The organism is Acinetobacter sp. 24-47-64, from assembly GCF_057737055.1.
On the sequence record NZ_CM173215.1, the window covers coordinates 2,478,908 to 2,709,593 of the forward strand.

Annotated in this window: 223 protein-coding genes, 7 tRNA genes, 3 rRNA genes, 1 pseudogene and 1 riboswitch (2 of these 235 cut by a window edge); of the genes and pseudogenes, 89 read left to right on the forward strand and 145 right to left on the reverse strand. The window is 39.6% G+C overall.

All coding sequences use genetic code 11. The features are described from left to right. Positions 1–965 carry the 5' portion of a signal recognition particle protein gene (ffh, locus tag AC1M85_RS11760; RefSeq protein WP_488213128.1) on the reverse strand. 442 nt of this gene lie to the left of the window's left edge, so only the first 965 of its 1,407 coding nucleotides appear in the window; it begins with the start codon at positions 963–965; its stop codon lies beyond the left edge, outside the window. A gap of 143 nt (positions 966–1,108) precedes the next feature. Between ffh and AC1M85_RS11765 the strand changes: the two genes are divergently transcribed. The 7 genes from AC1M85_RS11765 (at position 1,109) to AC1M85_RS11795 (ending at position 8,159) form a co-directional block, all read left to right on the forward strand. Further along, the gene (locus tag AC1M85_RS11765; RefSeq protein WP_092767475.1) at positions 1,109–1,918 is read left to right on the forward strand and encodes a cytochrome C assembly family protein; all 810 of its coding nucleotides are present in this window, start codon (positions 1,109–1,111) and stop codon (positions 1,916–1,918) included. A 361-nt stretch (positions 1,919–2,279) separates the two neighbouring features. After that, positions 2,280–2,693, forward strand: a complete 414-nt coding sequence (locus tag AC1M85_RS11770; protein WP_488213129.1) for a type IV pilin protein — start codon at positions 2,280–2,282, stop codon at positions 2,691–2,693. Position 2,694: 1 nt separating this feature from the next. After that, positions 2,695–3,222, forward strand: coding sequence for a pilus assembly FimT family protein (locus AC1M85_RS11775; RefSeq protein WP_092767479.1), 528 nt, complete (start codon positions 2,695–2,697; stop codon positions 3,220–3,222). Further along, positions 3,194–3,640 (forward strand): PulJ/GspJ family protein, encoded by a 447-nt coding sequence (locus AC1M85_RS11780; protein ID WP_092767481.1) that lies wholly within the window; start codon positions 3,194–3,196, stop codon positions 3,638–3,640. Before AC1M85_RS11775 ends, AC1M85_RS11780 begins: the two co-directional genes overlap by 29 nt. 3 nt (positions 3,641–3,643) lie before the next feature. Then, positions 3,644–4,306, forward strand: coding sequence for a PilW family protein (locus AC1M85_RS11785; RefSeq protein WP_092767483.1), 663 nt, complete (start codon positions 3,644–3,646; stop codon positions 4,304–4,306). A 14-nt stretch (positions 4,307–4,320) separates the two neighbouring features. Continuing rightward, a complete protein-coding gene (locus AC1M85_RS11790) occupies positions 4,321–7,095 on the forward strand; it encodes a bactofilin family protein (protein ID WP_488213130.1) in 2,775 nt (924 codons plus the stop codon). 113 nt (positions 7,096–7,208) lie between these two features. Further along, a complete protein-coding gene (locus AC1M85_RS11795) occupies positions 7,209–8,159 on the forward strand; it encodes a tRNA dihydrouridine synthase (RefSeq protein WP_213032613.1) in 951 nt (316 codons plus the stop codon). Between the two features lie 10 nt (positions 8,160–8,169). Here the strand turns inward: AC1M85_RS11795 and AC1M85_RS11800 are convergent, their stop codons facing one another. The 11 genes from AC1M85_RS11800 to acnD all read right to left on the reverse strand — a co-directional run bounded on the left by AC1M85_RS11800 (position 8,170) and on the right by acnD (position 17,962). Further along, the gene (locus AC1M85_RS11800) at positions 8,170–8,574 is read right to left on the reverse strand and encodes an NUDIX hydrolase (RefSeq protein WP_035269847.1); all 405 of its coding nucleotides are present in this window, start codon (positions 8,572–8,574) and stop codon (positions 8,170–8,172) included. Between the two features lie 72 nt (positions 8,575–8,646). Then, the gene (locus AC1M85_RS11805) at positions 8,647–9,111 is read right to left on the reverse strand and encodes a YybH family protein (RefSeq protein ID WP_179998993.1); all 465 of its coding nucleotides are present in this window, start codon (positions 9,109–9,111) and stop codon (positions 8,647–8,649) included. 233 nt (positions 9,112–9,344) lie between these two features. After that, positions 9,345–9,683: a zinc ribbon domain-containing protein YjdM gene (locus tag AC1M85_RS11810; protein WP_488213131.1), complete on the reverse strand. Its 339-nt coding sequence runs from the start codon at positions 9,681–9,683 to the stop codon at positions 9,345–9,347. A gap of 144 nt (positions 9,684–9,827) precedes the next feature. Further along, complete coding sequence (locus AC1M85_RS11815; RefSeq protein WP_035269856.1) at positions 9,828–10,208, reverse strand: ribonuclease E inhibitor RraB; 381 nt, start codon at positions 10,206–10,208, stop codon at positions 9,828–9,830. A gap of 166 nt (positions 10,209–10,374) precedes the next feature. After that, the gene (locus AC1M85_RS11820; RefSeq protein WP_035269858.1) at positions 10,375–11,040 is read right to left on the reverse strand and encodes an RluA family pseudouridine synthase; all 666 of its coding nucleotides are present in this window, start codon (positions 11,038–11,040) and stop codon (positions 10,375–10,377) included. Positions 11,041–11,551: 511 nt separating this feature from the next. Beyond that, positions 11,552–11,755 (reverse strand): hypothetical protein, encoded by a 204-nt coding sequence (locus AC1M85_RS11825; protein WP_051586633.1) that lies wholly within the window; start codon positions 11,753–11,755, stop codon positions 11,552–11,554. Positions 11,756–12,000: 245 nt separating this feature from the next. Then, the gene (locus AC1M85_RS11830; RefSeq protein ID WP_092767493.1) at positions 12,001–12,723 is read right to left on the reverse strand and encodes a hypothetical protein; all 723 of its coding nucleotides are present in this window, start codon (positions 12,721–12,723) and stop codon (positions 12,001–12,003) included. Between the two features lie 52 nt (positions 12,724–12,775). After that, positions 12,776–13,333, reverse strand: a complete 558-nt coding sequence (locus tag AC1M85_RS11835; protein ID WP_488213132.1) for a DUF4126 domain-containing protein — start codon at positions 13,331–13,333, stop codon at positions 12,776–12,778. 118 nt (positions 13,334–13,451) lie between these two features. Beyond that, the gene (locus AC1M85_RS11840; RefSeq protein WP_081403303.1) at positions 13,452–13,586 is read right to left on the reverse strand and encodes a zinc ribbon-containing protein; all 135 of its coding nucleotides are present in this window, start codon (positions 13,584–13,586) and stop codon (positions 13,452–13,454) included. A gap of 178 nt (positions 13,587–13,764) precedes the next feature. Further along, positions 13,765–15,270 carry a DUF6883 domain-containing protein gene (locus AC1M85_RS11845; RefSeq protein ID WP_488213133.1) on the reverse strand — a complete coding sequence of 502 codons (1,506 nt, stop codon included), beginning with the start codon at positions 15,268–15,270 and terminating at the stop codon, positions 13,765–13,767. A gap of 73 nt (positions 15,271–15,343) precedes the next feature. Continuing rightward, positions 15,344–17,962 (reverse strand): Fe/S-dependent 2-methylisocitrate dehydratase AcnD, encoded by a 2,619-nt coding sequence (gene acnD, locus AC1M85_RS11850; RefSeq protein WP_488213134.1) that lies wholly within the window; start codon positions 17,960–17,962, stop codon positions 15,344–15,346. Between the two features lie 272 nt (positions 17,963–18,234). Here acnD and ygfZ point away from each other — a divergent pair, with 272 nt between their 5' ends. Continuing rightward, on the forward strand, positions 18,235–18,957 hold the full coding sequence (gene ygfZ / locus AC1M85_RS11855) for a CAF17-like 4Fe-4S cluster assembly/insertion protein YgfZ (RefSeq protein WP_481589227.1): 723 nt from the start codon (positions 18,235–18,237) through the stop codon (positions 18,955–18,957). Between the two features lie 38 nt (positions 18,958–18,995). On the opposite strand, the gene AC1M85_RS11860 is transcribed toward ygfZ, so the two are convergent. The 3 genes from AC1M85_RS11860 to AC1M85_RS11870 form a co-directional block, all read right to left on the reverse strand. Next, positions 18,996–20,177 carry an MFS transporter gene (locus AC1M85_RS11860; RefSeq protein WP_481589228.1) on the reverse strand — a complete coding sequence of 394 codons (1,182 nt, stop codon included), beginning with the start codon at positions 20,175–20,177 and terminating at the stop codon, positions 18,996–18,998. A gap of 27 nt (positions 20,178–20,204) precedes the next feature. Beyond that, positions 20,205–20,768, reverse strand: a complete 564-nt coding sequence (locus tag AC1M85_RS11865; protein ID WP_092767505.1) for a TetR/AcrR family transcriptional regulator — start codon at positions 20,766–20,768, stop codon at positions 20,205–20,207. A 167-nt stretch (positions 20,769–20,935) separates the two neighbouring features. Next, positions 20,936–21,181: a hypothetical protein gene (locus AC1M85_RS11870; protein ID WP_092767507.1), complete on the reverse strand. Its 246-nt coding sequence runs from the start codon at positions 21,179–21,181 to the stop codon at positions 20,936–20,938. A 290-nt stretch (positions 21,182–21,471) separates the two neighbouring features. On the opposite strand from AC1M85_RS11870, the gene AC1M85_RS11875 reads away from it, so the two are divergent. Continuing rightward, positions 21,472–22,272: a tetratricopeptide repeat protein gene (locus AC1M85_RS11875; RefSeq protein WP_488213135.1), complete on the forward strand. Its 801-nt coding sequence runs from the start codon at positions 21,472–21,474 to the stop codon at positions 22,270–22,272. A 108-nt stretch (positions 22,273–22,380) separates the two neighbouring features. On the opposite strand, the gene AC1M85_RS11880 is transcribed toward AC1M85_RS11875, so the two are convergent. Both AC1M85_RS11880 and AC1M85_RS11885 read right to left on the reverse strand, forming a co-directional pair. Beyond that, the gene (locus tag AC1M85_RS11880) at positions 22,381–23,304 is read right to left on the reverse strand and encodes an AEC family transporter (protein ID WP_488213136.1); all 924 of its coding nucleotides are present in this window, start codon (positions 23,302–23,304) and stop codon (positions 22,381–22,383) included. 97 nt (positions 23,305–23,401) lie between these two features. Then, entirely contained in the window at positions 23,402–24,520 is a 1,119-nt protein-coding gene (locus AC1M85_RS11885) for an NADH:flavin oxidoreductase/NADH oxidase (protein ID WP_481589231.1), read from the reverse strand. A 247-nt stretch (positions 24,521–24,767) separates the two neighbouring features. Between AC1M85_RS11885 and mutM the strand changes: the two genes are divergently transcribed. Continuing rightward, complete coding sequence (gene mutM / locus AC1M85_RS11890) at positions 24,768–25,622, forward strand: bifunctional DNA-formamidopyrimidine glycosylase/DNA-(apurinic or apyrimidinic site) lyase (protein WP_488213137.1); 855 nt, start codon at positions 24,768–24,770, stop codon at positions 25,620–25,622. Then, positions 25,619–25,903 carry a peptidylprolyl isomerase gene (locus tag AC1M85_RS11895; protein ID WP_180028291.1) on the forward strand — a complete coding sequence of 95 codons (285 nt, stop codon included), beginning with the start codon at positions 25,619–25,621 and terminating at the stop codon, positions 25,901–25,903. Before mutM ends, AC1M85_RS11895 begins: the two co-directional genes overlap by 4 nt. Before the next feature lie 161 nt (positions 25,904–26,064). Here the strand turns inward: AC1M85_RS11895 and mscL are convergent, their stop codons facing one another. Further along, positions 26,065–26,499: a large conductance mechanosensitive channel protein MscL gene (gene mscL, locus AC1M85_RS11900; protein WP_035270698.1), complete on the reverse strand. Its 435-nt coding sequence runs from the start codon at positions 26,497–26,499 to the stop codon at positions 26,065–26,067. A gap of 232 nt (positions 26,500–26,731) precedes the next feature. Continuing rightward, positions 26,732–28,564: a translational GTPase TypA gene (gene typA / locus AC1M85_RS11905; RefSeq protein WP_035270590.1), complete on the reverse strand. Its 1,833-nt coding sequence runs from the start codon at positions 28,562–28,564 to the stop codon at positions 26,732–26,734. 178 nt (positions 28,565–28,742) lie between these two features. Between typA and AC1M85_RS11910 the strand changes: the two genes are divergently transcribed. From AC1M85_RS11910 to AC1M85_RS11920, 3 genes are all read left to right on the forward strand, one after another. Continuing rightward, complete coding sequence (locus AC1M85_RS11910; protein ID WP_035270592.1) at positions 28,743–30,107, forward strand: uracil-xanthine permease family protein; 1,365 nt, start codon at positions 28,743–28,745, stop codon at positions 30,105–30,107. A 61-nt stretch (positions 30,108–30,168) separates the two neighbouring features. Then, positions 30,169–31,194: a methyltransferase gene (locus AC1M85_RS11915; protein WP_092767520.1), complete on the forward strand. Its 1,026-nt coding sequence runs from the start codon at positions 30,169–30,171 to the stop codon at positions 31,192–31,194. A gap of 10 nt (positions 31,195–31,204) precedes the next feature. After that, positions 31,205–32,659, forward strand: coding sequence for an amino acid permease (locus tag AC1M85_RS11920; RefSeq protein WP_092767523.1), 1,455 nt, complete (start codon positions 31,205–31,207; stop codon positions 32,657–32,659). Between the two features lie 54 nt (positions 32,660–32,713). Here AC1M85_RS11920 and AC1M85_RS11925 read toward each other — a convergent pair whose 3' ends face one another. Continuing rightward, on the reverse strand, positions 32,714–33,172 hold the full coding sequence (locus tag AC1M85_RS11925; protein ID WP_171260707.1) for an OmpA family protein: 459 nt from the start codon (positions 33,170–33,172) through the stop codon (positions 32,714–32,716). Positions 33,173–33,280: 108 nt separating this feature from the next. Continuing rightward, positions 33,281–34,333: an outer membrane protein Omp38 gene (omp38, locus tag AC1M85_RS11930; protein ID WP_092767527.1), complete on the reverse strand. Its 1,053-nt coding sequence runs from the start codon at positions 34,331–34,333 to the stop codon at positions 33,281–33,283. 372 nt (positions 34,334–34,705) lie between these two features. Between omp38 and AC1M85_RS11935 the strand changes: the two genes are divergently transcribed. Next, entirely contained in the window at positions 34,706–35,236 is a 531-nt protein-coding gene (locus AC1M85_RS11935; RefSeq protein ID WP_092767530.1) for a GspH/FimT family pseudopilin, read from the forward strand. Positions 35,237–35,337: 101 nt separating this feature from the next. Beyond that, positions 35,338–36,513, forward strand: coding sequence for a thiolase family protein (locus tag AC1M85_RS11940; protein WP_488213138.1), 1,176 nt, complete (start codon positions 35,338–35,340; stop codon positions 36,511–36,513). 108 nt (positions 36,514–36,621) lie between these two features. Here AC1M85_RS11940 and AC1M85_RS11945 read toward each other — a convergent pair whose 3' ends face one another. From AC1M85_RS11945 to AC1M85_RS11970, 6 genes are all read right to left on the reverse strand, one after another. Beyond that, entirely contained in the window at positions 36,622–37,608 is a 987-nt protein-coding gene (locus tag AC1M85_RS11945) for a diaminopimelate dehydrogenase (RefSeq protein ID WP_092767536.1), read from the reverse strand. A gap of 401 nt (positions 37,609–38,009) precedes the next feature. After that, positions 38,010–38,495 carry a DUF934 domain-containing protein gene (locus AC1M85_RS11950; RefSeq protein ID WP_092767538.1) on the reverse strand — a complete coding sequence of 162 codons (486 nt, stop codon included), beginning with the start codon at positions 38,493–38,495 and terminating at the stop codon, positions 38,010–38,012. Then, a complete protein-coding gene (locus AC1M85_RS11955) occupies positions 38,488–40,131 on the reverse strand; it encodes a nitrite/sulfite reductase (protein WP_092767540.1) in 1,644 nt (547 codons plus the stop codon). The genes AC1M85_RS11950 and AC1M85_RS11955 overlap by 8 nt, the downstream gene beginning before the upstream one ends. A gap of 230 nt (positions 40,132–40,361) precedes the next feature. Then, positions 40,362–40,874 (reverse strand): DUF1543 domain-containing protein, encoded by a 513-nt coding sequence (locus AC1M85_RS11960; RefSeq protein WP_092767542.1) that lies wholly within the window; start codon positions 40,872–40,874, stop codon positions 40,362–40,364. A 552-nt stretch (positions 40,875–41,426) separates the two neighbouring features. Beyond that, on the reverse strand, positions 41,427–42,671 hold the full coding sequence (gene trpB, locus AC1M85_RS11965) for a tryptophan synthase subunit beta (RefSeq protein ID WP_092767544.1): 1,245 nt from the start codon (positions 42,669–42,671) through the stop codon (positions 41,427–41,429). Further along, positions 42,652–43,296: a phosphoribosylanthranilate isomerase gene (locus AC1M85_RS11970; RefSeq protein WP_092767547.1), complete on the reverse strand. Its 645-nt coding sequence runs from the start codon at positions 43,294–43,296 to the stop codon at positions 42,652–42,654. The genes trpB and AC1M85_RS11970 overlap by 20 nt, the downstream gene beginning before the upstream one ends. A gap of 142 nt (positions 43,297–43,438) precedes the next feature. Further along, positions 43,439–43,654, forward strand: a riboswitch (cobalamin riboswitch). A 37-nt stretch (positions 43,655–43,691) separates the two neighbouring features. On the opposite strand from AC1M85_RS11970, the gene AC1M85_RS11975 reads away from it, so the two are divergent. The 7 genes from AC1M85_RS11975 to AC1M85_RS12005 all read left to right on the forward strand — a co-directional run bounded on the left by AC1M85_RS11975 (position 43,692) and on the right by AC1M85_RS12005 (position 51,291). Then, positions 43,692–45,530 carry a TonB-dependent receptor plug domain-containing protein gene (locus AC1M85_RS11975; protein WP_488213139.1) on the forward strand — a complete coding sequence of 613 codons (1,839 nt, stop codon included), beginning with the start codon at positions 43,692–43,694 and terminating at the stop codon, positions 45,528–45,530. 96 nt (positions 45,531–45,626) lie between these two features. Continuing rightward, positions 45,627–46,211 carry a cob(I)yrinic acid a,c-diamide adenosyltransferase gene (locus tag AC1M85_RS11980; RefSeq protein ID WP_092767551.1) on the forward strand — a complete coding sequence of 195 codons (585 nt, stop codon included), beginning with the start codon at positions 45,627–45,629 and terminating at the stop codon, positions 46,209–46,211. Between the two features lie 139 nt (positions 46,212–46,350). Then, positions 46,351–47,064, forward strand: coding sequence for a glycerophosphodiester phosphodiesterase (locus AC1M85_RS11985; protein WP_488213140.1), 714 nt, complete (start codon positions 46,351–46,353; stop codon positions 47,062–47,064). Between the two features lie 231 nt (positions 47,065–47,295). Then, the gene (locus tag AC1M85_RS11990) at positions 47,296–48,462 is read left to right on the forward strand and encodes an acyl-CoA desaturase (protein WP_035265557.1); all 1,167 of its coding nucleotides are present in this window, start codon (positions 47,296–47,298) and stop codon (positions 48,460–48,462) included. A gap of 148 nt (positions 48,463–48,610) precedes the next feature. Continuing rightward, the gene (locus AC1M85_RS11995; protein WP_488213141.1) at positions 48,611–50,056 is read left to right on the forward strand and encodes a protein adenylyltransferase SelO; all 1,446 of its coding nucleotides are present in this window, start codon (positions 48,611–48,613) and stop codon (positions 50,054–50,056) included. 69 nt (positions 50,057–50,125) lie between these two features. Beyond that, the gene (locus AC1M85_RS12000; protein WP_481589239.1) at positions 50,126–50,494 is read left to right on the forward strand and encodes an MmcQ/YjbR family DNA-binding protein; all 369 of its coding nucleotides are present in this window, start codon (positions 50,126–50,128) and stop codon (positions 50,492–50,494) included. A 122-nt stretch (positions 50,495–50,616) separates the two neighbouring features. Beyond that, the gene (locus AC1M85_RS12005; RefSeq protein ID WP_488213142.1) at positions 50,617–51,291 is read left to right on the forward strand and encodes a DUF6988 family protein; all 675 of its coding nucleotides are present in this window, start codon (positions 50,617–50,619) and stop codon (positions 51,289–51,291) included. 148 nt (positions 51,292–51,439) lie between these two features. Here the strand turns inward: AC1M85_RS12005 and AC1M85_RS12010 are convergent, their stop codons facing one another. Next, entirely contained in the window at positions 51,440–52,126 is a 687-nt protein-coding gene (locus AC1M85_RS12010; RefSeq protein WP_092767563.1) for a response regulator, read from the reverse strand. An 18-nt stretch (positions 52,127–52,144) separates the two neighbouring features. Further along, a complete protein-coding gene (gene baeS / locus AC1M85_RS12015) occupies positions 52,145–53,806 on the reverse strand; it encodes a sensor histidine kinase efflux regulator BaeS (protein WP_488213143.1) in 1,662 nt (553 codons plus the stop codon). 133 nt (positions 53,807–53,939) lie between these two features. On the opposite strand from baeS, the gene AC1M85_RS12020 reads away from it, so the two are divergent. The 4 genes from AC1M85_RS12020 to AC1M85_RS12035 all read left to right on the forward strand — a co-directional run bounded on the left by AC1M85_RS12020 (position 53,940) and on the right by AC1M85_RS12035 (position 59,289). Further along, positions 53,940–54,566, forward strand: coding sequence for a hypothetical protein (locus tag AC1M85_RS12020; protein WP_488213144.1), 627 nt, complete (start codon positions 53,940–53,942; stop codon positions 54,564–54,566). Positions 54,567–54,876: 310 nt separating this feature from the next. Then, complete coding sequence (locus AC1M85_RS12025; protein ID WP_180028280.1) at positions 54,877–56,679, forward strand: acyl-CoA dehydrogenase C-terminal domain-containing protein; 1,803 nt, start codon at positions 54,877–54,879, stop codon at positions 56,677–56,679. 169 nt (positions 56,680–56,848) lie between these two features. Beyond that, positions 56,849–58,630 (forward strand): acyl-CoA dehydrogenase C-terminal domain-containing protein, encoded by a 1,782-nt coding sequence (locus tag AC1M85_RS12030; RefSeq protein WP_180028279.1) that lies wholly within the window; start codon positions 56,849–56,851, stop codon positions 58,628–58,630. 161 nt (positions 58,631–58,791) lie between these two features. Continuing rightward, entirely contained in the window at positions 58,792–59,289 is a 498-nt protein-coding gene (locus tag AC1M85_RS12035) for a phosphate-starvation-inducible protein PsiE (RefSeq protein ID WP_481597950.1), read from the forward strand. A 33-nt stretch (positions 59,290–59,322) separates the two neighbouring features. On the opposite strand, the gene AC1M85_RS12040 is transcribed toward AC1M85_RS12035, so the two are convergent. Further along, complete coding sequence (locus AC1M85_RS12040) at positions 59,323–59,790, reverse strand: RcnB family protein (protein ID WP_481589245.1); 468 nt, start codon at positions 59,788–59,790, stop codon at positions 59,323–59,325. 199 nt (positions 59,791–59,989) lie between these two features. On the opposite strand from AC1M85_RS12040, the gene AC1M85_RS12045 reads away from it, so the two are divergent. Further along, on the forward strand, positions 59,990–60,436 hold the full coding sequence (locus tag AC1M85_RS12045) for a hypothetical protein (protein WP_092767573.1): 447 nt from the start codon (positions 59,990–59,992) through the stop codon (positions 60,434–60,436). 30 nt (positions 60,437–60,466) lie between these two features. Here AC1M85_RS12045 and AC1M85_RS12050 read toward each other — a convergent pair whose 3' ends face one another. Together AC1M85_RS12050 and znuD are read right to left on the reverse strand one after the other, a co-directional pair. After that, positions 60,467–61,930 (reverse strand): phospholipase D family protein, encoded by a 1,464-nt coding sequence (locus tag AC1M85_RS12050; RefSeq protein WP_488213145.1) that lies wholly within the window; start codon positions 61,928–61,930, stop codon positions 60,467–60,469. An 87-nt stretch (positions 61,931–62,017) separates the two neighbouring features. After that, the gene (gene znuD / locus AC1M85_RS12055) at positions 62,018–64,165 is read right to left on the reverse strand and encodes a zinc piracy TonB-dependent receptor ZnuD (RefSeq protein ID WP_488213146.1); all 2,148 of its coding nucleotides are present in this window, start codon (positions 64,163–64,165) and stop codon (positions 62,018–62,020) included. A 180-nt stretch (positions 64,166–64,345) separates the two neighbouring features. On the opposite strand from znuD, the gene AC1M85_RS12060 reads away from it, so the two are divergent. The 3 genes from AC1M85_RS12060 to AC1M85_RS12070 all read left to right on the forward strand — a co-directional run bounded on the left by AC1M85_RS12060 (position 64,346) and on the right by AC1M85_RS12070 (position 67,371). Beyond that, entirely contained in the window at positions 64,346–65,116 is a 771-nt protein-coding gene (locus AC1M85_RS12060; RefSeq protein WP_488213147.1) for a DUF4184 family protein, read from the forward strand. Positions 65,117–65,263: 147 nt separating this feature from the next. Next, entirely contained in the window at positions 65,264–67,048 is a 1,785-nt protein-coding gene (gene aspS / locus AC1M85_RS12065) for an aspartate--tRNA ligase (RefSeq protein WP_035265578.1), read from the forward strand. Between the two features lie 107 nt (positions 67,049–67,155). Continuing rightward, a complete protein-coding gene (locus AC1M85_RS12070) occupies positions 67,156–67,371 on the forward strand; it encodes a hypothetical protein (protein WP_035265580.1) in 216 nt (71 codons plus the stop codon). 114 nt (positions 67,372–67,485) lie between these two features. Here AC1M85_RS12070 and AC1M85_RS12075 read toward each other — a convergent pair whose 3' ends face one another. From AC1M85_RS12075 to AC1M85_RS12100, 6 genes are all read right to left on the reverse strand, one after another. After that, entirely contained in the window at positions 67,486–68,397 is a 912-nt protein-coding gene (locus tag AC1M85_RS12075) for a hypothetical protein (protein WP_488213148.1), read from the reverse strand. 11 nt (positions 68,398–68,408) lie between these two features. Continuing rightward, positions 68,409–69,200 (reverse strand): glycosyltransferase family 25 protein, encoded by a 792-nt coding sequence (locus AC1M85_RS12080; RefSeq protein ID WP_092767583.1) that lies wholly within the window; start codon positions 69,198–69,200, stop codon positions 68,409–68,411. A gap of 7 nt (positions 69,201–69,207) precedes the next feature. Then, positions 69,208–69,972, reverse strand: coding sequence for a glycosyltransferase family 25 protein (locus AC1M85_RS12085; protein WP_481587166.1), 765 nt, complete (start codon positions 69,970–69,972; stop codon positions 69,208–69,210). A gap of 235 nt (positions 69,973–70,207) precedes the next feature. Further along, positions 70,208–71,182 (reverse strand): glycosyltransferase, encoded by a 975-nt coding sequence (locus AC1M85_RS12090; protein ID WP_488213149.1) that lies wholly within the window; start codon positions 71,180–71,182, stop codon positions 70,208–70,210. After that, positions 71,179–72,789, reverse strand: coding sequence for a glycosyltransferase family 2 protein (locus AC1M85_RS12095; protein WP_481613386.1), 1,611 nt, complete (start codon positions 72,787–72,789; stop codon positions 71,179–71,181). The genes AC1M85_RS12090 and AC1M85_RS12095 overlap by 4 nt, the downstream gene beginning before the upstream one ends. Before the next feature lie 11 nt (positions 72,790–72,800). Further along, a complete protein-coding gene (locus tag AC1M85_RS12100) occupies positions 72,801–73,571 on the reverse strand; it encodes a glycosyltransferase (protein ID WP_488213150.1) in 771 nt (256 codons plus the stop codon). 168 nt (positions 73,572–73,739) lie between these two features. Between AC1M85_RS12100 and AC1M85_RS12105 the strand changes: the two genes are divergently transcribed. Continuing rightward, positions 73,740–74,909, forward strand: a complete 1,170-nt coding sequence (locus AC1M85_RS12105) for a nucleotide sugar dehydrogenase (RefSeq protein WP_488213151.1) — start codon at positions 73,740–73,742, stop codon at positions 74,907–74,909. A 37-nt stretch (positions 74,910–74,946) separates the two neighbouring features. Here AC1M85_RS12105 and AC1M85_RS12110 read toward each other — a convergent pair whose 3' ends face one another. From AC1M85_RS12110 to AC1M85_RS12125, 4 genes are all read right to left on the reverse strand, one after another. Next, entirely contained in the window at positions 74,947–75,873 is a 927-nt protein-coding gene (locus AC1M85_RS12110; RefSeq protein ID WP_035265589.1) for a branched-chain amino acid transaminase, read from the reverse strand. A gap of 34 nt (positions 75,874–75,907) precedes the next feature. Further along, positions 75,908–78,649, reverse strand: coding sequence for a bifunctional [glutamate--ammonia ligase]-adenylyl-L-tyrosine phosphorylase/[glutamate--ammonia-ligase] adenylyltransferase (gene glnE / locus AC1M85_RS12115; RefSeq protein WP_488213152.1), 2,742 nt, complete (start codon positions 78,647–78,649; stop codon positions 75,908–75,910). Positions 78,650–78,714: 65 nt separating this feature from the next. Then, entirely contained in the window at positions 78,715–79,995 is a 1,281-nt protein-coding gene (locus tag AC1M85_RS12120; protein ID WP_488213153.1) for a sensor histidine kinase, read from the reverse strand. Between the two features lie 358 nt (positions 79,996–80,353). Further along, a tRNA-Leu gene (locus AC1M85_RS12125) sits at positions 80,354–80,440 on the reverse strand. Positions 80,441–80,622: 182 nt separating this feature from the next. Here AC1M85_RS12125 and queA point away from each other — a divergent pair. The 7 genes from queA (at position 80,623) to secF (ending at position 88,082) form a co-directional block, all read left to right on the forward strand. Next, entirely contained in the window at positions 80,623–81,660 is a 1,038-nt protein-coding gene (gene queA / locus AC1M85_RS12130) for a tRNA preQ1(34) S-adenosylmethionine ribosyltransferase-isomerase QueA (RefSeq protein WP_488213154.1), read from the forward strand. A gap of 10 nt (positions 81,661–81,670) precedes the next feature. Beyond that, positions 81,671–82,705 carry a hypothetical protein gene (locus tag AC1M85_RS12135; RefSeq protein WP_488213155.1) on the forward strand — a complete coding sequence of 345 codons (1,035 nt, stop codon included), beginning with the start codon at positions 81,671–81,673 and terminating at the stop codon, positions 82,703–82,705. Between the two features lie 24 nt (positions 82,706–82,729). Then, positions 82,730–83,299 (forward strand): LemA family protein, encoded by a 570-nt coding sequence (locus AC1M85_RS12140; protein ID WP_488213156.1) that lies wholly within the window; start codon positions 82,730–82,732, stop codon positions 83,297–83,299. A gap of 285 nt (positions 83,300–83,584) precedes the next feature. After that, positions 83,585–84,715, forward strand: a complete 1,131-nt coding sequence (gene tgt, locus AC1M85_RS12145) for a tRNA guanosine(34) transglycosylase Tgt (protein ID WP_035265598.1) — start codon at positions 83,585–83,587, stop codon at positions 84,713–84,715. Positions 84,716–84,812: 97 nt separating this feature from the next. Beyond that, the gene (gene yajC, locus AC1M85_RS12150; protein WP_035265599.1) at positions 84,813–85,142 is read left to right on the forward strand and encodes a preprotein translocase subunit YajC; all 330 of its coding nucleotides are present in this window, start codon (positions 84,813–84,815) and stop codon (positions 85,140–85,142) included. 53 nt (positions 85,143–85,195) lie between these two features. Next, complete coding sequence (gene secD / locus AC1M85_RS12155) at positions 85,196–87,097, forward strand: protein translocase subunit SecD (RefSeq protein ID WP_035265600.1); 1,902 nt, start codon at positions 85,196–85,198, stop codon at positions 87,095–87,097. 7 nt (positions 87,098–87,104) lie between these two features. Then, complete coding sequence (secF, locus tag AC1M85_RS12160; protein ID WP_179999020.1) at positions 87,105–88,082, forward strand: protein translocase subunit SecF; 978 nt, start codon at positions 87,105–87,107, stop codon at positions 88,080–88,082. 39 nt (positions 88,083–88,121) lie between these two features. On the opposite strand, the gene AC1M85_RS12165 is transcribed toward secF, so the two are convergent. From AC1M85_RS12165 to AC1M85_RS12255, 19 genes are all read right to left on the reverse strand, one after another. Continuing rightward, positions 88,122–88,766 (reverse strand): 4'-phosphopantetheinyl transferase family protein, encoded by a 645-nt coding sequence (locus AC1M85_RS12165; RefSeq protein ID WP_488213157.1) that lies wholly within the window; start codon positions 88,764–88,766, stop codon positions 88,122–88,124. Between the two features lie 98 nt (positions 88,767–88,864). Beyond that, on the reverse strand, positions 88,865–90,277 hold the full coding sequence (der, locus tag AC1M85_RS12170; RefSeq protein WP_035265604.1) for a ribosome biogenesis GTPase Der: 1,413 nt from the start codon (positions 90,275–90,277) through the stop codon (positions 88,865–88,867). Between the two features lie 170 nt (positions 90,278–90,447). Continuing rightward, positions 90,448–91,596: an outer membrane protein assembly factor BamB gene (gene bamB, locus AC1M85_RS12175; RefSeq protein WP_481589256.1), complete on the reverse strand. Its 1,149-nt coding sequence runs from the start codon at positions 91,594–91,596 to the stop codon at positions 90,448–90,450. Next, positions 91,596–92,297, reverse strand: a complete 702-nt coding sequence (locus AC1M85_RS12180; protein ID WP_481597936.1) for a YfgM family protein — start codon at positions 92,295–92,297, stop codon at positions 91,596–91,598. The genes bamB and AC1M85_RS12180 overlap by 1 nt, the downstream gene beginning before the upstream one ends. A gap of 29 nt (positions 92,298–92,326) precedes the next feature. After that, complete coding sequence (hisS, locus tag AC1M85_RS12185; RefSeq protein WP_035265610.1) at positions 92,327–93,622, reverse strand: histidine--tRNA ligase; 1,296 nt, start codon at positions 93,620–93,622, stop codon at positions 92,327–92,329. 3 nt (positions 93,623–93,625) lie between these two features. Then, positions 93,626–94,747 carry a flavodoxin-dependent (E)-4-hydroxy-3-methylbut-2-enyl-diphosphate synthase gene (gene ispG, locus AC1M85_RS12190; RefSeq protein ID WP_092767631.1) on the reverse strand — a complete coding sequence of 374 codons (1,122 nt, stop codon included), beginning with the start codon at positions 94,745–94,747 and terminating at the stop codon, positions 93,626–93,628. 18 nt (positions 94,748–94,765) lie between these two features. After that, the gene (locus tag AC1M85_RS12195) at positions 94,766–95,566 is read right to left on the reverse strand and encodes a helix-turn-helix domain-containing protein (protein WP_035265612.1); all 801 of its coding nucleotides are present in this window, start codon (positions 95,564–95,566) and stop codon (positions 94,766–94,768) included. Next, positions 95,557–96,357, reverse strand: a complete 801-nt coding sequence (gene pilW, locus AC1M85_RS12200; protein WP_179998933.1) for a type IV pilus biogenesis/stability protein PilW — start codon at positions 96,355–96,357, stop codon at positions 95,557–95,559. Before pilW ends, AC1M85_RS12195 begins: the two co-directional genes overlap by 10 nt. A gap of 56 nt (positions 96,358–96,413) precedes the next feature. Continuing rightward, complete coding sequence (gene rlmN, locus AC1M85_RS12205; protein ID WP_488213158.1) at positions 96,414–97,649, reverse strand: dual-specificity RNA methyltransferase RlmN; 1,236 nt, start codon at positions 97,647–97,649, stop codon at positions 96,414–96,416. A gap of 122 nt (positions 97,650–97,771) precedes the next feature. Beyond that, positions 97,772–98,203 (reverse strand): nucleoside-diphosphate kinase, encoded by a 432-nt coding sequence (ndk, locus tag AC1M85_RS12210; protein WP_035265623.1) that lies wholly within the window; start codon positions 98,201–98,203, stop codon positions 97,772–97,774. A gap of 109 nt (positions 98,204–98,312) precedes the next feature. After that, a complete protein-coding gene (iscX, locus tag AC1M85_RS12215) occupies positions 98,313–98,513 on the reverse strand; it encodes a Fe-S cluster assembly protein IscX (RefSeq protein WP_035265625.1) in 201 nt (66 codons plus the stop codon). A gap of 111 nt (positions 98,514–98,624) precedes the next feature. Next, positions 98,625–99,176, reverse strand: a complete 552-nt coding sequence (locus AC1M85_RS12220) for a phosphatase PAP2 family protein (protein WP_488213159.1) — start codon at positions 99,174–99,176, stop codon at positions 98,625–98,627. A 19-nt stretch (positions 99,177–99,195) separates the two neighbouring features. Further along, positions 99,196–100,467: a glycosyltransferase family 4 protein gene (locus AC1M85_RS12225; protein WP_488213160.1), complete on the reverse strand. Its 1,272-nt coding sequence runs from the start codon at positions 100,465–100,467 to the stop codon at positions 99,196–99,198. Positions 100,468–100,622: 155 nt separating this feature from the next. Continuing rightward, complete coding sequence (locus tag AC1M85_RS12230; RefSeq protein ID WP_488213161.1) at positions 100,623–101,900, reverse strand: glycosyltransferase family 4 protein; 1,278 nt, start codon at positions 101,898–101,900, stop codon at positions 100,623–100,625. Between the two features lie 109 nt (positions 101,901–102,009). Then, the gene (locus AC1M85_RS12235) at positions 102,010–102,825 is read right to left on the reverse strand and encodes an XAC2610-related protein (RefSeq protein ID WP_488213162.1); all 816 of its coding nucleotides are present in this window, start codon (positions 102,823–102,825) and stop codon (positions 102,010–102,012) included. Between the two features lie 585 nt (positions 102,826–103,410). After that, complete coding sequence (locus tag AC1M85_RS12240) at positions 103,411–104,250, reverse strand: DUF2971 domain-containing protein (protein WP_488213163.1); 840 nt, start codon at positions 104,248–104,250, stop codon at positions 103,411–103,413. A gap of 283 nt (positions 104,251–104,533) precedes the next feature. Then, on the reverse strand, positions 104,534–105,550 hold the full coding sequence (ilvC, locus tag AC1M85_RS12245) for a ketol-acid reductoisomerase (RefSeq protein WP_035265630.1): 1,017 nt from the start codon (positions 105,548–105,550) through the stop codon (positions 104,534–104,536). 104 nt (positions 105,551–105,654) lie between these two features. Next, positions 105,655–106,146, reverse strand: a complete 492-nt coding sequence (ilvN, locus tag AC1M85_RS12250) for an acetolactate synthase small subunit (protein WP_035265631.1) — start codon at positions 106,144–106,146, stop codon at positions 105,655–105,657. Next, positions 106,143–107,870, reverse strand: coding sequence for an acetolactate synthase 3 large subunit (locus AC1M85_RS12255; RefSeq protein ID WP_035265632.1), 1,728 nt, complete (start codon positions 107,868–107,870; stop codon positions 106,143–106,145). The genes ilvN and AC1M85_RS12255 overlap by 4 nt, the downstream gene beginning before the upstream one ends. Before the next feature lie 554 nt (positions 107,871–108,424). Here AC1M85_RS12255 and AC1M85_RS12260 point away from each other — a divergent pair. From AC1M85_RS12260 to AC1M85_RS12295, 8 genes are all read left to right on the forward strand, one after another. Then, the gene (locus AC1M85_RS12260; protein ID WP_481590572.1) at positions 108,425–108,784 is read left to right on the forward strand and encodes a DUF4124 domain-containing protein; all 360 of its coding nucleotides are present in this window, start codon (positions 108,425–108,427) and stop codon (positions 108,782–108,784) included. Between the two features lie 122 nt (positions 108,785–108,906). Continuing rightward, a complete protein-coding gene (leuS, locus tag AC1M85_RS12265) occupies positions 108,907–111,528 on the forward strand; it encodes a leucine--tRNA ligase (RefSeq protein WP_488213164.1) in 2,622 nt (873 codons plus the stop codon). Positions 111,529–111,771: 243 nt separating this feature from the next. Beyond that, entirely contained in the window at positions 111,772–112,335 is a 564-nt protein-coding gene (locus AC1M85_RS12270; protein ID WP_488213165.1) for an LPS-assembly lipoprotein LptE, read from the forward strand. A 6-nt stretch (positions 112,336–112,341) separates the two neighbouring features. Further along, a complete protein-coding gene (gene holA, locus AC1M85_RS12275; RefSeq protein ID WP_481590574.1) occupies positions 112,342–113,328 on the forward strand; it encodes a DNA polymerase III subunit delta in 987 nt (328 codons plus the stop codon). A gap of 123 nt (positions 113,329–113,451) precedes the next feature. Beyond that, entirely contained in the window at positions 113,452–114,804 is a 1,353-nt protein-coding gene (locus AC1M85_RS12280; RefSeq protein WP_481589269.1) for a MacA family efflux pump subunit, read from the forward strand. Between the two features lie 2 nt (positions 114,805–114,806). After that, complete coding sequence (locus tag AC1M85_RS12285) at positions 114,807–116,783, forward strand: MacB family efflux pump subunit (RefSeq protein ID WP_092767651.1); 1,977 nt, start codon at positions 114,807–114,809, stop codon at positions 116,781–116,783. Positions 116,784–116,795: 12 nt separating this feature from the next. Further along, the gene (locus AC1M85_RS12290; protein ID WP_481590575.1) at positions 116,796–118,211 is read left to right on the forward strand and encodes an efflux transporter outer membrane subunit; all 1,416 of its coding nucleotides are present in this window, start codon (positions 116,796–116,798) and stop codon (positions 118,209–118,211) included. A gap of 178 nt (positions 118,212–118,389) precedes the next feature. Further along, positions 118,390–119,370, forward strand: a complete 981-nt coding sequence (locus tag AC1M85_RS12295) for a formylglycine-generating enzyme family protein (RefSeq protein ID WP_488213877.1) — start codon at positions 118,390–118,392, stop codon at positions 119,368–119,370. 19 nt (positions 119,371–119,389) lie between these two features. On the opposite strand, the gene AC1M85_RS12300 is transcribed toward AC1M85_RS12295, so the two are convergent. From AC1M85_RS12300 to orn, 5 genes are all read right to left on the reverse strand, one after another. Further along, positions 119,390–122,449 (reverse strand): hypothetical protein, encoded by a 3,060-nt coding sequence (locus tag AC1M85_RS12300; protein WP_488213166.1) that lies wholly within the window; start codon positions 122,447–122,449, stop codon positions 119,390–119,392. A 2-nt stretch (positions 122,450–122,451) separates the two neighbouring features. Beyond that, entirely contained in the window at positions 122,452–125,259 is a 2,808-nt protein-coding gene (locus tag AC1M85_RS12305) for a type VI secretion system Vgr family protein (RefSeq protein WP_488213167.1), read from the reverse strand. 162 nt (positions 125,260–125,421) lie between these two features. Further along, a complete protein-coding gene (locus AC1M85_RS12310) occupies positions 125,422–126,225 on the reverse strand; it encodes an enoyl-ACP reductase FabI (protein ID WP_092768909.1) in 804 nt (267 codons plus the stop codon). 160 nt (positions 126,226–126,385) lie between these two features. Then, positions 126,386–127,120 carry a Bax inhibitor-1/YccA family protein gene (locus AC1M85_RS12315; protein WP_481590926.1) on the reverse strand — a complete coding sequence of 245 codons (735 nt, stop codon included), beginning with the start codon at positions 127,118–127,120 and terminating at the stop codon, positions 126,386–126,388. Positions 127,121–127,300: 180 nt separating this feature from the next. Beyond that, positions 127,301–127,855, reverse strand: coding sequence for an oligoribonuclease (gene orn, locus AC1M85_RS12320; RefSeq protein ID WP_035270788.1), 555 nt, complete (start codon positions 127,853–127,855; stop codon positions 127,301–127,303). A 124-nt stretch (positions 127,856–127,979) separates the two neighbouring features. Here orn and rsgA point away from each other — a divergent pair, with 124 nt between their 5' ends. The 4 genes from rsgA to secB all read left to right on the forward strand — a co-directional run bounded on the left by rsgA (position 127,980) and on the right by secB (position 130,296). Next, entirely contained in the window at positions 127,980–129,038 is a 1,059-nt protein-coding gene (gene rsgA / locus AC1M85_RS12325; RefSeq protein WP_488213168.1) for a ribosome small subunit-dependent GTPase A, read from the forward strand. Between the two features lie 92 nt (positions 129,039–129,130). Then, complete coding sequence (locus tag AC1M85_RS12330) at positions 129,131–129,544, forward strand: rhodanese-like domain-containing protein (RefSeq protein ID WP_035270792.1); 414 nt, start codon at positions 129,131–129,133, stop codon at positions 129,542–129,544. Between the two features lie 12 nt (positions 129,545–129,556). Further along, the gene (gene grxC / locus AC1M85_RS12335) at positions 129,557–129,814 is read left to right on the forward strand and encodes a glutaredoxin 3 (RefSeq protein WP_035270794.1); all 258 of its coding nucleotides are present in this window, start codon (positions 129,557–129,559) and stop codon (positions 129,812–129,814) included. A gap of 23 nt (positions 129,815–129,837) precedes the next feature. Then, positions 129,838–130,296, forward strand: coding sequence for a protein-export chaperone SecB (secB, locus tag AC1M85_RS12340; protein WP_035270796.1), 459 nt, complete (start codon positions 129,838–129,840; stop codon positions 130,294–130,296). Positions 130,297–130,359: 63 nt separating this feature from the next. Here secB and coaBC read toward each other — a convergent pair whose 3' ends face one another. Then, positions 130,360–131,625 carry a bifunctional phosphopantothenoylcysteine decarboxylase/phosphopantothenate--cysteine ligase CoaBC gene (gene coaBC / locus AC1M85_RS12345; protein WP_035269682.1) on the reverse strand — a complete coding sequence of 422 codons (1,266 nt, stop codon included), beginning with the start codon at positions 131,623–131,625 and terminating at the stop codon, positions 130,360–130,362. A 115-nt stretch (positions 131,626–131,740) separates the two neighbouring features. On the opposite strand from coaBC, the gene radC reads away from it, so the two are divergent. Then, on the forward strand, positions 131,741–132,427 hold the full coding sequence (gene radC / locus AC1M85_RS12350) for a RadC family protein (RefSeq protein ID WP_035269684.1): 687 nt from the start codon (positions 131,741–131,743) through the stop codon (positions 132,425–132,427). 103 nt (positions 132,428–132,530) lie between these two features. Further along, positions 132,531–133,442: a bestrophin family protein gene (locus AC1M85_RS12355; RefSeq protein WP_035269686.1), complete on the forward strand. Its 912-nt coding sequence runs from the start codon at positions 132,531–132,533 to the stop codon at positions 133,440–133,442. 64 nt (positions 133,443–133,506) lie between these two features. Here AC1M85_RS12355 and AC1M85_RS12360 read toward each other — a convergent pair whose 3' ends face one another. After that, on the reverse strand, positions 133,507–134,361 hold the full coding sequence (locus tag AC1M85_RS12360) for a PHP domain-containing protein (protein WP_488213169.1): 855 nt from the start codon (positions 134,359–134,361) through the stop codon (positions 133,507–133,509). A 44-nt stretch (positions 134,362–134,405) separates the two neighbouring features. Here AC1M85_RS12360 and AC1M85_RS12365 point away from each other — a divergent pair, with 44 nt between their 5' ends. Genes AC1M85_RS12365 through mnmC form a run of 4 tightly spaced genes read left to right on the forward strand, consistent with a single transcriptional unit; the run spans position 134,406 to position 137,727 of the window. Further along, positions 134,406–135,020 carry an inner membrane-spanning protein YciB gene (locus AC1M85_RS12365; RefSeq protein ID WP_488213170.1) on the forward strand — a complete coding sequence of 205 codons (615 nt, stop codon included), beginning with the start codon at positions 134,406–134,408 and terminating at the stop codon, positions 135,018–135,020. Positions 135,021–135,051: 31 nt separating this feature from the next. Beyond that, the gene (locus AC1M85_RS12370; protein WP_488213171.1) at positions 135,052–135,354 is read left to right on the forward strand and encodes a YciI family protein; all 303 of its coding nucleotides are present in this window, start codon (positions 135,052–135,054) and stop codon (positions 135,352–135,354) included. Position 135,355: 1 nt separating this feature from the next. Further along, on the forward strand, positions 135,356–135,790 hold the full coding sequence (locus AC1M85_RS12375) for an SH3 domain-containing protein (RefSeq protein ID WP_488213878.1): 435 nt from the start codon (positions 135,356–135,358) through the stop codon (positions 135,788–135,790). A gap of 32 nt (positions 135,791–135,822) precedes the next feature. Then, positions 135,823–137,727, forward strand: a complete 1,905-nt coding sequence (mnmC, locus tag AC1M85_RS12380) for a bifunctional tRNA (5-methylaminomethyl-2-thiouridine)(34)-methyltransferase MnmC2/FAD-dependent 5-carboxymethylaminomethyl-2-thiouridine(34) oxidoreductase MnmC1 (protein ID WP_488213172.1) — start codon at positions 135,823–135,825, stop codon at positions 137,725–137,727. A 48-nt stretch (positions 137,728–137,775) separates the two neighbouring features. Here the strand turns inward: mnmC and AC1M85_RS12385 are convergent, their stop codons facing one another. Further along, the gene (locus AC1M85_RS12385; protein WP_180000521.1) at positions 137,776–138,087 is read right to left on the reverse strand and encodes a rhodanese-like domain-containing protein; all 312 of its coding nucleotides are present in this window, start codon (positions 138,085–138,087) and stop codon (positions 137,776–137,778) included. 91 nt (positions 138,088–138,178) lie between these two features. Between AC1M85_RS12385 and AC1M85_RS12390 the strand changes: the two genes are divergently transcribed. Next, positions 138,179–138,667: a YajQ family cyclic di-GMP-binding protein gene (locus tag AC1M85_RS12390; RefSeq protein WP_035269703.1), complete on the forward strand. Its 489-nt coding sequence runs from the start codon at positions 138,179–138,181 to the stop codon at positions 138,665–138,667. A gap of 28 nt (positions 138,668–138,695) precedes the next feature. Continuing rightward, positions 138,696–139,196: a DUF4442 domain-containing protein gene (locus tag AC1M85_RS12395; protein ID WP_035269707.1), complete on the forward strand. Its 501-nt coding sequence runs from the start codon at positions 138,696–138,698 to the stop codon at positions 139,194–139,196. A 72-nt stretch (positions 139,197–139,268) separates the two neighbouring features. On the opposite strand, the gene AC1M85_RS12400 is transcribed toward AC1M85_RS12395, so the two are convergent. From AC1M85_RS12400 to AC1M85_RS12410, 3 genes are all read right to left on the reverse strand, one after another. Next, positions 139,269–139,637, reverse strand: coding sequence for an acyl-CoA thioesterase (locus AC1M85_RS12400; protein ID WP_218945426.1), 369 nt, complete (start codon positions 139,635–139,637; stop codon positions 139,269–139,271). An 80-nt stretch (positions 139,638–139,717) separates the two neighbouring features. Continuing rightward, entirely contained in the window at positions 139,718–140,143 is a 426-nt protein-coding gene (trxC, locus tag AC1M85_RS12405) for a thioredoxin TrxC (RefSeq protein WP_488213173.1), read from the reverse strand. Then, on the reverse strand, positions 140,140–141,039 hold the full coding sequence (locus AC1M85_RS12410; protein WP_488213174.1) for an alpha/beta hydrolase: 900 nt from the start codon (positions 141,037–141,039) through the stop codon (positions 140,140–140,142). The genes trxC and AC1M85_RS12410 overlap by 4 nt, the downstream gene beginning before the upstream one ends. 123 nt (positions 141,040–141,162) lie before the next feature. Here AC1M85_RS12410 and AC1M85_RS12415 point away from each other — a divergent pair, with 123 nt between their 5' ends. The 3 genes from AC1M85_RS12415 (at position 141,163) to AC1M85_RS12425 (ending at position 143,606) form a co-directional block, all read left to right on the forward strand. After that, positions 141,163–141,498 carry a protein tyrosine phosphatase family protein gene (locus tag AC1M85_RS12415; RefSeq protein ID WP_035269714.1) on the forward strand — a complete coding sequence of 112 codons (336 nt, stop codon included), beginning with the start codon at positions 141,163–141,165 and terminating at the stop codon, positions 141,496–141,498. Beyond that, positions 141,491–141,916, forward strand: coding sequence for a protein tyrosine phosphatase family protein (locus AC1M85_RS12420; RefSeq protein WP_488213175.1), 426 nt, complete (start codon positions 141,491–141,493; stop codon positions 141,914–141,916). Before AC1M85_RS12415 ends, AC1M85_RS12420 begins: the two co-directional genes overlap by 8 nt. Positions 141,917–142,232: 316 nt before the next feature. Continuing rightward, positions 142,233–143,606, forward strand: a complete 1,374-nt coding sequence (locus tag AC1M85_RS12425) for a dihydrolipoyl dehydrogenase (protein ID WP_488213176.1) — start codon at positions 142,233–142,235, stop codon at positions 143,604–143,606. 114 nt (positions 143,607–143,720) lie between these two features. On the opposite strand, the gene rrf is transcribed toward AC1M85_RS12425, so the two are convergent. From rrf to AC1M85_RS12465, 8 genes are all read right to left on the reverse strand, one after another. Further along, positions 143,721–143,835: ribosomal RNA gene (gene rrf, locus AC1M85_RS12430) — 5S ribosomal RNA — on the reverse strand. A 180-nt stretch (positions 143,836–144,015) separates the two neighbouring features. Beyond that, a 23S ribosomal RNA gene (locus AC1M85_RS12435) occupies positions 144,016–146,907 on the reverse strand. 379 nt (positions 146,908–147,286) lie between these two features. Next, a tRNA-Ala gene (locus AC1M85_RS12440) sits at positions 147,287–147,362 on the reverse strand. A gap of 39 nt (positions 147,363–147,401) precedes the next feature. Continuing rightward, positions 147,402–147,478, reverse strand: a tRNA-Ile gene (locus tag AC1M85_RS12445). 61 nt (positions 147,479–147,539) lie between these two features. Continuing rightward, a 16S ribosomal RNA gene (locus tag AC1M85_RS12450) occupies positions 147,540–149,077 on the reverse strand. Together the 16S, 23S and 5S rRNA genes with 2 tRNA genes alongside form the textbook arrangement of a ribosomal RNA operon. Positions 149,078–149,530: 453 nt before the next feature. After that, entirely contained in the window at positions 149,531–150,598 is a 1,068-nt protein-coding gene (locus tag AC1M85_RS12455) for a DUF6670 family protein (protein ID WP_092768032.1), read from the reverse strand. A gap of 18 nt (positions 150,599–150,616) precedes the next feature. Beyond that, positions 150,617–151,441: a CDP-diacylglycerol--serine O-phosphatidyltransferase gene (pssA, locus tag AC1M85_RS12460; protein WP_481586809.1), complete on the reverse strand. Its 825-nt coding sequence runs from the start codon at positions 151,439–151,441 to the stop codon at positions 150,617–150,619. A 39-nt stretch (positions 151,442–151,480) separates the two neighbouring features. Further along, a complete protein-coding gene (locus AC1M85_RS12465; protein WP_092768034.1) occupies positions 151,481–152,338 on the reverse strand; it encodes a 23S rRNA (adenine(2030)-N(6))-methyltransferase RlmJ in 858 nt (285 codons plus the stop codon). Between the two features lie 117 nt (positions 152,339–152,455). Here AC1M85_RS12465 and AC1M85_RS12470 point away from each other — a divergent pair, with 117 nt between their 5' ends. Both AC1M85_RS12470 and AC1M85_RS12475 read left to right on the forward strand, forming a co-directional pair. Continuing rightward, positions 152,456–153,058: a 2OG-Fe(II) oxygenase gene (locus AC1M85_RS12470; protein WP_092768036.1), complete on the forward strand. Its 603-nt coding sequence runs from the start codon at positions 152,456–152,458 to the stop codon at positions 153,056–153,058. Positions 153,059–153,116: 58 nt separating this feature from the next. Then, positions 153,117–153,644, forward strand: a complete 528-nt coding sequence (locus AC1M85_RS12475; RefSeq protein ID WP_035269895.1) for a hypothetical protein — start codon at positions 153,117–153,119, stop codon at positions 153,642–153,644. 25 nt (positions 153,645–153,669) lie between these two features. Here AC1M85_RS12475 and AC1M85_RS12480 read toward each other — a convergent pair whose 3' ends face one another. The 5 genes from AC1M85_RS12480 to AC1M85_RS12500 all read right to left on the reverse strand — a co-directional run bounded on the left by AC1M85_RS12480 (position 153,670) and on the right by AC1M85_RS12500 (position 158,191). Beyond that, the gene (locus AC1M85_RS12480; RefSeq protein ID WP_035269894.1) at positions 153,670–153,921 is read right to left on the reverse strand and encodes a DUF2789 family protein; all 252 of its coding nucleotides are present in this window, start codon (positions 153,919–153,921) and stop codon (positions 153,670–153,672) included. A 119-nt stretch (positions 153,922–154,040) separates the two neighbouring features. Then, positions 154,041–154,280 carry a DUF2789 family protein gene (locus tag AC1M85_RS12485; protein WP_179999322.1) on the reverse strand — a complete coding sequence of 80 codons (240 nt, stop codon included), beginning with the start codon at positions 154,278–154,280 and terminating at the stop codon, positions 154,041–154,043. A gap of 148 nt (positions 154,281–154,428) precedes the next feature. Further along, positions 154,429–155,415, reverse strand: coding sequence for a malate dehydrogenase (locus AC1M85_RS12490; protein WP_035269892.1), 987 nt, complete (start codon positions 155,413–155,415; stop codon positions 154,429–154,431). A 173-nt stretch (positions 155,416–155,588) separates the two neighbouring features. Further along, entirely contained in the window at positions 155,589–156,251 is a 663-nt protein-coding gene (locus AC1M85_RS12495) for a ribonuclease T2 family protein (RefSeq protein WP_481593784.1), read from the reverse strand. A 26-nt stretch (positions 156,252–156,277) separates the two neighbouring features. Beyond that, positions 156,278–158,191: a lytic transglycosylase domain-containing protein gene (locus AC1M85_RS12500; protein ID WP_488213879.1), complete on the reverse strand. Its 1,914-nt coding sequence runs from the start codon at positions 158,189–158,191 to the stop codon at positions 156,278–156,280. 360 nt (positions 158,192–158,551) lie between these two features. Here AC1M85_RS12500 and miaB point away from each other — a divergent pair, with 360 nt between their 5' ends. From miaB to AC1M85_RS12535, 7 genes are all read left to right on the forward strand, one after another. Continuing rightward, positions 158,552–160,009 carry a tRNA (N6-isopentenyl adenosine(37)-C2)-methylthiotransferase MiaB gene (gene miaB / locus AC1M85_RS12505; RefSeq protein WP_488213177.1) on the forward strand — a complete coding sequence of 486 codons (1,458 nt, stop codon included), beginning with the start codon at positions 158,552–158,554 and terminating at the stop codon, positions 160,007–160,009. A 38-nt stretch (positions 160,010–160,047) separates the two neighbouring features. Continuing rightward, on the forward strand, positions 160,048–161,133 hold the full coding sequence (locus tag AC1M85_RS12510) for a PhoH family protein (protein WP_092768044.1): 1,086 nt from the start codon (positions 160,048–160,050) through the stop codon (positions 161,131–161,133). 30 nt (positions 161,134–161,163) lie between these two features. Further along, positions 161,164–161,652: an rRNA maturation RNase YbeY gene (gene ybeY / locus AC1M85_RS12515; RefSeq protein WP_481592023.1), complete on the forward strand. Its 489-nt coding sequence runs from the start codon at positions 161,164–161,166 to the stop codon at positions 161,650–161,652. 74 nt (positions 161,653–161,726) lie between these two features. Next, positions 161,727–162,020 (forward strand): antibiotic biosynthesis monooxygenase family protein, encoded by a 294-nt coding sequence (locus AC1M85_RS12520; RefSeq protein WP_481590844.1) that lies wholly within the window; start codon positions 161,727–161,729, stop codon positions 162,018–162,020. Positions 162,021–162,278: 258 nt separating this feature from the next. Beyond that, positions 162,279–162,959, forward strand: coding sequence for a hypothetical protein (locus AC1M85_RS12525; RefSeq protein WP_179999309.1), 681 nt, complete (start codon positions 162,279–162,281; stop codon positions 162,957–162,959). 141 nt (positions 162,960–163,100) lie between these two features. Next, a complete protein-coding gene (locus AC1M85_RS12530) occupies positions 163,101–163,814 on the forward strand; it encodes a DUF3108 domain-containing protein (RefSeq protein ID WP_035265223.1) in 714 nt (237 codons plus the stop codon). A gap of 82 nt (positions 163,815–163,896) precedes the next feature. Continuing rightward, positions 163,897–164,472: a xanthine phosphoribosyltransferase gene (locus tag AC1M85_RS12535; protein WP_035265221.1), complete on the forward strand. Its 576-nt coding sequence runs from the start codon at positions 163,897–163,899 to the stop codon at positions 164,470–164,472. Between the two features lie 36 nt (positions 164,473–164,508). Here the strand turns inward: AC1M85_RS12535 and AC1M85_RS12540 are convergent, their stop codons facing one another. The 3 genes from AC1M85_RS12540 to AC1M85_RS12550 all read right to left on the reverse strand — a co-directional run bounded on the left by AC1M85_RS12540 (position 164,509) and on the right by AC1M85_RS12550 (position 167,385). Further along, complete coding sequence (locus AC1M85_RS12540; RefSeq protein ID WP_481954795.1) at positions 164,509–165,363, reverse strand: MetQ/NlpA family ABC transporter substrate-binding protein; 855 nt, start codon at positions 165,361–165,363, stop codon at positions 164,509–164,511. Then, positions 165,360–166,409 (reverse strand): isopenicillin N synthase family dioxygenase, encoded by a 1,050-nt coding sequence (locus AC1M85_RS12545; protein WP_481586802.1) that lies wholly within the window; start codon positions 166,407–166,409, stop codon positions 165,360–165,362. Before AC1M85_RS12545 ends, AC1M85_RS12540 begins: the two co-directional genes overlap by 4 nt. A 115-nt stretch (positions 166,410–166,524) precedes the next feature. Continuing rightward, entirely contained in the window at positions 166,525–167,385 is an 861-nt protein-coding gene (locus tag AC1M85_RS12550) for an aliphatic sulfonate ABC transporter substrate-binding protein (protein WP_488213178.1), read from the reverse strand. A gap of 391 nt (positions 167,386–167,776) precedes the next feature. On the opposite strand from AC1M85_RS12550, the gene AC1M85_RS12555 reads away from it, so the two are divergent. Then, positions 167,777–168,151, forward strand: a complete 375-nt coding sequence (locus tag AC1M85_RS12555; RefSeq protein WP_035265212.1) for a hypothetical protein — start codon at positions 167,777–167,779, stop codon at positions 168,149–168,151. Between the two features lie 51 nt (positions 168,152–168,202). Here the strand turns inward: AC1M85_RS12555 and wrbA are convergent, their stop codons facing one another. Further along, entirely contained in the window at positions 168,203–168,799 is a 597-nt protein-coding gene (gene wrbA / locus AC1M85_RS12560; RefSeq protein ID WP_035265209.1) for an NAD(P)H:quinone oxidoreductase, read from the reverse strand. A 114-nt stretch (positions 168,800–168,913) separates the two neighbouring features. Between wrbA and AC1M85_RS12565 the strand changes: the two genes are divergently transcribed. Continuing rightward, on the forward strand, positions 168,914–170,158 hold the full coding sequence (locus AC1M85_RS12565) for a YihY family inner membrane protein (RefSeq protein WP_481597835.1): 1,245 nt from the start codon (positions 168,914–168,916) through the stop codon (positions 170,156–170,158). Positions 170,159–170,195: 37 nt separating this feature from the next. On the opposite strand, the gene yddG is transcribed toward AC1M85_RS12565, so the two are convergent. Together yddG and AC1M85_RS12575 are read right to left on the reverse strand one after the other, a co-directional pair. Further along, on the reverse strand, positions 170,196–171,083 hold the full coding sequence (yddG, locus tag AC1M85_RS12570) for an aromatic amino acid DMT transporter YddG (RefSeq protein ID WP_488213179.1): 888 nt from the start codon (positions 171,081–171,083) through the stop codon (positions 170,196–170,198). Continuing rightward, positions 171,080–172,021 (reverse strand): DMT family transporter, encoded by a 942-nt coding sequence (locus AC1M85_RS12575; protein ID WP_488213180.1) that lies wholly within the window; start codon positions 172,019–172,021, stop codon positions 171,080–171,082. Before AC1M85_RS12575 ends, yddG begins: the two co-directional genes overlap by 4 nt. Positions 172,022–172,123: 102 nt before the next feature. Here AC1M85_RS12575 and AC1M85_RS12580 point away from each other — a divergent pair, with 102 nt between their 5' ends. Beyond that, the gene (locus AC1M85_RS12580; protein WP_488213181.1) at positions 172,124–172,927 is read left to right on the forward strand and encodes an AraC family transcriptional regulator; all 804 of its coding nucleotides are present in this window, start codon (positions 172,124–172,126) and stop codon (positions 172,925–172,927) included. A gap of 51 nt (positions 172,928–172,978) precedes the next feature. Here the strand turns inward: AC1M85_RS12580 and AC1M85_RS12585 are convergent, their stop codons facing one another. Both AC1M85_RS12585 and AC1M85_RS12590 read right to left on the reverse strand, forming a co-directional pair. Continuing rightward, positions 172,979–173,617 carry a fumarylacetoacetate hydrolase family protein gene (locus tag AC1M85_RS12585; protein ID WP_481592033.1) on the reverse strand — a complete coding sequence of 213 codons (639 nt, stop codon included), beginning with the start codon at positions 173,615–173,617 and terminating at the stop codon, positions 172,979–172,981. A gap of 45 nt (positions 173,618–173,662) precedes the next feature. After that, complete coding sequence (locus AC1M85_RS12590; RefSeq protein ID WP_035265193.1) at positions 173,663–174,166, reverse strand: YcxB family protein; 504 nt, start codon at positions 174,164–174,166, stop codon at positions 173,663–173,665. 171 nt (positions 174,167–174,337) lie between these two features. Here AC1M85_RS12590 and AC1M85_RS12595 point away from each other — a divergent pair, with 171 nt between their 5' ends. Continuing rightward, positions 174,338–175,645: an SRPBCC family protein gene (locus AC1M85_RS12595; RefSeq protein WP_488213182.1), complete on the forward strand. Its 1,308-nt coding sequence runs from the start codon at positions 174,338–174,340 to the stop codon at positions 175,643–175,645. Positions 175,646–175,717: 72 nt separating this feature from the next. Here AC1M85_RS12595 and AC1M85_RS12600 read toward each other — a convergent pair. From AC1M85_RS12600 to AC1M85_RS12615, 4 genes are all read right to left on the reverse strand, one after another. Continuing rightward, positions 175,718–175,794, reverse strand: a tRNA-Arg gene (locus tag AC1M85_RS12600). 360 nt (positions 175,795–176,154) lie between these two features. After that, positions 176,155–176,231, reverse strand: a tRNA-Arg gene (locus tag AC1M85_RS12605). Positions 176,232–176,274: 43 nt separating this feature from the next. Beyond that, positions 176,275–176,351 (reverse strand) — tRNA-Arg (locus tag AC1M85_RS12610). A gap of 16 nt (positions 176,352–176,367) precedes the next feature. Then, positions 176,368–176,458: transfer RNA gene (locus AC1M85_RS12615), tRNA-Ser, on the reverse strand. A 262-nt stretch (positions 176,459–176,720) separates the two neighbouring features. Here AC1M85_RS12615 and rnr point away from each other — a divergent pair. The 3 genes from rnr to AC1M85_RS12630 all read left to right on the forward strand — a co-directional run bounded on the left by rnr (position 176,721) and on the right by AC1M85_RS12630 (position 181,620). Further along, on the forward strand, positions 176,721–179,159 hold the full coding sequence (gene rnr, locus AC1M85_RS12620) for a ribonuclease R (RefSeq protein ID WP_488213880.1): 2,439 nt from the start codon (positions 176,721–176,723) through the stop codon (positions 179,157–179,159). Positions 179,160–179,330: 171 nt separating this feature from the next. Beyond that, a complete protein-coding gene (locus AC1M85_RS12625; protein WP_488213183.1) occupies positions 179,331–181,370 on the forward strand; it encodes a M3 family metallopeptidase in 2,040 nt (679 codons plus the stop codon). A 40-nt stretch (positions 181,371–181,410) separates the two neighbouring features. After that, entirely contained in the window at positions 181,411–181,620 is a 210-nt protein-coding gene (locus AC1M85_RS12630) for a YheV family putative zinc ribbon protein (RefSeq protein ID WP_171076743.1), read from the forward strand. A 92-nt stretch (positions 181,621–181,712) separates the two neighbouring features. Here AC1M85_RS12630 and AC1M85_RS12635 read toward each other — a convergent pair whose 3' ends face one another. The 5 genes from AC1M85_RS12635 to AC1M85_RS12655 all read right to left on the reverse strand — a co-directional run bounded on the left by AC1M85_RS12635 (position 181,713) and on the right by AC1M85_RS12655 (position 187,162). Continuing rightward, positions 181,713–183,932 (reverse strand): TRAP transporter large permease subunit, encoded by a 2,220-nt coding sequence (locus AC1M85_RS12635; RefSeq protein WP_488213184.1) that lies wholly within the window; start codon positions 183,930–183,932, stop codon positions 181,713–181,715. 339 nt (positions 183,933–184,271) lie between these two features. Next, a complete protein-coding gene (gene rrtA / locus AC1M85_RS12640) occupies positions 184,272–184,859 on the reverse strand; it encodes a rhombosortase (RefSeq protein WP_488213185.1) in 588 nt (195 codons plus the stop codon). Between the two features lie 85 nt (positions 184,860–184,944). After that, entirely contained in the window at positions 184,945–185,988 is a 1,044-nt protein-coding gene (locus AC1M85_RS12645; RefSeq protein WP_488213186.1) for a hypothetical protein, read from the reverse strand. Positions 185,989–186,525: 537 nt separating this feature from the next. Then, positions 186,526–186,840 (reverse strand): hypothetical protein, encoded by a 315-nt coding sequence (locus AC1M85_RS12650; RefSeq protein ID WP_488213187.1) that lies wholly within the window; start codon positions 186,838–186,840, stop codon positions 186,526–186,528. 61 nt (positions 186,841–186,901) lie between these two features. Then, complete coding sequence (locus AC1M85_RS12655; protein WP_035265169.1) at positions 186,902–187,162, reverse strand: FAD assembly factor SdhE; 261 nt, start codon at positions 187,160–187,162, stop codon at positions 186,902–186,904. Positions 187,163–187,341: 179 nt separating this feature from the next. On the opposite strand from AC1M85_RS12655, the gene AC1M85_RS12660 reads away from it, so the two are divergent. Beyond that, the gene (locus tag AC1M85_RS12660) at positions 187,342–188,514 is read left to right on the forward strand and encodes an acyl-CoA dehydrogenase family protein (protein ID WP_035265167.1); all 1,173 of its coding nucleotides are present in this window, start codon (positions 187,342–187,344) and stop codon (positions 188,512–188,514) included. Positions 188,515–188,562: 48 nt separating this feature from the next. On the opposite strand, the gene AC1M85_RS12665 is transcribed toward AC1M85_RS12660, so the two are convergent. The 30 genes and pseudogenes from AC1M85_RS12665 to AC1M85_RS12810 all read right to left on the reverse strand — a co-directional run bounded on the left by AC1M85_RS12665 (position 188,563) and on the right by AC1M85_RS12810 (position 204,793). Continuing rightward, a complete protein-coding gene (locus AC1M85_RS12665; RefSeq protein WP_488213188.1) occupies positions 188,563–190,053 on the reverse strand; it encodes a flavin-containing monooxygenase in 1,491 nt (496 codons plus the stop codon). A 188-nt stretch (positions 190,054–190,241) separates the two neighbouring features. After that, positions 190,242–190,607 (reverse strand): 50S ribosomal protein L17, encoded by a 366-nt coding sequence (rplQ, locus tag AC1M85_RS12670; RefSeq protein ID WP_034587447.1) that lies wholly within the window; start codon positions 190,605–190,607, stop codon positions 190,242–190,244. An 18-nt stretch (positions 190,608–190,625) separates the two neighbouring features. Next, entirely contained in the window at positions 190,626–191,633 is a 1,008-nt protein-coding gene (locus tag AC1M85_RS12675) for a DNA-directed RNA polymerase subunit alpha (protein WP_035265161.1), read from the reverse strand. Between the two features lie 17 nt (positions 191,634–191,650). Then, positions 191,651–192,277, reverse strand: a complete 627-nt coding sequence (gene rpsD, locus AC1M85_RS12680; RefSeq protein ID WP_035265160.1) for a 30S ribosomal protein S4 — start codon at positions 192,275–192,277, stop codon at positions 191,651–191,653. Between the two features lie 12 nt (positions 192,278–192,289). Next, positions 192,290–192,676, reverse strand: a complete 387-nt coding sequence (gene rpsK, locus AC1M85_RS12685; RefSeq protein WP_001040166.1) for a 30S ribosomal protein S11 — start codon at positions 192,674–192,676, stop codon at positions 192,290–192,292. 19 nt (positions 192,677–192,695) lie between these two features. Further along, entirely contained in the window at positions 192,696–193,052 is a 357-nt protein-coding gene (gene rpsM / locus AC1M85_RS12690) for a 30S ribosomal protein S13 (RefSeq protein ID WP_035265156.1), read from the reverse strand. Positions 193,053–193,158: 106 nt separating this feature from the next. Continuing rightward, complete coding sequence (gene rpmJ, locus AC1M85_RS12695; RefSeq protein ID WP_000867907.1) at positions 193,159–193,275, reverse strand: 50S ribosomal protein L36; 117 nt, start codon at positions 193,273–193,275, stop codon at positions 193,159–193,161. A 20-nt stretch (positions 193,276–193,295) separates the two neighbouring features. Then, on the reverse strand, positions 193,296–194,615 hold the full coding sequence (secY, locus tag AC1M85_RS12700; protein ID WP_171076742.1) for a preprotein translocase subunit SecY: 1,320 nt from the start codon (positions 194,613–194,615) through the stop codon (positions 193,296–193,298). A 45-nt stretch (positions 194,616–194,660) separates the two neighbouring features. After that, positions 194,661–195,101: a 50S ribosomal protein L15 gene (gene rplO, locus AC1M85_RS12705; protein ID WP_035265144.1), complete on the reverse strand. Its 441-nt coding sequence runs from the start codon at positions 195,099–195,101 to the stop codon at positions 194,661–194,663. Between the two features lie 3 nt (positions 195,102–195,104). Next, positions 195,105–195,281, reverse strand: a complete 177-nt coding sequence (rpmD, locus tag AC1M85_RS12710; RefSeq protein WP_004786899.1) for a 50S ribosomal protein L30 — start codon at positions 195,279–195,281, stop codon at positions 195,105–195,107. Positions 195,282–195,287: 6 nt separating this feature from the next. Then, positions 195,288–195,785, reverse strand: a complete 498-nt coding sequence (gene rpsE, locus AC1M85_RS12715; RefSeq protein WP_035265141.1) for a 30S ribosomal protein S5 — start codon at positions 195,783–195,785, stop codon at positions 195,288–195,290. A 2-nt stretch (positions 195,786–195,787) separates the two neighbouring features. Continuing rightward, the gene (gene rplR, locus AC1M85_RS12720) at positions 195,788–196,138 is read right to left on the reverse strand and encodes a 50S ribosomal protein L18 (protein WP_035265138.1); all 351 of its coding nucleotides are present in this window, start codon (positions 196,136–196,138) and stop codon (positions 195,788–195,790) included. A 14-nt stretch (positions 196,139–196,152) separates the two neighbouring features. Next, positions 196,153–196,686, reverse strand: a complete 534-nt coding sequence (gene rplF, locus AC1M85_RS12725; protein WP_035265135.1) for a 50S ribosomal protein L6 — start codon at positions 196,684–196,686, stop codon at positions 196,153–196,155. 13 nt (positions 196,687–196,699) lie between these two features. Next, the gene (rpsH, locus tag AC1M85_RS12730; RefSeq protein ID WP_035265132.1) at positions 196,700–197,095 is read right to left on the reverse strand and encodes a 30S ribosomal protein S8; all 396 of its coding nucleotides are present in this window, start codon (positions 197,093–197,095) and stop codon (positions 196,700–196,702) included. A gap of 12 nt (positions 197,096–197,107) precedes the next feature. Beyond that, positions 197,108–197,413 (reverse strand): 30S ribosomal protein S14, encoded by a 306-nt coding sequence (rpsN, locus tag AC1M85_RS12735; RefSeq protein ID WP_067731180.1) that lies wholly within the window; start codon positions 197,411–197,413, stop codon positions 197,108–197,110. A 9-nt stretch (positions 197,414–197,422) separates the two neighbouring features. Further along, the gene (gene rplE, locus AC1M85_RS12740; RefSeq protein ID WP_004809796.1) at positions 197,423–197,959 is read right to left on the reverse strand and encodes a 50S ribosomal protein L5; all 537 of its coding nucleotides are present in this window, start codon (positions 197,957–197,959) and stop codon (positions 197,423–197,425) included. Positions 197,960–197,975: 16 nt separating this feature from the next. Further along, positions 197,976–198,293 (reverse strand): 50S ribosomal protein L24, encoded by a 318-nt coding sequence (rplX, locus tag AC1M85_RS12745; RefSeq protein ID WP_035265122.1) that lies wholly within the window; start codon positions 198,291–198,293, stop codon positions 197,976–197,978. Between the two features lie 11 nt (positions 198,294–198,304). After that, positions 198,305–198,673, reverse strand: a complete 369-nt coding sequence (gene rplN / locus AC1M85_RS12750; RefSeq protein ID WP_035265119.1) for a 50S ribosomal protein L14 — start codon at positions 198,671–198,673, stop codon at positions 198,305–198,307. A 91-nt stretch (positions 198,674–198,764) separates the two neighbouring features. Further along, positions 198,765–199,022: a 30S ribosomal protein S17 gene (gene rpsQ, locus AC1M85_RS12755; protein ID WP_004691314.1), complete on the reverse strand. Its 258-nt coding sequence runs from the start codon at positions 199,020–199,022 to the stop codon at positions 198,765–198,767. After that, positions 199,019–199,216, reverse strand: a complete 198-nt coding sequence (gene rpmC / locus AC1M85_RS12760) for a 50S ribosomal protein L29 (RefSeq protein ID WP_035265113.1) — start codon at positions 199,214–199,216, stop codon at positions 199,019–199,021. The genes rpsQ and rpmC overlap by 4 nt, the downstream gene beginning before the upstream one ends. Next, a complete protein-coding gene (gene rplP, locus AC1M85_RS12765; protein ID WP_035265110.1) occupies positions 199,216–199,629 on the reverse strand; it encodes a 50S ribosomal protein L16 in 414 nt (137 codons plus the stop codon). The genes rpmC and rplP overlap by 1 nt, the downstream gene beginning before the upstream one ends. Continuing rightward, a pseudogene (rpsC, locus tag AC1M85_RS12770) lies at positions 199,569–200,385 on the reverse strand (30S ribosomal protein S3). The gene rplP and the pseudogene rpsC overlap by 61 nt, the downstream one beginning before the upstream one ends. A 1-nt stretch (position 200,386) precedes the next feature. Beyond that, positions 200,387–200,716, reverse strand: a complete 330-nt coding sequence (gene rplV, locus AC1M85_RS12775) for a 50S ribosomal protein L22 (protein ID WP_035265103.1) — start codon at positions 200,714–200,716, stop codon at positions 200,387–200,389. A gap of 11 nt (positions 200,717–200,727) precedes the next feature. Continuing rightward, positions 200,728–201,003, reverse strand: a complete 276-nt coding sequence (rpsS, locus tag AC1M85_RS12780) for a 30S ribosomal protein S19 (protein ID WP_004281508.1) — start codon at positions 201,001–201,003, stop codon at positions 200,728–200,730. Positions 201,004–201,022: 19 nt separating this feature from the next. Beyond that, positions 201,023–201,847, reverse strand: a complete 825-nt coding sequence (rplB, locus tag AC1M85_RS12785; RefSeq protein ID WP_035265099.1) for a 50S ribosomal protein L2 — start codon at positions 201,845–201,847, stop codon at positions 201,023–201,025. 11 nt (positions 201,848–201,858) lie between these two features. Further along, positions 201,859–202,179: a 50S ribosomal protein L23 gene (gene rplW / locus AC1M85_RS12790; protein ID WP_035265097.1), complete on the reverse strand. Its 321-nt coding sequence runs from the start codon at positions 202,177–202,179 to the stop codon at positions 201,859–201,861. Then, a complete protein-coding gene (gene rplD / locus AC1M85_RS12795) occupies positions 202,176–202,778 on the reverse strand; it encodes a 50S ribosomal protein L4 (RefSeq protein ID WP_035265093.1) in 603 nt (200 codons plus the stop codon). The genes rplW and rplD overlap by 4 nt, the downstream gene beginning before the upstream one ends. A gap of 11 nt (positions 202,779–202,789) precedes the next feature. Further along, entirely contained in the window at positions 202,790–203,428 is a 639-nt protein-coding gene (rplC, locus tag AC1M85_RS12800) for a 50S ribosomal protein L3 (protein ID WP_035265091.1), read from the reverse strand. 59 nt (positions 203,429–203,487) lie between these two features. After that, positions 203,488–203,799: a 30S ribosomal protein S10 gene (gene rpsJ / locus AC1M85_RS12805; protein WP_004725677.1), complete on the reverse strand. Its 312-nt coding sequence runs from the start codon at positions 203,797–203,799 to the stop codon at positions 203,488–203,490. A gap of 235 nt (positions 203,800–204,034) precedes the next feature. Beyond that, positions 204,035–204,793, reverse strand: a complete 759-nt coding sequence (locus tag AC1M85_RS12810; RefSeq protein ID WP_488213189.1) for a type 1 glutamine amidotransferase — start codon at positions 204,791–204,793, stop codon at positions 204,035–204,037. Positions 204,794–204,945: 152 nt separating this feature from the next. Between AC1M85_RS12810 and AC1M85_RS12815 the strand changes: the two genes are divergently transcribed. From AC1M85_RS12815 to AC1M85_RS12840, 6 genes are all read left to right on the forward strand, one after another. Beyond that, positions 204,946–206,148, forward strand: coding sequence for a PLP-dependent transferase (locus AC1M85_RS12815; RefSeq protein ID WP_488213190.1), 1,203 nt, complete (start codon positions 204,946–204,948; stop codon positions 206,146–206,148). Between the two features lie 12 nt (positions 206,149–206,160). Continuing rightward, a complete protein-coding gene (locus tag AC1M85_RS12820; protein ID WP_488213191.1) occupies positions 206,161–207,744 on the forward strand; it encodes a helicase HerA-like domain-containing protein in 1,584 nt (527 codons plus the stop codon). A gap of 149 nt (positions 207,745–207,893) precedes the next feature. Beyond that, the gene (locus AC1M85_RS12825) at positions 207,894–208,655 is read left to right on the forward strand and encodes a globin domain-containing protein (protein WP_488213192.1); all 762 of its coding nucleotides are present in this window, start codon (positions 207,894–207,896) and stop codon (positions 208,653–208,655) included. A gap of 106 nt (positions 208,656–208,761) precedes the next feature. Further along, positions 208,762–209,208 (forward strand): RrF2 family transcriptional regulator, encoded by a 447-nt coding sequence (locus AC1M85_RS12830; protein ID WP_488213193.1) that lies wholly within the window; start codon positions 208,762–208,764, stop codon positions 209,206–209,208. A gap of 86 nt (positions 209,209–209,294) precedes the next feature. Next, positions 209,295–210,149, forward strand: coding sequence for a ribosome biogenesis GTP-binding protein YihA/YsxC (yihA, locus tag AC1M85_RS12835; protein ID WP_488213194.1), 855 nt, complete (start codon positions 209,295–209,297; stop codon positions 210,147–210,149). Between the two features lie 133 nt (positions 210,150–210,282). Continuing rightward, positions 210,283–211,227 (forward strand): metal-dependent hydrolase, encoded by a 945-nt coding sequence (locus tag AC1M85_RS12840; RefSeq protein ID WP_035265065.1) that lies wholly within the window; start codon positions 210,283–210,285, stop codon positions 211,225–211,227. A gap of 56 nt (positions 211,228–211,283) precedes the next feature. On the opposite strand, the gene AC1M85_RS12845 is transcribed toward AC1M85_RS12840, so the two are convergent. Both AC1M85_RS12845 and AC1M85_RS12850 read right to left on the reverse strand, forming a co-directional pair. Then, entirely contained in the window at positions 211,284–212,537 is a 1,254-nt protein-coding gene (locus AC1M85_RS12845) for a dicarboxylate/amino acid:cation symporter (RefSeq protein WP_488213195.1), read from the reverse strand. 168 nt (positions 212,538–212,705) lie between these two features. Continuing rightward, a complete protein-coding gene (locus AC1M85_RS12850) occupies positions 212,706–213,578 on the reverse strand; it encodes an acyl-CoA thioesterase (protein ID WP_035265059.1) in 873 nt (290 codons plus the stop codon). A gap of 301 nt (positions 213,579–213,879) precedes the next feature. Between AC1M85_RS12850 and plsB the strand changes: the two genes are divergently transcribed. Further along, the gene (gene plsB, locus AC1M85_RS12855; protein WP_180028255.1) at positions 213,880–216,453 is read left to right on the forward strand and encodes a glycerol-3-phosphate 1-O-acyltransferase PlsB; all 2,574 of its coding nucleotides are present in this window, start codon (positions 213,880–213,882) and stop codon (positions 216,451–216,453) included. Positions 216,454–216,489: 36 nt separating this feature from the next. Here the strand turns inward: plsB and AC1M85_RS12860 are convergent, their stop codons facing one another. Then, complete coding sequence (locus AC1M85_RS12860) at positions 216,490–217,287, reverse strand: Rossmann-fold NAD(P)-binding domain-containing protein (protein WP_180028254.1); 798 nt, start codon at positions 217,285–217,287, stop codon at positions 216,490–216,492. Between the two features lie 53 nt (positions 217,288–217,340). Between AC1M85_RS12860 and recG the strand changes: the two genes are divergently transcribed. Beyond that, a complete protein-coding gene (recG, locus tag AC1M85_RS12865; protein WP_488213196.1) occupies positions 217,341–219,386 on the forward strand; it encodes an ATP-dependent DNA helicase RecG in 2,046 nt (681 codons plus the stop codon). Between the two features lie 67 nt (positions 219,387–219,453). Further along, positions 219,454–220,086 carry a ComF family protein gene (locus AC1M85_RS12870; RefSeq protein WP_180028252.1) on the forward strand — a complete coding sequence of 211 codons (633 nt, stop codon included), beginning with the start codon at positions 219,454–219,456 and terminating at the stop codon, positions 220,084–220,086. A 17-nt stretch (positions 220,087–220,103) separates the two neighbouring features. Here the strand turns inward: AC1M85_RS12870 and AC1M85_RS12875 are convergent, their stop codons facing one another. Both AC1M85_RS12875 and AC1M85_RS12880 read right to left on the reverse strand, forming a co-directional pair. Beyond that, positions 220,104–220,505, reverse strand: coding sequence for an NUDIX hydrolase (locus tag AC1M85_RS12875; RefSeq protein WP_092768106.1), 402 nt, complete (start codon positions 220,503–220,505; stop codon positions 220,104–220,106). Beyond that, positions 220,502–221,101, reverse strand: coding sequence for an LOG family protein (locus AC1M85_RS12880; RefSeq protein ID WP_180028251.1), 600 nt, complete (start codon positions 221,099–221,101; stop codon positions 220,502–220,504). Before AC1M85_RS12880 ends, AC1M85_RS12875 begins: the two co-directional genes overlap by 4 nt. Before the next feature lie 155 nt (positions 221,102–221,256). On the opposite strand from AC1M85_RS12880, the gene AC1M85_RS12885 reads away from it, so the two are divergent. Next, a complete protein-coding gene (locus AC1M85_RS12885) occupies positions 221,257–222,270 on the forward strand; it encodes a CorA family divalent cation transporter (protein WP_035265042.1) in 1,014 nt (337 codons plus the stop codon). A 109-nt stretch (positions 222,271–222,379) separates the two neighbouring features. Here AC1M85_RS12885 and AC1M85_RS12890 read toward each other — a convergent pair whose 3' ends face one another. The 8 genes from AC1M85_RS12890 to dxs form a co-directional block, all read right to left on the reverse strand. After that, positions 222,380–222,667, reverse strand: coding sequence for an STAS domain-containing protein (locus tag AC1M85_RS12890; protein ID WP_488213197.1), 288 nt, complete (start codon positions 222,665–222,667; stop codon positions 222,380–222,382). 12 nt (positions 222,668–222,679) lie between these two features. After that, entirely contained in the window at positions 222,680–223,312 is a 633-nt protein-coding gene (locus tag AC1M85_RS12895) for an MlaC/ttg2D family ABC transporter substrate-binding protein (RefSeq protein ID WP_035265038.1), read from the reverse strand. A gap of 19 nt (positions 223,313–223,331) precedes the next feature. Beyond that, complete coding sequence (mlaD, locus tag AC1M85_RS12900; protein ID WP_180028249.1) at positions 223,332–224,012, reverse strand: outer membrane lipid asymmetry maintenance protein MlaD; 681 nt, start codon at positions 224,010–224,012, stop codon at positions 223,332–223,334. Beyond that, on the reverse strand, positions 224,012–224,791 hold the full coding sequence (gene mlaE, locus AC1M85_RS12905; RefSeq protein WP_488213198.1) for a lipid asymmetry maintenance ABC transporter permease subunit MlaE: 780 nt from the start codon (positions 224,789–224,791) through the stop codon (positions 224,012–224,014). The genes mlaD and mlaE overlap by 1 nt, the downstream gene beginning before the upstream one ends. Further along, on the reverse strand, positions 224,788–225,606 hold the full coding sequence (locus AC1M85_RS12910; RefSeq protein WP_035265033.1) for an ABC transporter ATP-binding protein: 819 nt from the start codon (positions 225,604–225,606) through the stop codon (positions 224,788–224,790). The genes mlaE and AC1M85_RS12910 overlap by 4 nt, the downstream gene beginning before the upstream one ends. 422 nt (positions 225,607–226,028) lie before the next feature. Next, complete coding sequence (locus AC1M85_RS12915; protein WP_481592072.1) at positions 226,029–227,843, reverse strand: DEAD/DEAH box helicase; 1,815 nt, start codon at positions 227,841–227,843, stop codon at positions 226,029–226,031. A 408-nt stretch (positions 227,844–228,251) separates the two neighbouring features. Then, on the reverse strand, positions 228,252–229,082 hold the full coding sequence (locus tag AC1M85_RS12920) for an inositol monophosphatase family protein (protein ID WP_035265030.1): 831 nt from the start codon (positions 229,080–229,082) through the stop codon (positions 228,252–228,254). Between the two features lie 118 nt (positions 229,083–229,200). Then, a protein-coding gene (gene dxs, locus AC1M85_RS12925) for a 1-deoxy-D-xylulose-5-phosphate synthase (protein ID WP_488213199.1) crosses the window boundary here: on the reverse strand, positions 229,201–230,686 show its 3' portion. The gene runs 419 nt beyond the window's last position; only the last 1,486 of its 1,905 coding nucleotides appear in the window; its start codon lies beyond the right edge, outside the window — the gene reads right to left on this strand; the stop codon is at positions 229,201–229,203.

Genomic DNA, 230,686 nt, shown 5'->3' on the forward strand with positions numbered 1-230,686 from the left:
TTTTTCGCCATTTTTTCAGCTTTTTCTTTGTCGACTTTACGTTCAAGCTCTTCAACCAAAGAAAGAACATCACCCATACCTAAGATACGTTGTGCTACACGCTCAGGATGGAATGGTTCAAGGGCATCGAGTTTCTCCCCCATCCCCAAGAATTTAATAGGCTTACCAGTAATTGCACGAACAGAAAGTGCTGCACCACCACGCGCATCACCATCAGTTTTTGTAAGAATCACACCGGTTAAAGGCAATGCATCATTGAATGCTTTTGCTGTATTTGCAGCATCCTGACCGGTCATTGCATCTACAACGAACAGTGTTTCTGTAGGATTAATCGCTGCATGCAATTCTTTAATTTCGCCCATCATATCGTCATCGATATGTAAACGACCTGCAGTATCGACAATCAATACATCCGCAAATTGAATTTTGGCTTGTTCAATTGCTCGGTTTGCAATCGTAATTGGCTTTTCATCAGCACTTGATTCAAAGAAAATCGCGCCGACTTCATCTGCTACAGTTTGGAGTTGCTTAATCGCTGCAGGACGATAGACGTCGGCAGAAACCATTGCGACTTTTTTCTTTTGTCGCTCTTGTAAAAAACGAGCTAATTTTGCAGCAGTCGTCGTTTTACCTGCACCTTGTAAACCAGCCAATAAAACAACAACGGGAGGCTTTGCAGCAAGATCAAGACTTTCATTTGCCTCACCCATCATTTTGGTGAGTTCATCATGAACAATTTTGACGAATGCTTGGCCTGGAGATAACTGTGACATCACCTCTTGACCTAATGCCTCTTCCTTAACTTTCGCGATAAATTCACGAGTTACAGGAAGTGCAACATCGGCTTCAAGAAGTGCCATACGCACTTCACGTAACGTATCTTTAATATTGTCTTCGGTCAGTTGCCCAGAGCCAGTAACATTTCTTAAACTCTGCGTGAGTCGTTCTGTTAAGGTATCAAACATTGCAAAATCCGCTTAAAATGGTTGTTGCAAAAAAATCTTTCTTAAAATAGAAAATTTATGCATAAGATGCTATAGGATACTGTAGTTCGTTTGGAATTTATATCTTATTAGATGAATATTCAGCATCCATAAAAAGGTTTGACATGATTAGCCTCCCTTTGGTTTACACAATTTTAGCATTGATCGCCTATACCACTGCCTTTTGGTATTTATTTACCCATTTAATGACTAAACGTGTCCCTAATCATTGGTTTATCAGTCTCGTAGCTGGATTAGGCTTGATCTTGCATGCTGTCGTCTTATTGATAGATATGAAAACGCCTTTCGGCATTAACTATAACGTTTTTAATCTCCTTTCATTTACTTCAGCACTCATGCTGTTATTGAGCCTGCTTTATAGCACTTATCGACCTGTACTTGCGCTAAATCTGATTGGAATACCAGTAGCTGCATTGGGTTTAATTTTAGGCTATTCCCTGAGCCAGCCTATACTTACACTTAAACAGAACACGTTTGGACTTGATGTCCATATTATTTTGTCACTCTCAGCTTATGCAGTGCTATTAATGGCAACAATTCACGCAGTTTTGTTGTGGTTACAAGATCGTGAGTTAAAAAACAAACAGAAACATCGTGTTTGGGTAAATCTATTACCCTCCTATCAAGCAATGGAATCTTTGTTATTCGATATGCTTGTTACAGGTTTCATTTTATTAAGTACTGCACTTATCTTCGGCTTTTTTACGATTGATGATTTTTTTGCACAGCATTTGGCACATAAAACAGCGTTTAGTATTGTCTCTTGGTTTGTTTACGGTGCACTTTTATTTGGACATTATCGTTTTGGTTGGCGCGGTCAAAAAGCGAGACGCTTTACCATTATTGGTTTTATTTTACTTGCAATAGGCTTTATTGGATCAAAATTTGTATTAGAAATGATTCTAGGAAAATAATAATTGTGTGATTTAGATCACAATAAATAATAATAATTAAATAAATATCACATCATATTAAATTTTATATATTTTAAATACATTTAAAATATAGGTAAATAAATTTTAAGTATAAATAAAATATTAACATAAAAATATTAATAAAAATCAATTACTTAATATAAAAAAAACCACATTAAACCTTTATGATGCTTTAATAAATAATAGTTAATATTATTTGAATTATCTAATTAATTAATATTAATAATCTGTTCATCGCTTAATACCCCCCATTAATCTCCTATAAGTTGTTATTATTTAGGTTAGTAACTAATGTTACAGTTAGTAAATGGATATTTTTGATGATTATTTTGGGGTATGTATGAAATTGCAAAAAGGTTTTACCTTAATCGAATTAATGATCGTCATCATTATTGTTGCAATCTTGGCCGCAATTGCAGTACCTAGTTATCAAAACTACGTCACCAAAGCAAAAATCAAAGAAGCTCAATCAAATTTAATCGCACTTTCATTAGGTGCTGAAAATGCATATCAAAGAACACTAAACTACCCTAAAGAAACCTTATCAAATACCAATGCAGTAAAAACTAAATTTACAACTTGGAATCCAAGTTCTGATTCATTTAATTTTACGTACACTTCATCAGATGGTGTGAATTATGCGGTTCAGGCAATAGGAACTGAAGCAAGAGTTTTAGGTTGTACATTAACACTCAAAAATGATGGAACTCGTACCGTGGTCGGTTGTGGTTCATATACTGACTGGGTGAAATAATATGCAAAATACTGGTTATAGAAAACAACTTGGTTTCACGCTGATCGAACTAATGATTACGATCGTTGTACTGGCTATTTTGTTATTTGTAGGTACTTCTTTAACCAGAGCTTGGGTAGATCAAAGTCATGTTGATGGAGCGCTAGCAGGTATTAAAAATGCGACTTATCAAGCCCGTTCTGCAGCAATTCGAAACACGAATAATCAAGAGTCTTCACTTGCAGCAGCATCTGTTTGTATAGATAAAACCCATCAAGAAATTAGAGTGATTCGAGTTGCTAAGGACAATACTGATGCGTGTTCAACAAGTGACGGCAACTCGCCTGACCAAAACTATATCCTTCAAAAAATCCCCTATGCATCGAATGTATTTTTCAAAGTAAATAATACAGAGTTTTATTGTCTATCTTTTAACTCGAATGGGATGTTGGTTGCTGCAAGTTCAGCATCAGCAACGTGCAATTCAAATTTAAATTTAACCGTTACAGTTGAGAAGAATAATGAATCAGCAAACATTCAAATCAACTAATCAACGTGGTTTCACATTGTTGGAGTCTCTTGTTGGTTTACTTATATTCTCGATTATTGTTTTTGGTAGCGGTTTAGCAATCAGCAAAATGTTGAACACGCAACGATATATGAACATTGACAATATAGTGATAAACGAACTGCAAAATCGCTTACAAACCATCACTATATCTACTGATTCAACTGATGTTTGTGCTTCATTCAATAACCAATCTACCGAAAGTAAATCGTTCACATTAAATGGTAATACCTACTACATTTATTGCAATTTGAATTCTGAAAATATTAGTGAAACGAGCGGTGTCGCAGGTACAAAAATTACATGGCCTGTATTAGCTGCGAGTACAAATCAATCTAATGCCAAGACCTGCGCTGAAGACAGTATGGAAGGCTTAGATTGTTATCGAGTCGGGAGATAAATCATGAGTCAAAAAGGATTTACGCTCGTTGAGTTGATGGTTGGATTAGTCATTGCAATGTTATGCATGCTAATGATGCTCATGCTTTTTAAACAGACGACTCAAATTGGTATTAGTTCTTCTCGTGATTCGGAATACGATGCTCAAATACGAACAGCATTATCAGTTGCACAGAAGCTCGTTCAAAATGCAGGCTATGGTTCAGGAAAAACATCAGATATTGCTGTAGGAGTGGACACTCAAAATTTACCTGCTGTTTTCTGGCGAATGAATCCAGATCCTGTAACAAGCTTAATGTCTGCAAATACAACGATTAATTACAACTGTGAAGCATTAACTCAAGAAAAAGAAGGTGATACATATCGCTTAATCTTTCTTAAAAAGAATAACTGTGGGTCTGAAGCAGTATTAAATATAGAAACTTTTAGCCAACCTGATGAAAAACAGCATATTGTTTCCTTTAAGACCTTAGAAACAGGCACCGTTTTTAACTTTGTATTAACACCGGGAAATTGTACACCTTTTGGAATTGATAAAAACAACTCCAAAGGTACGCGCCAACTGACGATTACTGCTAATCGTCAATACGCAGATGAAATGCAAAATTCAAACATTGGTCAAACAGTGAGTAATACCGTTTGTCTTAATAACATTGTTAACCTTTAAGAGCGAGATTAAAGATGAATAGTTTAAGAAAGCAGCAAGGCATGGCCACTATTCTTTTGGTCTTGCTCATCGGGCTTACAGTGATGATCATAACATCGACTGTTGCAAAATCACTCATCTCCAACAAAGAAGCAAATGTTGCTGCGCATGCACAAACCAACGTACAACTCATGGGATGGTCAGGTGTTAGTGCCTTTCGTGAATATTTATTAAAAAAATATAAGGATACCGATATTAACGACTTTCGCCAAAGCTTATTAAATACAGGTGAAATTCAGCTTTTAAATGATGATACCAACCAACGTTATGTCACTGTTGAAGTAAAAGATGTAAAAGGTTGCAATGGTTTAACCAATAACCCAGATGGTTCTACTGGAACCAAATGTATTGTTATCGCAAATATTCTGTCGAAAAGTGGGTCAGCTCAATCAGCTACTACGATACAAGCAATCTATGACCTTGCAGCAGACCTGATTAAGTACAAGAGTGTTATTAATTTCACTGGTCAAACATTTATGTCTGGCACTACCATTTCCGGCGAAGATCCAACTAAACCAGATGAGTATGTCGAACTGAATGTCGATGGTGGCAGCCTGTCCTTACAAGCTGGTTTCAAAATCAAAAATATCAAAAACTTAACTATTAACGTTAAGAAAGACAAAGATGGTAAAGGTGGAAATGTCTATATTGATTGTTTAATTGATGCCTGTGGTACAAGAAATGGGGCTGTAATTAACATCAATGCTGAGGGCTATGTTCACATTATTAACGGCGGAAATTTTGGCAATATTTCATCTGGTGAGTGGGTTAAACTGTTAACTAATGTCAAAGCAGAAAATATTAAAGCAATTGGTGATGTCACACTTTCTCTTGGTTCTAAAGCTCAAAATATTTCCACTGACGGAAATATTAGCCTTACAGAAGGTGGCTATGCTGCAAACTTGCATACCAATAAAGATGTAACACTACGCACGAATGTTGAAGTGTCTTCTATCACCACACACCAAGGGAATGTCAATATTTCCGTTTCTAGTAAAGTCAACGGAAATGTCATGGCAGGTGGCAACGTAACAATGATCGGAACTAGTGTTGTTACGGGTGATATTACATCAGGCGGGAAAGTTAATATTTCTAGTAGTGACGTTAAGGGCAGTGTAAGAGCCAAAGAATTTATTGACCTTGATACCTTCTCCAAAATTGAACAATCGGCCTATGCTCACAATCAGTCGAAACAAGGGATTGGCGTGTACAAGGCTGGAGTCCGCTTAAGTACAAGTTGGATTGGTGGAAATGTGTATTCTAACGGTCCATTACGCTTATTAGATGGTCTTATTGCTGAAGACGTAAAAGGTGATGTCTATCTTGCCAACTTTAGTACTTCAAATCAGAATGGTGTAGTTGAAGGATTTAAGAATGCAATTAGTGGAAAAATTTATGAAAAACTCACAAGCATCCCTCAGCTCAGTACTTTTCCAGATATTCCTAAATACGATATTTCTGAAACCATAGCCAGTATTCAAGAAGCAATTCAAAATATGACGTTTGAAACCAGAGTCGATGTTCGTCAATATCGAAATGATGCAAACTATATTTTCGTACGTGAATATGGCGCTGCTCGCGTATATTTAAATCATCTTCGCAATGAGAGCTCTAAAATCACTTACATGTATGAGTATGACGCTACTAATAATATTCACAAACAGTTTGCTGTAGATACTTCAGGAAATAAAACTCAAATCATGAAAATTGACCCTGAGAACTCAAACTCAGGCTCACGAGGTTTCTATTTAGGGAAATACACCTTGAATAGCAAAGATTATGTCGGTGCTATTTGTGAAACTATTCATGAAGAACAGGTCATGACCAATAGTTTAGGGCTACGTACTGAGCATAAGAGCGGTTATTGCACGAGCCAAATTATTGGATATCTTCCACGGGTCAGCTTAGACTTCAATGGTCTTGATGGTAAAGATCGTTATATATTTGGCTGGCCTAAAGATTATGACTATACATTACCAGACACTTGGTATATTCGTTCAATGGATACATCTACATTCGATAACGCAAGTTTTGCTCCAGGTATTCTGTATTTCGAAGGTAAATTAATTATTTCTGGTAAAGCGAATCTTGCGGCGGATAGTACTGATTCTGTATTCACCAATACTTTCCTTGCTGAAGGTGATATTGATGCGATTGCGATGTCTCCTCGCATTTATTCGCCTCGTAATATTACGCGAAATCCAAATGCAACAGATGCCTTAATTTGTTCACGTAACTTAGGCACTACGTCTAATACTAAGTTTAGTGTTAGTCCACCTGCAACAACACCTGCAACTTTATCGAACAAATTCTTGACGCCAGTGAATTTGTGCCAAGATGCGAATACGATGTATAAAAATACCAATAGATTACCTAACGGTACGCTTGATACAGTGACTATTGATAATAAAGAAATAACAAAGTTAGAACTTGGTTTAGTTGCCTTGATGTCTAATCAAGTTGTGCGTATTGGTGCATGTGCACAAATTTATGGTGACGTATTAGCAAGAAGTAATGTTGAAGGTAGTGCAGCATGTGGTATCGGTGAAAAAAATGGAATCTTTGGTAATATCAGCTCTCAAGGTGTCCCACCGTATACTAGTGTTCAACAACACAATACAATGGGTGCTGGTACAAATATTTATATTCCCAAAAATGAATATAAAAATTTAAATAAAGTTGATGATGTGAATGCCAATGATTTCATCGCCATTAAAAATGCAGACCTACAATGGGCTAAATATCAATAATTGGAAGCGAAAAGCCCAAACATAAGTTTGGGCTTTTTTTGTGTGAAATTTCTGACTAGACAAGCTATACAAAACACCGTATAACACCGTTTTTCCCATATTCAGGTGACCAAGTGAAACTCGTTTTAGCACCCATGGAAGGTTTAACTGATCCCATCATGCGTGATGTTCTCACACATGTCGGCAGCTTCGACTGGTGTGTAACTGAGTTTATCCGTGTCACTGATTCTGTCCTCCCAGATCACATCTATCATTCTTACTGTCCCGAATTATTGAACGATGGCAAAACAGCAGCAGGAACACCCGTTCATGTTCAATTTTTAGGGAATAATCCAACCATGTTGGCTGCAAATGCCGTTCGAGCGGTGGAGTTAGGTGCACCTGCAATTGATATGAATTTTGGCTGTCCAGCTAAAACAGTAAACAGGCATCGAGGTGGTTCTGTATTATTGGATGAACCTGAAACAGTGTATCAACTGGTTAAAGCTGTACGTGATGCAGTGCCTGCTGAAATACCAGTTTCAGCAAAAATGCGTTTAGGTTATATGGATCGTAATTTCACCCTAGAAAATGCACATGCGATAGAAGATGCTGGTGCCGCTTGGGTTACCGTTCATGCACGAACAAAAGCAGATGGCTACACCCCACCCGCCTTTTGGGATCAACTTCAACCCATTCGTCATGCGCTTAGCATTAATGTGATAGCCAATGGTGAAATCTGGAATAACCAAGATGCGCGCCAGTGTTTACTAGAGTCAGGTTGTGAAGATCTAATGATTGGTCGTGCAGCAGTGACAACACCCGATGTCACACAATGCATCCGACAAAATAAAGACGAAGCGATATTACAATGGAGCGATTTAATTACACTCCAAATTCGCTTCTTAAATGGTTCTTATAAAAAAGAAATGAATATGGTCGGACGTTATAAGCAATGGCTAGGTATGATGTCTAAACATTATCCTGAAGCAAAACTGTTATGGGATGAAGTGAAACGTCTGAAACAAGTAGATGAAATCATTGCTAAGCTCAATCATTTTCAAAACATTATGCCAACTGTCTAATTTCTAAATTCTAGAATGAATAACTCCGAACTTCACCTTGAAAATTCAGACAGTCTTGAACACGAGTGCGTTGAACCTCAGACAGTTGCTCTGGACTAAACCATGCATATTCCGTATGTTCCTCAGAGAGTTGAATTTGGGCATTATTTTCAATCATGCATCTAAATATAAATGTGTGTGAGTTTACATGTGCGTGATAGTAAACCCCAGACAAATACTGGATGCTTACATCACAACCTATTTCTTCTTTACACTCTCTGAGCAAAGCTTGATGTATGGTTTCACCTTGATCTAAACCACCACCAGGCAACCCCCAACTGTAATTGGCATAGTTTGCTTTCAGTAATAAGACTTGTCCCTCTGGGTTAGTGATCACCGCATGAGAACTCAAACGATAAAAATCATAAAATCCCATGACACGTCTCCAGAATTTAACTCATTCATGAAAGATAACACTGTTTAAGCCCATCTAAATGCTCAAGATAAGCTAAACCACAAGCCTTAATTTTGATTTATCCTTCAAGATGATAGCCTTTCCCGTTGCTAAGTCTACAGGCATAGAAATATGTTGGTGTACCATCACCCATTGTTCATTGGTTTTTTGTAGACATAATGTTGTACGACACCAAGGCATTTGCAGCTGACCTTTTAAGGCTTTATGTTCCACTTTAGAGTGACAGTGTAATACAACCAAATGATCACTCGCATGCACTTTTACATCACGGCGAGTGATTTGCATCCCATCAAAGAAATATGGGCTAAATTTTTGCCATTCTTTTCGATAAGCTTCAGCTCCCTCAAGTTGGGTGCTGACATCAAACATACTTACATTTTGTGCACATTTTTCGATTAACGCATCAACATTATTACCCACTAATGCTGAATCCCATTCTTTTAATTGCGCTAATACTTCATGAGCAGCAACAACATTACCCTCAATCTGAATAGACATGATGTGACCTTATTGTTATTAGTGTGATGAAGTTAACACTTTTAAAGAAGAAGTGTAATGTTATTTTGTGCCAAGCAAAGAAATTTTTATTCTAATTTGTATCTAAAATTCAATTTAAATTGATAAAAAACAACCATTATTTATTAAAACTTATCATTATGATCAGAAAACCAATGACGAGTTATTTTCGCATAAAAAATTGGCCCCAGTTTCACTGAAGCCATTATAAAAGCTTATGCTTTCTTTACATATTCGGACTTAAGTTTCATTGCGCCAAAACCATCTACTTTACAATCAATATCATGACCATCCGTTGCATCTGGCAACAAACGAATACTTTTTGCTTTAGTACCGACTTTGATTACGGATGATGAACCTTTAATTTTTAAATCTTTGATAACCGTTACGGTATCGCCATCTGCAAGAAGATTGCCATTTGCATCTTTGATCTGAACCACTTCTTCGAGTGTCTCTCCTTCTTTCCATTCATGTGAACATTCTGGGCAGATCAAGAGGTCCCCATCTTCATAAGTATATTCAGAGGAACATTTTGGGCAATTTGGAAAAGACATAAAAAAAATCCAAAAAATTAAAAAAATTTTGCTCAATATACCACTTTCATCTAGCGAATAGAAAAAAACCTTAAATTTTATAAGGTTTAAATAAAAAAAACCTAAGTTCAATCACTTAGGTTCTTTTATTGGCTCTAGCCTTGTTTAGCTTTGAAACTCATCTTCTATATCTTCATCATCATATACATATGCCATACATCCCCATCCATCGTACTCACCGTCATAGTCATTGGCTATTTTGGTAAACCACTCTTCTAAATCCACAATATCTGAGTATTCTGGCTCCATATACACATAAATCGTGATAATCCATTCTGCGGATTCAGACTCTTCATCAATAAATAAACTGATCTTTTGTTCTTCCTGAAGCAAGAACAAGGCACATTTTTCAGCTTTGTCTTTAGAGCTAAAAGCAATTGAGTACTCAATCTCATGCGGCTCGCTTAAATCATCTCCATCCTGGAACATTTGCCACAGTACATCGCCATTATCATCATTTGGAAATTGTTCTAAATCACGGCTCATACGTTCATCCTTATTGTGGTTATTGCGTATACAATATCCTAGAGTAGCCTATATTTATTTCATTTTGGAGAAGAATTCATTAGAAATTGTTCTTAACTTTATATGATCGTAATTGTTAAATTTTAGTTAGGCACTCACAATACGTATTTTGCTTGAAGCGTTTCATTCAAAATGGAACTTCACTCACAATTTTAATTTCAATACCACTCAACGGTTGTTGAAACTCTAAATAACTCGCATGCAAAGCCATACGCCCTAAATCACTGAGTTTAGGGTTTGGATGATAGAGTTTATCACCTGTGATCGGATGACCTATGGCTTGCATATGTACGCGTAATTGATGTGAACGCCCCGTAATTGGCGTCAACAAGACACGACTAACATCTAAATGCGCATCATAAGCGACCAATTCAAACAGTGTTAAGGCTGATTTTCCAAGTTCAAAATGAACAATTTGTCTCGGTCTGTTTTCCCAGTCCGTAATTAAAGGCAAGTCTACTTGTCCCTGTTGTGCAATTTTACCTTGCACCAGTGCCACATAATTTTTTTTCACGGTGCGCGCTTGGAACATTTTGCTCACAGCCACTTCAGCATCGCGATGTTTTGCAAACATCAAAATTCCAGAGGTTGCCATATCTAGACGATGAGTAATTTTTGCATTTGGATATTGAGCAATCACTCTTGAATACGCACTGTCATGATGTTCAGGCAAGCGTCCTGGCACAGACAATAATCCTGCTGGTTTATCAATGACCACCAAATCATCATCTTCATAGACGATGTTAAGCGGACCTTGAGGTGGCATATATACAAAATTATCGTCTAAAGGCATGTGAACAGAGCATTTCTTTGGGATGCGGAAAAATAGCAACTGATCAACTCAGTGTCAATTTATAAGATGCGCGATTTGAGAATTGAGAATTGAGAATTGAGAATTGAGAATTGAGAATTATAATTTTTTTAAGAGAATTTTGAGGGTGTCAGGGAAAACATGTTGTTTACTTCAACTATTATAACTTTGTAAGTTATAACCCTATTGCCTATAAACTTCTGGTTTATAGCGTCCTAAGCCGAATCAAGACCTTTTGGGTAAGTACTACACGCACGTTGTACGCAACTGGTAGCAATCTACTCTTTTCGATCCCGTCACACCCTTGAGATATATAATAGCGAGACTGCGTCGGGATTAATTTCCTAAGATTAACGAATTTTAGCATCGAATAAAAAAATATTTCATATCACCTTATAAATATAATATTTTTTCCCAAATAGGTTCATTGATACACTTTTTTTAGCGTTTTTTAGCTAAATATTGCAATTAAAATTCAAGTTGACCTTTCATTTTAGAGACTGGCTTGAATCCAAGATGCAATGCTCCACCACAACATCATGGCAAACATGCCACACATAAGATTAGCGAGTACTTTTTGTAGTTGAGATAATTCAGATTTATAAATTTTGAGGTTAATTGTATAAGCAATTGCACCGAGTGCACCACCCACAGCACCACCAATAATCAGTAGTAACAACGGCCAGCCTGCCATCATGTGGACTTTAAAAGGAAGTTTTGCGCGCGATTTTTCTTGTACTGTATTCACAGGGTGATCCTATAAGTTTATTTCAGTCTTCAATGAGCTTAAGTGCTATAAATCTAAAGCAAGCTTTAGACCAATACTGAGCTAAAATAGCTGTAAAATTGATCGTGGTTTTTAAATATTTAAACAATCTCACTTAAAAATCAAAGATATAGTTTGTTCAGAAGTTTGTAAATTCAATTCATCCACTGAATAATTTAGATATTTGCTTGAACAAACGTCAGAATGATAAACAATATTACAGCTAAACCCATTAAAGGCTGTTTAGGCGCAATACTGTTAATTAATTTGGCAATTCTCTGAGCACTCAGCATAAATAATAGAAAAATCAGTAGTGTTGGTAGCGAAATCACCCACATTATTATGTAATAGATGACAAATAAGCTTGTCAAAATAAGACTGCCTACAAGCCCCATAATAATTGGATGATGCATCCCGCTCGGTTCCAAATGCAGTGTCTGTGCGAGCGTGTTGTATATCTGAACAAATATTGCTGTAAAATTTAATGAAAAAAGATAGTCCATTATTCCTGCAATAAAAGGCGTTACACTTAAAAAAGCAACTTGCTTTGCCATCGAAAGGATCATGTTTTTATGATCAATTGTCCAGGTCAAAGACAACCAAACAAATATACAAGCAACGAAAGCAGCGGACAGAAGATGAAGCAAATAAATTTGTGAAGGCCATAATTTTTGGATAACGAGAAATATAATGATAAAAATTATAGATAAGTAACCATGAATCTTCTTCAACAAAAATAAGCCTGATTTTGCATTTGAATCTTTGAGCTTGTGATTCCAATTTGAAAATTTTTTTTCAGTATTTTGTAAAAACCCATCAATCTTTGGATTCTGTCTAATCAAATCACCCAAAAAGTAAAGCCCAATTAAAACTTGAAAAAATGCCAATATATTTTTCATTCTTTATCCGAGTATTTTTAATACTTCTTTTATAAATTTACTGAGCATCAGCTTAACGCTGCTTTTTCTTTTTGAACCAACGTACTGTCCAAACCACACCAATTAGTAAAACGATTACTACCAATACTGGTATAAAGAATGACAATACGGAAATCACCAATGCGCTGACCCACTCACCTGTAGAAACCACAGGATTTGCCACGCCACCCGTGGTTGCGGTCGAGACACCCCGTGCTGCAACTGTCCCAAGTTGCACTGCTCCTGCTGTTCCACCACCGACGATGATTGCAGCAGCCCAACTTGCAAATTGCGACATTTCGCCAGAGCTGACCGCCATCGTGGTCAGTGTACCCGCCACCAATGCCGCAGGCGTCGCAATAGTATCCAGTAAGTTATCAATCCAAGGAATGTAATACGCCCCGATTTCAAAAATGGTGGCAACACCCAATGCAATACAAACCGATGGCATCGCAAGCCATTCAAAGCCTTTCATCGGTTCAAACCATCCCATGAGGGAGGCAATACTCATCACCAATAAGGGAACAAATACGCGGAAGCCACATGCAGCACTCAATCCTATACCAAGACATAAACCGAGTATTGTTTCCATAGCAAACCTTTTTATTTATATGTTTTTAATTTTCTTAAGGTAACAAAAAAGCCCTATGGTGTAATAGGGCTTTTGTTTAAAACAGTGGTGTCTGTTTTAGTGTGTTTGCTTGAGCGAATTATTTTTTAAATTGATTGCTTAAGCATTTGGTACACGGTGGTAAACGATCAGTACCAATTTCTAAGTAAGCACGATGCCCACATTGAACGCAAAAATAGAAACCTGTTCCCGGTTTAGAGCCAGCTGTAACCATTTTTGTTCTCCGTATAATTTTAGAAATGGTGAAGTCACTATAACGGAGTGTGAATGACTTTTTATTGTCCATTTCGACAAATGATGTGGGCATTAATGCAAAAAATTTTTTCTACAAAAAGCCCAAACAACTTAAAAGACATTAAAAAAGTAATTTCAAAATTCAAATTTCTTTCATTTTAATCAAGCATGCTCTCAGCAATACAATCAATTCCATTTAACTTGAGAACATTTGCAAACTCTTTCGCATAGACTTCTTTCGGTTCAACTGATTGCCAATCCCAGTTTTGCTGATTATCTGCTTCAACTCTTACATCTATTACCCAACCTTTCTTATGATGATTTCTACCTATATTCTTCATTTTTAACCATTTCACAAATGGAGTTCTCGCACTTAAAATATGAATCCAAGCGAAGCCACACATCCCTTGAAAACTTGGAGAATGTCCGTTTAAAAACATTGGTGTAGGTATAAGTTTTTCAATTGCTTTTAATCCTGCGTTATTTACAAGCTCATATATTCTTTTATATTTGTCATTACCTACTAAATCTTGTTCACATATTCGATTAATCGTCTCTATATCATCAAATTCTGTTATATCTTTTTTTTCACAAGGATAAGCGGTAACTAATCGCGGCACCTTTGACTTATCAATTATCCAACCTGTAGTCAAAACAGCTTCTATGGAATTTCTTCCAATAATCTTAATATTAGCCGTATATTTCATTCCATACGGAGTAAAAGTAGTATTTTTAATTTTTGCAAATTTCATTGCATTATTCACTTGATCAGCCAAATACTCCCAATCTTCATTTTGTATATCTAGCGACTTTATGAAAAATTTTGCCTTAGCTCCACCCTTTTCATGATCAATATTGAGTAAATATTGCCTAAGTTTATTTTCCTCACAAAAAAATTGTATTTTTTCATTAGTATCAAAAGAAAAACTGAATTCATCATAAGCATCCTGATTAATTATCAAATGATCTGCAAGTTTTTCGTAATGATGCCTTTTTATTTTATTTTCTATTCTATATAAACTAATTTTACCCCTCTCACTTAACCCCTCAGTTTTTAATTCATAAAAATCAAAATTATTCGTTTCTAAAACTTTAACATTATTATTGACTTTGTAATCATCAGCTAAATATTTTGCATCTTCGAAATCCTCATCAAGCCTCACCAAATAATATAATTGATTGTTTTTATAATATAGCACATCAATCAAAATGCTAAATAATTGATGATGTAAGGGATTGCCAGCATCAACTTCCATCATACCCAAGTAAAATACTTGTGATTTTAAGATATTATCTATTTCTAGTACTGTCTCCTTATCCAATTTATCAAAAGCAACTGTATATACTATTCCATTAACAATTTTATCTAAAAACTTATGACTATCAAGTGTATTAAAAACACTACTTACTGAATCTACAAACTCTGCAATAATCAATTTATAAAAATCATTATCAAAACCGATTTCTCTCTTAAAGCCCTTTTCATCTTTGTGTAAGCTCTTGACTTTTTGACATAACATATGAGGAAGTAAATCACCTCGTAAAATATGCGTATCAAGTATTAATTTTTTACTTTCTAAATATTCTAAAATTGGTCTAATACAATCTAAACCATAAAAAGAACCAAGAGACTCATCATCACTATCAAATAAAAATGCCATCATACTACTGAATCCATAAAAGAAGACCCTACATAAATGTAGAGTCTTCTTAGTACAATTAAAATTAGCTTAAAATCTAAGCCACATTCCCTTCCAAGAAGTCCTGTGCAAAACGTTGTAACACCCCTCCCGCTTCATACACAGACACTTCCTCTTCAGTATCTAAACGACACGTGACAGGCACTTCAATGGTTTGATTTTTACCATCCGCCGTTGAGCGCTCAATAACTAAAGTCAAAGTCGAACGAGGTGCAATATTTCCAATCACGCTATACAGCTCTGTACCATCCAAACCTAAAGTTTTACGGTCAGTTCCTGCTTTAAACTCAAGCGGTAAAACGCCCATACCCACAAGGTTAGTACGGTGAATACGTTCAAAACCTTCAGCAACAATCGCTTCTACACCTGCAAGGCGCACACCTTTAGCTGCCCAGTCACGGCTAGAACCTTGACCGTAGTCTTTACCTGCAACAATAATCAAAGGCTGTTTACGGTTCATGTAGGTTTCTATCGCTTCCCACATACGCATCACTTCGCCTTCAGGCTCTACACGCGCTTTAGACCCTTGCTTAATCGTACCGTCCGAACGCACCACCATTTCATTAAACAGTTTCGGGTTGGCAAAGGTCGCACGTTGTGCCGTTAAGTGGTCACCACGGTGCGTTGCGTATGAGTTAAAGTCTTCTTCAGGCACGCCCATTTTATGTAGATATTCACCTGCTGCCGAATCCATCATAATCGCATTTGATGGAGATAAATGGTCTGTGGTGATGTTATCGCCCAAAATCGCAAGTGGACGCATATTGGCTAAAGTACGTGGTGCAGCAAGTGCGCCTTCCCAATACGGCGGACGGCGAATATAGGTACTTTGCGGACGCCAGTCATACAGTGGGCTTGCGGCTTGAACCTTCTCACCCAAATCAAACATTGGGATATACACTTTCTTGAATTGCTCAGGTTTTACCGCAACTTTTACCAGTGCATCAATTTCTTCATCAGATGGCCAAATGTCTTTGAGATAAATTGGGTTACCGTCTTTATCGTGCCCTAAAGCATCCGTTTCGATGTCAAAACGAATCGTCCCTGCAATCGCATACGCCACAACTAAAGGTGGAGATGCCAAGAATGCTTGTTTTGCATAAGGATGGATACGACCATCAAAGTTACGGTTACCTGATAAAACAGCCGTTGCGTAGAGGTCACGGTCGATAATTTCTTGTTGGATTTTTGGATCTAACGCACCTGACATCCCGTTACATGTGGTACATGCATACGCCACGATACCAAAACCGAGTTTTTCTAAATCACCGAGTACACCTGCTTCTTCTAAATACAATGCTGCTGCTTTAGAACCCGGTGCAAAAGATGATTTCACCCATGGTTTGCGTACCAAACCTAATTCATTCGCTTTACGAGCAAGCAAGCCTGCTGCCACTGTATTACGTGGGTTTGATGTATTGGTACATGATGTAATTGCAGCGATGATGATTGCACCATCAGGCATTAAGCCTTCTGCTTCTTGAGCACGTGCTGCTTCTAAATTGCCTGCAATGCCTTTCGCTTTTAAATCGCTTGTCGACACACGCGCATGTGGATTAGATGGCCCTGCAATGTTACGCGTCACAGTCGATAAATCAAAACGGAGTACACGTGGGTACTCGGCTTTAGTCATATCACTTGCCCAAAGACCAATTTCTTTGGCATAGCTTTCAACAAGCTTCACTTGCTCAGGCTCACGACCTGTAAGGGTTAAATAATCAATGGTATTTTGGTCAATATAGAACATCGCAGCCGTTGCACCGTATTCAGGGGTCATATTGGAGATGGTTGCACGGTCACCAATCGACATGGTGTCCGCACCTTCGCCAAAGAACTCTAAATAAGCACCGACTACACGTTCTTTACGCAAGAACTCAGTTAAAGCCAATACGATATCAGTTGCGGTAATACCCGGCTTACGCTGACCAATCAGTTCCACGCCGATAATGTCAGGGAGACGCATCCAAGATGCACGGCCAAGCATCACGTTTTCAGCTTCTAAGCCACCGACACCAATTGAAATGACACCTAAAGCATCGGTATGTGGGGTATGTGAATCAGTACCCACACACGTATCAGGGAAAGCTACGCCACCACGGTTTTGAATCACTGGAGACATTTTCTCCAAGTTGATTTGATGCATGATGCCATTACCCGCAGGGATTACATCAACATTTTCAAAGGCAGTTTTGGTCCATTCAATAAAATGGAAACGGTCTTCATTACGGCGATCTTCCACTGCACGGTTTTTCTCAAATGCATCAGGATCAAAACCACCGTACTCGACTGCGAGTGAGTGATCGACAATCAGCTGAGTTGGTACCACTGGATTGACTTTAGATGGGTCTCCACCTTGATCGGCAATCGCATCACGCAAACCTGCAAGGTCCACCAATGCTGTTTGACCTAAAATATCGTGGCAGACCACACGTGCTGGATACCAAGGGAAATCGTGGTCTTGTTTGTTAAAGATTAATTCTTTAAGAGACTGCTCTAAAATTGTAGGGTCGCAACGGCGTACCAATTGCTCTGCAAGCACTTTAGAAGTATATGGGAGTTTTGCGTATGCGCCTGGCTGAATATCTTCAACGGCTTGACGCACATCATAATATTCGAGCTGGGTACCTTGCAGTGGTTTACGGTAGTTGTTATTCATCGCGTTCCTGCCTTGCCTTGAGCATCTTTTTTCTAAACTTTCTAAACATTTTGTTGTTGATGAGATTTCATCATTTGTGATGGCATAGTACACTGCTGAAAGTCCATTTCCCAAATCTTATACATTTCATACACTTAGGTATAAAAAATAGGGTTTTTGAAATATTTTGTTTCAAATAACACAGTTAAATTAGCGGTTATGTGCTTTTTTTTGAAAAATAGTGGAAAATTGGGATAATTCTTTAGTATTAGATTCAGATTCGAGCATAGAAAATGAACAATTTATCTTTCTCCTCATTTACGCTTAATGGCGTGGATGCTCAAAAATTTTTACAAGGTCAAGTGACGTTGCATGTTGAACGCCTTGAGGAAAATATCACGCGCTACACAGCAATTTGTGATTTAAAAGGTCGAATTCACTTTGGTTTATGGCTAACAAAGCTGAATCCTGAAAGCTTCGTCATTGTAACCACTCAAGATCAAGCTGAAGAATTTTCCAAACACATTAAAAAATTCGGTGCTTTTTCCAAAATGAAACTTGAAGAAGCTAGTCAGGTCTATCCTACGCTTCAAGGTGACACCACAACGTTCTCAGCAGAAGTAACAGATATTGCCGCTTGGCAAGTTCAGGCCATTCAACATGGTCAAGCTTACATTGATCAAGCCATTGAACACGTGTTCCAACCCCAAGAACTTCGTTTACATCAACGCGAAGGCGTTCACTACGACAAGGGTTGTTACTTGGGTCAGGAAGTGATTGCACGTTTATGGTTTAAAGCTAAACCGAAAGCGTGGTTACATTTAATTCAGGGTACAGGTGCTGTACCTGCAGAAGCTGAACAACTCGATAAAAGTGTACAAATCGTTAATAGTGCGGCATTTGAAAACGGTTATATCGCTTTAGTGGTGGCACGCCCTGAAGCATTAGAAGAGTTAGACGTGACTGTTTTAGATTTGCCTGAGTATTTAAATGGTGATGTGGCTAGACCACAGTAAAATAATCTAAAAAAACCTCCATTTAGGAGGTTTTTTTATTAACTAATAGGCTGAGGATTTGGAACATATTTCCGATAAATGATCAGGTTTAATATGACCAATACAGCACAACACCAGTACATAAATTCAAAGCTCCATTGTGCAATAACCAATCCCATTACAACTGAACCAACTGCCAGACCAATATCAAAACAAATAAAGAATGTTGATATTGCATGCCCCATCCGATGTTTATCTACGGTTTGAATGGTGAGCGTTTGCAAACAAGGAAATACTGAACCATATCCAATTCCAATAAAAATTGCAGATAACCACAACATCCACTGATTATTGACTAGTGTTACGACCACAAGTCCAATCGCAAAAAATATGAAAGAAGGGACGATAACAGCACTCGGACCTTGACGATCATAAATTTTACCGACCCAAGGTCTTACAATTAACATCGACGCCGCAAACAATATAAAAAATACACTGGTGTACGCCAGCAGTTGTTTGCTCTCACTATAAACCGTAATAAAACTGGTAATACTCGAGTAAGCAAAAGCTGTAAGTAAAGCAACACCACTTACAGCAAAAACTTTAGGCTCAAGAAAATCGTCTAGCTTAAAACCTTTTTTATTCATTTTATTTTGCTGAGGTATCTGATTCGCTGGAATATTTAATAGCCAGCTAAAAATTAGACCTAAACTGATGAGCACCGCGAGAGCACCGAATAAAATTTGGAAGCTATAAAATTGAATCATGGTAAGCGCAATTAACGGTCCAAATACCACACCTAGGTTAGTGGACATCACATAATAACCCATGCCTTCACCTTTACGATGCTCAGGAATAAAGTCATTCGCGACTGGAACAGCCACAGTGGTCAACACACTAAACCATATCCCATGTAAAAATCGTATAAGCAACAATGACCACATGTTATCAATGAATAAATAAGCAAATGCAAAGACCGCAAAAAACGTGCTCGATCCACGCATAGTGAGTCGCTTACCCATTTTTTGAATGATCATGCCTGAAAATGGTCGTACTGCTATTGATGAGGCGAGAAAAAGCGTTAACGCTAATCCTGCTTCTTCAACTGATCCCGCTAAGTCCTTCACAATGTAAATCGGAAGGACAGCCAACATGGCAAAGTAGTAAATAAAAACAAATAAATTATTTAATACACACAAGATAAATGAACGATTCCAAAGTCGTTCGGTGGTTACACTCATGAAAATCTACTCTTGTCGCATTAATGTTTAGGCGTGAGGACGTAATGGATCTAAACTCAGTTTGACCAATTGACGGATATAGTGCTCATCAGGCAAATGATTAAAGAAAATAATTTGGTAATGAATAGGACCATACAGTCGATCAAGTACCAAATCATAGTGATCATGTTCAATCAGCTCCCCCGCCTCAATCGCCTGTTGGATCAGTTGATGCAGTTGAACTCGTTTAGGTAATAAATATTGCTTGAAGAATGTTGCAGCTAATTCACGATGATTCGCCATAACCACCAACATCGCTCGTCCCACTGGATGATCTAAAGCCTTAGCCAAACGAAGCAATTGTTGATTAAGATTTTGTTCAAGGTCGAGCTCTGGCTCAAACTCAAAAATTGAGAGTGTGAGCTCTTTAAAGGTGTCCAGAACCAATTCAGATTTATGTGACCACCATCGATAAATAGTCGACTTTCCCACCCCAGCACGTGAAGCAATGTCTTCTACTGTCAGTTGGTGATATTCCACTTCATTCAAAGCCTGTTTGACTGAAGCTAAAATACATGATCGGCGTCGTGCACTTTTGTCATCGACTGTCATGAAATCCTCACAAATAAAACGATACGTTTCGTATCGTTTTATAATAGAGTTTTTTTATTGATAAAGATATGAAAATAAGACCAAGGCGTTAGATGAAATAGATTTTAACTGTCAATCGATTGAGAGATGACTCATAAAAAACCTCCTATAACGCTAGGAGGTTTATTCTAAAAGCCATGAAATAATTTATTCATATCCTTCACCACATAATCTTTAAAATGAAATGCTCTCGCGTGTTTAGCATCAAACTTTACGGTTAAATCACCTTTTTGGAATACATACACTCGATTCTCCTGACTCACCAAATACTGCTCGCCAAGTTTCAATAAGAGCGCATCTATCTTTTGTTCATCTGGGATTGAATCATCTTGAAAAACTTTATCGTAATTACGTTTAATGCCTTTTATAAACATCGTTGACCACCTCATTGCACAATGCGTATTTAAGCAAAACCATCGAAGAACTACTAGTGCATTAAAATTTTGGTTAAATCCATATATTCAAGGCTGAACAACATAAATCCAGTATCGTTTATATGCACACATTGCAATAATCAGACTTTATTCACAAAGCGAAGCTAAATTTGAAGGATGTATACATATTATATATTTACATTCACATAATTCGGACTATGATTAAATGGTATAAAACTCTATTTACATCAAATAAATAGGGTTGCTTTTAAGATAGGTATAAAACAATTATGAAAAAAATATTATGTGGTGCTTTACTCGCTGTTGCCACCTCATTTAGCTTCGCTGCCGCACCAGTCGATCCTGTATTCAGCAAAGTACAGGAACTGATTCAAGCAAAGAATTACAATGCGGCCTACCAAGAACTTGAACGCTTATCAAAAGCTGGGAATCCTCAAGCGACTTATAACTTGGCATATCTGACCCAAGCTGGTCAAGGAACCAAACAAGACAACAAAAAAGCAGTACAACTTTATGAACAAGCTGGCACTGCAGGCTATCCTCTAGCCAATTATGTATTGGCGCAAAACTATGCCACTGGTGGCTTGGGTCTGACCAAAAATGAAAAAAAATCTCGTGAATACCTAGACAAAGCTGCAGCTCAAGGTTTTGAAGATGCGATTGTTGAATCTGCTGTTCTACTGTTCTCTGAAGGTAAAGAACAATCTGATAAGCTCGCTTTGCAAAAACTTGATCCTTTAATTAAGAAAGGAAGTTATCCAGCCATTCATGCTCGTGCTTTATACGATATTTCATTAGGCTTCAAAACCAAAACTGAAGCGCCTGTGAAAAAAGGTTTAGCGAGCATTCAAGATTTAGGTAAAAAAGGATACATCCCTGCGCTTATGGCCATTGGTAACATGTTCGTAAACGGAAATATCGTTCCGCAAAACCTACTTGAGGCAAAAAAAATATTTAGTGCTTTAGCAGATGAAAATATTCCTCAAGCCAAAGAGAATCTAGCGATCGTGAACAAACTGATTGCTGAGAATGCAAAAAAACCTGCAGCAAATACGAAAGCTAAATCTTAAGCATTAATTTAAATTTTAAACCGCTGCTCAAATACAAAAACCCTATCACGAGATAGGGTTTTCTTATATGAAAAGGATATTTATGATTACATTTTAGGTTTTACTCAATTACCACCATAAAATAATTAATCCAGCAGTCACAATAAATCCAATTACTGTACTCATCAATAAAGGTGTAATTGCACGATCATTGAGCCCATATGCTTGTCCCAACATTCCAAATAATGCAGGTGTAGGTAAAGCTGCAATCAATGTCCCTACATACACGATATCCATCGGTGCTTGAGCAATAAATCGTAGAGTCAAATACATGAGTATTGGAAAAATAAAGTTGGATGATAGAACAATATAGAGACTCTGCTGGTTGACATATTTTAAGGTTAAACCTGCGACGCTCCCGCCAATCACAAATAACGCCAAAGGAGATGCCGTCTGACCAATCATTAAGAAAACTTGATCTATATAATGCGGCAGTTTAACCTGAAAAACCGCGCACAAAATTCCGATTACCACACCAATAAACAATGGATTTTTACATAGGTTTATAAAGTTATTTTTTAATGTATTGAGTAGTGCTTGCTGATTTTGAGCTTGCAATCCCGCAATAAATAAAGCTGCTGGAACAAGAAAAACACTTTCGATAATTACAATTAAAGAAGTAAAAGCAAGCGCAATATGACCAATCAATAGACTTAAAATGGCCGTACCAAGTAGTCCAGTATTAGACATTGACGCTCCAATTGAGAGAATGGCAGCATCACTTAAATTGTTTTTAAAATGCTTTACCAATATCCATAAAGCGATTGCAAATACAAAGGCAGTCACCACACTATAACTGTAAAAAAGTTCAGGTTGCCATATTGCATCAAGATCTTTTGATGAAAGCGCTTGTAAAAATAGAGCAGGTAAAGCGACTCGAATGACGAATGTACCAACAATAGAGACTTGTTCCTTGCTAAGTAAATTCAGTTTAACCGAGGCATATCCCGAAAAAAGCAGTAAAAAAATCGGAATAATGACCGATAAAACCATGACTTAGCATCCCTAGCTATTGTATGAGTTAGTCAAATTATCATACAACAGCCGTAATTACCCAGGATGACTTTTTAAGTATACCTTTATGCCTATTTTATCTATCAGCATATGGCTTAAATAATGATTTCACATCATGCGGTTGGCATCGTAAATATTGCGGACTAATTTCAACCTCTGCTTTTAATTGAGCAGCAGCATGCCATGGCCATCTTGGATTAAATAGTATTGCCCTTGCGAGCCCGATTGCATCAGCTTTGCCTTGTTGTAAGACATCTTCCGCCTGTTGAGGTTCAGTGATCAGCCCAACAGCAATCACTGGAATGTCTACGTGTTTCTTGATTGCTTCCGCAAATGGAACTTGGTAATTAGGACCAATCTGAATATTTTGATCGACATGTAATCCACCAGATGATGCATGGATATAAACTGCACCAAGTTTTTCTAATGCCTTTGATAACCCAATTGAGTCATCAATATTCCATCCCTTTTCTTGCTCCATCCAGTCTGTTGCAGACAAACGAACACCGATTGGATAGTTGTCTGGAACAGCATTTTTGATCGCCTGAAAAACCTCTAAAGTTAGACGAATGCGATTCTCAAAACTTCCACCATATTCATCTGTTCTTCGATTAGATAAAGGGGACATAAATTGATGTAATAGATAACCATGAGCCGCGTGGACTTCGATGAGATCAAAACCTGCATCTACAGATCTGACTGCTGCAGTTGCAAAGTCATCGATAATTTTTTTGATTTCCTCGATACTTAATTCATGAGGAGCCTGATCATCTGGATTAAATGGTAAATCACTTGCAGATACCGTTTGCCAGCCATGTTCATGATTCGATGAGAATTGACCACGTCCCAACCATGGTTTATCAGTTGAAGCTTTACGTCCCGCGTGCGCTAACTGAATGGCGATTGGCGTTGGAGCAATCGATTTTACCTTATCAATCAATGCTTTTAATTGTGCACGTTGTAAATCATTCCATAACCCTAAATCTGCAAAACTGATACGACCTACAGCTTGTACCGCAGTTGCTTCAATAATATATAATCCAGCTCCCGACAATGCATAACTCGCCCATTGTTGTTCATGCCAAAAACTATGCTCCCCTGCTTCATTCGCAGAATACTGACACATGGGAGCAATAATAATTCTATTTTTGAGTGATAAATTTCCGAATTGAATTGGCTCAAATAATTTTGCCACACTGAATCTCCCTGATTTTAAATTGATTTATTTGTAGCAGTGTACAACGCATTTACGTGATAAATCATCTAAGTTCATTTCATCATTGAATGCTTTAAAAAACATTTTAAAACTTAACCATGAAGGCACTAGATGGATTGTGTATCATATTCTATTCAAGCGTAATATCTTGTAGTTCACTCGATGCTGCTTGCAATATCCTCATTTAACCCAATATTTTTCTACTCGCCCATTTAACAGAGTTTCCATGCCTGAATTACCTGAAGTTGAAACCACGAAAACCAGCTTGCTCCCTTTGCTGAATCAAAAAGTACTTTCTGTTCAAGTCAATAATTCAAGTCTGAGATGGCCTATACCAAATGATGTAAATCAATTGGTCGGTCAACGACTAATAGGGCTAACACGTCGATCCAAATATATTTTGGCACAATTTGAAAATGTGACCATGTTATGGCACTTGGGCATGTCAGGAAGCTTTCGTTTGAGTGATTCATGTGATGCGTTGAGAAAGCATGATCATTTCATCATTCAATTCGATGATATCCAATTACGCTACCACGATCCTCGTCGTTTTGGTTGCATTTTATGGCTAGATGATCATGCTCAATCCAAACTTTTAGATACGCTTGGCCCTGAACCTTTAAGTGAAGCTTTTAATGCGGACTATCTAGAGCAGAAATTTAAAAATAAGAGTGTTGCAGTCAAAGTTGCAATTATGGATAACCACATTGTTGTGGGTGTTGGAAATATTTACGCAACTGAAAGTCTGTTTAATTTGGGCATTCATCCTGCACAACCTGCCTCTAGTCTTACACGGTCACAAATTGAAAAATTTGTCATTGAAATAAAACGAATCCTTAAACAAGCAATTGATTTAGGCGGATCTACTTTACGTGATTACACCAATGCCATGGGCGAAAATGGCTACTTTCAACAAACGCTATTGGCTTATGGGCGCGCTGGTGAAATGTGCATCAACTGTGAAACAACTTTAGAAAATATTAAACTCGGGCAACGTGCTTCTGTTTTTTGCCCTGCGTGTCAACCGCTTAAGCGACTTCAAGCCTCAAAGAATCCTGTATCAAAGGTAAAATCCAAATGAAATCAGCAATTGTTCGGCATATTTTAGTCAAAGATAAAGACCTGTGTATCCAACTTAAACAAAAGCTTAAAGACGGTGCTGATTTTGCTAAAATTGCTAAGCAACACTCAACTTGTCCCTCAGGAAAAAAAGGAGGGGAATTAGGTGAGGTTAAGAAAGGACAATTGGTTGGTCCTATCGATAAGGCAGTTTTTAGTTTGGCTGAACGTGAATTACATGGCCCAATTAAGAGTCAATTCGGCTGGCATTTACTCGAAATTAAATTTCGTATGGATTTTTAAACTTTCTGGATTTCCCTCTCCTTTTAGGAGATGAGAAGCATCACTTCGCAAGGGAGAGCTAAGAATCAATCCCTCGCAGCCTCCCTTTAACAAATGGGGATTTAAAAAAATGATGAGATATAAAAAACGGCGCATTTAGCGCCGTTTTCATTGTAAAAGCATTAACCTTTACGTTTTAATTCGTCACGAATTTCACGAAGTAATTCGATATCTTCTGGAGTAGCTTCAGGTGCTGGAGCTTCCTCCTCTTGCTTACGACGCATTTTATTCATCAATTTCACTAACCAGAATACCACCCATGCAAGCAGGATAAAGTTAATGAGAATCGTCAAGAAATTACCGTAAGCCAAAACATTTAAACCCGCTTCTTGAGCGGCAGCAAGCGTTGTAAGGTTATTTGGATTATCGCCTAATACAACAAACCAGTTTGAATAATCAACATCACCGCCTAAGATCCAACTGATAATTGGCATGATGACATCTTTCACCATTGAATCGATGATTTTACCAAACGCCCCACCAATGATCACACCGACCGCCAGATCCATTACATTGCCTTTTACGGCAAATTCTTTAAATTCTTTAATAATGCTCATTTTTTCTCCAAAATTTTTCTATGCATTAATGTGACATAATATACATTATTCTTAATGATATTTCCGTCTAAACTCGTTGGTTTTCCACCAAAATCATAAGTATCTCTGTTTAAATAAACAAGATCTTGTCCAAATCAACTACAACAATTCAACAACTTTTATTTCATATCTTAAATGATGTAGTCAAGATATAAAAAAACCGCTCTTTTGAGCGGTTTTTTATTTAAATCAATTAAGATTTATTACGTTTACGTTCGTTTTCAGTCAACCAACGCTTACGAATACGAATTGATTTAGGTGTAACTTCAACAAGCTCATCATCTTGAATAAATTCAAGTGCTTGTTCTAACGTATATTCAATCGCAGGAACAAGTGTTAATGCATCATCAGTACCTGATGCACGAACGTTTGTTAATTGTTTCGCTTTAGTTGGGTTTACAACCATATCGTCAGAACGAGAGTTAATACCAATAATCATACCTTCGTAAACTTCTAACTGAGGTTTAGCAAATAGACGACCACGGTCTTGTAAACTGAACAATGCATAGCCCAAGCATGTACCTTGAACCATAGAAATCAACACACCGTTTTGACGTTTTGCAACAGAACCTTGTTTCATTGGTCCATAGTGCGAGAAACTTGAGGTCATGATACCAGTACCTGAAGTCATGGTCATGAATTCTGAACGGAAACCAATCAAGCCACGTGAAGGTACAGTTGCTTCAATACGAATACGACCTTTACCGTCGACTTCCATATTGGTCATTTCACCTTTACGGTTACCCATTTGTTCCATTACAGCACCTTGATGCTGTTCTTCTACGTCAAATGTTACGTTTTCGTATGGCTCTTGCATTTCGCCGTCAATCTCTTTCAAGATTACTTGCGGACGAGATACACCCATCTCGAAGCCTTCACGACGCATGTTTTCGATCAATACCGAAAGGTGAAGTTCACCACGGCCCGACACTTTAAAACGGTCAGGACTGTCAGTATCTTCTACACGAAGTGCTACGTTGTGAATTAATTCGCGATCAAGACGTTCACGGATGTTACGTGAGGTCACAAACTTACCTTCTTTACCGGCGAATGGTGAGTTGTTAACTTGGAATGTCATCGATACTGTAGGCTCATCTACAGAAAGCGGTGGCAATGCTTCAACATGTTTAGGATCACAAATCGTGTCAGAGATATGAAGTTCGTCCATACCTGTTACACATACGATGTCACCTGCAGAAGCAGATTCAACGTCGATACGCTCTAAACCATGGTAACCCATGATTTTTAAGATACGACCGTTACGTGTTTTACCATCTTTGTCGATTACCGTTACAGGTGTGTTCAATTTCACTGAACCACGTTGGATACGACCAACACCAATAACACCAACGAAGCTGTTATAGTCAAGTGAAGACACTTGCATTTGGAATGGACCATCAACATCCACTGCTGGCGGCTCAACGATGTCTACGATTGTTTGGAACAACGGAGTCATGTCTTCAGCCAATTCTTCTGGTGAAGGACCTGCTACACCACGAAGACCAGAAGCATAAACCACAGGGAAGTCTAACTGTTCGTCAGTACCACCAAGGTTATCAAATAAATCGAATACTTGATCGATTACCCAGTCAGGACGCGCATTAGGCTTGTCAACTTTGTTGATAATTACGATTGGTTTTAAACCACGTGCGAACGCTTTTTGCGTTACGAAACGAGTTTGTGGCATTGGACCTTCTTGTGAGTCTACCAAAAGAAGTACACAGTCAACCATCGACATTACACGTTCAACTTCACCACCGAAGTCGGCGTGTCCCGGGGTATCCACGATGTTGATACGGTATTCAGTATCAGTACGTTTATCTAACCATTTGATTGCAGTATTTTTTGCAAGAATGGTAATACCACGTTCACTTTCAATAGCGCCTGAATCCATGACACGCTCGATCTCACCCGCGCGTTCACCCAAAGCACCTGATTGTTGTAAAAGTTTGTCGACAAGAGTCGTTTTACCATGGTCGACGTGTGCGATGATGGCAATATTACGGAGAGTTTTAATATCTGACATGTAAATTCGATACGCTTTAAATTTGAGGGCAAATTATACAGAAAAATCCTAAACTTTTATAGTGACTGTTTCTTTACAATTTCATTTTTTTTTGACGAATGGTTATGTTTCGGTTTTGTAAACCCATGTAACTCGATTAGAATGTCGGCACTTTCGCTTAATCTAGATGGTATAGACCATGTCTGCTCCCGACCAATCTCAAGAACCGAAACTCGATCTTGTTTATGGTTTAGACGATAAACCAAAACCGTTCATCGCTTTTCTCGCTGCCATTCAGCATTTACTTGCCATTATTGTTCCGATTGTTACTCCTGGTCTATTGATCTGTTTGGCTTTAGGTGTTTCTAAAGAAGATACAAACATGATCCTCTCCATGTCATTGGTGATTTCAGGTATTGCGACATTCTTACAAAGTAAAAAGGTTGGTCCTTTCGGTGCAGGCTTACTGATTGTTCAAGGTACAAGTTTTAACTTTATCGGTCCTATTATTGGGATTGGCTCAGCAATGGTTGCCGCGGGAACTCCAGTTGAAACTGTTATGGGTTCAATTTTTGGTGTCGTGATTGCAGGCTCATTCATTGAAATGGGCGTTTCACGCATATTACCATGGGTGAAAAAACTCATTACTCCACTTGTGACTGGTATTGTTGTACTTCTCATTGGCTTAACCTTGATTAAAGAAGGTTTAATCTCAATGGGTGGTGGTTACCAAGCGATGGGGAATAATACTTTTGCCAATACAGACAATCTCATTATGTCTTGTACTGTTTTGGCATTAATCATTCTCTTAAACCGCTTAAATGTTACATGGGTCAAGAGTAGTGCGATATTAATTGCACTGATCGTAGGTTATGCGTTAGCAGGCTTCATGGGCCATTTAGATTTTTCTGGCTTAGAAAATGCACCTTTGGTTCAAATCCCTACACCAATGCACTTTGGCTTAGACTTCTCTTGGAGTTTATTTATACCAATGGCATTTATTTATCTGGTTACTTCATTAGAAGCGATTGGTGATATCACCGCGACCTCTAAGTTGTCTAATCAGCCTGTTGATGGTCCGAAATGGATGGAGCGCATTAAAGGTGGTGTACTCGTCAACGGTGCAAACTCCTTACTCGCAGGCTTATTTAATACTTTCCCGAGTTCTGTTTTTGCTCAAAACAACGGAGTAATCCAATTAACTGGTGTCGCTAGTCGCCATGTGGGTATATGGATCGCCGCTCTATTAGTTATTTTGGGTTTACTACCAGCAGTGGCTGCCATCATCCAAGCTGTTCCTCAAGCTGTACTGGGGGGCGCTGTCATGGTGATGTTTGGGGCTGTTGCAGCATCCGGGATTAATATCCTTTCTGGTATTCAGCTTGACCGCCGTGCATTGCTTATTATTGCAATTTCACTTGCTCTTGGTTTAGGTGTTGCTCAAGTTCCACAGATTCTTGAACATATGCCTGAACTCATTCGTAATATATTTAGCTCTGGTGTAGCAACTGGCGGCATTGCAGCCTTGATCTTGAACTTCGTTCTACCTGAAGCAAAGAAATAATTTAGATTGAATCAAAGACTGCCCAGCATTGTCTGGGCTCTTTTATTCTGTGGAGAAATATATGGTTCCTCAAAGTGAAGTTGTTATTCGTCAACATAACTTTCTGAAAGGTCGAATATTATTAGTCAATGCGCCAACTGATGACTTAAGCACTCAGCTCGATAAAAATATTCAGACTTCAGTATGGACATGGAATTATAACGACTTTCTATTTTTCCAAAATCAAAATATTCCTGTTCATTTTGGGACGGATATCCCTCAAGCAGAATATGATCAAGTCATTGTTTTTGTGCCTAAAGCCAAAGAGCTTTTGAATTACTTACTACACTGTGTGATATTAAAACTCGGTCTTGGTGGATCAATTTTTCTTGTGGGTGAAAAGAAAGGTGGCGTTGAACGAGCAGCAAAACAACTCGTTCCATTTGGCAAATGTGTCAAACTAGACAGCGCTCGTCATTGTCAAATGTGGCAATTAATAATCGATCAGACTCCTACGCCTCGAGCTTTAGAAAATTGGGCTCAACAATATACAATTCAAACACCGAATGGCGAATTACAGATTTATGCTTTACCTGGTGTATTTAGTCAAAATAAACTTGATATTGGTACAGCTGTATTTCTCCCCTACCTCAATCGAGTGAGTTCAGGTAAAATCGCTGACTTCGGTTGTGGTGCTGGCATTATCAGTGCATATTTAGCCAAATTGAATCCCAAAAATCGTATTTTTGCGCTTGATGTGGATGCTTTTGCGCTCGCCTCCACCCGCCTAACATTTGAAAAAAATAATTTGTCACCAGAACAGCTCGAAATCAAAGCTGTGACTGGCATTGAAGATGCGCCACTATTTTTACATGCCATCGTCAGTAACCCTCCTTTCCATCAGGGTATATACACTGATTACAATGCGAGTGAGAATCTTTGTAAGACATCACGTCGCCATCTAAAATCTGGTGGTGAACTTTGGATCGTGGCAAATCGTTTTTTAAACTACCCAACTCTCATTGAGCAAAATTTTGGTCAATGTGAAACTTTGACTGATCAACAAGGCTTTAAAGTACTGTTTGCAAGTACTCAAAAGAAATCATAAGGAACTTTCGATGAGCGAAACCGGTCAACTTAAGCGAAAGCTTGGAGCACGCCATCTTAATATGATCGCCATTGGTGGTTCTATCGGTACAGGACTATTCCTAGCTTCGGGTGCAACAATTGCCAATGCTGGCCCTGGTGGTGCATTACTTGCCTATTGTTTAATTGGCGTAATGATTTACTTCCTCATGACCAGCTTAGGCGAACTCGCAACACACAATCCAACATCAGGTGCTTTCTTCACTTATGGCACCAAATATGTCGAAGGTGGATTTGGATTCGCACTAGGATGGAACTATTGGTACAACTGGGCGATAACCGTCGCATTTGAACTTGTTGCAGTTCAATTCATCATGAAATTTTGGTTTCCTGATATCCCAGGTTTCTATTGGAGTGCCATTTTCCTTGCTATCGTTTTTGGTATTAATGCCTTAACAGTCAAAGGTTTTGGTGAGTCTGAGTTCTTTTTCTCACTCATTAAAGTTCTTGCCATAATTGCATTTATCATCATTGGAATTTTCATGATTGCCAAAATCATGATGACACCCAATGTTGCAACTTTCGCAAATTGGTCAAAGGGAGAAGCGCCATTTGTAGGTGGTTTGTCGGCATTAATTGGTGTTGCGATGATCGCAGGATTCTCATTTCAAGGTACTGAAATGGTTGGTGTTGCCGCTGGTGAGTCGAAAGATCCGAAGAAAACCATTCCTATTGCGATTAAACAGATCTTCTGGCGTATTCTCTTATTCTATATCGTATGTATTTTTATTATCGGTACATTGATTGCGTATGATGATCCTCGTCTAATGCAAGCTGCTTCAGATGAGAATATTGCATTATCACCTTTTACTTTACTCTATGAACAAGCAGGCTTTGCTTTCGCTGCAAGTGTCATGAATGCGGTCATTCTTACGGCTATCCTTTCTGCCGGAAATTCAGGAATGTACTCTTCCACACGAATGCTGTTTGATATGGCAAAAAATGGAAGTGCACCCAAAGTTTTCTCCAAACTTGATGGTCGCGGTGTACCAATGAATGCACTTTATGCTACGACAGCAATCGCAGCACTATGCTTCTTGACGACATTTATTGGTGAAGAGGAAGTATTTAATTGGCTTCTGAATATGTCTGGTATGTGTGGCTTTATCGTATGGCTCGGTATCGCAATCTCTCATTACCGATTCAGGAAAGGCTATTTGGCTCAAGGATATAAGTTAGAAGATTTAGCATATCGTGCAAAATTTTTCCCTTTTGCACCGTGGTTCGCTTTTATTTTGTGTGCAATCGTTGTGTTAGGTCAAAATTATCAAGCCGTACTTGATGGGGAGTGGATCGCAGTAGTCTCCACATATATTGGGATCTTCTTATTCTTAGCAATATGGCTAGTTTATAAGTTCAAGTACAAAACCAAGTTGATTCAATATCAAGATATGGATGTAAAACCAATTCAAGTCGATCAAGACTAATAAAATAAAAAAACAGCTCAAATTGAGCTGTTTTTTTATTGTTAGATTCTGATCTTATTGTATTTTTAAGGTTAAATTCACTCGACGATTCAATGCTCGACCCTCTTCTGTCGTGTTATCCGCAATTGGCTGATTTGGGCCATAGCCTTGTGTCGAAATTTGTTTAGGATCAACATTATATTGCATCACCAATTCATTACGCACAGCATTTGCTCGCTCAAGAGATACTTTTTGATTCGCTGATACTGACCCTCGATTATCTGTATGTCCATCCACTTGAAGTATAAAACTTTTATTCTGCGCCAGAATTTTTGAAGCTGCTGTTAAATAAGGTTCATATCGGACATCTATTTGACGGGAATTGTGATTAAAATACAGCGGTAGACCTTGTTTTAATTCATTTAGTATCTTTTGATCCAAGTCTTGTACACTATTAGTTGATTGTATCTTTGTCGTTGCACAAGCTGTCAAAGTTAAAGTAATGCATAGGCTTGCTATTAAACTATATTTCATCTTTATTCTCATTGTGTTGTTGATTATATTTTGTGAAATATATCACATTTATAAAAAATGGGTAAAAAAAACAGCTCCGAAGAGCTGTCTTTTATAATCTATTAAAGATTATTGAGCTGCTGCTTCAGGTTGAGCAACTACTGTACGGCTACCAGAAATCGTAGCGAATACACGACGGTTCATCGCACGACCTTCTTTAGTTGCGTTGTCAGCAATTGGTTGATCCCAAGCGAAACCTTGAGTCGCTAAACGAGAAGCGTCAATGTTGTATTCACTTACAAGAGCAGATTTCACAGAGTTAGCACGAGCTAAAGATAAACGTTCGTTCAACGCACGCGGACCAGTATTATCAGTGTGACCTTCAATACGAGCAGTTGCATTTGGATATTCGTTTAATTTTTCAGCTACTTTAGCAATTTCAGGCTTGTACTGATCTTTGATGTTAGACTTGTTCGTATCGAAGAATACGCGAAGTTCCATGTTAAGATCTTCAGTCAACTCTTGTGGAGCTGGTTGAACTGGAGCTGGAGCTGGTTGAACTGGAGCAACTTCTACTACTTCAGCAGCTGGCTTCAAGTGACCGCCTAAAACTACGTTAAGACCAGCAAGTGCTGTGTAGTTCCAGAAATCTTCGTCGATGTTATAAGTTGCACGAGCTTCTGTACGAACAGATAGAGCATCGTTCAAGCGCCAGAAAGCACCCACACCCGCATTACCTAAAGTACCTTCATCATCTTTAAGATTTACACCATCGTATTCATATTTGTAGTGACCAGCACCTAAAAGAACGTACGGCTTAATTTTGCTGTCATAGTTCTTAGTGATTAAATCAGAAGTAACATAGAAGTTACCATTGATTTGAGTTTGCTTGTACTCGCCAACATCAGTACCAGTAATTGTGCCTTCGATATCACCTTTTACTTGGTTATATTCAGCTTCAAAACCTAACCATGGAGTAAGCTCAATACCTAACGCAGCACCAACGAATAAATCGTCTTGTAATTCGATATTGCTGTCAGATAAATGATCAGCAGCACCGTTATTATGTTGAGTGTCTTGGAATGTGTAACCCACTAATAGTGGAGTAACAGTTACACCAGCATTAGCAGCAGCGAATGGAGCAGCAACAAGCATAGCAAGTGCGATACGACTCAATTTCATGGATATCCTCCAGAGATAACAATTGTTTTTCAAGCTCAGCCTAAAATAATTATGGCTTCCTGAGATAGGCTTTTTTATACCCCAGTATTTTTTTTAAGCTACTCATGTTGAATCATACAAACACTTAAAGTGAATTCCAAGTGTTTGATTACTTTAATCAAGTAAATTATTGACAAAATTACTTACAATTTCCGTTGTAATTCGGTAATTTTTTACTCAATTTATCAGCATGAATAACTTATCTTTTCATTTTTGGTATATTAACAGCATTCAAAGGTGATAGTAATCATTTTTTAGCACTTCAGCTTATAATACAACTTCACCAAGATTATCTATAAATTCAAATAATTAACAAATACTAGAAGCTTTAAAATGTATTCCTATTGTAAATCTCTTGCTTTTACCCTTTTAGAACTCATTTTCACGATCGTCATTATTAGTATTCTTGTGATGATAGCACTCCCTCATTATCATGAATTTCGTGAAAATCAAGAAAGGGCGCAAATTCTTAGCACGGTACGGCAGGCCATCAGCCAAGCTAAAGCCAATGCTGTAAGTTACCGAAGCCCTGTGATTATCTGTGCTTCTCAAGATTTAAAATCGTGTACGAACAGTCAATGGCATAAAGGGTTTATCATCTTTCTAGATCAGAATCACAATCAAGAATTCGATCCTCACGAAAAGCTTATTCAAGTTACTACGACTGATTATCAATATGGTGATTTTAGTTGGAGAGGTGGTGTTACCAGTAGGAATACAATCACCTTTCAACCAGACTCTGGTTTACCACGTGGATCAATGGGACATTTCAAATACTGTGCACATTCAAATAAATCAAATCTAATCGTTAGACTATCAATGATGGGACAGACTCGTCTTGAAGAAACTAAGACATGTGAATGACAACTTATCAGTCACATTTTACACACTATAGCCAATATTAATTGGCCTGATATTACATATACTCAAGCTGTAAAACAAAGCTAAATAAATTGGAGAGAATAATGACTGATATCGTCATCCTTAATGGTGCACGTACAGCAATGGGCGGCTTTCAGGGAAGTTTATCAAGTGTGACTGCACCAGAACTGGGTGCAGCGACCATTAAAGAGGCTATCTCACGCTCGGGTTTGCAGCCAGCAGACATTGAAGAAGTCATTATGGGTTGCGTTTTGCCTGCAGGTTTAAAACAAGGCCCTGCTCGCCAAGCCATGCGCAAAGCTGGTCTACCTGACTCGACAGGTGCAGTGACAATCAATAAATTATGTGGGTCAGGCATGAAAGCTGTGATGCAAGCAGCTGATATGATTAAAGCTGGTTCAGCAAATTTTGTGGTTGCAGGCGGTATGGAGTCTATGACCAACGCTCCTTACGTCTTACCTAAAGCACGTGGTGGTTACCGCATGGGTCATGGTGAAATCAAAGATCATATGTTCTTCGATGGTTTAGAAGATGCTGAAACTGGTCGTTTAATGGGCTCATTTGCTCAAGATATGGCTAATACCAAAGGTTACACCCGTGAGCAAATGGATGACTTCGCAATACGTTCATTAAGACGCGCTCAAACTGCGATTACTGAAGGCTACTTCAACGATGAAATCATCCCTGTTACTGTGTCAACACGTAAAGGTGATGTCATTGTAGATAAAGATGAGCAACCTTTTAACGCAAACATCGATAAAATCCCAACACTTCGCCCAGCTTTTGCTAAAGATGGTACGATCACTGCTGCCAATGCCAGCTCGATCTCTGATGGTGCTTCAGCCTTGGTTATCAGCTCATCTGAGCAAGCACATGCAAAGGGTTTAAATCCTTTAGCCAAAATTGTGGCATATGCTTCTAATTCACAACATCCGTCTGAATTTACGATTGCACCAGTCGGTGCAATCCAAAAGGTTCTCGATAAAACAGGTTGGGATGTCGCAGAAGTCGACCTTTGGGAAATCAACGAAGCTTTTGCAATGGTCACGATGTGTCCTATTGATGAGTTCAAACTCGACCCTGAAAAAGTAAATATCAACGGCGGAGCATGTGCTTTAGGACATCCAGTAGGATCTACAGGTTCACGGATTATTTTAACGTTAATCCATGCACTTAAACGCACAGGTGGTAAACGTGGTATTGCTGCGCTTTGTATCGGTGGTGGCGAAGCAACTGCAGTGGCGATTGAGTTAATCTAAAGCTTCTAAAGCCCCTCCTCTACAAAAAGAAGGGAAATAAAAAAGCCTCTGCTTAGCTAGAGGCTTTTTTATAATCTCAATTCAAAGCATAACTTTGAATTATTAGACTTAAAGAATTTCTTTACGTAGTTGCTCTGGAGATTTCATTGACAATAAGCCTGGTGCAACGTCAAATGCAGTTTTCGCGCCATATTGACCCATTTGATTCATGCGGTAGCATGCACGTGCATAAGCCACAAGTACACTTGCAGTAAACTCAGGATTGCTATCTAATTTCAACGAAAACTCCATTACTTGAGTCTGCTCTGCACTACTATTACCACTGCGAATGACAAATCCACCATGGGGCATACGATTATGCTCGTTACGAAGCGTTTCTTCATCAATGAAGTTCACAGTCGTGTTGTACTCTGCAAAATAGTCTGGCATGGTCACAATCGCCTGCTTTACGGCTTCAGCGTCAGCACCATTTTCAAGCACAACATAACATTCACGAGTATGCTTTTCTTTAGTGGTTAATACAGGACGTGAACCACTACGAACTTTATCAATCGCATCTTGTGATGGAATAGTATATTGAACACCTGCTTTAACACCCGCCACACGGCGAATCGCATCTGAGTGACCTTGACTCAAACCCTTACCCCAGAAAGTATAGGTTTCACCATCTGGTAATAATGCCTCACCAAATAGACGATTAATTGAGAACATGCCTGGATCCCATCCAATCGAAATCATTGCCGTTTTTTTGTTAGCAAGTGCAGGCTCATTCACTGCTTCAAAAAACTCAGGAATACGTGCATGCGTATCAAAACTATCTACTGTGTTGAATTTACTTGCCAATTCTGGTGTTTGTTTTGGAAGATCATCTTTAGATCCACCACATAAGATCAACACATCAATTTTGTCTTGAAGGTCATTTAAGTCATCCATATGAAAAACTTTCGTGTCACTAAAGCAAGGAGACACTGATTCAGGTGCACGGCGTGTAAAAATTCCCACAAGCTCTAAATCTGGGTTCTTTTGAATTGACGTTTCAACGCCACGACCGAGGTTGCCATAACCCACAATACCAATACGAATCAAATTTTGCATAACAACTGCTTCACTATTTAAATGATGGCAAGATCACTAGACTGAGTACTAAACATATACCGCAAAACAGTCTGATTGAATGGAGAAAAACCCGCACCAAAAATGATCAAATGAATACTAACATACTACAATAAACTGCACTTTTTTGGAGCAAATTTATCATTTAAATCAGTGTTAATCGATCAATTGAATCATATAAAAAACCGCTGCACTAAAGGCTTTGTCGCTATATATTTCTGAATGAATTAAAAAATTCTGCTCTAAATAGACTTATGATTAAACTTTGACCTTCTATGTGTCATTTTGAATAGCGCTTAGGCTGAACTATGAATACCGAAATCTTGTTTCCATCAAATAAAAAAAACTGAACCTAAGTTCAGTTTTTTTATCACTTAATAAAATTAAGCACCCGTTTGATAATTTGGTTTTGGTACAGCGGTGGACGCTTGGTAAGGTTGAGTAAAGTCGTTTAAACCTGCTGCTGCTTCTGCAATATCTTTACCCTCTTTAATCACAAAAGTATCGAAACCAGAACGCTTCATGTAGTTCAACACGTCTTTGAATACATCACCTATTGCACGAAGTTCGCCTTGGAAGCCTTGGCGACGTAACAATGCGGCAAATGAATACCCACGACCATCATTAAAACCTGCAAACTCAATAAAAATTGCATCAAGCTGATCAAGTGGGAATTCATTGTTTTCAGGTGAGGCATCTACGGTTAGGTAAAGTGCTTTTTTACCTGAAACATTGGCAAGCTGGTCTAACTGCTCCACCGTTAAAACCACATCACCTTGTGGCAATACGCCATCTTCACCAATCAGTTGATAAGTATTGTCTGCAATCGTGCCATCCTTAGAGAGCACTTGTAGTGCGGTATTAAGCATATGCACGCTCCTTAAATGGTTGAATGCCGACACGGCGATAAGTATCAATGAACTCTTCACCTTCTTGACGTAAATCAAGATAAGTGTTCAAAATTTCTTCCACCACATCTGGTACTTTTTCAGCAGCAAATGATGGTCCTAAGATGTCACCGATTGAAGCATCATGGTCTGCATTACCACCCAATGTAATTTGGTAGAATTCTGCGCCTTTCTTGTCGACACCTAAAATACCAATATTACCCACATGGTGATGACCACAGGCATTCATACAACCTGAGATGTTCAAGTCTAATTTACCTAAGTTGTAAATCGTATCTAAATCATCAAAACGGCGTGAAATCGCTTCAGAAATCGGAATAGATTTCGCATTTGCCAACGAACAGAAATCACCACCTGGACAGCAGATAATATCAGTTAAGAAACCAATGTGCGCGCGAGCCAAGTTATTCTTTTCAAGAATCGCCCAAAGCTCAAATAAATCTTTTTGCGGTACATCGACAAGGGCAATGTTTTGCTCATGCGTGGTACGCAATTCACCAAAAGTGTACTTATCCGCAAGATCAGCAATCAAGTTCATTTCTTCAGTAGTCACGTCACCCGGTGCAACGCCTGCACGTTTCAATGAAATTGTTACGATGCGGTAACCTTTCACTTTGTGTGCATTGGTATTGATGTTAAACCATTGTTTGAATTTCGGATGTGTAGCAAACAGTTCTGAGAAGTCTTCATCTGCATAATCTTGGTACGCAAATGGTGTGAAGTTCTGGTCCATTTTCGCCAGAGTGTCTGCATCAACTTTTAAAGTTTTAATCGTATGTGCAAATTCAGCTTCAACTTTTTCAGCAAAAACTTCAGGTGTTAAAGCTTTTACCAAGATTTTGATACGAGCTTTATATTTGTTATCACGACGACCGTGTAAGTTATACACACGAAGTACTGCTTCTAAGTAAGCAATAAGGTCTTCACGTGGCAACCACTCTTTGATCACAGCACCAATGATCGGTGTACGACCTAAACCACCGCCAACCATGATTTTGTAGCCCATTTCACCCGCTTCATTGCGAACGATATACACTCCGATATCATGAAATGCTGTTGCAGCACGGTCGATTTCAGCAAGTGCAGAAACTGCGATCTTGAACTTACGTGGCAAGAATGCAAATTCTGGATGGAAAGTTGACCACTGACGAATCAACTCACATGTCGGTCTTGGATCTTCAATTTCACCAGCAACGACACCTGCATATTGGTCTGTTGTTGTATTACGAATACAGTTACCAGATGTTTGAATCGCATGCATTTGAACTGATGCCAACTCTTGCAACATGTCTGGCACATTTTCTAATGCTGGCCAGTTAAATTGAAAGTTTTGACGAGTAGAAACGTGTGCATAACCACGGTCATACGCTTTAGCGAGTTCAGCAATTTTACGAAGCTGTTTAGAGTTCATCAAACCATAAGGTACAGCGACGCGAAGCATCGGCGCATAACGCTGAACATATAATCCATTTTGTAAACGTAATGGACGATATTCATCTTCAGTAAGCTTTCCAGCTAAATAACGTTCCGTTTGATCACGGAATTGTGCAACACGTTCATTGATCAGTTGCTGATCGAAATCAGTATATAAATACATGGCGTACAGCTAGTAGTTTAATTTTAACGAAGCACAGCATAGCTTTTATTCATCTATCAATAAAATGCGTTTTTTACATATTTAATAGCGGTTTTATTGATATGTAATCACTCGAATCACTGATATATAGACAAGCTCTGGATTCCAGTACTTATTCCACATAAAGATTTTATTTAACCATTCTTAGCACATAAATTCATATAGATAGTAAATTTGTTCTTTATTAAAAATTATCCGATCGTGATGTATGTATTTTCCCAGTACCCTTCTTTAAATTGACCCTCAATCAATTGCACATAACGACCATGCACATGATCAATGGCAATACAATCATCAACGTCCAAAACCCGATCTGTATGCTGTTTTTGCCAATCTTTTCCAAAGAATGATTTTCCACGCTCTTTAGCCGATGAACTATTTAAAGCGGGTACTAATACATAACGATGTAACTCTCCGAACTCATTAACGTGGTACCCACCTAAATTAATCAACCAGAGTTTCATTTCGTTTTCATTAGGAGCTGCATCTGTAAAATGGATTTGGAATTGCTGCTCATTATACTCCACTCCATTTACCTTCGCCCAAGCATCAATATGTAAACCTTTCTGCTCACCAAACCAAGCATTTTTGAGTTGAGGATAGACTTCTTCTAGTGAATCCCCAACAGCCAAAACCACATCATGCACTTCAGTATTGGCACGTGCATGACGACCACCGAGCATTACAAGAAATAGGCTTGGCATGGTTGATTTCCTTTGGCTTTGACAAGACCATTAATCATACCTGAATTTGGATTTGCCACTACTGAAAAGAATGGATTGGCTGTGTTACTGATTTTTATACAGGGTTTAAAGATTAACCTGACCAATTCAACGATAATGGATACGTGGTGGCGACATGGATGTCCCCCGTTGAGCAGTATTACAAGAATGTAATATCTGCTCAACAGAAAGCCTTCGGTTACTTTGGGCTTTTCCAAAGTAACGTAAAAGTAAGTCCATGAAATAGCTCTTCAAATCTGAATCTCAAATAGATTCACACTCCAAACTGCCTTACTTTTTTTCGGTAAAAGTAACAAAATCATTTTGTATTTCTGATGATACTTGCCTGTATCACAGAAATACAGACGACATCCATGTCGCCGATCCAAAAATCAAATTTTAGGAAAATATTTTAGCTTTTCTAGAGCGCATAAAAAAATCGCATCCAATGGCTTAAATGCGATTTTCTAAATAGCACCTCTCCCCTTACGAAGCAGTGCTTCCCATTCCAAAGGGAGAGGCTTAAAGGGTGAATTACATCTCTACCATTTCCACGCCATCAATGCGTGCAACTGTCATTAAGTCTTTATCACCACGACCTGAAACCGTCGCAATAATAATTTGATCTTTAGACATCGTTGGAGCCAACTTAGTCACATATGCCATCGCATGCGAACTTTCAAGTGCAGGAATAATACCTTCAATCTTAGTTAAGTCACGGAAGCCTTGTAATGCTTCATTGTCATTAATTGGAACATACTCAACACGCTTCATATCTTTTAAGAAGCTATGCTCTGGGCCTACACCAGGATAATCCAAACCTGCTGAAATTGAGTGTGTTTCAATAATCTGACCTTGCGCATCTGACATCAGATAAGTACGGTTACCATGCAGCACACCAACATGACCAGCATTTAATGGAGCAGAGTGTTTGCCAGTTTCAATACCGTAACCAGCAGCTTCAACACCGTACATTTTCACCTCTTGATCATTCAGGAATGGATAGAACAAGCCCATCGCATTTGAACCACCGCCGACACAAGCAACCAATGCATCTGGTAGACGACCTGCTTGCTCTTGAATTTGACGGCGTGCTTCACGACCAATGATCGATTGGAAATCACGTACCAATTGAGGATATGGATGTGGACCTGCAACTGTACCAATCACGTAATAGGTAGAATCGACATTTGTTACCCAATCACGCATGGCTTCATTCATGGCATCTTTTAATGTTTTAGAACCACTTTCGACAGGAACAACAGTCGCGCCCAATAAACGCATACGATATACATTCATCGCTTGGCGTTTCACATCATCTGCACCCATGTATACAACACATTCAAGCCCTAAACGCGCTGCGATGGTCGCTGTTGCCACACCATGTTGACCTGCACCAGTCTCAGCAATAATACGTTTTTTGCCTGATAACTTCGCCAGTAAAGCCTGACCAATCGTGTTATTTACTTTATGGGAGCCAGTATGGTTCAAGTCTTCTCGTTTTAAATAGATTTGTGCACCACCCAACTCCTTTGACCATCGCTCAGCATAATAAAGCGGACTTGGACGACCTACATAAAAAGCGAGGTCACGGTCGAATTCTGCCAAAAACTGTTCGTCATTTTTCATTCGGAAATACAGTTGCTCTAGATCTTCTAGTGCAGCCATTAGAGTTTCTGACACAAAACGTCCGCCATGGATACCGAAATGCCCTTTTGCATCAGGGTATTGGGTATAGTCAATCACTTGATCTTGTTGATTAACGGTTTGCTGATCCACGATGGACTCCTTGCATAAAGCGTTCTACGAGTTGTTGGTCTTTTATACCTTTTGCGGACTCTACACCGCCGCTCACATCCACAGCATATGCTTGTGTTGTAAGAATTGCTTGCTCGATATTGTCAGGGTTTAGTCCTCCTGCCAAGATCAATGGAATATTTAATTTTGGAAATGTTGTCCAATCAAAGCTGTGGCCTGTTCCGCCCTTTAAATCTGGATGCCATGCATCCAACAACACAGCACTCGCACCAAACTTTTGATATTTATTGATTTCTTCAACGATATCTAGTTCTGGTTTTACTTGAATTGCTTTATACCAGCGGCGACCCACTGCTTGAGCAATTTGTTTGCACTGTTCTGGACTTTCATCGCCATGAAACTGCAAAATATCTAAAGGGACTTTTTTAAGTATGTTTTGGATCTCTTCGGCTGAACTATTAACAAATAATCCAACTGATTGAATATAAGCAGGAATCGCTTGAACCAACAGTGCTGCTTGCTCAACATCTACGTGTCTTGGACTTGGTGGAAAAAACACAAGTCCTATGGCATCCGCACCAGCTTGCACAACAGCTTGGACATCTTCTAATCGGGTAATCCCACATATTTTTGCACGAGTTCGCATCTATTCTAGCTCTAATCCACCCTCATCATAGCCGATCTATCATTTTTGGGCGCTTCATTGTAAAGCAATTTTTTCATCTTGCGTAAAGTTCACTCAGAATATTCGGTGTGAAGATTGTTTAAATGAGAAGCGCTCTTTATACTGCGCTCAAATTGCAACAAGTCAAAGCAATCGCTTTAGGGAAGTTGGTGAAAATCCAACACTGCCCCCGCAACGGTAAAAAATGAAAAGCATTTCTCAATAGATTTCTGATTTTTAGAGATTTACACCACTGCATGTCATATGTGGGAAGGTGGAAATGTAAGTAATCCAGTTACTACATTTGAGTCCGGATACCTGCTTGTTGTGTTCTTCCACTCAATCATTCACGGGGAAGTGAATGTATGGAGCACGTTATGTCTATTCAATGTCAACCAACAGCTTTGGTTGGTGCAATCGCTATTGCGATGGGTTTTACTACATCAGTTTTTGCTCAAGAACAAATAACTTCTAATGCAACTTTAGAAACTATTGTAATCACAGCTACTCGCTCAGAAGAAAAGCTTGAAAACGTACCTGCACGTATTTCAATTATCCAGCCACAGATTCTCGAACAGTCACCAATTAAAGCTCTGCCAGACCTACTTAAAACAGATCCTAGCATTAACGTGGTTCAATCTGGCGGTTACGGTCAACAAACTTCAATTTTTTTACGAGGCACGAATTCAAATCAAACTCTAGTGCTACGTGACGGCGTCCGCTTAAATACAGCGACAACTGGTGCTGCCTCTATTCCATTTTTAGACACCACCGATCTTAAACAAATTGAAGTTCTAAAAGGTCCAGCATCTGTACTTTATGGAACTGATGCAATTGGAGGGGTGGTTCAATTTGTCACGCGCACACCAGAAAAAACTACAGCTTTTATTACAGGTGAAATTGGTGAAAATAACACCTATAAATCGATTGTTGGCGCAGATTTAGCTGAAAATGGCATCTATGCACAAGTTCGAGGTCAAATATTAGAAACTGACGGTACGCCAGTATTTAATATGAATGATAAACGTAACTATAGCTTTGATCAAAAAGGTTATAGTGCCAAGTTTGGTATAGATCAAAAACGTTATGCTGCATCTTTAGATTTCAGTCAGAACTCAGGAAATGGGGAATACAACAACTGGGGTACATTCTCAAGTCAAGATTTTGAAAATGAAATCATAAATGCAAAGGGACGCATTAACCCAACTGATCAGCTTGAAGTTCATGCACGTTTATCCCAATTTAAAGATGATTTGGAGCAAGTAACTTCTAATAGTTTTGTACACAGTACAACTCAAGAGGCTGAGCTTTATAGCAAATGGAATTTTGTACCAGCCCAAAATATTCTAGTTGGTGTGACCCAACGTAATACTGAAGCTAAAACCGATGCATTAAACGAAGATATTAATTCAACAGGTTACTATATTCAGCATCAATATCAAGCCGATGGCTTGAGTACGCAAGCTGGCATCCGCTTAGAAGACAATGAAAAGTTTGGTTCACACACAGTCATGCAGGGTGCATTCAGATACCAATTGCTTCCTACAACAAGTATTTACACCAATATTGGCACTGCATTTAAAGCACCTACATTAAATGATCTATATGCCTATGGTGGTAATGAGCAACTTAAGCCAGAAGAAAGCATTTCTTATGAAATTGGTATTGACCAAAAAATCCCTCTTAATATTTCATTGGGTGCTTCTGCTTTCTATACCAAAGTTGATAATCTAATTGATTCAATCTGCGTCAGTACTTGTGATGGCGATTGGGTGAATACGTTCCCAACTTACCAAAACCAAAACGTTGATAAAGCTCAAATGACAGGCGGTGAATTGACAGCACAGTGGATAAATGATCAGTACTTTATCAATGCAGGCTATACATATATCAAAACTGAAGATACTGAAAAAAATACTGAGTTATTACGTCGTCCTCGTCAATCAGTTACTGTTTCAGCAGGTTTACAAAATGCAAATTATGGTTTAAGTGCTTCGCTCGTTGCCAAATCAAAAGCAAAGGATTTTAGCCAAGATATCCCAGGATATGCTCGAGTAGACTTAAATGCATTCTGGAACCTTAACCCGCATGTAAAACTGTTTACCAATATTGAAAACGTTGGTGATGTGAACTATAAAACTGTTCACAGTGCTGGTGAGCAATATTATGTCAATGGTGGACGTTTAGCTTCTGCTGGTGTGACATTCAGATACTAAGCATTCTTTGACTCATAAATACTTTTGAGAATCATGTCATGCCTATGGCATGATTCTTTTCATATCTAGCACTTAAAAAAATTTAAAGGAAACCTCATGGGTCACCGTTTAAGTAAAATTTATACCCGCACGGGAGATACGGGCACTACCGGACTAGGCGATGGTTCACGTGTACCTAAAGATGATTTACGTATTGATGCTTTGGGAGATGTCGATGAGCTCAATGCAGTGATCGGCGTCCTTCGCTCGCATATAGCGATCAGTACCATTACAGATAAATCCGTTTGGGACAATACGCTTGGCCTGATACAACACTGGTTATTCGATTTAGGCGGTGAAGTATGTATCCCGGGCTTTAACTTGGTTCAACCAGTATCAATTGAGTTCTTAGAAAAAGATATTGATCGCATGAATGAAGTATTACCTATGCTCAAGGATTTTATCCTTCCTGCAGGAACTTTGGTCTGTAGCTTTGCACATCAAGCACGTGCTGTCTGCCGTAGAGCTGAACGTAGCGTGATGTCTGTCCATCAACGTGATCAAAATATCCAAGCCACATCATTACAACTTTTGAACCGCTTATCTGATTGGTTATTCGTTGCATCTCGTACCTTACAACGTGCTGAAGGTGGCTCAGAAGTGCTTTGGCAAAAGAATATCAATGAGACAATTGAGCCCTGACCTTAAAAGTGTAAAAAAGGTCTTCATGTTGATTGCCCCATCCACTTAAAATGCTTTTTTGATCAAAATTTTGATTTAAAATCGTCATATTTCATTCATGATTTAGCACTAAAATCACCCTGAAATTTCAGGGTGTTTTATGAAAATAATTGGTCATCGTGGTGCGCGTGGGGAAGCACCTGAAAACACCCTCGGTGGATTTCAATATATTCAAGATATTGGTATCCGCGCTGTAGAATTTGACGTTCGTCAACTCAAAGATAATGCTCTGATCGTGATGCATGATGATGACTTTATTCGTACTACGGGCCAAGCTAAACATTTATACGAATGTGATGAGCAAGATTTAGCGCAGTATAATCATGCCGTAACGTGGTCTGAATGGAATAAAGTCGAAACTACACCGCTACTCGACCAAACCCTCAAAATTATTCATAATTTTAATCATATTGAAGTTGAGGTCAAAGCTGTTGAATCGATAAAGGCCGCAGAAAAAATTGTCGATGCCTTAGATCAACAATTAATTGGCTTTGAAGATTCAGCCATTATCACCAGTTTCGATCCTAAAATTCATCAAGCCCTTCAACAGCAAAAATCAAGGTTTAAGCGTGGATTACTGGTTGAAACCGATATAAAGCATGCAGCCATTGATCAAGCTTTGAAATTTGAATGTTGTCAAATTGGTTGGATGAACGAACTTGCTACAAATGAGATCATTGCATCCACACTTTCCGCAAATTTAAATATTAGTATTTGGACAGTCAATCATATAGATCGTGCGAAACAGCTTAAGGATTTAGGAGTCCAAGGCTTAATTACTGATTATCCCAAGTTAATGATGTCTCACCTATAATATATTTAAATTCATAGCTTTAAGTGATTATTTTTCTCTAATTTATTTTTTGAAATTCGTCCAAAGTCGAATTTATACAATTATGTATTCTGTTACGGTTTAAACAATACAACTGTACAATAATGCTAGTGAACACATGTTCGCCCATGTTAGTATTAACGAGTCTAACCTCACAAATTTGTGAGTGGATTTAGTTTTAACCTATTAAAGGTTCTAGGAGTGCTGTTGGAGATGAATGCTCCCCTACCCAAAGCCCCAATCAACTGGATTGCAGTATTTGCATTGGTGTTTTTACCTATTGTCGCCGTTATTGCGATTCCACTTTATGCTTATCATCATGATTTCTCGCTTGCTGCGTGGATCAGCATGTTTGCGCTGTTGGGTCTGAGCAGTCTTGGCATTACCGCAGGTTATCACCGCTTATGGGCACATCGTGCTTATGAAGCGACTGTACCACTCAAAATCATTTTAATGATTATGGGAACCTTTGCTGTACAAAACAGCATTTTGTATTGGGCCTCAGGTCACCGTACCCATCATCGTCATGTTGATGATGTAGAAAAAGATCCCTACTCAATTAACAATGGTTTCTGGTACGCGCACATCGGTTGGATGCTACGCAACTATCCAGCAGCTGAAGCAAATTACAAAAACGCCCCTGATTTATTGGCTGACAAAATTGTCATGTTCCAAGATAAATATTACATCCCTCTCGTGATTGTCGTTCATGCCGCTATTCTTCTTCCTATTGGATGGGCAGTTGGTGATGTCTGGGGAGTGTTATTGTTGGGTGGTTTAATGCGCTTAATTTTAAGCCATCATGTGACCTTCTTTATCAACTCGCTATGCCATATGTGGGGCAAACGTCCGTACACAGATGAAAATACTGCACGTGACAACTTTGTTCTTGCTATTGCGACTTGGGGTGAGGGTTATCATAACTACCATCATATCTTCCAATACGACTATCGCAATGGCGTAAAATGGTGGCAGTACGATCCAACTAAATGGTTGATCTGGACGTGTTCAAAACTAGGGCTCGCAAAAAACTTACGACGTATTCCAAGTTTTAATATTAAAAAAGCTGAGCTTGCAATGAAGTTTAAATATGCGCAACAAGATCTCGCTGTTTACGGCCATAACGTCAATGATGATATTGTGACAGTTAAAACAAAAATTGCTCAAGAATATGAAGCATTTACGCAAACTCTAAATGATTGGGCGAAGCTTAAAGAGCAAGAAATTAATGCCAAAAAAGCAGCTGTTGCTGAAAAAATTCACCTAATGGATAGTAAACTGAAAGTTGAATTCCAATTGGTTGAACAACGTTTATCTCATCATAGAGAGACATTGAACTTATTGGTTCGTAATTTAAAGAAATCACCAGTATCTGAATAACTTATTCAAGAGACTCTTCAGTTACTCCAAAGCTCCGTTGATCGGGGCTTTTTTTATTTTTTCGATACCATTTCCATTGTAGCAGTCACAGTTTTATGTATTGAATTTTGCTATAGTCAAAGTTGTTTATCACATTTTGAAAAATTATATGCAGTTCAATTCTCGCTATAACACACTACCCGCTCGACTGTATCATCATCAACAACCTCTTCCTCTAAAAGGAGCTAAACCTGGTCATTTTAATGAAGCACTTGCAGATGAGTTACTGTGGACTCAAGAAGATAAAATGAACTGGGTAGAAATTTGTAGCGGGCAAAAAACTTTTGCTGAGTTTGAACCTTTGGCGATGGTATACGCGGGTCACCAATTTGGACAATGGGCTGGACAGCTTGGTGACGGTCGCGGTTTACTCATTGCTCAAATTCTAGATCACAATAACAACACGGTCGATTTACATCTTAAAGGTGCTGGCTCTACCCCCTATTCTCGGAGAGGCGATGGTCGCGCAGTGTTACGTTCCGTTATTCGTGAATATTTGGCTGGACACGCCCTCAATGCCCTAGGTGTTCAATCCAGTAATGCGATTGGTTTTGTATCATCAGATCAAGGTGTACAACGAGAAAAACTTGAACGTGGCGCGATGATGTTGCGTACGTGCGAGACACATATTCGATTGGGTCACTTTGAATGGATTAATCAATTTCAGCCAGATCTACTGCAAGAATTTACGCAAAAGTGCATTGAATGGCACTACCCTGAATGTTTGGAGACAGAACAACCTGTTCTTTCTTTTGCAACTCAAGTCATTCAACGTACTGCGATCATGATCGCCAAGTGGCAACTGATTGGTTTTGCGCACGGGGTCATGAATACTGACAACCTGAATATTACCGGCTCAACTTTAGATTTCGGACCTTATGGTTTTATGGAGCGTTTCCGTCCTAATTGGATCAACAATCATTCTGATTACCAAGGACGCTATACGTATCAGAACCAACCGAGTATCGGGCACTGGAATTTATGGACTTGGTTAAATAGTCTCATTTATCTTTGTCCAGAAAATTATGATCGAGAGCAATGGAAACAAGACTTGTCTTACTGTTTAGAACACTATGAACCAACGTTCCTGGAACACTATAAACTTGGTTTAAGTCAAAAAATGGGATTACCAAGTTTTCATAAAGATAGCTTTGATTGTGGTATGGCTTTTCTACATATTTTACAAACAGAACAACTTGATTACACCCAAAGTTTTATTCGTTTACAGAATAAAGCGTATGAACAAATCAAAGATGATTGCCTTGATCGTATCGCATTTGAGCGGTTTCTTCACCAATATCTCTCAATACGAGAAAATCAAGACACTGACGATCTCGATCAAGCGATGTTAACAGCCAATCCACACTACGTTCTACGAAACCATATGGCACAGAAAGCAATTGAACTTGCTGAACGTGATGATTTCTCTGAAGTTGATCGCTTGTTCAAACTTCTTCAAACACCATACACCAAACAAGAACGTCTTGAACAACCAGAAGACTTAGGCCCTTTAGCTAGTGATGTCCCTGAAATTCAAGTCAGTTGTTCATCATAAGTTATTCACAAACCTCTCTCATTCTGTGGATAATTTAATCATTATCCACAATACCCATTCGTTTTGACTATGCATTTACATCAATTGGCAGCATCACAAGCTTTAAAACTTCCTGAAGTCACTGTCAGTCAACCGTTTGGTGAGGGATGTGATGTTTATAAAATTATGGATAAAGTCTTTTTGCTCGCATTTCATTTACAAGGCAAAGCTGCGATTAATTTAAAAGTCGAACCAGATCATGGACATATGTTAAAAGATATTTATCCTTATATTCGATCTGGATGGCACATGAATAAACGACACTGGGTTTCCATCTATGATGAATCTGAATTGGATGAAGAGCTTATCAAAGATTTGATCTCCAATTCCTATAATCTTGTGGTATCGAAGCTTAAAAAAGCCGAACAAAAGCATATCGCTTTACTCAGAGTCATTTGAATAAAGTTAAAAATTGCTTTTCTATAACAATAATTACGCTAAATTAATAAATAGTAGTAATACGAAAAACTTATTCTATATTTGGGTTATATCATTACAACTCTATGAGTACGATATTCATTATGGATATAGAACAACTTTTTGGATTATCAACTCAGATGATCTTAGAGCTAAAACAAGAAATTATTAATAGTGACATTATCGATTGTGGGCCGCGTTTGGACTTAGTTAAACAATGTATTTACATCTCATTTGAGCATGGGCTTGGAGTAAGTGGTTTATTATCTTCAAATCTACCAACACAAGCTATGATTTTACTTAGATCACAATTTGAAGCTGTAGTCAGAGCATATTGGTTATTATTTCTTGCAAGTAATCATCAAATAGCAAAATTGCAATTTAGTTACACATTTGAAGAGCAATTTGAATCCGACACATGTCCAATGATTTCTGAAATGCTTGATAAGCTTGGTGCTGCAAACTTACCTGCTCAGCCAATAATTCAGACCCTTTGTGATTTCAAAAAATATCATTTGAAGCAACTTAACTCCATAGTACATACTGGAAAACAGTCATTTACTAGAGATGTTATGGGATATGAAGATGAGATGCTGATCACCTTGATGCGCCAATCAAATAACTTAATAACCGTAGCTGCACAGATAATGTTAAAGCACACAGTTCCTGATAAACAAAAATATATTAGTGTTTTGATCGAAAAATATAGATATTGTTTTTATATGGTTGATGATGTTGATCCTATAGTAAAAGCTAGAGTCGAAGCTTACTTTAAATAAAAATACGATAGCCACCTCTAATAAGCTCATATCCTAACAAAGTTACATGAAAGTTGCATATGAAATGGCCAATTGTAGAGACCCTAACCAAAACCAACGCACCAAAAAAAAGCGAACTTCTAGATTCGCTTTTTTTTATCACAAAGAATCAATCTTCAGGATATTCGAAACGATATCCCACCCCATAAACAGCTTGAACCCATTCATGGCGATTACCTGTTTCCGCGGCATCCGAGATTTTACGGCGCAAGTTTTTGATATGGCTATCAATCACACGATCTGCCACTTCAAAACTGTCTGGGTTGATATGATCCAATAATTGCGCACGAGAGTACACCTGACCTACGTGTTCTAAAAATAATTCAAGAAGTCGAAATTCTGTAGGTGTCAAATTTAAAGATTTGTTTTGATACCAAATTCGTTGTTGACCTTTGTCCATACGGAATAAATTATTTTCTTCAGGTTCTGCTTTACGATCTAAACGTCGCAACACTGCTTGAACACGAGCAACTAACTCTTTAGGGCTAAATGGTTTACAAACATAATCATCCGCCCCCATATTCAAACCAAGTACACGATCAATCTCTTCCGTACGTGCTGTCACCATGATAATAGGCAAATCAGACTGCTCACGGACTTTACGGGTGATCGTGAGACCATCCATACGAGGTACCATCAAATCTAAAACCATTAGACTTGGTTTACGTTGTAAAAAGCTATCATAAGCCTCTTGACCATCGTGAAACATACTGACTTCAAAGCCAGCTGCTTCAAGATAATCTCGCACCAATTGAGCAAGTTCTACTTCATCTTCAACCAGCATCACATGTTTCATATGTCACCCTTCTTCAATTTAAAACGATTTCTTTGGAAATGTAAGGATGCAGCGCAATCCACCCAATGGTGAGTGGTCAAACTTCAAGGAGCCCTTCATGCCTTGTGCAATTTTGCACGATAATGCTAGACCTAATCCAGTTCCGCCAGTACTACGTGTTCTAGAATCATCCGCTCGATAGAAACGCTCACCTAAATGAGCCAATTGCTCATCAGTAAGACCTAATGGGCTATCGTCAACAATCACCGACCAAGTCTTATCGTTTTCGATCGTATGCACATGAATTCTTCCACCGGCTTCCGTATAGCGAATAGTATTACCGAGTAAGTTGACCATAATTTGTTTAAAACGATCTACATCTAATTGTAATTTCGTTCCATGCCCCTCTGCGCTAATCGTGAGATCGGCTTGTTCAAATTTAGGTTTGAAATTTTCAATCTCATTTAACACGACACTCCAAGGGTCAATTTCATTGAAATCAAAATTGAGTTGTTGTGCTTCAGCTTGTGCTAACGCAGCCAAATCTTGTGTTAATTTTTTCAGACTCGAAACTTGTGCCAACATTGAAGCAAAATGTTCAGGCGTTGGTTTACGTATTCCATCTTGCATTGCTTCAATTTGTGCTTGCAAAACAGCCAGCGGCGTTTTTAACTCATGCGAAGTGTCTGCAACCCACTGCTTTCTAGAATTTTCATGCTGATCTAGAATCACAGCTAACTGATTAATTTCAGTCGAAAGATCGCCAAGCTCATCGTTACGATTTACTTTCACCTGATGCTGAAAATTCCCTTTGGTTAATTCTCGTGTTGCATTTAATAAGCGTTGAATTGGCTTTTTAAAATAAGTTGCTAATAATAAGGCAGCAACCAAACTCGAAATAAATGTCAGAATATATATTAAAAATAAATAACGCTTTTGATTGCTAAAGAAATTAATACTTAAAGCATCATCTTGATCTAAAACAGGTCTTAGCCCGAGATACCCCACAATATTTCCATCAACTGTGATCGGTCGATACGACACCATATTCTCTGATGGTTCACCCAAGATAAACTGTTGTTTTGCATCATATAAGGAAAGTCTAGAACTTAAACCCAAGTGATCAGACATAGATATAAATAGTTTCTTGCCCTGCTGGTATTCAGAAGTTCTCAAACTAGAAAGCTTATTTTCATGTGATTTATCAGAACTGTTCGTGGTTCTTGTCTGATTCTGATTTGAACTTAATGGGAAACGCAATCCTTCAAATGGCTGAAATGCAGAAGGTAAATTTTCTTCTAAGACTTTCAGCTCTTCAGGACTAATAGTTTGCGTTCTTTGTGACTCAATTTCGCTAATTAATGTATGTTCTTTGAAATAACGCTGTTGCAATGCAATATCATATTGGCGACGTAACCACCAACGTGATAGTCGATCATAATCATCGGGTGCAGCTTCACCTTCAATTTGTAAAATCTGAGCTTGAACGGCATTTCCCCAATCCTGATAAACAGAGAATACGCCCGCTAAATTATCGATCAGATGATCAAGCTTTTGCATTTCTACATCAGCTACATATTTGGTGAAGTTTTTTTGCATCGTCCAATGCAGCACACTTAAGCTAACCGTCGTAATGAGCAATGTCGTTAACAGTACTGTAAAAAATAAGCGTAGTGCGATTGGTACGCGACGTATATTCAAATTTAACTCACATTATTTCTTCGTTTTTCAGTATTGTATCTAACACTGATTCAAAAAACTCTCCATTGTTTCTTCATCTTTATTATTTAATCTTTACCTATACCGAATCCAAACAACTTTGGGGATAAACATAATGAAAGCGATGAACAAAATTGTATTGGTGACCACTGGTTTAATCAGTATGGGCGCACTTACTGCATGTCAAACAACAACTCAAGCACCTCAAGAAGTTAAAAAGGGTCACTTTGATAAAAAACATCATCATAAAGAACGTTTAACACCTGAACAACGCGAGCAATTCAAACAAGCGCGTGCTGACCGTAAAGCGATGATGCAGCAAATTCGTCAAGCATGCGACGGCAAAGTTGTAGGTCAAACTGTTCAACTCAAAACTGATAAACAAAATATTGATGGTACTTGTCATATCCGTTTCATAGCGGATCGTGCTGATATGAAAAAAATGCATGAGCAAGCACGTGCCCAATTTAAAGCTGAAAAGCCAACTTCGGCCCAAGCTAACCGTTCACAAAAAGGTGAACCGCTCACAGATGCCAAACGTGCTGAGCTTGTTCAAAAATTTGATCAACGTTTGATGCAACAGCAAGTTAGTCAAAATGCAAAACTTCAAGCATGCAATGGACAAACTGACGGTAAAAAAGTTCAAATCAAAGTGGGTGAACAGACTATCAACGGTGTATGTAAAGTTTATTTCAAACCAAATCAACCACTCGTTAAACCAGACTTAAAAAAATCCGCATAATTCAATTCAACTCACTACTAAGTGATTGAATATTAAAAAGGCGCATGTTGCGCCTTTTTTTATGTCATAACTTATTACGTTTTTGACTATTCTGTTCACATATAATTCACGAAAAAACTTTATACTCTAAACACTTAGCCAAAATTAATATTTTTTCTTTGACTTTACAGTCACACAGAATATGGCTATAAAACTTGTACCAAGCAATAACTTATTGCACGATGTAATAGAACAAAATAGGTGTCGTAGATGACACGACATTTTTTATTAGGATTATAAATCTGGTTTAACCAGTATTGAGGAACCCGATATGCCACAATACAAAGCGCCCTTACGTGATATGCAATTCGTTTTGCATGAATTATTAAATGCTGAAGAACACTTTTCAAAACTCCCTGCATTCCAAGAAAACGTAAGCCGTGAGTTGGTTGATCAATATTTAGAAGCTGCTGCAGATTTCTGTGAAAACGAATTATCTCCACTCAACCAAGTAGGTGACCGTGAAGGTTGTACTTGGAATGATGGTGTAGTTACTACTCCAACAGGCTTCAAAGAAGCATATAAAAAATATGTAGAATTAGGATTCCCATCTTTAGCTGCTGAAGAACAATATGGTGGTCAAGGCTTACCAAACTCTTTAGGCATTATCATTTCTGAAATGATCGGTTCTTCGAACTGGGCATGGGGTATGTACCCAGGTCTATCTCATGGTGCAGTTCGTACAATTGAACACCATGGTACGGAAGAGCAAAAAAATACTTACTTACCAAAACTGATTTCAGGTGAGTGGACAGGTACCATGTGTTTAACAGAATCTCATGCAGGTTCTGACCTTGGTATTATCCGCACAAAAGCTGAACCTAATGCAGATGGTAGCTTTGCAATTTCAGGTGAAAAAATCTTTATTTCCGCTGGTGAGCATGACATGGCGGACAACATTGTTCACATCGTTCTTGCGCGTTTACCAGGTGCTCCGAAGGGAACGAAAGGGATCTCATTATTCATCGTACCTAAGTTTAACTTAACTGCTGATGGTGAAGTTGGCGAGCGCAACGCTGTTCGTTGTGGTTCGATTGAACATAAAATGGGTATCCATGGTAACGCAACATGTGTGATCAATTTTGATCGTGCAACAGGTTACTTGATTGGCCCTGAAAACCGTGGTCTGAATGCAATGTTCACCTTCATGAACACTGCACGTATTGGTACAGCTGTACAAGGTTTGTCTGCTGCTGAATCATCTTTCCAAGGTGCTTTGGCATATGCGAAAGATCGTTTAGCAATGCGTTCACTTTCTGGTCCTAAAGCACCTGAAAAAGAAGCAGATCCTATTATTGTGCATCCAGCAGTTCGCAACTTAATCTTAACACAAAAAGCATTTGCTGAAGGTGGGCGAGCTCTAGTGTACTACCTTGCTCACTATGCTGATATCGTTGAGAAAGGCGCGACTGAAGAAGAACGTAAATTTGCAGATAACATTCTGTCATTATTAACGCCAATTGCTAAAGCATTCTTAACTGAAGTTGGTTATGAAGCTGCAAACAAAGGCGTACAAGTATTTGGTGGTCACGGCTTCATTTCAGAGCATGGTATGGAGCAAATCGTTCGTGATACACGTATTGCTTGCTTATATGAAGGTACCACTGAAATTCAGGCACTTGATTTGTTAGGTCGTAAAGTACTGCAAACTCAAGGTGCGATGTTGAAAGATTTCACTAAAATCATTCACAAATTCGCTGAAGCAAACAAAGATAATGCAGACTTGAAAGAGTTTGTTGAACCTTTGGCTGCACTCAACAAAGAATGGGGCGATTTAACTATGCAGATCGGTATGCGCGCGATGCAAAACCCTGATGAAGTCGGTGCTGCTGCAGTAGATTACCTATACTTCTCTGGTTATGTAACGCTAGCATTCTTATGGGCTCGCATGGCTCAAGTTGCTCAACAACAACTTGCAGCAGGTTCAACTGAAGTTGACTTCTACAATGCGAAAATCACAACAGCTCGCTTCTACTTCAAGAAGATCCTTCCACGCGTTCGCTCACATGTTGACGTAATTGCAGGTGGATTAGAACCATTAATGACTTTGGATGCTGAACATTTTGCATTCTAATGATCCATATTAAATATGTGTAAAAGAAAAAGGACAGTCATAGATTTGGCCGTCCTTTTTCTTTATAAATAAATTCGAGATATTAACCTTTAGTCGTCTAACAAGTCCTAATATGCTTCGATAGACTGCTAAGAACTAAAGATATTTAAACAAAAAAAGGTGAACGAAAATGCCAATCTATAATGCGCCTCTTACAGATATGAAGTTCATTTTGAATGATGTATTTCAAGCTGAACAATTTTGGCAATCAAATGAGAATTTAGCTCATATTGATGCTGCGACAGCTGAAGCTATTTTAGAAGAGATGGCTAAATTCGCTCAAAACGTAACCCTTCCCCTAAATCGCACAGGTGATGAAGAAGGCGCAACTTATAATAATGGATCTGTTACCACACCAGCGGGCTTTAAAGAAGCGTTCCAACAATATGCAGAAGGTGGTTGGATTGGCTTAGGTGCTGACGAAGAATGGGGCGGTCAAGGCATGCCAAAAATGCTGACTGTGCTTGCAGATGAAATGCTTTTTGCAACCAACCCATCATTTATGCTTTACCCACTTCTTTCTGTGGGTGCGGGTATGGCATTAAATAGCTATGCTTCTCAAGAACAAAAAGAAACCTATCTCCCTAAAATTTATTCAGGTGAATGGTCAGGTACGATGTGTCTCACAGAGCCTCACGCAGGTACTGATTTAGGCATTATTAAAACTAAGGCTGAACGTAATGAAGATGGTACTTACAACATCACGGGTACGAAAATCTTTATTACTGGTGGTGACCATGACTTAGCTGAAAATATTATTCACCTTGTATTAGCAAAAACGCCTGATGCTCCTGCTGGTTCACGCGGTATTTCTCTGTTCATTGTACCTAAATTCTTAGTGAATGAAGATGGTACCTTGGGTGATCGTAACCCTGTAAGCCCTGGTTCTATTGAACACAAAATGGGGATCAAAGCCTCTGCAACATGTGTGATGAACTTTGACGGTGCAAAAGGCTATTTAGTCGGTAAAGAAAACGAAGGTCTTGCTGCAATGTTCGTGATGATGAACTATGAACGTTTGTCAATGGGTATCCAAGGTTTAGGCGCTTCAGAATTTGCTTATCAAAATGCTGCTCAATACGCCACTGATCGCTTACAAGGTCGTAGTGCAACAGGTGTGAAATCTCCGAATAAACCTGCTGATAGTATTCTTGTACACGGTGATGTACGTCGTATGCTCTTAAATGCTCGTGCGAACAATGAAGCATCACGTGCATTTGCAGTATATGTAGGTCAACAACTGGATATTACAAAGTTCTCGACGGATCCAGAAGCAGTTGCAAAAGCAAATAATCGTGTTGCTTTGCTCACACCAATCGCAAAAGCATATTTAACAGACACTGCTTTCAATGCGACACTAGATGCCCAAATGGTCTTTGGTGGTCACGGCTATATTCGTGAATGGGGTATGGAACAATGTATCCGTGATCTTCGTATCTCACAAATTTATGAAGGAACGAACGGCGTTCAATCACAAGATTTAATTGGTCGTAAAACGATTAAATGTAATGGACAATTCATCGCAGAATATATCGAAGAAATTCGTGACTTTGCAAATGCATTAGATGCGGACTTAAATTACATCAAAGATGCCACTCTTGATGCTGCAACTGAACTTGAATCGATTACACAAGTTGTTCTTGAACGTGCTGCGGAAAATCCTGATTATGCGAATGCTGCTGCGGTTGATTATTTACATGCGGTAGGCTTACTCAGCTTTACCTATATGTTTGCTAAAATTGCTAAAGCTGCGAGTGAAAAATCAGGTGAGTTCTATGAGAACAAATTATCTTTGGTGAACTACTACATCCAACGCGTTTTACCTGAATTAAATACACGTTTAGCTCGCATCAAAGCTAGCTCTGAAATCGTGATGGGATTTAGCGAAGATTACTTCACAAATCAATCATAAGTTTTATCTTAAAAAAGCCTGATTCTTCAGGCTTTTTTTTACCTGAAATTTGCTTATTTTCAAAGCAACTCATAATAGTCTTCCCTGCTTAGACATAAGATGAGCATGAATTTTGCATCACTCCAATGAAACCATCAGGTTTTTTCAAAGGAGGAGATGTCATGATTAAAAAAGATATTAGCGTAGAAAAAATCGAATCCTTATTAGATCGTTTTGGAAATCTAGCAGTTGAGAGCTTCCACTATATTGCGCTCTTTATTATTGGCTGCATGGTAATTTGGTCTGCAGGACATACCGTGATTGATATTCTTACGGTAAAACAATATGCAACGATTGATGACATTCTGTTGTTATTTATCTATTTAGAGCTAGGTGCGATGGTAGGTATTTATTTTAAGACCAATCATATGCCCGTCAGATTTCTGATCTATATCGCCATCACTGCCCTGACACGTCTGTTAATTTCAGATATTCAACATGACCATAAAGCTGATATTGATTTAGTCATTATTACAGGATCAATCTTAATCCTAGCATTCGCTATATTGGTCGTGCGTTTTGCTTCTTGGAATTTTCCATCAGTGATCAGAGATAAACACCAAGATAAACCTTTACCATTTGGAAAAACACCACGCCCTGAAGATGATGAGTTGGCTTAGATAAAGATGGCTTAGACAAATTGGATTAAGCATCTAACGATCATTTGGCATCTGGATATATCGACCATTTTGGTATATCCAATGCATTCCAACTTGTGGTGCAGGAAGACCATAACGACGCCAATCTGAAATCAGCATATACTGACTCATTTCAATAGTACCACCCTGCCCATTTACGAAACTTGACTGCTTGCTAGAATATGTCGTCGTGGTCGGTAAAGACTGTTGATAGATCACTGTAATCCCATTCTGCTGCGGATACGCTGGATAAGGAGGATATGGTCGCTGTAATTGAGGTCTATTCTGAGCAAAACGTGGTTGTTGCAATGGGACTGGCTTACTTAGACGATCTGCATTACCAGTATATATTGGAGTCTGTGTTGGTTTTACAGGTCGAACCTTAGAACCTTGGTAATTACCCCAACTATCTGCAAAAGTATGACTCGTTATTAAAAGAATCACTGAACCCAATAGAGTCTTAACCAATAATGTATTGTTCATCTCTATTACCTCATTCCAAATTTAAGATTACTTTTATTTTCAAAATTCATTCTAAAGCTTAAATATAGATCAATCATGTAGAAATCTTGAACATTATTTAAAATTTTAAATTTAATACTTTAGACCTTTTATTTATCTGCATGAGTCTGTTTGTAAATCTGCTAGACTAACCATTTTTAACTTTGCGAGATTATCCACCGTGCCTGAAATGAGTTTTGATCGCCTGCACCAATTTTTTTGTAAAGTTCCGAGTGTCCAAGAAAACTATATCGATTCTTATGGCACTGATGGTGAACATGCATGGTGGTTTAAATTTCAAATCAATATCGACCATGCCTTAGCTTGGCAAACGGTTCAAGAACTTGGTCATGTATTAAATTACATTTCTAAAAATGAACGCCTACCCACTCAGTTTTTACCAGTGTCTCCTCCACCCTATATGAATGGTGAGGCGAAACAATTCTTATCTTGGGTGATTCAGTGTAATCATCCTGATTTTACGCCAGATGTGGTTTGTGATTGGTTAGAAGCACGTTTACCTCAACCTGTTGAGGATGAGTCTAAGTGGAAAATTAAAACCGATATTAAAGAGCTCGATCAGATTGATGATAAGGAACTCGATAAATTAGTTCCACCGAATCCATAAATGAAAAAATCCCTCTTTCGAGGGATTTTTTTAGAAGGTTGAGAGACCACTCCATTCCATGAATCGATAAATGGCATATTTCATTATTGAATCTTCTGCATATTCTGAGTAATCAACACTCATTTGCTTACCCTCTAAATTCATCCAAGCAGTATCAAAATACTGTACTGCATCTTTAAAAACTTGCTGATTTGAAGAGCCAATAACACGTAAATCAGTTTCTAAATTATAATTTTTCAAATTACGAGCAGTAAAATTAGCCGACCCCAAAATCAGTTCAACCTGATTTGAACTACGCTTAATAATCATTTTTGAATGGCACTGCTCACCTTGTGTATTACACCAGCGTACGTCTATTCCAGCTTTATAGAGCTCTGTCGCGACAGGACGATTTGGAATACCATTTTTAGTACGTCCAAATGCATCTTTGTTCGGGTCTAGTAATACACGAACTTCAACACCGCGTTGGTGAGCTTTAATTAAGGCTTCAATAATTTTTCGCTCTGATAAATAGAACATTGCCAAATCTATTTTTGCATCAGCACCTTGAGCAGATTCAATCAGTTTCAGCAGTTCATCATATATTGCCTTTTCTGTCAGTACTTGCACTTTCGGCAACAGTTTATCTTCTGGTACATCTCCCACAATAACCATTGGAATATTTGCTTTAGAAAATAAAGCCACTGATTGTTCAGTTTTTAAAATATCGACAGCTGTATGCCCTTCGACCACAAGTGCTACATTGGAATGGCGTGAGCTTCCATCATGTGGGTTCATCGAAGTCACTAGTGTTTTCCATCCCTCGGATGTATCCACTATGATGGTTTTACGATGGTTCGCTTTAAAATTAAAAAGATTTAAATAACTTCGAATGGTAATTTTTTCTTCCCCGAAAGGATTACTTAACCAACCTTTCTCAGCATTATTTCCTAAACTCTGACAACAAAAATACCAAATGCCCGACCACAGTGGATTCGATGCGCGTAATGGTGATAAATCTGTTTCTATGACATCAATTCCTGCTTGTCTGAGTTGTCGATAGTGCTCTGGGATTATTCCACCATAAACTGAATTTATAGGATCAGTGATTAATTTAATTTCAATATTCGGTGTAAGACGCTTTTTTTGAATGAGTGCTTGGGTCAGTTCTTGTGTTAATGCGCGATGTTGATTTTGAGACTGACCAGTTTCAGGATTGAACAGAAACATATCTAACACAATTGTGGTTTGCGCTTGCTCAATAAGATTGAGAATTTCATCAAAAATCTGATGCTGCTGTCGCTGACCCGCCATATCTATATAAGTTTGGTCTGCTAGGAATTTCACATTTGCATGCCGTAATTTACCGGAATAATTAAGCCCTTCTGGCAATGGTTTATAAATATGATAAAGCGCTGAGGCTAAATAGCCGATGGTCAGCATACCAAGAATCAGACCAACATAACGTCGGTTTGACCAATTTAATTTTTGGTGAATTCGTTTAAATAGACGCATAACAAAAAACCTAGTCCGATACTTTCAGACTAGGTTTTAATTTACGTTTTTTCAAGCATTAAACTGTTTTTAAAACTTTGGATTAAATTAAAATCCGTATTCAACGCCAACGGTGAAATTACGTCCAATTTGTGGAATATTCGACAAAAATGAATTGTGCGAATAAACCTGATCATCCAACAAGTTGTGTGCTTTTAAATAAACCCGATAATCGTTGCGATTGTTTAACTGCCCAGCATAAGACACACCAACATTGACCATGTTATAACCTTGGGTTTCTTTTTCAAAGTCAGCAAATTTATCTTGCGTGAATACATGATAATACTCAGCTAAACCAGACCAACCATCAGCAAAATTGGTTTCCACCTTTGTACCAAGCCGTCCAGCAGGAATACGTGGAGCATTTTCCCCCTCTATCTTGCCTCTTACATAATCACCAAACACACTCACCTTGTAAGTATCATTAATTTGATAGCCTAGCTGAGCCTCAGTTCCATAAAATCGTGCCTTATCCTGCGTATATTTAAGTCCACGTAAGTTGCCTTGTTGAGCTACAGTTGCACCATAAATATAGTCATCAAACCAATTGTGATAAACATGAACATGATAATCGAGCTGATCACCTTCATAATGGAGACCTACCTCTAGATTATTTGATTTTTCCTTATCAATATCTGGATTACCTAGCTCATATGTGTTTGTTGCAAAATGAAGACCATCCGCATATAACTCTTGAGCTAGCGGTAAACGTTGTTGATGAGATCCGACTAGAGACAACTTATAATTTGGAGTGAACTCCCAATTAGCTGCAGCTGATCCTGAAACAGCAGTTCCTGAGTAGTTCTTTTGATTGGAATCGACATCGATTTTTTGATGGTCTACTCGAGCACCCAACTCGACATGCACAGGACCAAACTGTTTATGTTCTAATGCAAATAAACTGTACTTATTAGTTTTTGTATCCGCCATCAGCACATCATGACTATGGCCATGATGTTCATGATCGTGATCACTATGATCATGGTCACCATGATCAACTTCATCATGGTCATGTCCCTCAGGCGCATTAAGTTTTATTTTTTGCTGAGATGCTTGTACACCTACAACACCCTCCCAACCTAACAACGGTATATGAACCAACTCTAAACGACCATCATAACCCTTACTTTTAAAGTTACTAATAACTTCATTTTCTTCTAGTTCATCATGCTCGTAATCTGTAAAACTTAAATGAGCTCGCAGCTTTTCAAATCCTTTTAATGGATCATTTAATTCAGTTCGTAGATCATAACGCTCAGATTTTAAGTCAACCCATGGACCTGCAGCATTTTCGTGTTCATGGTCGTGCGCTGAATTAGGTGGTGGACAATGGAAATGATCTCCATGCAATTCACATCCATGATATTCATGACTATGACCTGGTAATCCATATTTATCTTGTCGATTACTATATGACAGCCCCACAAAACCTCGATCATGGATCCATGAGCCGCCGACATTAACTGTTTGACCTTCTGAGAAGGTATTTTCTACACGTTTTGCACTTTCACGATGAGACTCTGTCTCACCCTCATGATGATGTTCAGTGAAGTAACCTTTGAAAGGGATATAATCATTGGCTTTATGCTTCGTGCCTTCAACACGAAGTGCAAAATTTTCACCTATAGCGGCCGTTACACCTGCACTTGCAAGTTTTTCATCACTCCCAGAGTTATAGCGGACGCCTACTTGCCCCTCTAGACCATTAGCTGGCATTTGTGTCGGTATTTTTTGATCAGTCACATTGACTAAACCACCCACAGTACCAGCTGAGTAAAGCAATGTTGAAGGTCCTCGGATAACTTCCACTTGCTTCGCCAAAATAGGATCAACCGTTACGGCATGGTCAGGAGAAAGTGTTGATACATCTGCAGTTTCAGAAGCATGCTGTAAAACTTTTACACGCGGTCCATCTTGGCCACGAATCACAGGACGACTTGCACCTGTTCCATACTGATTAGAATAAACCCCCAACTCATCGGCTAACGCATCACCTATGGTTGTTGGTCTTTCGGATAATTTTTTTTGATCAATCACATGATCTGCTACAGCGAAGTCAGCAGCTGTTTGAACCAATGGATGTGCGGTAGAAGAAATTGTATCTAATTGAACATTTTTTTGTTTTTGATCAGCATGTGCTGCGGATGCTATCACTGCTAAGACGGAGGCAGTGATGATATTTTTATGAAAGTTCATACGACAAGCTCAAAATTCGAGAATTTACAATTGTTGTTATAATATAACATTTCAACCAAACTTCAATCATATTTCATTCATTTACTCCAAATTAATTAGCTTCATATAATTAAACCAATGGGTTACATATCAATGTTAATCTATAAAATTCGGATAGCATTTTTTTGATATATTTCAGCAATGCCCTTTACAATTTCACATGCTGTACTCGCACCAATTTTGCATAAAGCATCGAAAGAAACACTTCCTATTTCTGCTCTAGCAATTGGTTGCATGGCCCCTGACTTATTTCGTCTTTTTACAGACGAACATATCCAAATTTCTCATCAATGGAGCGCATTGCTATATCCCAATTTATTGGTGGGAATGGCATTCTGTCTATTGTGGTATGCACTATTACGACCTACTTTTTTTAGATGGATTGGTATTTACAATCCCTTAAAATTATCGAACTTTAGATCTGTCTTTCAATTCTTGGTGCTGATCAATATTTCATTAATCTTGGGTATCAGCAGTCATATCCTTTGGGATGGTTTAACTCATGTTGATTACAGAACCTTTGCTTTTCATGACCTATTAGCTAAGCAAATCAATCTTTTCGGACAACACTACCCCCTCCATCGAATTTTACAGGTCGGTACCTCTATTATCGTTTTGCCCTCTATTTTATGGTTTGCAAAACAGTATTTTTGTACTTACCGTCAACCATTCAGAGTAACTCGTTCTATCACTATTTTTGCTGTGGTATCCGTGCTAATTTCACTATTAGGTGGATTATTGGGATTTATTCATTTCCACTCTAATTACAATACAGCCATTTTAAATGACCTATATGGTTACATTGGCTTCTCAATTAATTATTTCTTTAGAGGCTTTCTATTGACGTTTGCGATTTGTGCGCTTGTTTTTCAAATCCTAGATCAATTGGAATTATTCGAAGGATCGTCTTAATTTTAAATTTGCATTAAATAATAGGGCTTTCATAATCTTCTCCTTGTGACTGTAGTCTCAAAGAGGCATAATTCACCCTTTGTATAAAGGCGTTACGCTGTTTACGTATACGCTTTCATTAACCCATATAGTTGGATTTTTAACGCTATGATGCGAACTCATTACTGCGGTTCATTAACCGAAGCTCAAATTGATCAAACCGTTACACTTTGTGGATGGGTACACCGTCGCCGTGACCATGGTGGTGTAATTTTCCTTGATATGCGTGACCGTGATGGTCTAGTTCAAGTGGTTATTGATCCTGATACACCAGAAGCTTTCGAAACAGCTGATAAAGCTCGTTCTGAATTTGTATTAAAAATAACTGGTCGCGTTCGCCGTCGTTATGCTGGTACTGAAAATGCCAACATGGTGAGTGGTCAAATCGAAGTATTAGGTAAAGAAATTGAAGTTCTAGCAGCGTCTGAAACTCCACCATTCCCATTAAATGATGATAATACTAATATTTCAGAAGAAATTCGTTTGAAATATCGTTTCTTGGACATTCGTCGTCCAGAAATGTTAGAGCGTTTACGTTTCCGTTCTAAATTAACAAACCTTATTCGTAACTATTTCGAAGAAAACGGATTCTTAGACGTTGAAACACCTATTTTGACACGTGCGACTCCTGAGGGTGCGCGTGACTATTTAGTACCAAGCCGTGTATCAAATGGTAGTTTCTACGCTCTTCCGCAATCACCACAGTTATTTAAACAATTGTTAATGGTGGGTGGTATTGATCGTTATTACCAAATTGCTAAATGTTTCCGTGACGAAGACTTACGTGCTGACCGTCAGCCTGAATTCACACAAATCGACGTTGAAACATCGTTCATGAGTGACGATGACATCATGGATTTAATGGAACGTTTAACAGTTAAGATGTTTAAAGAACTTCTTAATGTTCAATTTGATAAGTTCCCACGTATGACCTATGCAGATGCAATGCGCGACTATGCGTCTGACAAGCCTGACTTACGTATTCCACTTAAACTCGTTGACGTTGCAGATTTAATGCAAGACGTAGAGTTCAAAGTATTCGCTGGCCCTGCTAAAGATCCTAAAGGTCGTATTGTTGCATTACGTGTTCCAGGTGCAGGCTCTCTTCCACGTAGCCAAATCGACGAGTACACTAAGTTTGTAGGTATCTACGGTGCAAAAGGTTTAGCTTATATTAAAGTCAATGAGCTGGAAAAAGGCATTGAAGGCTTACAATCTCCTATCGTGAAATTCATCGAGCCAATCGTGCTTGATCTATTAAAACGTGTGGGTGCTGAAAATGGCGATATCGTATTCTTCGGTGCAGATAAAGCGAAAGTTGTAAACGATGCAATGGGTGCTTTACGTATCAAAGTCGGTCATGACATGAAGATGGCAACTTGCGAGTGGGCACCACTTTGGGTTGTTGATTTCCCAATGTTTGAAGAAACTGATGATGGTAAATGGACCTCTGTTCACCACCCATTCACATTGCCAAAATCTAGCGTTGAAGAAGTGAAGAATAACCCAGGTGCTGCATTGTCTGTTGCTTACGATATGGTACTTAACGGTACTGAAATCGGTGGTGGTTCGCTTCGTATTCATAACTTAGAAATGCAAAAAGCAATTTTTGAAGCATTAGGTATTGGTGAAGAAGAGGCAGAAGAGAAATTCAGCTTCTTATTGAACGCTTTACGTTATGGTGCACCTCCACACGGTGGTTTAGCATTCGGTTTAGATCGTCTTGTGATGTTAATGACAGGTGGTTCTTCTATTCGTGATGTGATTGCATTCCCGAAAACGAAAACTGCGGAATGTCCTTTAACACAAGCTCCTGCACCAGTTGAATCAACTCAACTTCGTGATCTTGGTATTCGCTTACGTGAAAAACCAAAAGCTGAATCACAAGAATAACGTTTTGTTGATCTAAATAAAAACCCTGCAACTGCAGGGTTTTTATTTCATTGAGATAAACGCTCAAAAATGGCATAATCTCAGAAAATATTTAAGAGTTCATTCATATGGCTATGCGTCCTGATGTTCGTCGTCATACAATCATTATTATTGTATTTTGCATCGTGCAATGGGCATTTATGCGTTATATCTTGAATGAACAATTATTTAACCTCACCACTTATCAGCGTATCGTGTTCTTTAGTACGAGTAGTTTTATTGCAGCTTTTGGTTCAATCGCCGCACTTATTTATATGGTGATTAAAGGAAATGCGGATAAATAAGCATTGAGCTTACTTCCCTCTTCATTCTTCTCTTGCTTAAATTAAGTCAGTATTCATCTGACAAGATTCACCTATTATCAATAAATTATTAATTTTTAAATATAAATTAAATACTTAAGGGTTTAAAATTTTTAATAAAAACTTATGTCGATCATATTGGTGCACTATAGGAATCACAGATTGATCTTTATTGACTATTTTGCCATCTAACAAAGATATCTCTTCTTGCGAAAATAACCCTAAAGTTATTATATTGGAATCATTGGGTTGGCAGAATTGAATATTGGGTATACGACCATCGAATATCAACTTATTATGCATGGCTTGATCATAAATTCGATTCGACATGATTTTATATGGAATATTACAAAACTCACTTATCATTAACTGAATATAAGCCAGCATTGACTCTCGATCACCATAGCTTACTCCTGAACATGAAATCTGCTGCATTCCCATTTGCTCTAAGACTTCTACACCGTATGCATCTTTAATCCAGTCAGCGTTATAAGCCTCATCCTTTAATTTAACCTTTTGTTTTTCCATCCCGACATACAATCCATGTACGATGCCATCAAGTGGTGGAGCTTGGAAAATTACATCCCGAATATCAGATAAAAGAATTTTTTGAGCATTTGGACGAAGTCGAATCGCTTTTTGATACTCAAAGAAACGACCTATATGAGGATAACTCGCATAGTTCAAAGCGATTTCTTTCCAACCTTGCATTGGAATTTTAGCTACAAATTGAAAAAACAGAGTGGCGCAACGTCGTGCCAACTTATGTTTGAGTAATCCAACATAATCATTACGATAGTGTAGCTTACCCATAGAACTAAATTGGTAATTAATAGTGTAGTGTTGAATATGCTTTAAGTGTTTTCTATATTCTTCTAATTGTTTACGATAAATGATTAAAACAAGTTCACCATCAAATCCAGTATGATCTAAAGAGTTTATGAACGCTAAAATTTGAGAAACACTGTAACCTGTAGCAGCAGCTAGAATAACCTTCTCATCACCCATCGATATTTTTCCTATTTAAACTTAATTGTTCGGTGCTGATATACATCCAACAGTTGCTGAATGAGTCTAAACCACTCCCGTACAACCTTTTGTTTAAACGTCAATTTCTGCTTGATATGCTGTACTTGAATATCAAAACGCTTACGACGATTCTGCTCTAAACTACTTTCAAAAATTTCTTTTTGTGTAGGCTTTAATATATCGCTTTGAATACACAACCCAGGACTTAATTGATATGGAGTATACTGAGTTGACTGATCAAATAATTCAAAAACTATATGATCAACAGCCACCATTTCATCAAGACTTCGAGCATATTGCAATAATTGTTCACAAGCCTTTCTAGATAAAATATAGCCAGCACAACCTAAGTGTATACCATTCAGCTGATACAACGCTCGTTTACCAGGTACTATAGCTTGCTTTTGATAACCCATTTTTATTTTTTTTGAGAAAACTTCAAGTTTGATTATATGTGTATCTTTTGGTATCCAATTATAATTCTCTAAAAGTAGATGACTCTCTTGACCCAGGTAAACATCATCTTCAAATATAGTAATAAAATCAAATTGCTCATCAACTGCTTTTTTCCACAAAGTGAGGTGACTCAATAAGCAAGCTATTTCACCTTCTGTAAGCTCTGTCTTTTGAAAATTTAGATCCAATAAGTTAATCGATTTCTGACTAGAATCAGGTGTAATCGCATTAAAAAACTCAAAACCAACATTTTGACGATTGAATTCAATGCTTATGTGTTCACGTCGGCTCTTAGCAGTCTCTAAGCTAATAACAAAATTTCTCATAATTCAGCTACTTAAACTCTACTTTTCTAGCAAACAAACATAGCCTCAACTTATGAATCAAACGAAGAAATTCTCGTTTGATTTTTTGATCAATGCTCAACATTTGTTTTGGTACTTTAAAATTGTTGCGGAAAGCATCTAGCGAACTAACGAGCGTAATTTCTTGCTTGAGAACTTTCTCTTGTATACAAATGGCAGGTTCCAACTGATAAACAATATAATCATTGTGTTTAAGCAAATCAGAGAATAGTATGTGATCCAATGGTTTCAACGTTGTTTGATGCTGAATATAGTTTAGAATATTCTTTATGGCTTTTTTCGAAAGTATATATCCCGCAGCCCCAAAGTGATCTGTTTTTAGCTCACTTATTACATGTTTTTCTTTACTTAATTTTGATTTTTTTAAAATTACTCTCTCGAAGAAAGTTTCAATCTTTAAAATATCTATATTTTGTTCTAACCAACTACTATCCTTTAAAAATAATGATGCATCTTCAGTTAAAAAAATGTCATCTTCAAAGATCGCAACATAATCCAAACCATCATTCAGCGCTTTCTTCCAAACAGTAATATGGCTCAATGCACACGCCAATTCACCTTCACTAATTTTAGTCAGGTCAAAAAAATCAAAATCGGATTTTATAATTTCGTAGGCTAAATCGGGAGTTAGAGCATCGAAAAACTCAAAATCAATTTTTTTTGCGTGAAATTCCTCAGTGATATGACTCCTTCGCTCATGAGCAGAAGGTAAACTTATAACAAAACTCTTCATATAAAATTGGGGATCTACTTTTTACTAAGCTTATAAAATAAAAAAAGTTAATAGATTATGGTTGTTAATAAATTTCACATTCAACAGTTCTAGTATGAAAAAAAACATATACATTATACTTTAATTTAGATTAATTAAAAAATATCTATCCATAAAAGTGAGTTTTTCTAGTTTGTCTAATTACACATTAGAACATTTGCAATACATTTAAAAACTACATGAGAGTTTATCATTTTTAATGCCAATCTAAATGAGTGCTATCTTTCAATAATGATGGAGCTTGATAATTAAATGCTTTACCCTCAACAGCCATTTGATATTTTTCTAAATATCCATACATCATTTTTTCAGCATTAAAATATTCTTTAACATGTTCGTGGCACTGTAAAGGATCATATTTCTGATTCAAAATAGCATCGACTAACTCATCGGTTTGAGGTGAAAGTTTTCCACAAAAATGAGGAACTAATTCTGGAATAGCCCCATAAGGCGTTGAAAAAACTGGACACCCGAAATACATACTTTCGATAATCGCTAAACCAAATGGTTCATGCCAACGCACTGGAAAAATCAAACCTTTTGAACCATTTAATAGTGCGAGTTTTTCTTGACCGCCCACCATACCATGAAAACGAATATTTGGAGAAAATGTTAAGCGTATGCCTCGTTTAAAATTAAAGCGGTCACCACCCAATACATCTAATTTTTGCTTCGCTTTTAAAGCAACATTGATCGCACCTTTGACATTCTTTAAACGCCAAGCCGCTTTACCTAAGAAATGATAATAATCACGCTTGGCTTTCCAATTCACATTACCATAATTTAACCAATCGAGGCCGTTATAAACAAAACTGTTCGACTGATGTCTCTCTGCATGATTTTTTGAAACAAAAATAGTATTTCTATCTAACAAATCACCCACTTGAGCATTACCATGTTCTGTCACAACATAAGGTATATCAATTTCAAGGTTTTTAGGTTGGAATTGAAAATGAACGATATCTGTATTTTCAGGAATTAATTGATTCCAAGATTTAAAAGGATCAATTTCAATAACTTCTGCAAAATCACAAGTTGAGCCCTTCGGGACGATAAATGTGACTTTATGACCGAACTCGACTAATTTTTTTGCTAAATCCCAAATAACTCGCTCCGTTCCACCGTAAGCAAAAACTGGAATCGTCGACATATTTGCGATTACAATATTCATTTATTCTTCTCTTGATTCATTTGCCAAAGCATCACGTATTTATTAAAGGTGTATCCCATCGAAGCGATTGCCAAAAATAATCCATATGCTCCACCAACAAAATCACCTCGGATAATATATTCTCGAATAAATGAAAATATTGATCGAAATATTAAGGCAATTAAACTGACTTTTTTTCCATTTTTAAACTTATCTTTTGCCCAATCATGACTATATCGAACATTTTTGAGCAAGAAATGATGTAAATCATCGTTGGTCAAATGAGCCAAATAACCTGGCAAACATTGTGCTGAAACCCCTTTTTGGTCTAAAGATTCATGCACTTCTAAATCTGAATACTTAAAATGCTCACGTGAATAAAGTCTTGCAAGTTTGTCGGTGTACCAGCCTCGTTTTTGAACTTCAACACCACAGAATAAATTCACTCGCGCCAAACTAAACACTCGATCATACTGTACTGGCTGCTTTAGAATTTCTGCAATCGAATCACGTAAAGGTTGATCCAATCGCTCATCTGGATCTAGAACCAACACATAATCTTGAGTGGCATAACTTTGAGCCAATTGACGTTGCTTACCAAAACCTTTCCAATCAGTATTCACAAACCATTTTGCACCGTAACGATCAGCAATTTCTCGAGTATTGTCCGTGCTTCCTGAATCTAGAATGACGATTTCATCCACGAGATCAACCACACTATCTAAGCAATCTGCCAAATGTCTTGACTCATTTTTTAAAATAATCACCAATGATAAAGTGGATCTTTTTTCTGTCCCAAGCTCGATTGAAGTTAGATTCTGCAATGCTTGATGTTCAGCAACAAACTTTCCTTCGGCATTGTTATGATGTAGATCATACAAAATTGCATATTTATTAAAAGTATATTGCGCAAATATTAACGAGTATAAAAAACCATAGCGGCCTTTCAAAAAACGACCATCTACAATATATTGTTTTATAAATGCCCAGAATGCATGCAGTAAAATTGCAAATGATGAAGTTGATTTTCCACGATTAAAACGATCAACTGCCCATGCTTTCGCGTATTGGAGTCTTTTGCTGAGTAAAAATTCTGGTGTAGGTGCAGTATGATGCAACATGAATCCATTCAATGTTTCTGTTCTAGCTTGATTCAAAACAATAGATTCATGCACTAAATTATCGTTATATTGAAATGATTTAGGATATAAACGCCAATGCGCTTTTATTGACCAATAACGATTGTCAATCTCATGTCCAAAAACACAATCAACGCGTTTAATTCCATAAACGATATTTGCAGGTTGGTTTTGGATAACTTTTAAAATGCTTTGCTTTAATTCTTCAGTAATTTCTTCATCAGCATCCAATGCTAGAATCCAATGACCAGTCGCATAGCTTTGCGCCAATTGACGCTGTTTACCAAAACCAGGCCAATCTGTATTCACAAACCATTGACCGCCAGCAGCTTCGACCAGTTCACGTCCGTGATCAGTACTTCCAGAATCAAGCACAATGATTTCATCTACCCAACCACGCAATGCAGGTAAACTAACTGCTAAATTCTCAGCCTCATTTTTTACCATCATCACAACAGATAAACGGTATGCTCTTTCTTGTCTATTCAACATTTCCATGTTTAGCGCCAAGCATCCTTAATCCATTGACTTGGCAACACATAGCGGTACCATTTACCACCGCCACCATTAACTGCATCAGGTGGATTAATCTCACCATGGAAAATAATAATTTTAGCACCTTCAGGTTTTACTGGTGGCTTAAAAAAAGCCATTGGGATTTTTTGTAAACAGTGATATTTATAACTTTTACACCAGCTATCTGGCCAATAGGTTTGCTTCGCATGTTTATCTATATACCATGACAAATAGGCTTGTTCATTACGGAATTTTTTTCGGATCTCATCAAAGTTCTCACGAAAATATGGTAATAATCCAGGGAAAGCGCCCAATTTAAAACGGTATACTGAGCTATTACCTGTGATTCGCCATGGTCGTTTCCAGTCGTGAATAATTAAAAAATCACCTGGATAAGTGAAAAAATCATCCATGTTATCAACGATAACAACATCCAAATCTAAAAATAGCGCGTTACCCTTTAAGCCATATAAGTCAGGCTCAAAAGTTGAAAGCTTGTTCCAACCACGCTCAGGCGCACCTTCAGGCAATGCTAACGGTGGAATAGGAAAGCATTTAACATTTGGATCAATTCCTTCTGTACGGTCAGTGAGACAAACCATCTGGAAATCAACAGTCGTGTGTCGTTTCACCATATTGTAAAGCCGATTCACATACTCAGAACCATATTTGGTTCCCCACTTCATACACAAAACAATGTTCTGTTCTTGTGCAATCTCTTCTTCTAATAAGACATTGTTTTCATGTATTGACATGCCGTTTTATTCCACCGAATCAATAGCTGCATCATACCACAGAGTTAAAATATTCTTGAACGATAAGAATTCAAACTCGTCCAAATTGAAATCAAATCTTCATTAAATTGTCACGTCTTAGAAACCCTATTTTGTCAAATTAAATTTAATCTGGCTTGAACTAAAATAATGAAAATTACTATTGTCGGCACTGGGTACGTCGGTCTCTCAAATGCGATGATTTTAGCGCAACATCATGAAGTCACTGCCTTAGACATTGATCAAAATAAAGTAAATTTATTGAACAAGAAAATCTCACCTATACAAGACACAGAAATCTCTGATTTTCTAAGTAATAAACCATTAAACTTTAAAGCAACAACTAATGCTGTGGATGCATATTTTCAGACAGACTATATTCTTATTGCGACACCAACTGATTATGACCCTACAACCAATTATTTTGACACTTCAAGTGTTGAATCTGTGATCACTGAGATTTTAAGTATCAATCCATTAGCGACGATCATTATCAAATCGACAGTTCCTGTAGGTTACACCCAACAACTAAAAAGTAAATTTGAAACACAGAATATTATATTTTCACCTGAGTTTCTCAGAGAAGGAAAAGCATTGCTGGATAACTTATATCCTTCAAGAATTATAATGGGTGAAAATTCTGAACGAGCACATCAATTTGCAAACATGCTCATAGAGGGTGCTTATAAAAAAGATTGTCCAGTCTTGTTCACTGACTCCACCGAGGCAGAAGCAATCAAACTTTTTGCAAACACCTATTTAGCTATGCGCGTTGCATTCTTCAATGAACTAGATACTTACGCTCAAATATACCGATTGGACACTCGCCAAATGATCGAGGGTGTTTGTTTAGATCCTCGAATTGGTAAATTTTATAACAATCCATCATTCGGTTACGGCGGATATTGTCTTCCTAAAGATACTAAACAATTACTCGCCAACTACGACCAAGTTCCAAGCAATTTAATTCAAGCCATTGTAGATGCGAATATTACTCGCAAAGATTTTATTGCACAGTCTATTTTGAAGAGATACCCTAGCGTTGTTGGGATATATCGTTTGGTCATGAAAAGTGGTTCAGACAATTTTCGATCGTCAGCAATACAAGGTGTTATGCGTCGTCTCAAAGCACAAGGAATCAAGATCATTATTTACGAACCCACACTTTCAGAGAAAAAATTTCAAAACTCAAAAATCATCAAAACACTGGAAGAATTTAAAAAAAGAGCAGATTTAATTATTAGTAATCGTCATTGCGATAAACTAAAAGATGTTGCAGATAAAGTGTATACCAGAGATATTTTTGGTAAAGATGATTAAAAAAGGACTCAATTGAGTCCTTTTTTCAAAGCATTAATTACTTCACATATGTTAACCAGTGAGCATATTTAGGGTCTTTACCTTGTACGGCATCGAAGTATGCTTTTTGGATTTGTGTTGTGATTGGACCACGAACACCTTCACCGATTTGACGATCATCATATTCACGGATTGGCGTTACTTCTGCCGCTGTACCTGTAAAAAATGCCTCATCAGCGATATAGAATTCATCACGTGTGATACGGCGCTCTACAACGTCATATCCAAGGTCTTTCGCAATCGTAATAATGGTTTGACGAGTAATACCATCAAGAGCACCACCAGCGATATCAGGGGTATGAATCACGCCATCACGCACTAAGAATACGTTTTCACCTGAACCTTGACACACATAACCTTGTGGATCAAGTAACATTGCTTCGTCATAACCTGAGTGCGCAACTTCTTGGTGTGCCAAAATAGACAGCGTATAGTTTCCTGATGCTTTCGCCTTACACATCGTCACGTTAGGGTGATGGTGTGTAAAAGAAGAAGTTTTTACACGAATACCCTTCGCCATTGCTTCTTCACCAAGGTAAGCGCCCCAGCTCCACGCAGCAACCACTGCATGAATTGTATTATCCGTCGCTGCAATACCTAGCTTTTCCGAACCAATAAAGATAATTGGACGTAAATAGCAAGAAGCTAATTTATTTTCACGCACCACATCAATTTGAGCTTGTTCTAATGCCGCCTGATCAAACGGAACTTTCATTTGATAAATTTTGGCAGAGTTTAAAAGACGTTTAGTGTGTTCTTTTAAACGGAAAATTGCCGTTCCATTCGGAGTTTCGTAGGCACGGACACCCTCAAACACACCCATACTGTAGTGTAAAGTGTGTGTTAAGACGTGAGTTTTTGCTTCACGCCAATCAACTAATTGTCCATCTTGCCAAATAAAACCATCACGATCAGCCAAATTCATGACCTAAACTCCAAATTTTTATACACAGTCATTTCTATCCAACTACTGATGCAGCTGGATCTATTAATCTTTGCCATAGCTTGCAAACGACCTTACGGGTATCGAGCCAATTCGCAGCACTCACTTGCATGGATTGATTTGCAAGGGCTAAACGATGACTCTCGGCACGTTCACGGAGATAAGCTTGAATCAATGCTGTCGCATCGGCGCTGGATAAGCAGCCAGTTTTTGCGGCATCCTCAAGGATTCGTACATTGTCGGAGTAATGGGCGAGATCAGGATTCGTCCCACTCCATGCTAATACTGCATACTGTGCCATAAATTCGATATCAACGATACCACCTGCATCCTGTTTTAAATGAAAAATTCCATCTTTTTTTTGCTCATTTGATGAGCCTAAATGGTCTTTCATTTTTTGACGCATTTTTAGCACTTCTGCTCTCACCGTTTCTTCATTTCGAGGCAAAGTTAAAATACGACAGCGTAATTCCTCAAACTTTTCTCTTAAGCTTTGCTCACCCGCTATACTACGCGCACGAACAATCGCTTGATGCTCCCAAAGCCATGCATTTTTAAGTTGGTATTGCTCAAAAGCCTTAAGGCTTGTGACGAGAAGCCCAGCTTCTCCTGAAGGACGCAATCGTGTATCAATCTCATACACACGACCATCTAAAGTTTGGGTTGTCATCAGCGACATGAGCTTTTGCCCAACACGCATCGCAAATTCAAAACCACTAATTGGTTTCAAGCCATCTGTATCTGCCTGCTCATCCATATAGTGGATAAAGACTAAATCAAGGTCTGAACCATACCCAAGTTCAATACCGCCTAATTTCCCATACCCAATGACACTGAATGCCATATGATTTTTTGAACAACGCTGACCATCTGCATCTACTGGGTAACCATGTTTTTTTGCTGTAATTTGATATGCTAAATTCAAAGTTGCTTGAACTGAAACCTCAGCAATATCGGTGAGCGCATCAGACACACGCATCAGTGGACTTTCAGCCAATACATCACTTGCTGCTACAGTCAAAACATTCGATTTTTTAAATAAGCGCAATACGCGCATTTGATCTTCCACTTGATCAATTTCAATACGCAGCAGCTGCTGTCTGAGTGAATCCTCCAAATCTTGGCGTTTAGGTAACTCAAAATCCATCGATAAAAACTCATCGAGTAAAACTGGATAATGAGTTAACTCTTCACAAATCCATGGGCTTACAGTCGCCATTTTAACGAGTCGCTGTAATGCTCCTTTACTTTCAATTAACATTACCAAATAGACTGTTCGCCGCATCACAGATTCAACCAGTGGCATCAGCCTTACCAAAGCGACTTGTGGATTATCCGATTCAAGAACAGCTTGAATCAGATGAGGCCAAAACTCTTTTAAACGATTAACTGCTTTAGCGGGTAATTTTTTGATGGCATGTCCATACCAAAATTCACGAACCAAATTTTTAGCAGACTCATCTAAAACTTCATTCAATTGCTGCTCTATTTGGCTAAAGCTTTCAACCAATGGATCTACTTCTTTTTCTTTAATTAAATGCTCAAACTGATAAGTTACTATAGCGCGCTGATCATTGAGAACATTTAAGAAAGCATCCCAACTCTCAAATCCAAGTGTCTCTACGATGCGATTTCTTTGGTCAGGTTCTGTAGGCAGTGATTGAGTTTGTTGGTCGTTCAACGCTTGAATGGCATGTTCCACACGACGCAAGAATAAATAAGCATTTTCAAGCTCATCCACCACTTCAGGTTCAAGTAATCCAACAACCCCCAAATGATGTAGACTCACTAAACATTGACGGTCTTGTAGCTCAAGTTTTGAACCACCATAAATCAACTGGAAAACTTGAACGATAAACTCGACTTCACGAATACCACCTGCACCAAGTTTAATATCATCTTCAATATTTCTACGTTGAACTTCACGCTCAATCATCGCTTTCATTTCACGCATCGCTGCAAAAGCAGTGTAGTCCACATAACGGCGGAATACAAAAGGTCGAGTCATTTCCAGAAGCTCATCCCCTTCCTTTCCTCCTGTAACAATACGCGCCTTTATCCATGCATAACGCTCCCACTCACGCCCATGTTGACTGAGATACTTTTCAAGTGCCGCATGACTGATTGCTAGTGCTGAACCATCACCCCATGGTCGCAATCGCATATCCACTCGGAATACAAATCCATCTGCGGTGATATGTTCCAACAAATAAATAATTTTTTGCCCCCAAAGGATGCAAAATTGCTGAACATCAATACATTTACGACCATTGGTTTCACCTTGCTCATCGAAGGCAAATATAAGATCAATATCACTGGATAAATTAAGTTCCTGAGCCCCCAATTTACCCATTGCAATCACGATAAGGTCTTGAAGCTTACCGTTATAGCCGATCGGCTCTCCATGTTTGGCTTGCAATGGACGATAAGCGAAGCTTTTGGCTGCATCAATACTGGCATCGGCAAAGTCTGAAAGCTCACGAGTCAATGTAATAACTGAAATGAGGCGGTTCGCATCCTGCCAAATCCACCGAAACATTAACCGTGCTCGCAAAATTCGAATTTTTTGCATCCATTCTTTTTCATCCTGAATGTCAGCAAGTTCTTTTTGTACAATGTGATAGATTTGTTCAGTACTTAAAAATTTATTAAATTGATCAGATGAATAATCTTGTTCTAATAATGTTTGATGTAAATTATAAACTTGTTCCGCGTATTGACTGGCTCTAAGAGTTTTTTGCAACTGATCAGCATTCATTTGAAAAAAAGCCTGAATAAATCTAAAACTCTTTTATATCAGTCCTTACGCAATTTGTGGACTATTTAGTTCACTTTTTCCAAAGATGGTTGATTACTCGTATTTGGGGTGGCAGGTAACGCTGCATGAGTGTCTGCTTCAGGTAATATGACTTTAAAAGTCGTACCTTGACCTTGTTGAGAACTGACACAAATTTCACCATGATTCAAATCAACAAATCTTTTACATAACACCAAACCTAAACCAGCACCTTTTTCACCAGATGTACCACGAATAGATACCTTCAAATCCGGTTGAAAAAGCTTCTCAATTTGCTGTGGTGTCATACCTAAACCTGTATCTCGAATGGCAATTTCGACACCTTGATCGCATTTTGATGCTTCAATATAAACTTTTCCAGTTCCATCCACATGAGTAAACTTCAAAGCATTGGATACCAAGTTTTGAATCACTGATGTGATCATATTAATGTCGGCAAAGACTTTTAACTCTTGCGGCACACTTTCAATTAATTGAATATTTTTTTTCACAGCCAACGTGTTTAAAACATCAAAAACGATTTTTGTCACCTGTTTAAGCTCAAACTGAATAGGATGATAGACAAATCTCCCGCCTTCAGCCATTGCCCAATTTAATAGGCTTTCCAATAAGTTATAAGTCGATTGAGCGGTATCATGTAAATACTCAGCGATATTCTGTACACTGTCCTCATCCAAACTTTCACGCTCATTGGCCAATACATCAGAAAAACCTAATAAGCCATGAAATGGTGCGCGTAAATCGTGTGCAATGATTTGAAAGAATTTTGTTTTACTGAAATTAAGCGCCGATTGTTGTTCATATAATTCTTTGAGTTCCGCATAATCCGAATGAAGCTCTAATATACGAATTAAGCTCATTGAAAAATCATAAACCAGTTCTAAATTTTGATCATCAAAAGGTTGGTGCTGATTATCAAATAAAATCACTTGACCAATTGAAAAATGATCATTCACTTTTAAATCAATGGCTATAATTCGCTCGTGATCAACTCCGAGTTGATGAATATGTGCTGAAAAAGATGAATAATTAGGATGATCACGACTGATCGAAGTTTGACCCGCGAAATATGGTAATAATTTTGCTTTTTTATTGGCATTAAAAGCTTTAAATCCATTTGGAGAAGAATGCCACACATATGGTTCATCATGAAAAGCTAAGATTGCTGACTCCGCATTTAAAATGCCACGCGCAAATCTTAAAAAACTCTCAAGTTGATTTTTTGGCGTTGATACACCGAGTAAAAGAGACATTTTGCAGGCACTGAGCTGATCAGCTTGATCGACATCTATAAATTCTATTTTCATGTCTACATCCTGCCATGGAGTAAAGGGGAATAATGATCGATTACATTTTATTTTTTCATTTCACAGTAAAGAAATGAAACCTTATTTCATCAAGACTAATACATTCTCAAATATTAAGAAAGTGCATTTTTGAGGACTGAATATCTAGCTAAAGCATGAGTCGTACTTTATAAAACGTAAGCGTCTAGTGAAGATCGATTGAATAAACCATAACTATTTATTATTAAAATAAAATTTACTCAATCCTTATCTTATATTATTCATCAAATCTTCATTTGAAATTTTAAAATTCCTTTATTTATTTAAAACAAATAAAAAGGCCCTCAAGTCTAAATATGCTTGAAGGCCTTTAAGTATTTGGTCCCGAGGGTCGGACTCGAACCGACACGTCATCTCTGACAGCGGATTTTGAGTCCGCCGCGTCTACCAATTTCACCACCTCGGGAAAGGTTGTGTTCGGTATAATATCGTTTTTCTTTTCTTTGTCAATGCATAACCTGACTCAAGCGCCTATTTTTAAATCAATAGCATGCATTATGCTTTTTTAACCACCAAACTCAGCTCGAACTGGGCAAAAAAAGCATATACTAATGCCAAAATTTTTGCTGATTCCATTTTTATATTCTTATGCAACTATCTGATTTTAGCTTTGAACTCCCAGACGAACTTATTGCCCGTTACCCTCTTGAAGAACGAAGTGCTTCTCGCCTGCTTCATCTTAAGGCGGATGGTCAGTATGATGATCACCAATTTACCGATATTTTAGACCTGTTTAATGAAGGTGATTTATTAGTTCTCAATGATACCAAGGTAATGAAAGCTCGCTTGAAAGGTAAGCGTGCTTCGGGTGGTGCGATTGAGGTTCTGGTTGAAAGAATGCTTGATCAATTTATTGCTCATTGCCATATCAAAGCAAGTAACTCACCAAAACCAGGTGCTGAGCTTTTTGTCGGATCAGATGAGGTTAAAGTTACGGTTCAAGGGCGCCATGAAAATCTCTATGTGGTGGAATTTTCCAAACCAATCTTAGATGTATTGGATCAGTATGGTGCATTGCCTATTCCACCTTACTTCAACCGAGAAGCAGAAGATATTGATACTGTTCGTTATCAAACCGTATTTAATGATCCTACAAAAATTGCTAGCGTTGCTGCTCCAACGGCGTCTCTACATTTTGATGAACAACTATTAAAAAAACTTGAAGATAAAGGTGTAAACAAGACATTTGTCACCTTACATGTGGGTGCAGGTACCTTCTTACCAGTACGCACCACTGATATCGAAAATCACATCATGCACAGTGAATGGTGCCAAGTCAGCGATGAAGCTATGGCGTTGATTAAGGCGACTAAAGATCGAGGCAATAAAGTGATTGCCGTCGGAACGACTGCAACACGGGCAACTGAAAGTGCGGCTCAAGCCAATGATGGCGAACTGAAGGGCTGGACTGGTGATACTCAGATTTTTATTTATCCTGGTTATGAATTTAAAGTAGTAGATCGCTTAATTACTAACTTCCACCTTCCAGAATCAACATTATTAATGCTTGTCTCAGCCCTGTCCAATCGTGATTATATTTTGAATGCGTATCAACATGCTGTAAAAGAACGCTATCGTTTCTTTAGTTATGGTGACGCAATGTTGATTGACCAAGCAAAAGATTAGGATCTGATCTATGCCGATTGATTCTGTTCAGCAACTGCTTCACCTTCGCACCCGAAAGAACAAGCAAATTATGGCCAGTGTTGATCGGCTTTGGGCTCTTGGACGTTCTGCTCAACATTCTGATGACATCCTGCAAGGATTACATCCATGGGGTTCGAATACCCAACTCTTTTTTCACAATGGCATACCTAAATTTTTAGTTACGCTTGCCATCATATTCATTGTTTTTTCGCTCTTTCCTATTTTTGACACATTAAAATGGATGGCATATAGCGCATCGGCGATACTTATCCTGATTGCATATATAATTTATGAACCGAATAAACCTATTCATGAAGTGATTTCATTTCTTGAAGAGCGAATGATTGGTTTTAAATTCGGTATAGAAGCTTATTCATCGCCATCACACCTTGGAACAAATAGACATAACACCTTGATCATAAGTCAGCTAAGGCAAAAATTTCCTTTGTTTAACCAAGGCAACCATGCCAATGACATTTTAAAATTTGCCTCTACCACGTGGAAAAACGCTCAAAACCAAGATTTCCCTGTTATGCTTTTTCATTACCGATTTATTGATGAAGTCAATCTGCCTGAGCAAAACAAAACACCACAAAAATTAAAAAAAATTGAACGTCATCGTTGGGGCGTATTTGTATTTGATATATCACCACTAGGATTAGCGACGACCAGTAGAAAGAAAGGGTTCACCACACCATATACAGAGCGCTGGGAGAGCAGTGATTTAGAGCTACGTAAAAAAGTTCAGATTTACGGTACAGATCGTTTACAACTCGCAAAGATCATGACGCCATCAACCACACTCAAACTGATTAAATTTTATCGAATTCACCAGGGCGACTTAATTTTCCACCCTCATGACCAAATCATGTGTTATTTGGGAGATCGCGATTTATTTGACGTCACACACAAACTTGAAATCAAAGAGATCAAAAATATATCCGCTTTGCGCGGTTACTTAAGAACATTAACCATGCCAAATTATCAACAACTCAAACAGAGCATGCTAAACTTAGTCGCATAATAACGATCATATTAGGTAATGCGCGTGGGCTTATTCATTTTTCTTTCCATCTTTGTTTTGATTATTGTCTGGGGAATATGGGTTCGAAATAATATCATTCGATATTTGAATGCTTCTCAGCGTGCTTGGTCAGATGTCACAAATTTTGAACGTCAGAAAATTAAAACATTAGATGATCTTGAACAAAATTTATCTCAATACACTGAGTTTGAAAAATCAACATTAGAAAATATCACAGCCTTACGACAACAAATCCTAAATCTCAATACACAATCATCTGATATAGCTCAGCTTCAGCATATTGAAGCGCTAAGTCAATCGTTAATGAAAAGTTTAAATGTGGTTGTTGAAAATTATCCAGATCTCAAAGCTGATCAGCTTTACAACCAAATGATGCATGACATTCAAGAGCAAAATGAAAATGTCAGTGCTGCAATTTCAATATTCAATCGAAATGTCGAAGAGTTTAATAACTTGATTCAAGTTTTTCCGAATAACTTAATCAACAGTATCAGCCTCGCAAAGAAACCTATTCGCCCATTTACCGATCATAAAGCGCAACAAAATTTTGATTATCGCCCTAATTTCAAATAAGGATTCCACCTTAAAAAGTGGCAATATCTTAGAGAATCACGTTGTTTATCCATTACGATTTATTCATATTAAGATACGCTAAAAACTGTATAGCTGGGCGAAAAATAAGCAGATATCTTCATTGTTTAGCAAGATCATGTATCTCTTGTAATTTTTCATAAACAAAAATCCAAGTCGTTAAGAATAATGTAATTTTTCTAGCATAAACTGCGCGAATCTAGGAAAATAGAGCGCTTTATCGCTATCAATCAGCGAACTGTTTTTTCGCCTCGATTTGGACAATTTATGAAGTTTGAAAAATTAGGTCAGTCTGGTCGCGCTCGACGCGGACGCTTAACCTTGGAACATGGTGTCGTTGAAACACCGATGTTTATGCCTGTCGGAACTTACGGCACTGTTAAAGGCATGCTCCCACGTGATATTGAAGAAATTAAATCACAGGTCATTTTAGGGAATACCTTTCATTTATATCTACGCCCTGGCCTAGATGTCATTCGTGAGCACGGTGGTCTACATGGTTTTATGAAATGGAATAAACCAATTTTGACTGACTCTGGTGGCTTCCAAGTATTTAGCTTAGGCGCAATGCGTAGTATCAAAGAAGACGGCGTAACATTCCGCTCTCCAATTGATGGCTCTAAAGTCTTTCTTTCTCCTGAAATTTCGATGGATATTCAACATACATTGAATTCAGATATCGTGATGATTTTTGATGAATGTACACCTTATCCAGCGACTCACGAAGAAGCTCAGAAATCTCTACAACTTTCATTGCGTTGGGCAAAGCGTTGTAAGACTCAACATCATGATGTGTTAAAAAACCGCAATGCTCTGTTTGGTATTATTCAAGGCGGCATGTATGAAGACCTCCGCCAAGAATCACTAAATGGATTAAAAGAAATCGGTTTTGATGGTTATGCGATTGGCGGTCTTTCTGTAGGCGAGCCAAAAGAAGAGATGATCAAAGTCCTTGATTATCTTCCAGAGCAAATGCCTGCGGATAAACCACGTTATTTAATGGGTGTTGGCAAACCAGAAGACATCGTTGAAGCTGTTCGTCGTGGTGTAGACATGTTTGACTGTGTAATGCCAACTCGTAACGCACGTAATGGACATTATTTTGTTACGGACGGTTTAGTGCGTATACGAAATGCGAAATACCGCCATGATCAAAGCCCACTTGATCCGCATTGCGATTGTTACACCTGTACCAACTTTACCCGTTCGTATCTATACCATTTAGAAAAATGTGGTGAGATGCTTGCATCAATGCTTGGCACAATTCATAACCTTCGTTATTACTTGCGGTTAGCAGAAATGATGCGTGATGCATTAGATAACGGAACATTTGATGATTTTGTTCACGATTTTTATGCACGCCGTGGGCTTGAAGTACCCCCTTGTCCGCAAGATTAATACATCAGTATTTGCGCTGAGCAAAAAGACAATGTAAATTGCTGAACAAGCCGATTTTTTATCATCTTTTTTGATATTTTTAGTTTAGGAAAATGAAATGAGCCTTTTTATTTCGACTGCACACGCAGCTGGTGAAGCTGCACAACAACCAAGCTTAGTTGCTAACTTATTGATGATTGCAGTATTCATTGCAATTTTCTACTTCTTAATTTGGCGTCCTCAAGCAAAACGTGCGAAAGAACATCGCACTTTGGTTGAGAGCTTAGGCGTTGGCAGCGAAATCGTTTTTGCAGGCGGTTTAATGGGCCGTATTACTAAACTCGAAGGTGATTTCGCTGTGGTTGAATTAAACCGTGGCAACGAAGTTAAAATTCAGCGTGCAAGTGTGATTTCAGTATTACCTGAAGGCACTCTAAATAACCTTTAATTATAAAATAGTCGTGCAGCTGCACGACTTTTTTCATTTTAAGAAGAAAGCGAATGCGTTACCCAGCATGGAAATATTTACTCATTCTAGTTGTACTAGTCGTGAGTACATTATATGCCCTGCCAAGTTTGTATCCTGATGAACCAGCTGTCCAAATTTCTGGTGCAAAAGCTGGTTCTGTCATTGATGACACAGTGATTCAAAAAGCAGAGCAACTATTAAAAAGCAACAATATCCAATCCCACAATAACAGCTTTACTCAAAATGCTGCCCTTCTACGTTTAGACAGTTCTGAAGCCCAATTAAAAGCAAAAGATATCCTACGTGAAGGTCTGGGTGAAAACTATGTTGTTGCATTAAACCTCGCACCAACAACACCTGAATGGTTACAGAAAATCGGTGCACGACCAATGAAACTTGGTCTTGATTTGCGCGGTGGTGTCCACTTCCTCCTTGAGGTGGATATGGACAAAGCTATTGCGCAGCGTATGGAAACTTCGGCTGCTGATTTGCGACGCGAATTCCGTGAGAACAAGATCAAATTCAATAGTCTTTCATTGAATAACAATGCGATCACTGTTCAATTTGCTAACAATGAAGATCGTGCAGCAGCGATGGATCAACTTCGTCGTAACGGCAATAAATATACTCAACAAGCACTTGCAACTGAAAATGGTGCCAGTCTTCGTTTAACCTATACAGACACCACGAAGCAAGAAATTCAGTCATATGCGTTAGATCAAAACTTAACAACACTTCGCAATCGTATTAATGAACTTGGTGTTGCAGAAGCATTGGTTCAAACCCAAGGTAGCAACCGTATTGTGGTTGAATTACCAGGTGTCCAAGACACAGCTGAAGCAAAACGTATCTTAGGTCGTACAGCAAACTTAGAATTCCGTTTGGTGTCTGATCTAAATGATCAATATATTGATCCTTATTCAGGGAAATATAATGGTCAACCCTTACCTCCAGGGACAGAAGTATTCGCCTATGAGTCTTTAGACAGTGGTCGTGAACTTTTACTTAACCGTAATCGTATTCTGACGGGTGAGCGTGTACAAAATGCTTCTTCAGGCTTTGGACAAGATAGTGGTACAGCAGAAGTTAACATTACCCTTGATAATGCAGGTGGTAAGTTAATGTCAGATGCGACTCGTAGCGCTGTTGGTAAGCGTATGGCGGTACTGTTCATTGAGAATAAACAACGTATCAGTTACGTTGAAGATCCTGAAACAGGTGCACAAACTGAAGTACGCACACCATATACTGAATCTGTCGTCATTAATGCAGCGAATATTCAAGCAGTACTGGGTTCACAGTTCCGTATTACTGGTTTAGATTCACCTCAAGAAGCAGCTGAGCTAGCTTTAATGCTTCGTGCAGGTGCGCTCGCTGCACCAATGTACTTTGTTGAAGAGCGTGTTATCGGTCCAAGCCTAGGTCAAGAAAACATCGATAAGGGCGTACTATCCACTCAAATTGGATTTATCCTAGTCGCAATTTGGATGGTGGTATTCTTCCGCTTATTCGGTGTCATTGCGAACTTCGCTCTAGTATTCAACTTAGCCATGATCTTGACGGTTATGTCTTGGATCGGTGCTTCATTAACGCTGCCAGGTATTGCAGGTATCGTTATTACCATCGGTATGGCGGTGGATGCAAACGTTCTAATTTGCGAGCGAATACGCGAGGAAATCAAATGGGGAGCATCGCCTAAACAGGCGATTGTTGCAGGTTATGATCGAGCTTATAACACCATCTTTGACTCGAACTTAACCACATTCCTTGTTGCATTTATCCTCTTTGCCATTGGTACTGGTCCGATCAAAGGATTTGCCGTGACACTCATGATTGGTATTGTTTGCTCGATGTTTACTGCGATTACAGTAACCCGTGCAATTGTACAGATCATTTACGGTAAAAAACGTAACTTGAAAAAGTTGAGCATTTAGGAGATCTATCATGACTGAAAATACTCAACTCGAATCAAAACAATACGGCCGTCCAGACAACGAACGCGTAATTCCTTTCATGAAGATTGCAAAGCCAGCAGCTTGGCTTTCAATCATCCTGACTATTGCAAGTATCTTCTTTATCGCGACTAAAGGTCTGAATTTAGGATTAGACTTTACTGGCGGTGTTGCAGCTGAATTGAATTATGCCAATCCTGTAAAACCCTCTGAAGTGACGCAAGCATTAAGTGATGCGGGTTTTAATGATGCTGTTGTTCAAACCTTAGGTTCTGAACGAGATTTAATGGTTCGTATGCCCGTACAAGAAGATATTGAAGCGGAAGATCTAACCAAAGCAATTACCACCGCAGTTCAATTAGACAATAATACCGTGACTGTACCTAAGGTAGATGTTGTTGGTGGTCAAGTCGGAAACGAACTTTACATTAAATCAGCAGGTGCTGTGGCTTTGGCTCTGATTATCATGCTGATTTATGTGACGATTCGCTTCGAATTCAAGTTGGCAATGGGTGCAGTTCTATCGCTATTTCACGATATTATCGTGACTCTTGGTATTTTTGCATTGATGCAGTGGCCATTTGACCTAACCGTTTTAGCTGCTCTTCTAGCGATTATTGGTTTCTCATTAAACGATAATATTGTTGTCTCGGATCGTATTCGTGAGAACTTCCGTAAAATTCGTGGGGCAGAACCTCTTGAGATCATCAATATTGCATTGACTGAAACCTTACGTCGTACCATCCACACTTCGATGACGCTATTGCTTGTGGTCGTTGCTATGATGATCATGGGCGGCGATGGTTTGAAATGGTTCTCGATTGCAATGTTTGTCGGTGTTTTTGTCGGAACATATTCTTCGATTTATATCGGTACTGCATTTGCATTGTGGCGTGGTCTGAACCGCCAAGACTTTATTGTTCAAGTAAAACCTGAATTCGAAGAGGAAGAAGAAATTCCTCAATAAACCTTCAGTACAAAAAAGCCCATCAAATGATGGGCTTTTTTAATGTTGAGTGATTTGAATTTGAGGAATTGCAAAACCACGGCAAGAATATTCACTTCGCCATGCGACTGTCAGCATACAATTCATGATTTCAAAATTCTGATACGCAAATACCCCTAAGACTGGATGCTCACAAATCCCACCCATATGTGTGATATGGGCATTGGTATTCAACTCATTTAAGCTCATGCGTATTCCCATCCCATGTGCCTTCAAAACTGCTTCCTTAATGGTCCAGACTTTAAACCAATAGCGAGAATCAAAATCCAATTCTGCCCATATCGCATATTCCTGTGGATGAAATGCATGTTTTGCTAAGGCTTCGAATCGAATTGATCGATTCAGCTCCTCAATATCCACACCCAAATCTCGGATGATATGTGAGGTAGCTAAAGCATAATAATGTTGACTATGACTATGATTAAACTCAAAGTTTGAAAATTCCTTCAAAAAAGGTTTTCCATCTTTTGTTAGGTCAATATCCTCATTTTTTATTGTTCTGTTTAATTTACTTCCTAGTAAGCTGTTGCGATATTGGTAAATCATGTTTTTTCTAAGACTGATTTCTTCTGTGCGTGTGAGATTTTCAGAAACTTGAAAAAAAGAAGAAATTTTTGAAATATCAATTTGAATATGACGGGTCATAATAGGGTTCTCAATGATTCCATTTATCTTAATTTATTCGCATCATAAAAAAAGCCCAAACTTCACATTTGGGCTTTCTGAACTGAATTTACAATTGATTAACCGCGTTTGAACTTCTTCTCGGCTTTCTTAAACTTCTGTACATAACGACGTTTTCGTGCCGCAGTACGTTCATCAATTTGAGATTTACGACCTTCAAATGGGTTTTCTGAAGTTTTGAATTCAATTTTTACAGGTGTACCTTCAAGTTTATACACTTTACGGAACACGTTTTCTAAGTAACGACGATAGTCAGCTGGGGTTTTATCAACTTTATTACCGTGAATCACAATCGTAGGTGGGTTTTGACCACCAATATGCGCATAACGCATTTTAATTGCACGACCTTGAACTTTAGGTGGATGATGCGCATCTGTTGCATCTTTTAAGATCTCAGTGATTTTCGCTGGAGATACTTTCAAACGTGAAGATTCATATGCACGGTGGATTGAAGGATAAAGCTCACCCACACCTGTACCATGCAAAGCAGAAATTAAATGGATTTTTGCCCATGGAATAAAGTCAAAACGACGCTCAACATCCAATTTACATTGTTTGCGATCATATTCTGACATATTGTCCCATTTATTGATCGCAATCACCATCGCACGACCAGCTTCAATCGCATATCCAATCAAATGCAAGTCTTGCTCAACAATACCTTCACGCGCATCAACAACAACAACAACAACGTTGGCATCTTTCATTGCTTGTAAAGTCTTTACGATTGAGAATTTCTCAATCATTTCATCCACTTTGCCTTTACGACGAACACCAGCAGTGTCAATGAGCGTATATTTTCGACCATCACGCTCAAATGGGATGTAAATTGAGTCACGTGTAGTACCAGGCTGGTCAAAAGCAACGACACGTTCTTCACCTAACAGGCGATTAACTAATGTTGACTTACCTACGTTCGGACGACCGATAATCGCTAGACGGAGCCCAGTATCTTCATCACGCTGTTCACTTAGGTCATCTTCTGGTACATCTTCAAGTACTTCTTCGAGCATTTGTTGAACACCACGCCCATGGCTTGCAGCCACTTGCATCGGTTCCCCCATACCCAACTTAAAGAACTCAACCAATGCTGCCTCTGCATGGACACCATCGACTTTGTTGGCAACTAAAAATACTTTTTTACCGAGTGTACGTAACTCACGCGCAATCTGTTCATCAGAAGCTAGAAGACCTGCACGCGCATCGACAACAAAGATAATCATATCTGCTTCATGAATCGCAGTTTTAGACTGCTCTGCCATGTAAGAGTCGATCCCACCTTCGTTTTCACCGATACCGCCAGTATCTACAACGATAAATGATTTATTTTGATAAACTGCATCACCATATTTACGGTCACGAGTAAGACCGGCAAAGTCTGCAACAAGCGCGTCACGACTTTTGGTAATCTGGTTAAACAGCGTTGATTTTCCGACGTTCGGACGACCAATGAGCGCAATAACGGGTTTCATAGATTAACCTTTAACAAGATCAGCCAACTCAATTGGCCTGAACATCAGAAACTGTGGAAGAAGTTAGACGAATCATCTACTTAAAAATAAAAATGTCGGGGTCTGAAAATTCAACACCCCGAACTTAAAATATGCATTCAGCGACTAGTTTACCATAAGCAGAGAAAAAATTAACGATTCTGCCAAATTGTAAGTGCGCCTGTACGTGTCACTGAGTAAAGCTGATTGTTCACTACACGCAACGAACGTACTTCACCACGCGTTTTTTCGCGACCAACAAGTTGACCATTTTTAGGATCTACAAGGTGGAGTACCCCCTCATAATCACCTACCACTAAATACTGACCCAACATTACGGGGTTGCTTAATTGACGGTTAAGCAATTGATCATTAGTCCATAACGGCTGACCCGTCACCAGATCAAACGATACAATTTTACCATCTGTTTGCGTGACGAAGACTTGGCGACCTGCAACTTCAGCACGGTTAATACTGCTTGCATCTTCACTCCAAATCACACGTTGCGAAACTAGATCTAGTACAGTGACTTGGCCTTGATAGCTAGTGGTTACAACCAATTGTCCTGCAACGATTGGATCTGCATCCACATCAACTAAACGCTGTATATCAGAACGACCATCGCTGACTGCCACACGTCTTTGCATACGCAAAGTTCCAGTGAGACTATCAATTGCGTACACGTATGCATTTGACGAGGCCACTAACACTGTTCGTGGGTCTAAGCGCACAGGTGAAGCTTGACCGCGTAAGCTCAATTGTTCGTTTGGCATACGATAAGTCCACACTTGTTGACCTGTTTTTTCATCCAGACCAAACACCGTACCGTCATTTGCAACAACGATCACTCGACCAGTCTGAATAAGCGCCGCACTCAAAATTGCACCACTTAATTGCGCAGTCCAACGGATATCACCCGTTTTTTGATCGAGAGCAAACAGTTGACCTTTCTTGTTGCCGACGATCACTAACCCATTGGCCGCTTCAACACCTGAACTTAAACCAAGCTTGGTAACTTGTTTTTCCCAGACACGCTGCTTACCTTGATATGCAGAAACCTGTCCCTTAGGATCTAAAAAGTATAAAACACCTTGATCATTCGCCATTCTCAAACGCAATGGATCAGCAGTATCCGTCGCTGAAACATTATGTGAAAAAATAGGTGCTAAGCTCACCGATTGCTGAATTTTAGGCAACGGATTAGGTTTCACCTTTTCTTCTTTCACCGTATTGCTTGTACACGCCATTAGTGCACACGACAATGTCGCTAGAACAAAAGAAATTTTATACTTTCTATCCATTAAGACTCATCCGTTTGTATATCTAAAATTGGGCGCTCAATTTCAGGATCATCTACTAATATGCCAACACTTTCGAGTTTAATTTGTAAGATTTGGCGTTCTTGTTTAGTTGCAATTAAGTTATCCCACGCGCTCTGATAAGCTTTTTTCGCATTTTCAATATCATTCTTAGCAATATAAATATCGCCACGTGCTTCATCTACAGTTGTTTTGAAAGCGGGCAAATTTAACCCAGACAGTGTTTTTAAAGCCTCATCATATTTTTTTTGTGCCAGTTGAGCATCTGCTAAACGAAGCTTAATGATGTGTTGTAAACCTTCATCTTTGATTTGAGCATTTTCAATTTTTTTCAATTCACGTTCAGCTTTAGCATAATTCTCTTGGTCATAAGCCAATTTTGCCATTACAAATTGCGTTTGAACCGCATGAATCGAATCAGGATTTTCTTTTACAATTTTTTCAGCAGTTCCATCCAAAGCAGTCGCTACTTTAGGATCAGTTGTTGCAGCTTTAGCTTCATCAACTAAGAGCTGTACTTTAGCAGTCTGTATTTGATCTTCTGCTACGTTTTTCTTCTTCCAATATTCCCATCCGAAAAAGGCGATCAGGGCAAGAAGAATCAGCGTAATCAACGCCGATCCATATTTCTTAAAAAACGACTTTGCTGTATGCAGTTGTTCTTCGTCAGTCATTGCGCTCATATGATCGCCCTTTCCTTATGTTCTTAAATTTATTTTGAAGATAGTTTATCAATGATGAACGGCACAATGTCATTGACCGCTACTTGTGTCTGCTCTGCTGTAGCCAACTCTTTGACTGAAAGTTGTTGCACCTCAGCTTCACGCTCACCAAAGATTAAGGCATAAATTGCACCAGACTGATCCGCTTTTTTCATTTGACTTTTCATCGAGCCTTGAGAGCCAACTTTCAGACGCACTGAACTACTTGCAGCTTCAAGTTGATCTCGAATTTGCTCAGCCAAAACTAAAGCTTTACCTTGCGTCGCAGGATCTGCAAGTAAAAATACTTCACAATCACGTACTGGTATATTGTCTTCTACTTGTTCTAAAAGAAGCAATAAACGCTCAATACCCATTGCAAAACCAACCGCAGGAACCGATTGATCTGGTTTACCTTTTAACTGACCCACTAAACCATCATAACGACCACCAGCGCAAACCGTACCCTGTGAACCCAGATGTGTCGTCGTCCATTCAAATACAGTTTTATTATAGTAATCCAAGCCACGAACCAACTTTTGGTTAATGACAAATGAAATACCTGCATCGGTTAGATATTGCTGTAATTGTTGGAAATGTGCCAGCGTCTCTTCACCCATAAAGTCATGAAGTTTAGGCGCATTTTCTAAAATGCTTTGAGTTTTTGCATCTTTAGAGTCCAAAATACGCAGTGGATTCGTCGTTAAACGACGCTGCGAATCTTCATCTAAATCTGACTTATGTGATTCTAAAAACTCAACCAAGGCTGCGCGATAAGCTGCACGCTCATCTGACTCACCTAAAGTATTGAGCTCTAATTGAACTTTGTCCGCAACACCCATCCGTTTCCACAGACGCGCAGTCATCAAAATCAGTTCAGCATCTTGATCAGGAGTTGCAACACCAAACGTTTCCACACCAAATTGATGGAATTGACGGTAACGACCTTTTTGCGGTTTTTCATAACGGAACATCGGTCCAATATACCAAACACGCGGTGTCGCACCACGAAGCAAATTATGTTCGAGCATAGCACGTACACAACCCGCAGTACCTTCAGGACGTAAGGTCAAAGACTCAGGAGGATTACCTTTATCTAAGAACGTATACATCTCTTTTTCAACGATATCCGTTGCATCACCAATAGAACGCTTGAACAAGTTTGTCTGTTCAACCATCGGCAAACGAATTTGTTGATAGCCATAGGCATCCATCAAACCAGACAGATGCTGTTCAAGACGTCTCCAAGCTGGGGTTTGCGTTGGGAGAATGTCATTAAAACCTTTGATTGCGACGATTGAACTCATGATCTACTCAGAAAAACCTGTGCGAATAATCTCTTTTGATTTAGCTTTTTCAAGCTCGTTAACACGTTGACGAACCATATTTTCGATTTCGTCAACCAATTGATTTGTGTCAATTAAATGACTCTTTTCACCATTACGATACACCAGTGAACGTGGACTTGCGCCCACTACACCAATATCAGCTTCTTTAGCTTCACCAGGACCGTTGACTTTACACCCGATGACAGAAACATCCATTGGAGTACGTACATCTTCCAAACGCTCTTCAAGCATTTGCATCACTTTGATGACATTAAATTCTTGACGTGAACAACTTGGGCAAGCAATAAAGTTAATACCATTTGAACGTAAGCCCAAAGATTTAAGAATATCAAAACCAATTTTGATTTCTTCCTCAGGTTCCGCTGCTAATGAAATTCGCATGGTGTCGCCAATGCCTTCCATTAACAATCCGCCCAGTGCAATTGCCGACTTCACCGAACCAGTACGGTAAATTCCAGCTTCAGTCACCCCTAAATGTAAAGGATTGTCAATTTGTTGTGACAACAAACGATAAGCATCCATCGTCAAAAAGACATTCGATGCTTTCACTGACACTTTAAACTCTTGGAAATCCAAACGATCTAAAATATCAATATGACGCATTGCTGACTCAAGCAAAGCTTGACCTGTTGGCTCACCATATTTCTTTTGAATATCTTTTTCGAGAGAGCCTGCATTGACACCAATTCGCATTGAAATATCGTTGTGACGAGCCGCAGCAACCACTTCGCGAATTTTTGCTTCTGAACCGATATTCCCTGGGTTGATACGCAGACAATCTGCACCCAAATCTGCAACAGCCAAAGCAATTTTATAGTCAAAATGGATATCGGCAACGAGTGGAACTTGCACTTGTTTACGGATTTCTCCAAAAGCAGCAGCGGCTTCCATACTCGGTACAGACACACGCATAATATCTGCGCCAGCATCCACACAACGTTGAATTTGTGCAACTGTTGCAGCTACATCACAAGTTTCAGTATTGGTCATGCTTTGAATACTGATTGGCGCATCGCCACCCACATACACAGAACCTACGCGAATTTTACGTGTTGGTTTGCGTCGAATCGGATTCTCGATCATCGTTTTACCTTTAACCCATTAACGTGATAAACGGAATTCAGCTTTTCCGTTTACGGTATATGGTGACAATGAAATATTTTCATTATTTAAACTTAATGAAACGGCTTGAGCATCATCTAATCGAATTTGGAATGGAGACTGTCCATTCAAACTAATCGCAGTTGATTGGCGTCCAGTTGCTAATACTTTACCCGTACTGTCCACAATGTGTACTGATGTAGGGCGGCTAAAACTGAGATTCATCGTATCGCCTGATACTGCTTCAGTCGTGCCTGTACCATTGTTTAAGGTCAGAATTTGGACATTGTTGGATTGATTCGTATCAGTGTTTGACGAATCGCCTTTAGCCGCCCATTTTTGGATTGCGGAGATTAATAGCCAAGCCACGCCCAAAATAATTAACGCAATCACGATGCGTTTAATCCACTTGCGATTACGTACGCTTTTCGAGCCAGGAAGTTTCCCCATAATTTTAATTGGAGAATTGTTCAAAGCATGATTTGGCAGTAAACCTGTATCATTTTGATAGATTTCATCAAAACGTTGAATCAAAGCAGAGGCATCAACTTTGAGATACTTCGCATACGAACGATAGTATCCCTTAATGAAAGTCGCTTCTGGCAAAGATTTGTATTCGTCTTGCTCTAACGCTTCAAGCGTTTTTACTGGCATTTTCAAATCACCAGCAACTTTGACCAGATCACGTTGTTGAGAAATACGGATTTGACGCAAATACTCGCCAGGGCGTTGAATATTTCCTAAAGCATTAGGTGCTACGTTTGAACCAGTAGGTTGCTGTGAATTAGGATTTACTTCCATACGGCCTCAGTATTGAACTGTAATTGCAAATAACGTTGAAATTCTTGACTATTTGGAAATAAAGTACGCAACTGATTCACCAGCACATACATTCCCGTTCTATCACCATTGGCACGTGCGATACGTAAACCAATCCAGAGTGCTCGCGCACCTTGATTTTGCTGGCCAACTTTGAGTACAAATTGCTCATATAGCTGACGCGCGGCAATATTATTCTTTTGCAGATAAAATATCTCTGCTAACTCTATCATTGAAACAGTCGAGTCACGATTGACTTGCAGTGCTTGTTTGAACGTTTTTTCAGCATTCGGTATATCCCCTAGAATGAGATAAATCCGTCCAAGGTTTTCTAATGCACGATGACGTTGGTCATATCCAAGCGTTGCGCCTGCAATTGAAAGCTGTTTAACAGCATCATTATATCGTTTCACTTGATACAAATACGTACCATAGTTGTTACGTGCTTGCGCATTTTTAGGATCAATTGAAATAGCACGAGAAAAATAATGATCTGCACGTTGCATGTTGATGTCACTTCCTTCTTGCTGAAGCAACACCCCCATCATCATATTTGCAGTTGAATCGCGCGAATTAACCTCTAATGCCTGATCAAGCACACGTTTGGCAGCATCTAAATTCCCATTCCGAATATATTCAGCCGCCATTTGGGTACGAACTTTCACTGATTTCTCAGGATCCTTTTTGCTCGTATCGCCACTGGTAGTTTGGCATCCAAAGAAAAGCAATCCAGATAAAGCGACTGTCATCGTCATGACTATTTTTTTATACATCGGCTTGCTCAAATGATGCCTCCCTCTTTTTAATCATTCACATCTAAATGATACAACTAGCCTTGTGAACGCATAATTTCATTACGTTCTAGCACTTTTTTCTTCCATTGTTCTGCACGACGAGTACGGTCAGCCACTTGACCAACCAATTGACCACAAGCTGCGTCAATATCATCCCCACGTGTCTGACGAATCGTACACACAAAACCAGCATCAGACAAAGTTTTTTGGAAAGAAATGATGCGATTTCGGCTCGAACGCCCGTATGGTGCATGTGGGAATGGATTAAATGGAATCAAGTTAATTTTACTTGGTAAATTTTTTAACAACTTAATCATCTGCTGTGCATGTTCAGGATGATCGTTGACCCCGTCTAACATGACATATTCAATTGTGACATGCTTACGTGCACTTTCATTACCATCTTTAGTGATGTAACGCTGACACGCTGCAATGAGTTGCTCTAAGGGATATTTTTTATTAATTGGTACTAATTCGTTACGTAACTCATCATTGGTTGCATGCAATGAAATTGCAAGCGCAACATCGATGTCTTGAGCCAATTGATCTATCTTCGGCACAACCCCTGACGTTGACAATGTGACACGGCGTTTAGACATTCCATAGGCGAAATCATCAAGCATGATACGCATTGAATTAAGCACAGCGTCATAGTTCAATAATGGTTCGCCCATACCCATCATTACCACGTTGGTCACAGAGCGCTCACGCTCAGCAACTGGCACATCTTCCATATAGGAATAGTTCGCCATCCACAACTGACCAATAATTTCAGCCTGTGTTAAATCGCGTTGGAAACCTTGTTTTCCTGTTGAACAGAACGAACAGTCCAAAGCACAACCGACTTGTGATGAAATACATAAGGTTTTACGCGAACCCGTTTTATCCTCAGCAGGAATCAATACTGTTTCAACCAAAGAACCCGCACCATCACCTACACGAAATACCCACTTACGTGTTCCATCTTTAGAATAGTTTTTAAGCACGACTTCTGGTGCTTTAATTTCACAAATCTTTTCAAGTTTTTCACGTAATTTCCCTGAAATATTAGTCATTTCAGCAAAATCAGTAACGAAGAACTGATGAATCCATTTCATCACCTGACCCGCCCGGAACTTTTTCTCACCCATATCCTCAAAGAATTTTTCCATTTGCGGACGTGACAGGCCAAGTAAATTCACTTTCTGTACAGTATCAGCCTGCTGTACTTGAACAGTAGTGGGCTGTTGTTCATCTAAATTGACGGATGAAGCGACAACTTCAGAATTCATGAGTATTACCTAAACCATAATGTGGGATAAAAGAACATGCTCAATTTTCAAGCAATAAAATCTTTCAGAAATAAAAAAACCAGATAAGCAGTATAGCACTTATCTGGTTTGAATACTGCGAATTAACGAGTACGTGGAGCGATCTCAGTTTGAGCGAAGAAGTAGTTAACTTCACGATCAGCAGATGCTACAGAGTCAGAACCGTGAGCAGCATTTTCGTCAATGCTTACAGCGAAGTCAGCGCGGATTGTACCTGGAGCAGCTTCTTTAGGGTTAGTAGCGCCAAGGATGTCACGGTGAGCAAGAACTGCGTTTTCACCTTCAAGAACTGATACAACAACTGGACCAGAAGTCATGAACGCAACGAGGTCAGCAAAGAAACCACGTTCTTTGTGCTCAGCATAGAAGCCTTCAGCTTCAGCTTGAGTTAAATGTTTCATTTTAGTCGCAACGATTTTAAGACCAGCTTTTTCGAAACGAGCAAAGATGTCACCGATGTGGTTTTTAGCAACTGCATCTGGTTTAACGATAGATAAAGTACGTTCAATAGCCATGATTGGCTCCTTTAGTCAAATTGACATGAAAATTTTGGCGCATTATACCGAATAATGCGCGATTATCTGCTTTTCGCGTGTAAAAAAATGGTTTTTTTCGATCGATGAATTATCGAGCTTCGTCAATCCAAGCCATTTGAATTGCTTCTAACAATCCTTCTGTTGATTTGTTTGGATCATCTTCGAACTCTGGAAGCGCACAAACCCATGCATGAAGATCAGTAAAACGGATCCATTGTGGATCTACATCTGGATGGGCTTCATACAGTTCAATTGCGATATCAAGGGTGTCTGTCCAACGTAAACCCATACTTATTCCTAAATCATCTTTGGTGAATTCATGGCTTAATTTTAGCAAAAAGCAAATCAAGACGTACAATTATATTGCTTTTGTACGCCTTACCATGCAATCAACTTACCCTCACAATATGATTTTCAATGCTGGAGCAGCCAAGATAATACCACTCGCAACCGTCGCCCCAATTAAGGCACCAACTAAAACATCAGTTGGATAATGCAATCCTAATACCATGCGCGACAAAGCAACCAAAATGGTAAATGGCATCATCATCACCAGCAAGACAGGCTCTACATAACCCAATACGATTGTTGCCATTACTGCATGCAATGTATGACCAGAAGGAAAACTAAAATGATCTAGTGGTCTTTCGCCAATATGAATAACTTGGTGAACTTGGTATGGTCGTGGACGTACTGTTTTTGTTTTTAAAATTTTATAAATCAGCGTACCTAACGAAGCAGCTACAAGAATATATAAAATTTGAATAGTGTATTGCGGTCCTTGCAGTAGCCACACCAACGCCACCATCATGTACCAAAAAACTCCATCTCCGAGCCGACTAATAATTTTAAATATGAGCGCAATACTTTGTGTATGCGATAGATTATTGAAATAGAGACATCCTCTTAGATCAAGATCGAGTATTTTTATTTTGGTATTTTTAAAATTCATTTCACTCTACTCCTATCGTTCAGGCCGTGAGCGTTTTCTGCTGCACGACACGATAAAATACATGTTCGAGTTGTTGAACTGGATGTTGCCATCCGACTTGTTGTACTTTTTTCATTGCTTGCATCCCCATTGCATGCAAGCGTTTGTTTTGGGGCAGATTAACAATATATTGAACCAAGGTTGCAGGCTCACCCAAAGGTGCTAACCATGCTGTTTCCGCATCTAAATACTGCTTAGCACAAGCATAATCATAAGCAACGACAGGCAATGCACTCGCCATCGCTTCAAGCACGACATTGCCAAAAGTCTCTACTTGACTGGCAAAAACAAATACATCTGCGCTTGCAAATGATTCAGCAAGATTTGTACCACTTAAGCTTCCAGTAAAGATGATATCGGTATGTTTGCTTTGACGAACCAAACGCGAATAATCGGGCCCATCCCCCACGATGACCAACTTAAATCTGCGCGTAGTTTGTGTTTTAAGTTTTAAATAGGCATCAATTAACACCTGAATTTCTTTTTCAGGTGAAACACGACCAACATAAAGCAGGACAGTTGTATTCTCACAAGCATCCCATTGTCGTCTGAGTTGCACACTTCGAAAAGTAGGTGAAAACTTTTCAACATCCACCCCAGTCTTAATCACTTCAACTTGACATGTAACACCAAAGTTACGTATCGCATCAGCCGAGTCCTGACTTGGTACACAGGTCAATTGCGTATTGTTATGAAACCATTTGAGATAGTGCTGAATCGGCTTGACCATAAAAGCAAGATCATAAAACCGACTAAAGTCATGAAAAGCAGAATGAAAACCACTACTCACAGGAATCTTTTTGTTTTTTGAGAGCTGAAGTACCGCTAAACCTAATGGTCCTTCCGTCACGATATGCACCAAGTCTGGTTGAAATTCATCAAAAGCTTTAGCCACTTTGCCATACTGTGGCCAACCAAATTGCATATGGGCATATTTCGGAATGGTTTGACCATTCACCAAACACTCACGGTTCGGAGAAAATTCCGAACATATTTGTTTTTGTGAAGGTCGTACCAATAGAATTTTGTGACCAAGCTTCTGTAGACCTTTGCAAATCTGCAGTAAAGACAATGAAACACCATTCAGCTCTGGTGGCCATGTCTCCGTAACGACAGCTATTTTTAATCTAGATCGCCCCAATTGCTCAAGCACCGATACATCCCGATCGGAGTTTTGATTTTTAAATTTTAGCCTCTGGTGATCATATTGCGTTGTCGATCTAGGCAATACAGTGTCCATGATTCCCATCATCACACCTCTTTTGTATTTTTTTCATACTTTTACTTTAGAGATGGATCATTTCATTATGATGATGATTTCATTAAATACTTGTCATAATTAGAATGGATGACTGATTCACCGACCACCCTCAAACACGCGACAAGAAACTACGAATTCAAAATAATTTAGTGAAATAAAGTACGATGTACAGCAAAAAATAACGCTTGCTCAAAATCAATAACAGGTTTCAACCATCCTGATGCAGCAACTGCAAGATGCGCTTTCTCACCCATTATTTTTAAATCGGGTTGATTCAATGTTGCTGTCATTGCTCGTTCAAACATTTCTACATCACCGAGAAGGATCAACCATCCCGTTTCATCATGCACAACATGCAGTTTGGCACATGCATAATCATAAGCCACCACTGGCAAACCACTTGCTAATGCTTCAATCGCGACATTTCCAAAGGTTTCAACTTGACTTGGAAAGATAAACACATCTGCACTGGCATATGCACATGCCAAATCATCGCCAGTCAAACTTCCCATAAAAATAATATCGGGATGATGACCCGCAAGAGCTTCAAGCCTTACTCGATCTGGTCCATCTCCGACAATGACCAATTTAGTATGATGCTCAACCTCACCTTGCATTTTCAAAAAAATCCGAATAATCAGGCCTACTTCCTTTTCAGGTGACAACCGACCAACGGAAATCAGTACTCGTGTATGCTCATTTGCGGCCCATTGTTCTCTGAGCAACTGCGATCTTTTATTCGGATTAAACAATTGGGTATCAACACCTCTCCCCACCACCCTGAACTCACCGCTTACTCCCATTTGTTTTAAAGCATGCTGTGTATCTAAACTTGGCACACAAGTCACGTCTGTCTTATTGTGAAACCATGTTAAATACTTTGAGATAGGTTTAACGAGAAAAGGAAACTCAAAATATCGACTAAACTCTTGAAAAGCAGAGTGAAAACCACTTGAAACAGGAATATTCTGAGATTTAGCCACCATTAGACTCGCAAATCCCAATGGTCCCTCTGTCACAATATGCACAACATCTGGCTGAAATACCTCAACCGCTTTTGAGATTTTAGAAAACTGTGGCCAACCAAACTGTAAGGTGGGATATTTCGGAATCGCCTGAGCATGCACCCAACACTCTGCATCAGGTTTAAACCGTTTACATTTCACTTTGGGTTGAGGACGTATCAACAAAATTTGATGACCTCGCTTCTGCAAACCCAGACATAAATTCATCAGTGAGTTTGCAACACCATTAATCTCTGGTGACCATGTCTCAGTCACAATGGCAATTTTTAATTGAGGATGTCGTTTAGGCTGATCAGCATCAGGAAGAAGAATAAAATCCTCAAATGACGTATTTTTTTTGATGTTCAATAATTCAAAGATTTTTTTTTGTTTTATTACTTGCATGTTTAGGAGTGCCATCATCACACCTTTTATTAATGTTATCCCTAAAATTTAAAAGAACATAATTTCAATATGATGATGGTTTCATGACAGCCTTGTCATAAGGCTCATTCAGATTTTCACATTTTTAAGGCTCTTGCTCTTGAACACGATCTACATCACTGCCTAGCTCATTCTCTTGCTCTTGACCAGAGTTAACCGGTGGTTCTTCAATCCGTTTTTCCAAGTTTTCCCCTTGAAGTGCTACAGAGGATTCTGATGATGTCCGATCTTCTAATTGTTTAGTTTCTTGTTCAGCATTAACTGCAACTGGTTTCAAACTGCCTTCAACAATTGTATAAACCTGTCCATTAGAAAAATCGATGTGCTGTTTATCACCATGTAACAGTGGAAATCCAACGATTTGCTCGTACTGCTCTGCACGGTTAAATTTTTGTTGAACAGAATCATAAATCCAGTAAATAAAACGACAATCTTGAAGCGTTTTATCCTCTGACAGATCAGAGAGCACTACATCATAGTAACCATCAAAATTCACATCCATATAACCAATACTATTGGGAAACGCTTGAAAGCCTTCAAGTATTTGCATGCTTTTTTGATTGACTTTGTCAAACACCTCGATACGTGTCATTAATCGTTTGAAAGGATGGTCAGCTTTAGATATGCCATAGAAATTAAAACTCACATCAGGCGTATTTTTTACTTTAAAAGCAGGCTCGAATTTCTTTGTTCGAATCACACCCGCATGATTGACCAATGTAGATTTAAATACATTCGTTTTATAGTTAAGCTGTCTTTTCAACTCTTGAATTGCATTTGAATCATCACTCGGTTGTTCTGCTTTAAAAAAAACTTGATCGCCTTTTTGCTCCCCTTTAAATTGGATAGTGACGTTGTCTTTGAGGGAAGTAAGTGTTGCATTTGGATGAAGCACACCCATATAAAGACTCAAAAAAATATTCGTTGTCTGTTGACCTCAATAATCGTTGCATTGATATGCGAACATTATCCAAAACAAGCTCAGCATCACTATTTGGCGTTTTTTACTCAATATCAGTTGTTTGTTGCGCCCATCCACAGATTGGCAAGATCGCCAATAAGTAACATACAAACGTTAATTTCATTCCCAACCTCAATCCTTGAGTTATTAAGTATTCTTGTTAGATACTAATTATTGTGTTTAGCTAAGCCTCTGTCGACTGCAACTTAATCTACCTGTCATTGAGTTACTTTTTAATGACTATTTTTATCATGCCTGTCGTCTTTTTTTTCAATGCATTACAAAAAGACAAGTCTCAGGATTCAAAGTTCCTAAAATATCGGTGACTTATTATTAATATCTTGAGGTTATGAAAATTATTAAAATTAGTTTCTGGATTTAATCAGTAAATGGCCCAAATAGGATTTAGCAATATAAAAATAATTTCACCAAATAAGATATGAACCTTCACTTTATATTTAGCTTTTGGGATATATAAAAAAGGATAGAATTTAAAAATAAGAAATAGACAACTAAAATTAAGAATTAATCCAAACTAATTATTCGGCTTTGCAAAGCCCAAGTTTCTAAGTTCACACTTACACCCTTTAATGGTATTTGTCTTAGCTGACAAATCATTTTTAACTGTTCAATCCTCTCAACTTTATGATCTATGATTGGTTTGATTTTTTCTTGCTTTCTACGTTGATCAATATAAGCATTTTTCCCTAAATAGACTTCTACAAAAGCTTCTTTTGTTAATTGCAATGTATAGATGGGGCGATTAGGGAGCTGTATTCTTTTCCAATATTGATTATCAATTAATGCTTCAGTGATTGTTGAAAAATGATAACCAAACGGAGCAGGACTTATATTTTTAACTATGCGAACCTCCTCCTCATACGACCAACACAATGATTTATATAAAAAGGCATGTTTTAGAAATTCTTCAAAGTTATTCCAGTTAAAAATAGAGCAATCACCGATAGACATTAACGTATCTGCATCAATGTTATGAGATTGTCTAGGTGGAGTATTTAAATAAATTACCTCCCCTCTATTCGATGGAATTAAAAAGTTTTTAGCATCATCTAAACCCGCTAATTTTGTATCTATACCAATAACCACCCCCTTATAGCTATCAGCATAGTGAGACCACATAAGTGGATTTAAAGGTGCGCGAGTTAATGATAAAATAGCATATTTTCTAGACAACCTATTTCTTATAGCTCCTGTTTGTACAGAAATAGGAACATTATCTTCCACCAACGCTAAAGCTGTTGCTTCAAACGGATCATTAAAATCTTCTAGATGTGAAAATCCCAAAGTATTTGTTTCTAATATTTTTAAACCTGCCTCAAATCCGACATATTTATATAAAATCATTTTTCTTATCCAATAAAAATAACCCCGCTTTCGCAGGGTTTTATAGCATAAAAATCAGCTAGATAAGAAAATTAGTTTTTCTTTTTATCAACGATTTTGTTTGCTTGAATCCAGGGTATGAGCAAACTCAGAACACTGTTCTGAGTGAAGTGCAAGGAAAGAAAAGCATTGATTTCATCTATTTGAGGCACGAAGCTTACGTCAAATAATTTAGCTTTATTTTTTATGTCTCATAAAAAAAGCCCCTGTTAAAAACAAGGGCTTTTGACTTGGAAATTAGAACTTAGTTCTTTTCTTTATCAACGATTTTGTTTGCTTGAATCCAAGGCATCATCGCACGCAATTTAGCACCAGTGACTTCGATACCGTGAGCAGCGTTTTGACGACGACGAGCAGTCATAGATGGGTAGTTCAACGCACCTTCTTGGATGAACATCTTCGCATATTCACCAGATTGAATACGTTTAAGCGCATTACGCATCGCTTCACGAGACTGTTCGTTGATTACTTCGACACCAGTAACATATTCACCGTACTCAGCATTGTTAGATACAGAGTAGTTCATGTCCGCGATACCGCCTTCGAACATTAAGTCAACGATCAATTTAAGTTCGTGTAGACATTCGAAGTAAGCCATTTCTGGCGCATAACCAGCTTCAACAAGAGTTTCGAAGCCCATTTTAACCAATTCAACAGCACCACCACAAAGAACTGCTTGCTCACCGAAAAGGTCAGTTTCAGTTTCTTCACGGAATGAAGTTTCGATAATACCTGTACGACCGCCACCAACACCTGAAGCGTAAGAAAGCGCAAGGTTACGTGCATTACCAGAAGCATCTTGGTGAATCGCGATAAGATCAGGAACACCTGAACCACGTTGGTATTCAGAACGTACAGTGTGACCAGGTGCTTTTGGAGCAACCATGATTACGTCTAAGTCAGCACGTGGAACAACTTGGTTATAAAGAACAGAGAAACCATGAGCAAATGCAAGAGTAGCACCTTGCTTGATGTTTGGCTCAATTACATCACGGTAAAGTTGAGCTTGGAATTCATCTGGAGTCAAGATCATTACTACGTCAGCTTGAGCTACAGCAGCAGGAACTTCAGCAACTTTAAGACCAGAATTTTCAGCTTTTTTCCAAGAAGCAGAACCAGCACGTAAACCAACAGTTACGTCAACGCCAGAATCTTTAAGGTTAAGCGCGTGAGCGTGACCTTGTGAACCGTAACCAATGATTGCTACTTTCTTAGATTGGATGATAGATAAGTCGCAGTCTTTATCATAAAAAATTTGCATTGCTGTCTCCGCTAAAATGCTTTGGCTTCCGTTTGATTAGCGAATGTTAATGTGGTTCGCCAACCCCCTCCTCTCGGAGGAGGGAAGAATTTGTTAATAAAAAATTAGATTGTTAAAACTTTTTCGCCACGTGCGATACCAGACACACCTGAACGTACAACTTCAAGAATGGTATTCTCTGCCAAAGCATCAATAAAACCATCAATTTTCTCAGTTGTACCCGCGATTTGAATCGTGTAAGTCGTTGGTGTTACATCCACGATTTGTCCGCGGAAGATATCTGCTGTGCGTTTAATTTCAGCACGCGCAGAACCCAAAGCTTTTACTTTGATTAACATCAATTCACGTTCAATGTGTGAACCTTCAGAAAGGTCAACCACTTTAACCACTTCAACAAGTTTGTTGAGTTGTTTTGTGATTTGCTCAATCTTGTGATCATCACCATAAGTCGTCAATGTCAAACGAGACATTGTTGGGTCTTCTGTTGGCGCAACGTTCAAAGTTTCAATGTTATAACCACGTTGTGAGAACAAACCCACTAAACGTGAAAGCGCGCCAGATTCGTTCTCAATGAGAACAGAGATGATATGTCTCATGCTGTGCGCTCCCCTTTAGATAACCACATATCTGTCATAGATTGACCCGCGATTAACATCGGATAAACATGCTCAGTACGGTCAACCATCACGTTGATGAATACACATTTATCATTAATCGCCATTGCTTCTGCAAGCTTCGATTCAAGCTCATCCGCATGATCAATTTGAATACCTACATGTCCGTAAGCTTCCATCAACTTCGCAAAGTCAGGCAATGACTCAACATATGAACTTGAGTGACGACCTTCATAATTCATATCTTGCCATTGTTTCACCATACCTAAAGCACGGTTGTTTAAGCACAAGATTTTAACATTTAGGCCATATTGCTTACATGTTGAGAGCTCTTGGATACACATCTGAATGGATGCTTCACCTGTAATACAAACAACTTGTTGGTCAGGGAATGCAAGCTTAGCCGCCATCGCATATGGAAGACCAACACCCATCGTGCCTAAACCACCTGAGTTAATCCATTGACGTGGACGTGTGTATTTGTAATACAACGCACCAAACATCTGATGTTGACCAACATCAGAAGTGATGATTGCTTGGCTGTTCGTTACTTTATCTAAAGCTTGAACAACTTGTTGAGGTTTCATCGTACCGTCAGTTGGTTTTTCATATTTCAAACCATGAACTTGACGCCACTCATTGATTTGTTTCCACCAATCCGCAATAGCTTCAGGGTTCGGCTTAGAAATATTCAGCTGTTTTAATTGCGCTAACATTTCTTGAAGAACTGGCTCTACCGCACCCACGATTGGGATATGCGCCATGATTGTTTTTGAAATCGTCGCAGGATCGATATCAATGTGAATCACTTTCGCATTTGGACAGAATTTTGCAGGATTATTGGTTACACGGTCATCGAAACGCGCACCAACACATAGAATCACATCAGCGTGACCCATGGTCATGTTCGCTTCATATGTCCCATGCATACCCAACATACCAATAAATTGAGGATCATTACCAGGGAATGCACCTAGCCCCATCAATGTATTGGTTACTGGATAACCCAATAGATGCGCTAATTCAGTCAATAAATGTGATGCATTGCCTTGAACAACACCACCGCCCGTATAAATAATAGGACGTTTAGCATTGATCAATTCATCAATAGCTTTGCGGATCTGTCCAGTATGACCACGATGTGGCGGCTGGTAAGAGCGCATTTTTACTTTTTCAGGATATTCGTATGCAAATTTTTCAGCAGGGTTTGTTGCATCTTTTGGAATATCAACAACCACAGGACCTGGACGACCTGATGACGCGATATAGAAAGCTTTTTTAATAACCGCTGGAATTTCACTCGCATGACGCACTTGGAAACTGTGTTTCACGATTGGACGAGAAATACCAACCATATCCGTTTCTTGGAATGCATCTTCACCAATCAAATGGCTTGCAACCTGACCAGACAAAATCACCATTGGGATTGAGTCCATGTAAGCTGTCGCGATTGGTGTCACAGTGTTAGTCGCACCTGGACCCGAGGTCACCAGTACAACACCTGTCTTACCTGTTACGCGCGAGTATGCATCTGCCATATGACCAGCAGCTTGCTCATGACGCACGAGGTAATGATTAATTTTGTCTTGTTTGAATAGCGCGTCGTAAATGTGTAAAACTGCGCCGCCTGGATATCCAAAAACATGTTCAACGCCTTCGTCCGCCAATGCGCGAACAAGCATTTCACCACCAGATAAAAGTTCCAACGTATTCACCCTAATCTTATTTCCACGACGTTTATGGGAGACATAAGTCGTGTTTCATTCATTCGTTTGTATGCACTGTTATAGCACACATATTTCATCGTTTTTGCTGCAATAATAAAATTTTTCGATCGCAACCGTTTGAGTTGCGACTGCATATTCAACATGTTGGGATAAACATATTTCTGCTATTTCATTGTCTCGGCTTAGAGACAACGTTATTGCAAGCTATGATATTTATTCGAAGGGTGATCGAACAAAACATATAAAACTAGAGCAGCATTTTTAGTTTTTTCACGACCAAAGTCAAGGTTTGCCGAAACCTTTTTATTGTTTATTTACCAACCGATTATTTTTCAAACGATAACTTTTGGTTGGGTGATTTATAAAAAAAATTTCAAACACTTATTTTTAATATTTATATAAAACAATTTATACGCAAAATGATTTTTTTGATTAAAATAAAACCAATTAATCTTCATCAGTATCCAGCAAAATGCTGCGATATAAACATGTAAAAGAACTCATTCCCCTCTTATTTCTTTATAGGTGAAGTCATGAATTCACTAGCATCATCTTTAAAACTTTCTTGTTTAGCATCCACGGTCGTTTTAGTTTCTATTTGTTCATCTATGGTGCAGGCAAAAGAATATTACAAATGGGTCGATCAAAATGGCTCAACCCACTACACCACTACCCCGCCACCAAAATCAGCAAAAAAGAAAGGGAAAGTTGAAACATATGGTTGGAAAGCACCAACAACATCTGTCAATACAAATACAAACCCGAGCGAAGCTCCTCAAACCTCACAGACTCAAACGATACCAACGCAACAGCAAACAAACGGTGCTTCAAATACTGAGTCACAAAACACAAATGCTGCTCCATTAAGCGAAACTCAAGTTTCAAATGAGTGAATTTGTCTTTTTGATCTTAATTTAAGTTTTGCATCCATTTTCAGTCTGTAAAATTCACTTTTAGGTGCGTTTTGCGCTATGCTGTGCGCTAAATTTTTTAACCGTTCTCTTGTATTACGTATATGACTACTCACATTGACTCTGAATACCAAGCCAGTGCGATTGAGCCCCAAGTTCAACAGAACTGGGAATCTCGCAAAGCCTTTAAAGTTGCCGACACTGTAGAAGGTCCACGTCGATATATCCTCTCGATGTTCCCTTACCCAAGTGGCAAACTGCATATGGGTCATGTACGTAACTACACGATTGGTGACGTGATCAGCCGCTTCCACCGTTTAAAAGGTGAAACTGTATTACAACCAATGGGTTGGGATGCGTTTGGTTTACCTGCTGAAAATGCTGCGATTGCACACCAAGTTGCACCGGCAAAATGGACCTTTGAAAATATCGATTACATGCGTAATCAGCTTAAAAAATTAGGTCTTGCGGTGGATTGGGATCGTGAATTTGCAACGTGTACACCAGAATATTATCGCTGGGAACAATGGTTATTCGTTCAGCTTTATAAAAAAGGCTTAATCTACCGTAAGCTTTCAACGGTAAATTGGGACCCTGTAGACCAAACTGTACTTGCAAATGAACAAGTAGAAAATGGTCGTGGTTGGCGTTCAGGTGCCTTGGTTGAAAAACGTGATATTCCAATGTACTACTTCCGCATCACTGACTATGCGCAAGAATTACTTGACGATTTAGACACACTCAAAGACGGTTGGCCACAACAAGTCCTTACGATGCAACGTAACTGGATTGGTCGCTCACAGGGTATGGAAATTACCTTCCCTTCAGCAAATCCTGAAATTTATGCAGATGGCTTAACAGTCTTTACCACGCGTGCCGATACCTTAATGGGCGTGACGTATGTTGCTGTTGCAGCAGAACACCCTATGGCGCTTAAAGCTGCTGAAACTAACCCTGAATTGGCTGCATTTATTGAAGAATGCCGTATGGGTTCTGTGGCAGAAGCAGATCTTGCCACTGCTGAGAAGAAAGGCATGGCAACAGGTCTTTCTGTAAAACACCCTGTCACAGGTGAAGAAGTTCCTGTTTGGATCGCAAACTATGTATTGATGTCTTACGGTTCAGGTGCGGTGATGGCAGTGCCTTCACACGATGAACGTGACTTCGAATTTGCCAATAAATATAGCTTAAAAATCAAGCAAGTCATTGATGCGAAAGGCGCTGATGATAATGATTTTAATGCGAAAGAGTGGCAAGAATGGTACGGTTCAAAAGAAGGTAAATTGGTCAATTCAGGCGAATTTGACGGTTTAGACTTCCAAGGTGCATTTGATGCTTTCCTTGCAAAATTAGAACCACAAGGTCTTGCGAATGTAAAAGTTCAATTCCGTTTACGTGACTGGGGTGTATCTCGTCAGCGTTATTGGGGTTGTCCGATTCCAATGATTAACTGCCCAACCTGTGGTCAAGTGCCAGTGCCTGAAGATCAACTTCCTGTTGTACTTCCAACTGACGTTGTACCTGATGGTTCAGGTAACCCTCTCAACAAGATGCCTGAGTTCTATGAAACGAAATGTCCAAGCTGTAACGGTGATGCACGTCGTGAAACAGATACGCTGGATACATTTGTAGAATCATCTTGGTACTATGCACGTTATGCATCTCCAGACTTTACTGGTGGTATGGTTAAACCTGAAGCGGGACAAACTTGGCTTCCTGTAAACCAATACATCGGTGGTGTTGAACACGCGATTCTGCATTTGTTATATGCACGTTTCTTCCACAAATTGATGCGTGATGAAGGTGTAGTACAAGGTAACGAACCATTCACCAACTTGTTAACGCAAGGTATGGTACTTGCTGATACCTATTACCGCGAATCTGAATCAGGTAAAAAAACGTGGTTCAACCCTGCTGACATCGAACTTGAGCGTGATGAAAAAGGTCGTATCACATCTGCAAAATACAAAGGTGATGGTCAAGACGTTATCGTTGGCGGTCAAGAAAAAATGTCGAAATCGAAAAATAACGGTATCGACCCACAATCTATTATTGACCAATACGGCGCAGATACGGCACGTGTATTTATGATGTTCGCTGCACCACCTGATCAATCACTTGAATGGTCAGATGCAGGTGTGGAAGGTGCAAACCGCTTCTTAAAACGTGTATGGCGCTTGGCAACTGGTTTCCTTGAACAAGGTAATACTGCATCAGCGATTGATAAAGCTGCGCTTTCAACTGCGGCTCAAGACTTACGTCGTAAGACTCACGAAACCATCCAAAAAGTGGGTGATGACATCGAACGTCGTCATGCATTTAACACTGCGATTGCAGCGATGATGGAACTTCTGAATGCAAACAATAAGTTTGAAGCGAAAGATGATAGCGATGTTGCTGTTGCACGTGAATCGATTACGACGCTTTTAACTTTACTTGCTCCATTTGCACCGCATTTAAGTGAAACGTTATTGGCGCAGTTTGGTATCGAGTTAAATGCAACATTATTCCCTCAAGTGGATGAATCTGCATTAACACGTAATACACAAACCATTGTGGTTCAAGTGAACGGTAAGCTTCGTGGCAAACTTGAAGTGTCTGTAGATGCATCGAAAGATGACATTCTGGCGCAAGCAAAAGCATTGCCTGAAGTACAACAATTCTTAACAGGTCCAACCAAGAAAGAAATCGTTGTTCCGAATAAATTAGTGAATTTGGTGGTTTAAGAACCTTAAAGCCTCCCTGAGTAAGATATAAAGCACAGCTTTAGATCAAAGCGCAAGAAAGGGAGCTTTGGAGGGATTTAATTTCCATTGCGAAGCATTGCTTCTCACCTCTTTTAAAAAGAGGGGAATATAAGGATTTCACAATTCCCAAACAAAGCCCGTTGCCAGTCAACGGGCTTTGCACATACAATCAGAATATTCAAAATTTATCCTGAATCTCAGGAAATACACAGAGGATCTACAATGCATTTGAGCAAACGTTTAGCTATTGCTGTTCTAACTTTAGGCTTAAGCGCAACTATGGTCGGCTGTGGATTTCATCTAAAAGGGACCAATCCAACTTCAACGCCACTGGCTTATACAAAGCTTGAATTAGCACTCCCTGCCAATACTTCTGATTTAGAGCGTAAACTCAGTGTTTATCTCACTGCTGCAGGTGTGCAACTAAGTAACTCTAACGATGCATATGTATTGCGTATCATTGACTATAAGCCAATTCGCCATGAGCTCAACGGCAAACTCATTGAAGTTCTACTCAGACTTTCTGTGACTTTCCAAATCGAAGATCGTCAAGGTAACTTGGTGACAAAACCTCGAACTTTAACTGCGACACGTACATATCAATATAATGTTGCAACCGTGAACACAGATGATCAACAAAATAAATATCTCAGTGAAATCTTAATTGACGATGTCGCTCAACAGATCTCTCGTCAAATTGCTGCAAACCGTCTGCCAAAAGCAGAAGCAAATGTACTGTTACCTGTGCAACAAACTTTTGAACCTACTACCTCTGAAAATCCGTAACTCAGAATGAAGTTAGATTATCTACAAGCATTAAAACGTGTAAACGAAGCACGTGGTGCATGGGTATTACATGGTCAAGAACCTTTACTTGAGCAAAATCTTTTAGATGCTTTCCGTCAAAGTTGGATCATCAATCACGTGGAAAGAGAACGCTATGACATCCAAAGCGTTGCTGATTGGAAAAATGTATTTAATGCACTCAACAGTCTTTCTCTTTTTTCACAAAATCTCGCAGTAGAGGTCCATGGCAACATTAAGCCAGATGCCAATGCGTTAAAGTTACTCAAGCATTATATCCAGCATAATGAACACAACTTGTTGTTGATCATTATGCCTAAGCAAGATAGCAGTAGCTTAAAGTCGGCGTTTTTTCAAACGATTGAAGCCAATGGCATCTTGGTTCCTCTTACAGCAACTTATGCGCAAGATCGTCAGCGTATACTCAGCATAGAAGCTGATAAAATTGGGATTCAACTGAGCCAAGATGCATGGCAATGGCTCGAAGTCCACCACGAACATAATTTATTGGCTGCTAAAAACAGCTTAATGCGTCTGGCAGACACGTTCCCCGATGTACAGCATCTTGAAATGCAACATTTGCTCGAATGCTTACAAGATCAATCACGCTATACCACTTTTGACTTAAGCGATGCATTAATTTCAGGCAACCTAAGTCAAGCGATCAAAATATACCAATATTTAGTCGAAGCTGGCGAACCACACAGTTTAGTATTATGGACGGTAAGCAAAGAAATGCGCTTACTGATGCAACTTTTTGAGCAACCACAAAATGCATTACAACTCGGCATCTGGAAAACCAAAGTCAGTCTTTATCAACAAGCCTTGAGACGTCTTAATCCCAAGCAATTTCTCACATGGCCACAATTGCTATTAAGAATCGATGCTGCCATCAAAGGCAAAAATAATGAAAATCCAGAACACCTCATGCAACAAGCCATTGCTGAATTATGTGGAAAAACCTTGTTTGCTTAGTTAACGAGCAAGGTCTATTTATAACTATAAAAATGATTATTGATTTTATTTAAGAAAAATACACTTTTTATCCTTATTTCATCATTATAATTCGCTTAATTTCCGTCATTTTTCAATATCGCCATGCAAAAAATAAAACCAACGAAATTGATTATCATCGCGATCATTACGATTGCAGCTATCGCTTTAGCTTGGTATTTCTTTAAACCTAAAGATGAGCAACCTCAGTTGATTACCGCTGAAGTGACACGTGGTGATATTGAAAACTCTGTCCTTGCAACAGGTGTATTAGAAGCGACCAAAATGGTTAGCGTTGGTGCACAGGTTTCAGGTCAGGTGAAAAAAATGTATGTGCAATTGGGCGACCAAGTCAAACAAGGTCAACTGATTGCTCAAATCGACTCCGTTCGTCAGGAAAATGATCTAAAAACAGCTGAAGCCAGCATTAAAAATCAGTTGGCTCAATTGGCAGTCAAACAAGCAAATCTGACTAAAGTTGAGGCGGAATATAATCGCCAAAAAGCCATGTATGCCCAAGATGCAACTTCTCGTGCCGAATATGAGTCCGCATTAGCAAGTTATAAAACTGCTCAAGCCGATATCGTCGCGATGAATGCTCAAATCGAGCAATCTCGTTTATCACTGGCGACGACCAAAGAAGATTTAGGCTATACCCGTATCGTTGCTCCGATGGATGGCACAATTGTGGCAATTGTGACTGAAGAAGGTCAAACAGTGAACGCGAATCAAAGCGCGCCAACCATCGTGAAATTAGCAAAACTTGACACCATGACGGTTAAGGCTGAAATTTCTGAAGCAGATGTTATGCGTGTTGAGGAAGGTCAAACTGTTTATTTCACTACTTTAGGTAATAGCGAGAAAAAGCATTACGCAACACTGCGTCAAGTTGAACCTGCACCTAACTCAATTAATACAGAAACCAACAACTCAAATTCATCTTCATCAAGTACAGCTGTGTATTACAACGCTCTATTCGATGTTCCTAATGAAGATGGGAAATTGCGTATTGATATGACTGCACAAGTTTATATCGTGTTAGATGAAGTAAAGAATGCACTGACTATTCCATCTTCTGCTGTTCAAAGCTCTAATCGTCCTGCTCGCCAGCGTGGTGCAAATGCGGGTTCAAATGCCCAAGAACGCAATGAACAAGCTCGTGGTGAAGGGCGTGCCGAACGTTCATCAGCTGATCGTCCTAAGCGTTTAGAATTAACCGCTGAGGAAAAGGCATTAGTCGATCAAGGTAAAGCTTCCATGGCTATGGTACGCGTACTTCAAGCAGATGGCACAGCCAAACCGACCCCTGTTCTTATCGGTCTAAATAACCGTGCAACAGCGCAAGTTTTACGCGGTTTAAAATTAGGCGATAAGGTGGTGATCGCTGATGGCTCTGACTCATCAAATGACTCAGCTAAACGTGGCGCACGTGGTGGCGCTGGTCCAATGAGAATGTAATTATGAGTCAGACCAGAACACCTCTACTCGAGGTCAAAAACCTGACCCGTGAATTCCCTGCTGGTGAATCTACTGTGCAAATTCTAAAAGGGGTAAATCTTGAGATTTATCCTGGAGAATTGGTTGCCATTGTAGGTCAATCAGGCTCAGGAAAATCAACACTGATGAACATCTTAGGATGTTTAGATAAACCGACCAATGGTAGCTACAAGGTTAAGGGCCGCGAAACACGTGAGCTAGAACCTGATGAACTTGCTCAATTACGCCGTGAATATTTCGGATTCATCTTCCAGCGCTACCATTTACTTGGTGACTTAAATGCAGCTGGTAACGTCGAAGTCCCTGCGATCTATGCCGGTGCTGATGCTTCTGAACGCCATGATCGTGCAGTTCAGCTTTTGTCCGATTTAGGTCTAGGTGAAAAAACCCAAAACCGCCCGAGCCAACTTTCGGGCGGTCAGCAACAGCGTGTTTCGATTGCTCGCGCGTTGATGAATGGCGGTGATGTTATTCTCGCCGATGAGCCTACAGGTGCATTAGATAAAAAAAGCGGTATTGAAGTGATGCGTATTTTACGCGAACTGAATGCCAAAGGTCATACCATCATTCTCGTTACTCATGATCACAATGTTGCCAAAAATGCGACTCGTATTATTGAGATTTCAGACGGTAATATTATTTCAGATGAACCCAATGTTCCTGAGATTGATGATGGCTTTGAACGTGAAGAATTGATTCGTGCTGAGCAAAAGAAAACATCGTCTTGGCGTTCAGCTTTAGACCGTTTAGGTGAAGCTTTCCGCATGGCACTTCTGGCCATGAATGCTCATCGAATGCGTACTTTTTTGACCATGCTCGGAATCATTATCGGGATAGCATCTGTCGTTTCGGTTGTCGCACTTGGTAATGGATCACAAAAACAAATTTTAGAAAATATTAGTAGTTTGGGCACCAATACCATTACGGTCTACCAAGGACGTGGTTTTGGTGATAACTCCCGATCTTCTCAGGCCAAGACCTTAATCCCTGCTGATGCTGATGCGTTAGCGGAACAGCCTTACGTAGATGGTGTAAGTCCTTCAGTCAATAGTTCTGTCACGGGAAGATATAAAGATGTAGAGGCATCCACGACAGTCAATGGCGTGAGTGAAGACTTTTTCTATGTGCGTGGTTTAACGTTTAAATCAGGTCAACCATTTGACAAACATAGTGTTACTGAACAAGCCCAAGATGTTGTGATTGATACCAATACCCAAAAGACATTCTTTAGCGATGGTACGGATCCTATTGGTCAAGTAATTCTATTGGGCAGTGTACCTAGTCGTATTATTGGTATCGTAGATGCTCAACAAGGTGCAATGGGTAATTCAGATAGTCTTAATGTCTATCTCCCTTACTCAACCGTCATGAGTCGAATGCTTGGACAGTCGAATGTGAGAAGCATCATCGTTCGTGTAAAAGATGAATATTCAAGTACAGCTGCTGAAAATGCAATCTTGAATTTACTCGTTCAACGCCACGGGGCGCAAGATGTGTTCACTCAAAATGCGGACAGTATTCGTGAAACCATCCAGCAAACTACCGCTACAATGACTTTACTCATTTCTGCGATTGCTGTGATTTCTTTAGTCGTTGGTGGTATCGGTGTCATGAACATTATGTTGGTGTCTGTCACTGAACGAACGCAAGAAATTGGTGTGCGAATGGCCGTGGGTGCTCGACAAAGCGATATTTTGCAACAATTCCTGATTGAAGCCGTATTAGTGTGTATTTTAGGCGGTATCCTTGGGGTGTTATTATCACTGGGAATTGGTCAGCTGATTACACACTTTGCTGGTGGCACGTTCCAAATGGCGTATTCAACCACATCAATAATAGCTGCATTTGTTTGTTCAAGTTTAATCGGGATCGTATTCGGTTTTATCCCAGCACGAAATGCTGCTCGTTTAAATCCTGTCGATGCACTGTCAAGAGAATAATAAGGTATAACTATGCGTAATCAACTTCATAAACTGTTCATGACCTTAGCATTAACAGGCTCTTTAGTCGGCTGTGCGGCTGTAGTGAAAACGCCTTATCAAGCTCCTGCAGTCAATATTCCACAGGGCTTTCAAAACAGCCAACAACTCAGCCAAAATATCCACCAACAGGCTTTTCATGATCAATGGTGGACATTATTTGGTGATGCACAGCTCAATCAATTGGTTGAACAAGTGATTGCACGAAATACCGATTTAGCTGTTGCAGGGATTAATTTGCAACAAGCACGCCTTCAAGCCAAGCAATCTGAAAGTCAGCAAGGTGTGCGTATTGGCAATGCAGGTGCATCGGTCGGTCATCGTTTTAGTTTAGATGGTGATGGTGATTCTTCAAATGGTATTTCACTGAACTATCCCGGCTTAAGCTATGAGCTAGACTTGTTCGGTAAATTGGCCAATGAAACTGAAGCATCTCGATGGGAAGCGCTTGCGACTGAGCAAGATTTACAAGCCACTGCACAAAGCCTGATTGCGACAACTGCACAATTGTATTGGCAATTGGGATATCTCAATGAACGCCTATCTGTGGCTCAACAAAATTTGGCGAGTACGCAGAAAACTTATGAATTAGTGCAAACTCAATATCGAGCTGGGGCAGTATCAGGTCTTGACTTAACCTCAGCTGAACAAGCGGTTCAAAGTCAAAAAGCTACGTTAAGCCAGATCGAACAGCAAAAAGTTGAAACTCGAACTGCTCTTGCGGTATTGCTCAATCAACCTGTGCAACAGTTGAATATCTCGGAGCCACAGCGCTTACCACACTCTGCCCTACCGCAAATTCAATCGGGCTTACCAGCTGAGCTTTTATCGCGCCGTCCTGATTTGCAAGCAGCCGAGTTACGTTTACGCAAAGCACTTGCCAATAAAGATGCGAATAAAGCAAGTTATTACCCTTCGATTAATTTAACGGGTAGTATAACTACTGGAGGCTCAAGCACTTCGCTGAGTAATGTGCTGTCTAATCCTGCTGCAATATTGGGTGCGGGTCTTACACTACCCTTCTTGCAATGGAATGACATGAAACGTGATTTACGTGTGAACGAATTGGATTATGAAAAATCAATTATTCAATACCGTCATACCTTATACAAAGCTTTTGCCGATGTTGAAAATGCACTATCTGCACGTAATGAAATAGACAAACAAGTCGCACTGCAAGAACGTAATGTTCAGCTTGCTGAGAAAACAGAACAACTCACGCAAGTGCGTTATAAGAATGGTGCGATTGCGCTGAAGAATTTGATCGATGCCCAGCGTACTACTCGTGAAGCGCGCTTAAGTTTGGTTCAAGCCAAACAAACTCAGTACAATGCTTATGTGACATTACTGCAAGCATTGGGTGGAAGTCCGATTCAGCAATTGCCTTGAATAAAAAAAGCCCAAAAGGGCTTTTTTTAACTGATCTATTTTCAATTTAACTTTCAGAAAATATACTAAAAGCGCAGTAAATTTCACTCCATAATATTACAAAACCAAACTTTATCCATTAAAGTCATTTTATTATGATGATGCTTATAACTTATTTAATTTGCCGAATAATAAAATGATGAAACAAAATTTAGTTGCTCTTTTATGTTCTACTCTTGCTCTAACTGCTTGTGCAAAGACAACCACTGAATCTACTAAAGAAGCATTAAATAAACCAAGCCAAGCCACTTCTCAAGATCCTAACTTACAAAAGAAAATCAATGAGCTTTTAGAAAAAACTAAACGAGAACTTATTTTAGTAAAAGGTGGAAGTTTTATGATGGGCGACTTTGGTCCTCAACATAGTCAAGATGGGCTTCCCTACGATGGGGATGGAGATGCAACACCATTACACAAAGTGACCTTATCAGATTATAAGTTGAGTGCGACTAAAGCAACTTATGCTGATTTTGATATATATACTGCTGCAACAAATCAACAACCCATTGGTGTTTTTAATGAAATATCAAAAAAAGATAGAATTCCTTCGGTTGCAGCAGGTGTAAATTGGCAACAAGCACGTGACTATTGTCAGTGGTTAGGAAAACAACTTAATTTAAAAATGGATTTACCAACAGAGGCTCAGTGGGAATATGCAGCTCGTAATCGTGGTCAGATGATTATATATCCGACCAATAATGGAAAATTAGAAAATGGTAAAAACATTTGGAGTTTTGACCAAAGAAACCTAACTAAGAAAAAATATAAAACTCGAAGAGTTGTCCCCGAATTAAAACAATTTCCACCTACACAAATGGGATTTTACGACATGATTACCGATAATTATGAGTGGATGCTTGATTGGTATGATCCTCAATATTACAGTAAATCACCTGAGCATAATCCGCAAGGTCCCAAAACAGGCACTAAAAAAGTAGTCCGAAGTACTTTCCCAGATGATGGACAGAATATTACAATGTCAGGAGGGCTTACGATTAGTCGTCACGCCATCCACCCTGTAGCGGATCCAGAATTAACTAAAGATTTAAAGGAATTAATAGATAAAAGATCTGTTGATGTAAATAAAAATAATTCTGTCCGTTGTGCTGCAAACTTATAAATTTGAAAAAGAGTATAACTTAAACGTTATACTCTTGATCCTCAAATGGGTTTGATTCCACCAAACTATATGGATCTTCAAATGGTGCTAATGTTCCAATATTACTCGCCATAAACACTTGCTGACCTAGATCATTTTCATAATCTTGCATTTCTTCAAAAGTTTTAAACCTATAATCATCTTGATTACGGACTAACATATAATTGCGATGATTCTGGATTTTTTTTACCCCTTTTCTATATTCTATATACTTTTTGAGCCATTTGTTTAAGTCTCCACCATACTCTATCCCCTGATTGATACAATGCATAATAGTCTTAGCTCTTTCATCATTAACTTTTTGATTTTCTAATTTATCGTAGTTCAAGAAGCGAACTAAATCACCTTCTACTTTCCCCAATTGGGATTCTGTTAATTTTAAGCCTTCAGGATGTATATGTTGGATTGTATTCTTCCATTCAGCTTCAGTAATACAAGTCGCCAATATATTAATTATTGCTGTTTTACGTTCTGGGAAAAAATCGACTTCTACACTTTTCAGTGATAAGCCGATCCTAATATCTAAAATAGGAGCTGTACGATCAGTCCAATGTGATACTGCATACAACAAGATCCCTTTTGTTTCGGGTGTAGCATAGAGTAATTCACGCCGCCCTGTGTTCGAGTTAACTCTACGTGCTGTTTGTAGACGACCTTGATCTACATCTAATTGATCAATCCAATCAAGATATTTCTCTGAGAGAACTCTAACATTTTTTGTTAATTTATGATCATCACCTATGCAATACGCTAATGCCTGTGAAAGCATCATAAAACTGGCTGAATTAACAAATGCTAAAGTTTTAAAACCAGCATAACCAAGCTGCGATTTTAAAAAACCAGCAAAATTCATTAATTGATCTGTTCCGACGTCAAATGCCGCCGTACCTTTAGCACCTACCCCCCAACATAGATGAGCAGCAACTAAAATCCTAAACGTATTACTAGCAGCTGAATAACCGATTTGAAACTGCCCCTCAGCTCCTACACCTGCACTTACCCCACCACCAACAGATGCTACCGCAATAGTGACAAATTGGGGCTTTGACTCGCCATCTATACCAGGATCGAACCATTCAATGCCCCCCTTTAAAGCTCCACTGACATTCACACCAGCAAAAGCTTTAATTTCTGCATGCGCTGTATTTTTGTTTTCTTTAGTTTCTTGCATCAATTCTACATCACCCTCACCTGCTTTAAAGGAAGGTCGATTTTGCCTGTTCATCATATTTGCAATTGATCTTTGTGGTTCACGAGCTACGGCAGTGATAACTTGCGTTGTTCCCTGATGCGTAATATCAATAGATAAATTACCTGCTATACCAAGATTGGCTCCTGAAAAACCAGAAACCTCACAACCAATTAAAAACCTTATTTCACCTAGCGAATAGTTTTCATACTCAATATTCCATCCAGACTCACTTGGATAAAATTTTCTCCACTCCTTTTTACCTTCAAATATGGTCCATTTTGCTGAAGCATCACCACTAGCATTCAACTTTACACCTTGAGAGGAAACGCTTAACTCTGCCTCACCTTTACCACCTGCAACAAGACGCATCCACTGTGCCTGCCGACTTACATCTATACCATTACTATTTCTATACTGCTCAGAAATCTCTCTACCAAGCCCGCCAATTAGGTTATAGATAGCTTTTTCATCACTGCCAATTTCTCCTTTTGCATTTAATAATTTAGAGCTAATCACATCAAAACTTTTTTGAATATTATTCGGATTTTCTACACCATTCTGATTTGCTGCATTTGAAATTTCGACTCTTAACTCTTCATTTAAACGCGAATTTTTTAATTTGTTATAATTTGCTGGTTTTAAATATCTTCGTAATAGATTAGTTTTTGTTTTTCCATTCTCAACAACTTGCTCAGCAATCAAAACTTCCTCTAAGTCATTTCTGGCTTGAAATTCTCTATTAATTTTATCTATCGCCTCTTTTTGATCAATATTCAACCTCCCCTCCATTTCACGAATTTGATCAATATCGCGTTCTTGTATAGCACGCCGTAAATTAGCATTTGACTGATGTACTTTTTCAACCGCCTTTGCTAGAGTTGATGTTTTCTTATCAAACTCCTGATAAAGTGATGGTGGTAAAATAAGCACTTCATTAGTATGTGGATTAATTATGATTGGTGGCTTTTTTAATGACGAAAGAGAGGCTTTATTTGTTGCATTTGGATAGGTTGTACTTTTCGAAGCAGGAAAAATAATTTGATAAATTACCTGTGGATCAACACAAGTAATTGTATTATATTTTTGAGAATCATGTTCTTTATCCCCAATAAAATATTTTAAATATACTCTTCTGTATGTATTAGCAAGTTGAGTAAACCCTTTAGCATCGGCAGGACTAGGCTTAAGGTTCAGGATTGGTTTATCTTGCCCAACACCAAATATTTGATATTTGATGTTTGCCACAGGTTTATTATTTGATAGCACAAATTGAAACATTGCATAGTTTTTAAATTTGAGCCTATTAGTTTTTTTAATAACAATAGTATTATTTTTTTTGTAATCAGTATAAGAAATAGGTTCCAAAATTTTTTGATATAGATTTGGCTTATTACTTTTATCTAGTGTCGGAAACCCGGATGTATTACCTCCTAAACCTCCAAAAAAAGTTGAACCTTTATTATTTTTTTGTGCTGCTTTTTTTATATTTTCAATTGCTTGAGCATTTGCTTTTTGCTGTAGTTTATATTGACTTTCAGTAGGAAATTTTAAATTATCATCCAAACTCTTTTCATTAATTTGAATTATAGAGCTTCCTTCAGCTAAAATAGGTTTAATTGTTTTTTTTGTAGCAAAAATTGAACTAAAACCTTCTACAAAAATATGAATATTTCCATTTTTGGTAATATTTATTGGTTTTGTTTTACCGTTTTTATCAGTTTTATCTTTATATGTTTCTTTTGTACCATCCTTTGATATAAAAACTAAAGTATAAGAAACATTATCTAGTGCTTCATTTCTTTGATTATAAAAATAAATTACATGTTCTAATATTGTATATTTACTCATCTTTAAGCTTCTTCTTGATTTTGAATAACTCTATATTTAGATCCATTCTTATCTGAAATATGAATATAAATTTGCTCCGGACCCTGTGTTTCATAACGCTTTGTGAGACCCTGGGAGTTCGTTTTACCCTTTTCTTGTGTCCCATCTGCTCTAAAAACTATGTAATCAACATTTTTACCTGGATTACCTTGATCATCTACAATTTCAAACGTCAAATAGCATGGTGATGTATTTAATTTCAATTTTGGAACAATTACCTTTTCACCACCAATAAACTTATGCTGCCCCGCCTTCGCTTCAAACTTCCCGCCAGTGGTTGGTAATATCCCAGAACTATTTAGTTTCACTTGAGAGCCGCCTGCAGTTAGATTAATTTCATTCGGACTGGTGATATAAATCGTATCTTCCGTGGAAATAATCTGCACACCCTTTCTTGCAATCAGATCAGCACCATCTCCTTGGGCTTGAATCTCGATCTTGCCTTTGCCTGCATACAGTCGTGCCCCTTCTTGCGCGGCAAATAAACTGATCTTTTTGCTGGCATGTCCGATGATGCTGTCTTGGGTGCTGGTGTTGATGCTTCCTTGTGCAATTTGGTTGATCTGTCCATCTGCACTGAGGTGGATGTCTTCGTTACTTTCTAGGGCAATTGAACTTGGTGAAGCCAAGAGCATGATCGCTTGTTTGAAAGCTGCGGCTTTGCTTTGGTCTTCACTCTCTAAGTTCTTGAGGTAGCCTTGTAGGTTTTCGAGTAAGCTCAGTGGATCAGTTTGTTGATTTTTTGCCACTTCACTCAAAGCTTTGGCGTTGTTTAAGCTACTTTCGAGTTGTTGTTTGGCTTCGCTTGCATCGAGATGGTTTGCTTTGGCTTGTTCTTGTTTGTAGGTGGAGATGAGTATGCCTTCGCCTGCTCGTACTGCACCCCATTGGTCAGTTCTAAGTTCGAAACCTTCGCCTCGTCCTTCACTTTCTGCGGTTTCTTTGGGATGACTGAGATTCCCTAGGTTGAGTTGGCTCGCCCCGTGGGTGTTTTGCAGTTGGGTGGAGATTTGTCCTGTGGTGTCATCAAAGCGGAGTTGTCCATAGCCTTCGCCTTGGACTTCTTTACTTTTAATCCCTGCGAGTTTTTTGGTGTCCGGCAGTTGGCCTTGACTGTCGAATCGGGTTGGGCTGCGTTGGGCTTCATGTAGGCGGCCCACCACAAAGGGACGGTCGATGTTGCCGTCAAAGAAGTCGATAACTACGATTTCATTGATTCGAGGAAGGAAGCGTGCGCCATAGCCTTCGCCTGCCCATGGGGTCAGTACATCAACCCAAGCTGAATCGGTGTCGTTGTTGTTACTGCCTGCACCACCATCAAATTGGTGGTCTTCTGCTCGGGTAAACAGGAAGCGTACTTTGATACGTCCCCATTCATCGACATGGATTTCTTCTCCTGCAGGCCCCACCACTTTGGCGCGTTGCGGATGGGTGCTAGGTCGATGTTGTAGTGGGTTGTATTCGGGTACGGTTTTGATGTTGCGTCGTTGTAGGATAAGTTCGCTGGCTTGGCGTTCTTGGTCCGTGTGGGTTGCTTGGTTGGTGTTTGTCTTGTGTTTTGGCGTCCATTGGCTGCGTTGTAGCAGTTGTTGGACTTGTTGGTCTAAGTCTTTGGGTAGGTTGTTTTGGTTGTAGTAGCGTTTGCCTACAATGAGGAATTCTTGGTCAGCTCCGCTGTGTTGTTCAATTTCTGGATGGCCATCGAGTTTGAACCAGTAGCCGACCTGGCTGTCTCTGACGCTGGCTTTGGCGATGAATTGTTTGCTTTGTCCAGCATAGTAGTCGCTGAGGTGTTGGTTGAGTTTTTCGACTTGGCTGTTGCCTGAGGCGGTGGCTTGGTCTTCGCCTTTGAGGTCTTGGATCCATGCAGGGCTGATGTGCCATGCTTGTTCGAGGCCTAGGCTGGCATTGTCTTGGTGGTCACTGTGTTGGTGTTTGCTTTGGACTGAGCCTGCGCCTTCTTCTTGTTCGAGGGCTGTGGCTTGCCAGCGTTGTAGGTGGACTGCTGTGGGTTGTAGGCTGCGTTGTCCGATAAAGCTGGTGATGCTATCAAATTGTTCTGTCGCATCACTACGGTGGTAGCGGATGTTGCGTCGGTTAAGCGCTTGGTATTGGCTGTTGTCGTCAATCAGGCGGAGCTTTTGTGCTTCGATCGGGCTGTTGTTGCTCGGTACAATCGGTTGCGCTTCATCAATGAGCCAGTTAATGCCTTCACTGCGTAGTAAGCGAGTCAGAAAGTCGTAGTCGCTTTCGTTGCTTTGCATGATGAAGGGTCGGATGTCGTATTGTCGTTGTAATCCACTGTGGTCGAGGCTGAGGCTAGAGGCAAAGAGTGGGCTTTTGTTTTGCCATTCTTCAAAGAGGATTTCCACCACTTCGACCACGGATTTATTCATAAATACACGGCTGTTGCGGCGTTTGTGCCAAAGTGAGGTTGCATCGTTAAGCGTAAGTTTGTAAAGAGTCAGTGCCCCATCGCTTTGTCCTTGTGAAGCTTCGGTGATGATGCCAGTGGTTCTAAACAGGGTTCCTTGATCAGTGACTTGATCGACGGCGACTTGTGTGCCGATGAATTGTTTGAGTGGAATTAAGGCATTGGTGGAGAGACAGATGAGTTCTGCTTGCACGCCTTCGTTAAGGGCATGGCTGCCATCGATACGTTGTAGGAAGACTTGGCTATTCAGCTGTGAATGACTGAATTGGATGTGGAGGGCTCTGTTTTGGGCGGTTAGGCCGAGCTGTTCCAATGCCGAAAAGATGTTGGCAAGCATGGTTATTATCTGTCTTTTATAATTTAATAAAGCTAAAGAATTTCTTAATATTTAATCAAAAAAAATACGATTTACCTAGTCTTGGTTACATAAATGAACTTTAAAAAATGTAAAAAAATCGGCAATAAAATTGCCGATTTTTATTTCTTCTTACGATGAGATTTATTCTGTTAGCATTAAATCTGCACTCATACCAACCGTATTGTAACCAGCATCTACATATAAAATTTCGCCAGTAATACCATTTGCCCATGGTGAACACAAGAACAATGCCGCATTACCTACATCTTCAATCGTGACATTACGCTTTAAAGGTGCAACCTTTTCATTCAGATCAAGCATCTTACGGAAAGACTTGATACCTGAAGCCGCAAGCGTACGAATTGGACCAGCTGAAATCGCATTTACACGAATTCCTTCAGCACCCAAACTTGAAGCCAAGTAACGAACGCCAGCCTCTAAAGATGCTTTCGCCAATCCCATAACATTATAGTTTGGCATCACACGCTCTGAACCTTGGTAAGTGAGTGTGAGCAAACAACCCTGACGAGCAGTTAAAAGTGGTTTTGCCGCACGAGCCATGGCAATAAAGCTATAGGCACTGATGTCATGCGCGATTTTAAAACCTTCACGATCAGTAACTTCAGTAAAATCACCATCTAAAGTATGTGCTGGTGCAAAACCAATTGAATGCACTACGCCATCCAAACCATCCCAATGTTTTGCTAATTCAGCAAATGCCTGTTCGATTTCAGCATCAACAGCAACATCACATGGAAAAACTAGTTTTGAACCAAACTGTTCAGCAAAGTCATCAACACGCTTCTTCATTTTTTCATTAGGATAGGTAAATGCCAATTCTGCACCTTCACGGTGTAAAGCTTCTGCAACACCGAATGCAATCGACAATTTACTCGCAACACCCGCGATTAAAAAACGTTTACCTGCTAATAGTCCTTGTGCCATGTGACTCTCACTTAAATTAATTTTCATGCATGATGCCAAGTCTAGAGCATTTACGAAATTGCATAATGCATCTTTTTTCAAAAAATTGTTAAACCGAATTAGACGCTAAAAAAAGATCAGACATCAGTCTGATCTTTTTACACGCCTTAGCTGAACGACATTAGTCATTACTAGACAGTAGACCAATTAAACGCAAGAAAGAGAAATACATCCAAACTAAAGTGGCTAATAAGGCAATTCCACATAACCATTCCATCGCTTTAGGCGCATATTGAGCTGCGGCATTTTCAATCAGGTCGAAATCTAAAATTAGATTTAATGATGCAATAATGGCAACAAAAGCTGCAAATCCTAAACCTAGCCAATTATTATCAAATATATATGGAATGCTCGAACCAAAAGCTAGACTGATAATAAATTGGAGCACAAATACAATCGCAATCGCAATGGTGGCTGACAACACAACCGCTTTAAATTTCTCAGTCGCACGAATAATTTGAAACCGATAAAGCGCGAACATCACCAAAGTCGTGACAAATGTTGCGAGCAAGGCCTTTAAAGGAACTCCAGGGTATTTCAGTTGAAATATGACTGAAATACCCCCTAAAAAAGCACCTTGAAATAAAGCATATGGAATAGCTAAAGTTCGAGCAGTATTCGGCTTAAAAGTAGTAATGAGTGCCAGAATGAATCCACCAATCGCCCCCACCATCGCACTAGCATAGGCGAGTGATACATTTAAAGTCATAAAACTATAAATAAACAGCGCGATACCCACCGCTGCCGAAATCACAGTTAATACAACAGATTTCTGAATCGCACCTTGAATGGTCATGGGTTGTTGATAATTGGATACCGTCTCTACACGGGTTAAAATCGGATTACTACTTTGCATAACTTAGTCTCTGTTATCATTCTTAAATTTTCACTATTCTGAGATCTATCAGCATAAAAATCAGTTTATTTTTTGCTATCAACTTTTAAACATTTTAATTAATACTTTGTTCTTTCGATCATTTATAAAATCTATAAAAAAGAGGCCTTAGCCCCTTTTCTAAAATTTCAACAGAACTTTTTAATTATTTGAGATGAAAAAATATTGACGGTAATACTTCAATTCAGCAATTGAGTCACGAATATCATCCATCGCAAGATGAGAAGCATTTTTCTTTAAGCCACTCATAATTTCTGGGCGCCAGCGTTTTGCTAACTCTTTAACAGAAGACACATCCAAATTACGGTAATGGAAGAACTGCTCAAGCTCTGGCATTAAACGATGTAAGAAACGGCGATCTTGGCAAATTGAGTTTCCACACATTGGAGATGATTTTGGATTGACCCATTTTTTTAAGAATTCAAGTGTTTGTTGCTCAGCATCTTGCGCAGTTAACTTACTACGGCGTACGCGTTCAATAAGTCCAGATTGCCCGTGCTGACGTGTATTCCACTCATCCATCGCATTTAAAATAATATCTGACTGATGTACAGCTAACACTGGGCCTTCAGCAAGGATATTTAAATGATCATCTGTAATAATCGTTGCAATTTCAATAATTTGATCATTGTCAGTATCTAACCCTGTCATTTCAAGGTCGATCCAAATTAAGCGGGTATCTGGGGTGCTGCTCATAAAGTGCAATCTTATTGGGCTAAATTAAAGATGGATAGTAGCAAATTATTCCGATCTTGGCTGTAAATCCATGGCTCATCATGCTATTTTTGCCATCTAAATTTCAAGGTTTTTTAGGTTGTGAATGGCTTTAATTCGTAAGCGTCGTTTGACAGAGCAACAACAACGTCGTATTCAGAAACAACATCAAACACGTCAAGAAGAAATCGACACGTCTCACGACTTAGAAGGCTTAGTCGTCCAACACTATGGTCGACAACTCGAAGTACAAGCCCTCTCCTTGCCTGATCAACATCCAATAAAACCAGATACCAAAGAAGGTGAGCCAGAACCTTTTTGGAAACCTATTAATTTGAATAGCGTTTGGCGCTGTCATACCCGTACCAATTTAGAATTATTGGTTACAGGTGATCGCGTAAAATGGCAAGCAGATCCAAATACTGGCTTAGGTATTATCACAGCGATTCAACCGCGACAATCCTTGTTGACTCGCCCAGATCGTTATCACAAAGTAAAACCAGTAGCTGCAAATATCAGCCTGATCGTCATTGTGATTGCACCGTTACCAGAACCTGCACCAACCCTAATTGATCGTTATTTGGTTGCATGTGAAGATGCAAATATTCCAGCTTTATTAGTATTAAACAAATGTGATTTACTGAAAGAAAATGATCCAATTTTGTTGTTAGCAGAAGAATATCGTCAACTTGGTTATGACTTCATCCTGACCCAATCTAATGGTAATTTAGATGAGTTGATTCAACGTATTGACAACCAAACTGTTGCATTTGTAGGTCAATCAGGTGTTGGGAAAAGTACACTTATTAATGCCATCATTCCTGATGCTGATCAAAAAACCAATGTCATTTCAGAAAACTCCGCACTCGGTCAACATACCACGACCTCAACACGTTTAATTCGTTTTGGTGAAAATGGTGCTTTAATCGATTCCCCAGGTATTCGTGAATTTGGCTTATGGCATTTAGATCATGAGAAAATCGATGGTGGCTTTCCTGAAATTTCTGCGCTCTTAGGACATTGTCAGTATCGCAATTGCACCCATACGCACGAAAAGCAATGTGCGCTTAAAGAAGGTGTCAAAAATGGTGATATTTTACAAAGACGTTTAGAAAGTTATTTACGTCTAATAGATGAGATTACTGAGGCGCAACAAAAAAATTAGTTTTCTTTAAGCACGCCCTTGAAGCAGTGATTTTGATCACCATATATATACGTTATACTCAACGCAGTTTTTAATTAGTCATTAGGTGATTTGTGGAACGTTGGTTCGAATTTATGGGGAATCACCCCTTTTTATTTGCAATTTTAGGGGCCCTTATTGTTTTGTTTTTCGTTTTTGAAGGACAACGTAGTGGTCGTAAAATTTCTCCACAATCGCTCGGAATTTTAGTGAAAGCTAAAAATGCGATGCTGATTGATTTGCGCGATGCTAAAGATTTCCGTGAAGGTCATATTAGCGGTAGTCGTAATATTCCATATAGTCAAATTGCTGCAAATGTTGAAGAATTAAAAGCTGCGGACCGTCCATTGGTATTCATTTGTAATTTAGGCCAAGTTGCAGGCTCTGCTCTACAACAAGTCGGTCATACAGATAGTTATCGTTTAGACGGTGGCATCAGTAACTGGAAAGCTCAAGGCTTACCTTTAGTAAAAAGCAAAAAAGCTTAAGGAGTTTGTAAAATGACAGCTCAAGTGACTGTATATTCAACAACGATGTGTCCTTATTGCGTACGTGCAAAGCAACTCCTTGAACGTAAAGGCATTGAGTACAAAGAAATTAATTTATCAAAAGAAGCACCTGAGGTTCGTGTTGAGTTGATGCAAAAAACCAACCACCGCACAGTGCCACAAATTTTCATTAAAGATCAATTCATCGGTGGTTTCGACCAACTTTATGCTTTAGAGCGTGAAGGTAAACTAGACGAATTATTGGCATAATCACTAAATCTAAGGAATTAAGAATGAGTGAAGAACAACAAGTTCAACCACAATTAGCATTAGAACGTATTTATACAAAAGACATTTCTTTTGAAGTTCCTGGTGCTGCGGTTTTTACAAAAGAATGGCAACCTGAGTTAAACATCAATCTTTCTTCATCAGCTGAAAAAGTAGATCCAACTCATTTTGAAGTTTCTTTAAAAGTGGTTGTACAAGCTGCGAATGCAGGTGAAACTGCATTTATCGTAGACGTAACACAATCAGGTATTTTCTTGATTGATGGCGTTGAAGATGAACGTCTTCCGTACATTCTTGGTGCTTATTGCCCTAATATTTTGTTCCCATTCCTTCGTGAAGCGGTGAACGATCTTGTAACTAAAGGTAGCTTCCCTCAATTACTTCTTACACCGATTAACTTCGATGCTGAGTTTGAGGCAAACATGCAACGCGCTCAAGCTGCAGCTGCTGAAGGTCAAGCTTAATCGTTTTATTAACTTCCCCCTTATAAAAAAGACCGCATTTGCGGTCTTTTTTATATCCTACATTTAAACAGGTCGTTTTTCTTGATGTAATGCATCATGGATAGCTTCAACCAATTGTTGTGCAATTTCTTGCTTTGAAGCTTTTTCAAGATCACGTTTTTCCATTTCATATTGTTCAGCAAAAAACACAGTCATCGCATTTTCATCTGAAGCAAAACCAATATCCGCTCTTGAAACATCATTGCATGCGATCATATCTAGTTTCTTAGCCACCAATTTACCTGCGGCATATTCTTCAACATTACGCGTTTCAGCTGCAAAACCGACCATAAATGGACGTTTGTCTTGCAAAGCTATCGTCGCCACGATATCAGGATTTTTAACAAGAGAGACAGCTAACTCATCACCAGCTTTTTTGATTTTATGTTCCGCAACTTCTGCAACACGATAATCCGCTACGGCAGCTGTCGCAATAAATACATCACATCCTGTTTCCAACTGATTCATGCTTAAATCAAGCATCTGTCTCGCTGAAGATACATTTAAACGCTTCACCCCATTCGGTGTATCTAAACTGACAGGACCCGCGATCAGTGTCACCTCAGCACCTGCTGAATAACATGCAGCAGCAATAGCAAACCCCATTTTTCCAGTGCTGTGATTTGAAATATAGCGCACTGGATCAATTGCCTCTCGAGTTGGACCTGCGGTAATCGTCACTTTTTTACCCGCCAGCAAGCCAAATTTTTCTGCAATTGCACGCTGCGCTTTATGGAAATATTCTCGTACCTGTTCAGCTAAATCTTCAGGCTCAGGCATACGTCCTAATCCAACATCGCCACACGCTTGAGAACCCGCCTCAGGCATAATGACATGCACACCATCATCGACCAAAGTACTCAAATTGCGCTGTGTTGCTTTAGCCGCCCACATTTGTTGATTCATGGCTGGTGCGATCCAAACAGGTGCTTTTGTTGCCAAATAGAGTGTACTGAGTAAATCATCCGCTAGTCCGCAAGCAAATTTAGCAATACTGTCACAACTGGCAGGAGCGACAAGCACCAAATCCGCCCATCGTGCTAATTCGATATGCCCCATTCCAGCTTCAGCTTCTGTATCTAGAAGTTCAGTATGTACTGGATTACCCGACAATGCTTGAAAGGTAAGCGGCGTAATAAAAGCTTGGGCACCTTGAGTCATTACAACTCGGACATTAAATCCGTAATCTTTAAGTCGGCGTACTAAGATGGCACTTTTATAAGCAGCAATACCACCAGTAACAGCAAGAATAATATTTTTATTGGAGAACACACTAAGATCAAAACTCAAGATCACGTCACCTTTTTATTGCAGTGGCGCTCACAATAGCATTAAATATTCTGCCACCCAAGATATACCTTGGTGAATATTCAAAAGTTAAAATAATTTAAAACAGTGAATAATAATGAATAATTCGATCAAACAATGGCCCGAACAAGAACGACCTCGAGAAAGATTACTCCGCCAAGGTGCTCATAGCCTCTCTGATGCAGAACTCCTCGCCATCTTTTTAAGATCAGGATCTCAACAACATTCTGCGGTCGAATTAGCAAGATTGATGTTGCAACATTTTGGAAGCTTAAATGCAGTGTTTGATGCATCGATAGACGAAATTCGCATGTTCCATGGCATGGGAGACACTAAATACTCTCAATTGATGGCTGTAAAAGAGCTTGGACGGCGTTACTTGCAACATCAATTGAACCAACAAATTGATTTAAGTCGCTCTGATTTAATTCAAGATTATCTTCGCTATGAACTTATTGGCGAATCTCAAGAGATTTTCGCGGTACTCTGTTTAGATGCAAGGCTCAGAAAAATTAATTTTAAAAAATTATTCTTTGGTTCTACTAACCACTGTGCAGTTTCAATTAATCAGTTTATTCGACATATCATCCACACTCAGGCGAGTGCTGTGATTATTGCACACAATCATCCTTTAGGAATTCCTCAGCCCTCAATTGACGATATCAATTTGACGAAATCTTTAAGTAGAGCTTGCAATTTAATTGAGGTTAAATTACTCGATCATGTCATCATTTCCACCGAAGGCAGCTACTCTTTTATGGAGCACCAACTGATCCGAGAATAAGTCTATAAATTACAGAATAAAATTGCTCGAAGTTTCCATTTTTTATCATTGACAATACTCGCTGAACTAGTGAAGATCATAGAAAAATGAAAGATTGATTTACATGATTGTTCGTGATCAAACCGATACGCTAAAACTATTATTTTCATGGCGTGGAACCATCTTACCGAAGGTATTACCTCCACTTGGAATCGTTATGCTGATTTCAGCAATCGTGGGGGGAATTGAATATATAAATCTCTATAGATTCCCTGAAATTCCTTTGGTTGGGTTTACACTGATCGGAGTAGTATTGTCGATTTTTTTAGGTTTCAAAAATTCGGCATGTTATGACCGTTGGTGGGAAGCGCGTAAATTATGGGGAAGCTTAATCGCCAATGCTCGACATTTCGATCGAGACTGCCGGATCTTGCCGCAAGGTCGTCGTGAACGTGTAATTCAGCATATGATTGTTTTTGCTAACGTACTGCGTGACCGTCTTCGTCATCAAACAGTCAGTCCCGATGCTTTGCATCAAACCAGTGGCATGAGCCCACAAGCTTTAACTCAACTTTACCAGCAAGCCAATGCACCACAATACACATTAAGTTTGATTCAATGGGAGTTGATGCAGTCACTGAAAGAAGGCGAAATTTCAGACATTATTTATACACAAATGAACCAACATGTAACTGAATTAAGTTTGGTTCAAACAGGCTGTGATCGTATTGCTACAACTCCTTTACCTTATGCTTATTCAGTACTCTTAAACCGCACCGTTTATTTTTTCTGTTTTATGCTTCCATTTAGTTTAGGCTCGGTGCTCGGTTTGGCGACGCCACTTTTAGTCGGTATTTTAGCATATACGTTTTTGGGGCTTGATGCGCTCAGCTCTGAAATAGAAGAGCCTTTTGGTACGCAAAGTAATGATCTTCCACTCGATGCCATGGTTCGTACAATCGAGATTGAACTACTCGGGACTTTAGGAAAACCAACTCCTCCACCGATCCAAGCCCAAGATCACAACTTACTTTGATTCATGACAACTTAATGTCTGATCAACGCCTAAAATTCTCTTATCCGTTGTTATAAGAGAGTTTCTATACAATAAAACTTTCCCAGATGCCAACCTGTCCCTCTTTCACTTGAGGGATATTCCCCAATTTTATCCATGGCATATTATCTCCATGGAAATCACTTCCAACTGATACTTTAAGCCCAAATTCGGCAATCATTCGGTCTACCATTTGTCGCGTCGAGGTAGGCTCAATCGCAGGTGGCAACTCAACTGCGTCGCCTCCGTAACGTGCAAATATTTCAATCAAATAACGAATGTTCGTCGCAGATAAATCATAACGGGTAGGATGTGCCAAAACAGCAAACCCTTGAGCCTCATGAATTACACGTATCGTTTCCGCCAGACCAAGTCCTTCAAACTGAACATAAGCTTTTTTACCTTCCTTGATATATTTGTCAAAAGCTTGTTGCGGACGTGAAACATGACCCTTCTCGACCAGCGTCTTCGCAATATGGGTTCGTGTCACACGATCAGGTATACCCTCGACCTTCGCAACCACATCCGCGTAAATATCCTCTCCAATAAGAGGCTTCAACAATTCACAGATGAGTTGAGCACGTTCAGCTCGAATTATCTTTTGTTGTTCTAGTAGCTTATGCAAAGGATCAGGTGATTGCATATTCAGTGCGACCACATGCACACCATAACTTTTTTTGGTCGAAGGTCTAGACCACTGACTTGAAATTTCCACACCTGAAATAATTTGAATTGGTTGATTTTTTGCAACTTTTTCAGCCAAAACCAAACCATCCATGCTATCGTGGTCAGTCAGTGCAAGGGTATGTATCCCTTTTTCGAGCGCAGCTTGAACCAGTAACTCTGGCGACAAAGTTCCATCAGAAATATTACTATGTGTGTGTAAATCTACGCCTTGCATCTTTTATACTAACCCATCCACCTGAACTGCATAGATACTTTAACATGAAAGCACTTTTAGACTTTGTGCCACTCATAATTTTCTTTTGGCTTTACAAAACTGTCGATCCCAAAGATAACAATCACCCTTTACTGCAATGGATCGGCTCTGCAGGTGGCGTCGATAATAACCATATTCTCGTTGCTACAACGGGCTTAATCATTTCTATGCTCGTGGTCTACGGTGCATTATTTGTCCGCCAAAAATTTCATCTCGATAAACAACAATGGATTGTTTTATTTATGACGGTGATTTTTGGTGGGATTACTCTCATGTTGAGTGATGATTTTTATATTCGTCTCAAAGCAGCGATCTTGAATTTTGTATTTGCTAGTGCTTTCTTAATTTCACCTTATTTTGGTAAAGACCGCAAACCTCTCATTCAACGCTTATTTGGTCCTATTTTAAATTTAACACCGCAGGGATGGAAAAATTTAAACTATGCTTGGGCCGCGATGTTTGTTGGTATGGCATCATTGCATATTTTCTTTGCTTTCGTGTTCATGGATGGAAAATATTGGGGTGAATTTACTGCTTTTGGTGACATGATTGTGATGTTTTCATTTATCATTATTCAATTCATCATTTTACGAAAACACTTTAAATCTGCAGAAGAATAATCGTGTTGAAAGAGGATATAGAGATTTCGCCATGCCCTTATTTGTAGTGACGTGTACCGACCAAGAAGGTACTGTTGAAAAACGCTTAGCAACACGCCCACAACACCTTGCACGCCTTGAAAAACTGGCTGAGGAAGGTCGCGTAATCGTCGCTGGCGCGATGCCAAAAGATGGTAATAACCCACAAGCTGGATTTTATGGCAGCACCCTTATTTTAGATTTTGAAAGCCGTGAAGCGTTAGATGAATGGTTAGCAGATGAGCCTTTTTTAAAAGAAGGTATTTATGCCAGCATTGACGTAAAACCTTTTAATAAAGCATTACCACATGAATAAGATGATGAATTTGACACGCTCTGCTCTTTTCATCAGTTTTGCATTGGTATCTTCAGCTTGGGCTGAACCCGCAGCAACTACTGCTGCACCAGCGAATCCAGCTGCACAGTTTCAGCCAGCAACAGCTACGCCTGCAAAGCCACTTACAGCTGAACAAATTGCACGAAATAAAGCGCTTCAAGAAGCAAAAGTAAAGGCTTTAGTCAAAGACCAAGCAACACGTCTCCAACAGCTTGAAAAAGCAAACCTAGAAGCTTTAGCACAGAATCAAGAATTACAACTAAAAAATGATAATTTAGGTGTACAAATTCAGGTGCTTCAAAGTGAACGTAGTGCTCAAATGTTTTTGTACGGTGCAGCAACAATGGCTGTCGGTATTTTTGTCGGCTTTATTATTGCCAGTTACATCTATACAAAACGACGTCGTCAGTGGTAAACCACTGACACGCTTTTCAAAGGTTTCAAATTTTGACTCAGGCCATTCAAACTGCTGATCTCGATTGGCAACTCGTTGATGGAATCGATATTCCAGTTTCTAAAATTTTCGGTGATGTTTATTTTTCAAAAGCCAATGGCCTTCTTGAAACGCGTCATGTCTTTATCAATGGTAATGATCTACATGAACGCCTATCGGACTTAAAACCATTTGAACATTTCACAGTCGGAGAAACTGGCTTCGGCACGGGTTTAAATATCCTCACCCTTTGGCAACTTTGGCAATCAATTCGTCCAAATAATCATAGTCAACTGCATGTCATTACGGTGGAAAAGTTTCCACTGAGCAAGGCTGATCTGATCCGAGCTTTAAATGCTTGGCCTGAACTGAAACATTTATCAGATCAACTCATTGCCCAATATCCACTGCCGATTGCAGGATGCCACCGCCTTCATTTTCCAGATGAGCGTTTTAGTATTGATATTTGGTTAGGTGATGCACATGATGTTTTTCCAGCCATTGCCAAAACTAGCACTGTCAATGCATGGTTTTTAGATGGATTCGCTCCTGCCTGCAATCCTGATATGTGGGAAGAACAAATTCTGAATCAAATTATTCGACTATCTGATATTGGAACTACTTTTGCCTCTTTCAGTGTTGCTGGCATCCTCAAAAGAGGATTAAAAAAACACGGCGTGAAAATTACACGCCCAAAAGGGTTCGGACACAAACGTGAAATGCTAAAGGGAGTTTTACTGCCTTTAGACGAAGAGGCTGAAAAAAGTGAGCTCTCTCCCGAAGATTACCAATACAAACCACACTCAAGTTCTCAACGCCGTATAGGCATTGTAGGCGCTGGAATTGCGGGTTTAAGTTGTGCCTATGCCTTTGCATTAAGAGGTCACCGCGTCAGCCTATTTGACCGCCATGAGCTATTAAGTGGCGCGTCAGGAAATCCTCTGGCTTTATTGAATCCCAAGCTCTGTCCAATAGAACAAAGTGCCAATCATTTGATGACATTAGCATGGCAACATGCGATGAACCATTATTCAAAATTTAAAGCCTTTGACGAAGCACAAGTCCATCAAATCCCTCTTAAACACGTTGATGAACTTCTCGATCTTGCAAATCAATATCCAGAAAACATACTCGAAGCAAATTCTGCCGCTGAAAACAGCCTGTTCAACCAAGCATTCCTCACCCTGAAACAGGCTGGAACAATCAGACCGCATGATTTGGCTAAAGAAATTTTATCGAATGAACTGATCGAATTTCAGCAAGCAACAATCAAATCGTGGCATCTACTTGCCAATCATCAAGTCGGTATAACAGATCATGTTGGACAACAATATCAATTTGACCATGTGATTATTTGTTGTGCCCGTGAAAGTATGAATCTTTTTGATGATTTCCCGATTTTAAAACCAATACGTGGTCAAGTTAGCTGGTTTAACCATGTTTCATCCACACAGTTCAAGAAACATGAAGCATATAGCTATGGTGGCTACTGTATGCCTTTAAATGATCATCAAATCATTTTAGGTGCTTCTTTTTACCCTAATCGAGATGATCAAGATGTTCTTGATGAAGATCATGAACATAACTACAGGTTACTTGCAGATTTCGCACCAGATATTGCTGCACAATTTCCTGACCATCATTCTTGGCATGGTAGAGCTTCTGTTCGTGCACAAAGTCAGGATTATTTTCCGCTTTTAGGTCAGGTTGAATCTGATACTGAAATTTATACACTCTCAGGTTTGGGCTCTAAAGGCTTTTTATTTGCTCCTTTGTGTGCTGAAATTCTAGTGGCTCAAATCTTAAAAACAGCATGCCCTGTATCTGAAACTTTACTCAATAAACTCAATGTTCATCGATTTAGAAAGAAAATAAGAATAAAGAAGCCATATTTTCAGGCTAAAACTCAATCACCATGATTTATTGAAACTAAAAAAGCGCCATAAGGCGCTTTTTTTCAACCATGATTAACCTTGCTCTAAAGGTAATCCTGCCTCACGAGCAGCACGAGTACCACCCATTAAGACCACATATTCACGTGAACTATCAAAGCCTTCTAATAGTTCTGCAGCACGTGGTGCTTTACTTCCGCCGCCACATAAAATGTAAATCGGTTGATCCGCTGCAACTTGAGTCAGACTATCTGCTGAAAGTGTGGAAATCGGTTGGTTCACCGCTCCTTTCACATGTGCTTCAGCATAAGCACTTGTATCACGTACATCCCAGATAATCGCGTCAGCTGGGAACTCAAATGTTGTAATTTCTTGTTTACGGATCATTGCGCACTCCTTTGATGTAAACAACACTTGGCAAATGAAGAAAACATCCCTAGCATCTCAGATATTCTTTCTATTTGTAAAGGTCTAAACTATGCCATCTTTCGATATTGTTTCAGAATTAGAGATTTTTGAAGTAAATCATGCAGTTCAAAACACACAAAAGGAAATCGGAACGCGTTTCGACTTCCGTGGTCAAGACGTTTCGATCGAATTAAACGAAAAAAATAAAGAAATTAAGATCTCGACTGAAAGTGACTTCCAATGTGAGCAAGTTTACAACATGCTGGAAAATCACTTTTATAAACGTAAAGTCGACGTTCAAGCACTAGATCCGCAAAAAATGACAGCATCTGGCAAAAATGTCATTCAAGTGATTAAACTTAAAGACGGTCTTGACTCTGATACAGCAAAAAAAATTAATAAAGCCATTAAAGAAAGTGGTATCAAAGTGCAATCTTCTATTCAGGGCGATAAAATCCGAGTCACTGACAAGAAGCGCGATACATTACAACAAGTTATGGCGTTCTTAAAAGAACAACAATTCGGTATCCCACTTCAATTTAACAACTTCAAAGACTAATCTCTTTGCTCCATCATAGGAACTGATCATGGCAAAAGGCAATCGTTTATCTAAGTTAGTAAAAGCGACATCTAAGTTTCCACAAGGTATCCGTAGTACTTTGTGGAGCAAAGCTTTTGGCCGTGTCGTTCCAATGGTGGGAACCGCTAAATTACGTTATCTTGAAGTTAGTCATGCTAAAGTTGTCGTTAAAATCGAAAACCATAAAGCAATGCAAAATCATATTGGTCAAGTGCATGCATGCGCAATGGCGCTGATCGCTGAAACAGCTACAGGCTTTGTTACGGGCATGAATGTACCCGATACCTCAATCGTATTAATAAAAAGCTTAAAAGTAGATTTCAAACGCCCATCTAAAGGTGCGATGACTGCAGTCGCTACATTGACTGATGATCAACAAAAACAGATGCAAGAGTCTGAAAAAGGTGAAACCCTTGTCAAGGTGATTGTGACAGATGAATCTGGCGAAGAGCCAATTCAATGTGAAATGCTCTGGGCTTGGATTGCAAAATCTCAACTTAAGCAATAAAGCTCATGATCATATTGATCCTAAAAAAGTTTCCCTAATAAAAAACCCCAACGATGTTGGGATTTTTTATGATTAGATGCTTAGAGATTCTTGAAACTTTTGTTTAACATCATCTGGAATCTGGCGTTTTGCCCCTTTCACATCCACCGCAACAAAAGTGAAAACACCTTCTGTCACTCTTTTCGCTGGACGTGAAGAGTCGTGACTATCCCATACTTCAATTTGCATTTGAATTGAGGTATTTCCGAGCTTTAAAATTTTAGTATAACAACTAATGACATCACCCACCTTAACAGGCACAAGGAATGTCATTTGATTAATTGCAATGGTTGCACAGCGACCTTTTGTATAACGCTCTGCATGAATAGCTCCAGCCAAATCCATTTGTGAAACAATCCAACCACCAAAAACATCCCCACTCCAGTTGGTATCTGCAGGCATAGCAATGGTTTGAAGGGATAATGTACCTTCTGGCTTAAGTTGAGAATCTGACACAGTCACTCCAAATATTGGCCTATTGGTTAAGCATTTAATTGCTGATTTAACCAATCTCGTAATTGATTTGCACGTAATGCACCACTTATTCTAGCAATTTCATTCGTTTTATTCATCAATACCAACGTTGGAATACTACGAACATGAAAGGCAGCACTTAAGCGCGGATTCGCTTCAGTATCTATCTTCGCAAAAACCACATGCGGATTTGATTTGGCTACTTCAGCAAAATGCGGTGCCATCATTTTACAAGGCCCGCACCATTCTGCCCAAAGATCAATCAATACTGGTAAATCACTGTTGGTAATAAAGTTACTAAAGTTTTGCTCATTCAGCTCAATAGCGGCAAGCGGAATCAAATGCTCATGACATTGACCACAATTCGGCTGAGATTGGATTTTATCTTCAGGTACTCGATTTTTTGCGCCACAAGATGGACAAACAACAATCATGAGTTTACTCCTCTATTTTGATCTAAGAATTCTAATTGAAGCTTGATTGCGCTTTCCATCCAATTTGCTTGATAAATATCAAAATGTGTCATATTCCACTCATGGTATTCCACATAAGGTGCCATATTGGTTGCAGTTTCACGACTAATCTCTATGGGAATAACTGCATCTTTCTTGGCAGCAATAAATAACACAGGAATTTTAATACTTCTTGCCGTAGTAATCGGTCGAAATCGTATGACGTCCAACATAGCTCTTGCAGGCACCTCACCGCTCCAATAATAGTTTGAATCAACGATCGACATATACCCTTGATAACTATCCTGACTCGGGTAAAAACTTAATGCATAAGGATGAACGACAGGCATTTTTTTTCCAACACGTCCAACTTTGGCTGCCATTAAATCCTGACTCGATAACTTTAAAGCCTGCGCCATATGTTGAATTGGATAAATTTTACTGCTGGCATTTCCGTCCACAAAGGGTACTTGCACTATTGCAGCCCGAATCCCATTTAACTCAGATGCAAGTTTTAGAACATATCCTCCACTCAGACCCGTTCCCCATAAGAAAAGGTGGTGTCCATCAACCAAAGGGAATAATTTGATATGCGCAATCACAGCATACCAATCTTCTAGCTGCTGACGGATAGAGACCATTTCTCGTGGTTTACCCGTACTTCCTCCCCAACAACGATAGTCAAAGAGTACAACTGCAAAACCTGATTGAGCAAAACGTTGCGCATATTGGATTAATTTGAATTGACGTAATCCTGCAAAACCATGCGCCATAATAAGCACAGGAGGTCTTTTAACTTTGACAGGCAAATAAAGGTCAGCAGCGATCAACTCATTTGCTTTTTGTACGTACAACGGCTCTACGGTGTAATCGTACATAGGTGCTCCATGCATATATTCATACGATTTTTATTTTAAATTTTTTGTGTCGATCAAAGCTCATATCTGAGCGAGATGCTATGATAGTAGCATAGTCTTTTAATTTATTTTGGGAGTGACGCAATGAGTGAAAATGTAGGTTTTGCTGGTCAAATTGGGCCAGAACATTTAGTTCAAGTTGTTGAAAAAGGATTTAAATCTGTGATTAATAATCGCCCCGATATGGAAGGTGGACCAGAACAGCCAACAAGTGCCCAAATTGAAGAAGCTGCACGCGCTCAAGGCTTAGATTATGTATATCAACCTGTAGTTGCAGGTCAAATTACTGAGCTTGATGTTCGTACTTTTGCAAATCATTTCAATGAGCTACCAAAACCAGTATTAATGTTCTGTCGTACGGGAAATCGCTCTAATAATCTCTACCAATTAGCAAAACAAATGGATTTGCTTGATGACTAAGATGTGGTTTAGATTCATCCTTTCCACCTTCATTTTTAGTATCGTAACACTAAGTCATTCAGCATCAGAACCGCTCAGTAAAGCACTTAATCCATCTGTGAGTGTATCGGGTCATATGACGTCTACAAAATTCAATGCCTTAATGCAGCAGGGATTTAAGTCTGTGATCGTTAACCGTCCTGATCAAGAATCAGGTAACGAAACAACTGCAAGTGAATTAAGAGCTTTAGCCGAAAAGTCTAAAATCAGTTTGATTTACCAACCTGTTATTTCAGGTCAAATAACAGATGCAGATGTTCATGAGTTTGCGAAGTATTACATTAGTCTACCTAAACCTATACTTTTAGTATGTAAGTCAGGTAGTCGTTCTACGTTACTATTTAATAAAGCAAATTCATTAGGACTCATTCATGAATAAAATTTGTATTGTATTATGTTGTTCGTTTCTTTTACTCGGTTGCACATCGATGAATGTAAAACCAACTGTTGGTGTGCATGCAGGTACATCATTATAAGATAAATGTATCTTATTCATTTTAAAGGCGCACAAGCGCCTTTTTCTTTCATCTTATTTCAATAACAACCATGAAAATACTTAGTTTTAAATAATACAAATTTTCAAAATATGGATATCACCAAAAGTTAAAGGTTTAAGTGTAATAAATTGAAAAAAAACCTTATTCATCGAAGTTTTTTTTATATAGTGAATTCAAATCATTCTTACTCAATACAATATGTACGATATCATTATTATTGGAGCTGGTACTGCTGGTATTTCAGCTTATAAAGAAGCCATTAAAACTACACAAAATATACTTATTGTGAACGACGGTCCGTGGGATACCACTTGTGCTCGAGTAGGTTGTATGCCGAGTAAAGTTCTAATTTCATCAGCTAATCTTGCCTATAATGCGAGAACTTCAGAACAACTTGGGCTAAAAATTTCTTCTCAAATTGACACTAAAGATGTTATGCAACATGTACAGCAATTACGTGATCGATTTACAAATGCAACACTGAAGGACGTTAATTCATGGCCTACAGCGCACAAAATTTCAGGTCGCGCAACATTTGTAAATGCAAACACAATCAATGTTAATAATAAGAAATACCAAGCTAAATCGTTCATTATCGCTGTTGGTTCAAGACCAACAGTAAATCAAGATTGGCAACAAAAACTTGGTCATTTATATTTAACTTCTGATCAAGTCTTTGAAATACCTACTTTACCAAAAAGTTTAGCTGTAATTGGAAGCGGTGTCATTGCAATCGAACTTGCACAAGCCATGCAGCGTCTAGGTGTGGAAACTACAGTTTTTGCTCGCAGTAAAAAAATTGGTTCATTGACTAGCCCAGACTTACAAACGCTTGCTCAAGAAATATTCTCAAAAGAATTAAATATCAAATATGAGATTTTACCCGAGCAGGTTGAGAAATTAGGCGAAGATAAGGTTCAAATTAACTTTATCGAAAATGGTAGCAATCAATCTATAGAAGTTGATTACCTATTATCTGCGACTGGTCGTACTACGAATTTAGATACGTTAAATATTCAGCATATAAATGATGAATTCATTGATCTAAAGAAATTACCTGTTGATCCAACCACTAAACAGCTTGGTGACTACCCCATTTACATTGTAGGTGATGCATTTACTGCAACGCCTATCCAGCATGAAGCGTCTTATGAAGGTAAATTGGCGGTTCATAATTGCCTCAATCAACATCAATCGAGTCAGAAAAAAAGTCTTACCCCATTGGGTATTATGTTTAGCTCACCAGAAATGGCAGGGATCGGCTCCAATTATCACACACTGCGTAAAGCCAATCATGAGTTTGTTACAGGTATCGTATCCTACGAAAAGCAAGGACGAGCGATTGTCAATGGACAAAATATTGGGGCTGTAGAGGTTTACGTCGATCGATACTCACGTAAACTTCTCGGAGCAGAATTTCTTTGTTATTCAGCAGAACATTTAGCACATTTGCTCGCTTGGGCTATCTCCAGTGATCTTACTGTTGATGAAATTCTAGATCACCCTTTCTACCATCCAACGCTAGAGGAAGGCCTAAGAACTGCGTTAAAACACGCTCGACGACAACTTTAATCTATTATTTGATACAAGGCCCTCTCATGAGGGCTTTTATTTTTATATCTTTAATTCATTCTTTACCGCATAAAAAAACACCCCCTTGTATTGAAGGGGGTGTTTAGAATAATGAGCTGGCGATGACTTACTCTCACATGGGTAACCCCACACTACCATCAGCGCTAAGAGGTTTCACTTCTGAGTTCGGGAAGGGATCAGGTGGTTCACTCTTGCTATTGTCGCCAGCACAACTGTTGTGACTTTGCTTGGGTCTTATTCGCATGTATTGTTTGCGTGCCTTTGCTTGGTCAAAGAAGTTATTAACAGCTATTTGAGTTGCTTTAATTTGTGCAGTTTAGCGTTTTATCTAACTAAATCAAGTTATTTGTCATGATTTGAACCACAACACCAACTGTTTGGGTGTTGTATAGTCAAGCCTCACGAGTAATTAGTATTGGTCAGCTTCATACGTCACCGTACTTCCACATCCAACCTATCAACGTTGTAGTCTTCAACGGCTCTTTAGAGGACATAAAGTCCTTGGGAAATCTAATCTTGAGGTAGGCTTCCCGCTTAGATGCTTTCAGCGGTTATCCCTTCCGAACATAGCTACCCGGCGATGCGACTGGCGTCACAACCGGTACACCAGAGGTTCGTCCACTCTGGTCCTCTCGTACTAGGAGCAGATCCTCTCAAATTTCCAACGCCCACGGTAGATAGGGACCGAACTGTCTCACGACGTTCTAAACCCAGCTCGCGTACCTCTTTAAATGGCGAACAGCCATACCCTTGGGACCTGCTTCAGCCCCAGGATGAGATGAGCCGACATCGAGGTGCCAAACACCGCCGTCGATATGAACTCTTGGGCGGTATCAGCCTGTTATCCCCAGAGTACCTTTTATCCGTTGAGCGATGGCCCTTCCATACAGAACCACCGGATCACTAAGACCTACTTTCGTACCTGCTCGACTTGTGGGTCTCGCAGTTAAGCGCGCTTTTGCCTTTATACTCTACGCGTGATTTCCGACCACGCTGAGCGCACCTTCGTACTCCTCCGTTACTCTTTAGGAGGAGACCGCCCCAGTCAAACTACCCACCAGACATGGTCCTCGCTCCAGATAATGGAGCAGAGTTAGAACCTCAATATTACCAGGGTGGTATTTCAAGGACGGCTCCATAGAAACTGGCGTTTCTACTTCAAAGCCTCCCACCTATCCTACACAAGTAAGATCAAAGTTCAATGTCAAGCTGCAGTAAAGGTTCACGGGGTCTTTCCGTCTAGCCGCGGGTACACCGCATCTTCACGGCGAATTCGATTTCACTGAGCCTCTGCTGGAGACAGCGCCGCCATCATTATGCCATTCGTGCAGGTCGGAACTTACCCGACAAGGAATTTCGCTACCTTAGGACCGTTATAGTTACGGCCGCCGTTTACTGGGGCTTCGATCAAGAGCTTCGCTTACGCTAACCCCATCAATTAACCTTCCAGCACCGGGCAGGCATCACACCCTATACGTCCACTTTCGTGTTTGCAGAGTGCTATGTTTTTAATAAACAGTTGCAGCGGCCTGGTTTCTGAGGCTGCCAGTAGCTCAAGGAGCAAGTCCTATCACCGCCGGCAGCGTACCTTCTCCCGAAGTTACGGTACCATTTTGCCTAGTTCCTTCAGCAGAGTTCTCTCAAGCGCTTTGGTCTACTCGACCTGACCACCTGTGTCGGTTTCGGGTACGATTCCTGTGTAACTGAAGCTTAGAGACTTTTCCTGGAAGTATGGTATCAGCCACTTCGCTAGTAAACTAGCTTGCTATCGATTCTCAGCATAGAGTACCCCGGATTTGCCTAAGATACATGCCTACAATCTTCCACCTGGACAACCAACGCCAGGCTGACTTAACCTTCTCCGTCCTCTCATCGCATTACACAGAAGTATTGGAATATTAACCAATTTCCCATCGACTACGCCTCTCGGCCTCGCCTTAGGGGTCGACTCACCCAGCCCCGATTAACGTTGGACTGGAACCCTTGGTCTTTCAGCGAACGGGTTTTTCACCCGTTTTATCGTTACTCACGTCAGCATTCGCACTTCTGATACCTCCAGCAGACTTCTCAATCCACCTTCATCGGCTTACAGAACGCTCCCCTACCACTTGCAATAAATTGCAAATCCGCAGCTTCGGTACATAGTTTTAGCCCCGTTACATCTTCCGCGCAGGCCGACTCGACTAGTGAGCTATTACGCTTTCTTTAAAGGGTGGCTGCTTCTAAGCCAACCTCCTAGCTGTCTATGCCTTCCCACATCGTTTCCCACTTAACTATGATTTAGGGACCTTAGCTGGCGGTCTGGATTGTTTTCCTCTTGACTACGGACGTTAGCACCCGCAGTCTGTCTCCCGGATAGTACTCATTGGTATTCGGAGTTTGCATCGGTTTGGTAAGTCGGGATGACCCCCTAGCCGAAACAGTGCTCTACCCCCAATGGTATTCGTCCGAGGCGCTACCTAAATAGCTTTCGGGGAGAACCAGCTATCACCAGGCTTGATTAGCCTTTCACCCCTATCCACAAGTCATCCCCTGGCTTTTCAACGACAGTGGGTTCGGTCCTCCAGTAAGTGTTACCTCACCTTCAACCTGCTCATGGATAGATCGCCTGGTTTCGGGTCTACACCCAGCAACTAAACGCCCTATTAAGACTCGATTTCTCTACGGCTCCCCTATTCGGTTAACCTTGCTACTGAATGTAAGTCGCTGACCCATTATACAAAAGGTACGCAGTCACCACACGAAGTGGCTCCCACTGCTTGTATGCATGCGGTTTCAGGATCTATTTCACTCCCCTCACAGGGGTTCTTTTCGCCTTTCCCTCACGGTACTGGTTCACTATCGGTCAGTCAGGAGTATTTAGCCTTGGAGGATGGTCCCCCCATATTCAGACAAGGTTTCACGTGCCCCGCCCTACTCGACATCATCATGTAAGCCCTTTCGTGTACAGGACTATCACCTACTATGGTTGCACTTCCCAGAGCATTCCACTAAAGCTTACATAACTTAATGGGCTTTTCCCCTTTCGCTCGCCGCTACTGAGGGAATCTCAATTGATTTCTTTTCCTACGGGTACTGAGATGTTTCACTTCCCCGCGTTTGCCTTGCAACACTATGTATTCATGTTGCAATACCTATCTTATGATAGGTGGGTTCCCCCATTCAGAAATCTCCGGATCACAGGATATTTGCCGCCTCCCCGGAGCTTTTCGCAGGCTATCACGTCTTTCATCGCCTCTGACTGCCAAGGCATCCACCACATGCACTTAATTACTTGACTATACAACCCCAAACAGTCGTTCGACCCTACAAGTAGATCGTTCAACATTACAGTTTGAAGTACTGTGTATCTAAACACTGTACAGCTTCAATTCAAATTCATATACCAAAACGCTTGATTCAGTTAATTTCGCTAGTTCTCATTTCAATCACTTCAACTTAATAACTTACGTTATCTCGTTTCCGCTCTTTCTATGAGTATGAACAAATTATTTCAACTCAAATATATGCTGTTAATGATTCACTACGTCTTCGTCAGATCGCAGTCAACTGTGATAAATCACAGAGCTTAATAATCAAGGCGTGCAGTATACACAGCTTTATTACTAAGCTCTATAAGCTATCAACTCGTTTGCTTACTACGTATTCGAATGAATACGTGGTGGAGACTAGGAGAGTCGAACTCCTGACCTCCTGCGTGCAAAGCAGGCGCTCTACCAACTAAGCTAAGTCCCCAGCTTATCATTTAGATCAATGTATCGTATGAGTATGTCATGGTGGGTCTGACAAGACTTGAACTTGTGACCCCACGCTTATCAAGCGTGTGCTCTAACCAACTGAGCTACAGACCCTCAGATACATCGTCATGAAGAACAACTTGTTGTGGATTCTTACCAATCGTCAATCTTTCGTTAAGGAGGTGATCCAGCCGCAGGTTCCCCTACGGCTACCTTGTTACGACTTCACCCCAGTCATCGGCCACACCGTGGTAAGCGTCCTCCTTGCGGTTAGACTACCTACTTCTGGTGCAACAAACTCCCATGGTGTGACGGGCGGTGTGTACAAGGCCCGGGAACGTATTCACCGCGGCATTCTGATCCGCGATTACTAGCGATTCCGACTTCATGGAGTCGAGTTGCAGACTCCAATCCGGACTACGATCGGCTTTTTGAGATTAGCATCCTATCGCTAGGTAGCAACCCTTTGTACCGACCATTGTAGCACGTGTGTAGCCCTGGTCGTAAGGGCCATGATGACTTGACGTCGTCCCCGCCTTCCTCCAGTTTGTCACTGGCAGTATCCTTAAAGTTCCCGGCTTAACCCGCTGGCAAATAAGGAAAAGGGTTGCGCTCGTTGCGGGACTTAACCCAACATCTCACGACACGAGCTGACGACAGCCATGCAGCACCTGTATGTAAGTTCCCGAAGGCACCAATCCATCTCTGGAAAGTTCTTACTATGTCAAGACCAGGTAAGGTTCTTCGCGTTGCATCGAATTAAACCACATGCTCCACCGCTTGTGCGGGCCCCCGTCAATTCATTTGAGTTTTAGTCTTGCGACCGTACTCCCCAGGCGGTCTACTTATCGCGTTAGCTGCGCCACTAAAGCCTCAAAGGCCCCAACGGCTAGTAGACATCGTTTACGGCATGGACTACCAGGGTATCTAATCCTGTTTGCTCCCCATGCTTTCGTACCTCAGCGTCAGTATTAGGCCAGATGGCTGCCTTCGCCATCGGTATTCCTCCAGATCTCTACGCATTTCACCGCTACACCTGGAATTCTACCATCCTCTCCCATACTCTAGCTTCCCAGTATCGAATGCAATTCCCAAGTTAAGCTCGGGGATTTCACATCCGACTTAAAAAGCCGCCTACGCACGCTTTACGCCCAGTAAATCCGATTAACGCTCGCACCCTCTGTATTACCGCGGCTGCTGGCACAGAGTTAGCCGGTGCTTATTCTGCGAGTAACGTCCACTATCCAAGAGTATTAATCTTAGTAGCCTCCTCCTCGCTTAAAGTGCTTTACAACCAAAAGGCCTTCTTCACACACGCGGCATGGCTGGATCAGGCTTCCGCCCATTGTCCAATATTCCCCACTGCTGCCTCCCGTAGGAGTCTGGGCCGTGTCTCAGTCCCAGTGTGGCGGATCATCCTCTCAGACCCGCTACAGATCGTCGCCTTGGTAGGCCTTTACCCCACCAACTAGCTAATCCGACTTAGGCTCATCTATTAGCGCAAGGCCCGAAGGTCCCCTGCTTTCTCCCGTAGGACGTATGCGGTATTAGCATCCCTTTCGAGATGTTGTCCCCCACTAATAGGCAGATTCCTAAGCATTACTCACCCGTCCGCCGCTAGGTCCAGTAGCAAGCTACCTTCCCCCGCTCGACTTGCATGTGTTAAGCCTGCCGCCAGCGTTCAATCTGAGCCATGATCAAACTCTTCAGTTTAAAATCAATAGTACCTAAAGGGTACCAATCTTGGCTCATCAATTACTGACAAAAAATTTGCTCAAATAAACTTCGAGAAATTTCTACCAATTATTAATGATAATATATATCGATCAATCAACCAGTAAAAATCCACACAAGTTGTTCTTCATAATCTCTTAATGATCTTCTTAATGCTTCGTCAGCATCAAGCTAGGTCGGCTATATTACCCTTTCTTTTCAGAAAGTCAACTAGCAATGTTAATTTATTTTCTAACTCATTCTCAAAACTCAGATCCAACCTATTCAGCTAAATCCTTGTTTTTCAACAAGTTTTAATCAACATCACCGCCGATGGATGTGCATTCTACAGCATTCCTCCCCCAATGCAACCATGTTTTTTTAAATATTTAAATAAAATATGATTAACTGGATATTTATTGTTCAATTTACGTGATTTTTATGCTTTTTTAGCTATTTTTTAAGCGTGCATGGCACAATACTTGCAAAATTATCCATTAATTTTTCATCTTTATTAATTTCTTGCCACTTTAAACTACGGCAATCTATATATTCACAATACCCAGATTGCCCCTCTTCTTGAATTCCGTCAATCTGCACCTCATAACTAAAACTACCGACATAACCTGCGGCAACACCGAATTTAAAATCTCCACGACTTTCACCTTTCACGATTATTTTTCTTTTTTTATTTTCAAATGACCATTCAAATACGCGCGCTAAATACATCTCATGCCCATTAGGGGTTTTTACTTTTGGGTATACACGATGAACTTTGAAATAAACATCATCAAACATTTCAGATGTCTGAGTTTTTAAATCTCTTAAATACATTCTTGATTGTACAATTTGATTTAAACCATTACGTATATGAGCAAGAAGTAACTGCCTTTGATCAATCAAATTAATAATCTGATAGGTAAAAAAATGAAGTGGTAGATAAGGAATATTGATCGCTCTAGCAAATTCAAATGATCCTAACTGGTCAATTTTATATGTTTGTTCTTTATAGGTTACTGTTCCTTTGCATTGACACACTAATGACCAGTGATCAAATAAACCTAATTTTAGTTTGGTAAAGTGCGAAATAATTGGTTGAGTTTGAATATTCAGATCAACGGAAAGTTCATTGTCCTTTCTTATTAATTTGAAGTTTGGGATTGAGCCTTCTAGTTGCTCTCTTTGTCCGAATACAAATTTATTCTCTTTAATCTCGCAATCATTAATGATTGAATAACCATGAAAATGTCCAACCATATGTGGACTAATGCTCGTAATGAGTGAAACAGTATCCAAGGCTCTTGTTTTAATTGCATAATCATTACGCAGCATTGGAACATTCGGCTGGCCGATAATGGTTAAAAAATTAAAATAATGAAGTGGAGATGGTAATCCTGGAATCATCAATCCTTGATGGATAATTTTATAGATTCCTCGTGGACCGTGATAATCCAACCGAAGAGGAAAAGGAGCCTGATTCAGCTGTTTTGAATCGTCCGCTAAACTCATCAACAACTGCATATCAAACTCCTTTTTTATTTATCTTGTTTTTTCTCGAGCCAAAAATGTAGTGACGAAACCTGAAAGTGCATAAATAATCGAAAGCACTAAAATACCGACAGGAATATTGTATGTAATCGCAGCAAAGATAAATACAACAATAGGCAAGACTGCAAACGGCACACGTTTACGATCTACGGTTTTAAACGAATAGTATTTAATATTCGAAATCATCAGCAAGCCAACTGCAATAATAATGACTGCATTTATCGTCTGAATCATTGGATCAGATAGGACAAAAATTTCAGGGAAATCACGCCCCACCCAAACCAAAGAAATGATCATTACTGCGGCTAGAGGACTAGCTACACCAATAAAATAGCGTTTATCAACCACACCTATTTGCACATTGAAACGTGCCAATCGGAATGCAGCACAAGCAGTATAGACAAAACATGCAGCCAAACCGATTCGACCTAGATCATGGAGGCTCCAGCTATACATCAAAATTGCAGGCGCAACACCAAATGCCAACATATCTGATAATGAATCAAACTGCTCACCAAAAGGGCTTTGCGCTCCAATTGCTCGTGCGACCCGACCATCTAAACCATCAAATAAAGCAGCGATAAAAATGGCATAAATAGCTTGTGTGAATTCGCCATTCATACTTGCAATAATTGAGTAAAACCCTGACAACAATGCCGCAGTAGTAATCAGATTTGGCCACAGATAAATCCCACGACGCTTAACCTTTTGCCCTTCTTGCGTATGTTCCTCTTCTTCAACTTCGAAAGTAATACCATCAAAGCCCGGAACATTTCTTGGAGAAGATTCAGTTTCAGGTTTATTTATATTTGTCATTGTCATTCGTCCTAACTGTAGCCTTATCTCTCAATATTCTTATTCGCCGACCAACCAACGAACGGCAGCATGACCACCATTTTCACTCATTCTTAAGTGCGGGAAAAGCCATTGCAATGCTTCATCTGCATCTTCAGAAAACTTCCAAGGTGGATTAATCACCAATAAACCACAACCGTTTAATCCTACAGGTGTATCGTCTGGCCATACACATACTTCACAAACCAATTGGCGGCGAATACCAGTCTTAATCATTTTTTTCTCAAAACGATCAATCATTGCGCGATCTTTAATTGGGTACCAAATTGCAAATACGCCTGTAGGCCATTTTTTATATGCCGTAGCAATGAGTTCAACCAACTGCGGAAAATCCTTTCGCTCCACCTCATATGGTGGATCAATCATGACCAATCCACGTTTTTCTTTAGGAGGAATCACACCGAGCAAACCTTCATAAGCATCACGCTCATGCAAACCTGCACGACGATCACGCACATTCATATAAAGTTGCTGAAATACATCTCGTTGCATCTCAAAAATTGTTGCTTTATCTGTTTCGCGCATTCCTTCCAAAGCGAACCATGGCGAACCCGGATAAGCGCCTTTTCCGGCACCTGCACGCATATCTTCTACAACTTTAAGATATTGCTTAACACCTTCAGGGGCATTACGCTTAATTGAGTCATCGAGTTTAACTAAACGGTGAATACCATTTAAAAACTCTCCCGACTTCTGTGCTGCAGACGTTGATAAATCGTATTTACCTGCACCACCATGTGTATCAATGTAACGATACGGCTTATCTTTTTGATTAAGACGTGACAAAATCTGAAGCAACAATACATGCTTCATGACATCGGCAAAGTTTCCAGCATGGAAATGGTGACGGTAATTCATGTTTCAATTATTCCTAAGATCAACAATCATTTTAACATGAAAAAGTGTTTCATTCAGAATCGATTATTACTCTAAAATAGCTGACCTTTTTTTTATACAGTAAATAGCGAGATAAATATGGAAGCAGTTGTCATCCCAGGGGATTGGAATGTTGATCAAATCCTTGATGATTTAGATCAACATGGCTTCAGTATCATCGATCATGCATACCCACCAAGCTATTTAAAAAACGTTGTAAATGAATGCCAAATCCATCTCGATGATTTTCGAAATGCAGCAATTCAAAATGGCATTGTCAGCACAATCCGCAGCGATCACATTTTGTGGTTAGATCCAAAACTATCAATTTCCCATCAACACATAAAAACCTTAGATTTACTCTCTCAGGAATTAAATCGTGCATTTTATTTAGGCATTCAAGAAGTCGAAGCCCACTTCGCTTGTTATAATCCTGGTGATTTCTATGCTTTACATCGAGACAACCCTCAAGGCAAAAATGGTCGTGTGATGTCGACAGTTTTTTATTTGCATGAGGAATGGCATCAGCATTGGGGTGGTCAACTAAAGCTCCAAGATAAGAATAATCAGTGGCATATTATTGAACCTAAACCTAATCGCATCGCTCTATTTCAAAGCGATTTATTACATGAAGTTCTTGTTGCACACCACCAACGTCTTTCGATTACAGCTTGGTTAAGGACCGCACGAACTTTAATTTAGCGCTTTATTTTTTCGAAGTTGCCTCCATATAGGTTTTAAACCTGATGAGGACTCATCCATGCAATCTAATACCAAGCTAATTATTCAACGCATTGGTGAAACAGACCAACTTTACTTACAAAAAAATACGCCTGAGCTTGCCTTTGAACGTGCTGAATTGCGTTTAGAGCTGGTCAGTATGAGTAAGCTTCGTCAGGAACAAATTCATTTTCTTCAAGAAGCGATTGTTCTTCTTGAACAAGGTCGAGTAGATTTTGAAGAAATGCCAATGCGTTTGTATATTAATCTGACCCTGATGTTAGCTAGAGCCTACATGATGTATTTTGAGATTACTCAAGATGAAAAATTTGCGATTATCACTCAGCAAATTTTAAAATCATTAACGTCAACCAACCATAGTGATGTTTATTTTAATCTGGCTTATGCTTGCGCTTCTCGTAAAGAGTCAGCACTTACACGCCATTGGCTAAATAAATATTTTAAAACTATTGATCATGATTTAGAGGTGATAAGAACTCACCCTGCTTTCAAACAATTTCATGACCAAGAGTGGTTTATCCAGTTAACCAAACCTAAGATGCATTAAAAAAAGCCCCATGAAAGGGGCTTTTTTAGGCCATTTTTAATTTATATGCATCCATATGTAACTGTTGATTAAGTTCATCTATCCATATTGCCCAATCATCATCTTGTACTAAATGACTAATTAAGAAGTCGCGCTGACCTTTATTCCAAAATGGTGCATCATGTAAATTTTGTTGAGCGGAAAGCTGATGTGTACGGATATAGAGTTCAATTGCCGCTGGACTATTTGCCAACCCCAATTGAGAAAACAATAACGCTAAGGAAGGTTTATGTTCCATCAAGAGACTCCCCTTATCAGATTTTAATAAAATTATTATTTAAATAACTTATAAGAAATCCATGAAAAAACCCAGCTTTTGGTCTGGGTTTATTGTTTCAATTTGTGATTATATTTTCATCACTTTGTATCGTTTGTGAGCTGCTCACTCAATTGGTCAATGACAATGGCCCATTCATTATCTTTTTTCCAATGACTAATAATAAAATCGCGTTGCGATGGATTCCAAAAATCAGCTTCATGCATCGGCGTATTGGGATCAAGCCGATGTGTTTGTATAAATTGATCAATCCCTTCAGGTGAGCTATCTAAGCCCAATTGCTCAAAAAGTAATTCTTGATTTACTTCCATATCCAACATGGATTGCTCCTTGAATTTTCATGATTTTGTTCAAGATAACATGTCAATACAAAGTTCTATGTAGAAGGATTTCTTAAGCATTGTTAAGTTTTGTGCATTAAAAAAGCACTCCATTCGGAGTGCTTTTTTAATTTAGTTGAAAACTAAATTATTTAACCATGTCAGCAATCGCTGCACGTTCTTCTTCTAACTCATTAAGCGTGAAGTTGATACGCTCACGGCTGAATTCGTCAATTTCAAGACCTTGAACGATTTTGTACTCGCCATTTTCACAAGTTACAGGGAAACCGAACATTACGCCTTCAGGGATACCGTAAGAACCATCAGAAGGAATACCCATAGTTACCCATTCGCCGTTTGTGCCAAGAGCCCAATCGCGCATATGGTCGATTGCAGCGTTTGCAGCAGAAGCAGCAGAAGAAAGACCACGCGCTTCGATGATCGCAGCACCACGCTTACCAACAGTTGGAAGGAATACGTCTTTATTCCATGCAGCATCGTTGATTTTGTCTTTTAAGCTTTCGCCGTTTACGTTAGCAAAACGGTAGTCAGCATACATTGTTGGAGAGTGGTTACCCCAAACTGTCATGTTTTTGATGTCTGAAACTGCAACACCTGCTTTTTGAGCAAGTTGAGTTAACGCACGGTTGTGGTCAAGACGTAACATTGCTGTGAAGTTTTTCGCTGGAAGATCTGGAGCAGATTTCATTGCGATATAAGCATTCGTGTTAGCAGGGTTACCTACAACAAGAACTTTAACGTCACGGCTAGCAACTTCGTTAAGCGCTTGACCTTGACCGATGAAGATTTCACCGTTGACTTTAAGAAGGTCAGCACGTTCCATACCAGGACCACGTGGACGTGAACCAACAAGAAGCGCGTAGTCAGCATCTTTGAATGCAACTTTAGGATCATCAGTACCGATCATGCCAGCCAACAATGGGAAAGCACAGTCGTCAAGTTCCATCATCACGCCTTTAAGCGCTTGTTGAGCTTTCTCAACAGGAATTTCTAATAATTGAAGAATAACTGGTTGGTCTTTACCCAACATTTCACCGCTAGCGATACGGAATAAAAGGCTGTAACCAATTTGACCAGCAGCGCCAGTAACGGCAACGCGAACAGGTTGCTTCATGTAATTATCTCCAGTTGAGAGGATAGTCAATGCGATTAAATAGCTGTTCTATCTAATCTTAATAATCATAAACGGCGAAGATTGTACTCCAATACTTTGACAGATGCATTGAAAAGAGAATGAATTTCAACAAAAGTCTGATAGGAAATATAAATTAACTTCGCGGAAATAAATTAGTAGGCGCCCTCTATGTCAAATGTATTTGGGCAGGTCGAGACAATATCAGACGCACATGACTTGAATTGACCATTCGTGCGATAACAGATTTCAACCCCCGTTAACACCGGGCGACCATTTAAACTTTGGCATTGAAATTCAATACCTTGGCTGGGTAATTTTGGGTTGAGTTTGATGAATTGCGATCGTAATGTCGCGATAGAGACTGTTTTACGATCCACTCCTGTTAAGTAATCAGGAACTTTTAATTGGTCTGCATGATTAATAATGGTACGAAAATACTGACTGGCATTCATTGGAACGCAACCACCATAGTTGGCCCACAGCCTAATTCTAGCCTGCTCATCAGGCATCACCCTAGCAACAACCTTCTTCTGTAGCGGTGCCAAGGTGGCAGATGAACTCGTTTGGCAATCATGACGACTGGTTTCTGGGATAAGACCCTTTATCGTCAGTGAATATCCTTCTAGGCATTTACGGTGTTTCGCTTTTGTTCGATCTAATGCACAAATGGCAGGTGTCATCTGTACTTGAAGCACATATCCTTGTAAACCTTTCCCTGATGCCATCACATCTGCTGAACACAACAAAGCCCCTACGCTCAAACTACTGAGGAGGTAAGTGTGTTGACGACTAAACAGCAGTTTTGTGTGATTCATCAAAGCTCACAAAAATAGTTGAAATGCTATTGCGTATTTCTTACTGGAATAGGCGGCATACGACTTTCGATCGCTTGCGGCCCCTGTCCAAGCAAAACACCATAATGAGCAGCATTGGTCATAACTTTCTTCACATAGTCACGTGTTTCATGAAGTGGTATTGACTCTGTGTATTGATCCGCCGCAATGCTTTTAAACTCTGGTTGCCAACGACGTGCTCTAGTCAGCCCTGCATTATAGCCAGCCGTAGCTAGAACTGGACTGTTACTCAGCATACCTTGAATCATTGACAGGTAATATGTCCCATAACGAATATTGGTATTCGGATCTGATAATGCAGCAGGATTATACGTTTCACCCATTTTTCGTGCCACATCTTTTGCTGTAGCAGGCATAATTTGCATCAATCCACCAGCACCTACATGTGAACGGGCCGTGGTTACAAAGCGACTTTCTTGACGCATTAAACCATAAGCCCACGAAGGATCAATCCCTGCATTTTTACTATGCGTCACCACTAGATTTTGATGTGGTGTCGCATAACGATATGCATAGTTATGACGTTTAAGTGTTCTTTCCGCCGCATAAATAGCACGGTCATACCACCCCATTTCTGTGGCACGTTTTGCCGCAGCCAGTAATAGACCATCATCTTGCTTGAGATAAGCTTGGCGGACAGCCCAATTCCATTCACGGTTTGTGTAAGTTGCTGAAGCATTGATATTGCGTAATGCAAAAGCACGTCTAAAGTGAATATCTTGATCTAAACGTTGAATATCCTGTGCGCTTGGTTGTGCTCGATCATGTGCTTCATTATAACGAATACCTAAATGATCTTTTGCCAACAGATTGTGATAATCATCGCCAGCGGCAGCTAATCGTTGATAAATACTTTTTGCAGCTTGCTTGGAAGCTTGATCTTTGCGATTTTCATACGCTCTCGCCATCCAATATTGCCAGCGATCTTCTTGTTTTTGCGTAACGCTCATACTATCTATGGCGCGCAACACACTTTCCCACTCACCAAAACGAATCGCTTGACGCGCGTAAATTTCAGCCTCTTCTGGTGTAAAAGGCACGCCATAACTGTAATCAAAGTTCTTCAGCACTTCTGGATTAAAATTATTTTTCATCACTGTCGTGCCTCCAATATACGCCACCGTGCGGTACATATACTTTTGAACATCTGCAGGAACACCTTGCACGACACGAGGAAGATTTTGAAGCGCCGTGTTCAAGTCAGCATCTGCAGCACGACCTAAAGCAAACACCAAATAAGCATAATCTACTGTTGTTCCTTTGGTCGCAGACCATAAATAATTCAAAGGATCTGCCTGAATTTGATTTAATTGTGCTAATGACAAGTTTAAACCCAGAGTTTGTGCTGTTGCGATCGCTGGACCAGACTGGCCCGCTCTAAGTTGCGCATACAAGCGCTGTTGACGATCCGTGGTGGTGAGTAAGGGACTACTTAGCATTAAGCGACCTAAACCATTACACGATTCTGGCTGCGACTCTGTTGTAAGCCAGACATCTTTGTATTCCGCGTACACCAATGTATCGCCATTTTTTGCTCGTACTTGCGCAACCGCACAGCTTTCAGCTTGGTCAGGATTGGTGACATAAGGTAAAACAGGTTGAGCTGTCTTGAAATCCGCTTGTTTTACCTTTTCTTCGACATAATCAGCAGCTAATTTTTCAGCCATTGCAGATTGAGGATAGCGCTGTGCAAAGCTGATAATATTCGTTGCAGGTTGGAAGCCTAAATTATTATTCAACATCCAATATTCTGGATAATATCCAAGCGCATCATTTTGCATTGCAGAACGATAATATTCGAGCTGAGCTGTATTACCCGAGTTCGCAAATTTAATCGCCTCATTAAATTGCTCTTCAGCCGCATGAGCAACGGGCAAACAACCTAGTGTTATCAACCCCATTAAATATTGTTTTAACTGTTTTTGCTTCACTGCTTTTTTTAACACGCTTCTCTTCTCAACTTTAACTCGTCGCTACATTTGGACATGCTTTTTTGCATGATCAACTCTTTTGCAGCGCTTGGCAATTTTAAAATGTATTTTAAATACTCTAATGATCAAGTACTGTTCTGTTATGTAAAGCGCTGATTAACCACTATTATTTTAAAGTATTTTTACTGTAAATCCATAAACTTGATCTGATTTATATATTTGTTCAACCCGTAGTACAAATACTGTAAAATAGCTCGCTTTTATCGAGTGTGGGATTCCCCCATACTTCACCGGAACATATTTATCCCTTTTTATAGGATAGGAGCCTTCATGACGGTTCAAACCTTCATTCCGAATAGTGCCCCAGCTGCCTCAGAAAACACTGTTACCCAGCCACAGCACACCCCAGCCATCGATGGTGCAGTCAAAAAACTGTATATCGAAACGCAAGGGTGTCAGATGAATGAGTATGACAGTCATCGTATGGCCGACTTGCTAGGTGATTCACACGGTTATGTATTAACGACAGACCCTGCTGATGCAGATATTCTTTTAATGAATACCTGTTCAATTCGTGAAAAAGCGCAAGAAAAAGTATTTTCAGAATTAGGTCGCTGGCGCAAGCTGAAAGAAAAAAATCCTGATTTGGTGATTGGTGTAGGTGGATGTGTTGCATCTCAAGAAGGTGACAATATCCAAAAACGTGCACCTTATGTCGACATGGTATTTGGTCCACAAACACTTCACCGTTTGCCACAAATGCTTGATCAACATACGGATCAAATTGAAAAGCCGAAAAAAGAGAAAATCAAACTGGTAGACATCTCATTTCCAGATATCGAAAAGTTCGACTTCTTACCTGAACCTCGCGTTGAAGGTTATAAAGCTTTCGTATCAATTATGGAAGGCTGTTCAAAATACTGTTCATTCTGCGTGGTGCCATACACTCGTGGTGAGGAAGTCTCTCGTCCCCTAGATGATGTACTTGCTGAAATTGCTGGTCTTGCGGAAAAGGGCGTACGTGAGGTTTCTTTACTCGGTCAAAACGTAAATGGTTACCGCGGAGAAACATTCGAAGGTGAAATCTGTACGTTTGCTGATCTTCTTCGTCTAGTGGCGGAAATTCCAGGCATTGGTCGTATTCGTTATACGACATCTCATCCATTAGAATTCAATGATGACCTTATCCAATGCTATCGTGACCTACCACAGATGGTTTCTCACCTTCATTTACCAGTTCAAAGTGGTTCAAATGATGTATTGAAGGCGATGAAGCGTAACCACACGATTGACGTTTATATCGATAAGATTGCTAAATTACGCCAGGTACGCCCTGATATGCATTTGTCTTCAGACTTTATTATTGGCTTCCCTGGTGAAACTGATGCTAACTTTGAAGAGACATATCAATTTATTCAAGACTTAGATTTTGATCATTCTTATAGTTTCATCTACTCGAAACGTCCTGGTACACCAGCATCAGAGCTGGAAGATTTAACACCTGAAGATGTTAAAAAAGAGCGCTTGGCTAAAGTTCAACAATGGATCAAGCAATCAAGTATCCAAAAAACTGATGCTATGCTTGGTACTGTCCAACGTGTGCTCATTGAGAGCGTTTCAAAGCACGATCCAAACTTATTGGTAGGAACCGCAGACAATACACGTTTAGTAACATTTATTGGTGATGCTTCTTGGCTCGGACGCTTTGCAGAGATTGAGATTACAGAGATTAAAACCTTGAATTTTGTTTACGGTGAACTCTTGAATCTTGAACCTGACGTGGCGTAATGTAGAGGTATAGATTAATAGACTCTAAAGGAAATCTCTTGACTGCAGCGATTCGACGTACAGTGGCTTTTCCCGGTGTTTCAATGGACCGTTTACAAACCATGCTTGGCGCGTACAACGGTCATATGAAACAAATTGAACAACGTTTAGATGTAAAAATCAGTCAGCGTGGTGATAGTTTTTTTATTGACGGTGGAATTGATGAAGTCGAGAGAGTTGAAAGCTTACTTCAGCGCTTATACGCCGAAGCTGAAGTTTCTCAACAAATCAGCTCTGATTTGATTCATTTAATGATTCAAGGCAGCCAGACTGATCATGAATTACAATTGGATCCTAATCAAGAACACACAGGACTTGACGAAGTCTGGCTCCAAACTCGCAAGGGCCGCATTAATCCGCGGGGGGCCAACCAAAAACGCTATGTACAACGTATTCTTCAAAGTGATATTTCTTTCGGGATTGGTCCAGCGGGTACAGGTAAGACCTATTTGGCTGTAGCTGCTGCCGTTGATATGCTTGAACGCAATGAAATTCAACGTATTCTTTTAGTTCGCCCTGCTGTGGAAGCTGGTGAAAAACTTGGCTTCTTGCCAGGTGACTTATCACAAAAAATTGATCCTTATTTACGCCCGCTCTATGATGCCTTGTATGAAATGCTTGGCTTTGAAAAAGTGGCAAAATTAATTGAGCGTCAAATTATTGAAGTAGCGCCACTTGCATATATGCGTGGTCGTACACTCAATCACTCCTTTGTCATTTTAGATGAAGCTCAAAATACAACGCCAGAACAGATGAAAATGTTCTTAACTCGTCTTGGTTTTGGTTCGCGTGCAGTCATTACAGGTGACATTACCCAAGTAGATTTACCACGTGGACAACAGTCTGGTTTGGCACATTCATTACGTGTGCTTGAAAAGATTAAAGAAATCCATATCACACGTTTTCACTCACGTGATGTTGTAAGACATCAGCTTGTACAAAAAATTGTAGAAGCATACGAAGGTTGGGACAGTGAACAACATCGTTTAACTGCTGAAGCACGTGCGGAACGTAAAGCGCGTCAAGAAGCACTCATATCAGAAAATGATTCTGCTGCTGATGCTCAGCATCAAGATGCAGAGTAATTTAAATCTAATCACGCTCAAGGCAAGATTTTGAAACTCAGTCTCTCATTACAACAATCGTTTGAAGCATCAAACTTGGTGCTCAAACGTGCGTATGTTAAAAAAATTATTGAAACCACCCTTCGTCATATTGATACACAAAGCGATTGTGAAATTGGAATAGCTTGCGTAGATGTCGAAGAAAGTCACAAACTTAACCTTGAATATCGTGGTAAAGATAAGCCAACCAATGTTTTATCTTTTCCAAGCGACTTACCAGATGAAATGGCTGAAATTCTAGACAGTTTCCCTATCGGAGATCTGGTGATTTGTATTCCCGTTGTGCTTCGTGAAGCAGAAGAACAATTTAAAGCACCATTAACACATTTCACTCATATGTTGGTTCACGGTACTTTACATCTGATGGGCTATGATCATGAAACTTCTGAACAAGATGCTGAGGAAATGGAAGCAATTGAGATTGAGATTTTACAAAAACTAGGTTTTGAAAACCCTTACTTGCTTTTGGATGACGAATAACACTCCTCAATGACTTCGGTCTATGCTTCCCGTTATTCGGGAAGCACATTAAAATAATAAATGAGTATTCACAAATGAACTTCGTTGTCATCTTCAAAGCGAAAATAAAAAATATTGATGATGAATATGTACAATTAGCAAACCAAATGCGGCATAAAGCGATGCATGATTATCATTGTATAAAGTTTGAAAGCTATCAAGAGAAGAATAATGAAGTCAGTCTTTCTTATTGGAATCGGTTAGAGGATATTCAAGCTTGGCGTCAGGACACTGAGCATCTTTATGCGCAACAAAAAGGTCGCCTAACATGGTATGACACGTATTCGATTGAGGTCTGTCAAATTCAGCGCGCTTATCAATCTGAATAAATCGAGTTGATCTTTATATTGATGACATATTTTAGACAAATGAGTTAAATATTGAGCAAGTTCTTCAGATAAAATAAGATAAAGTCATGCGAAACCAATAGATTAAACTTAAATAACGCCTGACCATCAAAACCATAATAAACGTCTTTGTAAACATTACATCGCAATTGGATAAGCTGTTATCCTTCGGCAGTAATCACCTACAAGATATATACTAGCTGACATCTCACAAGATTTAGAGGTAATGGAACTTCACTTATGCCAACGATTATTTCAAATATCGCGAACAAATTTCGTAAAGTCTATCAAAAGGCTGAAGGGTTTATTGAAGAAGAACGTGAATTTCCTGTCTCTCAAGTTTTTTTAAATGCGACTTTCAAGCGCTTTGTGACCGACAATGTCAGCATCCTTGAAGACTTACATGCTGATTTACATGATGATTGGCTTCGACTCTATGCCACTTTGAATGTGAAAGGGCTTTATACCATTCTCTCTGTAGATTTAAAGCTGATTCAAATGGAATTGAATAAAGATGTACAACTGATTGTATTTGAACAAATTAGTGAAACCGAAGTCATTGAAGCAAAATTTCAAACCTTTTGGATGAAAATTGCATTCCGCTCTGCCCTATTTTTCTATCAAAAAATTCTTCGTAAAGATCCACTTGGTATGATTTTAGAGCGGTTTAATGTCATTAAAGTCAAAGACGATCTCTTACATCTCGATCTAAATCAGTGGCTCGGAAAAAATCGCTCGATCATTGAAACATTGGGCAAAGTACACGTCAACCATGCAGAACTTCGTGAAACAGAATTGGTGGTGATTGGTAATGTAAATTTGATGGCTTTATTCAGCAAAATGAATACTGATCGATTCAAATCTAAATCTGATGAAGTGGAAAGTGATCACATTACACCAATTAAACAAAAGGACGACTAGAGCGCAGCGTTTTGATGTCGTCATAAAGCTTAAGCTACAGAAAAATACATTTTCACTGTGATTATTGATTATTTCTCCTTATTTATCAGAGATAATAAAACTTCAAGTGATCCTTCGATACGAAGGTAAAGGAAAATATTTATGGCATTTAAATCGTTTAAAACTTTGAGTGTGATTGCAAGTGTAGGTACAGCCGTGCTTTTCACAGGCTATTCAAGTCAAGCGCTTGCCATGACGCCCTTCCAAGCCTCTTATCAGTTTGCATACAATGGTAAAAACTTGGGGTCAGCAACACGAACCTTGAAAAAATCAGGTAACACATGGAATTACGTTTTTGCAGCTAAAGCAGGTGGTATTGCTTCAGCGACTGAAACCAGTAACTTCACATTCAACAATAATCAGATTCAATCATCCAATTTCAGTCGCACCAGTAAAATTTTGGTTCATAACAATACAATGAGCATTAAATTTAATCCAAGTGCCAAAACCATTAACACCACTAAAGATAAAGAGCAACGTTCATTTGCTTGGAAATCTGGTGTACTGGATGAGTTAAATGCAGAATTGCAAATTCGTGAAGACTTAAAAAATAACGGTTTAAAATCGCAATATTGGATTGCAGATGCTAAAGAAGTTGAATCACGTCGTTTCGTCAAACAAGGCACTGAAAAAGTAGAAACCAAGTACGGTACGTTTGATACCATCAAAGTAGTGATGAAGCATGATAAACCAGGTCGTGAAACGATTTTTTGGCTGTCTCCGAAATTGGACTATCTACCAGTGAAAGTCACACACCAAGATAAGAAATCTTCATACGGGCTCTTACTGACAGGGTATAACGGTCCACAAAATTAAGGCATTTTTTACTTGCTTTTTTGCAGATGCTTTTTAAAATACGTCTTTGCTTAAAAAGGCACCTGCCCTAGAGGATTCTCCCGTGTACGCACTAGAACAGAAAATCTTAAACGAAGGTATCGTTCTATCTGATCAGGTTTTAAAAGTTGATTCTTTTCTAAACCACCAAATCGACCCAGTGATGATGCAACAAATTGGTCAAGAATTTGCTCGTCTATTCAAAGATGCAGGCATCACCAAAATCATCACAATTGAAGCTTCAGGTATCGCACCTGCTGTGATGGCTGGCTTGGAACTTGGTGTACCGGTAATTTTTGCACGTAAGTATCAATCTTTAACTTTAAAAGATGATTTATATCGTTCAAAAGTATTCTCATTTACAAAGCAAGTAGAAAGCACAATTGCTATTTCTAAGAAGCACATTGCAGCAACAGATAAGGTTCTTGTGATCGATGACTTTCTTGCGAATGGACAAGCAGCTTTAGGTTTAGCTGATTTGATTCACCAAGCTGAAGCTGAGGTTGTCGGGATTGGTATCGTGATTGAAAAGTCGTTCCAACCTGGCCGTGATCTTTTACTTGAAAAAGGTTACCGAGTTGAATCACTTGCTCGTGTTGAATCACTTGCAAATGGGACAGTGACTTTTGTTCAAGAATAATGTTGAACATTAAAAAAAGCGCCTAACGGCGCTTTTTTATTTTAATGTGGCAGGATCAAGTTGAATACCCAATTTTGTACCACCAAAATGCTTTTGAATATAATCTTCAACGTAAGGCTGATGGTAAAGATTTGAAAGTTTTTGAAATTGTGGATCATTCAATCGATCTTTACGCACTGCAAGTATATTGACATTTTCTAAAGCTTTATCAGTAACCTCTTCTTTAAATATCGCATTTGTTATTACATTTAGTCCACTTTCTAGAGCAATAGTATTTCCAATTGCGGCTAAATCCACCTCAGACAATACACGTGGTAGTTGTGCACCTTTGACCAATTTAAATTGAAGTGATTTCGGATTTGACTGGATACTTTCAAGAGTTCCAGAAATCGTATTAAAATCTGGCTTAAGTTGAATCAACTGAGCACGTTCTAATAGTCTTAATGCACGTGCTGTATTCGCCACATCATTTGGAATTGCAATTAAGGCCCGATCAGGCAAAGCAGTTAGTGACTTGTAGTTTTGAGAATATAAACCCATAGGCTCTAAATAAGTGGTCGCCAAGACAGCAAGCTTATGATGATTCAAGTCATTAAATTCTTTGAAATACGCCCAAGATTGAAATGCATTTACATCAATTTCACCATCGAGCAAAGCTTGATTCAAAGCCACACCGTCATTAATTTCTTTCACCTCAATGTCAACATTTGCTGCTTTCGCCTGATCAGAATCCGCGATATGTCTCCAAATATCAACATCCGATCCATGTGATCCAATCACGATTGTTTGTTGTGTTTGCTTTGTTTTTTGAGGTTCAGGTTGAGCACTACATGCACTGATAATGAGAATTGCAAAAATAATAAATAAAAATTGGGCGTATTTTGACTTCATGATTTACTAGATATTGTTGTTGATTGTTTGAGTTGTTTAAATTGCGCTGGATAATATTTTTCAGTAACGTCTAAATGAGATCTAAGTCGACCTTTGATACAGTTTTCTCCCACATTTCTCAGTAAAGGATTCAGTGGATCTGTCTCTGGTCCTTGTGCAAGTGCTTTTAAATCATTTGCAAGATTTAAAAGCGGAATTTCACCAGCAAATAAATTTGGAGAAAGAAAATAAGCAACCGAGTACCGTTCTGCATTGGTTGGAGATATGACTCGATGTTGATTCGCAATCAAATATCCATTTGTGGCAAGCTCTAAAACCTCACCGATATTGACGACAAATGCGTGTTCAACAAATGGTACTTCAATCCATTTGCCTTGACTTAAGACCTGAAGTCCTCCGATCTGGTCTTGTAAAAGTAAAGTTAAAATATTGGAGTCTTTATGAGGGCCTACACCCTGATGATTCATTTGATCAATTGGGGGATAATGAATCAGCTTGAGTAGTTCATGTGGACTGCCTGTAATCAATTGATCAAGTGCTGTGTCCTGCTGCCCCAATGAAAGCAACAAGGCTTTTAATAATTTAATTGCAACTTGTCTGAGATCTCGTTGCCATGCGGTGACTACGCGTTGAAACTCAGGCCAATTCGAAGGCCACTGATTTGGTCCCTGTAAACGTCTCCATGTCGGTCCAGTTTCAGGTTCTAATGCAGCCAGCTCAAAACCAATGTCTATTTGTTCTCTAAAATCAGGTTGCAGACGTGTAACTTCGGCATTTACTCGACTATACCCTCGAAAATGCGGGGAATGAATCATAGCGATTTCATCTTTTTGTTCTTGTGGCAGCGAAAAAAACTGTCGAGTAATACGCTGAATCTCCAAAATTTTTTCAGCTGAAATGCCATGACCTGTCAAATAAAAAAAACCAATATCCTTGGCGATATGTGCAAGTCGTTGCAGAAAATCTGCTTGCGTTGATGATTGATCAAATTGACTTAAATTTAGAATAGGAAGTGCTGTTAAGCTTTGTTGTAATGGTTGATTCATGATGCACTCATCTTTCTAATACTTCATTGTATTAATGACTGAAAGATGAATGCTTTTGAAATCATTTAAATTGGATACTTATGCGTCTATAAAAATATGATTCGCGTTCAATCACTTACTCTTGCCCAGTCCACACATGATCTTTTAAAGACACCGCATTCGGAATGAGTTTGAGTCGATAAAACAAATCTGCAATTTTTTGTTGCGCCGTGACTGTATCTGTATCGACCAGTTTGGCATAAGCAGGAATATTTCTTTTTTCTAAAACCAGTTTGGTAATATTTTCGTCCAAGCTTGTACTTTGCGCCAAAATTTTTGCGGCTTGATCTGGGTGTTGATTGATCCAATCATCTACTTGATTTAATGTTTGCACAAATCTTTGGGCTTCAACCGCATGTTGTTTTAAAAATTTTGGAGAAGACAAATAGAAGCTATACGCTAATGGCAAAGCTTTTGAATCAATAAGAACACGTGTATCACCTTTAAGCGAAGCAGCACTTGCATAAGGATCCCAAATCGCCCAAGCATCGAGTGATTTTTTATCAATAGCAGCTCGGGCATCTGCAGGCGTTAACCAGACGGGTTGAATATCAGACCAGCTCAATTGAGCTTGATCTAATATTTGTGAGAGAAAGTAATGCGCACTTGAACCTTGTGTAACACCAATGCGCTTACCTTTTAGATCCTTTAAGCTTTGAATCGTACTGTCTTTGGGTAAGAGCAAGCTATGTGAGTTTTTAGATCCATTTTCATAAGCTAAATATTGAATTGGTTTACCTGCAGAAAGTGCGAAAATTACAGGTGTATCCCCTGTATACCCCACATCAATAGCACCGACATTTAATGCTTCTAGTGTTTGAGGACCTGCCGGGAATTCTTTCCATTGAATTTTCACACCAGGGAATGCCTGCTCAAAAGTTTTATTTTGTTTTGCAACGATGAATTTAAGCGCCGCTTTTTGATAGCCAATATTCAAGGTTGTTAACTTTTCTTTTGATTAATCTTGCCCCTTAAGCTCAGTAGGCTTTTCTTTTGAGCATGCAATAAGGCTAAAACTCAATGTCACAATGGTGCTTAGTACAAATAATTTTTTCATTGTCTTGGTAATTTTTTTGATTGGAATAAAAAAATAAGCCAAACTTCGAAAAAAATTAAATCACTATTTGCGCTTAGTTATTCAGTTCAAGATCTAAGCCATCCTGCTCATAAAATATGGTTTTATCCTTAAAAATTAAATTAATCTATTTTCAAATCAATTTTTTATTTTATCTGCCATTACAGTTTTTCTACATTCGGCCATGTTGCAACTTTAAGCGCAATGCTAGAATCTTTTAAATAAATGGATGTATAGATTAGAGCAATCCTAAATGACTGAAAACTTAGAAATACACTGCCCAAAATGCGGTTCAACTGATATTGAAAAACGCAACCATGAACAATTACTGCAAAAAACAGGTGGTGTTCTTCTTTCCGCAGCGGGTACAACTGCGGGTACTGTGGGTGGTGCTGCATCAGGTGCTTCTATTGGTGCTTCCATTGGTGCTGTTGCGGGGCCTTTAGGTGTAATCATGGGTGGCACAATTGGCACTTTTGTTGGTGCAATCAGTGTGGGTGTGACTGGTGGCTTTTTAGGTCATCGTTTTGGAAAAAAAGCGGGAGAAATCGTCGATAAGAATGTTTTCCTCGATTACCAATGCAAAAAGTGCAAACACCGGTTTGAACAAAAACATATTTCAAAATAAAAGTGAGCGAGAAGCTCACTTTTTTTATGCCTGATAAAATAATCTTTAACATTATTTCTTTAACATTTGCAACGCCACTTCACCTAATCGTTTCCCTTGCTCGATACACAGTGATTTTTCATCTTGGCTTAGAGATTGATCGTGTCTAGGACCACTGACATGTGTAGCACCATAGGGTGTCCCACCTGATTTTGTATTCGATAAAGCTGGGTTGGCATTGGTTAAACCCAAAATCAACATTCCATGATGAAACAAAGGTGGCAACATAGTCAGTAATGTACTTTCCTGCCCGCCGTGCATAGAGCCCGATGAACCAAATACACAAGCAGGTTTATTATGCAATGCACCATTGAGCCATAAACTCGTTGTTTGATCCCAAAAATATTTCATTTCTGATGCCATATTGCCAAATCGAGTTGGTGATCCTAATGCAAGTCCCGAACAATGTTGAAGATCATCCAAAGTCGCATAAATATCGCCCTCCTCTGGAATACTTGGTGCTGCTTCAGTCACCACTGTTGCCAACTGTGGAACTGTTCTAATTTTCGCAAGCATTCCAGTAGATTCAATTCCTTGAGCAATTAAATGTGCCATTTCCTTGGTTGAACCATATTTGCTGTAATACAAAACTAGAACATATGCTTGCATAAAAAGATCATCCAATGAAAAAAGAAAACTATACGGTATTTTTTTTAAAATTTGGTTAAGCTGTGCAACGAACGTACAGAATTTTAACTAAAAAATACTCGAGACTCATTATTTATGGCGGAAATCTTAAAAAAGTTACCTTTCTACAATAAAACATGGTTTCAGTTTATTTTGTTTGTACTACGACGCTTTGAAGCTAACAATTGTCGTGAGCAAGCAGGCTCTTTAACTTACACCACACTTTTCGCTGTCGTGCCGATGTTGACCGTATTCTTGGTTATCATTTCATCGATTAAAGCATTAGAACCTGCTCGGCAACAATTACAACAATTGATCTACAGTAATTTTCTGCCTAAAACCAGTATCGCGTTTGATAAAGCATTGAATGCATTTACTGACAATTCGAGCAACTTAACCATTATTGGTGTGCTGTTTTTATTCTTTACCACAGTAATGATGCTCACTAGCATTGAGACAGCATTCAATCGTATTTGGCGTGTGACAGAAACGCGTAATGGCATTATTGGTTTTATGCGCTATTGGACCATCATTTCACTGGGACCAATCCTGCTGGGTTCGGCTTTTGTGATTTCATCGACTTTAGCGTCTATGAACATCCTAAGCAATAATTTTGCAGGTTATGAATTGAATGGCACTTTTATTTTATGGGTCATCTCATTTGCACTCACCGCATTTGGTTTTTTTGCCTTGTATTGGACGATTCCAAACCGCTCTGTTCCAATAAAAGCAGCCATGATTGCTGCGATTTTTAGTGCTGTTACCTTCGAGTTACTGAAAAATTTATTCGGCTTCGTGATGACTAACTTTACCAGTTATCAGTTGGTTTACGGTGCTTTTGCAGCAGTTCCAATTTTCCTGTTGTGGATTTATCTCTCTTGGAACATCGTACTGCTTGGTGTTGAGATAAGTTATGCCCTCACAGCATTTCATACAGGTAAGACCGAAACGCGCCATCCAATTCTCATGCTTCTAGATATGCTTGAGTTATTCTATAAAAAACAAAAACAAGGTAAAACCGTAACCGATCTGGAGGCACTTGATATTTTAGGACGCGGTGAAATTGGCCGCTGGCCTAAATATGTTAATCTATTAGAACAGCAGAATATTATTAAACGTACAGATAATAATGAATATGTTTTGGTTAGAAATTTAGATCATCTTGATTTTTGGTCATTTTATAAATCATTGCCTTATACGCTGCCTGATAAAAATGATATCGGAAAAATTCATGAAGATGATGTATGGATGAACCGTATTGGTCCTGCACTGATTGAAGCTGATGATTATCTGGCTGCAAAGCTCTCCGTACCGCTATCGACCATACTTGAAGAAAAATAAACTCTTGCAATAAGAAAAGACCTCTATAGGTCTTTTCTTATTTCGTAGACGGATTATATGGACGTGTAGATTGCCAACAAATAAGTGCGCCTAAGGTCACTAAGACACAACCGATCCAAAAGCTCATTAGAGGTTGCACATCTAGAATCAGCATCGACATCAGACTTGAAAAAATGGGCATAAAATACGTTGCCAAAATTAAAATTTTGAGATGTCCATATTGCATGCTTTGGTTCCAATTGCTGTAAGCCAAGCCAATTAAGCTGCCAATGACTACAACCATCAGCCATGTCATCAAATTCAGCTCAACAAACGGTTCTCGCATCACAAAATGTACAGCCCACAACCCAACTGCAGTCATTAGAAAAAGAAATGGAACAGCATTATGACCTTCTGCATATTTCTTGGTAAATATACTGTACAAAGGCCATAGTACGGCGCCGATGAAAGCAAATGAGTACGCCAGTGGATTTTCAAGCACAGCCACAAATATCCGTTTCGGCTCGAGAATATCAGGATTAACAACCATCATTAACCCAAGAATGGCACATGCAAAGCCAGCAATCACCCAAATATTCGCGCTCAATTGCCGTGCAAGAATCGAAAATACAATCAGCAAAGGAGGCCAAAGATAATTAATCATTGCAATGATTAATACCTGTTCTCGATGCGTTGAAAGTGCAATCGAAATTAAAAACAGGATCTCATAGCCAACAAAAAGAGCACCACAGCCCCATAAGTATTTTTTAGGCATGAGTGAAAGCTTGGGAAAACCATTTTTCCATAACATGAACAATGCACTAAAACTATAGATCAGTGCCACCGCCTGTACCGGGCTTAATGATTCAGTTACAAGTTTCACCACCGCAACCAACGAGGCCCAAATTAAAATCGAGCTTAATCCCAGCCATGTATACTGATTCAATGGAATGCTCCAATTCTTGCGCTGATTCGATCAAAATAAATTCTCAAATAGCGGTGCAAAGATACAATCATAATCCCTGCAAGAACCATACTAGAACCGACCAAGAAACTCGTTTCGATCTCCTCATCTAACAGCCATACACCAAACAACATGCCGAACATGGGGGTCAAAAACGAAAACACACCTAAGCCATTTGCTAAATAAGTTCGTAACAACCAAAACCATAGCAGCAAACTTAAAAAAGACATGACAACAGCATGAAATGTTAAGCTCAGAAACGTCAGTTGTGACCAGCGTACATCTGCTTGTCCAGTCCAAAAAGCTAAGGGTAATAAAAAAATAAAGCCCCCAAGCAATTGATAAAATAATGTTTGAGTGGGCGGCGCCTCAGAAAGCGTTGAAAATTTTAAAGAAATCGTAGTCAATGCCCACATCATCCCTGCCATTAGAGCAAGAAAATCTCCCCATAAAATATGGTTGAGTTGACTTTGAGCTTGATCACGCACTAAAAAAGTATAAGCGATGCCAAAAAATGCGAACCAAATACCAAACCACTGCAAGTGATTCAATTTTTCAGCTTTGACTTTCCAATGTAAGCCTAAAGCCACAAAAATAGGCGCGGTATAGAGCAGAACAACAGTGTGCGCAGCACTGGTGTACCTGAGTGCCTCAGCAACCAAATAAAATTCTGCAGAAAATAAAAAGGCTAACCAAATTCCAGGAACAACATAACGGTAATTGAACAGTTGTTGCACTCGTTGTCGATACAATAATGGAACGACAAGCAAGGTTGCCAAACCACAGCGCAATGCGATTTGCATCAGAGGACTAATATCAGTAGCTGCAAGTTTCAAGACAATTTGCTGTAAACCCCAGACTAAACACAATACGATCATTAAGCTTGACGCCTGAAGGTCAAGACCTCTTCGCTCACCCATGAGTGGCACTCTTCACACAAACAAGTCGTCACTATACTGCTGACTGAATTAGAATATATAATTCAAAACAGACAACAAATACATTTATTCAGGCAATTTAATATGCCAAAACGCCATCCACATGAATCATTCGTTCAGTTAGATAATTATGATCATATCCAAGAGAATCTTTGGCTAACATTCCGTAATGATCCAGCCCATTCGGAATATCCTAAACACGGTCATGCATGGGGCGAATTTATCTATGCATTTGATGGTGTAATGGAAGTTCATATTGATCAAAATCAATATTTAACACCTCCGCCCTACGGAATTTGGCTACCGCCGCATCTGCATCACAGCAGTATTAATCTCACAGCTGTTTCTCATGCCACCTTATACGTGCATGAAAGCCTGTGTGATGCACTGCCCAAACAATCAGGTATTTTACTAAGCTCCCCCTTAGTGACGGCGCTACTCAATGAACTCAGAAAAACTTATTTCAAACATGATCAACCCGAATATCAACGACTTTTAATGGTTTTACTGGATCAATTAAAAAGCTCACCCCTGCTCAAAAGCTACTTGCCCCATTCTGATCATCCTGCATTACAAACGATATTTACCTACATCCATGAGCATCTCAGTGATCAGCGTCCACTGAGAGATTATGCTCAAATGGTGAATATGAGTGAGCGCACTTTATCTCGCCTATGTGAAGCTGAAATTTCGATGTCGCTCAATGAATGGCGTCAACGCTTTAAAATTACACGAGCATTAAGCTTATTGTCTGAAAATAAAACCGTTGAACATATTGCTCTAGATTTGGGCTATGCCAACGCCTCAGCCTTTATCAATATGTTTAAACGCTGGATGCACATCACGCCCCAACAGTTTCGTAAAAACATCAACTCAGACAATCTCTAGCCATAAAAAAAGGATGAACCATCATCCTTTTTAATTGAGCTTGATGCATCATTAATGCACTTGCGTAGTCCACACAAAATCTTGTTTTAAGCCAGTCAAAGTCATTTTGAGCTGATCACCCGATTCTAATGGTCCCACACCTGCAGGCGTACCCGTCATGACAACATCACCAGACATTAAGCTAAAGTTTTGACTGATTTCTGCCAAAAGCGCTCCTAATTTAAAAATCAGTAACCCCGTATCACCATGTTGCCTAAGTTGATCATTAATTTCGAGCTTAAACTGGACTTGATCTAATGCTGGGACCTGATCAAGCGAAATCCAATCTGCCAAAATACAAGATCCATCAAATGCTTTCGCACGTTCCCAAGGTTGTCCTTTCTTTTTAAGCTGATCTTGTTGATCTCTTAAAGTCAAATCCAAACCAAGGGTGACTGCACCTACTGCTGCTAATGCCTCTTGAGGATCCTTAACGTTTTTGAGCGGTCGATCTATTCGTAATGAAAGTTCACATTCATGATGACACTGTCCCAATGCACGATTCCAATCAATCCCTTCTGCTAAGGACACCAAGCTACTCGGCGGCTTGATAAATAAGACAGGTTGATCAGGAATCGCATTACCTAATTCTTGAGCATGCGCAGCATAACTGCGACCGACACATACAATTTTTGATGGAACTGCACTCATGAAAATCTCTCTTATTTATAGTTTGAGTAATGAACTCATCAAAACTTAACGTTTTTGGAATGTATTTTCAAACAGTGTTCTGTCTACATCAGACTCAAATGCACGTTTTGGAATAATGACAACTGTATGATTTTTGAGTTCAAGCATATAGGTCAATTTACCCACTACAAATTTTTGTACTTCACTGTAGGCAAATGCTTGTTTAGGACGACCACTTGAAAAAAGCTCGGCAGAGTTTTGAAACAAATCGATACCTTGTTCAGTCTTACCAAATTGATATTTTTCAAACTGACGCTTGAACATCATAGGTAAGAACCAATAACGCATAACGATTTGTAAAAAGATAAAGAACGTGCCTAAAGCCACGTAATAGCGTCCTACACCCTCTAATCCAAGATAAAGCCCCCAAATCACGATCGCAATACTGACAAGTGGCGTTAAAAAACGCGTAAATTGTTTTTTGCCAAAAGTAGCTAATGCAAAACCATCCTGAGACTCTTGTAAATTTAAGAAGTAACGGACAGATAAAACTGGTTGAGTATCAGACATAGGGGATTCAACAATCGATTTTCTTAAGCAAAGATATTACACCACTTTACCTGAAATCGAATTGTCGTTTTAATGAATACTGTTGATTACATCATCGCACTATTGATGAAAGCATCACACGATTTACAATGACACAAAATAAAAAGTCTAAATTCATAGTTCAGGATGAAAATGAAATACTTTAACTATCGAGCATTGTGCTTAAGCCTTATTTTTGTACCTAGCTTGTCGTACAGTGCGATTATTGAATGGAAAGAAAATATACCCAGTGCGTTAAAACCATTTCAAAATAATAGTACCGAACTCGCCAGCATCGCAAAAGATCAGATTCTCATCTATGCGCACACAAATACCCAAACATCTATTCCGACACGCAAAAAACAACCCAATCCAAATGTGAAGTTCACATCATCTGCCATCGTATTGCCTGTTAATGAAGAAAAGGTCGCCAAAACGCTTTCACAGTTTGAAAATTTTGTTGGTTTATTCCCGACATTGAAGTCAGCTAAAATATTAAATCAAGAAAAAAATATCACTCAGGTTCAATATAAAATTTCCATTCCAACACCAATACCTGTGCTCAACTTTAATGAGACCATAGTGTTTCAGCATCATATTGAAGGTAATACTATTTCGAGTTTGATTGTGGATGCACCCGTTCCTTATGGTCTAGGCAAATTTGAATGGTTCAAATTGGATCAAAATCATACTCTTCTGACCCTAACGCAATGGGGAGATTTGAACCAACCTAAAGGTTTTCTATTTAGCAAAGTTCTGAATGCAGTGCCTGAAGCAAAAATGGGAATTCCAAGTGGTACACATGCATTTTTACTTGAATCAATTCGAAAAAAATTAACAGCACCTTCTTCGAGTACGCTCAAACCAGGTCAATTTCCATCCGACCAATTAACGACAAATCAATTGGCCAAAATCGCACAAATCAGTCGTATCACCGAACACCCTGTAAGTTTTGTCCATACACCGACAACCGTGCCTTATCAACACGGTGCAGAATCAATGCGTTTTGTGACGACGTATCAGTATTATTCCCAACCAGTGCAACAATTACAAAAATGGACACAGCCTGTACATTATAAAAAGTTGTTTCCCCGCCAACTCAAATCTATTGATATCGAAACCCTAAAAGACCAAACACAATTGGCAGATTTTAAAGTTGAACTCGGGTTAGGAGTTATTCAAATTCCATTCCGATTTAAACTAAATTTTAGCTTTCCTCAGTCGAATCAGAATAGTTTTTATGCTCAAGGCGGTGATCTGAAATACATTAAAGGAAAAATGCAATTTGATAAGTTTCAACAAGGTACTTTATTGAAAATGACGAATGCTGGAAAAATAGATGAAAAAGCACCGTTCCTGATTCGTGCAGCACGGAGCTTGCCTTATCATGATGTGCTCCCTACAGTTGGGGCGAATGTCGTCTTTGCATTGAAAGTCAAAAACGAAGAGCAGAAGAAATAAGATAAAAAAAGACACAAAAAAACCGCAATTAAGCGGTTTCTTCTCTTTTTTACATCTTAGAGATGATCAAGTTGGTGCGCTCAGAGAGATTCGAACTCCCGACCCCTTAGTTCGTAGCCAAGTGCTCTATCCAGCTGAGCTATGAGCGCGACGTCTTGATGGAGTGCATTATATATGAATATTATTATTTGTTAAGTACTTTTTAATAAAATTTAAATCAAGCGAACAGTATTTATACGTAAATGTAAATTATGGCTAGATAATCAACAATTTAAGAGATGGTCAACAGGATCAATCCAAATTCCAAACAATCCTGAGTTGGATTGATGATGTTTTTATAAGAGCTAATATCTATTAATTAAAAATAATATGTGTAGAAATTTTAAAATTTATTTCTTTCTTAAGTAGCTAATAAAATATGATGATTTATAGCATCACTTCATTCTAGACACAAAAAAACCGCAATTAAGCGGTTTCTTCTCTTTTTTACATCTTAGAGATGATCAAGTTGGTGCGCTCAGAGAGATTCGAACTCCCGACCCCTTAGTTCGTAGCCAAGTGCTCTATCCAGCTGAGCTATGAGCGCGTACTTGAGTGTCTTACGATTTCGTTACATCGATTAACTTGATTGGTGCGCTCAGAGAGATTCGAACTCCCGACCCCTTAGTTCGTAGCCAAGTGCTCTATCCAGCTGAGCTATGAGCGCATTTCAAGTTTATCGTTGGCGGTGAGAGAGGGATTCGAACCCTCGATACCAGTAATAGGTATGCTTCCTTAGCAGGGAAGTGATTTCAGCCACTCATCCACCTCACCGTAACGAGACGCCATAATACAAACTTCGTCCCTACTCTTCAAGTGAGAATTTAAAAAATTCTATGTTTTTTGTTCAATCATATATTTTTTAAACAATTTTCAGGTTTTTTACCTTTAATCTGCATTAATTTCACTTTAATACTGTCTATTCTGCATCTCTTTTATAATTTATGAACTAAAAACACTTTATTGCAATCATTTACGTGCAGTATTTCTCATCATGTCTTATGCTAAACTTATCTTCTGATATGAAGCCAAAGACATTATGAAAAATTGGGTCGACCCTGAAGCCAAAGCGGAAGCTGAACGTTACGATAATCCTATTCCAAGCCGTATTCTTATTCTAGAAACGATTGAGAATAAGAAAAAAGCATTGTCTCATGCAGACCTTGTGGAACACTTCGAAATTGCGGATCAAAAAAGTATTGAAGCACTTAGTCACCGTTTAAGTGCGATGGTTCGTGATGGTCAATTGACCAAAGAAGGTTATAAGTTCCAGCTTATGGCAGATCAACCTGTTCATGATGCGACTATCTATATCAATAGCAAAGGTTTAGGGGTTGCGAGTATAGATGGTAAGAAAGAAGAATATTTGTTACCTGAGCGTGAATTACGTCAAGTCTTCCATGGTGACCGAGTTAAAGTTCAACAGACCTCTGTTGACCGTAAAGGTAAACCATGGGGTTTCATTACTGAAATTACCCAACGACGCGTCAAACAAATCATTGGGAAACTCGCAGAATATGAAGGTGAATACTTCATTCAACCAGCAAATCCAAATGCGCATCAACCGATTACCTTAGAAAAAGAACTCATTGCGCATGCGAAAGCTAAAGTTGGTGATTCTCTTCGAGTTGAAATTGATGATTTTCCAAATCGTGATGAGTTTGCTACAGGTCATATTATTCAATCTATGGCCGACAAATCTGATACTGAAATTATTATTCCTCAAACCATTTTAGAATATGGTTTACCTTACGAATTTCCAGAAGCAGTAGTTCAAGAAGCTGAAAGTTTTAAAGAACCGACAGCACGAGATCGTCAAGGACGCATTGATTTAAGAGATTTACCCTTAGTCACAATTGACGGTGAAGATGCACGTGACTTCGACGATGCTGTCTATGCAGAAAAACGTCCTGGTGGCGGCTATCGTGTCGTGGTCGCGATTGCAGATGTCAGTCATTATGTTCGTATTGGTAAACCTTTAGATGATGAAGCACAAGAACGCGGTACGTCTGTGTACTTCCCTCACTTTGTCTTGCCGATGTTGCCTGAAGCACTTTCAAATGGCTTATGCTCACTCAATCCAAATGTCGATCGTCTATGTATGGTCTGTGATTTGAATTTAAGTCGCGCAGGTAAAGTCACAAAATTTGAATTCTATCCGTCGGTGATGCACTCTAAAGCACGACTCACCTATGACCAAGTTGCAAAATATTTTGAAGGTGATAGTCAAGCTGTACCTGAAGATCGTACAGTGCGTAAATCACTGAATACATTATTCCAACTTTACCAAGTATTAAAAGGTTTACGTGCAGAACGCCATGCAATGGAATTTGAAACCGTTGAAACGTACATGACCTTTGATGAACTTGGTGGAATTAAAGAAATTTTACCAAGATCACGTAACGATGCTCATAAACTCATTGAAGAATGTATGTTATTAGCCAATGTCGCTGCTGCTGAATTTGCTTTAAAACACGAAATTCCAATGTTGTATCGTGTGCATGAGCCACCTGAATTCTCACGCATTCAAAAAGTTCGCGACTTTGTTAAGTTATTAGGTTTGAAATTCCCTGATCAACCTACGCAAGCGGACTACCAAGCGGTCATTGAAGCCACTAAAGACCGTATTGATGCGCCAAGTATTCATGCTGTGCTTCTTCGCTCCATGATGCAAGCTTATTATGGGCCAAATAACGCTGGTCACTATGGTTTGGCGTATGAGGCATACACTCATTTCACCTCTCCAATTCGTCGTTATCCAGATTTATTATTACATCGTGCTATCAAAGCACACCTGAAAAATAAATCTGCACCAGTCTCAGGTGGCGCACTAGAAGAAGCCGGTAATCATTTCTCAGCAACAGAACGTCGAGCTGATGAAGCTTCTCGCTCAGTGACCACTTGGTTAAAATGCCATTATATGCAACAGCATCTTGGTGAAGAGTTTGTTGGCGTCATTAGTGCTACGGCTGAGTTTGGTCTATTTGTCACTTTAAAAGATTTATATGTCGATGGTATGGTCCATGTAAGCCAGCTTGGCGATGACTTCTTTGTCTTCGATCAAGCGAGTCAAAGTTTAGTTGGGCAAAATCGTGGTCAGACCTTCGGTTTGGGTGATGAAGTACGCATCAAGGTTGCAGGTGTCAATTTAGAAGAACGTAAGATTGATTTTGAATTGATTCAACAACTCAGCCATGCAGGTCGCGCTATTCGTAGTCGAGCACCGCGTGTCGTAAAGGAAAAACCGGTCACCAAGCAAGAAGCGTTAAATCGCATGTTGAATGAGCCTGTCGAACTCCTAAAAGATAAAGATGAAAGCGGTGAGCGCCCTGTTCGTAAGAAAAAGTCCAAGGCAAAACCAAGCTCTTATACTAAAAAATCAGACAAAAAATCTGATGGAAAAGTAAAAGATAAAGCGAAAAAGAAAGCTAAAGTGAAAAAGAAAAAGTCGAATGCGAAAGCTAAATTAGACTAAATCTTTAAAGAGCGCTACGGCGCTCTTTTTTTTAAGCTTTATTTTTTAATCTATAATCAAGTGCACCGATTCTTTGTTTAGCACTTAAGTAAATAATTGAATGTATCACTTGATTTAAAGTCCATAAACCCCTACATCTAAATGAAGTAAATGAATCAATTAGGTCCTTGAATGACTTTAGAAAAGGCAACTTTGCCTGTACCCGATTTTTCTCAAATTACGCTTGATCAGCTTAAATCACAGATTGAACAAGCGATTCAAAATGGTCAACACTTTATAAACCAACTCGAGAAAGTCCCAGACACGGTACAATTACAATTAAATGTGCTCGATCAAATCGATGAATTAGAAAACCAAATGAGCGAATCTTGGGGTATTTTGTCTCACTTAAATGCTGTGATGAACAATCCTGAAACCCGCGAGATTTATCAGTCTCTTTTACCTAGCTTAAGTGAATACTACACACAATTAGGGCAACATACTGCGCTCTATCAAACCTACCAACATGTGCATGATGCACCTATTTTTTCGGATTTACCAGAAGCTCAACAGAGTGCGATTAAACTTGCTCTTAGAGACTTTAAACTTTCAGGCGTTGCACTAGAAGGTGATGCCAAAAAACGCTACGCAGAAATATCAGCTCGTCTATCGCAGCTTTCTTCAGATTTTTCCAACCACGTTCTTGATGCCACACAATCATATTTCAAACCATTAACTGAAGATGAACTTGCTGGTTTACCTGCGAGCAGTATCGAACTGCTAAAACAATACGGTCAACAACGCGAACTCGATCAAGCCGTGGCGACATTGGATTTCCCTTCTTATCTTGCGATCATGACTTACGCAGATAATCGAGAGCTTCGCGAAGCCTTATATAAAGCTTATACGACGCGTGCGTCGGATCAGTCAGATCACCCTGAATATGACAATACTGCGGTGATGGAAGAAATTCTCAAATTGCGCCAAGAAATGGCTCAACTTTTAGGTTTTGATCATTATGCAGCATATTCACTGGCAAGTAAGATGGCTCCAAGTGTTGAAGCTGTAGATCAATTCCTGATTGAGTTGGCAGAACATGCTCGTAAACCTGCCCTACAAGAAATTGAGGCATTAAAAGCAATTGCTCAATCTCATGGTGTAGATGAACTACAACCTTGGGACACGACGTATTTCTCGGAAAAACTCAAAGTTCAACAGTTTAATCTGTCTCAGGAAGCACTTAAGCCATACTTCCCTACCCCTGTCGTCGTTCAAGGTTTATTTAAAATTGTGGAGCGTTTATATGGTATTCAAGTCATTGAACGTGAAGCACCTGTATGGCATCCAGATGCACGATATTATGAGCTTGAAGATCAAGGCAGTGTCATAGGTGGATTCTATTTTGACTTGTACGCTAGAAGTGGGAAACGTGGTGGAGCATGGATGAGCGGATTCCGCTCACGTATGCAAACCAACAATGGCATGCAGAAACCGATTTGTTACATGGTCGGTAATTTTACACCACCGATTGGTCAACAACCTGCGCTTTTGACACATGATGAAGTCGTTACTCTTTTCCATGAGTTTGGACATGGTCTGCATCATATGCTCACAGAAGTAGATCATATCTCTGTAGCAGGCACACATGGTGTCGCTTGGGATGCCGTCGAGCTGCCAAGTCAGTTTATGGAATTCTGGACTTGGGATAATGAAAGCTTGGCTTTAATCAGCCAACACATTGAAACCAAAACACCGTTACCTGAAGAACTCCTTAAGTCTCTTTTGGATGCGAGATTTTTCCAATCAGGCATGCAAACCCTTCGACAGCTTGAGTTTGCCATGTTTGATTTGAATATACATAAACAATCTCCTGCTTTAGATGCAACAGGTATTCAACACACTCTAAACGAAATTCGTGAACAATATGCTGTTCTCCCTACAGCACCATACAACCGATTCCAAAATAGTTTTAGCCATATTTTCGCAGGGGGGTATGCCGCAGGCTACTACTCTTACAAATGGGCTGAAGTTTTAGCAAGTGATGCATTCGATCGCTTTGAACAAGAAGGCATCTTCAACCAAGAGACTGGACTTGCTTTCCGCAAGGCAGTGCTCGCTGTTGGCGGTAAAGATACAGCGCTTGATGCCTTTGTTAAATTTAGAGGTCGTGAGCCTAAAATTGATGCATTATTACGCCATCAAGGTTGGACGAATGACACTAAAACTGCTTAAACTACGCTACTAATTTTTGAAGGTGAGAGTCATTATGTCGATCAAACGTCGTTTCATTGCAGGTGCAAAATGTCCGAAATGTGAAGCTATGGATCGTATTGTCATGCTCACTTCAGGTGATTCAGAATGGATCGAATGTATTGAATGCAACTATTCTGAAAATCGTCCGACACATATTGACGAACCTCAAATGCCTGAGGTTGCAGACGAAATTGGTGTTATTCAATTTAAGCCGCGCCCAAGAAATTAAGATGCTTAAAGTCAATAAAGCCAGCTCTATAGAGCTGGCTTTATTGTAAATTCATTAAAAAATAAGCACCCGAAGGTGCTTATTTTATTTAATTATTGATACCAACCAAATAACTTAAAGATATAAGGTACATAGGCGATAATTAACATAGCTGGAATCATCACAATCAGAGGAAGAATCCAACGTTCGTATTTGTAGTAGAACGTTTTATCTTTCACTTCTGCATCGGCAGCAGCCACCTCTTCATCACCAATCGACTGCCTTGCGAGCAAGTGATTGAGTGCAACTGGAGGTGATACATAACCCAATTCGAAACCAATTAAAGCAATCATCCAGAAGTGAACAGGATCTATACCATAAGCGTAGGCGACAGGAGCAACTGTTGCTGAAATTAAGATGACAGCACCAAACGGATCCATAATCATACCGACAAATACCATGAGACATACGATCAAGGTAATCACGATATAGATATTTTCAATATCCGTTGGGAAGTGTTCCATCAACTCGATACGCTCTAAGTATCCACCAACGCTGACAGACAATGCCATTAAGATCACAAGCGCCCCGATATGTCCGACTGTTTCACTTGCAGATACATGAATTGACTTCCAGAAACTCACTTTACGCGCAGGATTGTCTGGACTATCTTGCGCTGCAATTTCAGATGCTGACACTCGCGCCTTAGCTGCTTCTTGTTCAACCGAAGTATGGCTTAATGTCGTATCCCAATGTCCTACTGGTGCGAGTGGTGCTGGTTCATGACGTAATTTTTCATAAAGCACCATGACAAGTAAGATGATTGGCATCATGACTGGTGCAGTGAACTCATTCAAATTGGTATTTAATGCATACTTGTAGAATGACCACACGATCAGGAACACGATCACATAAGGAACTACTGCCACTAATGCCTTAGCGGAATTCGGGAATGCAACTGATGGCGCTGCAATACGGAATTTTTGCTCAGCAAAGAACAGTGAAATTAATAGGAACAGTGTCGAAGTGATGAGGAAAACACCGATACCATATTGGTATAATAAATCAGTTGTTACTTCTTTGTTCAGTGATGCAACAACAACAATCAATAGACATGGACGGAGTACCACACCAAGCGAACCCGACATCGCTGCTGTAGCCAAAGCGAATTGACGGCGTCCGCCCGCATTCCAAACTTCTTTATAAATGATCGCACCTGCAGCGATTACAAAAATACCTGATGCACCTGTATAAGCTGTAGGTAATGCAGCAGCAAGTAAGATTAACCAGGTAAGCGTTTCAGGCGCTAGATTCCATGGACGTAAAATATTTAGGAATTTATCAACAATCAAGGTCTGCTTTAACAGCATACCTGCCCAAATGAACAGTGATAAATTAAGGAAAATAGTAGAGAACTCAACCAGCTGCCCTAAATAAATCCCTTGACCCATTGGATAGTCCATCACAAAGGTAAAGTTAAATCCTGTTGTGATCGCCATATAGGCATAAAGTGGGACTGACAATAATGCCATGCCAATCGTACCACCTGGCTTCGCATTTTCTGGTACACGGAACAATTGGTACAAACTAATTAATGTCAGTGTACTGAACAAGATTATCCATAACCAATAGATGATTGTCATCTCACTGGTTGGCGGAACACCAGAGTTCAATACAGATCTATACTGACTGATCGCTGAACTGGTTAAGAAACAGTTCGCAAGTATCATTGCGACAGCATAAACCCTATAATCTAAAACAGAACTTGGACCGCGTAGACCAATGTGGTGGATTTTAAGTGTTGCAGTGATCGCTGCAAGTACCACCATGATAATCAATAGAACTGCCTTATTTTCCGTACCAAATTGGAAAATACCAAAGAAAGTTGTTTCCATGGTTCGGTAAGTTCGTATTGAAGGATTATCTTCTAAATACTGAATTGACTTATCATAGAAGGCATATTTTTCTTCACATAACTGTTGACCAGCCAATACAGAGGCACGAACATCTTCTTCAGACGTTGTACCAAAGATATCTGCAAATTCATCTTTTGCATTAGCTTGCATTTGGTTTTGAACCAAAAGGTCAATATTTGGATTTCGATCACAGACTGGCTTTTCAGGTTCGGCACGCAAGAATGAATACTGCATACCAATTTTTTCGTCACCGTATAGACTTTCACCTATACGTAACATCTGCCCGTGAATCATTTCTCCTGTCCCGATGATGAGCGTCAGTAACAGTAGAAGCAAAATCGTAAACGCAGATATCCACTCAGTCCATATATAACTAAGTAGACCTAACCCAGATCTCTTTTTAGAAGGCTCTTGCATTGTTATTCCATTATTTAATACTGCTATACATTGCCTGTACAGCTCATCTTTTCTAATTCGGGCTTAGGCAAAATCCTTTACCTAATTTCCTTACCACTTTTATCACATGAATCTGACTGATTTTTTTTAAAAAAAGAATGACTGACTTTTCCATTTTTTTTAAATTTATGCCAATTTTCATCAATTCACCCCTTAAGAGCGAGATGAAAACCAACTAAATCAGTAGGCTATACCATACTGTATTTCTTTTTTTAAACAAATATGACCTTAAAAAAATAAATGCAAAAGATTTGAATCTGATCACACATTAAAATAAGTGATAATTAAGCATCAGAGGAATTAAGAGATGTGTGTGTCCTTCACGGAGATATGCTGATAAATTAAAAAGAGCATGCTGAGTAATGCCCCCCATATTGCACCTGTTAAATGTGCTTCAACCAATACTGGGCTACCAATCATTTGCGCAGTATCGAGAGAACCAAAGATATTTTCCCACAAAATTTTGCCCGTGATTAAAGCTAATACAAGTAGCGAGAATTTACGTTCTTTTTCAAATTTAAAAAAATAAACTGCCAAAGCCATATACATACCATGTAGTACCCCTGATAGACCTGCATAAGCTTCAACGTGAGGATAAACATAAAAAAAACTTAAACTAATTAATGGCGAGAGTGCGATCAACAAGTACAACATGTACCTAATTTTGACATATGGGAAGATGAATGGCAGACAGGCTAAACCCACCATATTTAATGCATAGTGTATCCATCCCACATGTACATAGTGAGCTGTCCATACTCGCCAAATTTCTTCATCCAATACAGGACGCCAATAGAAAAAATACTCCTGAAAAATCTGCAAACTAGCAGCAATACTGATACAGCATGCAATAAACAGTATTTTTCGAATCAGGATAGTATCTTTCATCTTTCGTATTCCTAAAAGAAAAAGAGCTTAAAGCTCTTTTTCTTGAATAACTCCATTTTTAATTTTGAACAAAATTAAAAAAATCTTATTCGCCTAATGTGTTCTCGAAAAGATCATCGGCTTCATTGGTCGCTTGATCATCCCAGAAGCTCGACATTCCATCTACTTCAGTTCGGACACCTGTATTCTCCGTCCAATAACGGTCTGAGATCGCTTGTATCATTTGTCCTGCCATATTATCCAATAACTTAAACTCTGGATTTACAGGAACTTCTTCAGCACGTGAAGCGGCATAAGAACGTAATGCATCACGTATTTTTGCATCGTCACCACTGGCTTGTGCTGCAACAGCATACAAGGCATGCGATAAGCGTACTCCTTTTTGCTCACCAATTTGCATAGATTGTTTAAGCGTTTGGTATGGATCTGGTTTGCCTGCATCAGCTCCAGGTAATAATGTCCAAATCACTGCTCGAGTAGCATTCGGTACGCCCCAGAACTTGTTGTTATCAAGGCAGACCATGCCACGTTCAACAATTGCTGCGATATCTTTAGGAACATGCACTTGACCACCAGAAGCAATATCATTGGTCATCGCTTGTAAGCCACTTAACATCCCTAACAGATATACTGTTTGGTCAAGATTACGACGCATAGTTGGACATGAGTCACCTAAATTATATTTATATTTAGACTGCCAACGCTCCGCAAACAATTGATAACCCGTATATTGACGTTCGGCAGCAACAGCAGCCCAGCGCTTTTGTTCAATACGCGCATCTTGCGCTTCTGTCACTTGACCTGCTTTTGATGCTCTTAGATATCTCAATTCTGCATCTAGCGCACGATTTTCTGCACACATCCCTGAAGCTGAATATAAAAGAACTGCCATACGGGTCGGATCAGCACCCATATCTTTAGTCGCCATAATCACAGGAGTCAAAGCTGTACCCTGATTACACACCATATCCACATCACCCATTGAGAGCACCGGCGGTAAGATGTGTTTTTCACTAAAGGCAAGTGATGCATTCGCACCAGTTTTGATTACGTATGAACATCCAGATAAAGTTGTAGCTGCTACAACCGCAATTGCCGTGAAAAGACCTTGAGTCTTTAATTTAGACATACTTCCTGTCCTCAATTTTATAATTTTGTCATCCTTGCGATTTAAAATATCAGATGCAATCGCTGAATAAAAGTGCAGCAATGCACTTCATTAACAATTAGTCTGTCATTGATCTGAATTGAAATAATTGACTTATTTTTTGAATTGTTAAGATTTTGGGCAAAAAAAAGTAGCATTGCGACGGTTCGGCACATGCTACTTATTAAACGGTAAACTCAAGAGAGTTTATTTTGTTCGTTGTTGTGGTGTTCAATTCGTTCCTTCAGCACAGTTCCTAGTCTTCCAATTATAATTGCCATAACAGCAGCAACCACTAGAAACAACCACATATGAATTTCGCTCATTTTGAAATTCCTCATTAGCTGTTGGTATATTTAATGTACTTTAGAAATTTAGATTTCATCGCATTTTTGTCTAACAATTTGATTTTCTTTAATTTTCGTCAAACAATTCATTTTTTGTTCATACTATATGTTTTTAAATAATTGTTTTTTATCATGTTTTAAATTTTAAAATGAAGCTCTTTTTGTCTAACAATTAGCCAAAATTTGCATGAGTAATCAAGCTTTTCCATTGTTTTTCATCTATTTGATCTCTCCAAATCACCAAAGAATCGAATTTATTTTCGTTAAAACTGAGTACTACGAAGTAATGAAAATGAAAAACTCGAGTCAGTTTTGCTTGGTATATTTTTGGATTTGAAGTCATTTGAATCGACCATAAATCTTTGTCTAGTTTTTGTAATTCACTTAATTGTGGTTTTTTTCTAAAACTCCACCAGATAATCAGTATAAATATAATACTGCTTAAAGCATAAATGAGCTCAATACTGATTAATAAAGTAATACTCATGATGAACATAAAGAAAGCGTGAAACACAGCTGAATAAAGGCTGTGTTTCAGTGAATAACGCTCATGGATTATGGACATAATCTTTTAATTTTTGAATAAATTGGCGCAATTCAGGTCGAGGTGGTTCAGAAACCTCCATAAACCAATCCAATAAATCAGGATCTTCTTGCTCAACCAATTCAGCAAACATTGCTTTCTCTTCAGGTTCAGCTTGCAAATAGTATTGCTTTACATAAGGATCAAAATACACGTCAATTTCTTTTAACCCACGACGTGCGCGATAGATAACTTTACGCTCTTCAAGCGTTAATTCATCGTACATTTTTATCCCCTAATCTGTGTTCATTCCATTTTAACTGAAGCCATGAGCTTTGTGTTTTAAAAATATCAATTGACCAAATTCATCAGCAATTCTTGTGTTTTGAGCATTCAACACATTGCACCAATGTTCAGGCTCTCTTATGTTGTGGCTATTCTAATAACACTTATGGAAATATAAATATGCAATCAGGCGCAATTCGACCAATTCCTAATATGTTGCCTCGAAAATTATTCAATGCAGAACATGAAGCCTTTCGTGATACTGTCCGAAAATTCTATGAAAAAGAAGTCGTTCCAAATATTGCCAAATACGAAGAACAACAACATGTAGATCGTGACTTATGGAATAAAGCAGGTGAAATGGGTCTATTGTGCACCACAATGCCTGAAGAATATGGTGGATATGGTGTAGATCGACTCTACAGTATGATCCTCATTGAAGAACAAGCTTATGCAATGGATTCATCAACTGGTTTTTCATTGCATTCGGATATTGTTGCAAACTACCTGAATAATTTTGCCAACGAAGAGCAGAAGAAAAAATGGCTCCCTAAAATGGCTTCTGGCGAAGTTGTCACTGCCATTGCGATGACTGAGCCTGGTACAGGTTCGGACTTACAAGCTGTACGAACTTCTGCAGTTTTAGATGGCGATGAATATGTCATCAATGGTTCTAAAATTTTTATTACCAATGGTTATCTATGTGACATGGCGATTGTTGTGTGCAAAACAGGTAATAGTGATAAAGGTTCAGCTAACTTATCGCTTATTATTGTCGAGGCTGATCGAGCAGGATTCACCAAAGGTAAACCACTCAATAAAATTGGTATGAAAGGACAAGATACTTGCGAATTGTTCTTTGATAATGTTCGTGTACCAAAGGAAAATTTGATTGGTATGGAAGGCATGGGCTTCATCATGCTTATGAAAGAACTCGCTTGGGAACGTATGCTTGTAGCGATTATCTGCCAAGCTGGTGCAGAAGCTGCCTTTGCACACACAGTACAATATACAAAAGATCGTAAAGCATTTGGCAAGCCAATTGGCGCATTTCAAAATACACGTTTTAAGCTAGCAGAACTTCGAACTGAAATAGACTTTTGTCGTTCTTATTTAGATCGTTGTATGGAATTACAGCTTGAGGGTACGTTAGGTGTAGATGCGGCTGCAGCTGCAAAATATAAAATTTCTGATATGTTCTCTAAAGTCGTCGATGAATGCTTGCAGTTACACGGTGGCTATGGCTTCATGCTTGAATACCCTATTGCACGCGCATATATCGACAACCGTGCAAATCGTATTTATGCAGGTACCAATGAAATCATGAAAGAACTCATATCACGTTCTTTGTAGATAGAAAAAGGAAGCTTTCGCTTCCTTTTTTATTTTAATAGCTATTCATTAAGACACTAATTTAGGCTTTTTTACAGACTGTGCCGGAGCCTTCGCAAATTTTAAAATACCATCATTAAAAGTCGCATTTTTGAGATCTTTACGATCAGCTAAATAATTATGCGTTGCCATCCAAGGTGCCTTAGTACCTTGTTTTGGAAGTTGATCAGCCGCACGCGCAATATAACCTGATGACATTTCACCCATAACTGTTTCATCGAGCATTGCAGAATGGTCAGTTGGTGCGACAACTTCATCATAACCGTTCTGATCCATATATTTGAATAAACGGCAAATATAATCAGCAACGACATCTACTTTTAAGGTCCATGACGCGTTCACATAACCAATAACCATCGCCATATTTGGTACATCACTTACCATCACACCATTATAAAGCATATGTTCGCTAGTCTTGATCGGCTGACCATCAACCGTCGCTTTGATACCGCCCATAATTTGAATTTCTAGACCAGTCGCAGAAACAATGATATCTGCATCTAAGTGTTTACCAGATTTCAATTGAATACCATTTTCAGTGAAGGATTCAATATGATCTGTTTCAACACTTGCTTTACCACTACGTAAAATTTTGAATAAATCACCGTCTGGCACTACACATAAACGTTGATCCCAAGGATTGTAACTTGGGGTAAAGTGTTTCATATCCACTTTACCTTTCAACTGCATTTCAATAGATTTAAGAAGTAACTTGCGAACCAGTTGAGGTTGTTTTTTTGACAAAGCAAAAATTGCACGTTGCATTCCGATATTACGAGCACGCGTGAACTTATATGCCATGTCCTCTGTCATAAATTTACGTGTTTTGTCATAAACAAAATCAATCGAAGGAATTGAAGCAATATAAGTTGGTGAACGTTGTAACATTGTTACATGCCCAGCCCCACCTTTTGCCATTGCTGGTACTAAAGTGATTGCAGTTGCTCCACTACCAATGATAACTACTTTCTTGCCGGTATAATCTAAATTTTCAGGCCAAAATTGTGGATGAATCAATTGACCTTTAAATTTATCTTGATTTGGAAAATCAGGTTGGAAACCTTGGTCATAGTTATAATAACCTGTGCAGCCTAAGACGAAATTAGCTTGCCAAGTTTGTTTCTTTTGATTTTGATCTTCGATTTCTACAATCCATTTTTTTATTGAAGTATCGTAATTCGCAGAAAGTACACGATGCTCAAAATGAATTTTTTCTTTAATATTGTACTCACTAACAACTTCTCCCAAGTAACCTTTAATCGAAGCGCCATCTGCAAGCACATTCGCTTTACGCCATGGCTTAAAATTGTAGCCAAAAGTAGACATATCTGAGTCGGAGCGAATACCTGGGTATTTAAACAAATCCCACGTTCCACCGAAACTTTTACGACGTTCGAGTATTTCAAATTTACGGTTCGGATTATTTTTAATTAAATGTGCTGCAATTCCAATTCCAGAGATACCAGCACCAACAATAAGAATATCGACTTGCTTATCCATTTCTTTTATTAACCTTTTTATAAGAACATTTTTATTAAAACATATTTTTGACAATACACAATGTCAAGTTTGACTAAAAGTTGCAAAAAACATATCAATTCAGGTCAAGTAATGCCAATTGTTAGACAAAAAAAGGCCGGTTTATTCAACCGACCTTTTTTGAACAACTTGCGATGTTCTACACGAAATTATTTAACTTCGCGATCTACTAGCTCAACGTAAGCCATCGGTGCAGCATCACCTGCACGGAAGCCCGCTTTAAGAACACGTAGATAACCGCCGTTACGTTCTTTGTAACGAGGGCCAAGAACGGTAAATAATTTACCAACAGTTGCTGCTGAACGAGTACGAGCAAACGCTAAACGACGGTTTGCTACTGTATCGACTTTAGCTAAAGTGATTAAAGGCTCAGCTACACGACGTAACTCTTTTGCTTTAGGCACAGTTGTTTTGATCAACTCGTGTTCAAACAAAGAATTAGCCATGTTTTGGAACATCGCTTTACGATGACTGCTTGTACGGCCTAATTTCACACCACTATTACGATGACGCATGGTGATAGTCCTACTTAATTAACGACTACGATAGGCAAAACGATCGTCCATACGTAAACTAGCTGGTGGCCAGTTTTCTAAACGCATGCCGAGTTGTAAGCCTTTTGAAGCCAGAACATCTTTGATCTCAGTCAACGATTTTTTACCTAAGTTAGGAGTTTTTAACAACTCAACTTCAGTACGTTGAACAAGATCACCAATGTAGTAAATATTTTCTGCTTTCAAACAGTTAGCAGAACGAACAGTAAGCTCTAGATCATCTACTGGACGAAGCAAGATTGGGTCAACTTCTTCACGAGGTTCTTGAGCAACTGGAGCTTGATCTTTCTGAAGATCAACAAAGATTGCAATTTGTTGTTGCAAGATTGTTGCCGCTTTACGGATCGCTTCTTCAGGATCAACAGTCCCGTTTGTTTCAAGATCAATGACCAACTTGTCAAGGTCTGTACGTTGTTCTACACGAGCATTTTCAACTGTGTAAGAAACACGTTTAATCGGGCTATAAGACGCATCTAATTGTAAACGTCCCACTGGGCGAGTTTCACCTTCTGGGAAGCGAGAATCAGAAGTCTCATAACCACGACCTTGAACAACTTTCAAGCGCATTTTCAATGAGCCTGAAGCACTTAACGTGCCGATCAAATGTTCAGGGTTAACCACTTCGACATTGTGAGGTAAACGAAGATCAGCGGCAGTTACATCGCCAGGTCCTTGTTTCTCTAATGTCAAATATGCTTCATTTTGATCGAACAGCTTAATAGACAATCCTTTAAGGTTCAGCAAGAGCTCGACGATGTCCTGCTGCAAGCCTTCTAAAGTACTGTACTCGTGCTCGACGCCTTCAATCTCAACTTCAACCACAGCAGCGCCAGGTAAAGATGATAAAAGAATGCGACGTAAAGCATTACCTAGAGTATGACCAAAGCCACGCTCTAAAGGTTCTAGAATCACTTTTGCCGAGGTCCCGCTTGCCGCTTCGACCTTGATCGCTTGCGGAGTTAGAAACTCGTTTGCAGTACGCGTCATTATTGCTACCTCAAGGATTATTTAGAATACAATTCAACAATCAAGCTTTCGTTGATTTCAGCAGGTAAATCAGAACGATCAGGTGCAGATTTGAATGTACCTTCTAATTTAGAATGGTCAACTTCCATCCAAGAAGGAGTTCCACGTTGAGCAGCCAATTCAATTGCGTTTTTAATACGTAATTGTTGTTTAGCGCCTTCGTGTACTGCAATCACGTCACCAGCTTTAACTTGGATTGACGCGATGTTAACACGACGACCATTTAAAGTGATTGAACGGTGAGATACAAGCTGACGAGCTTCTGCACGTGTAGAACCAAAGCCCATACGATAAACAACGTTATCTAAACGGCTTTCAAGCAATTTCAACAAGTTTTCACCTGTTGCGCCTTTAACACGAGCAGCTTCTTTATAGTAGTTACTAAATTGACGTTCTAAAACACCGTACATACGACGTACTTTTTGTTTTTCACGTAATTGTAGTGAGTACTCTGATTGTTTACCACCACGAGCTCCACCATGTTGGCCAGGAGCTTTAGCATGTTTTTTTGTCTTAACATCAAACGGTTTAACGCCTGATTTAAGTTGCAGGTCTGTCCCTTCGCGGCGAGAGAGTTTGCATTTTGGACCAATATAACGAGCCATGAATGTTTCTCCTTACACGCGACGTTTTTTAGGTGGACGGCAACCGTTGTGAGGAATTGGAGTCACATCGGTAATGCTATTAATTTTATAACCCACTGCACCTAAAGCACGAACCGCAGATTCACGACCTGGACCAGGACCTTTAACAAGGACGTCCAAGTTTTTCAAACCGTAATCTAAAGCAGCTTTACCAGCAACTTCAGCAGCTACCTGAGCAGCAAACGGAGTTGATTTACGTGATCCACGGAAGCCTTGTCCACCTGAAGTGGCCCAAGCCAGTGCATTACCTTGACGATCGGTAATAGTCACAATGGTGTTATTAAAAGAAGCGTGAATGTGTGCAACACCTTCAGAGACGGTACGAGTGACCTTCTTGCGTGTGCGAGTATCTTTAGCCATCTTTTAGCTTCCAGAAATCTTATTTCTTAATAGGTTTGCGCGGACCTTTACGGGTACGTGCGTTAGTTTTGGTGCGTTGTCCGCGGACAGGCAAGCTGCGACGATGACGAAGACCGCGGTAGCAGCCTAAATCCATTAAACGTTTAATGTTCATGGAAATTTCGCGACGTAAGTCACCTTCGGTCGGAACCTTAGCAACTTCTGCACGAATCGCATCAAGCTGAGCGTCATCTAATTCACGGATCTTAGTAGTTGGTGCAATACCAGTTGCAGCTAAGATTTGCTTAGCAGTATGGCGACCAATACCAAAGATATACGTAAGAGAGATAACAGCATGCTTGTTATCCGGAATGTTTACACCGGCAATACGAGCCATTCACTTTCTCCAAAAAGGCAGTAGAGATAATCAACCGCCCCACAAAATCTTTGAGGGGCGGATAATAACCTAATTAGCCTACTGAAATCAACAGGTCTTGATCAGATTAACCTTGACGCTGCTTATGACGAGGTTCAGCGCTACAAATCACGCGGATTACCCCATTACGACGGATAACTTTACAGCTACCACAAATTTTCTTTACAGAAGCTTGAACTTTCATGATGAAACCTCTAAGTGCGCTTATCCCTTAGGATGAGCAGTCGTTTTACTCATTAGTGTTTGATTATCATATTGGCGCGATGTGAGATGTGCCTGTAGTTGAGCCATAAAGTCCATTACTACAACAACCACGATCAACAGTGATGTACCACCCAAATGGAATGGAATACCAAAAGAACTTTGAAGAACCATCGGCATTAAACATACAACCGTGATATAAATCGAGCCTATAAATGTTAAACGACTAAGAATATGATCTAAATAACGAGCAGTTTGCTCACCTGGGCGAATACCAGGCACATAAGCTCCACTACGCTTTAAGTTTTCAGAAACTTCTTTAGGACTAAACACTAGTGCCGTATAGAAATAACAGAAGAAAATAATAAGCGCACCGAATAGCACCAAATATAATGGTTGTCCAGGCGATAAAACTAATGCCAAATCTTGTAGTGTGCGCTTAACGATCCCTGCATTAGGATCAGAACTACCTAACCATTGACCTAAACTTGCAGGAAACAGCAATAACGAACTTGCGAAAATTGCTGGAATAACACCTGCCATGTTGATTTTTAATGGTAAGTGAGTCTGCTGTGCAGTAAATACTCGGCGACCTTGCTGCTTTTGAGCATAGTTAACAGGTATACGACGTTGTGCTTTTTCAATAAACACAATCGCAGCTAAAACAGCTAAAGACAATAAGCCAAATATAGCAATACCAATTAAGCTTGATTGACCATTTTCCACAAGGGTAAATGATTGCACAACCATACTTGGTAAACCAGCAACAATACCTGCAAAGATGATCATAGAGATCCCATTACCAACACCACGTTCGGTAATTTGCTCTCCCAACCACATTAAGAACATGGTACCTGCAACTAACGACGTTAACGCAGGGATATAGAATGCTAAACCTGAAGTAAAGGTAATCCCTTGACTAATCAGACCCGCACACATACCAATACCTTGTACAATTGCAAGGAATAATGTGCCGTAACGCGTATATTGGTTAATCTTACGCTTGCCCTGCTCGCCTTCTTTTTTCAATGCTTCCAGCGAAGGAACAACCGTTGACATTAACTGCACGATAATCGATGCAGAAATATACGGCATGATCCCCAACGCAAGAATGGACATTCGTTCCAATGCCCCGCCTGAGAACATATTAAACAAACCAAGGAAAGTACCCTGGTTTGCATTAAAGAAACGTTCTAAAGCGACATTATCAATACCTGGCAGCGGAATATGCGCTCCTAGTCGAAAGACCACCAAAGCACCAATTAAAAACATTAATCGGCGAATAATTTCACGATATTTCACGTGAAATGGTTGACCTTTCATCATGTGAACATGACCTGTAGAACTAGGAGACATAGACACTCGCGATTACTCCTCGACTTTACCGCCAGCAGCTTCAACAGCAGCTTTAGCGCCTTTAGTCAATGCAACACCTTGAACAGTGAATGCACGAGTGATTTCACCAGAAAGAACGATACGAGCACGAATCATATCTTTACGTACAACGTTCGCTGCTTTTAAAGTTTCAAGAGTAACGATATCGCCTTCAACTTTGTTAAGTTCAGACAAACGTACTTCAGCAGTTTTCAAAGCCAATTGGCTAGTGAAACCGAACTTAGGTAGACGACGATATAACGCAGTTTGACCACCCTCGAAACCTGGACGAGTACCACCGCTCTTACGTGAGTTTTGACCTTTGACACCACGGCCACCAGTCTTACCAACGCCAGAACCAATACCACGGCCTAAACGAAGGTTTTCACGCTTAGCACCTTCTGCAGGTGCAATTGTATTTAAACGCAGAGTCATGGCTTATTCCTCTACACTAACCATATAGTAAACTTGATTGATCATACCACGGTTAGAAGGAGTATCTTGAACTTCTACAGTGTGACCAATACGACGCAGACCTAAACCTTTAAGGCTAAGCTTGTGATTTTTCAAGCGATGCGATGCAGATTTAGTCTGGGTAACTTTAATCGTTTTCATGATTGATTACCCTTGAATTTGTGCTACTGAAAGACCACGTTTCGCAGCAACTTTCTCAGGAGAAGTCATATCACGCAGACCATTAAAAGTCGCGTTTACTACGTTCGCAGCGTTAGTAGAACCATAACATTTAGTTAATACGTTACGTACACCAACAGCTTCTAAAACAGCACGCATAGCGCCACCAGCAATTACACCAGTACCTTCAGAAGCAGGTTGCATGTAAACACGGCTAGCACCGTGACGAGCGTTGATAGGGTGCTGAACAGTACCATCAACAAGTTCAACAGTAATCATGTTGCGACGAGCAGCTTCAAGTGCTTTAGAAATAGCAGCTGGAACTTCACGAGCTTTACCACGACCAAAACCTACGCGACCATTACCATCACCCACAACAGTTAATGCTGTGAAAGAGAAGATACGACCACCCTTAACAACTTTGGCTACACGATCAACGGCAACCAGCTTTTCAACAAGACCTTCGTTTTGTTCAACTTTAGCCATGATTAGAACTCCAAGCCGTTTTCACGAGCAGCATCAGCCAAGGCTTTGATACGACCATGATATTTGAAACCAGAACGGTCAAATGCAACTTTAGTTACGCCAGCTGCTTTAGCACGTTCAGCGATTAAAGCACCAACTTTAGTAGCTGCTTCAACGTTACCTGTAGTACCACTACGTAACGTAGCATCTAAAGTAGAAGCTTGCGCTAATACTTTGCCACCATCTGCTGAGATTACTTGAGCATAGATGTGACGCGGAGTGCGGTTTACACACAAACGAGTCGCACCCAATGCACGGATGTGCAAGCGTGTGCTTTTCGCACGACGCAAACGGGTTTGTTTCTTTTCGTTCATAAGAACCTCGCGCCTTATTTCTTCTTAGCTTCTTTACGAAGTACAACTTCATCAGAATAACGAACACCTTTACCTTTATATGGCTCTGGCGGACGGTAACCACGGATATCTGCAGCAACTTGACCTAAAGCTGCTTTATCAGCAGATTTAAGCACGATTTCAGTAGCTGTAGGTGTTTCAGCAGTTACACCTTCAGGAAGGTTGTAATCGATCGGGTGAGAGAAACCTAGGTTAAGGTGAACTGTGTTCCCTTTAACCGCAGCTTTATAACCAACACCGATAAGTTGTAACTTACGTTCGAAACCTTCGCTAACACCTTTAACAAGGTTGTTAAGCACAGCGCGAGCAGTACCAGCTTGCATCCAAGCATCTTTAGATTCAGCTTTAGGAGCAACAGCTAGAATACCGTCTTCCTGTTTTAGCTCGACCAGCGCATGCAGGTTGAAAGACAAAGTACCTTTGCTGCCTTTCACTTCGACCTGCCGGCCGTTCTGAGTAACTGTTACACCGTTAGGTACAGTTACTGGGGCTTTAGCCACACGAGACATGAGGAATCACCTATTAAGAAACAAAAGCAATAACTTCACCACCGATACCTGCAGCACGTGCAGCGCGATCAGTCATGATGCCTTTGCTTGTAGAAACAATTGCAATACCTAAACCTTGCTTAACGCTTGGAAGGTTATCTTTACCGCGATATTGACGTAAACCTGGACGGCTAACGCGCTTCACAGTCTCAATAACTGGTTTGCCTTCGAAATATTTTAAAGTCAAAGTAAGTGTTGGTTTGCCTTCAGCATCTGCAACAGCTACATCAGCGATATAACCTTCTTGTTGAAGAACGTTAGCAATCGCAACTTTTAACTTTGAGTTTGGCATAGAAACAGTTTGTTTCTTCGCCATTTGTGCGTTACGAACACGTGTTAACATGTCGGCAACGGTATCTTGCATACTCATTTATAGTGCTCCTTACCAGCTTGCCTTAACAACGCCCGGTACATCACCTTGCATTACTGTGTCACGTAATTTGTTACGGCTTAAACCGAACTTACGGAAGTAACCATGAGGACGACCAGTTAAACCACAACGGTTACGAAGACGTACTGGAGATGCATTACGTGGTAATGCTTGTAACTTCATCATCGCTTCGAAACGCTCTTCGTCGCTTGCATTTACGTTTGCAATAACAGCTTTTAATTCAGCACGTTTTGCAGCGTATTTAGCAACAGTAGCTTCGCGTTTCAATTCGCGATTAATCATACCTTTCTTAGCCATATCGACCTCTTATTTGAACGGGAAGCCGAATGCACGCATAAGCGCACGGCCTTCGTCATCGGTGCGAGCAGTCGTAGTGATGGTAATATCCATACCACGAATACGGTCAATCTTATCAAAATCGATCTCAGGGAACATAATCTGTTCTTTAAGACCCATAGAGTAGTTACCACGACCGTCAAATGATTTCGCAGAGAAACCACGGAAGTCACGGATACGAGGGATCGCGATAGAGATCAAACGGTCTAAGAATTCGTACATGCGTTCGCCGCGTAAAGTAACTTTACAACCAATCGGCCAACCATCACGGATTTTGAAACCAGCGATAGATTTACGAGCTAACGTAAGAACTGGTTTTTGACCAGCGATAGCTTGCATATCAGAAAGAGCACCATCAAGGAGTTTTTTGTCAGCAGCAGCTGCACCAACACCCATATTGATCGTGATTTTAGTGATGCGAGGGATCTCCATCACATTCTTAACGCCCAATTGTTCTTGTAATTGAGCTTTAAGTTCGTCGTTGTAACGCGCTTTAAGTCTGGCCATTGCCTATTTCAACCTATTACTTCGCTACCGCCACTGATTCACCATTTGATTTGTAAACGCGAGTTTTCACGCCGTCAATCACTTGGTAACCAACACGGTCAGCCTTTTGGGTTGTAGCATTAAAAATTGCCACGTTAGAGATATGAAGCAAAGCTTCTTGTGTAACGATAGCGCCTTCAGCACCTGTTGCACGGTTAGGCTTTTGATGCTTCTTAACTAAGTTAAGACCTTCAACCTTAACTCGGTCATTAGAAACAGACAAAACAGTACCTTGTTTGCCTTTTTCTTTACCTGCGATCACGATTACTTGATCGCCTTTTTTAATCTTAGCCATGATTGCCTCTATTATAGAACTTCAGGAGCCAATGAAATGATTTTCATGAACTGTTCAGTACGAAGTTCACGAGTCACTGGTCCGAAAATACGAGTAGCAATCGGAGCTTTGTTGTTGTTCAAAATAACAGCAGCGTTATCATCGAAACGAATAACAGAACCATCTGGACGACGGATACCGAATTTTGTACGTACAACTACTGCATTCATTACGTCGCCTTTTTTAACACGGCCACGTGGAATTGCTTCTTTTACAGTAACTTTAATAATGTCGCCAACTGAAGCATAACGACGATGTGAACCACCAAGTACTTTAATACATTGTACGCGGCGAGCACCACTGTTGTCTGCTACGTCGAGCATAGTTTCGGTCTGAATCATTGCCCTACTCCAAAACCGAGCATCACCGGTCACAATTTCGAAAGGCTCAAAGAGTACTCGAAATTGACCGATGATGCAACAAGAACGTTATTTACTCAGCAGCTGCTTCAACAACTTCAACTAAAGTCCAAGACTTAGTTTTAGAAATTGGGCGGCTTTCTTTGATAGTTACAACATCGCCAGTTTTAGCAGTGTTGTTCTCATCATGAGCGTGTAATTTTGTTGAACGGCGGATTGATTTGCCATACAACGGGTGTTGAACGCGGCGTTCGATAAGAACAACGATAGACTTGTCCATCTTGTCGCTTACTACTTTGCCTGTTAACGTGCGAACTGTTTGCTCACTCATTGTGCGTTCCCCTGTTTTTCGGTAAGGAGGGTCTTGATGCGAGCAATAGTTTTACGAGTTAATTGCACTTCGTGCGATTTACCCAATTGACCAGTTGCTTTAGCCATGCGAAGACGGAATTGGTTCAACTGTTGCTCATCAAGCAAAGCTGTCAATTCTTCTACCGACTTTTCACGTAGATCTTTAGTTTTCATTACATTACCGTCCGAGTCACGATAGTGGTTTTAAACGGAAGTTTAGCAGCAGCAAGCGTAAATGCTTCACGCGCTAATTCCTCGTTCACACCTTCCATTTCGTACAGGATCTTACCTGGTTTGATTTCACAAACCCAATATTCCACAGAACCTTTACCTTTACCCATACGAACTTCTAATGGTTTTTCAGTAATTGGTTTGTCCGGGAATACACGGATAAAGATCTTACCACCACGTTTTACACGACGGCTGATTGTACGACGCGCTGCTTCAATTTGACGCGCAGTCATGCGACCACGTTCAACTGATTTAAGTGCGATAGTACCAAAAGATACTGTGCTACCGCGATGTGCTAGACCAGTGTTACGGCCTTTTTGCACTTTACGGAATTTAGTACGTTTAGGTTGCAACATGGATTATTCTCCTTTTTCAGCAGAACGATCATTGCGACGACCACGACGCTCTTGACCTTCACCACGACCGCGACCACGTTTAGCTGGACGTTCTTCAGCTGGAGCTGGGTTCATGACTTGTTTCATGCCGCCCAAGATCTCACCACGGAAGATCCAAACTTTAACGCCGATCGTACCGTAAGTAGTTTCTGCGCGAACCGCTGAATAGTCGATGTCAGCACGAAGAGTATGTAGAGGTACACGACCTTCACGATACCATTCAGTACGTGCAATCTCTGCACCGCCTAAACGACCAGAAACTTCAACTTTGATACCTTTCGCACCAGCACGCATAGTGTTTTGAACCGCACGCTTCATAGCACGACGGAACATTACACGTTTTTCTAATTGAGAAGCAATTGCTTCACCAACTAGACGAGCGTCTAAATCTGGACGATCAATTTCGTTGATGCTTACTTGCGCTGGAACACCCATAATATTGGTAAGTTCGCGCTGTAATTTTTCAATGTCTTCGCCTTTTTTACCGATCACGATACCAGGACGAGCAGTGCTAATTGTTACTTTAGCAGCGCCTGTTGGACGTTCGATAAGAATATTGCTCACCATCGCATTCTTAAGTTTTTTGTTTAAAAACTCACGAACTTGAAGATCTTTAAGCAAGTATTCAGCGTATTGTTTCGGATTCGCATACCAGTTAGCGTTATGACGTTTCACAACACCTAGGCGGATACCGATTGGATGAACCTTCTGACCCATATCAAACCCCTACCTTAACGGTGATGTGACAAGTACGCTTAGTAATACGATCTGCACGGCCTTTAGCACGTGGCAAAATACGTTTAAGGCTCATGCCTTCATCAACGTAGATCGTAGAAACTTTAAGATCGTCTACATCTAAACTGTTATTATGTTCAGCGTTTGCAATCGCAGATTCCAACGCTTTCTTAACTAAAACTGCAGCTTTTTTGTTGCTGAAGTTTAGGATGTTAAGAGCGTGCGCAACAGATTTGCCGCGAATCAAGTCTGCAACCAAACGAGCTTTTTGTGCCGAGATAGCGGCACCGCGTAATTTAGCAGTTACTTCCATCATAGCACCTATTAACGTTTAGATTTCTTGTCAACACCGTGACCACGGTAAGTACGAGTCGGTGCAAATTCACCAAGCTTGTGACCAACCATATGTTCAGATACGATTACCGGAACATGGTTACGACCATTGTGTACAGAAATTGTTAAACCAACAAAATCCGGGAGGATCATCGAACGACGCGACCAAGTTTTGATCGGCTTACGGTTATTAGCCGCGATAGCCGCTTCAACCTTAGCGAACAAGTGCGCATCGACGAATGGGCCTTTTTTCAGAGAACGAGGCATTGTCAGATTCCTTTACTTGTTACTTAACGCGACGGTCGCGAATGATCATCTTAGTCGTACGCTTATTGGTACGTGTCTTGTACCCTTTAGCTTTTTGACCCCATGGGCTTACAGGTTGAATACCTTTGTTACGCCCTTCACCACCACCATGTGGGTGATCTACCGGGTTCATCGCCATACCACGAACGGTAGGACGAACACCACGCCAGCGTGAAGCACCAGCTTTACCTAGTGAACGTAAGTTGCTTTCTTGGTTAGAAACTTCACCAAGAACTGCGCGACATTCAACGTGTACTTTACGCATTTCGCCAGAACGTAGACGAATAATTGCGTAAGAACCGTCACGACCCAATAACTGAGCAGAAGCACCAGCAGAACGCACTAATTGAGCGCCTTTACCGATTTTAAGCTCGATATTGTGAAGAGTAGAACCGATAGGCATGTTACGAAGTGGTAAGCAGTTACCTGGACGAATTGGAGCATCGTTACCAGATTGAACTTTATCACCAGCACGTAGACCTTTAGGCGCAATGATATAACGACGCTCACCATCAGCATACAAAACTAATGCAATGTGTGCAGTACGGTTAGGATCGTATTCGATACGCTCTACAGTCGCAGGAATGCCATCTTTGTTACGTTTAAAGTCAACAATACGGTAATGTTGCTTGTGACCACCACCAACGTGACGTGTAGTAATGTGACCGTTGTTATTACGACCACCAGTACGTTTTTTAGCTTCTACCAACGGAGCATAAGGCGCACCTTTGTGAAGATGGTCGTGAACGACTTTCTCTACAAAGCGACGTCCTGGAGACGTTGGCTTACATTTTTGAATAGGCATAATTCTCGTCCTTATTCCGCTGTGCTTTCAGCGGTATCGCCCAAGTCAGCCATTTCTACATCTTGGCCAGCTTTCAGGGTGACGTATGCTTTTTTAACATCAGAACGACGTCCGATAGTTTTACCAAAGCGTTTAGTCTTACCTTTAGTGATAGTCGTGTTAACTTTAACAACTTCTACACCAAATAATTGTTCAACTGCTTTTTTGATTTCAAGTTTGTTTGCATCGATAGCAACTTTAAACACTTGAACACCAGCAGTTTCACCTAAAACTTGTGCTTTTTCTGAGAATACAGGTCCTTTTAGGACTTGATAGATACGTTCGTTGTTCATCCGAGTTCTACCTCAATTTTCTTAGCAGCAGCTACAGACATAACAACTTTATCGAACGCGATCAAGCTAACAGGATCGATAGCAGCAGCATCAACCACATCAACGTGTGGAAGGTTACGAGCAGCTAGATACAAGTTCTCATCAACAGCATCAGTAACGATCAATGCACGAGTAGCATTCAAGTCGTTAAGTTTTGCAAGCAATTCTTTAGTTTTTGGAGCAGCTACAGCAAACTCTTCAACTAAAACTAAGCGATCTTGACGAACAAGTTCAGCTAGGATGCATTGCATAGCACCGCGATACATTTTACGGTTTACTTTTTGAGACCAGTCTTGTGGACGAGCAGCAAAAGTTTTACCACCGCCAACCCAGATTGGACTACGAATAGAACCAGCACGAGCGCGACCAGTACCTTTTTGACGGAATGGTTTTTTACCACCGCCAGAAACGTCTGCACGTGATTTCTGAGCTTTTGAACCTTGACGACCACCAGCTAAATAAGCTGTAACAACTTGGTGTACAAGAGCTTCATTGAATTCACGACCGAACGCAACTTCTGATAATTCAACAGCAGAGCCGGAAACAGTATTTAAATTCACGTTATTTCCCCTCAAGCCTTGATAGTAGGACGAACAGTTACGTCACCACCGGTAGCACCAGGAACCGCGCCTTTAACTACAAGAACTGAACGCTCTGTATCGATAGCAACGATTTCAAGACCCTGTGTAGTTACGCGTTCAGCACCTAAATGGCCAGCCATTTTTTTGCCTTTGAATACGCGACCAGGAGTCTGGTTTTGACCTGTAGAACCTAGAACACGGTGAGAAACAGAGTTACCGTGAGTAGCGTCTTGAGTACGGAAGTTCCAACGCTTAACACCACCTTGGAAACCTTTACCTTTAGACTGACCAGTTACGTCAACGATTTGACCCACTGTGAACAAATCTACACCGATAGTTCCGCCAACTTCACGACCTTCAAGATCAGCTTCTGTAACACGGAACTCTTGAACTAAACGACCAGCAGCAACACCCGCTTTAGCGAAGTGACCTTTCTGGGCATTAGTAACGCGAGATTCGCGACGTTCACCAGTAGTGATTTGAATCGCTTGATAACCATCAGTTTCAAGCGTTTTGATTTGAGTGATGCGGTTAGGATCAACCTCAATCACTGTAACAGGTACAGAAACACCAGCATCTGTAAAGATACGTGTCATACCGCACTTGCGACCGACTAAACCAATAGCCATGTGCATAAACCTCTAAAAAAGCGGCTTAATTAACTTAGAGTGTTAATTAACCGAAAGCCTTAACCCAATGCGATCTGAACGTCTACACCAGCTGCAAGATCTAATTTCATCAATGCATCTACAGTTTTGTCTGTAGGTTGAACGATGTCGATCAAACGCTTGTAAGTGCGGATTTCATACTGATCACGCGCGTCTTTGTTAACGTGCGGTGAAGTTAGAACGTTAAAACGCTCGATGCGAGTTGGCATCGGGATTGGACCACAAACTTGTGCGCCAGTACGTTTTGCTGTTTCTACGATCTCTTGAGAAGATTGATCAATTAAACGGTGATCAAAAGACTTCAAACGGATACGGATTCTCTGGTTAGACATACCAGTAAACTCCAAGCCAAATATATAAAGAATCACCCATGACGCATCTCCCCCTGTCCGAAAACAAGGCAAGTGTCAGAGGCAGTGAAAATCACTAAGGTCGTGATCGATGCCACGACTGTAACGATCTAAACAACAATCAACGTTGTTTAGCCCTTAATATCAAAGGGTCGCCCATTATAACGATTGTTTAACTGTTAAGCAAACCTATTTATCATTTTTTCTCAATTTATGGTTAAGCGTTGGCGGCTTTCTTTTGTACACCCTGCCCGAACCCCAATACATAATTAATTGCATCGATCAGCAATTCATTCCCTTTTTGAAACCTCGTTTTTTTTGTTTGTTTTAAGGTATCTAATGATTGTACATAAGTGCCAGAAAATACCTTCTCATGCTCTTCATTCTCAATATACATTTGTAAAACTTTCGGCGTTATTTCTGGATGAAACTGAAAACCCAGCACATTCTTTCCAATTTGGTACATTTGGTTTGCACACACATTATTTTCAGCCAGTCTGACGCCTCCTTTAGGAATCTCAAAAGTCTCACTGTGCCATTGCATTATTTCCAATTCTTTAGGTATTTCAAAGCAATCTGATAAACCATGTTGAGTTCTGAAGACTTTAGTCCAACCTAACTCTTGTTGTTCATTTAAACGTACACTTGCTCCCAAAGCATTGGCTATAAGCTGACCTCCGAGACACAAACCAATTGCAGGCTTGCCTAGTGATAAATATCGACGGATCCATCTTTTTTCTATTTTTAGCCATGGATAATTTGCCTCATCATTTACACTCATTGCTCCACCCATGATGATTAGTAAATCAATATCTTCAATTGCTGGTAACGCCTCGATTTCTAATGCCATCTCAACAGGTAATGCAAAAAACTCCGTAGCACTAATTTGTGCTCCAATTGATTTTAAATATTCATAACAACTTCCGAACCCTTCACCAGCAATATGCTGAAAGTAATGCACTTTTAATGGCTTCATTTTCCAACCCGAACTTTTCTTATATTGCACTAGCAGTTGCAAAAATGAAGCCAACCTATAGGTTGTTAAATAATTTTAAACAAAGCACAGCTATGCAGTTTTTTAGTAGTATGTTTTGTTAGTTATAAAATGACGATTTATACAGGTAAATTGTGAAAATAAATACGCAAACTCAACTCATACATAGCCCTAGAAAAGCACCTCAACTTTTAAATAGTATTCAACCTCCTATTTATCGTGCATCAACGATCATTTTTGAAAATACCGATGCTCTTTTCAATCGCCATTGGACCGATGCTTATGACTATAGTTACGGAACGCATGGCACCCCCACGACGTTTACGCTAGGCGACAATATTGCACAATTAGAAGGCGGAAAATACTGCCTCCTTGCACCAAGCGGACTCTCTGCAATCAACTTGGTGAATTCTTGTTTTTTAGCACATGGTGATGAAGTTTGGGTCGCTGACAATATTTACGGTCCAAATATGGAGCATTTGCGAAACCTAGAATCACGTTATGGTATTGCCGTTAAGGTCTATAACCCAATTGATGTTGAGAGCTTTAAACCCAGTGATAAAGCTAAGTTAATTTGGTTAGAAGCTGCAGGATCTGTAACACTCGAATTTCCAGATTTAACGAATCTGGTCAAAAAAGCTCAAATGCATAAGATCCTTACCGCACTTGATAATACTTGGGGAGCGGGTCTAGCTTTTAATGCTTTTGATTTTGGTACAGAACACTTAGCAGTCGATATCACCGTCCATGCACTCACCAAATATCCAAGCGGTGGTGGTGACATTCTCATGGGGAGTGTCGTAACAAAAAACAAGGATTTATACCACAAGCTATTTCGCATGCATGCAATTCAAGGGATTTCTATATCAGGCGATGACACCGCACAGATTCAGCGCAGCCTATCTTCAATGGAACTCCGTTATACGCACCAATCTAAATCAGCGCTAACTTTATTAAGCTGGCTTCTACAGCAAAATGAGTTTGCACAAGTATTGCACCCTGCCAATCCAAAATCTGCAGGTCATACTTTTTGGAAAGAAGTTTGCCTATCAGAATTGAGCGCAGGTTTGATCAGTGTAATTTTTGATAAAAAATATAATCTTCAAGATATACGCAATTTTTGTGATGCGCTTAACCTGTTTAAATTAGGTTTTAGCTGGGGTGGCCCAGTGAGTTTAGTAATGCTCTATCAAATTGATCAAATGCGTGAGCTTGCACATACACATTTACAAGAAGGAATATTGGTTCGTTTTTGTATAGGACTGGAACATCCTCACGATTTGATAGAAGATATTCAACAAGCACTCAAAATAATGCAACAACAAAAGATCGAATAAAAAGGAATAATTATGGGCACACCAATTGTCATCGCAAAAAAAACCTCAGATACATCCCAAGAGATTGTTTTACATTCGCAACTGGCAAACCGACATGGCTTGATTGCCGGCGCAACAGGAACAGGAAAAACAGTCACTTTAAAGGTCTTGGCAGAGAGCTTTTCTCGTATTGGTGTGCCGGTATTTTTAGCCGATGCAAAAGGTGATGTCTCTAGCCTTGCCAAAGCAGGTGAAAATAATTCAAAATTTGATGAACGCATCAAGAGCCTCAATATTGAATCAATCCCATTTAGCGCATCACCTGTGGTTTTTTGGGATTTATTTGGCGAACAAGGTCATCCGATTCGGACTACAGTATCAGAAATTGGTCCATTGCTTTTAGCCCGAATGCTGAATTTGAATGACACCCAAGAAGGTGTGCTTTCTGCGATTTTCCGCATCGCGGATGATCAAGGTTTATTACTGATCGACTTTAAAGACCTCAAGGCGATGATCACTTATGTGACTGAGCATGCAGCTGACTTTAAAGCAGAATACGGCAATCTTTCTCCTGCTAGCTTGGGTGCAATCCAACGTAATTTGCTAGTACTAGCCGATCAAGGCGGTGATCAATTTTTTGGTGAGCCTGCATTAGACCTCATGGATTTTATCCAAACCGATACACAAGGACACGGCAATATTAATTTGCTCGCTGCCGACAAATTAATGAACACACCAAAGCTTTATGCGACTTTCTTACTGTGGATGCTTTCCGAACTGTTTGAACAATTACCTGAAGTCGGTGATATGGATAAACCGAAATTGGTATTTTTCTTCGATGAAGCTCATTTACTGTTTGACAATGCCAGCCCTGCTTTGCAAGAAAAGATCGAACAAGTGGTACGCTTAATCCGCTCTAAGGGAGTAGGTATTTATTTTGTCACCCAAAATCCGCTCGATTTACCTGAAAGTGTTTTAGGACAACTGGGCAACCGTGTTCAACATGCACTTCGTGCCTTCACACCAAAAGATCAAAAAGCAGTAAAAACTGCAGCTGATACTTTTAGACCCAATCCTGCATTCAAAGTACAGGACGCCATTACGGAGTTGGCAGTTGGTGAAGCGCTAATTAGCTGTCTAGATGAGAAAGGCACGCCACAAATGGTTGAACGCGGCTGGGTCATGCCCCCATATTCATCTTTTACACCTATCACGCTTGAAGAGCGTAAGACGCTCATGACAAACAGTGTGGTTGCAGGTGTTTATGAGCAAGTACTTGATCGAGAAAGTGCTTTTGAAATGCTGCAAAACAAAGTAGTTCAGCGTCAACAACAATCCGAACAAGAAGCATTAGCAAAACAACAAGCTAAGGAACAAGAGGCCTACGCAAAGCAAATTGCTAAAGAGCAAGAAGCTTTCGCAAAACAGCAAGTCAAAGAACAAGAACGCCTTGCCCGTGAACAACAAAAAGAAGCAGAACGTGCAGCCAAACAACGTGAAAAACTCACCCAAGATATTGTCGGTACGTTTGCTAAAAGCGCTGCACGAAGCCTCGGCGGAAGCACTGGGCAAAAAATCGTCCGCGGTCTACTGGGCTCATTATTTGGAAAAAAATAGCCCTCCCTTTACTCATCATTTTTAACTTCATTATGGGATATTTCAATATCCCATAATTATTTTAAGGTTTTCTATGCAAGTCATATTGCAGCTCGACCCTAAAAGATGTATTTTAAATATATCTTTTAATAAAACTAAAGTTGAAGCTCATGACGCCACAACATATTGAACTTGTAAAAGCGACTGTTCCCGTCCTGCGTGAGAATGGTGTTGCCCTTACAACCTATTTCTATAATCGCATGCTGAACAACAACCCCGAGTTAAAAAATACATTTAACATGGATCATCAAAGTACTGGTCGTCAGCCACGTGCTTTAGCTGCTGCTGTTTTGGCATATGCTGAAAATATTGAAAATCCTACAGTTTTGGCAAAAGCGATTGAGCGAATTACCACTAAACACGTAAGTTTAGACATTCAAGCGGATCAATACTCGATTGTGGGTGAAAACCTTCTGCATTCAATCAGCGAAGTATTAGATGTGCCAATGGACTCTGATCTGATTGCTGCTTGGAAAGCCGCGTATATGCAATTGGCAGACATTTTAATTAGTGTCGAAAAATCAAAATATGAAGCTTTGACTGCACAAAATGGCGGTTGGGCTGGCTGGCGTGAATTTAAAATTACAGCGATTGAAGCTGAAGCTAACACCAAAACCTTCAGTTTAGCTGCCAAAGACGGTCATACCATTGCGATGGCTGAAGCAGGTGAATATATTTCGGTGCGAGTCCAGGTACCGGGGCAAGAGATGCGCCAACCACAACAATTTAGCTTTGATGCTGCTCAAGCTGACCAGTATCAAATCACAGTAAAAGCGGTAGATGAAGCAACTGAATATTCTGTGGCAAATATCTTATTAAACCACTATCAAGTAGGTGATGTGGTTGAGGTATCTGCACCACTAAAAAATTAATTCATCTAAATTTTTAACCGAAATAAGATTTTAAGAGATCATTGAAAGCTCCGTTCACGGGGCTTTCAATGTTAAGATGGAAATAAGCTATCTTTTATGATGATCTATGCAACTGAATAAATTTACCGACTATGCGCTGCGTATATTGATGTATGTCGCACAACCTCGCGACTTGCCTTATACCATTGCAGAACTGGCAAACCAATTGCAGGTCTCAGAAAACCATGCCATGAAAATCGTTCACTTTATGGCAAAACAAAATTGGCTAATGACCAGTCGAGGCAAAGGTGGCGGTATACGTCTAGCCCCTCAAACTCTGAATATCTCATTAGGGACTTTAGTGAGAACACTTCAAGGCGATCAGCAAATTGTAGAGTGTCATAACCCGCCATGCGTATTAAGAAATGACTGTGGTTTGAAAGGCATTTTAGATCATGCAGTCCAACAGTTTTATCAGCATTTAGATCAATTTAAACTGAAGGATGTTATACCCACCTCAGGTATAAAATTCAATTCAGATTCACCCATTCCTTTCATTCAAGTTACACCATAGATTGACTCAATTCGATTGAGTATTCGCTTGCATGCGCGACTTCCTTTATAATAGCTGATTGTAAATTGAGTTATTGAAGTTGAGCTATGCATCACAGCAGAGGAAAGTCGAAAAACAGTAAGGCGTCAAATGCCCCAAAGCAAAAGATCAGCTATGAGAAAAAAGCCGATCCAGCGATTACTGAATATTCGGTTCAAGCGCTCAACTGGTTGCGCAAAGCCGAATTCTTAATGAGTGCACCAAAACTGAATTTATGTGTAGAAGATACAGGTTATGAGATTGCTTTTGCAGGTCGTTCGAATGCTGGTAAATCGAGTGCGATTAATGCATTAACCAATCAAAAACAACTTGCACGTGCGTCTAAAAAACCTGGTCGCACACAAATGATTAACTTTTTTAGTATGGGCAATGCTGAACAAAGATTAGTTGACCTTCCTGGATATGGCTATGCTGCTGTACCTGAAAGCATGAAAATCGTTTGGCAAAAAGAGCTTGAAAACTACCTCATTCATCGTGAAAGTTTACAAGGGCTTGTACTGTTGATGGACATACGACACCCTTTACAACATTTCGATGTCATGATGTTAGAATGGGCTTACTCACGTAAATTATTTGTCCATGTTTTATTAACAAAATCAGATAAGTTAAATCGTGGTCCAGCTTCCAAAGCATTGCAAGAAGTCAAAGCTCAATTAAAGAAAATGAAGCTTAACTTCTCTATCCAATTGTTCTCATCCCTCAATAAGCAAGGTCTTGAAGAACTCGCAAGCGTTATTGCTGGTCGTTTAAATTTTACGCTTGAGCAGCCTAACGGATTTGATCTAAGTGCAATTCCTGAAGTAAGTGAATCAGACATCGATGAAGATTTTGATCATGATATTCAAGAAGATGATGAATCACCAAGCGAAACAACCGAACTAGAATCTAACAAAGCCGAATAGTTTCTAACCTATCGAATGGTTAAATCATTACATTCACTAATTGATACATCAATGTCCCCAAATGCTAAGGTTATTTGAGGGCATTTTTTTATACTGAAAAATGATAATCACAACAAAAATTCAGGAAAGTGTGATGAAATTATTGTCTCGATTAAGAAATAGTAAGATTGGATCTTCTATTGAGTATCACATCAAACCTCGTAAAGTTAAATTTGAGTGGGCGGATACACCAGTAGATTGGGTTCCAAATCAGCCTTTCGTTAGTTATTTTATCAATGAAATCAATAACATCTTACCAGCAGGCGAGTTCTGGTTTTGTCGTCTGTACAACAAAGTTTTGCCGAAAATTACTGATGAAAAACTTGCAGAAGATGTGAAAGCTTTTATTCGCCAAGAAGCGATGCACGCTCAAGCACATAATTCAGCAAATAAAGAATATCTCAGCGCACGTCATATCGATATTCAACGTAACCTCGATATCATGGACTTTCTTTTTGGAAAACTTTTAGCGGATAAACCTTTAGGTCTAAACGTCCCAAAAGCCTTAGATCATCAGTGGGATTTATTTAGATTAGGTATTATTGCTACTGTTGAACATATGACTTGTGTCCTCGGCAAATATGCCTTGTACAACAAAAAATGGGGAGAATTGGGTGCTGATGCCAATATGCTTGATCTCGTAAAATGGCATGGTGCTGAGGAAATTGAACACCGTACCGTTGCATTTGACTTATATCGTCATCTTGGCGGTGGTTATATTTCTCGCTATTATCAAAGTGTAGTTGTGATTGCTGCTGTATTAGGTTTATGGGTTGATGGTGCTGCTCATATTATGGGTCAAGACCCTCGCTTTAAATCAATTAAACCAGCTGTTTACAAACCTTGGATTTGGCGTGAATGGGCACGAATTGCCCAAAAAGACAATGGTTTACTTCCTCACCCATTCTGGCTTGTTTCTCAACAACTCGGCTATTTAATGCCTTGGTATGACCCTGTTCATGAAGCAAAAACTGAAGATGCGATCAACTATCTAAATCAGTCACCAGCAGCGGAACGTGCAGCACTGAAAGTTGCATAATGTATTCAATAAAAAAGCAGGGTGGTCCCTGCTTTTTTTATATCTGATCTAATCTTTTAAGCTGTATTTTTTTCAATAGGTTCATGATCAGGATTCGTGTAACGATCTACAACAACACTAATCATCATATCCCCCTGCACATTCACCACTGTTCTAACGGTATCTAACAAACGGTCAATCGGCAATAATATCGCGATTGCTTCTGCCGGGAGTCCAACTGATTGTAAAACCATAATCATGGTAACCATACCTGCGCTAGGTATACCTGGTGCCCCTAAAGATGCAATCATTGCTGTCGCACACACAATCAATTGTTGTCCTAACGTTAAGTCAAGCCCCATTAAATTCGCAATAAACAGCGCCGCCGCAGCCTCATACAATGCCGTCCCATCCATATTCAACTGTGTCCCGAGAGGGATCACAAATCCTGCAGTCTGGGGTCTTACTCCTAAATTTTCCTGAGCACACTTCATTGATAGCGGCATGGTTGCGGAACTTGAGCTGGTAGCAAACGCCGTAATCAAGGCTGCTCGTGTTCCCTTAAAAAATGTAATTGGATTCATTCTCCCGAAAATCCAGAGCAACAAAGGCAAAACAACAAGGCCATGAAAGATGGTTGTTCCCGTGACTACTGCTGCGAATTCTGCTAATCGACTCAGAACGGATAGGTCCTCCGTCGCGATTAACTTTGCCAGTAACGCAAAAATCCCTATTGGTGCGAGCTTCATCACCCAACCAATCATCAACATCATGATTTCAAAAAATTGCTGACTCAACGCTTTCACTGTTTTAAATTTTTCACCACCTTTAACGAGAGCCACCCCAATTAAAAGTGCAAAAACGACAACGGCTAACACATTACCTTCAGCAAATGCTTTAAACGGGTTTATTAGTGTATTATGGATAAAGTTGGTAAAAAAACTCGAGGGCGTCAAAGTATCAGGCGTCTGATGCTGATTCATGGTCTCTTGAAAAATGGTGATGTCTACACCCTTCCCGACCTCGAAAAGATGCGCACACGCAAGCCCCAAAATCAGTGCCAAAGTTGTGGTTGTGACACAACAAGCGAGGGTAATTTTCCAAGTTCTACCAAGTTGGCCACCAGTCTGTAGATTGGAAACTCCGACAACAATAGAACTAAAAATGAGAGGAATCAGTAATAGTTTCAGTAGGCCGATAAAGATACTACTGGCAATCCCTAAGCCATATAAACTTCCGTTAAAAAATGCTGTATCAGGGAATACATTTAACAAGAAGCCAAAAGCCACACCTAAAATTGCAGCAATTAAAATTTGCGTATTTAGACTCATGTCATGTGCTTTTCATTTTGATTTATTAGTCGCACTATGCCATGAGCACCCTCAAGAATCGATCATTTTTTCTTGTTAGCTTTGCAACCGAAACGAATAATTTATAAATACAAATATGAAGTAAAAAGCCAAATCTGAAGATTTGGCTTGAAGCATGGATCAATTATCTTATTGCGTTTCGATTTCACGAATTCGAATTAGACCTTCTTGCACTGTACTACAGACCAATTGTCCATTTTGCCACATTCGTCCAAAGTTCAATCCTCTAGAACTTGCACTAATCGTTGCTTCCATGTCATAGAGCATCCAATCATCTACACGAAATGGTTTATGAAAGTACATGGTATGGTCAATGCTGGCACATTGTAAACTCGGTGAAATATAACTGAGTCCGTGTGGTCGTAGTGCAGTTGTCATCAAAGTAAAGTCTGAATAAAAAGCAGCGATCGCCTGATGTAATGCATTTTCATCTACATCATCAGCCAAACGATCGTGTGTACGAATATAGTGCGCGTAAGACGGCGCTTCAGGTTGTGGTTGGAATGGATTGACTGGCATTACAGGCTTAATTTCAACATGACGATCACGCATAAAGCTGGCACGCACATTCTCTGGTACGAAATCGACAATCATTTTCTTGAGTTCAGCTTCAGATTTTAGCCCATCTACTGGCGGGTATTCTGGTTCAGCAACTTGATAATTGAGACCCTCTTCTTGGTCTGCAAAAGATACCATACACATGAATATCGTTTTGCCATGTTGAATCGCACGAACTTGGCGACTCACGAAACTACGTCCATCACGGATTCGATCTACTTCATAAATAATGGGTGCATTAACATCCCCACCAAATAAGAAATATGCATGCAATGAGTGTGCAGGGCGATCAGTTGTATATGAAGCAGCACGTAACGCTTGACCTAGAACTTGCCCACCAAAGACACGTTTGCCAACCAAATTTTGGCTTTTGCCTCTAAAAATGTTTTCTTCAAGTCTTTCTAGCGTGAGTAAATCTACGAGTTCTTGCGTGAGCTGATTCATATCGGACCTATATATTTCATTGCTACGACATTAAATTGGGCCTGTTGAATTTAAACAGATTTTCCAATTTAATGACTCAATCTTTATATTGCCATAATTTCCGAGTAAACAACTAAACTTTGCTTGACTATATTGTCATAAAACAAATTTGATATTTTGGCTAAAAATACGATTATTAACGAAAATTCATCCAAATTCTGTGCATTTTGTTAGAAAATGACATATTGTTTTGATCACAGATTTAAGAAAATAATTGCCTTCATTCGCGTCATGCGAAATTCGTCTTTGGCTAGGAGTATGTATGTCCAAGAATGGCTTTGGTCAAATGTATCGTCGACTTTCCAGTAAGTTGCTTGACCTCGTAGTAACACCGCATGTTCTTGGAGAGGTTCCTACTGAAACCCAACCTTCAACACCACCCACTGAAAATAACACGACTCACAAAAAAGTGGTGTGCTATGTATTACAAAATTACTCGCGTAGTAATGCGTTAGTGGTTGACGGCGAAACTCGTCGATTAAATCTCGCGCCAGCACTTGACCCACTCATGATCGGGGACCATAAAGAGAAAGCTGCTGTATTATTTTTACAACATCAAGATGAAACAAACTTACTTAATCCGCCACCCCATGCATTTCCACCTCGTCTCCTCAGATTGATCGAGATATTGGATAAGCACCCAGATACTGACATTGAACTTGTACCAGTGACTGTATTGTGGGGCCGCTCACCGGACAAAGAAGATTCATTATTTAAATTGCTATTTACGGACACTTGGGCAACACCAAGTACTGTTAAACAACTGATGAATATTGGTTTACATGGTCGCCAATCTTTTCTTGAATTCCATGAACCAAAATCACTGCGCGAATTGGTAGATTACGCACGTGTAACACATCCAAACTTGTCTCCTGCAACATATATCGTCAATCAACTCAATGATTATCTAGATCGTCAGCGTGAAGTTGTATTAGGTCCAGATTTGTCAGATCGTCGAAACGTGATGCAATCATTGATTAAATCTCAAGATGTTCAGGACGGAATTCGCAAAGAAAGTATTCGCTCTAAAATCAGTTTGATTGAAGCTGAGCGCCGTGCGATCGGCTACGTGAATGAAATTGCATCAGACTATTCTCATGCAACCGTACGTTTTGCAGAACAAGCCCTGACGCGTCTTTGGACTCAACTCTATGACGGCGTAGAAGTACATAATTTCAATACAGTTCGTGAATTAGCGAAAGACTACGAAATTATTTATACACCTTGTCATCGTAGCCATATTGACTACCTATTACTCTCTTATGTGATTTATAAGCGTGGGATGATGGTACCGTACATTGCTGCAGGTGATAACCTGAATATGCCATTCGTTGGTCAGCTTTTACGTGGTGGCGGTGCATTTTTTATACGTCGAACCTTCCGTGGAAATGCGTTATACACCACTGTATTCAAAGAATATCTATACAGTATCCTATCGCGAAACACGCCATTAGAATACTTTATTGAAGGTGGACGTTCACGTACTGGACGTTTATTACCGCCGAAAACAGGTATGTTGGCAATGACTGTGCATAGTCATTTGCGTGGTCGTGCTAAACCTATTGTATTTGTCCCGACCTATTTTGGTTATGAACGCCTGATGGAAGGTGCAACTTACGTCGGTGAAATGAATGGTAAGCCTAAAGAGGCCGAATCTATCTTTGGTATTTTACAAACCTTAAGAAAGATTGAACGCATCTTCGGTAAAGTACACGTAAACTTTGGTGAACCCGTCTTCCTTGATGAGATTTTGAAACAGCATGGTGCCGAACATATCAAAATTGAGAAGAATGATGACCCGATTCCTCAAGAAGTTTCTGATGCAGTCAACACCTCAGCAAATGCAATTCTTGAAAATATTAACCGTGCTGCTGTTATCAACCCAGTTTCGTTATTGTCACTTATTCTTTTATCGACTTCCAAGCACACGCTTGATGAAGAGATTTGTATTAAACAGTTAGATACCTATCGCAATCTTCTAACAGCTTTACCTTATGATCATCGAGTTCAAATCACACCACTGTCTGGTAAAGAAATCATTGCTTATGGTTTAAAACTCAAGTTGATTAAGCGTGTAAAACATGTCCTTGGCGATATCATTGCGATTGAAGATGGTCAAGCAGTATTACTGACATATTTCCGCAATAATATTTTGCATGCTTATGTCTTGCCATCACTGATTGCTGCGATGGTCGAGCACAATGGTAAAATTTCACAGGGCGATTTGATTAATGTCATTCGTACACTTTATCCATTCTTGAAAGCTGAACTTTTCCTTAAGTGGAATACGGATGAGCTTAAAGAACAGATCTGTAACTATGTTCAAGGTCTGGTGGAAGCACAGTTGATTACGATTGATGAACATGGAAATTTATGTAGCCCTGCACCTAACTCTGAACAACACAATCAGTTAGTCGTGCTTGCTGCTCCAGTGAAGCAAAGTATTGAACGCTACTACATGACACTTGCCCTAATTACTCAACGTGGCTCTGGAAATATTACGACCAAGCAGGTCGAAGATTTAAGCCATCTATTAGGTCAGCGTTTATCTGTCCTTTATGAGTTCAACTCACCTGAATTCTTTGATAAAGCGCTCTTCCAAAGTTTTATCAAAGTTCTGACTCAACAAGGCTATATCAGTAATAACGAAGAAGGTGCAATAGTCTTTGATGCACAATTCAAAGAGGTTGCTCAATATGCCAACTTGGTACTAGATGATGTAACCTTACAAATGTTGCAACATATCACTTCATTTAACGATGAAGAGCTGAAAGAAGCTTTGGATGCAGTTGCTGATCAACAAGCCAAAAAACGCTTAAAACGCAAGAAAAAATAGTATCTAAAACCCTCCCCAGCGAGGGTTTTTTTATGCCTAAATGAGTTCTCGATAATCCTTAAAAAATTGATTATGTTTCAATTTAAAACCAGTGCTTAACATTCGAGAGGCATAAATTTTCTTTCCATGCTGTGCCTCACTCAATAATTTTAATGGAAGGATGTTTAACTGCTTTTGGAACCACAGAATAATTTCATGTAATGGAATGGGTTGATTATTACTACAAATATAAGTTTTTTCTGGATGTTCCACGTGAAGTAAATGGACAAGAAAACCCGCTAAATCTTCGATATGAATTCGATTCGACCAATGCACATTGGGATAGGTCATTGTATTTTGAGCAAGCTGCATCATTCTCTTCACGGATACGCCATAAATACCAGTGGGTCTCACAATGATACATTGCTGTGGGAAGGCTTCTTGCCAAAGTTTCTCCATTGTGACTAACACTAATGCTTTCTCATCTTTCGGATTGATCTCTGTTTGGTCATCAATCTCCTCCCCTTGATCTTGTCCGTAAACGCGTGTTGATGAGACAACAATAATCTTTTGGATGGGATGCAATGCCAGCTGATTTCTCATATGTGGAATCGCATCTATGAAAGCAGCTTTATACCCGTCTAGTGATGGGTCTTTGGGTGCAATCAACACGTATACTGCATCAATAGGCGACAATGTCGATAAATCAAGTTGGTGTATATCTTGTTGAAGATGCATAGCACCTGCTTGATCTTTCCTGCTTAAACTGACTGTGGTAATTTGATGTCTTTGTTGAAATAATTGTTTAGCAACATGTTGGGATGTTTTACCATAACCGATAAATAGAATATGCATGTAAGACCTATTCTCTAGTGTTATAAAGTCAATTTAAGCAAAGTTGAGGGGACATGACTGCAGTCCATCAGTTGCAAGGTGTAGGAAACGCCGCTGCCGCTTTACTCGAAAAATTAAATATCTGGAATACGGATGATCTTTTGTTTCATCTGCCTCGAGATTATGAAGATCGCAGTACTATTGTGCCCATGAATCAACTTCAAGTAGGTCGAAGCTATTTACTTGAAGGCACTGTCGCATCAATGGATATGCCGCCCGGTAAACGCAAATCCATGGCAATATTATTACAAGATGATTTTGGAAAAGTCACCTTACGTTTTTATCATATTTATAAAGCATTGATGGATCGCGCAAAGCCTGGAAATCGTTTAAGAGTGTTTGGTGAAGTCCGAGTAGGCGCTCGTGGCCTAGAAATGTATCACCCAGAAATTCAATTGATTACGGAGCATACCCCACTTCCAAAAACGCAGCTAACCGCAATTTACCCATCAACGGAAGGACTCACTCAACCTAAACTGCGCGAATATATTAAACAAGCTTTAGCACAACATGCCCATGATTTACCAGAACTGATTCCTTCAAAATTTACCAATGGGTATTCTTTAAAAGAAGCACTAGAATATATTCATCACCCTCCCACCGATGCCAATATGTTGCAACTGGCTGAAGGGCAGCATCCTGCGCAGCAACGTCTCATCTTTGAAGAATTAGTCAGTCATCAAATTAGTTTGTTGACTCGTCGTGCATACATTCAACAGATCTCCGCACCTGCATTTTCAGCCAGTCGAACATTTGCCAAACAACTTCTCTCCACACTTCCCTTTGAAATGACGAATGCTCAAAAACGTGTTTCAAATGAAATTGTGAAAGATCTTAAACACAACAAACCGATGCTCAGACTGGTGCAAGGTGATGTAGGCGCAGGCAAAACCCTAGTAGCAGGCATTGCGGCATGTCATCCACTCGAAGAGGGATGGCAAGTTGCTCTTATGGCACCGACTGAAATCCTCGCAGAACAACATTATTTAAATTTTAAAAAATGGTTCGAACCACTCAGCATCCAAGTTTCTTGGTTATCAGGCAAACAAAAAGGGAAAGCACGCGCTGCTGCAGAACAGCAGATTAGAGAAGGCTCTGCCCAATTGGTCGTCGGCACTCATGCACTATTTCAGGATAACGTCCAGTTTCATAAATTGGGTCTTGTCATCATTGATGAACAGCATCGGTTTGGAGTTGACCAGCGTCTAGCATTACGAAATAAAGGGGCACAGGATACGACACCACATCAGTTAGTAATGACCGCCACGCCTATCCCACGTACGTTAGCAATGTCAGCGTACGGAGATTTAGATACTTCTGTGATTGATGAGTTACCCCCAGGGCGTACTCCAATCCAAACAGTCACTATTCCACTCGATCGTCGTGAAGAGGTCCTGCAGCGTATTGCGACAAACTGCGCTGAAGGTAAGCAGGCTTATTGGGTCTGTACATTAGTGGAACAATCAGAGACGTTAGATGCCCAAGCTGCTGAAGCGACTTATCAGGAGATTAAAGAACGCTTTCCGCACCTCAATATTGGTTTGGTTCATGGCAAAATGAAAGCTGATGAAAAACAAGCTGTCATGCAACAGTTCAAAGACAATCAATTACAACTGCTGATCGCAACAACTGTGATCGAAGTTGGAGTGGATGTACCAAATGCATCCATCATGGTCATTGAAAATGCGGAGCGACTGGGTCTATCTCAACTACATCAATTAAGGGGGCGTGTGGGTCGAGGTGCTAAAGCAAGTTTTTGCGCATTATTGTATAAAAGTCCTTTATCGCAGAATGGACAAGAGCGTTTACGCATTATGCGTGAAACCAATGATGGCTTTTTAATAGCAGAAAAAGATTTGGAAATCCGTGGCCCAGGCGAACTGTTAGGAACGAAACAAACTGGAGACATGGGCTTTCGCGTGGCTAAATTGGAACGTGATGACCATCTGTTAACTCAAGCACACTATGTCGCGACTCAAATTTTAAAAGATTACCCACATCAAGCGGATGCTCTTCTTAAACGATGGTTACCAGAAGCACCTAGATATGCGTATGTTTAATATGTTCCTTAATCAACGAGCTCAGTTATAATCATAGGTACTCACAATAAAAATAACTTGAGCCATGATGCTGAGCCCTATTCATAACCTCTATCACACATTATTATCACGACGCGCTTGCCAATTATGCGGATTCTCTCCAACTCAAACCCACAGATTATGTGATGACTGTTGGACAATGCTCCCATGGAAAAGCCCTTCACTCATTCATCGACATGAAAGAAATATTTATGCTTGTTTCGACTATAGCTTTCCTATAGATCGCATTATTCACTTATTCAAATATGAACAACAACTTCATTATCAAACTTTTCTAGCACACACATTGCTAGAACTTAAACTGAAACGTTTTCAAGCGATTATACCTATGCCTATTTCAAACGAGCGCTTGAAGGAGCGTGGTTATAATCAAATGATGGTCATCGGAAAAATTCTTTCCAAAAAACTGCAAATACCCATTTGGCAGCCAATTGAACGTTCAGCACAACACTCACAGAAAGGCTTAACACGTGTAGAAAGAATCGAGGATATTCAATCTCAATTCAAACCAATACGTTCAGAAAAAGGAAAGTTTAGAAATATCCTGATTATTGACGATGTCGTGACCACAGGGAGTTCAGTCAATGCGTTGGCCAATGCACTAGAAAAGCTCGGCTGTCAGAACATTCAGATCGCATGCATTGCAGCCGCAGAATATTGACACAGTCACTTTAAGTTTTAATCGGCATTAAAATGCTGCCTACACCAAGGAATCACGATTTCTCGAGTTAACGGTGCTAAAGGCGTAGCATCATCATCTAAATCGATCCATTTCATTTCAGCAATTTCTGCATGAATGTGAGGCTCTTGTTTAAGCTGAACTCGATAGAGATAACTAATCAACTGATGATCCGCTTCATTTGCAGCTTTGGTTTCAAAACGACCTATATATTGATCTATTACTGCCTCAGCGCCAATTTCTTCTTTAATTTCTCGCAGAATCGTGTCTTCAGAAGGCTCATTCTCCTCTAACTTCCCACCAACCTGCATGAAAAACTGGGTATTCTTTTTTCGAACCAACAACAACTGCTGATCCTCATTGGAAATAATCGCTGCTGCGACAGTAATGACTTTGCTCATGTATCTAGTTTCACCAAATCTTCTCGACCTTGGACACCCCATTTCGGTTGTGGTGCCTGATAAGACTCGAATTTTGACACAATATCCTCGATTGAAGTTGAATTGATTAATGCATTGGTAAAGCGAGCTCGAGTAAACTCTTGATCTGTCGTATGTTGAATGAATTGTAATAGACCATCATAAAACCCGTTAATGTTTAAAAATGCGCAGGGTTTAAGATGAATACCGAGTTGCGCCCATGTCCATTGTTCAAAAATTTCTTCAATTGTTCCTGCACCACCCGGTAAGGCAATAAAACCATCCGACAAATCTGCCATCAGCGTTTTACGCTCATGCATACTGGTAACAACGTGAAGTTCAGTCAAATTTGGATGTGCTAATTCACGATCCACCAATCCTTGTGGAATCACGCCAATGACCTTTCCACCAGCCTCTAATGCACTATCCGCAACAATCCCCATTAATCCTGAACGACCGCCACCATACACCAAGGTCTTGCCTTGTTGCGCTAAATATTTCCCTGTTTTCTTTGCTGCATCAGCATAAACAGGATCGGAACCTAATGTTGAACCACAAAATATTGCAATAGAATTCATTTAAAATTAGCCTTAAGTTTTTATAACAACAATTAAAATGATATGTTCTGTGTTTTTTAACCTAATTAATGATGGAATCAGTTTTTTTTCATGGCATCCTTGTCTAAAATACACCCATCGTTCACACACAAACTGCGCAAGGGAGAAAAGATAAAATGCTTGAAGCCTTTTATGCCACAGAGCGCGGTAGTCTAGAAGATGCAACGATCAATGGTGGGTTTGATTTACACCCTGAATTGGTTTGGATCGATTTAATTGCACCCTCTCAAGATGAGCAAGAATGGGTTTTAGATGCCTATAAACAAAATCTTCCAACACTAAAATCATTAGAAGATATTTCTTCATCTGCACGATTCTACCGTGATGATGATGGCATTTTACATATCAGTACGTATTTTTTAACGAAAAATAAAAACTACCAAGTCGATGGTGACCCTGAAGAGTCATCCAATATGCTAGGAACGGTTCAAACCGTTGCATTTATTTTACATAAAGATCGACTATTTACTTTACGTGGTGAAAAGCTCGTTGCTTTCCGTGCCTTTCGAGCACGTGCTCGCCGTAATGATTACGACATTGACTATAAAGATCCGACTTGGATACTTTTGGGTTTACTCGAAGCTAAACTCGATGAGCTTGCGGATATCTTAGAAGATATCCACAAGGATCTAGAACTCTACTCTACAGAAGTATTGAATGTTCGCCACCGTGAACAAATTCTTGATCTCGATGATATGATTACCCGTCTTGCTCAAAAAGAAGATATGTTGGGTAAAGCGCAACTCTGTTTAATTGACTTACGCCGCGTTCTGACCTTCTTAGCAAGACCCCGTGCCTTAGGCAGTCATATTTATGATGCTGATATTCGAGAACTCAGTGAGGATGTTCGCTCATTAGTAGAACATGATGCATTCTTGTTCCAGAAGGTTCGATTCCTATTGGATACCACTTCGGGTTTCATTAATACTGAACAGAATGATACGATTCGTCGATTCTCGATTTTACCTAGCATGCTTGCTCCTCCGATGTTGGTGGCCAGTATTTATGGTATGAACACTGATGTACTGCCCTTTGCTCAAGGAACGACGAGCTTTGTTGTTGTCAGTTTGATTATCCTAGTGTTCTTATTTGGACCACTGATTTATTTTAGATGGAAAAAATGGATTTGAGTACGCTTTGATGTCGCGTTTTTTAAATAACGTATGAACTACCTTCTGTTGAGTAAATTACTATTTAAAGCGATAAAAAAGCACCCTAAGGTGCTTTTTTATTTTTCAATCAAATCAATTTTAAATCATTTTCTAAATGGCAAGATTGAATGATTTTCATCATTTTTTCTGGCACAGATTTAAACTGTAAACTCGATGTTCCAGGTGCTTGACGCAATAAACGCACTAAAACAGCTAGCGCCAGAGTACTACCATGTTCAAGACCTGATAAATTTACAGTAAGTGGAAACTGCTTTGCCTGCTTAATCAACTTTAAACCTTGTTGATAATACTGTTCAGCATTGTCGAAACTAATTTTTCCAGAAACTATAATTTCTTGATCTTTGAGTGAAATCACAATTGTTCTCTGTTATTTTTTCTCAACTGCAGCTTCAGCATCAGGCTTAAAGTTTGCAATTGCTTTATTGATATCGCCACCATTACGCTTCACAGTAGCAGCAAACTGATTACGGAATTGCAAACCTAAGTCAATTCCAGAAACGTTGATATTGCGAATCTTCCACTGATCACCTTTATCAGCCAATTGGAACGATACAGGGATCTTCTCACCCTTGTTAATAAAATCAATCGTTACAACAGGGTTTTTAGTGTTAGATGCTTTATAGGGACGAATTGTATATGTCTGATTAGAAAACTTAGAGAAAGCACTACCATAGTTTTCAATCAATGTTTCACGGAAGTTCTTCTCAAACTGTGCGCGTTGAGCAGCATTACTATATTGATTCGTCGCATAAGTTCCCATCACGATACGAGTAAATGATTGCGAATCAATATATGGATCTAAATTTTGACGAACAATTGCGCGTACCGCAGCAGGGTTATTTTGTAACTTAGCTTGGTCTGCTTTTAAACGTGAAATTAAGCCATCAGCTACTTTTTTGATAAATGCAGGAGGAGTCTCCGTAGGTGCAGCAAATGCTGTACTCGCAATCATCGTCGATAAAACGCTAACAGTCAGTGTTTGCTTTACGAACGTATTCATTTATTTTTCCTCTATTTAATCATTCAACAAAAGAAGCAGTTTCATCTGTGAATTCTACAGTTTCTGCATCTGATGAACCATTTGAATCTTTTTTCGCAGCTGAATCACCAGCACCACCAGTCACAAATTTAGACACTAAGTCTTCAATTTCCATTGTGCTTTGTGTGTTGCCAATTTGATCACCACGTTTTAAATAATTTAAACCACCACCTGGAACAATTTTGAGATACTTCTCGCCCAGTAAGCCATTTGTCGCTACCATAATGTAAGCATCTTCATCAATATTGGTGATGGAGTTCATGTTAGCGATCAGTTGCTTTTCCATTTCTTTTTGTTGCGATGGCGTAGCAGCTTCATAGTCACTGCTATAACGCAACTCTTCTAAAGCACCTTCTTGCACAGTTTTAAGTTGTTCATCATTGAAAGATGTCAGCTCACCATCTAAATTAATTTTCACTGTTGCAAGACGTGTTAACGGATCTAATGTGATTGACTCAACTTCACCAACTTTTACACCGCTCAGTGCAACTTTAGCACGTGGTTTAATACCATTCACATTATCAAAAGTTGCGGTCATGCTATAACTGTCTTTTAAATTTGTCCCAGCTAAGCCACTTACTTTCATTGCCAAGAAAAATAATGCACAACCAAATAGAATCACGAATATTCCAACTGCGAGCTCACTCGTACGTGATTTCATTACACACCTCCAAACATGACCGCAGTCAAAACAAAATCAAATCCTAAAACACATAGTGATGAATACACTACCGTTCTTGTTGTTGCTGTCGCAATGCCTTCTGATGTAGGCTCGCATGAATACCCCTGATATACGGCAATCCACGTACAGATTAAAGCAAATACAAAGCTTTTGATGATCGTGCCATTAAAGACATCTTGATAAAATTGAACGGCACTTTCCATACCACTCCAATACGAACCTTCATCAGCACCTAAAAAATCCACACCGACCATTTTTCCGCCCATGATCCCCACAGCAGCAAAAATTACGGCAAGCATAGGCAAACTAAATATACCCGCCCATAAACGTGGTGAAATAATGCGTTTAAGTGGATCAACACCGATCATTTCCATACTAGACAATTGCTCAGTCGCTTTCATCAAACCAATTTCGGCGGTTAAAGCAGATCCTGCACGCCCCGCAAAAAGAAGAGCTGCAACCACTGGCGCAAGTTCACGCAACAAGGTCAACGAAACTGCTGCTCCAAGCATCGCTTCACTACCAAAAGTGACCAAAATGCTATACATCTGTAAACCCAAGACTGCGCCTATAAACAGCCCTGACACCACAATGATAAGCAATGATAATACGCCAACACGATACATTTGATAGATAAAGAGTTTGACTCCAATCCAAGTCGGCATCGAAAATAAAATTTGAACTAGCATAATGGCTGCAACGCCAATACCTTGAACACGCTCTATAACGCGTCTGCCTAGTGAGGCTATCGCATTCATGTACGCACCTCATCACTTAAATATGCTTGATGACTAAATTGATAATCCACAGGACCTTCGACCGAACCTGTTAAGAATTGACGAACGAAAGGCGAACTATGATTCTTTAGCTGATCAGGTGTCCCCTCGCCTTGTACTTTACCTTCCGCAACCACATAAATGTAATCTGCGATCGATAATGTTTCAGCAACATCGTGAGACACGATAATGGTCGTTAGGTCTAACGCTTCTCGTAAAGAACGAATCAATCGGGTTAAAACCCCCATTACGATGGGATCCTGACCAGCAAATGGTTCATCGTACATAATCAAATCTGGATCTAGTGCAATTGCACGAGCTAACGCCACACGGCGATTCATCCCCCCTGAAAGCTCAGAAGGCATCATTTGCTCAGCGCCACGTAATCCCACAGATTCGAGTTTTAAAGCGACCAGTTCTGCAATCAAATGTTCAGGCAATTGAGTATGGGCGCGGATAGGGAAAGCTACATTTTCATAGACAGTCATATCTGTGAAAAGCGCACCACTCTGAAAGAGCATCCCCATACGAGCACGAGCTTTAAACAATTCCTGACGACTCATTTGGCTAATATTTTTACCATCCAACAAGACCTCGCCTGCATCAGGTACAAGTTGCCCCCCAATGAGTCTAAGAAGCGTGGTTTTCCCCGTCCCTGAAGGCCCCATAATGGCAGTAATTTGACCCTTACGAATCTTTAAATTGACTTGGTCGTAAATAACACGATCACCACGATTAAAGCTTAAATTTTTTACTTCGATCAACGCTTGCTCATCGATTTGTATTTGATTATTCATAGCTGAGCGTGTTCCTACAATTTTTCAGCTTGCATACTATACTCTGAAATAACTGAATTTAAATGTTATTTATAAAATACAAGGTTAAGAGAACATTGTAGCATTATTGATCATTTTTATTAATTTTGCTTATAGAAAGATGTGTTTTATTTATGAAACAATGATTTGAAATTATTCTTTTTTATAAATTTATAATGTGATACTAAAAAAGTAATAGGCAAGATTAAGTAATACCAATAAAAAGAACACGTACATCATGATTGCACCAACATTCATTTGCTTCGTCTCAATCATTATAATCTTATTATTCATATTTTACATTTACCATAAATAATGTGAAATTATTCACTTTTATTCTAACAGATTTTTTGATATGAGCAATAAAAAACCAGCCCGAAGGCTGGTTTATTTAGCTATACCGATTAGTCGTTAAATTTACGACGTGGGCGATCGCTATTGAATTCACGCTTTGGGCGGTCATCACCAAATGTACGTTTTGGACGATCAAAACCACCTTCACGACGTGCTGGACGGTCACCGAAATCACGTTTTGGACGGTCACCAAAACTGTTTTCACGAGGTTTATAATCTACACGGTTACCACGATTGTCATCGTTAGAACGAGGGCGATCACCGAAATCACGCTTTGGACGATCATCAAATGAACGTTGCGGACGGTCACCGAAATCGCGACGTGGACGATCTTCGCCATTAAACTCACGACGTGGACGGTCATTGTTAAACTCGCGACGTGGACGATCTTCACCATTGAATTCACGACGTGGACGATCGTTGTTGAACTCGCGACGCGGACGATCTTCGGCATTAAATTCACGACGTGGACGATCGTTGTTAAACTCGCGACGTGGACGATCCTCACCATTGAATTCACGACGTGGACGATCTTCACCAAACGAACGGCGTTCGCCATCACGGTTACCTTCGCGACGTTTGAAGTTTGATTCACCTTCAAAACGACGACCACCACCGAAACCACCACGGCCACGGCCTTCACCACCACGGCCACGACCGCGACCAGCGCCATCACGACTACCGCGTGCTGGAGGTGGAGATGGCTCAAGACCTTCAATTTCAGAAACTTCTAGACGTGCATCTAAGTAGTCTTCTAAAGCACGAATTTTACCACGTTCACGGTAAGTCGCTAATGTGATTGCTTTACCAGTACGACCTGCACGACCTGTACGACCAATACGGTGTACATAATCTTCGTTCTTCATTGGAAGACCAAAGTTAATCACGTGTGAAATTGTTGGTACATCTAGACCACGTGCTGCAACATCAGTTGCAACTAAAATTTTTGCGCGACCTTCACGGATGCTGCGCAAACGACGGTTACGTACAGTCTGTGGCATTGCACCATGAAGTGCTACAACTGAAAGACCAGCTTCAGACAGTTCTTCTGCAAGCATATCTGTATCTTCTTGCGTAGAAGCAAATACAACAGCTTGATCAAGATCTTCTTCATTTAACCAATGTGTTAAAAGCTTTTTCTTGTGCTCAAAACCATCAGTCCAATGTAGAGTCTGAGTGATATCAGTATTCGTCGTGTGACCAGTTTCTATCGCAATACGTTCTGGCTCATTCATCATACGTTCTGCCAACGTAATAATACGTGGTGCGAACGTCGCAGAGAACATTAATGTTTGATCACGGTTACCCGCTAAATCACTGATCGCCTCTAAATCTTCAGAGAAACCAAGATCAAGCATACGGTCTGCTTCATCTACAATTAATGATTTAACTTTGTCCAATTTGATTTGACGACGATTTACTAGATCAAGTAAACGACCTGGAGTCGCCACAACAACTTGTGCACCTTTTAATTGTTGGATTTGTTTACCAAAAGGCATACCACCCATAATCGCAGCAATACGAACACCTTTCATGTGACGTACAAATGCAATCGCATCTTGGCTCACCTGTTGAGCCAATTCACGTGTTGGGCAAAGTACTAAAATTGTAGGTGCAGTTACAGCACGCATACGCTCTTTGAAAGAAAGCAACGTATCTTCACTACCCGCTAAAGCGTGAAGTGTAGGTAATAAGAATGCAGCAGTTTTACCAGAACCTGTTTGGCTTGATACTAAAAGATCTTTACCATCTAAAGCAGCAGGAATTGATTGTTCCTGAACAGGAGTAGGCGATGTAAAGCCTAATGCTTGTAATGCTTGTTGAAGTGATTCGTGTAGTGGAAAATCAGCAAAAGTTTTGCTCATAGAGTTTTTCACCCGAAAATTGGGTGCTCCATTAAATAAAGTCTGATGGACATCGGCAAAAAGCGGTACAGCAATAATCGCTGAAAATATAGAATCAGCGGCGATCCGAGAACGACGATGCGTATAACGCACACATGATTACAGCCTGAACCTGAAGGAATCGCTTTTAGCGATTGGGTGGGGCGCGAAATAATGTCCTCTCTTTGGACCGGACGCGCATACACAATATAGAAGAGAAATGTTCAGGTAATGAACGAAATTTAGTGCGTGCGCGGAGTATAACAGATTTTTTTATAATGTCATTAAGTTTAATTGCTTTTTGGTGCATTCAAGTACAAATATTCAGATTTATCATGTTTTGGACATAAAAAAGCTCCCAGTTAGGGAGCTTTCATAAATTTGATCTGCTTATTTAGCAGCAGCACCCCAAGCTGGGACAACTGCTTGCATCAATGGTTTCAATAATTTCATAGAACAAGCCAAGACTTGACCATTTTCCATTGAATTTGAACCACCGCGCGCATCAACTACTGTACCACCAGCTTCTTTTACAATTAGTTCACCCGCTGCAATATCCCATGGTTTCAAACCAAGTTCGAAATAACCATCGTAACGACCAGCAGCAACATAAGCTAAGTCGAGTGCTGCTGAACCTAAACGGCGGAATTGAGCACCTTGCTCAGATACTGCCAACAAAGAATCGAAGTGATTTTTTGCATAAGAAACTACTTCGCCATCGCGTTTAGCACGATATGCATGACCAACAGCCAAGAATGTACGATCTAAACTATCTTTTACATTCACACGAATACGACGTTGGTTCATCATTGCACCGCGACCGCGACTCGCAGAGAACAATTCATCTTTGATTGGGTCATACACAACACCGTGTTGAGTCACGCCTTTGTGTTGAACTGCAATAGAAATACAGAAGTGTGGGACACCGTTAATGAAGTTTAAAGTACCATCTAAAGGATCGATCACCCAACACCAATCAGCATCGTGACCTTTACCTTCTTGCATACCAAACTCTTCACCAAGGAAGCTGTGATTTTTATAGCTTTTGCGCAAGATATCGATCGTCAACTCTTCAACATAGCGATCAACGCGAGTCACAGGACCTTCGATACCTTTTTCTTCAACTTGCAGATCAAGTTTATGACGATTCTGATGCGCTTTTAAAAGCTCTTGACCAACTGTTTGAGCCGCACGCGCAGCCATCACCACCATAGGTTCCATTGAACACCCACTACAAATTTGAAGATACTGATAAAGAATAATGCATAAAAGCGCCGACATTTTATCAAATATCGACGCTTTTAGGTAAAAAATGTTTCTAAAATTTTATGACTTGTATTTAAACCACCTGTACAACCTTTAACCAAGCTTGTTGAATTGAAGATTGGATACCTTCTGCATCTAATCCACAATCTTTAAGCATCTCAGCATGACTGGCTTGCGCTAAGAATTGATCAGGTAAGCCTATGTTCAAAACTGGCTTAAGAATGTGTTCGGCCATTATAAATTCATTCACAGCACTTCCAGCACCACCCATGACTGCATGCTCTTCAACCGTTACAAAAAGTTGGGTTTGATCTGCATATTGTCGAATGATTTGACCATCTAGGGGTTTAACAAAACGCATATTCACAACGCGTACTGCAACATCCAATTGATCAACTAAAAGCTGAGCAGCATGTTCTGCAACACTCACGCGGCTACCGAAAGCTAAAATAGTAATCACTTCTTCGGCTTTTACATTCAGCTCCAAAGTTAACTCAGCTTTACCAATTTCAAGCGCTGTCAGTTCTTTTTGAATTTCAACACCTAAACCATTTCCGCGTGGATAACGTACTGCAGCAGGACCCGGGTGCAAATAAGCGGTATGTAGCATTTGACGGCATTCATTTTCATCTTTTGGTGCCATAATCACGATATTCGGAACTGTACGCATAAATGCGTAATCATATGCACCAGCATGAGTTGGTCCATCCTCACCTACTAAACCTGCACGATCGATACCAAATGTGACATCAAGGTTTTGTAATGCCACATCATGAATGAGCTGATCATAACCACGCTGTAAGAAGGTTGAATAAATTGCCACTACTGGTTTTAAACCTTCACATGCCATACCAGCAGCTAAGGTCACTGCATGTTGTTCTGCAATTGCCACATCAAAGTAACGATCAGGATATTGTTTGGCGAATTGCACCATACCTGAACCTTCACACATGGCAGGTGTAATGGCTAACAACTTATCATCCAACTGGGCTTCATCACACAACCATTGCCCAAAAACATCAGAATATTTGGGTGCTTTTGTTGAAGCTGATGCAGCATTTAATTTAGCAATTGCGTGATATTTTATTTGATCTGCTTCAGCAGGTGCGAAGCCCTTACCTTTCTTGGTATAGATATGAATTAAGCGCGGCCCCTTACGTTTTTTTAAGGCACTAAATACATTAACAAGCTCATCGACGTTATGACCATCAAATGGACCAAAATAGTCAAATCCAATCGCTTTAAATAAGTTATCCGCAGCCTCGGTAGCAGCACAATGTAAACGTGAAGTGTAGTCCCACTCAGGATAGTCCTGAATAAATGGATTACCCTTCTCATCAATATGCACAGACTGCCCTTTTTCCCAAATCGCAGCCAAATGTTTTGCAAAACCACCCGTGCTACATGAAATCGACATATCATTATCGTTCAGTACCACCATGAGATCAGCATCATGTGCAACAGCATCATTCATGGCTTCGAATGCCATCCCTGCTGTCATTGCACCATCACCGATAATTGCAACCACTTCACAAGGATCTTTTTGATAACGACGAGCT

Coding starts and splice junctions, on each gene's coding strand:
- AC1M85_RS11765 (WP_092767475.1), top strand. CDS start 1,109: ATGATTAGCCTCCCTTTGGTTTACACAATTTTAGCATTGATCGCCTAT.
- glnE (WP_488213152.1), bottom strand. CDS start 78,649: ATGAATGCTGATCAGTTGCAAAAAACTCTTAGAGCCAGTCAATACGCG.
- AC1M85_RS11825 (WP_051586633.1), bottom strand. CDS start 11,755: ATGATGGCAGGCTGGCCGTTGTTACTACTGATTATTGGTGGTGCTGTG.
- AC1M85_RS12555 (WP_035265212.1), top strand. CDS start 167,777: ATGACTGAAAACTTAGAAATACACTGCCCAAAATGCGGTTCAACTGAT.
- AC1M85_RS12475 (WP_035269895.1), top strand. CDS start 153,117: ATGCAATCTAATACCAAGCTAATTATTCAACGCATTGGTGAAACAGAC.
- AC1M85_RS12520 (WP_481590844.1), top strand. CDS start 161,727: ATGAACTTCGTTGTCATCTTCAAAGCGAAAATAAAAAATATTGATGAT.
- AC1M85_RS12355 (WP_035269686.1), top strand. CDS start 132,531: ATGATTGTTCGTGATCAAACCGATACGCTAAAACTATTATTTTCATGG.
- AC1M85_RS12360 (WP_488213169.1), bottom strand. CDS start 134,361: ATGCAAGGCGTAGATTTACACACACATAGTAATATTTCTGATGGAACT.
- AC1M85_RS11990 (WP_035265557.1), top strand. CDS start 47,296: ATGAATGCTCCCCTACCCAAAGCCCCAATCAACTGGATTGCAGTATTT.
- AC1M85_RS12370 (WP_488213171.1), top strand. CDS start 135,052: ATGCCCTTATTTGTAGTGACGTGTACCGACCAAGAAGGTACTGTTGAA.
- AC1M85_RS12915 (WP_481592072.1), bottom strand. CDS start 227,843: ATGAGCAAAACTTTTGCTGATTTTCCACTACACGAATCACTTCAACAA.
- AC1M85_RS11805 (WP_179998993.1), bottom strand. CDS start 9,111: ATGTCTATTCAGATTGAGGGTAATGTTGTTGCTGCTCATGAAGTATTA.
- AC1M85_RS12455 (WP_092768032.1), bottom strand. CDS start 150,598: ATGCAGTTGTTGATGAGTTTAGCGGACGATTCAAAACAGCTGAATCAG.
- rpsD (WP_035265160.1), bottom strand. CDS start 192,277: ATGGCTCGTTATATTGGTCCAAAATGCAAACTCTCTCGCCGCGAAGGG.
- AC1M85_RS12220 (WP_488213159.1), bottom strand. CDS start 99,176: ATGAATTTTAAAAATACCAAAATAAAAATACTCGATCTTGATCTAAGA.
- ygfZ (WP_481589227.1), top strand. CDS start 18,235: ATGAACAATTTATCTTTCTCCTCATTTACGCTTAATGGCGTGGATGCT.
- AC1M85_RS11860 (WP_481589228.1), bottom strand. CDS start 20,177: ATGAGTGTAACCACCGAACGACTTTGGAATCGTTCATTTATCTTGTGT.
- AC1M85_RS11915 (WP_092767520.1), top strand. CDS start 30,169: ATGGTTCCTCAAAGTGAAGTTGTTATTCGTCAACATAACTTTCTGAAA.
- AC1M85_RS11820 (WP_035269858.1), bottom strand. CDS start 11,040: ATGCCTTTAGACGATAATTTTGTATATATGCCACCTCAAGGTCCGCTT.
- AC1M85_RS12070 (WP_035265580.1), top strand. CDS start 67,156: ATGGCTATGCGTCCTGATGTTCGTCGTCATACAATCATTATTATTGTA.
- AC1M85_RS12260 (WP_481590572.1), top strand. CDS start 108,425: ATGAATTCACTAGCATCATCTTTAAAACTTTCTTGTTTAGCATCCACG.
- AC1M85_RS11830 (WP_092767493.1), bottom strand. CDS start 12,723: ATGAAAAATATATTGGCATTTTTTCAAGTTTTAATTGGGCTTTACTTT.
- rplO (WP_035265144.1), bottom strand. CDS start 195,101: ATGACTCTGCGTTTAAATACAATTGCACCTGCAGAAGGTGCTAAGCGT.
- AC1M85_RS11810 (WP_488213131.1), bottom strand. CDS start 9,683: ATGTCTTTTCCAAATTGCCCAAAATGTTCCTCTGAATATACTTATGAA.
- leuS (WP_488213164.1), top strand. CDS start 108,907: ATGACTACTCACATTGACTCTGAATACCAAGCCAGTGCGATTGAGCCC.
- AC1M85_RS12645 (WP_488213186.1), bottom strand. CDS start 185,988: ATGTCTAAATTAAAGACTCAAGGTCTTTTCACGGCAATTGCGGTTGTA.
- AC1M85_RS11870 (WP_092767507.1), bottom strand. CDS start 21,181: ATGTTTATAAAAGGCATTAAACGTAATTACGATAAAGTTTTTCAAGAT.
- AC1M85_RS11865 (WP_092767505.1), bottom strand. CDS start 20,768: ATGACAGTCGATGACAAAAGTGCACGACGCCGATCATGTATTTTAGCT.
- AC1M85_RS11980 (WP_092767551.1), top strand. CDS start 45,627: ATGGGTCACCGTTTAAGTAAAATTTATACCCGCACGGGAGATACGGGC.
- AC1M85_RS12285 (WP_092767651.1), top strand. CDS start 114,807: ATGAGTCAGACCAGAACACCTCTACTCGAGGTCAAAAACCTGACCCGT.
- rplW (WP_035265097.1), bottom strand. CDS start 202,179: ATGAACAACGAACGTATCTATCAAGTCCTAAAAGGACCTGTATTCTCA.
- AC1M85_RS12415 (WP_035269714.1), top strand. CDS start 141,163: ATGAGTGAAAATGTAGGTTTTGCTGGTCAAATTGGGCCAGAACATTTA.
- recG (WP_488213196.1), top strand. CDS start 217,341: ATGACTGCAGTCCATCAGTTGCAAGGTGTAGGAAACGCCGCTGCCGCT.
- AC1M85_RS12040 (WP_481589245.1), bottom strand. CDS start 59,790: ATGAACAATACATTATTGGTTAAGACTCTATTGGGTTCAGTGATTCTT.
- AC1M85_RS11835 (WP_488213132.1), bottom strand. CDS start 13,333: ATGGAAACAATACTCGGTTTATGTCTTGGTATAGGATTGAGTGCTGCA.
- AC1M85_RS12390 (WP_035269703.1), top strand. CDS start 138,179: ATGCCATCTTTCGATATTGTTTCAGAATTAGAGATTTTTGAAGTAAAT.
- AC1M85_RS11895 (WP_180028291.1), top strand. CDS start 25,619: ATGAAATCAGCAATTGTTCGGCATATTTTAGTCAAAGATAAAGACCTG.
- rpsK (WP_001040166.1), bottom strand. CDS start 192,676: ATGGCTAAAGATACTCGCACACGCAAGAAGGTCACTCGTACCGTCTCT.
- omp38 (WP_092767527.1), bottom strand. CDS start 34,333: ATGAAATTGAGTCGTATCGCACTTGCTATGCTTGTTGCTGCTCCATTC.
- AC1M85_RS11935 (WP_092767530.1), top strand. CDS start 34,706: ATGTATTCCTATTGTAAATCTCTTGCTTTTACCCTTTTAGAACTCATT.
- wrbA (WP_035265209.1), bottom strand. CDS start 168,799: ATGCAAGCATATGTTCTAGTTTTGTATTACAGCAAATATGGTTCAACC.
- AC1M85_RS11970 (WP_092767547.1), bottom strand. CDS start 43,296: ATGCGAACTCGTGCAAAAATATGTGGGATTACCCGATTAGAAGATGTC.
- typA (WP_035270590.1), bottom strand. CDS start 28,564: ATGTCAGATATTAAAACTCTCCGTAATATTGCCATCATCGCACACGTC.
- AC1M85_RS12195 (WP_035265612.1), bottom strand. CDS start 95,566: ATGGAAGTAAATCCTAATTCACAGCAACCTACTGGTTCAAACGTAGCA.
- AC1M85_RS12850 (WP_035265059.1), bottom strand. CDS start 213,578: ATGAATCAGCTCACGCAAGAACTCGTAGATTTACTCACGCTAGAAAGA.
- AC1M85_RS12885 (WP_035265042.1), top strand. CDS start 221,257: ATGCTTGAAGCCTTTTATGCCACAGAGCGCGGTAGTCTAGAAGATGCA.
- AC1M85_RS12075 (WP_488213148.1), bottom strand. CDS start 68,397: ATGGGTGATGAGAAGGTTATTCTAGCTGCTGCTACAGGTTACAGTGTT.
- AC1M85_RS12525 (WP_179999309.1), top strand. CDS start 162,279: ATGCCAACGATTATTTCAAATATCGCGAACAAATTTCGTAAAGTCTAT.
- AC1M85_RS12675 (WP_035265161.1), bottom strand. CDS start 191,633: ATGACGCGTACTGCAAACGAGTTTCTAACTCCGCAAGCGATCAAGGTC.
- rplN (WP_035265119.1), bottom strand. CDS start 198,673: ATGATTCAGACCGAAACTATGCTCGACGTAGCAGACAACAGTGGTGCT.
- ilvC (WP_035265630.1), bottom strand. CDS start 105,550: ATGCAAATTTTTTATGATAAAGACTGCGACTTATCTATCATCCAATCT.
- AC1M85_RS12920 (WP_035265030.1), bottom strand. CDS start 229,082: ATGGAACCTATGGTGGTGATGGCTGCGCGTGCGGCTCAAACAGTTGGT.
- AC1M85_RS11815 (WP_035269856.1), bottom strand. CDS start 10,208: ATGAGCCGTGATTTAGAACAATTTCCAAATGATGATAATGGCGATGTA.
- rpsJ (WP_004725677.1), bottom strand. CDS start 203,799: ATGTCTAACCAGAGAATCCGTATCCGTTTGAAGTCTTTTGATCACCGT.
- AC1M85_RS11975 (WP_488213139.1), top strand. CDS start 43,692: ATGTCTATTCAATGTCAACCAACAGCTTTGGTTGGTGCAATCGCTATT.
- AC1M85_RS11945 (WP_092767536.1), bottom strand. CDS start 37,608: ATGCAAAATTTGATTCGTATTGGTATTGTGGGTTATGGCAACCTCGGT.
- rpmC (WP_035265113.1), bottom strand. CDS start 199,216: ATGAAAACTAAAGATCTACGTGAAAAGTCGGTAGAAGAATTGACAGCT.
- rpmD (WP_004786899.1), bottom strand. CDS start 195,281: ATGAAAACGATTAAAGTTACCCAGACTAAATCTGCATCGCATCGCTTG.
- rplC (WP_035265091.1), bottom strand. CDS start 203,428: ATGGCTATTGGTTTAGTCGGTCGCAAGTGCGGTATGACACGTATCTTT.
- AC1M85_RS12660 (WP_035265167.1), top strand. CDS start 187,342: ATGCAATCAGGCGCAATTCGACCAATTCCTAATATGTTGCCTCGAAAA.
- AC1M85_RS12110 (WP_035265589.1), bottom strand. CDS start 75,873: ATGAATTTGGCTGATCGTGATGGTTTTATTTGGCAAGATGGACAATTA.
- ilvN (WP_035265631.1), bottom strand. CDS start 106,146: ATGAGACATATCATCTCTGTTCTCATTGAGAACGAATCTGGCGCGCTT.
- rplF (WP_035265135.1), bottom strand. CDS start 196,686: ATGTCTCGTGTGGCTAAAGCCCCAGTAACTGTACCTAACGGTGTAACA.
- AC1M85_RS12500 (WP_488213879.1), bottom strand. CDS start 158,191: ATGGGGTTGATAACACTAGGTTGTTTGCCCGTTGCTCATGCGGCTGAA.
- AC1M85_RS12820 (WP_488213191.1), top strand. CDS start 206,161: ATGGGCACACCAATTGTCATCGCAAAAAAAACCTCAGATACATCCCAA.
- rpmJ (WP_000867907.1), bottom strand. CDS start 193,275: ATGAAAGTTCAAGCTTCTGTAAAGAAAATTTGTGGTAGCTGTAAAGTT.
- rplE (WP_004809796.1), bottom strand. CDS start 197,959: ATGGCCAGACTTAAAGCGCGTTACAACGACGAACTTAAAGCTCAATTA.
- AC1M85_RS11880 (WP_488213136.1), bottom strand. CDS start 23,304: ATGGTTTTATCGGTCATTATTCCGATTTTTTTACTGCTTTTTTCGGGA.
- grxC (WP_035270794.1), top strand. CDS start 129,557: ATGACAGCTCAAGTGACTGTATATTCAACAACGATGTGTCCTTATTGC.
- rplV (WP_035265103.1), bottom strand. CDS start 200,716: ATGGAAGTAACTGCTAAATTACGCGGTGCCGCTATCTCGGCACAAAAA.
- AC1M85_RS12270 (WP_488213165.1), top strand. CDS start 111,772: ATGCATTTGAGCAAACGTTTAGCTATTGCTGTTCTAACTTTAGGCTTA.
- AC1M85_RS12530 (WP_035265223.1), top strand. CDS start 163,101: ATGGCATTTAAATCGTTTAAAACTTTGAGTGTGATTGCAAGTGTAGGT.
- secD (WP_035265600.1), top strand. CDS start 85,196: ATGCGTTACCCAGCATGGAAATATTTACTCATTCTAGTTGTACTAGTC.
- AC1M85_RS12020 (WP_488213144.1), top strand. CDS start 53,940: ATGAAAGCGATGAACAAAATTGTATTGGTGACCACTGGTTTAATCAGT.
- AC1M85_RS11920 (WP_092767523.1), top strand. CDS start 31,205: ATGAGCGAAACCGGTCAACTTAAGCGAAAGCTTGGAGCACGCCATCTT.
- AC1M85_RS11955 (WP_092767540.1), bottom strand. CDS start 40,131: ATGTATTTATATACTGATTTCGATCAGCAACTGATCAATGAACGTGTT.
- rpsE (WP_035265141.1), bottom strand. CDS start 195,785: ATGGCTAAAGTTGAACAAAACGAAGGTCTTGTTGAAAAGCTGGTTGCC.
- AC1M85_RS12545 (WP_481586802.1), bottom strand. CDS start 166,409: ATGAATCAACCATTACAACAAAGCTTAACAGCACTTCCTATTCTAAAT.
- AC1M85_RS12485 (WP_179999322.1), bottom strand. CDS start 154,280: ATGTTGGATATGGAAGTAAATCAAGAATTACTTTTTGAGCAATTGGGC.
- rplX (WP_035265122.1), bottom strand. CDS start 198,293: ATGGCTAAGATTAAAAAAGGCGATCAAGTAATCGTGATCGCAGGTAAA.
- tgt (WP_035265598.1), top strand. CDS start 83,585: ATGAAGTTTGAAAAATTAGGTCAGTCTGGTCGCGCTCGACGCGGACGC.
- AC1M85_RS12540 (WP_481954795.1), bottom strand. CDS start 165,363: ATGAAGTCAAAATACGCCCAATTTTTATTTATTATTTTTGCAATTCTC.
- AC1M85_RS12085 (WP_481587166.1), bottom strand. CDS start 69,972: ATGAAGAGTTTTGTTATAAGTTTACCTTCTGCTCATGAGCGAAGGAGT.
- AC1M85_RS12005 (WP_488213142.1), top strand. CDS start 50,617: ATGGATATAGAACAACTTTTTGGATTATCAACTCAGATGATCTTAGAG.
- AC1M85_RS12310 (WP_092768909.1), bottom strand. CDS start 126,225: ATGGCACAAGGACTATTAGCAGGTAAACGTTTTTTAATCGCGGGTGTT.
- AC1M85_RS12495 (WP_481593784.1), bottom strand. CDS start 156,251: ATGAATCACACAAAACTGCTGTTTAGTCGTCAACACACTTACCTCCTC.
- AC1M85_RS12090 (WP_488213149.1), bottom strand. CDS start 71,182: ATGAATATTGTAATCGCAAATATGTCGACGATTCCAGTTTTTGCTTAC.
- AC1M85_RS12910 (WP_035265033.1), bottom strand. CDS start 225,606: ATGAATAATCAAATACAAATCGATGAGCAAGCGTTGATCGAAGTAAAA.
- radC (WP_035269684.1), top strand. CDS start 131,741: ATGAATAATTCGATCAAACAATGGCCCGAACAAGAACGACCTCGAGAA.
- AC1M85_RS12135 (WP_488213155.1), top strand. CDS start 81,671: ATGCCGATTGATTCTGTTCAGCAACTGCTTCACCTTCGCACCCGAAAG.
- AC1M85_RS12845 (WP_488213195.1), bottom strand. CDS start 212,537: ATGAGTCTAAATACGCAAATTTTAATTGCTGCAATTTTAGGTGTGGCT.
- AC1M85_RS12235 (WP_488213162.1), bottom strand. CDS start 102,825: ATGGGTGTGCTTCATCCAAATGCAACACTTACTTCCCTCAAAGACAAC.
- AC1M85_RS11780 (WP_092767481.1), top strand. CDS start 3,194: ATGAATCAGCAAACATTCAAATCAACTAATCAACGTGGTTTCACATTG.
- AC1M85_RS12875 (WP_092768106.1), bottom strand. CDS start 220,505: ATGAGCAAAGTCATTACTGTCGCAGCAGCGATTATTTCCAATGAGGAT.
- AC1M85_RS12365 (WP_488213170.1), top strand. CDS start 134,406: ATGAAAGCACTTTTAGACTTTGTGCCACTCATAATTTTCTTTTGGCTT.
- AC1M85_RS12465 (WP_092768034.1), bottom strand. CDS start 152,338: ATGAATTACCGTCACCATTTCCATGCTGGAAACTTTGCCGATGTCATG.
- AC1M85_RS11910 (WP_035270592.1), top strand. CDS start 28,743: ATGTCTGCTCCCGACCAATCTCAAGAACCGAAACTCGATCTTGTTTAT.
- bamB (WP_481589256.1), bottom strand. CDS start 91,596: ATGGATAGAAAGTATAAAATTTCTTTTGTTCTAGCGACATTGTCGTGT.
- rplP (WP_035265110.1), bottom strand. CDS start 199,629: ATGTTGCAACCTAAACGTACTAAATTCCGTAAAGTGCAAAAAGGCCGT.
- rrtA (WP_488213185.1), bottom strand. CDS start 184,859: ATGAAAGATACTATCCTGATTCGAAAAATACTGTTTATTGCATGCTGT.
- miaB (WP_488213177.1), top strand. CDS start 158,552: ATGACGGTTCAAACCTTCATTCCGAATAGTGCCCCAGCTGCCTCAGAA.
- AC1M85_RS12300 (WP_488213166.1), bottom strand. CDS start 122,449: ATGAGTAAATATACAATATTAGAACATGTAATTTATTTTTATAATCAA.
- AC1M85_RS12665 (WP_488213188.1), bottom strand. CDS start 190,053: ATGGATAAGCAAGTCGATATTCTTATTGTTGGTGCTGGTATCTCTGGA.
- AC1M85_RS12410 (WP_488213174.1), bottom strand. CDS start 141,039: ATGTACGATTACACCGTAGAGCCGTTGTACGTACAAAAAGCAAATGAG.
- AC1M85_RS11995 (WP_488213141.1), top strand. CDS start 48,611: ATGCAGTTCAATTCTCGCTATAACACACTACCCGCTCGACTGTATCAT.
- hisS (WP_035265610.1), bottom strand. CDS start 93,622: ATGAGTTCAATCGTCGCAATCAAAGGTTTTAATGACATTCTCCCAACG.
- pssA (WP_481586809.1), bottom strand. CDS start 151,441: ATGACAAATATAAATAAACCTGAAACTGAATCTTCTCCAAGAAATGTT.
- secB (WP_035270796.1), top strand. CDS start 129,838: ATGAGTGAAGAACAACAAGTTCAACCACAATTAGCATTAGAACGTATT.
- rpsS (WP_004281508.1), bottom strand. CDS start 201,003: ATGCCTCGTTCTCTGAAAAAAGGCCCATTCGTCGATGCGCACTTGTTC.
- yajC (WP_035265599.1), top strand. CDS start 84,813: ATGAGCCTTTTTATTTCGACTGCACACGCAGCTGGTGAAGCTGCACAA.
- AC1M85_RS11875 (WP_488213135.1), top strand. CDS start 21,472: ATGAAAAAAATATTATGTGGTGCTTTACTCGCTGTTGCCACCTCATTT.
- AC1M85_RS12120 (WP_488213153.1), bottom strand. CDS start 79,995: ATGAAAATAGAATTTATAGATGTCGATCAAGCTGATCAGCTCAGTGCC.
- AC1M85_RS12635 (WP_488213184.1), bottom strand. CDS start 183,932: ATGCAAGAGCCTTCTAAAAAGAGATCTGGGTTAGGTCTACTTAGTTAT.
- AC1M85_RS11790 (WP_488213130.1), top strand. CDS start 4,321: ATGAATAGTTTAAGAAAGCAGCAAGGCATGGCCACTATTCTTTTGGTC.
- AC1M85_RS12105 (WP_488213151.1), top strand. CDS start 73,740: ATGAAAATTACTATTGTCGGCACTGGGTACGTCGGTCTCTCAAATGCG.
- rpsH (WP_035265132.1), bottom strand. CDS start 197,095: ATGAGTATGCAAGATACCGTTGCCGACATGTTAACACGTGTTCGTAAC.
- secY (WP_171076742.1), bottom strand. CDS start 194,615: ATGAAAGGTCAACCATTTCACGTGAAATATCGTGAAATTATTCGCCGA.
- AC1M85_RS12585 (WP_481592033.1), bottom strand. CDS start 173,617: ATGAGTGCAGTTCCATCAAAAATTGTATGTGTCGGTCGCAGTTATGCT.
- der (WP_035265604.1), bottom strand. CDS start 90,277: ATGAAACCCGTTATTGCGCTCATTGGTCGTCCGAACGTCGGAAAATCA.
- AC1M85_RS12290 (WP_481590575.1), top strand. CDS start 116,796: ATGCGTAATCAACTTCATAAACTGTTCATGACCTTAGCATTAACAGGC.
- AC1M85_RS12400 (WP_218945426.1), bottom strand. CDS start 139,637: ATGCCTGCAGATACCAACTGGAGTGGGGATGTTTTTGGTGGTTGGATT.
- acnD (WP_488213134.1), bottom strand. CDS start 17,962: ATGAATAACAACTACCGTAAACCACTGCAAGGTACCCAGCTCGAATAT.
- AC1M85_RS12395 (WP_035269707.1), top strand. CDS start 138,696: ATGGCAAAAGGCAATCGTTTATCTAAGTTAGTAAAAGCGACATCTAAG.
- trxC (WP_488213173.1), bottom strand. CDS start 140,143: ATGATTGTTGTTTGTCCATCTTGTGGCGCAAAAAATCGAGTACCTGAA.
- rsgA (WP_488213168.1), top strand. CDS start 127,980: ATGGCTTTAATTCGTAAGCGTCGTTTGACAGAGCAACAACAACGTCGT.
- ndk (WP_035265623.1), bottom strand. CDS start 98,203: ATGGCTATTGAACGTACTTTATCTATCGTTAAACCAGATGCAGTTGCT.
- AC1M85_RS11800 (WP_035269847.1), bottom strand. CDS start 8,574: ATGGGATTTTATGATTTTTATCGTTTGAGTTCTCATGCGGTGATCACT.
- AC1M85_RS12825 (WP_488213192.1), top strand. CDS start 207,894: ATGACGCCACAACATATTGAACTTGTAAAAGCGACTGTTCCCGTCCTG.
- AC1M85_RS12480 (WP_035269894.1), bottom strand. CDS start 153,921: ATGGAACATAAACCTTCCTTAGCGTTATTGTTTTCTCAATTGGGGTTG.
- AC1M85_RS12305 (WP_488213167.1), bottom strand. CDS start 125,259: ATGCTTGCCAACATCTTTTCGGCATTGGAACAGCTCGGCCTAACCGCC.
- AC1M85_RS12230 (WP_488213161.1), bottom strand. CDS start 101,900: ATGGCACTCCTAAACATGCAAGTAATAAAACAAAAAAAAATCTTTGAA.
- ispG (WP_092767631.1), bottom strand. CDS start 94,747: ATGATCGAGAATCCGATTCGACGCAAACCAACACGTAAAATTCGCGTA.
- AC1M85_RS12655 (WP_035265169.1), bottom strand. CDS start 187,162: ATGTACGATGAATTAACGCTTGAAGAGCGTAAAGTTATCTATCGCGCA.
- AC1M85_RS12050 (WP_488213145.1), bottom strand. CDS start 61,930: ATGCGTCTATTTAAACGAATTCACCAAAAATTAAATTGGTCAAACCGA.
- AC1M85_RS12880 (WP_180028251.1), bottom strand. CDS start 221,101: ATGAATTCTATTGCAATATTTTGTGGTTCAACATTAGGTTCCGATCCT.
- AC1M85_RS12650 (WP_488213187.1), bottom strand. CDS start 186,840: ATGAGTATTACTTTATTAATCAGTATTGAGCTCATTTATGCTTTAAGC.
- yihA (WP_488213194.1), top strand. CDS start 209,295: ATGCATCACAGCAGAGGAAAGTCGAAAAACAGTAAGGCGTCAAATGCC.
- mlaD (WP_180028249.1), bottom strand. CDS start 224,012: ATGAAATCACGTACGAGTGAGCTCGCAGTTGGAATATTCGTGATTCTA.
- AC1M85_RS12830 (WP_488213193.1), top strand. CDS start 208,762: ATGCAACTGAATAAATTTACCGACTATGCGCTGCGTATATTGATGTAT.
- AC1M85_RS12625 (WP_488213183.1), top strand. CDS start 179,331: ATGACTTTAGAAAAGGCAACTTTGCCTGTACCCGATTTTTCTCAAATT.
- AC1M85_RS12580 (WP_488213181.1), top strand. CDS start 172,124: ATGCCAAAACGCCATCCACATGAATCATTCGTTCAGTTAGATAATTAT.
- queA (WP_488213154.1), top strand. CDS start 80,623: ATGCAACTATCTGATTTTAGCTTTGAACTCCCAGACGAACTTATTGCC.
- AC1M85_RS12315 (WP_481590926.1), bottom strand. CDS start 127,120: ATGCAAAGTAGTAATCCGATTTTAACCCGTGTAGAGACGGTATCCAAT.
- AC1M85_RS11985 (WP_488213140.1), top strand. CDS start 46,351: ATGAAAATAATTGGTCATCGTGGTGCGCGTGGGGAAGCACCTGAAAAC.
- znuD (WP_488213146.1), bottom strand. CDS start 64,165: ATGAACTTTCATAAAAATATCATCACTGCCTCCGTCTTAGCAGTGATA.
- AC1M85_RS11845 (WP_488213133.1), bottom strand. CDS start 15,270: ATGATGGCATTTTTATTTGATAGTGATGATGAGTCTCTTGGTTCTTTT.
- orn (WP_035270788.1), bottom strand. CDS start 127,855: ATGAGCAGCACCCCAGATACCCGCTTAATTTGGATCGACCTTGAAATG.
- mscL (WP_035270698.1), bottom strand. CDS start 26,499: ATGAGCATTATTAAAGAATTTAAAGAATTTGCCGTAAAAGGCAATGTA.
- AC1M85_RS12375 (WP_488213878.1), top strand. CDS start 135,356: ATGATGAATTTGACACGCTCTGCTCTTTTCATCAGTTTTGCATTGGTA.
- pilW (WP_179998933.1), bottom strand. CDS start 96,357: ATGTATAAAAAAATAGTCATGACGATGACAGTCGCTTTATCTGGATTG.
- AC1M85_RS12490 (WP_035269892.1), bottom strand. CDS start 155,415: ATGAAGCAACCTGTTCGCGTTGCCGTTACTGGCGCTGCTGGTCAAATT.
- AC1M85_RS12240 (WP_488213163.1), bottom strand. CDS start 104,250: ATGATTTTATATAAATATGTCGGATTTGAGGCAGGTTTAAAAATATTA.
- AC1M85_RS11770 (WP_488213129.1), top strand. CDS start 2,280: ATGAAATTGCAAAAAGGTTTTACCTTAATCGAATTAATGATCGTCATC.
- AC1M85_RS12385 (WP_180000521.1), bottom strand. CDS start 138,087: ATGATCCGTAAACAAGAAATTACAACATTTGAGTTCCCAGCTGACGCG.
- AC1M85_RS11785 (WP_092767483.1), top strand. CDS start 3,644: ATGAGTCAAAAAGGATTTACGCTCGTTGAGTTGATGGTTGGATTAGTC.
- AC1M85_RS12010 (WP_092767563.1), bottom strand. CDS start 52,126: ATGAAACATGTGATGCTGGTTGAAGATGAAGTAGAACTTGCTCAATTG.
- AC1M85_RS12295 (WP_488213877.1), top strand. CDS start 118,390: ATGAAACAAAATTTAGTTGCTCTTTTATGTTCTACTCTTGCTCTAACT.
- AC1M85_RS11775 (WP_092767479.1), top strand. CDS start 2,695: ATGCAAAATACTGGTTATAGAAAACAACTTGGTTTCACGCTGATCGAA.
- AC1M85_RS12030 (WP_180028279.1), top strand. CDS start 56,849: ATGCCAATCTATAATGCGCCTCTTACAGATATGAAGTTCATTTTGAAT.
- aspS (WP_035265578.1), top strand. CDS start 65,264: ATGATGCGAACTCATTACTGCGGTTCATTAACCGAAGCTCAAATTGAT.
- rlmN (WP_488213158.1), bottom strand. CDS start 97,649: ATGAATTCTGAAGTTGTCGCTTCATCCGTCAATTTAGATGAACAACAG.
- AC1M85_RS11940 (WP_488213138.1), top strand. CDS start 35,338: ATGACTGATATCGTCATCCTTAATGGTGCACGTACAGCAATGGGCGGC.
- AC1M85_RS12060 (WP_488213147.1), top strand. CDS start 64,346: ATGCCCTTTACAATTTCACATGCTGTACTCGCACCAATTTTGCATAAA.
- AC1M85_RS12420 (WP_488213175.1), top strand. CDS start 141,491: ATGACTAAGATGTGGTTTAGATTCATCCTTTCCACCTTCATTTTTAGT.
- AC1M85_RS12100 (WP_488213150.1), bottom strand. CDS start 73,571: ATGTCAATACATGAAAACAATGTCTTATTAGAAGAAGAGATTGCACAA.
- rplB (WP_035265099.1), bottom strand. CDS start 201,847: ATGCCTATTCAAAAATGTAAGCCAACGTCTCCAGGACGTCGCTTTGTA.
- AC1M85_RS12590 (WP_035265193.1), bottom strand. CDS start 174,166: ATGTCTGATACTCAACCAGTTTTATCTGTCCGTTACTTCTTAAATTTA.
- AC1M85_RS12565 (WP_481597835.1), top strand. CDS start 168,914: ATGGCGGAAATCTTAAAAAAGTTACCTTTCTACAATAAAACATGGTTT.
- AC1M85_RS12165 (WP_488213157.1), bottom strand. CDS start 88,766: ATGACCCGTCATATTCAAATTGATATTTCAAAAATTTCTTCTTTTTTT.
- AC1M85_RS12425 (WP_488213176.1), top strand. CDS start 142,233: ATGTACGATATCATTATTATTGGAGCTGGTACTGCTGGTATTTCAGCT.
- mutM (WP_488213137.1), top strand. CDS start 24,768: ATGCCTGAATTACCTGAAGTTGAAACCACGAAAACCAGCTTGCTCCCT.
- AC1M85_RS12895 (WP_035265038.1), bottom strand. CDS start 223,312: ATGAATACGTTCGTAAAGCAAACACTGACTGTTAGCGTTTTATCGACG.
- AC1M85_RS12870 (WP_180028252.1), top strand. CDS start 219,454: ATGCTGAGCCCTATTCATAACCTCTATCACACATTATTATCACGACGC.
- AC1M85_RS11925 (WP_171260707.1), bottom strand. CDS start 33,172: ATGAAATATAGTTTAATAGCAAGCCTATGCATTACTTTAACTTTGACA.
- rplR (WP_035265138.1), bottom strand. CDS start 196,138: ATGAACGAAAAGAAACAAACCCGTTTGCGTCGTGCGAAAAGCACACGC.
- AC1M85_RS12840 (WP_035265065.1), top strand. CDS start 210,283: ATGAAATTATTGTCTCGATTAAGAAATAGTAAGATTGGATCTTCTATT.
- iscX (WP_035265625.1), bottom strand. CDS start 98,513: ATGGGTTTACGTTGGACAGACACCCTTGATATCGCAATTGAACTGTAT.
- AC1M85_RS12035 (WP_481597950.1), top strand. CDS start 58,792: ATGATTAAAAAAGATATTAGCGTAGAAAAAATCGAATCCTTATTAGAT.
- AC1M85_RS12000 (WP_481589239.1), top strand. CDS start 50,126: ATGCATTTACATCAATTGGCAGCATCACAAGCTTTAAAACTTCCTGAA.
- AC1M85_RS12595 (WP_488213182.1), top strand. CDS start 174,338: ATGAAATACTTTAACTATCGAGCATTGTGCTTAAGCCTTATTTTTGTA.
- AC1M85_RS12860 (WP_180028254.1), bottom strand. CDS start 217,287: ATGCATATTCTATTTATCGGTTATGGTAAAACATCCCAACATGTTGCT.
- AC1M85_RS12280 (WP_481589269.1), top strand. CDS start 113,452: ATGCAAAAAATAAAACCAACGAAATTGATTATCATCGCGATCATTACG.
- mlaE (WP_488213198.1), bottom strand. CDS start 224,791: ATGAATGCGATAGCCTCACTAGGCAGACGCGTTATAGAGCGTGTTCAA.
- AC1M85_RS12180 (WP_481597936.1), bottom strand. CDS start 92,297: ATGAGCGCAATGACTGACGAAGAACAACTGCATACAGCAAAGTCGTTT.
- rplQ (WP_034587447.1), bottom strand. CDS start 190,607: ATGCGTCATCGTAATAGTGGTGTGAAATTAGGCCGTACAAGCAGTCAT.
- AC1M85_RS12810 (WP_488213189.1), bottom strand. CDS start 204,793: ATGAAGCCATTAAAAGTGCATTACTTTCAGCATATTGCTGGTGAAGGG.
- AC1M85_RS12470 (WP_092768036.1), top strand. CDS start 152,456: ATGGAAGCAGTTGTCATCCCAGGGGATTGGAATGTTGATCAAATCCTT.
- AC1M85_RS12080 (WP_092767583.1), bottom strand. CDS start 69,200: ATGAGAAATTTTGTTATTAGCTTAGAGACTGCTAAGAGCCGACGTGAA.
- rpsM (WP_035265156.1), bottom strand. CDS start 193,052: ATGGCTCGTATTGCCGGTGTAAACATTCCGGATAACAAGCATGCTGTT.
- AC1M85_RS11840 (WP_081403303.1), bottom strand. CDS start 13,586: ATGGTTACAGCTGGCTCTAAACCGGGAACAGGTTTCTATTTTTGCGTT.
- AC1M85_RS12575 (WP_488213180.1), bottom strand. CDS start 172,021: ATGGGTGAGCGAAGAGGTCTTGACCTTCAGGCGTCAAGCTTAATGATC.
- AC1M85_RS12025 (WP_180028280.1), top strand. CDS start 54,877: ATGCCACAATACAAAGCGCCCTTACGTGATATGCAATTCGTTTTGCAT.
- holA (WP_481590574.1), top strand. CDS start 112,342: ATGAAGTTAGATTATCTACAAGCATTAAAACGTGTAAACGAAGCACGT.
- plsB (WP_180028255.1), top strand. CDS start 213,880: ATGTCCAAGAATGGCTTTGGTCAAATGTATCGTCGACTTTCCAGTAAG.
- rpsQ (WP_004691314.1), bottom strand. CDS start 199,022: ATGAGTGAGCAAACAGTTCGCACGTTAACAGGCAAAGTAGTAAGCGAC.
- rpsN (WP_067731180.1), bottom strand. CDS start 197,413: ATGGCTAAGAAAGGTATGATTAATCGCGAATTGAAACGCGAAGCTACT.
- AC1M85_RS11950 (WP_092767538.1), bottom strand. CDS start 38,495: ATGCTTAATACCGCACTACAAGTGCTCTCTAAGGATGGCACGATTGCA.
- AC1M85_RS11960 (WP_092767542.1), bottom strand. CDS start 40,874: ATGCCAAGCCTATTTCTTGTAATGCTCGGTGGTCGTCATGCACGTGCC.
- AC1M85_RS12225 (WP_488213160.1), bottom strand. CDS start 100,467: ATGATGGGAATCATGGACACTGTATTGCCTAGATCGACAACGCAATAT.